Raw genomic sequence first — 207085 nt, forward strand, 5'->3', positions numbered from 1 at the left:
GAGACAGGGTCAGGACCGCCCCCGCGCCCGCTCACTGCCCGAACACCGGCATCGCCGCCACACGGCCTCCGCGTGCGATGAAGACGCGGTGGGCGGCGCTCGCCAGCTGGTAAGGGCCCTCGAGCTTCATCTTCGCCGTGAAGAGGACGTTGCGGGTCTTCTTGTGGACCACCCGGACGTCGGAGTCGTCGGGGGCCGGCAGCCAGACGGTCGCGCCCTCGACAGCCGGGGCGCTGGTGGCGCTGCCAAGGCCGTCCAGGACCTCGTACCAGTCGGATACGGGAAAGAGGACGCCCGGCATGGTGGTGTAGCGGTACGCGTGGATGCCGTCGGCGACGAAGACCAAGCCGTCCTTGGCGGTCGGAGTGCCCCAGCCGTCGCTGGTGGACGTGAGGCCGGTGCTCTTCGCGTCCTCGGTCCACTCGATTTCTCCGGTCCGCAGCTCGCGGGCGGTCAGTACGGGGCCCGGGAGGTACACGGTGCCGCCGTCGACGGCGGGGGCCGCCCCCGCCGTGCTGTAGCCACGGAACTTCCAGTCCGTCTCGCCCGTCTTGGTGTCGACAGAGATCGCCTGCCCGTCCCGGCCGAGTACGACAATCCGACCGACACCGACGGCAGCCGTAGCCGGGGCGCCGGAGGCGGGAGACTCCATCGGCCGGGACCAGGCGGTCTCGAGGGTCCAGGCGTTCAGGGCCCGGAGCTCGTTGTCCTTCGTCACCAGGTAGACATGGGTGGCGTCGGCGCACAGAAGGTAGTCGGCGGACGTGTCCGTCTGCCACACCGGCTTGCCCGTGGCCGCGACGAACGCATGGGCGACACCCTTGTCGTCGGCGCCGACCACGAGGCGGTCGGCGACGGAGACGAAGCCTGCATCGGCGCGTACCTCCGACGTACGCCACCGCTCGCGACCGTCCGTCACGGCGAGCGCGAGCAGTCCGCCCGCCTTCGCGTGGACGATCAGCACGTCACCCGCCGGCAGCGGCGGTCGCCCGTTCCGGGCGGCCACGTCGAGCGGTCCCCACAGCGGCTTCGGCGTCGTACCCGGCTTGGTGTCGATCACGGAGATGTACGGGGCCACCGGGGCCGTCGTCGCCGGCGGGACGTCGGCCGTGGGGTTCGTCTTCCCGTCCCGCGTCAGCAGCCAGACCCCGGCCCCGCCGCCCACCGCGAGGACGCCCGCCCCCGCTCCGGCGAGGGCGAGGAAGCGGCGGCGGGTCGGCGCGGCACCCTGCACCACGGTGTCGGGGGAGGGGCCGGCGGTCAGCTGCTTGACCCCCGTCTCGCGCCGGGCGATGTCCTCGGCGAGCGGGCCCTTGCGCCAGGCCCGGTCGGCCCCCTTCGGTGGTGCGAAGGCCGTGGTGATCTGCGTCGGTACGGGACGCAGAGCCGGGTCCTTCGCCAGGCAGGGGCCGATCAGTTGCTGGAGGGCGGGCGGGACCTGGCTCAGGTCCGGGGTGCCGTGGACGACCTCGTACTGCACCGCGGCCACATGCGTCGCGTCGAACGCGCGCCGGCCGCTCGCCGCGTAGGCGAGCAGGGCACCCAGTGAGAAGACGTCCGACGGCGGGCCGACGCGCTGACCGAGGACCTGCTCGGGTGCTCCGTACCCGGGGGTGACCGGGATCTGGCCCGTCGTCGTCAGGGTCAGGCCGTGCTCGGGGCGCGCGATGCCGAAGTCGATGACGCGCGGGCCCGAGGACGTCAGCACGATGTTCCCCGGCTTGAGGTCCCGGTGGACGAGACCCGCCGCGTGGATGTCATTGAGTGTGCGGGACAGGAAGTGGCCCAGGGCGCGGACGGTGGGTTCGTCCATCGGCCCGTACGTACGGACGGCCTCGTCCAGCGTCGGACCGGTGAGGAACTCGGCGGCGATCCACGGCCGGCCCCCCTCGGTCCGGGCGCCCAGGACCCGTGCCACACCCTTGCTCGTGACGGCCCGCGCCATCTCCGCCTCGCGGACGAAGCGTTGGGCGAGGTGCCGGTCATGGGCGAGTTCCGGGCGGAGCACCTTCACCGCGGCCGTACCGCCGCCGGAGTCCCGGCCGAGGTAGACCTTGCCCATACCGCCCTCACCCAGGACACCGAGGAGCCGGTACGGGCCGAGCCGGAGGGGGTCGCCGGTGCCGAGCGGGTTCACACTCACTTGTTCTGCTTCCTCACTGGTGCCTGATGCCGCGTCACTCGTACGGGAAGGCCACGGACGTGGCCTCTCCCGCGCCGACGATCCGGCTGAGCTTCCTGTCCACGACGTACCGGGTCGCGTCGGTGGGGAACACCCAGGCCGAGCGGCGGGTGGAGAGGTCGATGGCGTTCAGCCCGCCGACGACGGGAGCGTAGACGTATCGCTTCCCGACGAGGGGGACGGTGTCGAGCGTGGGCGTCAGGTCCCGGGCGGGCGGCTGCTCCTCCCACCGCACGGCACCCTTGTCGGCGCTCACGGCGACCAGACCGCGTTCGCCCTCGGTGGCGTAGACCACGCCTTCCGCCACGGCCGGCTTGCCGTAGGAATGCGTTCCCCTGCGGACCTCCCAGGCGATCTTCCCGTCGGTGACGCGCAGCGCCCGCAGCCGGTCACCGCCCAGGTAGATGTGCTGGGCGTCCAGCGCGAGTTCGCCGGGCCTGAGCCAGGCGTCGGTCTTGGACTGGGGGATGGAGCGCTGCCAGAGGGGGTTGCCCGTGCGGGCATCCCGGGCCTCCATGCGCAGGGACTCCATGTCGCCGCTGACCTTGCCGAGGATCAGTTTCCCGCCGACGACCTGCGTGACGTAGCGACGGTTGCCGTCCCAGGTGTACGGCCGTCGCCAGGCCTCCTTGCCCGTACGGAGGTTCACGGCGAGCAGGTGCCAGCCGGCCTCGTCGTCCTCCCCCCGCCGCGCCGAGGCGAAGAGCATTCCGCCGTCGGCGGTGAGCAGGTGGGTGCCCTGACCGTCGCCGACGAACCCCGGCACCTCGATGGGGGACCCGGACTCCGTCCCGGTGCGTGCGGAGATCCTGAGGATCTGCAGCCCCTTCCCCGTCGTGCTGTCACGCGACCGGAAGAAGTCCGTGCCGTCCGTGACGACCTGCTGGTAGTAGACCGACATCGATTTCCAGAGCTCGCTGCCCGTGGCGGGGCTCCGCGCGATGAACTGCCCGGACTCCGAGAAGCCGACCACGCCGTCGGCGAGGAGGGGAGTGACCTGCTCCTCGTGGTCGGTCGATTCGGCCTGCCAGAGGGACTTGGTGTCGCCGTTGGGGTCGTCGTCGTCGGTCGGGGCGGGGGAGGACGGCTCGGGACCGGCGCTCCCGCCGCCGGTCGAGGGCTCGTCCTCGGGGCCCAGCCAGGCCCACGCGCCCGCCCCCAGCCCGGCGAGCCCCAGCAGCGCACCGCCACCCGCCGCCAGCACACCGCGGCGGGAAGGGCGGCGGGGGCCGGACGCGGCGACCGTCTCCGCGTACGGGTCGTCCGCCGGGGGCGGGAGGCGGTGGGGGTGGTGGAGCCAGACCTGGGTGGCTCGGCGGGCGATGTCCGTGAGGAGGTGGGGTGGGAGGTGGTCCGCGAACTCACCCCGGCCGTCGTGGAGGTGGGCCGCCAGCGCGGTCGTCGTCGGGCGGGCCGCAGGGTCCTTGGCGAGGCAGGCCGTCAGGAGGGGGAGCAGGGGCTCCGGGACGCCCGTGAGGTCGGGGTCGGTGTAGCGGACGCGGTAGAGGAGGTCAGCGGGGGCGCCCGTGCCGAAGGGGCCGTGGCCCGTCGCCGCGAAGACCAGGACGCCCGCGAGGGCGAAGACGTCGCCGGCCGGGGTGTGTTCCTGGCCGCCCGCCTGTTCGGGGGACATGAACGCCGGGGTGCCCGCCGCCGCGCCCGTGCTCGTCAGGTGGTCGTCGCCGGCGGCGCGGGCAATGCCGAAGTCGATGATCTTCGGGCCGTAGGCGGTGACCAGGACGTTGGAGGGCTTGAGGTCGCGGTGGACGACGTCCGAGGAGTGCAGCTGCGCCAGGGCGCCGGCGAGGGCCGCGCCGAGCGCGCGGACGGAAGGTTCCGGGAGCGGGCCGCAGAGCGTCACCGCGTCGTCGAGCGGGGGGCCGAGGACGTACTCCGTTGCCAGCCATGGCGTTTCGGCCAGCGGGTCCGCGTCGACGACGGCGGCTCCGTGCCGGTCGCCGATGATCCGGGCCGCGTCCGTCTCCAGCCGGAAGCGGGTACGGAAGCCGGCCTCGGAGGCGAGCCGGGCGTGCATCGTCTTCAGGGCGACCGTACGGCCGCCGGGCGTACGGGCCAGATAGACCGTGCCCATGCCGCCTGAGCCCAGGCGGGCGAGCAGCCGGTACGTGGCGATGGCCGCCGGGTCGTCGTGGGTGAGCGGTGACAGCATCGTGTCAGCTCCAGGGCAGTTCGGCGGCGAGGATCTCGGACGACTGGCGGGCCAACGCCGCGACGACCCGGCCGGGCAGCCAGCCGGGGGTCAGCAGCGAACCCGCCGAGCTGAGGACGGTCTCGTGCGGGGTCGGCGGGGTGAGGGCGGTCAGGACCGCGGCCGCCGAGGGGCGGTGGGCGGGATCCCGGGTGAGACACGGGGAGATCGACGGGCACAGGGACGACGGGAGTTCGGAGCGTTCCGGGACGGTGTGGCCCGTCGCCGCGTACGCGAGGACCGACCCGAGCGCGTACACATCACCCGGTGGGCGGGGCAGCCCGCCCGACGCCTGCTCGGGCGCCAGCGCGCCCGGGTCCAGGTCCGAGAGCCGGCCCGCCGCCGCCCGTACCGCGCCGAAGCACGTCAGGCGCGGACCGTCGGCGGTGAGCAGGACCGCGGCGGGGGACACGCCCGCGTGCGTGACGCCCTGCGCGTGCGCGGCGGCCAGCGTCTCGGCGAGGGCGACGCCGATCACCCGTACCGTTTCCTCCGGCAACGGCCCGCCGTGCACGGCGAGGGCGACGGGGAGCGGGAGGGAGGGGACGTACGGCGTCGCGTGGAAGGGGGCGTCGGCGGCCGACACCTCCGTGATCGGGGCGATCCACGGGCCCAGGAGCCGCTGTCCCGCCTGTGCCTCCGTCAGGAAGCCCGCGGGGTCGGCGCCCCGCAGGGGCGCGGAGAGCAGCACCGTACGGTCGCCGTCCGCGCTGCGGGCGATGAAGCGACGGCAGGGCGCGAGATCGCGGGGCGGGTCCAGGCGGGCGATCAGCCGGTACGGGCCGATCCGGCGCGCGGACTCGTCGCTCGGGCGCGGCCGTTCCACGTGTGAACCCCCCTGTCGGACACCACCCCTGTTGCTCCAGCGGTTGCTGGAGCAACAGGAGCCTACTCAAGGGGGACGGAGCGAAGGGCGCGGGCCGTCGGTCCACCGCCGGACCACCGGCGGTCCACGGTCAGTCCGCGAGGGGATCCTCGGCCGGGCGCGACGCGCCGATCAGGGACAGCGCGAGGATCGAGGCGCGCGTGATGAGGCCGGCGAGCAGGATCGTGCCGAACCCCTCCACCCGCCACGGGCCGATCTCGCCGCCCAGCCAGGACAGCAGCCACCAGATCAGCGAGTCCTGGACGAACCCGGCGGCGGCGAAGGCCAGCAGGGGCAGGGGCGGGACCGGGGCGGAGGGTCCGATGTGGACGAGCTGCGTGAGGAGGGCGATCACGATGCCCGCGATCACGATGGAGAGGCCCACGTCCTCGGCTTCCGGGCCCAGCGTGACGCCCGGCAGCACGGCCCCGGAGATGCCGACTCCGACGAGGGCGCCCAACCTGCGTCTCGTGCCTGTATCAGTCATGGGCGGACTCTGACATGCACGGTGTGATCTTGTGAAGATCCCGTGGAGGCGGGATCCAGAGACCGTGATCGGAATCGAACCGACGTAACTCGCTTTGCAGGCGAGCCCCTCAACCACTCGGGCACACGGTCGTGTTGTGCACGAGTACGACCGTAGGCCCGGGTTCGGAGGGGGCTCAAGGGTTTCGGGCGCGGTGCAACACGACTGCCATGGTGCGTTCACGCAGGGGGCCTGCGGTCGTACGTCCAAGGGACCAGGCCGGACCCGACTCCGGACAGGGCCCATCTGGCCTTATGCCCCTTACGCTGGGGGTATGAGCGCCCTCGAACCCCGCGACGCCGTCGCGCCGCCCACCACCGCCGCCTCCCCGGGCGGCGGGTCCGTGCTCGACCGGGACCACCGGGCGCTCAGTATCGGCATCGTCTCCGTCGTCCTGCTCATCGCCTTCGAGGCGACCGCCGTCGGCACGGCCATGCCGGTCGCGGCGCGCGAGCTGGACGGGATCCCGCTGTACGCGTTCGCCTTCTCCGCGTACTTCACCACCAGCCTCTTCGCCATGGTCCTGTCCGGGCAGTGGTCCGACCGCAGCGGGCCCCTCGCCCCGCTCACCGTCGGCATCTCCTCCTTCGCCGCCGGCCTGCTGCTCTCCGGGACCGCCGGCACGATGTGGCTGTTCATCCTCGGCAGGGCCGTGCAGGGGCTGGGCGGCGGCTTGGTGATCGTGGCGCTGTACGTGGTGGTCAGCCGCGCGTACTCCGAGACGCTGCGGCCCGCGATCATGGCCGCCTTCGCGGCGAGTTGGGTCGTCCCGTCCGTCGTCGGGCCCCTCGCCTCCGGCACCGTCACCGAGCATCTGGGATGGCGTTGGGTCTTCGTGGGGATCCCTGTCCTCGTCGTTCTTCCGCTCGCCCTCGCCCTGCCGGCGATACGTCGTACGGCCTCCGGGCCCGCCGACCCGGCCGCGCCGCTCCCGCCGTACGACCGGCGGCGGATCCGGCTCGCGCTCGGCATCTCGGCCGGTGCGGGGCTGCTGCAGTTCGCCGGCCAGGAGCTGCGCTGGCTCTCGCTGCTGCCGGCGGTGGCGGGTGCGGCGCTGCTGGTCCCGGCCGCGCGCGGGCTGCTGCCGCGCGGGACGTACCGCGCGGCGCGCGGGTTGCCGTCGGTGGTGCTGCTTCGGGGGATCGCGGCGGGGTCGTTCATCGCCGCTGAATCGTTTGTTCCGCTGATGCTGGTCACCCAGCGGGGGTTGAGCCCCACGCTCGCGGGCCTGTCGCTCGCGGTCGGCGGTGCGACGTGGGCGCTCGGCTCCTGGATCCAGTCCCGGCCGCGGACGGAGCCGTACCGGGAGCGGCTCGTGGTGCTCGGCATGGTGCTGGTGGCGGCGGCGATCGCCGCGGCGCCGAGCGTCCTGATCGCGTCGGTTCCGGTGTGGGTGGTCGCGGTGGCGTGGGGGTTCGGGTGCCTCGGCATGGGCATGGTGATCGCCTCGACGAGCGTGCTGCTCCTGAAGCTCTCGGCGCCGGAGGAGGCGGGCGCGAACTCGGCGGCCCTGCAGATCTCGGACGGCCTCTCGAACGTGCTGCTGCTGGCGGCGGGGGGAGCGGCGTTCGCGGCGCTGGGGGGCGGGGCGGTGGGGCACGCGGCCGCGTCCGCGTCTGCCTCGGCGGCGCACCCCGCGGCCTTCGCGGCGGTGTTCCTACCGATGGCGGGGGTGGCGCTGGCGGGGGTGTGGGTGGCTACGCGGCTGCGTGTGCAGGAAGGCCGGTGACACCGAGTGGTACCACGCGGTACCGTGTGGTGCATGGCTGGTCTCAACGTCAGGTTCACCGAGGAAGAGCTGGACGCGCTGCGTGAGCGCGCCGAGGCGGAGGGGCGCAGCATGCAGTCCTTCGCGCACGACGCCGTGATCCGGGCGATAAACGAGCACTCCCGGCTCTTCAACGAGGCGGCCGAGCACGTCCTGAAGGTCAGCGGGGAGCTGAACCGGAGGCTTGCGTGACGTACTACCTCACGCTGCCGGAGCTGCTGAACCTCGCCGAGCGCCTGGGAGCGAACGAGGTGCGCGACTACGGCCTGCTCGACTCCGCCCTGGCGCGACCACAGTCGAGTGTGTTCGGCCAGGACGCCTACCCCGACGTCTGGCAGAAGGCCGCGGCCCTTATGGAGTCCCTGGCACGCAACTACGGCCTGGTGGACGGGAACAAGCGCATCGCTTGGTATGCCACCTGGGTGTTCCTGCACATCAACGGGCATCCGCTGGACCCTGACTTCGACGTCGACGAAGCCGAGACGTTCGTCCTGGACGTGTGTCAAGGGGCGCTGGATGTCCCCAAGATCGCCGCACAGCTGCCGACGTTCGCCCGCTGAGACGAGGCTGTGACGCTCGCCGCACCGGGCGAGGTCACGGCCTTGTCCAGCCCGTGCCGCGAGGGGCGCACCGGTAAGGTGGCCCGGTTGTCATACCTGGACGAGCGTCGAACCGGAGACCGTGACTACCACCGCCACCTCCTCCCATCACCTCTCTCCCGCCTTCCCCGGCCGGGCCCCGTGGGGTACCGCCAACAAGCTGCGAGCCTGGCAGCAGGGCGCCATGGAGAAGTACATCCAGGAGCAGCCCCGCGACTTCCTCGCGGTCGCGACGCCCGGCGCCGGAAAGACCACCTTCGCGCTGACGCTCGCGTCCTGGCTGCTGCACCACCACGTCGTGCAGCAGGTGACGGTCGTCGCGCCCACCGAGCATCTGAAGAAGCAGTGGGCGGCCGCCGCCGCGCGGATAGGGATCAAGCTCGATCCCGACTACAGCGCCGGGCCGCTCAGCAAGGAGTACCAGGGCGTCGCCATCACCTACGCCGGCGTCGGCGTGCGCCCCATGCTCCACCGCAACCGCTGCGAGCAGCGCAAGACCCTCGTCATCCTCGACGAGATCCACCACGCCGGTGACTCGAAGTCCTGGGGCGAGGCCTGCCTGGAGGCCTTCGACCCGGCGACCCGGCGGCTCGCCCTGACCGGTACGCCGTTCCGTTCCGATACGAATCCCATCCCCTTCGTCACGTACGAGGAAGGGAACGACGGGATCCGGCGGTCGTCGGCGGACTATACGTACGGGTACGGCAATGCTCTGGGCGACGGCGTCGTGCGGCCCGTCATCTTCCTCTCCTACAGCGGCAACATGCGCTGGCGCACCAAGGCCGGTGACGAGATCGCCGCCCGCCTCGGCGAGCCCATGACGAAGGACGCCATCTCGCAGGCCTGGCGTACGGCCCTCGACCCCCGCGGCGACTGGATGCCGAACGTCCTGCGCGCCGCCGACCAGCGTCTGACGGAGGTCAGGAAGGGCATCCCCGACGCCGGCGGGCTCGTCATCGCCTCCGACCAGGACTCCGCCCGCGCGTACGCCAAGCTGATCCGCGAGATCACCGGCACCAAGGCCACGGTCGTCCTCTCCGACGAGGCCGCCGCCTCCAAGCGGATCGACGAGTTCAGCGAGAACAACGACCGCTGGATGGTCGCCGTCCGCATGGTGTCCGAAGGCGTCGACGTCCCCCGCCTCGCCGTGGGTGTCTACGCGACCACGATTTCGACTCCTCTCTTCTTCGCCCAGGCCGTCGGACGTTTCGTACGTTCGCGCAGGCGCGGCGAGACCGCGTCCGTGTTCCTTCCCACCATCCCCAACCTCCTCGGCTTCGCCAACGAGATGGAGGTCGAGCGCGACCACGTGCTCGACAAGCCGAAGAAGGACGGCGAGGAGGACCCGTACGCCGAGTCCGAGAAGGAGCTGGCGGAGGCCGAGAAGCAGCAGGACGAGGACACCGGCGAGCAGGACATGCTGCCCTTCGAGGCGCTGGAGTCCGACGCCGTCTTCGACCGCGTGCTGTACGACGGCGCCGAGTTCGGCATGCAGGCCCACCCGGGCAGCGAGGAGGAGCAGGACTACCTCGGCATCCCCGGGCTCCTCGAACCCGACCAGGTGCAGCTCCTCCTCCAGAAGCGCCAGGCCCGGCAGATCGCGCACAGTCGCAAGAAGCCGGACACCGAGGCGGATCTGCTGGAGCTCCCGGCCGAGCGGCGCCCCGTCGTTTCGCACAAGGAGCTGCTCGAGCTGCGCAAGCAGCTCAACACCATGGTCGGCGCGTACGTCCACCAGAGCGGCAAGCCGCACGGCGTCATCCACACGGAGCTGCGGCGGGTGTGCGGCGGGCCGCCGAGCGCCGAGGCGACGGCCGGGCAGATCCGCGAGCGGATCAAGAAGGTGCAGGAGTGGGCCACGCGGATGCGGTGAGTCCGGATGCGGTGAGTCCGGGTCGGTGAGTCCGGAAGTCGTGCGTCGGGATGTCGTGCGTCCGGAAGTCGTGCGTCCGGATGTCGTGCGGTGCGCATGTCGTGCGGTTCGCATGTTGTGCGGTGCGTAAGGCGTGAGTCCGGACGCTTCGGGCCCGTACGCGAGGGTGCGTACGGGCCCCGCTCGTGTGCGGAGGCCGCACCAGGTCCGACATAGCCGATCTTGTCCGGCGAACTTCCCTGACCGGCCGACTTACGCCTCGAACCGACCGTATCCGGTCGCTCGCGCCCGGATTCTGGACGAGGTCTTCCGCTGAGCGGAGTGGCTCGCTACTGTCCCCCGCAATGCAAACGCCCCGTGGCAGCGCCGCCGCGGAGCGCAGCCGGTGCGCATGGCCTGCCGGCGGCCTCTGACGTGCGTCGCCGCGGGACCGGCGCCGCTGCTCTCGTTTGAAGGTCCGCCGTCACTCACTCCGAAGGAGAGGGCGTCGTGACCGCGGAAACCTCCCAGACGCTCGACCGGGGCCTCAGGGTCCTCAAGCTGCTCGCCGACACCGACCACGGCCTGACCGTCACCGAGTTGTCCAACAAACTCGGCGTCAACAGGACCGTCGTCTACCGTCTGCTCGCCACACTCGAACAGCACGCGCTCGTACGACGAGACCTGGGCGGTCGCGCCCGCGTCGGCCTCGGTGTGCTGCGGCTGGGCCGCCAGGTCCATCCGCTGGTCCGCGAGGCCGCGCTGCCCGCGCTGCGTTCGCTCGCCGAGGACATAGGGGCCACCGCCCATCTGACCCTCGTCGACGGAGCGGAGGCGCTGGCGGTCGCCGTCGTCGAACCGACCTGGACCGACTACCACGTGGCCTACCGGGCCGGTTTCCGGCACCCGCTGGACCGGGGCGCGGCGGGCCGCGCGATCCTCGCGGCCCGGCAGGGCAGCCTGATCGAGCCCGGCTTCACGCTCACCCACGGCGAGCTGGAGGCGGGCGCGAGCGGGGCGGCGGCGCCGCTGGTCGGGGTCACGGGCATCGAGGGCAGCGTGGGCGTTGTCATGCTCGCGGACGCGGTCCCGGAACGGGTGGGCCCGAGGGTCGTCGACGCGGCGCGAGAAGTGGCCGACGCGCTGCGCTAGAGCGCGCCCGTTGTGGGCATTCGTTCCGCTGGGGCTGGGGGTCCCCCCGGACGAAGTCTGGGGGAGGGTGGGCACAACGGACGGTGCCCTTGCGGGCGCCTCCGCCTCCTGTGCCCGTCCACCCCAAGGGCCCTGCACGCGCAACGGCCCCGGGGTGCGGGGGCCCATGAGCGGAACGCGCCCGCAAGGGCGCCGTCCCGTGTGCCCACCCGTCCCGCCCAGCGGGACGACTGCCCACACGGGGTGGGGGTGGGGCGGTGTTCTGCCTCAGCGGGTCGACTGCCCACACGGAGGTGGGGTGGGGAGGCGGGTCGACTGCCCGCGACGGGTCAGGCACCCGCGCCCATCAGCAGCGCCCCCAGCGCCGTCCGTCGGTGTTCCACCGCTCGGCCCGCTCGGGTCGTCGTGATCAGGCCCGCACCCCGTAGCGCCGTCGCGTGTGCCGACGCCGTCGCGTTGCTGATGCCCAGGCGGCGGGCCAGGGACGTCGTCGTGTGGGCGTCGGTGAGTGCGCGGAGGAGTTCGAGGCGGGTGCGGCCGAGGACCGTCGCCAGGGACTCGTCCGTGCCCGGCGTCACATCCGGTGTGAGCGGCAGGCCGGGCCCGGCCGCGTACGTCACGACCACCGGTCGGTCCGGCAGGTCCTGGACGAGGGGCCGGCCGGTCCAGTGGAAGGTCGGCAGCAGGACGAGCCCGCGCCCGCCGAGCCTGATCTCCCGCTCACGAGCGACACCCGGCGCCGCCCACTCCCAGACGCCGTCGCGCAGCCGGCTGCCCGGCACCAGAGCGGGCAGGGACGCGCCGACGCCGTGTTCGGCGACGGTCAGGGCGTGCCGGGTGAACTCCGCCCGGTGCAGGTCCTGCACCAGCGGCCACACCGGTGCCACGACCGTCTCGAACGCCGCCCGCTGGGCGCGGCGCAACACCCCCAGGGCGCCCCTCTCACCCGCGTGGAGCTCGCGGATCCACCGCGGTGACGGACGCCCCGCGTACACCCGCTCCAGCTCCGCGCGCACCAGAGCCGGAGGCGCCGCCCCCACCAGTTCGAGGCCCTCCGTCAGCGTCTCGCCGAGCACATCGAGGAACAGCGGGGGATCGCCCGCCGGGACGAGGTCCGCGAGCGGGACCACGGCGTCCGGCAGGGAGCGCAGCACCCGCCGTCGCCAGCGGCCGAAGAGCAGCTCGGCGCCGCCGCCGAGCATCATCATGAAGGCCGCGTTCAGCTCCGGCACCGGGGCCGGCCGGGCGGCGAACCGTACCCGGGCGAAGTCCTCCGCCGTGAAACGTATCCGGATCACCGCACCAGCCTTTCGATCACAGCCTCAACCTTCGTCCGAAGCCCCTGCCCGGCGCCAGTCTGTCGGCATGACATCCCCCAGCATGAGCCGACGGACCGTCACCAAGGCCGGCCTCCTCGCCGCCGCACTCGCCGCCCTCACCCCGGCCACCGCCCGCGCCACCGTCCCCGCCACTGTCGGCGCCACCGCCCCGGGCGACCTCGTCCTCCGGCTGCCCGCGCCCACCGGCCCGTACCGGATCGGCGCCACGACCCTGCACCTCGTCGACCCGTCCCGTAACGACCCCTGGGTGCCCGCGATCGGGGTACGGGAGGTCATGGTCACCGTCCTCCACCCGGCCGGGACCGTGCGCGGGTATCCGCGCGCCCCGCAGCTGACCCCGGGAGCCGCGGCGCTCTTCACCGGCCTCGCGCCCTGGACCCGCGGGCTGCCCGCGGCCGGTGTCGACTGGGCGGCCACTCGCACGCACTCCCACACCGGCGCCCCCGTCCTCCCCGGCCGATGGCCCGTGCTGCTCTACAGCCCCGGTGGCGGCGACGCCCGCACCATGGGCACCTCGCTCGCCGAGGAACTGGCGAGCCACGGATGGGCCGTCCTCACCGTCGACCACCCGGGGGACGCGAGCGAGGTGGACTTCCCCACCGAGCGCCCGGGCCGCGACAAGGTGCGCCAGACCGTCTTCTTCGGCCCACCCGACGCCGAGCAGTTCCGCGCCATGATCGACACCCGGCTCGCCGACATCCGTTTCGTCCTCGACCGGCTCGAAGCCCTGGAAGGGCCCCTCGGCCGCGCCCTCGATCTGGGGCGGGTCGGGATCTACGGGCACTCGGCCGGTGGCACCGTCGCCGCCCAGACGCTGTACGACGACCGGCGGATCGCCGCCGCCGTGAACCTGGAGGGCTATCTGGACCGGACGGACGGCGAGCTCTTCCCGGTCGCCCGGTACGGCGTCGACCGGCCGCTGCTCCTGCTCGGCACCGACGGCTTCCGTGACGAGCGGCTCGACCGCTCCTGGGCCACGATGCTCGCCCACCCCGAGGGCCGTACCCGCCGGCGGCAGCTCGACGACGCGGACCACTGGGTGTTCACCGACTACGCCGCTCTCGTGCCGCAGCTGCACGCCGCCGGTCTGATGACCGCCGCCGACCGCGTCCGGCTCGTCGGCGCGGGCGAACCGAGGAGGTCCGTGCCGGCGGTGCGCCGGCAGGTCCGCTCGTTCTTCGCCCGGAATGTCCCACCCGGCGGTCGGCCGGCGGCCGCCCAGTAGATTGGGGGCGTGCTCTCCAGTCTCACGCGCAACCGTGCCCTCGCGCTCTGCGCCCTGCCCGTCGCCGCGCTCTTCGCGGTCGTCGGGCTCGCGCCGCTGCCGTACGCCATCGCACAGCCCGGCACGACCGCCGATGTGCTCGGCAAGGACAAGGGGCGTGAGGTCATCACCATCAGTGGCGCCCCGGTCCGTCCCACGGAGGGCAAGCTGCTGATGACGACCATCTCGGCCACCGGACCGAGCGTGGACAACGACTTCGGCGACGTCGCCGACGCCTGGTTCCGTACCGACCGGGCCGTGCTGCCGCGCGACTCCGTCTACCCGCCGGGCAAATCGGACGCCGAGGTCGAGAAGCACAACCTCGGCGAGATGAAGGAGTCCCAGGACGCGGCCACGCTGGCCGCGCTCGGCTATCTGAAGCTCGACCCCAAGGACGTCGACGTCACGCTCCACCTCGCCGACATCGGCGGGCCGAGCGCCGGGTTCCTGTTCTCCCTCGGCATCGTCGACAAGCTCGACGGCGACGGCTCGGGCGGCGACCTCACCGGCGGCCGGACCGTCGCCGGTACGGGAACGATCGCGCCGGACGGCACGGTCGGCGCCGTCGGCGGGGTCTCGCTGAAGACCCAGGCCGCCGGGCGGGACGGGGCGAGCGTCTTCCTCGTGCCGAAGGCGGAGTGCTCCGACGCGCAGGCGGAGCTCCCGAAGGGGATGAGGCTGATCCCGGTCTCCACGCTCAGCGACGCGGTGTCGTCGCTCCGGGCGCTGGAGCAGGGCCAGGAAGCGAAGATTCCGAGCTGCTGACCGGCTCGGCCTTCGGCGGGGCCTCCATCGCGCGCCAGGACGGGAAGACCATCGGGGCGAGCGTGGCCAGGAAGTAGGCCCCGCCGAGCGCGAGCAGCGCCGTCACCAGACCGGTCCCCTCGACGAGCTGCCCGGCGGCGAGACCCCCGAGCGGGGTGGCGAGCAGCACCCCGGCCGTGGTCACCCCGGAGACCCGGCTGCGTAGCTCGTCGGGGACGCGTTCGTACGCCACGGTGGCCAGGATCGGGTTGAGGAGCCCGGCCCCGAAGCCACCCGCCGCCATGGTGACGAGCAGCGGCAGCGTGGTGTCGGTGAGCGCGGCGACCACGTAGGGCGGGGCACCGCACAGCACGAACCCGGCCGTGAAGACGGCCCGGCGCGGGAAACGGTGCCCGACCGCCGCGTACGACAGCGCTCCGAGCAGCGCGCAGCCGCCGAAGACGGAGACGAGCAGGCCGAGGGCGGCGGAGCCCCCGAGGTTCTCCCGGGCGTGGACGGGCAGCAGGACCGAACTCCAGCCCTGGTTGAGGCCGTTGGTGACCATCACCATCAGGACGATGCCGAGCATCAGCCGGGAGCGGAGCACGAAGGTGTACCCCTCGCGCAGATCGGCGCGGTAGGCGGTCAGCGAGAAGGGGGCCGGGTCCTGCTGGGGTGCGGCGGACGGTATGCCCCGGAGGCCGGTGAGCACCAGCAGGGCGGAGAGCCCGAAGGTGAGGGCGTCGAGAATCAGGACCGTGTCCGCGCCGAGGACGGCGATGAGGACGCCGGCGAGGGCGGCGCCGGTCATCCGGGCGCCTCGGGAGACCGCGTCGTAGAGGCTCGCGGCGCGGGGGAGCGGGGTTCCCGCGCGGCGGGCCAAGTCGGGGATGAGGACGGAGCGGGCGGTCTCGCCGGGCGCGTGGAAGAGGCCGGTCACGGCCATCAGCGCGCACAGTATCCAGAACTCCAGCACGCCCGCGCGGTGCAGGAGCGGGATGGCGGCCAGCGCGAGCGCGCAGACGAGGTCGGAGACGACGCTGATCCGGCGGCGCCCGATCCGGTCGATGAGCGGGCCGCCGACGATCGCGGAGACGACGACGGGAACGGCCGCGCAGAAGGCGACCAGGCCCGCCTTTCCGGGGCTGCCCGTGGTGTCGAGCGCGAACCACGGGACGCCGATGAGGGTGAGCGAATTGCCGGTGATGGAGATGGCGTTGGCGGCCAGGACGGTGGCCAGTGGAGCACGTCCCCCCGGCGTGCTCATGCGGCGAGCGTGACCGGCCGGGGGGTGGCGGGGACGGCGAGGCGGAGACCCAACGTGACCAGGGTCCAGCCGAGTTGGGTACGTATCGGGGTGCGGGGGAGCGCTTCGGACGCGGCTCGGTGGAGCTCGGCGGCCCGGAGATGGTGCAGCTGAAGATGGATGTCGGCGTGCATGGCGGTGTGACCCTTTCCGTCGATTCCGTCAGTGCTCGTGCTGCGGGAACGAGTGCAGGTGCATCCGTACGCGGGCGGCGCCGGGCGCGTCGCGGGCGGCGCTGTCCTTGTAGCTGTCGATCAGTTCGTGGATCTTCGCGTTGAGCTCGCGCAGCCGCTCGGGCGGGAGCGTCAGCGTGAAGTCGCTCATGTCGGTGGAGCCGGCCCAGACGTCGTCCCAGTCGTGGCGGGTGCCGAGCCAGGTGTTCAGCTCCTGGGTGTGGATGGTCGCTATCTCGTGCAGATAGACCTCCATCGCGCCCCGGACCTCGGGGTCCGCGTTCCGGTGCAGCGACTCGTCGACGGCCGTCCCCTGCTGGGCCGCCTTCCACCAGCGCTCCCGGCCCTTGCCCTGGGTCGGGTCGTCCTCGACGAAGCCGTGCGCGGCGAGCTGGCGCAGGTGGTAGCTGGTCGCGCCGCTGGACTCACCGAGCCGCTCGGCCAGTTGGGAGGCGGTGGCGGGCCCGTGATGACGCAGGGCGCGCAGCAGCTGGATCCGGAGCGGGTGGGCGAGCCCGCGCAGGGAGCGGGGGTCGAGTGTGCGGCTCAGGTGCTTCTCGGGCTCGGACATGAGGCAAGCCTAGAGTTGCAAAGAACTCATTGCAAGGGCTTTTTTGCAACTACTTCTTTGCAAGCGATCCTCTGCAAGCACTCCTCTGCAACTCAGTCGACGTCCGTGGCCGCCTGCTCCACCAGCGGGATGATCCGCAGCGGCACGGGGTTCTCCATCACGATCGCCGTGGAGGCCCGCACGATGCCCTCGAAGCGGACGACCCGGTCGATCACCCGCTGGAGGTCCGCGTTGGAGCGGGCCACCAGGCGGCAGAGCATGTCCCCGTGGCCGGTGGTCGTGTGCAGTTCGAGCACTTCGGGCACGGTCGCCAGATGGCCGCGGACGTCGGCGCCCTGGCCCTGCTTGATCTCCAGCGTCGCGAACGCGGTCACGGGATAGCCCAGCGCCGCCGGATCGACCTGCGGGCCGAACCCGCGGATCACCCCGTTGGCCTGGAGCCGGTCGAGCCGCGCCTGCACCGTCCCGCGCGCCACCCCGAGGCGGCGCGAGGCCTCCAGGACCCCGATCCGCGGCTCCTGCGCGAGCAGCACGATCAGCCGGCCGTCCAGATGATCGATCGCCACAGCGACCTCCTCATGGTCATCCTGTACAAGTACTCCGTCCATACTGGCTGGTCGCTGTGCACATTGCCCAGTCAGGAGGCGAACTATTGCGCAGCTTGCCGATCGGCGGGACTCTGCCGTCATGACTGAGACCATCGATCACACCCCTTCCACGGCGCGGCAGGCCGATCCCTTCCCCGTGAAGGGCATGGACGCGGTCGTCTTCGCCGTCGGCAACGCCAAGCAGGCCGCGCACTACTACTCCACGGCCTTCGGCATGAAGCTCGTCGCGTACTCCGGACCGGAGAACGGCAGCCGCGAGACCGCCAGTTACGTCCTGACGAACGGCGCCGCCCGCTTCGTGTTCACCTCCGTCATCAAGGTCGCCACCGACTGGGGCCGCTTCCTGGCCGAGCACGTCGCCGAGCACGGTGACGGCGTCGTCGACCTGGCGATCGAGGTGCCCGACGCGCGCGCCGCGTACGCCTACGCCGTCGAGCACGGCGCCACCGGCCTCACCGAGCCGTACGAGGTGAAGGACGAGAACGGCACCGTCGTCCTCGCCGCCATCGCCACCTACGGCAAGACCCGGCACACCCTCGTCGAGCGCTCCGGCTACGACGGCCCGTACCTGCCGGGTTACGTCGCCGCCAACCCGATCGTCGAGCCGCCGGCCAAGCGCACCTTCCAGGCCATCGACCACTGCGTCGGCAACGTCGAGCTCGGCAAGATGAACGAGTGGGTGGCCTTCTACAACAAGGTCATGGGCTTCACGAACATGAAGGAGTTCGTGGGCGACGACATCGCGACCGAGTACTCGGCGCTGATGTCGAAGGTCGTCGCCGACGGCACCCTGAAGGTGAAGTTCCCGATCAACGAGCCGGCGATCGCGAAGAAGAAGTCGCAGATCGACGAGTACCTGGAGTTCTACGGCGGCGCGGGCGTCCAGCACATCGCGCTGGCGACGAACGACATCGTGGCGACGGTGCGTTCGATGCGCGCCGCCGGTGTCCAGTTCCTCGACACTCCGGACTCGTACTACGACACCCTCGGCGAGTGGGCGGGCGAGACCCGGGTGCCCGTCGAGACGCTGCGGGAGCTGAAGATCCTCGTCGACCGCGACGAGGACGGCTACCTGCTGCAGATCTTCACCAAGCCGGTCCAGGACCGCCCGACCGTCTTCTTCGAGATGATCGAGCGCCACGGCTCGATGGGCTTCGGCAAGGGCAACTTCAAGGCCCTGTTCGAGGCGATCGAGCGCGAGCAGGAGAAGCGCGGCAACCTGTAGTCCGCAGCGGCCGACGGCCCGGGGCGACCGCCCCGGGCCCGTCGCCGCGAGCACCCGGGGCCGCCCGGGGCGCCTCCGTGCGCCGGCACGCTGCGGCGCCCGCGGGGGTGGCGCCGGAGCGTGCCGAGGCAGTTCCCGCCACCCCGCCCCCGTGTGGGCAACTGTCCCGCTGGGGCTGGGGTCCCCCCGGACGAAGTCTGGGGGAGGGTGGGCGCACGGGACGGCGCCCTTGCCGGGCCCAGGCCCCCGGTCCGTACGGTGCCCACGGGTACGGCGCCGTCGTCGGGTTGTGCCCACCCGTTCCGCCCTGCGGAACGCCTGCCCACAACCCCGGAGGGGTCAGGGCAGCTGTGCCTTGGGCTTTGTCGGCGGGTCTCGCCGCAGCTCCTTCGGGAGTTCCGACGGGGGGTCGCCGAGGGCTGTCGCGGACTGGCGGGCCCTCGGGGCCAGTAGGGGCGAGAAGTTCGGGTTGATCCGGAGCGCCTCCGCCAGGTGGCGGCGGGCCGGGCCGTACGCCTCCAGCGCCCGCTCGATCTCGCCCCGGTGGTACGTGAACAGCGCGCTCCGCAGCCCCTCGTCCGTCGCCCTCTTCGCGTACTCCAGCGCCTCCTTCGGCTCCCCCGCCCGGTACAGCGCCCACCCCAGCGCGTCCGCCACCTGCACCGACCGGTGACCGCGCGCCCACTCCGCCTTCAGTCGCCGGACCGCCGCGCCCGCCTCGCCGTGGTCCGCCTCGAACAGGCCCAGAACCGCCTCCGCGTTGACCCACGTCCGCGTCCGCAGCAGCTCGTACTGGCTCCGCGCGTCCTCGTCCAGGCCCAGCGACTCGTACAGCTCGCCCGCCTCCAGGACGTACTCCGGCAGCGGCAGCCGCGCCAGCGCCGCCCGGTAGTCGACGATCGCCTCGTCCGTACGGCCGAGCGCCACGAGCGCCCGCGCCCGCCCCGCCAACGACGGACCGTGGTCCTTGACGAGCCCCAGCGCCGAACCGTGCTGCGCGAGCGCCTCCTCCGGCTCGCCCCGCTCCCAGGCCAGATCGCCGAGCCGGGCCAGCGCCGCCGCCTTCTCCACCTCCGTCTCCGCCTGCGCCACCGCGTCGCTCGCCGCCGCCGTCGCGTCCTCCCGCCAGCCCCGGTCGCGGTACATCTGCACCGCCCGCGCGCGCACCGCCCCGCCCGTGTGCAGCTCCTCCAGCGTGGCGAGCGCCTTCTGGGCGGACTTGTACTCCCCGAGCCCGTTGTACGCGTCGATCAGCAGCGGGTACGCCGACCAGCGCTTCGGGTCCTCCTTGCGGACCGCCTCGCCCCAGGTCCGCGCCGTCCGCCAGTCGCCCCGCGCGTTCGCCAGGGCGCCGAGCCCCAGCTGCGCGTCGAGGTTCCCGCGCCCCGCCGGCCGTACCTCCAGCGAGCGCTTCAGCGCCCGCTCCGCACGTGGGTAGTACGAGGCGTCGCCGAGCCGTGCGCCGCGTTCCGTATAGGCCGCGCCCAGCACGGCCCATGACGCCTCGTCAGTCGGGTGCGCGGTCAGCCACTTCTCCCGGTCGCCGATGAGCGCGGCCAGATCGGGCAGCGAGGCCGGCGCTCCCGCGTTCGCCGCGATCGCCGCCCGCGCGGCGGCGCCGGGGGCGGGCGGTGTCCCGTCGTCGAACAGGCCGGGGGCGAGATCGGGGGCGTACAGCAGGGCCGTCGCCGCGAGCACCGCCCCCACCCCGGCGGCCAGGACCGACCTCGACACGTTCTCCGTCTTCATGCCGCTCACTGTGCGCCTGTACGAAGAGCACACGAAGCGCCCACTCCGGCGGGTTCACACCGATGGCCCCGGGTGCCACGCTGGACGCATGGACGATCTTCTGACGCGGCTCCACACGGACCTGCGCGCGGGCCTGCCCGCCGAGGCGCTGATCACCGACCCGGACGTCACCGCCTCCTACGCGAACGACATGGCGAGCTTCTGCACGGCCGGCACCCCCGCGGTCGTCGTGCTCCCGCGCACCGTCGAGCAGGTCCAGCACGTCATGCGCACCGCGACCGCGCTGCGCGTCCCCGTCGTCCCCCAGGGCGCGCGCACCGGCCTGTCCGGCGCCGCGAACGCCTCCGAGGGCTGCATCGTGCTGTCCCTGGTCAAGATGGACCGCATCCTGGAGATCAACCCGGTCGACCGGGTCGCCGTCGTCGAGCCGGGCGTCGTCAACGCGGTCCTGTCCCGGGCCGTCAACGAGCACGGCCTGTACTACCCGCCGGACCCCTCCAGCTGGGAGACGTGCACCATCGGCGGGAACATCGGCACCGCGTCGGGCGGCCTGTGCTGTGTGAAGTACGGGGTGACGGCGGAGTACGTCCTCGGTCTGGACGTCGTCCTCGCCGACGGGCGGCTGCTCTCCACCGGCCGGCGCACCGCCAAGGGCGTCGCCGGTTACGACCTGACCCGGCTCTTCGTCGGCTCGGAGGGCAGCCTCGGCATCGTCGTCGGCGCGACCCTCGCGCTCCGGCCGCAACCGCCCGTACAGCTCGCGCTCGCCGCCGAGTTCCCCTCTTCGGCGGCGGCCTGCGACGCCGTCTGCGCGATCATGGAGCGCGGCCATACGCCGTCTCTGCTCGAGCTGATGGACGGCACCACCATCCGCGCCGTCAACAAGCTGGCGAACATGGGGCTGCCGAACACCACGGAGGCGCTGCTCCTGTGCGCCTTCGACACCCCGGACCCGGCCGCCGATCTCGCGGCCGTCGGGGAGCTGTGCGCGGCGGCCGGGGCCACCGAGGTCGTCCCGGCCGAGGACGCCGCCGAGTCCGAACTCCTCCTCCAGGCGCGCCGGATGTCGCTGACCGCCCTGGAGACGATCAAGTCCGCGACGATGATCGACGACGTCTGCGTGCCGCGCACGAAGCTGGCCGCGATGCTCGAGGGCACCTCCGCCATCGCCGCGAAGTACGACCTGACGATCGGCGTCTGCGCGCACGCGGGCGACGGCAACACCCACCCCGTCGTCTGCTTCGACCACGCGGACGAGGACGAGTCGCGGCGGGCTCGGGAGTCCTTCGACGAGATCATGGCGCTCGGTCTGGAGCTGGGCGGCACGATCACCGGCGAGCACGGCGTGGGCGTGCTGAAGAAGGAGTGGCTGGCACGGGAGTTGGGGCCGGTGGGCGTGGAGCTGCAGCAGGGCATCAAGCGGACCTTCGACCCGCTGGGGATCCTCAACCCCGGAAAGCTGTTCTGAACGACCCCTCACAGCTCCCCCTCCTGGGACTCGTCCGACGGCCACGGGTCGCGCAGCCACAGCTCGTCGGCCGGCGCGGTGGTGGCCAGGAGCTCGGCCAGCCCGTCGTCGATGCCGAGCTGCTCGGACTCGGTGCCGGGCGGAACGGCGCGCAGGGTCCGCTCCAGCCATGCGGACACCTGCGCGGAGGGCGCCTCGAGCAGCGCGTCGCCGTCGGGGGAGGAGAGCGCCATCAGGACGACGTTGCGCCCGTCGACCTTCGTGGGCCAGATGCGGACGTCTCCGTGACCGCACGGCCGGAAGACGCCCTCGACGAGGAGCTCGCGGGCGAACGTCCAGTTGACGGGGTGGTCCGAGCCGATGTGGAAGGTGATGTGCACGGCGTACGGGTCGTCGGTGCGGTAGGCGAGCCGGGCGGGCACGGGGATGGAGCGCTCGGGGGAGAGCACCAGCTTCAGCTCCAGCTCGCGCTCGACGAGGGTGTTCTCGGTGTTCTGCATGGTGTCTCCGCCTCTCCGGTACGGGGCCCCGGGTGGGCCCGCACAGGAAGAGAGCGGGGTGGGCGCCGGCCATTACGCGACTTCGGAGAATTTTTTCGAGGAGTTTTTCGCGGCCCGATCCGGGGGGATCGTCGGCCTGAGCGTGACGGTGAGTGGCGGGTTCTGTGGGTATGTCGCTCGAAGGCGGGTTTCTGTCGGCCTCCTTGTTCCCGGGGCGGCGTTCTTCGTTACTGTCCTCCCTGAGACAAGCGTTGTGACGGAACGGAGTCGGGGCAGTGGCTACTCCTCCTGGAGGCGGCGGAGAGGTACCGCAGGCCGGGTACTACCCGGACCCGTCCATTCCCGGATATATCCGGTACTGGAACGGGGGCGCCTGGGTGCCCGGGACGAGCCGGCCCGCGCCCAAGGACGGCGAGGCGCCGCCGGCCGCCCCGGCCGGGGTGATGCCCGCCGGACCGGCGCTGGCCCCGAACCCCTCGCCCGCACCCGTGGTCCCCTCCACTCCGGTGCCCGCCGTGGAGGAGACCGGGCCCGTCTTCCTGGACGAGGAGCCGCTCACCGAGACACGACCCGAGCCCGAACCGGCCTCGGCCTGGCAGGCGGACGTCTCGCGCCAGACCGGCTTCGGCGGCGACCGTGACCAGCGGGTCTCCTGGGGCGCGCCGGACGCGGAGCCCGCGACCCGTACGGGAGCCCAGGGTTCCGGCGCCGGCGAGCGGCCGCAGGCCCAGGTGCCCGCGCAGGATCCGCGCGTGGCCGCCGGGCGGGGGACGAACCCCGCGCCCGCGCCCGGACCCGCCGCGCGCCCCGCGGCCACGTCCCCGGCCGCCCGGCTCGGCGGAATGCCGGTGACCCCGGCTGCGGCCGCCGACCCGACGGGCGGCGCGCTGCCCGGCGTACGGCAGGCGAAGCCGGAGGCGCAGGCCCAGGTGCCGGAAGGCACGATGACGATCCGCGCCCTCCCGCCGCAGGGCGCGGCGGGCGCGCAGGCTTCCCAGGCCGTACGGGCGCCGCAGGGCGGTCAGCTCGGTCAGGGCGCGGGCGGCGCGCAGGCCACGCCGGCCGCGCAGGGCCCGCAGGCCCTGACGGCCCCGCAGGGCGCGCCCGGATCGCCCGGCGCGCAGAGCCCGCACGGCACCCGGGAGGCGTCCGGTGCGCTCGGCCCGCAGGCGCGGCAGGGCAGCGCCCAGGCCCCGCACGTGCCCGGCCAGGCCGCAGCGGCCCCCGCCCCCGCCCCCGTGACCACCGGCCCCGGCGGCGGTGCCCCCTCCTGGCCCCAGCAGGTCCAGCAGCTCGCGCAGCCCGCCGCCGCTGCCGGCCCGCAGGCCGAAGCGGAGCCCGTCCTCCCGTGGAAGCCGCCCGTCGAGGACCCGTTCCTCCAGGCGGCCCGGGCCCAGGCCGCGGCCCGCCCCGCCGGTCTCGGCAAGCGCCTCGTCGCCCGGCTCGTCGACACCCTCGTCCTCGGCGCCCTCGTCGGAGGGGCGTCCTTCCCCTTCGTGGTCCAGGCGCTCGACCACATCGACGCCAAGATCGAGGCGGCCAAGCAGTCCGGGACCACGGTCCAGGTCTGGCTCCTGGACGGCACCACCTCCCTCAACTTCGGGATCGTGCTCGCCGCCCTCCTCGTCCTCGGCGTGCTGTACGAGGCGCTGCCCACCGCAAAGTGGGGCCGCACGCTCGGGAAGAAGCTCTGCGGTCTCCAGGTGCGGGACATCGAGGCGCACGAGCCGCCGACGTTCGGTGCGGCCCTGCGCCGCTGGCTCGTCTACAGCGTCCTGGGGCTCCTGGTCCTCGGTGTCCTCAACGTCCTGTGGTGCCTCTTCGACCGCCCCTGGCGGCAGTGCTGGCACGACAAGGCGGCGCACACCTTCGTGGCCGGTTAGCCGGAGGGCCGTCGGCACCGGCCCGTCGGCACCGGTCCCGTCGGCACCGGCCCGTCGGCACCGGTCCCGTCAACACCCGGCCCGTCAACGCGAGGCCCGTACGGCGGTCCCTCGAACGGGCGGCGATTCCTTGCGGGGCACTGCCCCGCGGGATGCACTGCCCCCATGAGCAACGACCAGCCGACGTCCGGCCAGCCGCCCGAGGACGACCCGTTCCTCAAGAAGCCGCAGGAGCCCACGCCGCCGTCGGCGGGCTCTCCGTACGGGAGCGAGCCGCCTCCCCCCGAAGGACCCCCGCCCGGAGGTCCGCCGCCCGGAGGCCCCTCGCCGGGGGGCCCGCCGCCCGGCTCCCCGTACGACAACGTTCCGCCGCCGCCCCCGCCGTACGGCTCCCAGCCCTACGGCGGCGGGGGCGGTTACGGCGGTACGGATCCGCTGGCCGGGATGCCGCCGCTCGCCGACTCCGGCAAGCGCATCCTCGCGCGGATCGTCGACTGGCTGATCGTCGCCATTCCGCTCGCCGTCATCGGCATCCCGTTCAACGTCTACGACCGGGCGACCGACAGCGACGACTTCGGCGACACCATCACCGCGACGAGCACGGGCACCGGTCTCGTCTTCCAGCTCATCACCATCGTCGCGTACGTCGGGTACGACACCCTGATGGTGGCGAAGAGCGGCCAGACCTTCGGCAAGAAGTGGATGAAGCTGCGGGTCGCGATGCTCAACGACGGCTCCACACCGCCGATGAACGCCTCGCTGATCCGCGCCGTCGTGCTCTGGCTGCCCGCGCTGATCTGCTGCGCCTGCCTGTGGCCGCTGCTCCTGCTCATCCTGATCCTGGTCGACAAGCCCTACAAGCAGGGCCTGCACGACAAGGCGGCCAAGACCGTGGTGGTGTCCGTGCCGCAGTAGGCAGCGCGCAGCGCTACGAGCTCGAACCGATCCGGGTATCGGCCCCCGCGCCCACGCGCGCGGCCGGTACCCGGATCTCGTCGTTCCGGGGGAGCGGCGGCACGGGTGCGGGCGCCTTGCGGTGCACCGGGATCGTCACCGCGACCAGCAGCCCGACAAGCAGCCCGGCGGCGCTGATCACGACGATCCCCAGCGCGGTCGTGGTGCGGGACAGCAGCAGCAGGGCGACGGTCGAGAAGACGACGGTGGCCGAACCATAGGCGAGCTGTGCGGCGTTCGGACGCGGCATGACGGGTACCGTCCCTCGATGCATCGGCTGGTCGCTCCCCTGGCTGGCGCCGGGTGGGCCCCACCCGAGCGACTCTACGTCGGTGAATGCCCGAGCGAAACGGGTAGTAAGCGTGACCTAACCCACGGTATGGATGCACAAGGGGCGCATGGAGTCATGGTCTGCGCCAACCACCCTTGCCGGTGCGCCTGGTGGACGTACGGTCGACGTCCGGATAGCGGAAATCGACTCCTGCATAGTGCAGTTGGTCTGTTCAAGTCAAGGTCTGTCTTTTCTCTCGTAACTCCGGTCGAATGTCGTCACTTGTGACGCGCGACCCCGCCCGCGGACGCCCCACCTTCGGTCCGCGCGGTCGCGGGCGCCGGGGAGGAACAGATCAAGTGACCAACAGACGACGGGCGATCAGAGCGTCCGCAGTCGTCGTGGCGCTCGCGGCCACCGCCGCCACCGCCTCGACTTTCGGCACCGCTTGGGCCGACGACAAGGGCCCGGGCGCGCCGGCCGGCATCGAGCGCCAGGACCCGTCTCAGGGTGCCGGCGTGGACAAGACCGCGGTCGACCACGACCTCGAGGGCCCGTACAGCAAGCAGCAGGAGCAGCAGCGCAAGGCCGCGCTCGAGCAGGTGCTGAGCGGTGAGACCAAGGTCGAGCGCCGCGGCGGCTCCCAGGTCGTCAAGCTCGACAGCAAGAAGTACGTCGAGCTGGGCCGGGAGAAGACCGACAAGATCTTCACGATCCTCGTCGAGTTCGGCGACCAGGTCGACAACACCACCCTGGTGGACCGCGCCGACGACGACACCACCGAGCCCAAGCCGAAGTTCGGCGGCACGCCCGGCCCGCTGCACAACCGGATAGCCGAGCCGGACCGTGCGAAGGACAACTCGACGGCCTGGCAGAAGGACTACAACCAGCAGCACTTCCAGGACCTGTACTTCGGCACCGGCAAGGACAAGGACGGCCGGCCGAAGCAGTCCCTGAAGACGTACTACGAGAAGACCTCCTCGGGCCGCTACTCGGTCGAGGGTGGCGTCTCGGACTGGGTCAAGGTCCAGTACAACGAGGCCCGTTACGGCTCGAACTACTGCGGCAACAGCAACTGCGCCAACGTCTGGGACGCCGTCCGTGACGGTGTCACGGCGTGGGTCGCCGACCAGAAGGCCAAGGGGCGCACCGACGCCCAGATCAAGGCCGACATGGCGCAGTACGACCAGTGGGACCGCTACGACTTCGACGCCGACGGCAACTTCAACGAGGCCGACGGCTACATCGACCACTTCCAGATCGTCCACGCCGGCGAGGACGAGTCGGCGGGCGGCGGCGACCAGGGCGGCGACGCCCTGTGGGCCCACCGCTGGTACGCGTACGGCACGGACGCGGGCAAGAGCGGCCCGGCGAACAACAAGTCCGGCGGCACGCAGATCGGCGACACCGGCATCTGGGTCGGCGACTACACGATGCAGCCCGAGAACGGCGGCCTCGGCGTCTTCGCCCACGAGTACGGCCACGACCTGGGTCTGCCCGACCTGTACGACACCTCGGGCAAGCCGGGCGCCGAGAACTCGACCGGTTTCTGGTCCCTGATGTCCTCCGGCTCCTGGCTCGGCCGGGGCAAGGAGTCCATCGGCGACCTGCCCGGCGACATGACCGCCTGGGACAAGCTCCAGCTCGGCTGGCTCAACTACACCAAGGTGAGCAACGAGCAGCGCGGTACGAAGTCCATCCACAAGCTGGGCGTGGCCGAGTACAACACCAAGAACCCGCAGGCGCTCGTCGTCGAGCTGCCGAAGAAGCAGGTCACCACCGAGGTCGTCGCGCCCGCCGAGGGTGCCACGCAGTGGTGGAGCGACATGGGTGACGACCTCAAGAACACCCTGACCCGCTCGGTCGACCTCACCGGCAAGTCCAAGGCCGCCCTGGAGCTCAAGGGCTGGTACGACATCGAGCTGGACTACGACTACCTCTACACCGAGGTGTCGACGGACGGCGGCGCCAACTGGACCGCCCTGGACGGCACGGTGGACGGCAAGCCGCTGCCGCGCGACGCGAGCGGCGCCCCGGCGCTGACCGACGTCTCCGGCGCGTACAAGTCGCTCGCCTTCCCGCTGGACGCCTACGCGGGCAAGAAGTTCGACCTCCGCTTCCGCTACCAGACGGACGGCGGCGCGGGCGGCAAGGGCTTCGCGGCCGACGCCATCACGCTGACCGCCGACGGCGCCACCGTCTTCTCGGACAACGCCGAGAACGGTGACAACGGCTGGACGGCGAAGGGCTTCTCGCGGATCGGCAAGAGCTTCACGAACGAGTACGAGCAGTACTACCTCGCGGAGAACCGCCAGTACGTCTCGTACGACGCGACCCTCAAGGTCGGCCCGTACAACTTCGGTTTCGCGGGTGACAAGGCGAGCTGGGTCGAGCACTACCCGTACCAGAACGGTCTGCTCGTCTGGCTGTGGGACACCTCGCAGAAGGACAACAACACGGCCGTCCACCCGGGCCAGGGCCTCGTCCTTCCGGTCGACGCGCACCCGACGCCGCTGAAGTGGACCGACGGCACGCTGATGCGCAACCGCATCCAGTCCCACGACGCGCCCTTCGGCACCTACCGCACCGACGCCTTCCAGCTCCACAAGGCGGACGTCCCGGCGTGGATCAAGCCGCAGGCCGGCAACCCGGTCTTCGACGACCGCAAGGGCACGTACTGGTTCCAGGAGACCGAGCGAGCGGGTGTCCGTGTAACTGACACCAACACCAAGATCACGGTCGTCAAGGAGCCGAAGAACGGCGAGACGATCACGGTCCAGGTGGGTCCGTCGACGAAGTAATCTGCATCGTCGCAGGTCAAGTCATGATCGGCCGTCGCCCTCTAGCGGGCGGCGGCCGATCGTGTTTAGGTGCGTCTGACGGATCTCTTATTGACAGCGAGCTCACGGGGGAGTGGTTTCGGCATGCCCGGTGGAGGGTTTTGCAAGTTGCCGGGAGGCAGCGTGGTCGTCGCCATCGGGCTGCCGAGCCCGGCCGGAGACGGGGCCACGGTCCGCTTCCTGGTGCACGCCGCGAACCGTGCCCGCGCCCTGACCAGGCTGCGGAACCTCGGGCTCCGCGCGGTGTACCTCCGCGGCAACACGGAACCCCCGACCCCGGACGAGATCACCGCGGTCCTCCACCACCCGGACGGCCTCCTGTGGCGCACGGCGCCCCACGAGCTCTGGCACTCGATACGCTCGCTGCCGAAGGAACCGGTCGTGGGCCTACACGCCGCCGGGGCGGCCTAGGGCCTGTCCGGCGGATCATGGCCGGGGCCCTAGACCACGGGCTTCCCGGTCAGCTCGACCCCCGCCGCCTTCAGCTCTTCGAGGGCCCGCTCCGTGGTCGGCTTCGCAACCCCGGCCGTCAGGTCGAGGAGCACCTGCGTCCGGAACCCCTCCCGCGCCGCGTCCAGCGCCGTCGCCCGTACGCAGTGGTCCGTCGCGATCCCCACGACGTCGACCTCGTCCACGTCGTGCGCCCGCAGCCACTCCGCGAGCGTGAGGCCGTTCTCGTCGCGCCCCTCGAAGCCGCTGTACGCCGCCTCGTACGCCCCCTTGTCGAAGACCGCGTCGATCGCCCCGGAGGCCACCGCGGGCGCGAAGTTCGGGTGGAAGCCCACGCCCTCGGTGCCGGCGACGCAGTGCACCGGCCAGGAGGTCACGTAGTCGGGCGCGTCCGAGAAGTGGTCGCCCGGGTCGACGTGGTGGTCACGGGTGGCCACCACGTGCTGGTACGCGGCGCCCGCCGCCTCCCCGACCAGGTCGGTGATGGCGGCGGCGACGTCCGCTCCCCCCGCCACCGCGAGGCTGCCGCCCTCGCAGAAGTCGTTCTGAACGTCCACGACGATCAATGCGCGGTGCATGGCGGGTGTCCTTAGCGGGTCGGAAGGGGGAATGGCTTCGAGCCTAGAGACTTCCCCCTCCCTTCGGGAGGGGGCCTCGCAGGGTGAAACACCTACTCCTTACACGTACTCCGTCGGCAGCACCGGCTCGCCCCGCGACAGCTGGATGGCCGACATCGGCAGCCCGGCCCGCGCCGCGATGTGCCGCGACCGCGCGGCCTCCAGCGGTTCGCGGGCCACCACGTCACCGCCCTTGACCAGCTCGACGAGGAGCTGCCGGTCGGCGAGTTCGGCCGGTACCGGGCCCGTGCCGACGACCTCCGTCTCCGCGACGCCTTCCGCGTCGGTCCGCCGCGCGGCCCACTTGCGGCCGCCGATCGAGGTCTTGCCGCCCAGCGACTTCTTGGCGACCGCGGTCAGCGGTGCCTTCGGGTCGGCCGACTGGGCCCGGGCGACCAGCTTGTAGACCATCGAGCAGGTCGGGTGCCCGCTGCCGGTGACCAGCTGCGTGCCCACTCCGTACGCGTCGACCGGAGCCGCCGCCAGCGAGGCGATGGCGTACTCGTCCAGGTCCGAGGTGCACACGATCTTGGTGTCCCTCGCGCCCAGCTCGTCGAGCTGGGCCCGCACCCGGTGCGCCACGAGCAGCAGGTCCCCGGAGTCGATCCGGACGGCTCCGAGCTCCGGTCCGGCCACCTCGACGGCGGTACGGACGGCCTCGGCGATGTCGTAGGTGTCGACGAGCAGTGTCGTACCGCGGCCCAGCGTGGCCACCTGGGCCTGGAAGGCGTCGCGCTCGCTGTCGTGCAGCAGGGTGAAGGCGTGCGCGGAGGTGCCGACGGTCGGGATGCCGTAGCGGAAGCCGGCCGCCAGGTCCGAGGTGGAGTCGAAGCCGCCGACGTAGGCCGCTCGCGCGGAGGCGACGGCGGCCAGCTCGTGGGTGCGCCGGGCGCCCATCTCGATCAGCCGCCGGCCGCCGGCAGCGGCCGACATCCGGGAGGCGGCCGCCGCGATGGCCGAGTCGTGGTTGAGGATCGAGAGGATGACGGTCTCCAGGAGCACGCACTCGGCGAAGGAGCCCTCGACCCGCAGGATCGGGGAGCCGGGGAAGTACACCTCGCCCTCGGGGTAGCCCCAGATGTCCCCGGAGAAGCGGTAGCCGGCCAGCCACTTCAGCGTCGGCTCGTCGACGATGCCCTGGTCGCGCAGGAAGCCGAGCACGCCCGCGTCGAAGCGGAAGTTCTCGACGGCGTCCAGGACCCGTCCGATCCCGGCCACCACGCCGTAGCGCCGCCCCTCGGGCAGGCGACGGGTGAAGACCTCGAAGACGGAGCGCCGGTCGGCGGTGCCGCCCCGGAGGGCCGCCTGCAGCATGGTCAGCTCGTACTGGTCGGTGAAGAGCGCGGTCGACGGCACGTCCACCGGGAGCCCAAGGTCCGCAGCGTTCATGTCAGCGATGCTACACGAGAAATCGTCAGAGTGACGATTTCTCGTGCAGCGGGGTGACCCGTTTGTGCGACGCCCCTTCCGAGGTGGCAGCATGGGGTAAGTGAGCGTCGCGCCTATTGAGATCGAACGTACGGAATCGGCCGAGGAGACCCACGCGGTCGTCGAGCCGGACGTGCCGTGGGTGACCCTCGTCCACAACGATCCGGTCAACCTGATGAGCTATGTGACCTACGTCTTCCAGGCGTACTTCGGTTACTCCAAGGACAAGGCGCACAAGCTGATGCTCGACGTGCACCACAAGGGCCGCGCGGTGGTCTCCAGCGGCACTCGCGAGGAGATGGAACGGGACGTGCAGGCGATGCACGGCTACGGACTGTGGGCGACCCTGACCCAGGACCGCGGCTGATGGCGGGCCATTTCGAGGCGCTGCCCGGCGGCGGCGCGGCCGTCGCGCTCGACGAGGTCGAGATCTCCATCCTGCGCTCCCTCGCCGTCCAGCTCCTGGAACTGATCGGGCCGGGCGACGAGCCGGTGGAGGGCGAGGACCCGCTGGCCGCGCTCTTCGCCGAAGGTCCGAGCGAGCCGCCGAGCGATCCCGCCCTCAAGCGGCTCTTCCCCGACGCGTACGGCGACGAGGACGAGGAGCTGCGGGCGGCCGCGGCCGACTTCCGCCGCTACACCGAGAACGACCTGCGGGCGCGCAAGCGCGAGGACGCCCTCGCGGTGATCCGCAGCCTGGACGCGCTCGTCTCGTCCGGTGAGGGCGGCGCGATCCTCAAGCTCACCGCCGACGAGTCCCGGGCCTGGCTCGGCGCGCTCAACGACCTCCGGCTCACCATCGGGACCCGTCTCGAGGTCACCGACGAGGACGAGAGCGGGGACCTCTACCGGCTGCCGGACTCCGATCCGCGCAAGCCGATGGTGATGGCGTATCTGTGGCTCGGCGCGCTCCAGGAGTCGCTCGTCGAGACCCTGATGCCCGGCGATTGAGCGCCGTTCGCTCAGCGGACACTCAAATCCGGATAACGAATACGTCACCAAAGTGTTCTTACTGGTCCTCTTGAGTGGCTTTTGCCCCCTTTTTCATGTGGCGTGCGCCACATAGACCCTCCTCGATCACTGTTTCCCCCGTGATAAATCTTCACGACCGCCCGGGGACGCCACCCCTGTTCCCGGGGGCGCTTTGACCGGCTGACCGCCGGTAGCACTCCATCCATATCCGGGGGGATCAGGACCTGATCCGCAGCCAGACGCAGTCGGCGCGGGTCAGCATGGAGAAAGGCGCACCACCATGACCTCAGTGCAGGTCGACAAGCAGCACGACGGCAGTGAGGCCGCGGACTCCGCCGACGGCGAGGGTTACCACCGGGCACTCGGCGCCCGCCAGATCCAGATGATCGCGATCGGCGGCGCCATCGGCACCGGCCTCTTCCTGGGCGCGGGCAAGGGCATCTCCAAGGCGGGACCCAGCCTGATCCTCGCGTACGCCATCGCGGGCCTCGTCATCTTCTTCATCATGCGGGCGCTCGGCGAGCTCCTCATGTACCGCCCCGTGTCCGGCTCCTTCTCGGAGTACGCACGCGAGTTCATCGGCCCCTTCGCGGGCTTCGTGACCGGCTGGACGTACTGGCTCTTCTGGGTCGTCACCGGCATCACCGAGGTGACCGCGGCGTCCGAGTACATGCAGTACTGGACCAAGAACGCGGACGGCATCCTCAATCAGCCGCAATGGGTCTTCGCCCTGATCTTCACGGTCGTCCTGTTCCTCGCGAACCTGATCTCCGTCAAGCTCTTCGGCGAGCTCGAGTTCTGGTTCTCGATGGTCAAGGTCACCGCGATCGTCGGCATGATCCTGATCTGCGCCGGCATCCTCACCATCGGCTTCTCCGACGCCGGTGACACCGCCTCGATGACCCTGCTGTGGTCCGAGGGCGGCTTCTTCCCCAAGGGCATCGGCTCCACCCTGATGACCCTGCAGATGGTCATGTTCGCCTTCCTCGCGGTCGAGCTGGTCGGTGTGACGGCGGGCGAGTCCAAGGACCCGAAGACCGTCCTGCCCAAGGCCATCAACACCGTTCCGTGGCGCATCGCCGTCTTCTACGTCGGCGCGCTGATCATGATCCTCTCGGTCGTCCCGTGGACCCACTTCCAGCCGGGCGTCTCCCCGTTCGTCGCGGCCTTCGAGAAGATGGGCCTCGGCGTCGGCGCCGCGATCGTGAACTTCGTCGTCCTGACCGCCGCGCTCTCCTCCTGCAACTCGGGCATGTACTCCACCGGCCGCATGCTGCGCGACCTCGCGCTCAACGGCCAGGGCCCCAAGTTCTTCACCAAGCTCACCAAGAACGGCCTGCCGCTGGTCGGCACCTCGTTCTCGGCCGGGCTGATGATGGTCGGCGTCTGGATCAACTACCAGTGGCCCGGCGACGCCTTCAACTACGTCGTCTCCTTCGCCACCATCTCCGGCATGTGGGCCTGGATCATGATCCTGGTCTGCCAGGTCCGCTTCCGCCTCAAGGCCGACCGCGGCGAGCTGCCCCAGTCGCCGTTCAAGGCGCCGGGCGGCATCTGGTTCAGCCTCTTCTCGCTCGCCTTCATCGGCATGGTCATCGTGATGATGGGCATCGACAAGGACGCGCGGATCTCGCTGTACTGCGCGCCGCTGTGGGCCCTGATCCTCGGTGTCGCGTACCTGGTCCTGAAGGCGCGCAACCCGGAGGGCGCGGCCTTCGCCAAGCGCTCCTGACTCGCTCGTCTCGGCATTCGGGCCGTCCCGTACCACTCCTCGGTACGGGACGGCCCCTTTGCTTATCCTGTCGGACATGCTGACCATCACCCGGGCCCTGTACGACCAGATCGTGGAACACTCCCGCGCGGACCACCCCGACGAGGCCTGCGGCGTGGTCGCGGGCCCGGCCGGCAGCGGCCGCCCCGAGCGGTTCATCCCGATGCTGAACGCCGCGCGCTCGCCCACGTTCTACGAGTTCGACTCCGCCGACCTTCTGAAGCTCTACCGCGAGATGGACGACCGGGACGAGGAACCCGTGATCATCTACCACTCGCACACCGCCACCGAGGCCTACCCGTCCCGCACCGACATCTCGTACGCCAACGAGCCCGGCGCCCACTACGTCCTGGTCTCCACCGCCGACACCGACGGCGCAGGCCCCTTCCAGTTCCGCTCCTACACGATCGTCGAAGGCGTCGTGACCGAGGAGGACGTGAAGGTCGTCGAGGCCTACGCGTAGCGGGTGGTCCTGAACCGGGCCAGGTACGCGGAGGGCGTGACCCCGAAATGCCGGGCGAACGCCCTCCGCCCCCGCCGTCGTGAACACCTCCAGCGGCGCGGAGACGTCGAGCAGCCGGACACCGTCGAAAGCGAGCACCACCACCGAGTGAGTCATGTGTCCGATTCTGTGGGACGACTGTCCCCAGGGACATGGCGGGCCCTGCCCCGCACCAGGAAGGCTCGACCCATGGACCCGATCACCTTGATTCCCGACAGAAGGCTCGCCACCGCCGCCACCGAACTCGTCCGCGACACCGCCGGCGAGCTGATCTACCACCACTCCCGCCGCGTCCACCTCTTCGGCGCCCTCCAGGGCCGCGCCCGCGGCCTCGACTTCGACCCCGAACTCCTCTACGTCGGCGCGATGTTCCACGACCTCGGCCTCGGCGAGGCCCACCACGGCAGCGGCCGCCGCTTCGAGGTCGACGGAGCCGAGGAGGCCGCACGCTTCCTGCGCGCGCACGGAGCCGGCGAAGACGCCGTGCGGCGCGTCTGGACCGCGATCGCGCTGCACACCACCCCCGGCGTCCCGGAGTTCATGGAGCCCGAGGTCGCGCTCGTGACGGCGGGCGTCGAGTACGACGTCCTCGGTATCGGATACGACGACCCGGCCGTCGTCGCCCCCGAGGACCGGGACGCGATCGTCGCCCTGCACCCGCGCCCCGACTTCAAGCGCCGCATCCTGCGGGCGTTCACCGACGGCATCGCACCCAAGCCGGACACCACCTTCGGCAATGTGAAGGCGGACGTCCTCCGCCACCACGTGCCCGGTTTCACCCCCGGCGACTTCGTGGAGACCATCCGGGGCTCCGCCTGGCCCGAATGAGACACTGACCGGACATCCGGGCGGCAGGACCCAGGAAGCCGGTGCGAATCCGGCACGGTCCCGCCACTGTGACCAGCGCCCTCGGGCGTCGGAAGCCAGGAACTGACCTGCCGCCTCTCACCACCGACTGGGGACGTGGAAATCCCCGGAGGAGGCTCGTCCGTCATGACCTGGCGCCGCCGTACCCTGCTGCCCGCCGCCGCCCTCGTCCCGCTCCTCGCCGCCTGCTCGGCCCCCTCGGACCGGGCCCCCGCGGCGAAAGCCGCGCCGGGATTCCCGTACACCGTCACCAACTGCGGTGTGAGGACGACCTACCAGGCCCCGCCCGAGCGGGCCGTCACCATGAACCAGCACGTCACCGAGGTCATGCTCGCCCTCGGCCTGGAGAAGTCCCTGGCCGGCACCGCCTACCTGGACGACCGGATCCTGCCCGCGTACAAGAAGGCGTACGACGCGGTGCCGGTCCTTGCGAAGGAGTACCCCTCCAAGGAGGCCCTGCTCGCCGCCGACCCCGACTTCGTCCACGGGGGCTACGCCAGCGCCTTCGACGCCAAGGCCGGGCGCAGCCGGGACGACTTGAAGGCGGCGGGCGTCAACAGCCGCCTGAGCATGGAGTACTGCCCCTCCGGCGCGTCCTCCCTCGCCGACCTCTACCGGGAGGTCGACGAGGTCGGCCGGACCTTCGGCGTCCCCGACCGCGGTGCGCGATGGACGGCCGAGGCGAAGAGGACCGTCGCGGCGACCGAGAAGAAGCTGGACGGGATCGCCCCGGTGTCGGTCTTCGTCTACGACAGCGGCGACAAGACGGCGTTCACCGCCGGAGGCAAGGGCATCGGCAACGAGCTGATCACCCGCGCCGGCGGGCGCAACGTCTTCGCCGACCTCGACAGGACCTTCGGCGACGCGACCTGGGAGCAGGTCGTCGCCCGCAAGCCGGACGTCGTCGTCATCTACGACTACGGCTCGACGACCGTCGAACAGAAGAAGCAGCGCCTCCTGGACGACCCGGCCCTCAAGGACGTCCCGGCGATCAAGAACCGGCGCTTTGCCGTCATGCCCCTGTCGGACGCGGTCCTCGGCGTACGCGTCCCGGCGGCGATCGAGAAGCTGGCCGCCCAGCTCCACCCGACGCGGTGACGGCCGCGACGCCACCTGCGGCGGCGCCGGACCCGGGCCCGGCGGGCACCGCGTCCGGCCCGGGCCCGGCGGGCACCGCGTCCGGCCCGGCGCCGACACTGCCTCCGGCCCGGCGCCGACCGGCACTGCCTCCGGCCCGGCGCCGACCGGCACTGCCTCCGGCCCGGCGCCGACCGGCACTGCCTCCGGCCCGGCGCCCGGAGGCCGCCGCTACGGACGGCTCGGCCCCGCGCGGCCCGGCCCCGGCCGGTACGCCCTGGTCCTCGGCGGGCTTCTCGTCGCCCTCGCGGTCGCCGTCGTCGCCGGGGTCGCCCTCGGGTCGGTACGGATACCCGTGGGCGACGTCGTCGAGATCCTCACCGGCCGCGCCGCGCCCTCCCCGTACCGCACGATCGTCCTCGACGTCCGGCTGCCCCGCGTCCTGCTCGGCGCGGTCGTCGGCGCCGGACTCGCCGTCGTCGGCGCCGTCCTCCAGGCCCTCGTCCGCAACCGCCTCGCCGACCCCTTCCTGCTCGGGATCTCCTCCGGCGCGTCGACGGGCGCCGTCCTCGTCCTGGTCCTCGGCATCGGCGGCGGCGTCACCTCCACCGTCGCCATGCCCGCCGGGGCCTTCGCCGGCGCCCTGCTCGCCCTGGTCCTCGTCTACGCCCTCGCCCGCAGCGGCTCCACGATGACCGGCGCCCGGCTCGTCCTCGCCGGCGTCGCCGTCTCGTACATCCTGTCCGCGCTGACCACCCTGTTCCTCGTCCTCTCCCGGCGCCCCGAGCACTTCCAGGAGGCGATGTTCTGGTCCCTCGGCGGCCTCGGCAGCGCCCGCTGGGACGCCCTCGCCCTGCCCACGGCCGCCGTCGCCCTCGGCACCGCGGTCCTGGTCACCCTCGCCCGCCCGCTCGACCTGCTCCTCGTCGGCGAGGAGGGCGCGACCGTCCTCGGCCTGGACACGGCCCGCTTCCGCGCCGCCGTCTTCGTCCTCGCGTCCCTGGTCACCGCCGTCATGGTCGCGGTCAGCGGAGCCGTCGGCTTCGTCGGCCTGATGGTCCCGCACGCCGCCCGCATGGCCGTCGGCGCCCCGCACCGCCGCCTGCTGCCGGTCGCCGCGCTCGGCGGGGCGCTCGCCCTGATCCTGGCCGACCTGGCCGCCCGCACCGTCGCCGCACCCCAGGACATCCCCGTCGGCGTCCTCACCGCCCTGACCGGCGGCCCGTTCTTCCTCTGGCTCATGCGCCGCCGCGCGGAAGGGAGCCCGGTATGACCGAGCTGCGCACCGAGGCACTCTCGTACGGGACGCGGCTGCGGGGCGTCGACATCACCGCACGCCGCGGCGAGACCGTCGGACTCGTCGGCCCCAACGGCAGCGGCAAGACCACCCTCCTGCGCTGTGTCTACGGCACCCTCACCCCCACCGCCGGCCGTGCCCTCCTCGACGGCGACGACCTGCGCACCCTCGGCCCCAAGGCGCGTGCCCGGCGGATCGCGACCGTCCCGCAGGACGGGACGACCGAGTTCGAGCTGACCGTCCGCGAACTGGTCGCCCTCGGCCGCTCCCCGCACAAGCGCTTCTGGGAGGGCGACACGGGCGACGACCGCCTGCGCGCCGAGGAGGCCCTCGCCCGCGTCGGCATCGCCGAGCTCGCCGACCGTCCGTACCCCACCCTCTCCGGCGGCGAGCGCCAGCGCGCCCTGGTCGCCCGAGCCCTCGTCCAGGACCCGGCCCTTCTCGTCCTGGACGAGCCCACCAACCACCTCGACATCCGCTACCAGCTGGAAGTCCTGCGCCTCGTCCGCGACTTGGGCACCACCAACCTCCTCGCCCTGCACGACCTCAACCTCGCCGCCCTCCACTGCGACCGGCTCTACGTCCTGACCGGCGGCCGGGTCGTCGCCGAGGGCCCTCCCGCCGACGTCCTCACCCCGGAGCTGCTCAGGGCCGTGTACGGGGTGGAAGCCGAGGTCGTCCCGCATCCGAGGACCGGTACCCCCACCGTCCTCTACCTGCCCGGTCCGCCTGTCGAGCGCGATCTGTCCGTCATGTGAGATCACATTCCGGAACCCGGACCGGGAATCGATACGATGACCGCATGGTTTCCCACGACGTGAGCGAAGTGACGCCGGGCAGCGTGCTGCTCGTGGCGCGGTTGCACGTCGACCTGTGCCGCCTCGCCAGCGCGATGTGAGCGGGGGCGCACCAGCGCACCCAGGAGCACGACCCCCCGCGCGGGGGCAATTCAGAGCCGCGCGCCTTTCACGCCACTTCCGACAGGAGCCCATGCCATGGCCATCGAGGTCCGCATCCCGACCATCCTCCGCACCTACACCGACGGCGCCAAGGCCGTCGAGGGCAGCGGTGCGACGCTCGCCGAGCTCTTCACCGACCTCGAGACCCGTCACGCGGGCATCCAGGCCCGGATCGTCGACGAGGCCAAGGGCGGCGAGCTGCGCCGCTTCGTCAACGTGTACCTGAACGACGAGGACGTCCGCTTCCTGGACGGCATCAACACCAAGCTGACCGACGGCGACAACGTCACGATCCTGCCGGCCGTGGCCGGCGGCATGGTCTGATCCACATGCGTTACGACTCCCCGCTGGCGGCGGTCGGCAACACGCCCCTCGTCCGGCTGCCCCGGCTCTCACCCTCGGACGACGTCCGTATCTGGGCCAAGCTGGAGGACCGCAACCCCACCGGCTCGGTCAAGGACCGCCCCGCGCTCCACATGATCGAGCAGGCCGAGAACGCCGGCCGGCTCACCCCCGGCTGCACCATCCTGGAGCCGACCAGCGGGAACACCGGCATCTCGCTCGCGATGGCGGCCAAGCTCAAGGGCTACCGCATCGTCTGCGTCATGCCGGAGAACACCAGCGAGGAGCGCCGCCAGCTGCTCGCCATGTGGGGGGCCGAGATCATCTCGTCCCCGGCGGCAGGCGGGTCGAACACGGCGGTACGGGTCGCCAAGGAGCTCAGCGCCGAGAACCCCTCGTGGGTGATGCTCTACCAGTACGGCAACCCGGACAACGCGGGCGCCCACTACGCCGGCACCGGCCCCGAGATCCTCGCCGACCTGCCCTCCATCACCCACTTCGTGGCGGGCCTCGGCACCACCGGCACGCTGATGGGCGTCGGCCGCTACCTGCGCGAGCACAAGCCGGACGTCAAGATCGTCGCCGCCGAACCCCGCTACGACGACCTCGTCTACGGCCTGCGGAACCTGGACGAGGGCTTCGTGCCCGAGCTGTACGACGCCTCCGTCCTCACCACCCGCTTCTCGGTCGGCTCGGCCGACGCGGTGACGCGTACCCGGGAACTCCTCCAGCAGGAGGGCATCTTCGCCGGCGTCTCGACGGGCGCGGCGCTGCACGCTGCGATCGGTGTCGGCAACAAGGCCGTGAAGGCGGGCGAGAGCGCGGACATCGCCTTCGTCGTCGCGGACGGCGGCTGGAAGTACCTGTCGACCGGCCTCTACACGGCGGCGACGACGGAAGAAGCGATCGCCACGGTCCAGGGCCAGCTCTGGGCGTAGGCACCCGTTGCGGGCAATCGTCCGCCACGGACGCGCTGCCCGCGCAAGGGCCCGCACACCGGCCCCGTACCCGCACCTGGGTCACGAAAGATGGCGGACCTGGTCCCACACGACCGGGTCCGCCGTCCCCACCCGGCGGCGGAACTCCCACACCGGAACCTCCCGCAGCTCGTCCGTCTCCAGGAAGCTGGGCCGCCCGTGCGCGTCCCCCACCGACCCCGGCGGCAGCGCGATCACACCCGGCCGCTCGTCGTGGTACTTGCTGGTGATCTTGGCGACGAGCGCGCAGTCCCCGCGGAGGGCGAGCACCAGACACGGACGGTCCTTGGAGCCGGGACCGTCCTCGTAGGGCACGTCCGCCCACCAGATCTCGCCCGCCCGGGGGAGCCGAGCGGGCGCCTTCCCCGGCGCGCGTGGCCGCACGGGAGGTCGCGCGGGCGGCCGCGTACGCCCCCCGGGCCGCCGGCCCGAGCGCTTCAAGCCGTCCGCCACCGCCACGACCAGCGCGATCACCACGACCGCGACGAGCGCCGGCCACCAGGACGTGTCCATACCCCAAGACGTTACCGGCGCCCACCACCCCGCGCTCTCCCGCCCCAGGTCCATCCGAACCGGTGACAGAGCCCGTGAGTTCGCCCACAACGGGACGCCGCGGAGGAGCGACGGGCCCTGCCGCGCCTTACGCTCGACGCATCGCAAGACCTCCCCCGCCGCTCTCCGCCCTCGGAGGTTCACGCTCCATGAAGCTCACCGTCGTCGGCTGCTCCGGGTCCTTCCCGTCCGCGGATTCGGCCTGCTCGAGCTACCTCGTAGAGGCCGACGGCTTCCGGCTGCTCCTCGACATGGGCAACGGCGCCCTCGGCGAGCTGCAGCGCCACATCGGTCTGTACGACCTCGACGCCATCTTCCTCAGCCACCTCCACGCCGACCACTGCATCGACATGTGCGGATACTTCGTCGCCCGGTACTACCGGCACGAGGGCGGCCGCTGCGACGCGATCCCGGTCTTCGCCCCGGAGGGCGCGGAACAGCGCCTGACCACGGCGTACGCGGACACCCCCTCGGACAAGTCGATGAGCGAGGTCTTCGACTTCCGGACCCTGAAGTCCGGCTCCTTCGAGATCGGCCCGTTCTCCGTGCGTACGGAGAAGGTGTGCCACCCGGTGGAGGCGTACGCCATCAGGATCGAGCACGGCGGCCGTTCGCTCACGTACTCGGGCGACACGGGCGCCTGCGAGGCGCTGCACGAACTCGCGGACGGCACGGATCTGTTCCTGTGCGAGGCGTCCTTCACGCACGGCAAGGAGGACATCCCGGCGCTCCACCTCAACGGCCGGGAGGCGGGTGCGGAGGCGGCCCGCTCGTCGGTGGGCCGGTTGGTGCTGACCCACATCCCGCCGTGGACGGACGGCGCCCAGAACCTGGCGGACGCGCGGGCGGTGTACGACGGGCCGTCGGAGCTGGCGTACGCGGGCGCGGTGTACGAGGTCTGAGGCATACGGGAAGGGCCCCGGAACCTTTCGGTTCCGGGGCCCTTCCGTGTACCGCGTACGGGCTCGGGGCTTACTTCGCCTCGGCCTTCTGCAGTTCGGCGAGCTCCTCGTCGGACTCGCGGCCCGGCGTCGGGAGGTTGAACTTGATGATCGCGAAGCGGAAGATCACGTAGTAGACCGCCGCGAAGCAGAGGCCGACCAGGGCCAGGCCCCACGGGTTGCTCGCGATACCGAGGTTCAGCAGGAAGTCGACCGCACCGGCGGAGAAGCCGAAGCCGTCCTTCATCCCGAGCGCCCAGGTCAGCGCCATCGAGACACCGGTCAGGACCGCGTGGATCGCGTACAGCACCGGCGCGATGAACATGAAGGTGAACTCGATCGGCTCGGTCACACCGGTGACGAAGGAGGTGAGCGCGAGGGAGAACATCATGCCGCCGACGACCTTGCGGCGCTCGGGGCGGGCGCAGTGGACGATCGCGAGGCAGGCCGCCGGGAGCGCGAACATCATGATCGGGAAGAAGCCGGTCATGAACTGTCCGGCGGACGGGTCGCCGGCGAGGAAGCGGGCGATGTCACCGTGCTTGCCCTCGAACTCACCGGCCTGGAACCAGGGGAAGGAGTTCAGCAGGTGGTGCATGCCGATCGGGATCAGCGCACGGTTGGCGACACCGAAGATGCCCGCGCCGACGGCACCGGAGCCGACGAGCCACTCACTGAGGTTGTGCAGACCCGTGCCCAGGACCGGCCAGATCACACCGAAGACGATGCCGACGACCAGGCCCGCGAAGGCGGAGAGGATCGGGACCAGGCGGCGACCACCGAAGAAGCCGGCCCAGTCGGGCAGCTTGGTCCGGTAGAACTTCTGGTACAGCAGGGCGACGACGATGCCCATCACGACACCGCCGAGGACGCCGGCGTTGACCGGGGCGTCGTTCATGACGATCTTGCCGTCGACGACGGAGGCGACCTGCGGCAGGTTCTTGTCCGTGAAGGTGGCGAGCACCTTCTGGAAGACCAGGTAGCCGGTCACCGCCGCGAGCGCGGTGGAGCCGTCCGACTTCTTCGCGAAGCCGATCGCGATACCCACGGCGAACAGCAGGGCCATGTTGTCGAGGATGGCCCCGCCACCGGCCGCCATGTAGCCGGCGAGCTTGTTGATGAAGTCCGGGAACGACTCCTTGCCGAGCATGTCGGGCTGGCCGAACCGCACCAGGAGCGCGGCGGCGGGCAGCACCGCGACCGGCAGCATGAGGCTGCGGCCGATGCGCTGCATGACAGCCATCGCGCCGGAGCCCTTCTTCTTGTCGGCCGCGGGGGCGGCACTGGCCGTAGACACAACTTCCTCCAGTGGGCAAGGCGCCGCCAGGGGACTGGTGTTACGGGGGGACGGCGGCGTCTCGTGGAACGCGGTGGTCTGGACCGCGTGGTCTACACCAATGAGTGGTGTAGACCTGTTTTAGCACGTGAGACTTAGATAAGGAACCTGCGAATTCTGTGTGGCCGCGCCATAGCGGGGAGTGAGCGACGAAAGGCCCCCGGACCATGAGGTCCGAGGGCCCTGAAAGGCTCCGTGCGCCGGGCCGAAAGGCCCCGGATCGGCTACGCCTTCGTGACGTCCCGCTCCATCTCCTCCGCCAGCTCCTCCGGCTCGCGCCCCGGCGTCGGCAGGTCGAACTTGGTGATCGCGAACCGGAAGATCACGTAATAGACGACGGCGAAGCACAGGCCGATCGGAATGATCAGCCACGGCTTCGTCGCGAGGTTCCAGTTGATGGCGTAGTCGATCAGACCCGCCGAGAAGCTGAAGCCGTCCTTCACCCCGAACGCCCAGGTCACGGCCATCGACACACCCGTGAGCACGGCGTGGATCGCGTAGAGCAGCGGGGCGATGAAGAGGAACGAGTACTCGATCGGCTCCGTGATGCCCGTGACGAAGGACGTCAGCGCGACCGACAGCATCATGCCGCCGACCTCCTTGCGCCGGTGCGGCTTCGCGCAGTGGGTGATCGCCAGGGCCGCCGCCGGGAGCGCGAACATCATGATCGGGAAGAAGCCCGTCAGGAACTGACCGGCGTCCGGGTCGCCCGCGAGGAACATGGGGATGTCGCCGTGGACCGTCGTACCGTCCGGCTTCTCGTACGTGCCGAACTGGAACCAGATCGGCACGTTCAGGAACTGGTGCAGGCCGATGACGAGCAGGGCGCGGTTCGCGACGCCGAAGATGCCCGAACCCCACGCGCCCAGGCCCACCAGCCAGTCGCTGAAGTTCTCGAGACCGTCGCCGATCGGCGGCCAGACCCACAGGCACAGGGACGCGAAGGCGATCGCGACGAAGGTCATGATGATCGGCACGAGCCGGCGGCCGTTGAAGAAGCCCAGCCAGTCCACGAGCCTCTTCCGGTGGTAGCGCTGCCAGAACCAGGCCGTGAGCAGGCCGATGATGATGCCGCCGAAGACACCCGGGTTCTGGTACGTGTACCCGCTGAACGCCTGCTCGGGCGCCAGGCAGCCGCCGTTGATGTCCGCCGTTCCGGGCGGGCAGCTCTCGGGGAACTGGCGCAGCACGTTGTAGTAGACGAGGAAGCCCACCGTGGCGGCCAGCGCCGTCGAACCGTCCGCCTTCTTCGCCATGCCGATCGCGACACCGATGCAGAACAGCAGGGGCAGGCCGAGGTTGCCGTCGAGCAGCGCGCCACCGGCGCCCGCCATCACCTTCGCGACGTTGTCCCAGCCGAGGCCTTCCTCACCGAAGACGTCCGGCTGTCCGAGACGGTTGATGATGCCGGCCGCCGGCAGTACGGCGATGGGCAGCTGGAGGCTGCGACCCATCTTCTGCAGCCCTTGGAAGAGGCCGCCCCACATCGATTTCTTCGGCGCGGCGGCCGCGCTGTCCGCACTCATCGGCGTCCTCCCTGACCCGGAACAAGCCGGGCCCGACTCGCGTTGCACACTGGTGTAGACCAGTTGCGATAGGCTCCCGGAGCCCGCTGCGGGCAGGCCGCCGGTGATCGTCATCATTCGGCAGAACGAGGGCAATCGCTCGCGAAGTTGGGCCAACCGTGGGTTACCGTGACAAAGCGGACCATCGGTGCGCCGAGACTCACGTTTCTTTGAACGGAACGGACAGGGAGAGACACATGGCCAGCAAGGCTGAGAAGATCGTCGCCGGGCTCGGCGGCATCGACAACATCGAAGAGGTCGAGGGCTGCATCACCCGCCTGCGCACCGAAGTCGTCGACCCCAGCAAGGTCGACGAGGCCGCCCTCAAGGCCGCCGGCGCCCACGGCGTCGTGAAGATGGGCACCGCGATCCAGGTCGTCATCGGCACCGACGCCGACCCCATCGCCGCCGACATCGAAGACATGATGTGAGCAGCTGACGCACGCTGCCACTCCCCGACGGGGGCCCGGTCCGACAGCGGACCGGGCCCCCGTCGCGTACGGCTACGCTCGTCCCATGTCTCGTATCGACGGCCGTACCCCCGAACAGCTCCGCCCCGTCACCATCGAACGCGGATGGAGCAAGCACGCCGAGGGCTCCGTCCTCATCTCCTTCGGCGACACCAAGGTCTTCTGCACCGCCTCCGTCACCGAAGGCGTCCCGCGCTGGCGCAAGGGCAGCGGCGAGGGCTGGGTCACCGGCGAGTACTCGATGCTCCCCCGCGCCACCAACACCCGCGGCGACCGCGAATCCGTCCGCGGCAAGATCGGCGGCCGTACCCACGAGATCTCCCGCCTCATCGGCCGCTCCCTGCGCGCCGTCATCGACTACAAGGCGCTCGGCGAGAACACCATCGTCCTCGACTGCGACGTCCTCCAGGCCGACGGCGGCACCCGCACCGCCGCCATCACCGGCGCGTACGTCGCCCTCGCCGACGCCGTCTCCTGGGCCCAGGGCAAGAAGCTCGTCAAGGCCGGCCGCAAGCCCCTCACCGGCACCGTCGCCGCCGTCTCCGTCGGCATCGTCGACGGCACCCCCCTCCTCGACCTCTGCTACGAGGAGGACGTCCGCGCCGAGACCGACATGAACGTCGTCTGCACCGGCGACGGCCGCTTCGTCGAGGTCCAGGGCACCGCCGAAGCCGAGCCCTTCGACCGCAAGGAGCTCAACGCCCTCCTCGACCTCGCCTCCGGCGGCTGCGCCGAACTCGCCGAGATCCAGCGCAAGGCGCTCGAAGGAACTCTGTAGCCCGCGCCAGCGTCTTCACGAACACGGGCGTACGGGATTCGAACCCGTACGCCCGTGCCACCACATCCCCTGGGGAGGACCAGTCTTGAAGCGCCGTCTCGCACTCGCCGTGGCCTCGGCAGCCGTACTCACCACCACCCTCGTCGGCTGCGGAGCCCTCGACAAGGCAATGGACTGTGTCGCGACCGCCGACGCGATAGCCACCAGCGTCGACAAGCTCCAGCAGGCGGTCTCCAACGCCTCCAACGACCCGACGCAGCTCAACGAGGCCCTGAACGACATCTCCACGGAGCTCGGCAAGCTCAAGGACACGACCGACAACGCGGACCTGTCCAAGGCCGTCGACGACCTCACCAAGGGCGTCGAAACCGTCAAGACCGCCGTCAACAACGGCGACACCACCCCGGACATCAAGCCGATCACCGACGCGGCCACCGAGATCGGCAAGGTCTGCACCCCGTGACCCCGTAGATACTGGGGACATGACCCGCCTGATCCTCGCCACCCGTAACGCCGGAAAGATCACCGAACTCCACGCGATCCTCGCCGACGCGGGCCTCACCCACGACCTCGTCGGCGCGGACGCGTACCCGGAAATCCCCGACGTCAAGGAAACCGGCGTCACCTTCGCCGAGAACGCCCTCCTCAAGGCCCACGCCCTGGCCCGCGCCACCGGCCTCCCCGCCGTCGCCGACGACTCCGGCCTCTGCGTCGACGTCCTGAACGGCGCCCCCGGCATCTTCTCGGCCCGCTGGTCCGGCACCCACGGCAACGACCGCGCCAACCTGGACCTGCTCCTGGCCCAACTCGCCGACATCGACGACGCACACCGGGGCGCCCACTTCGCCTGCGCGGCAGCCCTGGCCCTGCCGGACGGCACGGAGCGCGTGGTCGAGGGCCGCATGCGCGGCATCCTCCGCCACGCCCCGATCGGCACGAACGGCTTCGGCTACGACCCGATCCTCCAGCCGGAGGGCCACGAGGTGACGTGCGCGCAGCTGTCCCCGGAGGAGAAGAACGCGATCAGCCACCGGGGGAAGGCGTTCAGGGCGCTGGTGCCGGTGGTGCGGGAGTTGTTGGGCTGAGGGCAACACGAAGGGCGCGGCACCCTCTGGGTGACGCGCCCTTTCGGGTGGGCCCGGTGGGACTCGAACCCACGACGCACCGGATCTAAACCGGCGTCCTCTTGCCAGCTGGGATACGGGCCCGGCCTCATTACTTTACTGGCCCCTGGGACTGGTCCTGCGCTTGCCTCCCCTGCACCAGGTGTCAGTGATCGCATGGCAGTTGGGGCAGAGCAGCCGAAGGTTCTCGGCGCGGTCGTCGTTCCAGTCGCCGTTGATGTGGTCGACCTCCAGCGTCATCGGCCTGCCGAGCCACTCGGGCCCGACGCCGCAATCGGCACACTCCTCGGGTACGCCGACCTCTCGTAGCGCGCGGCGCAGCAGGTGGGTCCTCGTCCGACGTTGCCCGCTGTGCCGGATCAGGATCTCCTCGGAGCGCCGGGCGTTTCCAGGCTTCCCCCTTTGGTGAGCCTGGCCCAGGAAGTGGGAGGTGTCGAGACCGTCCTCCGCCACCCACCTTCGGAACAGTGCACGCATGTGACCGCTGGACGGCCTGCCCAGGGCGCGCAGCGCTCCCGCCACGGAGAGAGCCTGCTCGACCGCCTGCCGCAGCTCTCTTGCTGCTGGTCGAGGAGGCGATTGTCCGCGGCGTCGTTGTTGTGGGAAGTGCGAGATGTCGATGCCGTAGTGAGCGAAGCGCCTCATGAGGTGGCGACGAAGGTTGCCATACGGCCGCGTGCCGAGGAAGGCGATGACCTGGTCGACGTCCGAGCACTGCGCCGCCGCTTCGGCGAGGCGCTCGCGTGTGTACCTCGTGCCGATCGTCATCGGGCGCGCCCCTTCGCTCGCCCTCGGTAGCTGTCCGTCGTCGAGTGGCAGTTGGGGCAGAGGAACCGCAGGTTCTCGACCCGGTTGTTGCGCCAGTCGCCGTCGACGTGGTCGACCTCCAAAGGCAGCGGCCGACTGCGCCAGACTGCTTCCGTGCCGCAGAGCGCGCACCGATTCCGCACTCCGGACGCCGTCATGGCGCAGGCGAGCCGGTCGCTAGGGATACGCCGGGCTTGAGGTCCGGTCTGCTCGACGAGCAGAGCCTCAGGAGTTCGAGGGCGCCAGGCCTCGCCTCGCCGGGACGGCATGCGGAAGTGCGAGGTGTCGATGCCGTATGCCTTGATCCGGCGACTGATGTGCGTGTGCTGCCCACCCACAACCTCGACTCCGAGCCTGCGCAGCACGTCGCACATGTTCGTGGAGGCAGCCACCGCCTCCTCCAAGACCTCCCTGGTCCACCGCACCCCCTCCCGCTCGAAGTGCGACGTGTCCACGCTCAGCTTCCGCATCCTCCCCGCCACGTACCGCCGCGTCGAGCTCCTCGGCTCCACCCCCAGCCGCTCCAGCGCCTCAGTCAGTGTCCGAGCCCCTCGCGCCGCCGCTTCCAGCCGTTCCTTCGTGTACGCGCTTGTCCCCACCTGACCCCCTCCATCCCCGGCCACCTGTTCGTGGTCTCGTACGGAGTAACGAGCCGAATATCGGACGGTTACATCCGAAATATGGAACGACCCGCACCGCTTCTCCGGCGGTGCGGGTCGTTCACGGGGCCGAGGGTCAGATGCCCAGGTCCTTGATGATCTTGGCGACATGGCCCGTCGCCCGCACGTTGTACAGGGCGCGCTCGACCTTGCCCTCCTCGTCGACGATCACCGTCGAGCGGATCACGCCCGTCACCGTCTTGCCGTACAGCTTCTTCTCGCCGAACGCGCCGTACGCCTCCAGCGTCTCCTTCGACGGGTCGCCGACCAGCGTGACCTTCAGGTCTTCCTTCTCGCGGAACTTCGCCAGCTTCTCCGGCTTGTCCGGCGACACGCCGATGACGTCGTAGCCGGCGCCCGCCAGCAGCTCCAGGTTGTCCGTGAAGTCGCAGGCCTGCTTCGTGCAGCCCGGGGTCAGCGCCGCGGGGTAGAAGTAGACGATGACCTTGCGGCCCTTGTGGTCCGCGAGCGAGATCTCGTTGCCGTCCGCGTCGGGCAGGGTGAAGGCGGGGGCGGTGTCGCCGGGCTGAAGTCGCTCGCTCATGGCTCTCCTCGGGGTGTCTGCGCGTACAGGACCGAGCCTAATGGGGGCCTGAGACAGACCTCGGACGGAGAAACTGAGAGACTGTCCGTCAACGACCGATTACGACTACGGAGGCAGCGCGGTGTCGGACGCCAGGACCCCTGCGCAGATCGAGGCGGACATCGTCCGCCGGCGCGACCAGCTCGCCGTCACTCTCGACGAGATCGGCATTCGGGTGCACCCGAAGACCATCGTCGGCGACGCGAAGGCGAGGGTCGCCTCCACTGTCGACCACACCGCCGGCCGCGCGTTCGCCGCCGTCAACCGGACCGTGTCCGACGTGAAGGCCCGGCTCACCCACGACGACGGCGCGCCGCGCCTGGAGCGGGTGGTTCCGGTGGCGCTGGTCGCCGTGGCGCTCGTCGGGCTGCTCGCGGTCTCCACGCGCAAGCGCAAGGGATGACCCCTCCCGAGTACGTCCGACACGCCCGGGCAGGTAGGTTCGAGTCGTGAGCAACAACACCCACGACAAGCTGCCCATCCGGATGCTCCACGACCGTGTGCTGGTCCGGACCGACTCCCCCGAGGGGGAGCGGCGCTCGGGCGGCGGCATCCTGATCCCGGCCACCGCCGCCGTCGGCCGTCGGCTGGCCTGGGCCGAGGTCGTCGCGGTCGGCCAGAACGTCCGTACGGTCGAGACCGGCGACCGGGTTCTGTACGACCCCGAGGACCGCGCCGAGGTCGAGGTGCGGGGCGTCGCGTACGTCCTGATGCGGGAGCGCGATCTGCACGCGGTGGCCGCGGACCGCTTCGAGGGTTCGACGGACACGACCGGCCTGTATCTGTAGGGCGCAGGAAGGCGTAGGACTCCGTTCGGAGTGAAGACCTGGTGACCGGTGTCACCAGGTCTTTTGTATGGATTTTGCTATCCTGGGGCTACCCGACGAGACGCGCCGTACCGGGCCGCTGCACCGCAGTACGCAAAGACGACGCACCCCTGTTGTTCCGTCTCGCGGAGGTGTTCGTCGTCATGGCCTGGGTCCTTCTCATCGTCGCCGGTCTGCTCGAGGTCGGCTGGTCGATCGGCATGAAGTACACCGACGGGTTCACCCGCCTCTGGCCCAGTGTGTTCACGGGCGCCGGGATCGTCGCTTCCATGCTGCTGCTGTCGCATGCCGCCAAGACGCTGCCCATCGGTACGGCGTACGGCGTCTGGGTCGGCATCGGTGCGGCCGGTGCGGCGGTGCTCGGCATGGTGGTGCTGGGTGAGCCCGCGACCGCCGCGCGGATCTTCTTCGTCTGTCTGCTCCTGGTCGCCGTGGTGGGCCTGAAGGCGACCTCGGGGCATTAGCGCGGTCGCGCGGTCAGTGCGGTGATGCCTGCGGCGGGGGTGGCGGAGCGGATGCCGGAGTGGTGAGGGGAGGGGTGCTTCCTTCTCCCTCGCCGCCGCTGCTGTTGTCCGTCGGCCCCTGCGTCCCCGGGCGCTCGGGCTCGGGAACGTGCTCGGGCTCCGGGCGCTCCGGCAGCGGCGCGGGCCGATCCGGCCGCTGCGGACTCTGAGGCATCTGCGGCAGCTGAGGTGTCTGAGGCGCGTGCGGCATCTGCGGTGCCTGGGGTTCCTGAGGTCGCTCCTTCGTCCTCGGCGGCCCCTCCATCCCCTCTGTCTCCGCGTACTCTTCCTCCCCCGCGTCGGCCTCTCCTTCCAGCGGGTCCCACCACTCCTCCGCGCCCTCCTGGATCTGGAGCTCGAACTCCCGCGGGTCCGTCCCCGCCAGCGCCTCCCGCGTGAACTGGCCCCAGATCGCCGCGGGCATCCCGCCTCCGTTGATCCGGGGCTGCCCGAGCGCCCCGTACAGGGGCTTCTGTTCCCCCGTCTCCGGGTCCTGGCCCATCATCGTGACCACCGTCGCCAGATCCGGGGTGTACCCCGCGAACCAGGCGGCCTTGTCGTCCTCCGCCGTGCCCGTCTTGCCCGCCGCCGGCCGGCCCGCGGACAGCGCCGCCGTTCCCGTACCGGACTCCACCACGCTCCGCAGGACCGAGGTCGTCGTGTCGGCGGCCTCCCGGCTCACGGCCTGCCGGCTTTCGGCGGCCGGCAGTTCCAGGTCCTGGCCGTCCTTGGTGATCTTGTCGACGAGGGTGTAGGTGCCGTGCCGGCCGTGGTTGGCGAGGGTGGCGTACGCCTCCGTCATGTCGAGGACGCTCGCGGTGGCGGCGCCCAGCGCGATGGAGGGGGAGGCGTTGAGGTCGGGGGTGTTCTTGGGCAGGCCGAGGGAGACGGCGGTCTCCCTGACCTTCGCGGGACCGACGTCCACCGCCATCTGGGCGTACACCGCGTTGACCGAATTGTCGGTGGCGGTACGGACGGTGATGTCGCCGAACGACTCGTCGTCCTCGTTGCCGGGGGCGTAGTAGTCGCCGGTCCAGCCCTGCACGGGGCGCTTGTCGGTGCCGTCGTAGTACGTGTTGGGGGTGATCGGCTCACCCTCCTGGGTGAACGATCCGTGCTCGAGCGCCGCGGCGAGGACGAAGGGTTTGAAGGTGGAGCCGACCTGGTAGTCGCGGCGGGTGGCGTTGTTGACGTACTGCCTGGTGTAGTCGATGCCCCCATACAGGGCGAGGACGCGGCCGGTCGCCGGGTCGATCGCGGCGCCCCCGACCCGTACGAAGCGGTCGGTGGGGTTCTGCGTGGGGTCGAGCCTCGCCATCACCTGGTCCTCGACGGCGGTGACGAAGGCGTCCTGCTTCTGCCTCTCCAGGGTGGTGGTGATCCGGAAGCCGCCGCCGGCCAGGGTCTTCTCGTCGACGACGTCGTTGCCGGTCAGGTACTCCTCGACGGCCTGGACGAGGTAGCCGCGCTGTCCGGAGAGGCCGGTGGCGGGGCGGGCGGTCTGCGGGGTCGGGAAGGCGGCGGCGGTCCGGTCGGCGGGGGTGAGCCACTTCTCCTTGACCATGCCGTCCAGGACGTAGTTCCAGCGCGCGAGCGCCTTGGTCCTGTTCTCGGGGTGGGTGGCGACGTCGTAGGCGCTGGGGGCCTTGAGGAGGGAGGCGAGGTACGCGCCCTCGGCGGTGTCGAGTTGCCCGGCGTCCTTGCCGTAGTAGGCGCGGGCGGCGGCCTGGATGCCGTAGGCGTTGCGGCCGAAGTAGCTGGTGTTCAGATAGCCCTCGAAGATCTCGTCCTTGCTCTTCTCGCGGTTGAGCTTGATGGCGATGAAGAACTCCTTCACCTTGCGGGTGACGGTCTGTTCCTGTCCCAGGTAGTAGTTCTTGACGTACTGCTGGGTGATGGTGGAGCCGGACTGTCTGCCCTTGCCGGTGAGGGTGTTCCAGGCGGCGCGGACCATGGCCTTGGGGTCGACGACGGCCCGTTCGGAGTAGAAGTCGCGGTCCTCCGCGGCGAGTACGGCCTGCCGGACGGTGGTGGGGACCTGCGCGAGCCGTACGTTCTCGCGGTTGACCTCGCCGTCGCGGGCGATCTGGGTGCCGTCCTTGTAGAGAAACACGTTGGACTGGGCGATGGCGGCGGAGTTCGCGGGCGGGATGTCGACGAGCAGGTAGCCGGCGACGAGGCCGCCGGCGAGCAGCAGGGTGGCGAAGAGGAAGGTGAAGAGGAGCGCCCGCAGGATGCGTCGGGGGCGGGAGCGCCGTGGGCGCTTGGGGGGTGGGGTGGGGACGGTGGGGTCCCTGGGCGCCCAGCCGGGCCGGTGTGGCTGGTCGTCGCTCATGGTGGAGCTCCCGTACCGGATGAAGGGGATGGCTCCCCCATACTGCACGCACCGGGACAGAACCTGAGGAATGCGACTCGAAATCCACTCGCGGTGGCGGCGCGCGGGGCACTAGGGTCGTGCGCTTTGGTGCCGTCGGCTCCGGCTCAGTGCCGCCGGCATGGTGCCGCCACGCGGACAGGAAGGAACCGGGCATGCTGCGGCTGTACGCGACGGTGGCCGCGGGTGGGTTCCGGCGCCATGCCACGTACCGGATGGCCACGATGGCGGGGGTGTTCACCAACACCGTCTTCGGCTTCATCCTGGCGTACACCTATATGGCCCTGTGGGACGAGCGTCCGCAGCTCGGCGGATACGACATGGCGGACGCGCTCGCCTACGTGTGGATCGGCCAGGGGCTGATCACGGTGTGCGGGCTGATGGGCGGCGGTTTCGAGGACGAGCTGATCGAACGGATCCGGACGGGTGACATCGCCGTCGACCTCTACCGGCCCGCGGACCTCCAGGCCTGGTGGTTCTCGGCCAACGCGGGCCGGTGCGCGTATCAGTTGCTCGGCCGCGGCGTGGTCCCGATGGCGATCGGGGCGCTGGTCTTCGATTTCCGGCTGCCGTCGCGTCCGTCGACCTGGCTCGCGTTCCTGCTCGCGATCGCGCTCGGCGCGACGGTGAGCTTCGCGATCTGGTACCTGGTCGCGATGAGCGCGTTCTGGCTGATGGACGGTCAGGGGGTGGTGCAGGTGGCGTGGCTGGGCGGGCTGTTCTTCTCCGGGATGCTGCTGCCGCTGAACGTCTTCCCGGGCGCTCTGGGCGAGGTGGCGCGGGTGCTGCCGTGGGCGTCGATGCTGCAGATCCCGGCGGATGTGTACCTGGAGAAGTACGAGGGGTGGGGGCTGCTCGGCGCGTACGCGTTCCAGCTCTGCTGGGCGGCGGTGCTGCTGGTGGCGGGGCGGCTGGCGCAGTCGCTGGCGACGCGGAAGGTGGTGGTGCAGGGTGGGTGACTCGACTGCGTTCGGGGACTCCTGGCGTACGTACCGGATGGTCGCGGGGATGTGGATCCGCTCGACGATGACGTACCGCACGTCCTTCGCGCTGACCCTTCTGACGAGTCTCACCGTCACGTTCTTCGACTTCGTCGTGATCCTGCTGATGTTCGGTCAGGTGGAGGGGCTCGGCGGCTACGCGTTCGCCGAGGTCGCGTTCCTGTACGGGACGACGAGTACGTCCTTCGGTCTCGCGGACCTGACGATGGGCTCGCTCCAGCGGATGGGCAAGCGGGTGCGGGACGGCTCGCTCGACATGTTCCTGATGCGGCCGGCGCCGGTGCTCGCGCAGGTGGCGGCGGACAAGTTCGCGCTGCGGCGGCTCGGCCGGGTGGCGCAGGGGCTGTTCGTGCTGGTCTGGGCGCTGCTGATCCTGGACGTGGAGTGGACGGTACTGAAGGTGCTGCTCCTGCCGGTGATGGTGGTGAGCGGTGCGCTGATCTTCTCGGCGGTGATGGTGGTGGGCGCGTCGGCCCTGTTCTGGGCGCAGGACGCGGCGGAGGTGACCAACTCGTTCACGTACGGCGGGAACACGCTGCTCCAGTACCCGCCGTCGATCTTCGCGCAGGATCTGGTGCGGGGTGTCGTGTACGTCGTGCCGCTGGCGTTCGTGAACTGGCTGCCGGCGCTGTACGTCCTGGGGCGCGAGGCGCCGGCGGTGCCGGGCTGGACGGCGTTCGGGTCGCCGCTGGTGGCGCTGGTGTGCTGCGTCCTCGCCGGGTGGGCGTGGCGGGCGGGACTTCGTTCGTACCGGAGCACAGGGAGCTGAGGATCGTATGACGTTCATCGAGCTGGAGGACGTGGAGAAGGTCTTCTCGGTACGCCGGAGGACGGGGCTCGTGCGCCGGGAGAAGCGTGAGGTGCGGGCGGTCGACGGGATCAGCTTCGGGGTCGCGCGGGGCGAGATGGTCGGCTACATCGGCCCGAACGGCGCGGGCAAGTCGACGACGATCAAGATGCTGACCGGGATCCTGACGCCGAGCGGGGGCCGGCTGCGGGTCGCGGGCATCGACCCTTCCCCAAGCTCTCGGCTTCGCTCGAGCAGGGGAGGCCCCAATCGGGAGCGGACGCGGCTCGCGCAGCGGATCGGGGTGGTGTTCGGGCAGCGGACGACGCTGTGGTGGGACCTGCCGCTGAAGGACTCGTACCGGCTGATGCACCGGATGTACCGCATCCCGGACGAGCGCTTCGCCGCCAATCTCGCCCGCTGCGTGGAGCTGCTCGAGCTGGGCGACCTGCTGGACGTCCCGGTGCGGCAGCTGTCGCTGGGTCAGCGGATGCGCGGAGACATCGCGGCGGCGCTGCTGCACGATCCGGACGTGCTGTATCTGGACGAGCCGACGATCGGTCTCGATGTCGTGTCGAAGGCGCGGGTACGGGAGTTCCTGCGCGAGCTCAACGCCTCGCGGGGGACGACCGTCCTGCTGACCACCCACGACCTGACGGACATCGAGCAGCTGTGCAAGCGGGTGATGGTGATCGACCACGGCCGGCTGATGTACGACGGGGAGCTGGCGGGCCTGCACGAGGCGGGTTCGAGCGACCGTCTCCTGGTGGTGGACCTCGAACGGGAATTGCCGCCGATCGAACTGCCGGGGGCGCGCTTCGTACGGTCGGAGGGGCCGCGGCAGGTCCTGGCGTTCCCCGCGTCCGCTTCGGCGGCCCCCTTGGTGGCGGCGGTCGCGGAGGCGTATCCCCTGGTGGACCTGTCGGTGCGGGAACCGGACATCGAGGCCGTGATCGCGAAGATGTACGGGGAACGGGAACTTGAGGTGCGCCCGGGAAGTCCCTGATGTAGGGAGGTGGGGTGATGAGCGACACGAGGAGACCCCCGTTGGTGGCGTTCTCGTACACGGCGGCGGACGCGGAGCGGCACCGCGGGGTGCGCCGTATGAAGGCCCTCGCCACGGGGTTGCTGGTGGTCGTCGCTGTCATCTACGCGCTGGCGACGTGGGCGGAGAACGCGGGATGGGGCGCCTGGGCCGGCTATGTGGCGGCCGCGGCGGAGGCCGGCATGGTCGGTGCGCTGGCGGACTGGTTCGCGGTGACGGCGCTGTTCCGGCGCCCGCTGGGCCTGCCGATCCCGCACACGGCGATCATCCCGACGAAGAAGGACCAGCTGGGGGCGACGCTGGGCTCGTTCGTCGGCGAGAACTTCCTGTCGGCGGATGTCGTACGGGGAAGGCTGCACGCGCTGGGTATCGCGGGCCGGCTGGGAGCCTGGCTGGCGGACCCGGCGCACGCGGACCGGGTGACGGGGGAGCTTTCCACCGCGTTGCGGGGCGCCCTGACGGTCCTGCGGGACTCGGACGTCCAGGCGGTCGTCGGCGAGGCGATCACCCGGCGGGCGGAGGCGGCGGAGATCGCGCCGGGGATCGGCAAGACCCTGGAGAAGGTCGTCGCCGACGGGGCGCACCACCGGGCCGTGGACCTGGTGTGCGCCCGCGCGCACGACTGGCTGGTGTTCCACGCGGACTCGGTGATGGACGCGGTCCAGGGCGGCGCGCCGGGCTGGACCCCGCGCTTCGTGGACCGCAAGGTGGGCGAGCGCGTCTACAAGGAGCTGCTGCGTTTCGTCACGGAGATGCGGGACATGCCGGAGCATCCGGCGCGCGGCGCGATCGACCGCTTCCTGACGGACTTCGCGGCCGACCTGCAGGCGGACACGGACACCCGGGCGCGGGTGGAGCGCATGAAGGCGGACCTGCTGGCGCGCCCGGAGGTCCAGGACATCATCGCCTCGGCCTGGGCGTCGGTCCGCGGCGTGATCATCGCGGCGGCGGAGGACGACCGCAGCCAACTGCGCCTGCGGGCGCGGGCCTCCCTGATCTCCCTGGGCGGCCGGCTGGTGACGGACGGCCGCCTGCAGTCGAAGGTCGAGGGCTGGGTGGAGGACGCGGCGTCGTACGTGGTCACGACGTACCGGAACGAGATCACGTCCCTGATCAGCGACACGGTGGCGGGCTGGGACGCCGACCAGACCTCGAAGAAGATCGAGGCGAACATCGGCCGGGACCTCCAGTTCATCCGCATCAACGGCACGGTGGTGGGCGCCTTGGCGGGGCTGCTGATCTATACGGTGAGCCACGCGCTGGGCGGGTGACGCCGGGTGGGTGCGGTCCGTTGGACGGGGCGCGCTGGGCGGGTCAGGGGGTAGGGGGCCCACCCGCCCAGCGCTCATGGGGAGGGCGCTGTGTAGTACGTAGGGGAGGTGCGGGGCGTTCAGTGGGGAACGCGGCGCTTTGCCTCGGGGGTCAGCCCTTGTTCCGGGTAACGGCCCACGAGGCACCGGCCATGGCCCCGGCGACCGCGAACACGGCGGGCCAGGCGCCGACCTTCTTCGCGAGCGGGTGCGACCCGGCGAACGCGGCGACGTAGGCGGCGCCGAGCCCGGCGGCAGCCTTCCCGCCCGCCACCTGCTGCCACTCCCGCGCCGCGAGCGCCCCGGCTCCGGCGAGCACGACACCCCCGAGCGGCCGCTTCTTGGTCCACCGGGCAACGGCGTAACCACCGACGAGCCCGGCGGCGGCTATTGCGGGGGCGGGGATGCGGGGCATGGGAACACCTTCCGTGGTGAGTTCTGATGAGCAGAGGGCCACTAAGTGATCAAATTTTGGCCAGCGGTGGCTGATTGATCGGGTATGTGTCCGAAGAGGCTCGCTCCCTTGGCAATATATCCGCATGGTTGCGTATCGAGCTAACTTTGGGCACGTCAATGACGTCCTTCCGGGCACGCATTTTGGCTCGCGTAAGGAGGTGAAAGCTGCCGGCCTCCATAAGGAAGAGCAGGCAGGCATCTCCTGGGGGCGGGACGCGGAAGGCCAACGTGTCGCTGACGCCATCGTCTTGAACAACGGATACGAAGACGATCACGATGACTGGGGTGAGATCCTCTATACGGGGGCGGGTGGACGCAACCCCAACAGTGGCCGCCAGGAAGCGGATCAGACCTGGGAGAACCCGGGAAACGATGGCCTGCGGCGCAGCCGGATCATGGGCCATGCGGTCCGTGTCATCAGGGGATTTGAGGGGGAACGTGACTTCTCGCCGGCCTCTGGATACCGCTACGACGGACTGTACCGAGTGGTGGAGGAGAGGGAAGAGAGAGGTAACGCCGGCTTTCTGATTCTCAGGTTCAGGCTGACTCGGTTGGTTGATGAGGATCAGGAGCTGACTCCTCTTGAGCGGCAGGTTGAGGACATCATCCAGGGGGAAGTTCCTCGCAGAACCGCGACTGTCGAACGCATCATCCGAGATACAGCAGTCGCTCGTAGGGTCAAGCAGTGGTACGGATACCGCTGCCAGGTGTGTCGCGTGGCGTTGCGGGTGGGAGCCGATGGAAGGAGCTACGCCGAAGGCGCTCATATACAGGCGCTCGGAACGGATGGCGGCCCGGACGTGGAGAGCAACGTTCTCTGCCTCTGCCCTAATTGTCACGTCCGCCTCGATCGCGGTGCCATCTACCTGACCGACGAACTGGACGTAGTGGACAGATTCCCGGAGGAGGGACGCTCGTTGGTGAGCCCGCTCTGGATCGTTGAGGAGCACCGCATTAAAGCGCGATTCGCCCGCGCTCATCGTAGGTTCTGGAAGATCATGGATGCTCAGCCGTAGCTGGAGCCGCCCATGGAGTCCCCCTATCCGTTTGCGCCCCGTGGCACTCCCCGTACGTCCTCCCCGACCCGCACCAGCACGCCGCGCCCCGCGCCGGTGGCCACGCCGCGGCGCGGCCGCGGGCTGCCAGGGTGGTGGCGTATTGGGGGAGGAGGTCCGCGTTGGCAGGGGAAGAGGATTCCGAGGCGGCGAAGGCCTCGTAGGACGGGACCGTCGCCGGGACGATGCCGAGGTTGGGGGTGCCTGCTGCGGCGAGTTCGCGGAGGGAGGCTTCGATGTCGGTGAGGTGGGCGCGGTACGTGGGGTACTCGGATTCGAGTTCCGGGTACGAGGTCAGGAGCTCGTCGAGTTCCGCTTCCGGCCAGTGGAGGACCGCCACCGGGAAGGGGCGGGAGAGGGCCGTGCGGTAGGAGCCCAGTTCGCTGCGGAGGCGGGTGATCTCGGCCTGGAGTTCCGCCGGGTCCGAGGAGCCCAGGGCCCACAGGCGCTTCGGGTCGTGGAGTTCGTCCAGGGGGACCTCCGCCGTGTGGAGGGTGTCCGCCAGGGTGTCCCAGGTGTCGTGGGGGAGCGCCAGCATGCGGCGGATTCGGTGGCGGGTGACGAGGAGGGACTGGGTGGGGTGGGGGAGGTCCGTCGGGGATGCCTCCGGTGCCAGCAGGTGTGCCGCTTCCGTCGCCACCGTTTCCGACAGTTCCAGTTCGTCGTGGGATTCGAGTGTCTCCGCGATGATCTCCCACGGGGACGCTTCCGCCGGGCTTGCCGTACGGACGCCCTCGATGATCGCCCTCGCCTCCGCCTCGTGGCCGTACTCCCACAGGTTCGAGGCCTTCAGCGCCCTGATCAGGTGCACGTTCTCCGGAGACGACGAAAGCAGGGTGTCGTACAGCGCCGTCGCCGCCGCGCGGTCGCCCGCCAGTTCCAGATGGGCCGCTGCCTGCAGGAACAGGGGCTCCTGGTCCTCCGGGTACCGCTCGGCGGTGCGCAGCAGGCGCTCGGCTTCGGTGGCGTGGTCGGCAGGCGTGTCGGGGCGCATGTCGACACCGTACTGCTGTACGGCCCTGGAGAGTTGGCGCGTCAGCGCTTATCGTGCCCCGCGTGCGGGACAGGGTGCCGGTCGTCCACCAGACACGCGGGGTGCGGAGCACGCCCGCCCGCGTGCTGTGGGTCGGCGCCGAGGCCGTCGTCACCTGCGGGGTTGTCCTGCTCCTCCTCGTCGTGCACCAGCTCTGGTGGACCAACCAGCAGGCCCGCGCGCAGGCCACCCAGCAGGTCCGCGCCCTCGAGCGGGAGTGGGAGGGATCACCATCGGTGTCGGGCTCGGTGACGCCGTCGGTGTCGCCCACGGCCGGCGACGCACCGCCGGTCGGCGTGGAGCCCTCCGCCGCACCCGACGCCCCCGACCGGTCGACGCCCTCGTCCGGCGTCACCGACACGCCCCGCCTCTCCTCCGCCTACGCCATCATCCGCATCCCCCGCATCGGCCTCACCGCCCCCGTCGCCCGTGGGATCGGTAAGCGGTCCGTGCTCGACCGGGGGTACGTGGGGCAGTATCCGGGCACCGCCTCGCCGGGCCGGACCGGCAACTTCGCCCTCGCCGGGCACCGCAACACCCACGGCGAGCCCTTCCGGTACATCAACCGCCTTCGGAAGGGGGACCGGATCGAGATACAGACCCGCGAGCGCCGGTACACGTACGTCGTCGATCAAGTGCTGGCCCAGACCGCTCCCCGCGACACCGGCGTCATCCAGCCCGTACCCCGCTCCCTCGTCAAGCCCTCCTACGGGTACTCCGACCCCGGCTCCTACCTCACCCTGACGACGTGCACCCCCGAGTTCAGTTCCGCCTACCGGCTCGTCGTGTGGGCGAAACTGCTCCGGTGACCACCGCCCCCACCAGCCCAAGACCCGCCGACACGAGCAGCGCCGTGTCCGCGCCCGCCGTGGAGAGCGCGATCGTCAGCGCCACGCCCGCCGACGAACCGATGTAGCGGGCCGTGTTGTTCGCCCCCGAGCCCATCGCCGCGCGCTCAGGCGGTACGGAGTCGACGGCCAGGCGCGGCAGTGCGGCGTTCAGCAGCCCGCTGCCCATGCCCGAGACGAGCAGGCCCGGGAGGAGGCGGAGCCAGGTGCCACCGTCCAGGGAGCCCAGAAGGGCGAGCACGCCGGCCGTCGACAGCAGGAAGCCCAGCGCCAGTTGGCGCGGCGCGGACAGTCGCCCCGCCAGCCTGCGGGCCTGCAACGCCGCCACGAACGCCGTGCCCGCCCACAGCACGAACATCCACGCCGCCCCGAGCGGCGACATGCCGAGACCGAGCTGGAGCAGGGCCGGAAGGTAGCTGAACAGGCCGATCACCGCGAGGCCGGTGAACAGCGCCCCGGCCGTGGCCGCGAGGAACGCCGGCCGGCGGAAGAGGGCCAGGTCGATGAGTGGGGTACGGCTCCGGTGTTCGACGGCCGTGAACACCGCCGTGAGCGCTGTGGCCGCGAGCAGCAACAGCGCCACCGGTGCGCGCAGCCAGCCGTCCCGGCCCAGGGTGAGCGCCGTGAGCAGGGCCGCGAGGGCCAGGCCGAGGGCGAGCGCGCCGGCGATGTCGGGCCGGCCGCCGCGCGGCGCGCGGGACTCGGTGAGGGTACGGGTGCCGATGGCGGCGACCACGAGCGCGGCCACCGCGAGCACCTCGTACGCGAGGCGCCAGTCGATCAGGCTCAGTCCGCCCGCGAGCAGGGGGCCGAGCGCGATGCCGGCGGTCACGAACGCGCCCCACACCCCGGTCGCCCGCACCCGGTCCGTACCGGAAGGGAAGGCGTGCGCGAGCAGCCCCAGGCTGGCGGCGAGCACGGCCGCGCTCGCCGCGCCCTGGGCGACGCGGGCGAGGGTGAAGGTGAGCGTGGAGGTCGCGAACGCCCCGAGCCCGGTGGTGAGTCCGAGAGCGAGGGTGCCGAGCAGGAAGACCCGGCGCCGGCCGTGGTCGTCGGCGAGGCTGCCGGCGACCAGGAGAACGACGGCGAGGCCGAGCGGGGTGCCGTTGAGCAGCCACGCCTGCGCCGAGGCGGGGGTGGCGAAGGACGCGGCCATGTCCGGGAGGGTGAGCATCGGGGCCGTGTAGTTCATCAGCGCCACCGTGGTGGCGGCGCTGGTGACGGCCAGGGTCGCCCTCGGGCGTAAGCCCGAAGGGGCCGGAGCGGTGGTGGCGGACGCGAGCTGGGGCATGGCGGAACCTCTGCGAGTCGTCTCTCGGCGTGAGTCGGTTCAGTGATTGAATCCTGGGAGAGTAGGTTCGGTCAATGAACCCATCCGCTGTACGCTCGGCTCCATGGCCCTCGGAAAGGACTATGCGGCGCAGCGGTGCTCCATCGCCCGCGCCCTCGAAGTCGTCGGGGAACGCTGGACCCTGCTCCTCGTCCGCGACGCCTTCTACGGCGTCCGCCGCTACAGCGACTTCCTCGTCCATCTCGGCCTGCCCCGCGCGGTCCTCGCCGCCCGCCTCCAGGCCCTCGTCGACGCGGGCGTCCTCGACAGGCGCCGCTACCAGGAGGCGCCGCCGCGCGAGGAGTACGTCCTGACCGACCGGGGGCTCGCCCTCTGGCCCGTCCTGCACTCGCTCGGACTCTGGGGGCGCGAGGAGGAGCCCGGCGCCCCGGTCCTGCGCCACTTCCACCACGCCGCCTGCGGTACCGAACTCGGCCCGTACGGCGAATGTCCCGCCTGCCGCATCCCCGTACCGCCCGCCGAGGTCGAGATGCGGCCGGGCGCAGGGCTCGATCCGGACCCCGCGGATCGGGACGCCGACGATCCGGACCCCGCCGATCCGGCCGCCGACGATCCGGACCCCGCCGATTCGGCAGCCGACCATCCCGGCCCCGCCGATCCGGACGCCCTCGATCCGGTCAGTCGGGCCCTGCTCCGGCCCCGACGGCTCCTCGTCCCGCTCGAGCCAGAACGCGCAGCCGAACGCACAGTCGAACACGCAGCTGAACGCGCAGCTGAACGCGCCTCCGATCGTGTATAACGGCTGAGAGGTGCCGAAACGAGCGAACGGGGAGGGTGGCGACGTGATCAGGAATCTTCTCCTGCGCGTGCTCGCTCCCCTCTTCTTCCTGCTCGCCCTCGCCGATCTCCTCCTCTCCGACGGTTCGAGCCTCTCCGCCGCCGTCGCCCTCGCCGCGACCACCGTCGTCTGCGCCCTGCTCGGCGCCCCCGCGGCCCCGCCCGTGGCGCCCACCCGGGTACGCACCGCACTGCGCGACCGCGAGCGGCGCACCGCCTTCCTGCCGCAGCGCGATCCCGACGCCTCCGGTCGCCGCAGGCCCCGGGCACCCGGCCGTCCCCTCCCGACGGCCGCGTAGGACCCCAAGCAAGACCCTTCGCGGATCCGTCATGCCGAGACGTCCTTCTTCCGGCACGACGAGACCCTTCGGAGGGCTCCCATGTCCGTTTTCGCTTCCCTGGTCGAGCAGCTCGCCGACCTGCTCCGGCCGCTCTTCGCCACCACCGCGACCGCCGCCGCGATCGTCCTGTTCACGATGCTCGTCCGGCTCGCGATCCACCCCCTCTCGCGGGCCGCTGCCCGAGGGCAGAAGGCCCGTACCCGCATCGCCCCGCAGCTCGCCGAGCTGCGCGCCAAGCACGCCAAGGACCCCGAGCGGCTCAAGAAGGCGGTCATGGAGCTGCACGCGAAGGAGAAGGTCTCACCCTTCGCGGGCTGTCTGCCGAGCCTCCTCCAGGCCCCGGCGTTCCTCCTCATGTACCACCTGTTCTCCGGCGACCGCATGGCCGGGCACGCCCTTTTCGCCGCCCCGCTCGGCGACCACTGGGCCGATGCCCTCTCCCACGGCGGCACCTTCGGCCCGGCCGGCCAGGTCTACCTCGTGCTCTTCGCGATCGTCGCCGCCGTGGCGACGTTCAACTACCGCCGTACGAAGCGGCAGCTCGCCGCGCAGCCCCTGGACACCGGACTCCCGGCGACGCCGGGCGCCGAGACGATCAACAAGGTGATGCCGCTGCTCTCCTTCGCCACCTTGATCACCGTCGCCGTCGTCCCGCTCGCCGCCGCGCTCTACGTCGTCACCACCACCACGTGGACCGTCCTCGAGCGGGCCCTCCTCTTCCGGGAGCAGTCGCCGGCGGAGGCTCTTGCTACTGGGGCGTAAGGGTCCAGTCCGTGAACGGGGTCTTGCTGAGTGGTCGAAACTCTTGGAGGATCGACCAACCCTCCGATATCTCCGATGGCCGCACTCCATCGGCCGGGGCACAACTGGGCCCGCCCCCGGGGCCCACCTCGACCACAGGGAGAAGACCATGAAGCTGCTGCGAGTAGGTCCGGCGGGTGCCGAGCGTCCCGCCCTGCTCGACCAGGAAGGGACGCTGCGCGACCTGTCGGCCCTGGTCGACGACGTCGACGGCAGCCTGCTCGCCGACGCCTCCGCGCTCGACCGGATCCGTGCCGCCCTCGCGGCCGGCGTGCTGCCCGCGCTCGACGCGACCGGGATGCGGATCGGCCCGCCGGTCGGCCGGATCGGCAAGGTCGTGTGCATCGGGCTGAACTACCACGGGCACGCGGCCGAGACCGGCGCCGCGACCCCGGCCGAGCCGGTCGTCTTCCTCAAGTCCGCCGACACGGTCGTCGGCCCCGACGACACCGTGCTCGTACCGCGCCGCAGCACCAAGACGGACTGGGAGGTCGAGCTGGCGATCGTCATCGGCCGCACCGCCCGCTACCTGGAGACGGACGAGCAGGCCCTCGCCCACGTCGCCGGTTACGCGGTCGCCCACGACGTCTCGGAGCGCGAGTTCCAGATCGAGCGCGGCGGCACCTGGGACAAGGGCAAGAACTGCGAGACGTTCAACCCGCTCGGCCCGTGGCTGGTCACCGCCGACGAGGTGCCGGACCCGCAGGCCCTGTCGCTCAAGCTCTGGGTCAACGGCGAGCTGAAGCAGGACGGCCACACCTCGGACCAGATCTTCCCGGTCGCCGAGGTCGTGCGGTACGTCAGCCAGTTCATGACCCTGTACCCCGGCGACATCATCAACACGGGTACGCCCGCGGGCGTCGCGATGGGGCAGCCGGAGCCAAAGCCGTACCTGCGCGCCGGTGACGTGGTGGAGCTGGAGATCGACGGGCTCGGCCGCCAGCGCCAGGAGCTCAAGGACGCGTAGCGGCCGTACTCGGCGGGCGGGGTCTCAACCGCTGAAGTCCTCGAGCAGTCGGCCCAGCGCCTCGACCACCATCGCGTGGTCCTCGGCCTGCGGCAGCCCCGACACGGTGACCGAGCCGATCACCCCCGCGCCCTCGACCGCGACCGGGAACGAACCGCCATGGGCGGCGTACCGGTCGGGGTCGAGGCGCGAGGACTGCTCGAACGTCGTGCCCTTGGCCCGGAAGCGGGCGCCGACGAGGAACGAGCTCTCGCCGTACCGCTCGACGACCCGCCGCTTGCGGTCGATCCAGGCGTCGTTGTCCGCGCTTGACCCCGGCAGCGCGCAATGGAAGAGCTGCTGCGCGCCGCGCCGGATGTCGATCGCGACGGGCGCGCGGCGCTCGCGCGCCAGGCCGACGAGAAGCTGCCCGAGCGCCCAGGCGTCGTCGTACGTGAAGTGGGGGAGGACCAGGTTCCGCTCCTGGGCCTCCAGTTCGGGGATCTCCGGGGCGCTCACAGCGTCACCGTGATTCCCTCGCGGGCGGAACGCTTCGCCGCCTCCAGGACGTCCAGGGCGGCGGCGGCCTCGTGGGCGGTGACCGGGTTCTCGCCGGTTCCGCGCAGGGCGGCCGCGATGGCCGCGTAGTACGCCGGGTAGTCGCCCGGCAGCGTCTCGACCGGCGTGCCGCCGCCCGTCAGGGGGGACTCCCCGGCGCCGAGGGTTCCCCACAGCGACTCCGGCTCCACGCCCCACGGCGTTCCGGGCGTCGGGAGCAGGCCCTCGCGCAGGGCGGCCTCCTGGGGATCGAGGCCGTACTTCACGAAGCCGGCGCCCGAGCCCAGGACGCGGAAGCGCGGGCCGAGCTGGGCGGTCGTGGCGCTCACGTACAGGTGGGAGCGGACACCGTTCGCGTGCGTGATCGCGAAGAACGTGTCGTCGTCGGCCTCGGCGCCGGGGCGGCGGACGTCCGACTCCGCGTACACCCGCACGGCCGGCCCGAAGAGGACGAGGGCCTGGTCGACGACATGGCTGCCGAGGTCGAACAGCAGCCCGCCGATCTCCTCCGGCGCTCCGGACTCGCGCCAGCCGCCCTTGAGCTGCGGGCGCCAGCGCTCGAAGCGCGACTCGAAGCGCTGCACGTCACCGAGCGCGCCGTCCGCGAGGAGTGCGCGCAGGGTGAGGAAGTCGTTGTCCCAGCGGCGGTTCTGGAAGACCGAGAGCAGCAGACCCCGCTCCTCGGCGAGCGCGGCCAGGGCGCGCGCCTCGGCGGCGGTGCCGGCGACCGGCTTGTCCACGACGACCGGAAGCCCGGCCTCGAGCGCGGCGGTGGCGATCGGGACGTGCGTCTTGTTGGGCGAGGCGACCACGATCAGATCGAGCTCGTCCGCCCGGGCCCACAGCTCCTCGGGGGAGTCCGCGACCCGTACGCCGGGGTGCGCGGCGCGGGCCTGTGCCTGGCGCTCCGGGTTGCCGGTCGTGACCGTGTCGAGGACGAGTCCCTCGGTGGCCGCGATCAGCGGGGCGTGGAAGACGGAGCCCGCGAGGCCGTAGCCGACGAGTCCGACGCGGAGGGGGGCGGTGTCGGTGCCAGTCATGCCTCCCACTTAAGCAACGGTGTTGCCAAAGTGCAAGCGCGGGGGACAATGGCGTGGTGAACAGGAGTGTCAGGAGTGCGAGGAGCCTTACGGGCGTCAACCTGCCGGCGCTGCGCAGCCACAACGCCGCGTTGGTGCTCGATCTGCTGCGCACGGCGGGGGAGGTCGGGATCAGCCGCCTGGAGCTGGCGGAACGGACCGGACTCACCCCGCAGGCGGTCAGCAAGATCACGGCACGGCTGCGGGCGGAGGGCCTGGTACGGGAGGCGGGCCACCGCGCCTCGACCGGCGGCAAACCCCGTACCGTCCTGCGGCTGGTCTCCTCGGCGGCGTACGGAGTGGGCGTGCACCTGGACCGCGACGAGCTGACGGCCGTCCTGGTGGACCTCGCGGGGGTACGGGTGGCCCTGCGCCGCGCCCCGCTCGACCTGGGCGCGGGCGCGGACGCGGTGTTCGGGGTGGTGGAGCGGGAGGTGGGGGCGCTACGGAACGTCCCTGCGGTACGGGAGGTCCGGGCGGTACGGGAGGGCCGGACGCTCTTGGAGACCGGTGCCCCGGGGGCCAGTGAGGCAGGTGGGGCCGGTGAGGTCAGTGAGGCCGGTGGGTCCCACGCGGCCCGCGAGACGCCCGAGGCCCGCGGGGCGGGTGAGACCCTCGAAATCCCCGAGGCCCCCGCGCCCCCCGAACCCCCCGCCCCCGCCGTGCTCGGCGTCGGGGTCGCCATGCCCGGGCCGCTCGATCACCTCACCGGCACCCCCGGGCGGGTCACCGGGTACCCGGAGTGGGAAGGGGTCCCCCTGCGCGACCAGCTCGCGCGGCGGCTGGGGCTGCCGGTCGAGCTCGACAAGGACACCAACGCCGCCGCCCTCGGGCTCGCCCTCCGCGCCCCGGTCGCCGACTCGTTCGCGTACGTCCACCTCGGTACGGGGCTCGGCTCCGGTCTCGTCCTCGGCGGCGCCCTCCACCGCGGGGAGCGAACCGGGGCGGGGGAGTTCGGGCACCAGACCGTGCAGCTCGACGGGCCGCCGTGCGACTGCGGCGGGCGCGGCTGCCTGGAGGTCCTGTGCCTGGCGGCCGTGGCCCGCGGCGACCTCCCCGAGGCGGCCCGGATCCTCGGCACCGGTGCCGCGAACCTCGTACGGCTCCTGGACATCGACCGCGTCGTCCTCGGCGGCCGGGTCGTCACCGCGGCGCCCGAGGTCTTCGCGGACGGCGTCGGCGCGGTCCTCGCCGGGGCGGGTCTGGGCACCCCGGTCTCGGGCACCGCCACCCCGCACGCCGTCGCCGAGGGCGCGGCGCAGCTGATCCTCGCGCCGATCTTCGGAAAATAGGCTGATCGGGCGGAGCTCGCGGGCCGTCCGGGGGGCACGCGCCGCGTCGCTCCCCGGCCCCGCCGTGCGCGCGTGGCAGCGTCGCGGCCGTCCCGTACGCCCGCGAGCAGCAAAGGCCGCCCATGCGACTGCGCAACGCCCTCGCCCTCGGCGTGACCGCGGCGACGACCGGAGCCGCCGTCCTCGCGCTCGCCGTCGCCCCGTCCTCCGCGGACCCCGCCCCGAGCCCCGGATCCGCGGCCGGATCCGCGGCCGGATCCGGCGCCGACCCCGGTGCGGGGCCCCGGTCCGGAGCCGACCCCGGATCCGGGACCGACGCCGGAACCGAGCGTCTGGACAAACCCCCCACCTGCGGCAAGGCCACCGACCCCGACTTCCCCCTCGACACCCGGATCCACGGTGGCCCCGGCTCCTTCGTCCCCGGCAGCGGCTTCCAGGCCTTCAAGGTCGACCTCACCAACACCACCGCCGAGCCCTGCCACAGCATCCACCCGGTCCTGGCCCTCGCCGACCGGGACCGGGTCCTCCGGCCCGCCCAGATCCGGCTCGACTTCTACGACTCCGAGGCGCGCCTCTGGCGGCCGGTCCGGTTCGAGGAGACGGAGGAGGACGAGAACATCGGGGTGTTCACCGGGTTCCCCGGCTTCGCCGTCCCCGCGGGCCGCACGGTCACGGTCGGCGTCCGCCTCGCCTTCCGCGCGGACACCGCCCCCAACGAGGTCGTCGCCAACGCGGCGATCGTGCAGCGTCAGGGAGATGACGGCGACTGGGTCGGCGAGTCCGACGACTACCGCCTGACCATCGCGCCGGAGGGCGACGACGCCACGGACGGCGGTACGGACCCGGCCCCCGTCCCGTCGACGGGCGACAACGGCCTCCCGCCCGTGTCCGCCCGCCCCGAAATCGCCGATACGGGTGGGAAGTCGGTCGTCGCGCCGGCGGCGGTCACAGCCGGGCTGCTCCTCGCCGGGGCGGTGTTCGTGACGGCGACTCGCCGTACGCTGCGGCGCAAGTAGCACCGACCCTCGCGGCGTGCGCCCGTGTCCGGGCGGCGAGGAACGATCCCCCGCCCACCCCACCCCCCCTTCCCGAAACCCTGCCGGGGCCTTCGGGGGCGGGGGGGGCGAGCGCGACCCGCCCCCGCCTCACCCCATCCCCCGCCTCACCCCATCCCGCGCCCCCGCGTCCCGCGCCCCGCGGCCCCGCCGCGCAACGCTCCGTACACCCTCCCGTTCACTCCCATCTGCGAGCATCCACCAGTGGACTACCCGAACGACCAGGCACCTGGCGCACCCATCCGCTCCGGCATCCCCGAGCACGGCCGCATCCCCAAGTACTACGCGGTGAAGGCCAAAGTCGCCTCGCTGATAGACGAGTTGGGCGAAGGCGGGCTCCTGCCCACCGAGCGGGATCTCGCCCTCCGTTACGAGGTCTCCCGGGAGACCGTCCGACAGGCCCTGCGCGAGCTGTTGCTGGAGGGGCGGCTGCGCCGCCAGGGGCGAGGTACCGTCGTCGCCGGGCCGAAGCTGGAGCAGCCGCTCTCGCTCGCCAGCTACACCGAAGGCGTACGCCGACAGGGCCGCCGCCCCGGCCGTACGCTCATCTCCCTCGACCGCTTCCCCTGCCCCGAGGCCCTCGCGTCCGAGATCGGCGTCCAACGCGGCGAGCCCGTCTGGCACATGGAGCGTGTGCTGCTCGCCGACGACGAGCGGGTCGGCCTGGAGAGCACCTACGTCTCCGAGGCCCGTGCCCCGCGCCTCGACACCGACTTCGACCCCGACTCCTCCTTCTACGCCTACCTCCGGGAGAAGCTCGGCATCGCGTTCGGCGACGCCGACGAGCGCATCGAGACCGTCCTCGCCACCCCTCGCGAGGCCCTGCTCATCGGCACCCCGCCCGCGCTCCCGATGCTGCTGATCCACCGGATCTCCCGGGACACCGCCGGCCGGCCCCTAGAACGCGTCCGCACGCTCTACCGCGGCGACCGCTTCAGCTTCACCGCGCACCTGGGCCGCCAGGACTGACCGACCCCACGCCTGTCGTCGTCGACGGCGGCGATCGGCCGCCATTGATAACAGAAAGGTAACGGGTCTAGGCCAACCTTGTCGCCCCGTTCACCGTCCCGTTGCCATCCGGATCGTTCCGGGCCACCAACCCCCAGGACCGTGAACGGCATGAAGGTGATCGTCGTAGGAGCCGGCGTGGTGGGAACCATGCACGCCTGGCACGCAGTGGAACGCGGCCACGAGGTCGTACACATCGAGCGCGAGGCCGAGGCGCGCGGGGCCTCGCTCCGCAACTTCGGCCAGATATGGGTGAGCGGCCGCGCGGGCGGAGAGGAGCTGGACACCGCGCTGCGCGCCCGCGAACTCTGGGAGGGCGTCGGCGCCCGCGTCCCCGGACTCGGCTTCCGGGCGATCGGCTCGCTCACCCCGGTGCGCAACGACCTGGAGCTGGCCGTCGCCGAGGCCGCCCTCGCCCGGCCGGACGCCGCCGCCCGCGGTTACAAGCTGCTGACCGCCGGCGAGGCGCGCCAGATCAACCCCGCCCTGCGCGGTGAGTTCGAGGCCGCGCTGTTCTGTGAGCGGGACGCCGCGGTCGAGCCGCGTGTCGCCCAACTCGCCCTGCGCGAGGCCCTCCTGGCCACCGGGAAGTACACCTTCCTGCCGAACCGCGAGGTCCGCGACGTCTCCGGCGCCGAGGGGATGCGGAACGCCGCCGTGCGCGACGACCGCGGCGAGGTCCACACCGGCGACGCCGTCGTCCTGTGCACCGGCGCCGCGCTCAGCGGCCTCGTCCGCGAGATCGCCGGCGACATCCCGGTCCGCCGCGTCCGGCTGCAGATGATGCAGACCGACCCGCTCGGCGAGCCGCTCACCACCTCCGTCGCCGACGCCGACTCCTTCCGCTACTACCCGGCGTACAAGTCCGACGCCCTGGACGCCCTCAACGCGGCCCAGGCGCAGGACCCGACCGCCGCGGCGCACAAGATGCAGCTCCTGATGGTGCAGCGCCTCGACGGCGGACTGACCATCGGCGACACCCACGAGTACGAGCACCCCTTCGCCTTCGACACGCTCGAAGACCCCTATGAGCACCTCACCCGCGTCGTGGAGTCCTTCCTCGGCCGCCCGCTGCCGAAGATCCGGCGCCGCTGGGCGGGCGTGTACGCGCAGTGCACCGACACCAGCCGGGTCGTGCACCGCCAGAAGGTCCGCGAAGGCGTGTGGCTGGTGACCGGACCGGGTGGGCGCGGCATGACCTGCTCGCCCGCCATCGCCGAGACGACCGCGAACGAACTGGGCTGGTGATCCCGATGACCCCGATGAACCTCGTCGTACTGGACATGGCCGGCACCACCGTCGCCGACGGCGGCCTCGTCGAGCGGGCGTTCAGCGCCGCCGCCGAGCGCCTCGGCGAAGACCCGGCCACGATGATCGACTACGTCCGCGCCACCATGGGCGAGTCCAAGATCTCCGTCTTCCGCCACCTCTTCGGCGGCGACGAGACCCGCGCCCAGCAGGCCAACCTCGCGTTCGAGGAGGCGTACGGAGAGCTGGTCGCCGGCGGCCTGATCGCGCCGATCCCCGGCGCGGCCGAGGCGATCGCCGAACTGAAGGCCCGGGGCAGGACGGTCGTCCTGACCACCGGGTTCGCCCGGGTCACGCAGGACGCGATCCTCGACGCGCTCGGCTGGCGTGACCTGGTCGAGCTGACCCTCTGCCCGGCGGACGCCGGCGGCCGCGGGCGCCCGTACCCGGACATGGTCCTCGCGGCCTTCCTCCGTACCGGAGCCGTGGACGACGTGGCGCAGCTCGTGGTCGCGGGCGACACCTCGTACGACATGCTCAGCGGCGTCCGGTCCGGCGCCGGGATCGTCGCGGGCGTCCTGACGGGCGCGCACGACGAGGCGGCGCTCAAGGAGCACGGAGCCACGCACGTCCTCGCCTCGGTCGCGGAGCTGCCGGGGGCGATAGCGCGGGCGGAGGCGGACCGGTGACGGCGCCCGACGCGGCCGGCGCCCCGCGACGCAGCGGTATCCGCTTCGACGGCGTCACCGTCACGTACGGGAGCAACACCGTCCTCGACTCGCTCGACCTGACCGTCGAGCCCGGCGAGGTCATGGCCCTGCTCGGGCCCTCCGGCTCCGGCAAGACCACCGCCCTGCGCGCCGTCGCCGGGTTCGTGCAGCCGGCCTCCGGGCGGGTGTTCATCGGCGACCGCGACGTCACCGGCCTCCCGCCGTACCGGCGGGGGATCGGGATGGTCGTCCAGCAGTACGCCCTCTTCCCGCACATGCGGGTCGAGGACAACGTGGCCTTCGGTCTGAAGGCACAGAAGGTGCCGAAGGGCGAGATACCCGGGCGGGTCGCCGCGGCGCTGGAGATGACCGGGATGGCGGCGTACGCCAAGCGCTACCCGCGCGAGCTGTCCGGCGGACAGCAGCAGCGCGTAGCGATCGCGCGGGCGCTGGCCATCCGGCCGAACGTGCTGCTGCTCGACGAGCCGCTGTCCGCGCTCGACGCGCAGCTGCGCTCCGGAATGCTGGCCGAACTGGCGCGGCTGCACCGGGAGTTGCCGGACGTCTCGATCCTGTACGTCACCCACGACCAGGTCGAGGCGCTGACCCTCGCAGACCGGATCGCCGTCATGGACAAGGCCCGGCTCCAGGACTGCGGCACGCCGCAGGACCTGTACCGGCGTCCGCGTACGGAGTTCACGGCGTCGTTCGTCGGCAACGCGAACCTGCTGACGGTGACGGTGGGGGTGGACGGGGTTTCCTTCGGGGGCGTCGCGCTCAAGGTCCCGGTCGCCGACGCGGCCCCGGGCTCCTCCGCCACCCTGTGCGTGCGCCCGCACCTCGTGGGCCTGGGGGAGGGCCCGAACGCCCTGCGCGGTCGTATCGCGGAGGTGCAGTGGCGGGGGTCGACGCATCGGCTGTACGTCGATGTCGACGGGCACCGCGTGAAGGCGGACGTCCGCGAGCTGCGGGAGACGCCGGCTCTTGGTGACGAGGTGGTCCTGCACTTCGCCCCGGAGGACGGGGTGCTGCTGGGGGCCGGGGTGTCCGATGGGTGACCCCAAAGGGCCGGTCATGACAGCTGAACGGGGCCGTGGCGTTGTGCCCACCCTCCCCCAGACTTCGTCCGGGGGGACCCCCACCGCCCCTGCGGAACGTATGCCCACAACGGTCTTGTGGGCCCTGCCCCCCGTCGCCGTCCTGGCTCTCGTCTTTCTCTATCCCCTCGCCCTCGTCGTCCAGGAGTCCCTCGCCCCCGGTGCCTATGCCGACGTCTTCTCGTCCGAGGCGTTCCAGGAGGCGCTCGTCACCACCGTGTGGCTGGCCGTCGGGGCGACCGTCGGGTGTCTGGTGCTCGGGTTCGTGCTGGCGCTCGTCATCGCGTTCGTGCCGTTCCCCGGCGGGAAGGCGGTGTCGAAGTTCATCGACGTCTTCCTCTCCTTCCCGTCCTTCCTGATCACCCTCGCGCTGCTCTTCCTCTACGGCACGGTCGGTATCGGCAACGGCCTGTGGACGGACCTCACGGGTGCCGAAACAGGGCCCTTCCAGTTCCTGACCACCCCGTGGGGTGTCCTCCTCGCCGAGATCACGTACTTCACGCCGTTCGTGATGCGCCCCCTCCTCGCCGCGTTCTCGCAGATGGAGACCGCGCAGCTGGAGGTCGCCTCCTCCCTCGGCGCGAAGCCGCTGCGCATCATCCGGCAGGTGATCCTGCCCGAAGCGCTGCCCGCGCTCGCCGCCGGCGGAAGTCTCGTCCTGGTCATGTGCCTCAACGAGTTCGGGATCGTCCTCTTCACCGGCGCCAAGGGCGTCACGACCCTCCCGATGCTCGTCTACGGCAAGGCCATCCTCGAGTCCGACTACGCCGCCGCCTGTGTCGTCGCCGTCGTCAACGTCGTGATCTCCGTCGGCCTCTACGGCCTCTACCGGGTGGTGAGTCGTCGTGTTGGTGCATAGCCGTACGGGCAAGTGGACGGCCTGGACCCTCTTCGCGGTCCTCTTCGTGCCGCTCTTCGCCCTCCCCCTCCTGGTGATCCTCGCCGCCTCGTTCTCCACGAACTGGTCCGGGGCCTTCCCCTCCGGGCCGACCGCGGAGCACTACACGGCCGCCGTACGCGGTGAGTCCCTCCAGGCGCTGACCACCAGCCTGGTCACCGCGGTCACCGCGAGCCTGCTCGCGCTGACCATCGGCACGTGGGCGGCGCTCGTCGCCAACTCCCTGCGTGCGAAAGGCAGAAGGCTTCTCGACGCGCTGTTCATGCTGCCGGTCGCCGTGCCCTCGGTCGTCGTCGGCCTCGCCGTCCTGGTGGCCTTCTCGCAGCCGCCCGTGCTCCTGAACGGCACGCGCTGGATCGTGATCCTCGCGCACACCATTCTTGTCACGGCGTTTGCCCATCAGTCGGTTTCGGCGGCCATCCTCCGTCTCGACCCGATGTACGAGCAGGCGGCGGCCAGTCTCGGCGCCCGTCCCGCGTACGTCCTGCTCCGGGTGAAGCTGCCGCTCCTGCTGCCGTCGCTCAACGCGGCCGCCGGGCTCTGCTTCGCCCTGTCCATGGGCGAGCTGAGCGCCACGATGATGCTCTACCCGCCGGACTGGCTGCCGCTCCCGGTGCTGATCTTCACGGCCACCGACCGCGGCTCCCTCTTCACCGGCTCGGCGCTCGCCGTGGTCCTCATGGCCGCGACCCTGCTCGTCCTGCTCGCCGTCTCCCGTATCCGCACCAAAGCGTCCTACCGCTAAGTCCCCCAGGAGAGAACGACGTTATGCGTACCTCGTCCAAGCTCGTCAAGCCGATCGCCGCCGCTGTCGGCAGCCTCGCCCTCGCCGCCTCCCTCACCGCCTGCGGCGGTTCCTCCGCCGCCTCCGACGAGAAGGTCGTCACGGTCTACAGCGCCGACGGTCTCAAGGGGGAGAAGGGCGACGGCTGGTACGACAAGGTCTTCGCCGACTTCGAGAAGGAGACCGGCATCAAGGTCAAGTACGTCGAGGGCGGTTCCGGCGAGATGGTGCAGCGCGCCGTCCGCGAGAAGAACAACACGCAGGCCGATGTCATCGTGACCCTGCCGCCCTTCATCCAGCAGGCAGACTCCAAGGGTCTGCTCGAGGCGTACACCCCGAAGGGCGCCGAGCAGGTCGACGGCGCGAACAAGGCCGCGGACGGCAAGTGGACCTCCGTCGTCAACAACTACTTCGGCTTCATCTACAACAAGCAGCAGCTGAAGGAGGCCCCCACGACCTGGGAGGAGCTTCTCGACGCGAAGTACAAGAACAAGCTGCAGTACTCCACCCCCGGTGTCGCGGGTGACGGCACGGCCGTCGTCATCAAGGCGATGAACGACTTCGGCGGCCAGGAGCCGGCGATGGAGTACCTGAAGAAGCTCCAGGCCAACAACGTCGGCCCGTCCTCCTCCACCTCCAAGCTCGCGCCGAAGGTCGACAAGGGCGAGATCCTCGTCGCCAACGGCGACGTCCAGATGAACTTCGCCCAGTCCAAGTCCATGCCGAACCTCGGCATCTGGTTCCCGGCCAAGGACGGCGGCAAGCCGACCACCTTCGCCCTGCCGTACGCCGCCGGCCTGGTGAACAAGGCCCCGCACACCGAGAACGGCAAGAAGCTGCTCGACTTCATGCTCGGCGAGCAGGCCCAGCGCGAGGTCAGCGCGGTCGGCGGCGGCTTCCCGGCCCGCAAGGACGTCAAGGCGACCGACGCCAACGCGATCGAGCTCGCCCGGCTGATCGAGGGCGTCGAGATCTTCGAGCCCGACTGGGCCGACATCGACAAGAACCTGACCACGTACGTCGACGCGTGGAAGGCGGCCACCGGAAGCTGACACCGGAAGCCAACCACCGGCTGCCAAGAGTTCACCGTACGGCTCTGGTGTCCCTCCGCATGTAGCGGAAAGATAACGGGTACGGACCAACGCCCCCGAGGAATCGGGGGCGTTGGTGTGTCCTCACCCCCTTCTACGGAGGATCCGACATGCCGATCACCGGCATATCCACCGGCCCGTCCCGCCGCACCGTCCTCGCCGCCGCCGGCGCCACGGCCGCCCTCGCCGCCGCCGGTACGGTCGTCGCCACCGCGCCCGCCGCCCACGCCGCGTCCCCCACGCTCCCGAACGGCACCAGCAAGGACAAGGTGCTCGTCGTCGGCATGGACGGCCTGCGGTACGACAGGATCGACGCGGCCAAGGCCCCGACCCTCAAGTCCCTGATGGCGAACGGCACGTACGGCCTGTCGCTGCTCTACGCCAACCCGATGGCCGCCACGTCCTCCGGCCCCGGCTGGTCCACCATCTCCACCGGCGTCTGGCCCGACAAGCACGGTGTGAAGGACAACACCTTCGCCGGCAAGAACTACGCCCAGTACCCCGGATTCCTGGCCCGGTTGAACCAGATCCGCCCCGAGCTCTCGCTCTTCGCGGCCGTCGACTGGCCCGAGCTCGACACGCACGGCACGGTCACCCCCGGCGCCGACGCCAAGCTCGTCTACAACAACAACTACGTCGTCAACGACAAGGTGATCACCGACATCACCGAGGACATCCTCCGGAACCAGAACCCGGACGTCCTCTTCGTCTACTTCGGCGAGACCGACGAGATCGGCCACAACTACGGTGCCAGGAGCACCAAGTACCTCGACGCCATCGACGTCCAGGACGGCTACCTCGGCCGGCTCCTCGCCGCGATCAAGGCCCGCCCGTCGTACGCGACCGAGCGCTGGACGGTCGTCGTCACCACCGACCACGGCCATGTCGACACCGGCGGCCACGGCGGCTCCGCCATCGAGGAGCGCCGTACGTTCGTCCTCGCCCAGGGCCCCGGCATCGCCGCCGGCGCCCGCCCCATCGACACGCGCCTCGTCGACGTCGCCGCCACCGTCTTCCACCAGCTGGGCGTCGTCCCCGACCCCTCCTGGGGCCTGGACGGCAAGCCGATTCAGGAGCGCTCCACCGACCCCTTCGACGCGCTGCACTCCTCCCTCTCGGGCCGGGTCGACGAGACCGGCATCCCGGCAGGCGTCCTCGGCTTCACCCACACCGCGCCCAGCGGCTGGTCCGTCATCAACAACGCCATGGGCACCGGCGGCATGACCGAGTGGCGCGGCTGGGCGTTCGCCACCGACGAGTTCTGGTCCCGCACCCAGCGCGACCAGTCCCGCGAGCTCAACGTCCGCGCGCGCGGCGTCTTCGCCGTCGCCGACTCCGACGAGTGGGCCGACAAGACCTTCTCCGGTACGTACGACTCGACCCTGGTCACCCCCGCGTACAACGTCTCCGGCAAGACGAAGGCGACCCTGGACTTCACCACGTTCTACCGTCAGGAGGGCAGCCAGACCGCCCAGGTCCTGGCGTCCTTCAACGGCGGCACGCCGACCGTCGTCAAGAGCTACACCGCCGACGTGATCTCCCAGCCCCAGTCGCTCACCGTGAACGTCCCCTCCGGGGCGTCCAGCGTGAGCTTCCGTTTCCGCTACACCGGTTCCAACAACTGGTACTGGGTGATCGACGGGGTCAAGGTCACGACTTCCTGATTAGGCTGGGGGCGTCGCCACAGCGCTGTCGCGGCGCCCCCAGCACACCGCACGATTTCTGTACGGCAGGAGTCCCCGCACATGGCAGAGCGCAAGCCGATCGAATCCTGGCTCACCGACATGGACGGCGTCCTCATCCACGAGGGTGTCCCGATCCCCGGCGCCGACGCGTTCATCAAGAAGCTGCGGGAGACCGGGAAGCCCTTCCTGGTGCTCACGAACAACTCGATCTACACCGCCCGCGACCTGCACGCCCGTCTCGCCCGCATGGGCCTGGACGTGCCCGTGGAGAACATCTGGACCTCGGCGCTCGCCACCGCCCGGTTCCTCGACGACCAGCGCCCCGGCGGCACCGCCTACGTCATCGGCGAGGCCGGCCTGACCACCGCGCTGCACGACATCGGTTACGTCCTCACCGACCACGACCCGGACTACGTGGTCCTCGGCGAGACCCGGACGTACTCCTTCGAGGCCATGACCAAGGCGGTCCGGCTCATCAACGCCGGCGCCCGGTTCATCTGCACCAACCCCGACGAGACCGGCCCCTCCCTCGAAGGCCCACTGCCGGCCACCGGCTCCGTCGCCGCGCTGATCACCAAGGCCACCGGCAAGGACCCGTACTTCGCGGGCAAGCCCAACCCGCTGATGATGCGCACGGGCCTCAACGCGATCGGCGCCCACTCCGAGTCCAGCGCCATGATCGGCGACCGGATGGACACCGACATCCTGGCCGGTCTGGAGGCGGGCATGCAGACCTTCCTCGTGCTCACGGGACTGACGAGCAAGGCGGAGATCGACCGCTTCCCGTTCCGCCCCTCCAAGGTCGTCGACTCGATCGCCGACCTCGTGGACCGCGTGTAGCACCCCGGGTCGGCCCCCCCGGCCGGGCCCCTGCGGATGCGAAACGACCGGAACCGGGTGAACCTGCCACTACCAGGAGGTCACGATGCGTTCAGGTCCCATTGCTCTCCGTGCCGCAGGGGCGGCCGCCATCCTGGTACTGGCACCCACGGCCGGTACCGCCTTCGCCGGAGACGGCGTCAAGGTCACCGTCACCCCGTCCACCGCCAAGCCCGGCGCCGATGTCGACATCCGCGTCCAGGGCTGCAAGGGCACCACCGGCGCCGCCAAGTCCCGGGCGTTCGTCGCCGACGCCGAGCTCACCGGCCGTGACGGGGGCGACTACCCCCTCTTCGGCGACACCACGATCAAGTCGAGTCTCGAGCGCGGCACGTACAAGGTCAGCGTGACCTGCGACGGCCGCGAGCACCGTGACGTCGGTGTGGTCCACGTCGAGAAGGGGCACAAGCCCGAGCCGACCCACAAGCCCACGCACGAGCCGACCCACCACCAGCCGACCCACGAGCCCACACACCACCAGCCGACCCACCACTCGAGCCCGTACGCCCCGGTCCGGGCCGGTGGTGGCGGCGCGGCCCTGGCGGTTCCGGCGGCACCCGCCGCACCCGGTGTCGCGCAGACCACGACCGAGAGCGGCCTCGGTACCCCGTACACCCTGGTCGGCCTGGGCATGGCCGCGATCGCGGCGGTGGCCGTCGCCTTCCGCAGCTCGCGCCGCCGTCGTACGGGCACGGCGCCGGGCTCGGCGCCGGGCTCGGACTGACCGTGTCCGCCGCGAGCCGCCCGGCCGGCAGTGGGCGGATGCTGACCGGCGTGGCCTGGGCCGTCCTGCTCCTGGGGCTCTGGCTCTGGGGCCGCGAGATCACCGACGGGCCGGGCGGCAGCTCGGCGCCGACCACCGGCGACATAGCCGCGGTCGGCCGCCCGCTCGGCGTCCCGCTGCCCCCGGCGCACCGCCCGATGCACCCCGCCGAACCGCGCCGGGTGGAGATCCCCTCCCTCGGCATCGCGGCGCCCGTCGTCGGGCGCGGCCTGGACGCTACGGGCGCGGTGGACCCGCCGCCGTTCGAGATGCCGCACTCCGTCGGCTGGTTCCGCACCGGCACCCAGCCGGGCGCCGAGGGCGCGGCCCTGTTCGTCGGACATGTCGACACCGAGACGAAGCCCGCCGTCTTCTACGGGCTGAGTTCCGCGCGCCCCGGCGCCACGGTCGAGGTGACCCGGACGGACGGCTCGGTCGCCGAGTTCACCATCGACGACGTCCAGGTCGTCCCGCGGGAGCGGTTCGACGCCCGGAAGGTGTACGGGCAGCGCCAGGCCGACCGCGCCGAACTGCGCCTGATCACCTGCGGCGGCACCTTCGACCGCAAGGCCGGGGCGTACACGGCGAACGTGGTCGTCTCCGCGTATCTAACGGGGACGGGCAAGGCCTGACCACCGGGCCCGGCCGGCGGACCACGCCCCGCGCGCCCGCCGGCCGGGCCGGTCCTCGACCACGGGCGCGCGGGCTGCGGGAGAAGCCCGGCGCCGCCGCGGGAGGTTCGGGTGCCGCTCACTCTAGAACGCACGTCCACCCCCGGCCCAGACCTCCTTTGTGCCACGATTGTCCCGAACGGTTCCGTACACCCAAGGGGGAGTGGATGTACGTACGTCGCATCGCGCTGTTCGGGGTCGCCGCCCTGCTGCTCACCGGATGCACGTCGACCGGCGGCTCGGGGGACGGCGGGGACAAGAACACGGCGGCCACACCGCCCTCCGGTACGCAGCAGCCCAAGGAGACGGACCCCTTCTGGGTCAACCCGCAGGGCAAGGCGGCCCGGCAGCTGGCCGCGTACGTGAAGGCGGGGCGCGCCGCGGACGCCGAACTCGTCGAGAGGATCGCCTCGCAGCCCGCGGGGGAGTGGGTCGGCACGGAGCGGCCCGAGGACGAGACCAGAGCGTTGACGGAGGCCGCCCACAGGGCCGACCGGGAGGCTCTGCTCGTCCTCTACAACATCCCGCACCGTGACTGCGGCCAGCACTCCGCGGGCGGCGCGGCCGACGCCGGCGCCTACCGCGACTGGGTGGAGAAGGTCGCCCGGGGCATCGGGGAGCGGCGCGCCACCGTCGTCCTGGAGCCGGACGCGGTGATGCACATGGTCGACGGCTGCACCGAGCAGCAGTACCACGAGGAGCGGTACGAGCTCCTGAAGGCCGCCGTGCAGCGGCTGAAGCGCCAGCCGGCCGTCACCGTCTACCTGGACGCGGGGAACGCGGGCTGGGGCAAGCCCGAGGAGATCTTCCAGCCGCTGCGGCGCGCGGGCATCGCGGAGGCCGACGGCTTCGCGGTCAACGTCTCCAACTTCCAGACCACCGAGGCCAGTACGGCCTACGGCAAGCAGCTGTCGGCCCGGATCGGCGGCAAGCCCTTCGTCGTCGACACCAGCCGCAACGGCAACGGCCCCTACACCGAGGGCGATCCGCGGGAGAACTGGTGCAACCCGCCCGGCCGCGCGCTCGGCGAGCCGCCGACCGTCCGCACCGCCGACCCGCTGGTCAAGGCGTATCTGTGGATCAAGCGGCCCGGGGAGTCGGACGGCGACTGCAAGGGCGGTCCGAAGGCGGGGGAGTGGTTCGAGGGGTACGCGCTCGACCTGGCCCGCGGCGCCGAGTAGCGCCCCTCAGGGCACCTCCACCCAGCGCGCCTGGGAGGGGGTGCCCCCGGCGTCGGTCACGAACAGCATGTACCAGCCGGAGGGCACCAGGGCGCGGTTCTTGGGTACGCCCAGCTCGATCTTCCCCGCGGTCTTCTTGAGCGTCAGCGCGATCGTGCGCTGGTCGACGTCGGTGACATGGGTGACGGCGCTCGGCCGGATCAGCTTCGCCGAGGTGATCGCCGCGGCCTGCTCCGCACGGAACACCCCGGTGGTGCCGCGGGCGATCCTGCGCGGGCCCTCACCGAGTTCGGGCCGGTCGCCGCGCCCGTACAGATAGGGCGGGGAGTAGAGCTCGATGCGCTGCTCGAAGACGCCGGGCCGGGTGTTCGCCGGGTCGGAGAAGAGCGAGTCCGAGCCGAAGATCATGACCCGCCCGTCGGGGAGCAGCAGGGAGCCCGAGTGGTAGTTGCGGCCCACCCTCGGGTCGGCGACGCGCGTGAACGTGCCCGTCCTCGGGTCGTACGTCCGTGCCTGGAGGACGTCGGAGCCGCCGCGGCCCCGGTAGTCCTCCGAGCCGCCCGTGACGAACACGGTGTCGTCCGGGAGCAGCGAGGCGCTGGGATAGCGGGTGCCCTTCTCGAGGGCCGCGCCGTCACGGAAGCGCGGGGCCGCGGCCTTGAGGTCGACGAGCCGGGTCTTCGCGCTGGCCTTGTCGGACTCGCCGACCCCGCCGCCGCCGATCACCATGAACCGCTGGTCCTGGGCGGGCGGCAGCATCACCGTCGCGGAGGTCTCCATGCGATCGGGGTCACTCAGTCCGGGGACCTTGGTGAAGGTGTTCGTGCGCAGGTCCCAGATCCCGGGGTCGCGGCCGACGTCCGCGGGCCCGTAACCGGCGTTCGACCCCGAGTAGAAGAGCCTGCCGTCCGCCATCAGGAAGATCGCCGGATAGGTCGGGAAGCGCCGCTCGACCCCGGTGTACGTCCACTTCTTCGTCCTCGGATCGTAGATCTCGTCCTTGCCGGGGACGATCTGCCCGATCTCGTCGAGCCCGGAGAGGGCGAGGACCCGGCCGTCCTTCAGCGTGGTGAGCGTGGGGTACCAGCGGGCCTCGTTCATCGGGTCGACGGTCACGTACTTCTCGGCGACCGGATCGAACTCGTAGGCCTCCCTGATCCCCTGGAAGTCCTTCTTGTCCAGGGCGAGCTTCTGTGCGATGCCGTAGACGTTGCGGGCGTCGGAGCCCTTCATGCCGGCCACCCGGTAGTTGTCCTCGGTGCCGGTCTCGTACGCCTTCCCGGACCGTTCGGCCTCGACGTAGATCCGGCCGAGGCCGGGGGTGTTGTGGAGGAATCGCCCGGTGTTCCTGTCGAAGACCTTGGTGGCCCGCTCGACCAGGACGGGGTCCTTGGAGACGAAGGTCTTCCCGTTCGCCTTCCCGGTGAAGCGGGTGCCGGCGGGCAGGGTGATCGGCTTGTCGGGGTCCTCGTTGTGGACGATCATCAGGCCGCCGGCCTTGGTGACATCGCCCTCGAGCTTCTCGTACCGCTTCGTCCCGCCCGCCACCAGCAGCTTCCCGTCGGGGAGTTGGGTGTGTCCGGCGCAGAACATGTCCTTCGGGGTCGGGATCTTCTTGAAGTTCCCCGTCTTCGGATCCCACAGCACCGACTCGAACTTCTTCGCGTCGAAGTTCTTCTGGTTGTTCCCCGAGCCCGCGATCAGCAGCACCTTCCCGGTGTGCAGCAGGGCCGCGTGGATGGCGTTGACCCGGAAGTCGGCGGGCACGTCGAGAAACTCCCAGCGCCCGTTCCGTGCCTTGTACTCGGGTCGGTCGATCGCGTACTCGTGGTACCGCTCCGAGCCGAACCGCCACAGCGCCGGCCCGTTCATCCCGGCGACCGCGACGATCACCGCGGCTCCGATCGCCACCCGTCGGACGCGGTTGCGACGCGCGTTGGCGATCATTCCTTACGCCCTCCCAGCGCGCTCTCCATGGGCTTCCCGGCGGGCTCGGCCCACCGGGGCCGCTGCGCCGGTACGTGCACGGGCGCGGCCGGCGCCTCGGCCACCCGTCGCCGCTCCACGCGCATGCCGTACCGCCAGGCGACGATCGGCGCGGCCGTGATCAGCAGCGCCAGCGAGGCCCAGGTGATCATCGCGGGGTGGTCGTGCCCGAAGAAGAACGACGAGGCGAGCGAACCGCCGAAGACGACGATGAAGAAGAGGTGGATCCGGAAGGTGCCGAAGAGGGTGTCCGGGCTTGAGGAGTCGCCCTTGGGCGTCACCACGAACGAGCTCTTCCGCCGCAGCACCGCGTCCATCAGCGAGCGGGCGTAGATCGGTGCGGAGAGCGCGGACATCGCCATGCCGGCCAGACCGCCGGACCCCTCGGGCTCGTGCGGCGAGACGTTGTGGCGCCGGTTCCAGATGTAGAGCCCGATCTGGAGCGCGGAGGCGTTGCCGTACAGCATCGTCCACATCGCCGGGTCGATCTGGACGCCCGAGGCGCCCATGCCCAGGAAGAGGGCGCAGCTCAGCGCGGCCAGGATCCAGTTGAGGGCCGACATCGGATAGAAGATGATCATCATCGTGTAGTTGAAGAGCTTGCCGGGCGGCAGCGTCCCGAAGCCCTTCCAGTACTGCTTGAGGATCGTCTCGTACGTGCCCCGGGACCAGCGCAGCTGCTGGGTGAAGAAGTCGGTCCAGGCGGTGGGCCCCTCGCCGACGGCGAGCACGTCGGGCGTGTACACCGAGCGCCACTTCCGGCCCGTGGCGGGGTTGCGGTGCCGGTGCATCTCGAAGCCGGTCGCCATGTCCTCGGTGATCGAGTCGTACAGTCCGCCGATCTGCTTGAGCGCCCGGATCCGTACGGCGTTGGAGGTGCCGACGAACATCGGCGCGCCGTAGCGGTTGCCCGCGCGCTGGATCAGGGCGTGGAAGAGGAACTGCTGGGACTCGGCGGCCTTGGTGACGAAGGTGTCGTAGTTGCCGTAGACCTGCGGTCCGATGACGAAGCCGACGTCCGGGTCGCGGAACCAACCCAGCATCCGCTCCAGGTAGTTGGGGAGCGGGACGTGGTCGGTGTCGACGGAGGCGAAGAAGTCGTAGTCGTCGCCGTGCGCCTGGAGCCAGGCGTTGTAGTTGCCGTGCTTGGTCTTCGCGCGGTGCGGGCCCTTGGTCTGGTTCCAGGCGGGCACGCCCTTGCGGGAGAAGTGGCGCACCCCGAGCCGGGCGCAGACCGCCTTGACCTCGGGGTCGTCCCCCTCGTCGAGCAGCCACACGTGCATCGGTCCGCGGTGGCGGATCTTCACGGCCGCCTCGAGGGTCTTCGTCACCATCGCCAGGGGCTCCTTGCCCGGGACGAAGGAGGTGAGGAACGCGACCCGGGTGCCGGCCTCCGGGACCACCGGGACCGGATCGCGGGCGACCAGGGTCGCGTGCGCGTTCGACAGGACGTTCATGGTGCGGAAGAGCTCGATCAGACCGATCGACACCAGCATCACGATGTCGAGGGCGCGAAGCAGGTCGTCGTCGAGGTTCGGGTCCCGCTCGGTCCAGTGCTGAGGCTGCATCAGCCAGACGAACAGGCCCAGCGACACGAGCGGCGCGGCGCCCAGCAGGAGAGCGGCCCGGAGCCGGTGCGGCTCCTGGGAGAGCAGCGAGCGGTAGCGCACCCGGTAGGGCTTCGTCGGATCGGGCTCGGTCAGTGGCCCGGCGAGTCGGCTGTAGTGCTCGTAGTCGTAGCGTGGCAGTGCCGTCACGGAGCGGAGCCGAGTACCCCCGGCGGGCGTCCATGCAGACGTCATGAGTCCATTCCCCCCGTGCGCGATCGCGGGCGGGGCCCCCACCCCGCACTCGACGCGACCACGCGTCGCCCCCAACCCCCCAGGGACCAAGCCAGAGTCCACGACCCCGCTTCTTGATCGCAAGGGCGAAACAAGCTGTTTACCGCCCAAAGCCGGGCGCTCTGGTTCTGCTGTGACGAAAGGGATGCCACAGCCTCATGGGACGACCGAAGCCCCCTCACCGATGGTGAGGGGGCTTCGACTCTGCGTGCGCCGCCAGGGACTCGAACCCCGGACCCGCTGATTAAGAGTCAGCTGCTCTAACCAACTGAGCTAGCGGCGCCTGCTGACCTGCACAACTCTACCCGACGTCCGGGGGTGCTCCTGACCATTGCCGGCCCCTTCCGGCCTGTCGGATGGTCGTATCAGGCCTTCGATCCGTCAAAATGCGATTTGTCCAGACAGTTGAGACACTGGCGCCCGTGCACCAGCGCCAAAAGATCTTGACGAGTGTGGAGGGGAATCGCATGAGTGTGCCGGTCTTCGTGGAGTTCGAGCCCGCGGCCGACTGCGGCTGCGCGGGCTGCGCCCAGCAGCGGCGCGATCTTGCCCTTGGCCTGCCCGTACGGGCAGGCGGTCACCCGGCGGCGCACGGAGCGCGCCGCGCGCTGGTCCTGGTCACGGCGGCGGGCGTGGTCCTCGGCGGCGGGGGAGCGGGCGCGCTCGCCCTGCCCGCCGATCCGGCGGCGCCCGTCACCCCGGCGGACCTCACGACGGACCTCGCGGCGGGGGAGGCGGGGGCGGCGGGGGTGGCGGCCGGCCCGGGGCCCGACACCCCGCAGGGCGGCGCGGGCCCGCTGCACGGGGCGCCCGGCCCCGGCCCGCAGCCGGCACCCGGCGCCACCCCGACGAACAGTCAGGTCTCGGCCCAGTCCCTGCGGAAGGCCACCCGCGCCGAGATCATCAACCGCGCCAAGCGGTGGGTGGGCGCCCAGGTCCCGTACTCGATGGAGAAGTACTGGTCGGACGGGTACCGCCAGGACTGCTCGGGCTACATCTCGATGGCGTGGAACCTGCGCGGCAACGAGTGGACCGGCAGCCTGGACCGCTTCGGCGAGCGGATCGACCGTACGGAGCTCCAGCCCGGCGACATCCTCCTCTTCCACAACCCGGCCAATCCGACCAGGGGCTCGCACGTCACGATCTTCGGCGGCTGGACGGACTACACGCACACGTCGTACCTCGCGTACGAGCAGACCAAGCCGCGCACGCGCCGGCAGGCCACGCCGCTCGCGTACTGGAACAACGGGGACCGCTATGTGGCCTACCGCTACAAGGGCGTGGTCCGCGGTGGGAGTGGTGGCAGCGGTGTCAGCGGCGGAGGCGCGGGAGGCTCGTCCGCGACCGCGACCCCCTACCCGGGTACGGCGATGTTCGGCCCCGGCGCGAACAACGCGTACGTCACCCAGCTCGGGCGGCTGCTGGTCGAGCGCGGTGGCAAGAAGTACTACAGCCAGGGCCCCGGTCCGCGCTGGGGCGAGGCGGACCGGCGGGCGACCCAGGCGTTCCAGCGGGCGCAGGGCTGGAAGGGCCAGGAGGCGGACGGGATGCCCGGGCCGCAGACCTGGCGTCTCCTGGTGACCGGCCAGGGCAGGAGCATCGGCGGTTCGAGTGGTTCGGGCGCTCCGAGCGCGAATGTGCCGGGCTTCCCCGGGCGTGGCTACTTCCGTCCGGGCCAATCCAACGCATATGTGGAGAAGCTGGGCAAACAGCTGGTGAAGCGGGGCTTCGGCAAGCACTACCTGTCGGGTCCCGGTCCGCGCTGGAGCGAGGCGGACCGTCGCAATGTCGAGGCGTTCCAGCGGGCACAGGGATGGCGCGGCGGCGCGGCCGACGGCTACCCGGGCCCGGAGACCTGGCGGCGCTTGTTCCGATGACCCCGAGAACATGAGGTGGACCCCATGACCCGTTCGACCCCAACCCCCGACTCGGGCCCGGCGGCGAGCCGTGACGCGGCCAGATCGGCGATCCGCCTGACGGACGAGACCCGCGCCGCGTCGAGACCGAGGCCGTCGACCATGGAACCGCGCGACGCCACGGCGGCCGGGGGCGCGGCGGGTTCCGCTGCTGCGCCGTCACCGGCCTCGGCCGAGCGCGCTCCGGCTCCGCCGGAGGCGCCGGGCGAGCCGGCGGTCAGGGAGGGTCCGGTTGCTCCGACTGGGGTCGGCTCCGGGCCGGGCGAGCGGGGCGCCGCGTACGGGCCGGGCCCGAGTGGCGGCGGGTCGGGCTCGGGTACTCCGGGCGGCTCGGTGCCGGGTGGCGACGGGCCGGTTGCCGCGGCGCCGGCCGACTCGGTGCCGGGTGAGCGGGGGGCTGGGTACGGGCCGGGGTCGAGCTCGGGCGGGTCGGGTGCGGGTGCTCCGGCGTCGACGCCGGCCGGCTCCGTGTCGGGTGAGCGGGGGGCTGGGTACGGGCCCGGCGCGAGCAATGGCGGGCCGAGCTCGGTTGCCGCGGTGTCGACTCCCGCCGGCTCGGTGCCGGGTGAACAGGGCGCCGGGTGCGGGCCGGGCCTGAGCCCGGGTGGAGCGGCTCCCGTCGGCTCGGGGTCGGTGCCGTCGGGCGAGCGGGCCGCCGCGGCCGCGGACGTTCCGGAGGCCGGGGCGCCGGGAACGGACGCGCTCCGGGCGCGGTCCGCGCCGACACATGGCGTCGCCGGTGCCGGCGCGGCTGACGCGCGGCGCCCGCTCGCGGAGAGCGCCGCTTCCTCCTCGACAGCGGCGGGCCTGGCGGGTTCGGCGTCCGCGCCGACCTCGGGGGCGGTGGATGACGGCACGCACTCCACCGCGGCCCGCCCTTCCGGCGAAGCCGGTCCCGTGGGTGCGGGGCGGACGGAAGCCGCCACCCGTACGCAGCCCGCCGCGGGCGGTTCGGCATCCCGTCCCGGCAAGCCGACGGCATCGGCTGGTTCGGCGGCCCCGTCGGATACGGCGGCAACTCGGCCCGGCACGTCGGCGACCTCGTCGGGCCCGCCGACCGCTTCGGTTGGCTCGGCAACCCGGGCCGGCGCCCCGGCAGCCCCCGGGGGTGCGGCGGGCCGTGCCGATTCGACCAGCGCTTCGGGCGGTTCGGCGCCCTCGTCAGGCGCGACGGCCACATCGGGTGGCTCGGGTCCGGGGGCGGCCGGGTCGACGGCCTTCGCCGGTACGGCGTCGGCCTCGGCGGCTTCCGCTCAGGGGGCCTCGGACACCCGACCCGCGTCGACGCCCCCCGGCGGTCCCGACAACCGACCCTCCGGGTCCACCGCCCCCGCAGGTCCCACCAACCGACCCTCCGGGTCCCCCGCCCCCGACAGTCCGGCGACCCGTCCCGACGCCCTCGGGGCCACCGGGCGTCTGTCCGATCTGCGGAGGATCGTCGGGGCGCGGGTCGGGGTCATCGCCCTGCCCGTGGCCGCCGACGCGCCGGCCACGGCGCAGGCGCAGGCGGCCGCCCAGGCGCCGCGTGCCGCCGGGCGGCGGAGGACGGTGATCGGGGCCGAGACGACCGGGTCGATCCCCGTGCACCTGCTCTTCCGCGACGAGCCCGAGCCCGAGCCCGACCCGGACGACGACGGCGGGCCCGCGACGATCGCCATGGCACCCCCCGTCGTGGCCAAGGCCGTCATCCCCGCCCCCACCCGCCCCGAGCCCTCCCGCCCCGCGCCCACCGCCGACCCCAAGCTCGTCGAGCGCGACGGCGCCGTCCTCCCCGGGTGGATCGGAGTCGTCGGCGGCCTCCTCGCGCTCGCCGGATGCGCGGCCGTCGTGTGGTGGGCCGGGGCCGTGCCCGAGCAGCTCGCGCAGATGCTCCGGCTGCCCCCGCGTCCGTACGCCGGCATCCACCTCGGCCAGTGGGCCCTCCTCGCCCTCGGCGTGCTCGCCACCCTCTTCTTCTTCGGCGGCCTGGGCCGCGGCCGCGTCGGCTACGCCTGGGTCCTCACCCTCTTCGGCGACTACCGCGGCAGCGTCCGCCGCACCGGTCTCGTCTGGGTCAGCCCCCTCCTCCTGCGCCGCCGCGTCGACATCCGCCTCCGCCACTGGCGCAGCGAGCCGCTCTCTGCGGTGGACGCCAAGGGCACGGCCCTCAACGTCGTCGTCCTCGTCGTCTGGCGCATCCGGGACACCGTCCGCGCCGCCCTCGGCGTCGACGGCCACGAGGAGTACCTGCGCGAGCAGGTCGAGGCGGCGATGGCGCGGGTCCTGTCCCAGCTCCCGGCGGACGCCTTCCACGAGGACGCCCCGACCCTGCGCGACGCCGAGGCCGTCGGCGAGGCGCTGACCCGGATGCTCTCGGCGGAGTGCGCCCCGGTGGGGATCGACGTGTTCTCGGCGCAGCCGACCCGTATCGAGTACGCCCCCGAGATCGCGGCCGCGATGCAGCGTCGCCGGATCGCCGCGATCGACGCCAAGCACCGGGACAGCGTGCTGACCTCCGTCGTGGACGCGGTGGACGACGTGGTCCACCGGCTGACCACGCGTGGTCTGGTCGAGCTGGACGACTACGAGCGCAAGGCGCTGGTCAAGGACCTGACGGTGGCGTTCTACACCGGCCGCACCGGCCCCGTAGAAGGCGCGTGACTGGTATGGACATGTCCAACTTCCGTCAATACCTTGGTACTTGGTCTAGACCGGAATAAGCACTACCGCACGCGTGCAGCACAGCTCGGAACTCCCCCACGTTCACCAGGAGCGACAGCATGCGCAAAAAGATAGGCCTGGCGGCGGTGGCGCTCGGCGTCGCCGGCGCCTCCCTCTTCGCCACGAGCACCGCCAGCAGTCACGGCTACACCGACTCCCCGATCAGCCGCCAGAAGCTCTGCGCCAACGGCACCGTGACCAACTGCGGCTCCATCCAGTGGGAGCCGCAGTCCGTCGAGGGCCCCAAGGGCTTCCCGGCCGCCGGTCCCGCCGACGGGAAGATCTGTTCCGCCGGTCTCACGCAGTTCGCCCAGCTCGACGACCCGCGTGGTGGCGCCTGGCCCACCACGAGGCTCACCTCGGGCCAGAGCCACACCTTCCGCTGGCAGTTCACGGCCCGTCACAGCACCACCGACTTCAAGTACTACATCACCAAGAACGGCTGGAACGGCACCCAGAAGCTCACCCGGGCCGCCCTCGACCCGCAGCCGTTCCTCACCGTCCCCTACAACAACGCGCAGCCGCCGGCCACGCTCTCGCACTCCGGGACCATCCCGGCCGGCAAGACCGGCAGGCATCTGATCCTGGCGGTCTGGACGATCGCGGACACCGGGAACGCGTTCTACGCCTGCTCGGATGTTCAGTTCTGACGGATAGTCAGTTACCGTCCGGCGTATGACCGTGGCGGAGCTCGTGCAGCGTCAGTGGGGCGATCACAGGGTCGGTCTGAGGAGCCATGAGACGGTCCTCACCCACCACCAGGTCGCCGCCGGAGCCGCCGCGCGGGCCGCGCTGCTCGTCGATCTGCTGCCCCGGGGTGCCGAGCCGCACCTCGGGGTGCTCCTCGACAACACGCCGGAATTCCCGCTCTGGCTCAGCGCGGCGGCCCTCGCCGGGGCCGCCGTCGCCGGCATCAACCCCACGCGCCGGGGCGCCGAACTGGCCCGCGACATCGTCCACACCGACTGCCGTGTCCTGGTCACCCAGCGCGCGTACCTTCCCCTGCTCGACGGGCTCCCCCTGCCGGGCGTACGCGTCCTGGTGACCGACACCGACGCGTACCGGGCGCTCCTCACCCCCTTCGAGGGCGCGAAGCCCGGCGAGGCGGTGGCCCGCCCGGTGCGCCCCGACAGCCGCATGCTCCTCTACTTCACCTCCGGCTCGACCGGTGCGCCCAAGGCGGCGATCTGCAGCCAGGGCCGCCTCGCGGCCGCCGGCGCGTCGCTCGTCTCCCACTTCCGGATCCGGCCCGAGGACGTGCACTACATCTGCATGCCGATGTTCCACGGCAACGCGGTCATCGCGGACTGGGCCCCGGCGCTCGCCGCCGGCGCGGGCGTGGCGTTGCGCGCCCGGTTCTCGGCCTCCCGCTTCCTGCCGGACGTCCGGGAGTTCGGGGCGACCTACTTCACCTACGTGGGGCGGGCCGTGCAGTACCTGCTCGCCACACCGCCGCGCCCGGACGACCGCGACCACCGGCTGCGCCTCGGCTTCGGTACGGAGGCGGGGGCGGTGGACGCGGCCCGCTTCGAGGAGCGGTTCGGGGCCCGGCTCGTGGAGGGGTACGGCTCCTCCGAGGGCGGGGCGGCGATCCAGCGGACCCCGGACACCCCGACCGGGGCCATCGGCCGGGCGGCACCGGGCGACGACCTCGCGGTGGTGGACCCGGCGACCGGCGAGGAGTGCGCGCCCGCCGTCCTCGCACCCTCCGGCCGGCTCCTCAACGCCGCCGCGGCCATCGGCGAGCTGGTCAACCGCGGCCGGAACCCCTTCGAGGGCTACTGGCGCAACCCCGAGGCGGAGGCGGCCCGGCTGCGCGGAGGCTGGTACTGGACCGGCGACCTCTTCTACCGGGACGCCGACGGCTTCCTGTACTTCGCGGGGCGCGCCGACGACCGGCTCCGGGTCGACAGCGAGAACCTCGCCGCGGCCGTGATCGAGCAGATCCTGTCCCGCTGGGAGCGTGCGGCGGGCGTCGCCGTCTACGCGATACCCGACCCGGTCGCGGGGGACCAGGTGATGACGGCGATCGCCCTGCGCGAGGGTGCCGCCTTCGACCCGGCCGCCTTCCAGGAGTTCCTCGCCGCCCAGCCGGACCTGGGCACGAAGATGCCCCCACGTTTCGTACGCCTCGTCCCCACGCTGCCCCTGACGGCCACGAACAAGATCCACCGCGTGGCCCTGCGCCGAGAGTCCTTCCTCTGCGAGGACCCGGTCTGGTGGCGCCCGGAGCCGGGACGCCCGTACGAGCCCCTGACACCGGCGGCCGTCACCGCCCTCCACACCGCCTACGCCGCCCACGGCCGCACACCCCGAGGCCCCGGCGCCCCGGGGTAGGGCCAGGCATACCCCCGTACACCCACCAGACCGATGGCCCCGCCCCGCGACCGCCCCCTACCGTGGCCCCATGTCGCCCCGAACCCCCTGGCAGGCCCTCACCCGGCCCGGTTTCCCGCGCAGTGACTGGCCCTGGCGCTCGGCCGGCTATCTGGCCACCGGGGTGATCACCGGCGCGCCGGCTCTCCTCGTCCTGCTCCTCCTTGTCGTCTCCTCCTTCGTCCTCGTCGGGCTGCCGCTCCTCCTCCTCGCCGGGGTCGCCCTCGGCGGCATCGAGCGCCGCCGGCTCCGGCTCGTCGACCTCGACCCGGCCGCCGATCCGCACCGGGTCCCCGACGCCCCCGGCCTCGCCGCCTGGCTCCGCGTCCGCGTCCGGGAACAGGCCACCTGGCGGGAGCTCGCGTACGCCGTCCTGCACGCCACCGTCCTGTGGTGGCTCGACCTGATCGTGCTCGCCGTGGCCCTCGGGCTGCCCGCCGCGCTGATCAGCACGCCCCTCCAGCTCGCCGTCGACGGCCACGAGGCCAAGGTCGTCAAGGCGTACCTCGTCACCTCCTATCCGCAGGCGTTCGCCGCCGCCCTCCTCGGGGCGGTGCTCCTCGTCGCCCTCCTCTATCCACTCGCCGCTCTCGCCGGTGCCCGCGCCGCCCTGAGCCGCGCCCTGCTCGCGCCCCGCGAGGCCGAGCTGCGCGACCGGATCGGCGAGGTCACCGCGTCCCGGGCGCGGCTCGTCGACGCCTTCGAGGCCGAGCGGCGCCGGATCGAGCGCGATCTCCACGACGGCGCCCAGCAGCGCCTGGTCGCCCTCACCATGACGCTGGGGCTCGCCCGCCTCGACGCCCCGCCGGGACCGCTCGCCGACCAGCTCACCCAGGCCCACGCGGAGGCCGGGCGGGTCCTCACCGAGCTGCGCGAACTCATCCACGGCATCCATCCGCAGGTGCTCGCCGACTACGGCCTCGGCGCTGCCCTCACCGACGCCGCCGACCGCTCCGCCGTCCCCGTCGACTCGGACATCGACCTGCCCCGGCTGTCCACCGCCGTGGAGAGCGCCGGCTACTTCGCCGTCTGCGAGGCCCTCGCCAACATCGGCAAGCACAGCGGCGCCACCGAGGCCCGGATCACCGCCCGGCACGAAGGCTCCCTGACGATCACGGTCGAGGACAACGGCCGCGGGGGCGCGGACCCGCATCACGGGACCGGCCTCACCGGACTCGCCGACCGGCTCGCCGTCCTCGATGGCACACTGACGATCACCAGCCCGGCCGGCGGCCCGACCCTCCTGCGAGTGGAGATCCCTTGTCCCGCACTGCCCGATCGCTCCGCGTCGTCCTCGCCGAGGACAGCGTCCTCCTCCGCGAAGGGCTGATCGGTCTGCTCGCCCGCTTCGGCCACGAGGTCGTCGCCGCGGTCGGCGACGCCGACGGTCTGCACGCGGCCGTCACCGAGCACGAGCCGGACATCGTCGTCACCGACGTGCGGATGCCGCCCGGTTTCCAGGACGAGGGGCTGCGCGCCGCGGTCGCCCTGCGCGCCGACCGCCCCGGTCTGCCCGTCCTCGTCCTGAGCCAGTACGTGCAGCGGACCTACGCCGCCGACCTCCTGGACGCGGGCGACGGCACCGGCGTCGGCTACCTCCTCAAGGACCGGGTCGGCCAGGTCGAGGAGTTCCTGGACGCCCTCACCCGGGTCGCGGACGGCGGCACGGTCGTGGACCCCGAGGTCGTACGGCAGCTGCTGCGCCGCCATCGCGACCCGCTGGAGGCGCTGACCCCGCGCGAGCGCGAGGTCCTCGCGCTGGTCGCCGAGGGGCATTCGAACGGGGAGATCGCCCGCCGGCTCGTCGTCACCGAGGCGGCCGTCGGCAAGCACATCGGCAACATCCTGGGGAAGCTGGACCTGCCGCCCGCCGAGGACACCCACCGCCGGGTCCTCGCGGTCCTCACGTACCTGCGGGCGTAGGGAGCGTCCCCTACGAAAGCACGAAGAAGCCCCCCGCCTGCGCGAGGGGCTTCTTCCGTCTGTGCGCCGCCAGGGACTCGAACCCCGGACCCGCTGATTAAGAGTCAGCTGCTCTAACCAACTGAGCTAGCGGCGCCTGCTGACAGAGAAAATACTACCTGGTCCTCGGGGGTGGTTCCGACCACCACCTCCGAGGACTGGATCACATCTCTCCGATCGGCTCAGATCGCCAGCGAGAGCACCACCGGCGCGGCCCTGCGGTTGAGCGTGTCGGCCGCCGATCGCAGTCGGTGGGCGTGCTCGATCGGGAGGGAGAGCGCCAGGCATCCCACGGCCGCACCGGCCGTCAGCGGGACCGCCGCGCAGACCGTGCCCACGGCGTACTCCTGGAGATCGAGCACCGGGACCGTCGGCGGCTGGCTGTCCAGCTTGGAGAAGAGCACCTTCTCGTTGGTGATCGTCCGGGACGTCAGTCGGGCGATCTTGTGCCGCGAGAGGTGGTCCCGGCGGCCGTTCTGGTCCAGCTGGGTCAGCAGGCACTTGCCGACCGCGCTGGCGTGGGCGGCCGAGCGGAAGTCCACCCACTCGTTGACCTTGGGTGTGCGCGGGCCGTCGGCGAACTGGGTGATCTTCACCTCGCCGTCGATGTACCGGCTGATGTAGACCGCCGCGCCGACGGAGTCGCGCAGCTCGGTCAGCGTCTCCTGGAGTTTCTGCTCCAGGGCTTCGCGGCGCGTCAGCCCCGAGCCCAGGAGGACCAGGGAGTCGCCGATCACATAGGCGCCGTCGGCGACCTGCTCGACGTACCCCTCGCGACGGAGCATCAGCAGCAGGGAGGACAGATGGGCGACGGGCAGACCGGTCTCACGAGCGATCTGGACGTCCGTCACGCCGCCACCGTGCCGTGAGACCGTCTCAAGGACGCGCAGGGCGTATTGCACCGAGTGGAACGGCGCAGTGGGCTCGGGCTTCAGCGCCACGGTTTCCCCCTACCAGGTTGTGACCGCAAGCTTCCGTACCACGATAGCCGTCAAGCTCCCTTTTCGGGGCGGCTGTTGGCGAGATTGATGCGGCGCCCCAGCGTCATACGCTGGGGCGCACCACCCTGGCATATGCCATGGTCACAGCACCGCACGAGAGTCTGAGGTCAGAGCACCGCGCCCAAGAACTCGCGAGTACGCGGATGCTCGGGAGCCGAGAAGATTTTTTCTGGAGAACCGGACTCGATCACCCGTCCCTCGTCGAACATCAGGACCTCGTCCGAGATGTCACGGGCGAAATTCATCTCGTGCGTCACACAGATCATGGTGATGTCCGTCGTCTCCGCGATCTCCCGGAGAAGATCCAGAACACCGGCGACGAGTTCCGGGTCGAGCGCGGAGGTCACCTCGTCGAGCAGGAGCACCTTCGGTTCCATCGCGAGCGCCCGCGCGATGGCGACCCGCTGCTGCTGACCACCGGACAACTGCGCGGGCCTGGCCTCGCACTTGTCGCCGAGACCGACCATGTCGAGCAGCTCGCGCCCGCGCGCCTCGGCCTCCTCCCGGCTCTTCCCGAGCGTCCGGACGGGCGCCTCGGTGATGTTGCGCAGGACGGACATGTGGGGGAAGAGGTTGAAGTGCTGGAAGACCATCCCGATCTTCTTCCGCACCTCGCGCCGGTGCTTCTCGTCGGCCGGGTGCAGCTTCCCGCCGTTGACCCGGATGGTGCCCGCGTCGGGCTTCTCCAAGGTCATCAGGAGCCGCAGGATCGTCGTCTTTCCGGAACCGGAAGGTCCGATCAGCGTGACGTGCTTGCCGGGACGCACCGAGAAGTTGAGGTCGTCGAGGACCGTCTGGTCCCCGAAGCGCTTGGTGACGTTCTCGAATCGAATGAGGTCATGGGCGGATTCAGTGGCTTCGACGGCTTCAGTGGGCAAGGCGGCGCTCCAGAGTACGGACGAGCAGGGAAGCGGGATACGCGATCAGGACAAAGGCCACGCCGACCACCGTGAGCGGCTCGGTGTACTGGAAGGTGGCCGCCGACTCCAGCCGGGACTGCTGGAGGAGCTCCAGCACGCTGATTCCGGCCAGCAGCGGGGTGTCCTTCAGCATCGCGATGACGTAGTTGCCGAGCGCGGGCGCGATCCGGCGCAGGGCCTGCGGAAGGATCACCGTCAGCCAGGTCCGGTGGCGCGGCAGGCTGAGCGCCTTCGCCGCCTCCCACTGCCCGGCCGGTACGGCGTCGATGCCGGCCCGGTAGACCTGCGCGGTGTACGTCGAGTAGTGCAGCCCGATCGCGAGCGTGCCGGTCGTCAGGGCGGAGAACTGCACGCCCCACTCCGGCAGCACGAAGAAGAGGAAGAACAGCTGCACCAGCAGGGGAGTCGTGCGGACGAACTCGGTGACCGCGTGCACCGGCCAGCGCACGAGCCGGCTGCGGGCCCGGAAGCCCAGCGCCCACACCAGACCCAGCGTGAACGAGATCAGCGAGCCGAGCACCAGCACCTGAAGCGTGACGAGCAGGCCGTCCCAGAAACGCGGCATGAAGTCCGCCACCGCGGACCAGTCCCAGTTCACTTGGCCACCACCCCCAGGTTCGCCTTGCCGCGTCGCTCCAGCGCCTTCATCGAGCGGGTGATCGCCAGCGCGATCACGAAGTACACGACCAGCGTCACGGTGTAGATTCCGCCGCTCTCCTGGGTCGCGAGCCGCACCAGATACGCGGCGAAGGAGACGTCCCCGACACCGAGCAGCGAGACCAGAGCGGTGCCCTTGAGCAGCTCGACCAGCAGATTGCAGAAGGACGGGATCATCTCGGGCACGGCCTGCGGGAGCAGCACGAGCCGCAGCCGCTGCCAGGGCGTGAAGCTGAGCGCGACCCCCGCCTCGCGCTGCGCCTTCGGTACGGCGTTCAGGCCGCCGCGCACGATCTCGGCGCCGTACGCCCCGTAGGACAGGCCGAGCGCGAGGATCGCCGCCCACATCGGGACGAGCTGCCAGCCGACCAGCGGCGGCAGGACGAAGAAGAGCCAGAACATCAGGATCAGCGCGGAGGTGCCGCGGAAGACCTCGGTGTAGAACCCGGCCAGGAAACGGACGGCACGGGAGCGGTGGGTACGGGCGGTGCCGACGGTGAAGGCGACCAGCGCGGCGAGCGCGGCGGAGGCGATCAGGAGCTGGAGGGTGATCCAGATGCCGGGCAGGACCCAGTTCTGCCAGAGTCCTGCGGTCATCGGCACAGCTCCTCGGCGGTCAGCGTGGTCATCTCGGCCTCGGTGAAGCCGAAGCGCCGCAGGATCCGGAAGAGCTCGCCGCTCTTCTTCATCCGGTGCAGCTCGGCATTGAAGGCGTCCCGCAGACCGGCGTCCGTGGGACGGAAGGCGAAACCGCCGCCGTCGATCTTCCGCTCGCCGTCGACGACGGCGGCGAAGGGCTCGGTCGCCTCGGCCTTGGCGGACTTGCGGACGACCGAGCGTGCGGTCAGGGCGGTACCGGCGAAGACGTCGACGCGGCCGGACTCGACCGCGTTCAACCCGGCGACCTGGTCCTGAAGGATCACGATGTCCTTCTCCGGGTAGCCGGCGGCCACCGCGTAGGCGATCTCGGCGTATCCGCTGCCGGTCGCGAAGCGCGCCTTCGCGCGCACCACGTCCTCGTACGAGCGGAGCTTCTTCGGGTTGCCCTTGCGGACGATGAAGGAGTCGAGCATCTGGTACTCGGGGTCCGCGAACAGCACCTGGGCGCAGCGGTCCTTGTTGATGTACATCCCGGCGGAGACGACGTCGAACTGCTGGGAGTTGAGTCCGGGGATGAGCGAGGCGAAGTCGGTGGCCACGGGCTGGACGTCCGTGATCCCGAGCCGACCGAAGATCACCCGGGCGAGCTCGGGCGCCTCACCGGTGAAGGCGCCCTGCTCGTCGACGTAGCCGTACGGCACCTCGCCCGCGATGCCGAGGCGGACGGTGCCCTGGGATCTGAGCCGGCCGAGCGTGTCGCCGGAGGCGACGCGTGCGCAGCCCGCGGCCGCGGTCGTGGCGGCGGCCGCTGTCCCCCACAGCACCGTCCGCCGGCGTATCTGGTTCGTTGATCGAGGCATGGGCGCGCGGCTACCCGAAGCCGAACAGCTCATTCCTGCGGACCCGCGGAATAACCGGAGACCGCCTCCTGTTCTGCTTCCTCGTACGTACGTCTTTTGGGCAGAAGGGTCGGCACACGGTGAGCGACGCGATTCGGGGCACGGCACACGGGGACTCGCCCGTACCGCTGTCCGTACTGGACCTGGTGACCGTCGGCAGCGGCCGGACCGCGAGCCAGGCGCTGGCCACCAGCGTCGAGATCAGCAAGCTGGCCGAGCGACGCGGCTACCACCGCCACTGGGTCGCCGAGCACCACTCCATGCCCGGCGTCGCCTCCTCCTCGCCGGCCGTGATCCTGGCCCATCTCGCCGCCCACACCCGCCGCATCCGGCTCGGCTCGGGCGGCGTCATGCTCCCCAACCACGCCCCGCTGGTGATCGCCGAGCAGTTCGGCACGCTGGAGGCGTTCGCCCCGGGCCGCGTCGACCTCGGGCTCGGCCGCGCGCCCGGCACGGACGGCGCCACGGCGGCGGCCCTGCGCCGGACCCAGACGCTGAACGAGGGCGCGGACGACTTTCCGCAGCAGCTCGCCGAGTTGACCCGGTTCCTGGACGACGACTTCCCGGACGGCCATCCGTACGCCCGGATCCACGCCGTGCCCGGCCCGGTGCAGGGGCCTTCCGGGCGCCCGCCGATCTGGCTGCTCGGCTCCTCCGGCTTCAGCGCGCGCCTCGCCGGGATGCTCGGCCTGCCGTTCGCCTTCGCCCACCACTTCTCCGCGCAGAACACGATCCCCGCGCTCGACCTCTACCGGGACTCCTTCCGTCCCTCGGAGGTCCTCGACGCGCCCTACGCGCTCATCGGTGTCGCGGCACTCGCCCACGAGGACCCGAAGGAGGCCCGCCGCCAGGTCCTCACGGGAGCGCTGTCGATGCTGCGACTGCGCACGGGCCGGCCGGGCCTGATCCCGACGCCGGAGGAGGCGGAGGCGTACCCCTTCAGCCCGACGGAGCGGGAGTTCGTGGACAGCTGGCTGGCGAACATCGTCTTCGGCACGCCGGACGAGGTGCGGACGGGTCTGGACGATCTGCGCAAGCGGACCGGCGCCGACGAGCTGATGATCACGGCCAACGCGCACGGCGGCGATGTCCGGCTGCGCAGCTACGACTTGATCGCGGACGCGTACGGGATGCCGGACGCGGTCGGCCCGGCGGAGTAAAACCTGGGTTTCCGCGGCCGGTTGGTTCACTCCGGAACCACCGACTCCGCCATCCCTAAGTGAACCTTAAACCGCTCGTCACCGATGGTGGCGGGCGGTTCCGCTTTGTGCTGCACCGCTCTGACAAGGGCTTTCGCTCGTCAATTGGTCTAGTCCTCAATCTGGTTCAGACCATTGACGTGCTGTTCACGCGGCGGCTATCACTTCTCCAACTGCTGTACCGCGTACCCCTCGTATCCCCCTCGGAGGCCGCACGTGCACCCCCGTAAGCCATTGATCGCCGGGCTCCTCACCACGGCCCTCGCCGCAGGAGCGCTCGCCGCGACCGTCGGCCTCGGCTCCGCCCAGGCGGCCGGCGCCGCCACCACCGCCTCGACCGGCGGCGTGAAGATCGCGTACTACGACCAGTGGAGCGTGTACGGGAACGCCTTCTACCCCAAGCACCTCGACACGCGGGGCATCGCGGGCAAACTGGACGTCATCAACTACTCGTTCGGGAACATCCACCCGACCGAGCTCACCTGCTTCGAGGCCAACAAGGCGGCCGGCGACGACGCCAACCCGAACGCCGGTGACGGCGCGGGCGACTCGTACGCCGACTACCAGCGCTCCTTCGCGGCCGCGGACAGTGTCGACGGCGTCGCCGACAAGTGGGACCAGCCGATCGTGGGCGTCTTCAACCAGTTCAAGGAGCTGAAGGCGAAGTACCCCCACCTGAAGATCAACATCTCGCTCGGCGGCTGGACGTACTCCAAGTACTTCCACGACGCGGCCAAGACGGACGCGAGCCGCAAGAAGCTCGTGGCCTCCTGTATCAAGCAGTACATCCAGGGCGACCTGCCGGTCGAGGGCGGCTACGGCGGTCCCGGCACCGCCGCCGGCATCTTCGACGGCATCGACATCGACTGGGAGTACCCGGGCTCGCCCGACGGTCACCTCGGCAACCACTACGGCCCCGAGGACAAGCAGAACTTCACGCTGCTCCTCGCCGAGTTCCGCAAGCAGCTCGACGAGTACGGCGCGGCGAACGGCGGCAAGAAGTACCTGCTGACCGCGGCCCTCCCGGCCGGCCAGGACAAGATCAAGAACATCGAGACGGACAAGATCGGCGCGTACCTCGACTACGCGAACATCATGACGTACGACATGCACGGCGCCTGGGACGGCGACGGGCCGACGTACCACCAGTCCCCGCTCCACTCCGGCGCGAACGACCCGACCGACCCCATCGCTCCGGGCACCGAGAAGTACTCGATCGACAACGCGATCGACTCGTGGATCGACGGCAAGCCGGCCTACGGCATCGCGGGCGGCTTCCCGGCGAACAAGCTGACGCTGGGCTACGAGTTCTACTACCGCGGCTGGAAGGGCGTCCCGGCCGGGGCGGCCAACGGCCTCGCGCAGCCGGCCACCGGTGCCTCGGCGGCCCGCCCGGTCAGCCAGCAGGCGGGCATCGCGCACTACAAGGAGCTCGGCGGCATCGTAGACAACGCGGCGACGACCTTCTGGGACGACCAGGCGAAGTCGGCGTACTTCTACAAGGACGGCGAGTTCTTCACCGGCCTCGACCAGCGGACGATCCAGGCCCGCGCCGACTACGCCCACGAGCGCGGCCTGGCCGGCGCGATGATGTACTCGCTCCTCGGCCTGGACGCCAACACCACGCTCTTCAACCAGATCGTGACTGCGGTCGGCGGCTCCCCGACGACCCCGCCGACCACCACGCCGCCCACCACGACGCCTCCGACCACCACCCCGCCCACCACGCCTCCGCCGACCACTCAGCCCCCGACCGGCTGCGGCTCCGTCCCGGCGTACGTGGCCGGCACCGTCTACACCGGTGGCAGCGTGGTCTCCCACAACGGCCGCAAGTGGCTGGCCCAGTGGTGGACGCAGAACGAGACGCCGGGCACGACCGGCGAGTGGGGCGTCTGGAAGGACCAGGGCGCCTGCTAGCTCCGCGCTGAGCTCCACATGACCACTGCCCCCGCCCGGATGTCCCTCCGGCCGGGGGCAGTTCCATGCCCGCGCTCAGACGGGGAGCGCCGACGCTCCGATCAGCTCCGCGATACGGTCCGGGGCCACCGCGCGCGAGTAGAGCCAGCCCTGCCCCGTGTCGCAGCCGATGCGCCGCAGCCGGGTCGCCTGCCCCGAAGTCTCCACGCACTCGGCGGTGACCGTCAGGCCCAGCCGGTGGGCGAGCTGGACCAGGGCCTCCACGATCAGCTCGTCCGCCGGGTTGGCGTGCGCCTCGTCCTGGAAGCCGCGGACGAACGAGCCGTCCAGCTTGAGGACCGAGACGGGCAGCCGGCTCAGATACGCCAGGTTCGAGTAACCGGTGCCGAAGTCGTCGATCGCGATCCGCACCCCCATGTCGCTGAGCGCCTGGAGCGCCTGGAGCGGCCGGCCCGCCGAGCCCATCACCGCGGACTCGGTCAGCTCCAGCTGGAGCAGATGCGGGGCGAGCCCGGTCTCCGCGAGGATGCCCGCCACGTCCGCCACCAGGTCGGAGTCCCAGACCTGTCGTACGGCCACGTTGACGCTCACGAACAGCGGCCGCTCGCGCGGATGGTCCTTCTGCCACTGCCGGGCCTGCGTGCACGCCGTCCGCAGCACCCATCGCCCCAGCTCGACGATCGAGCCGTCCTCCTCGGCGATCCCGACGAACCGATTCGGCGGAAGCGTGCCGAACTGCGGATGGTTCCAGCGCACCAGCGCCTCCACCCCGTGCACCGCGCCGTCCGCCAACCCGACGAGCGGCTGGTACTCCAGCGCGAACTCCCCGCGCTCCACGGCCGGTCGGAGCGTGGAGGAGAGTGCCTGCCGCGTCATGCGGTGCGCGTTGCGCTCGGGATCGAAGAGGGTCCAGCGGGCCTTGCCGTCGGCCTTCGCCCAGTACAGCGTGGTGTCCGCGGCCTGCATGAGCCCCGTCGCGGTCGTCCCGCGGGCGCCCCGCTCCACCACCCCGATCGAGGCGGAGACCGAGAGCCGCTGTCCGGCCAGGTCGAAGGGCTGCTGGAGCGCGCAGAGGACGGACTGCGCCAGATCCGCGAGCTGTTCGGTCCCCGTGGAGTCCTCGACGAGGATCGCGAACTCGTCGCCGCCGAGCCGCGCCACGAGGTGGCCGCCGCTCCTGGTGTACCCGTCGCTGTCCGCGCACTCCGTCAGACGGGCGGCCACGGCGGACAGGAGCCGGTCCCCGATCCGGTGCCCCATGGTGTCGTTGACCGCCTTGAAGCCGTCCAGATCGAGGTAGCAGAGGCCGATCCGCCCTGTTCCGCCATGCCCGTACGACTCGTACGACGATCGGAAGTCCGGCGACTCCTCGTCCTGGGAGGCCGCCGCCTCCAGGGCCGCCGAGAGCCGCTCGAAGAACAGCGTGCGGTTCGGCAGCCGGGTCACCGGGTCGTGCATCTGGAGGTGGCGGAGCCGCGCCTGCAGTTCGCGCCGGTCGCTGATGTCCGCGATCGAGAGGAGCACGCGGCCGCCGTCGGGCACGGGGGAGCTGTCGGGCATGGGGGAGACGGTGACCTCGGCCCAGAGCGAGCGCCCGTCGGGGTGCTTGAGCCGGCGCGTGCAGCGGAAGCGGGAGCGGCGGCCGCGCAGCACCTCGCGGTACGCGTGCCAGGTGCGGCCGTCGGAGGCGAGGTCGACGAGGTCGGCTGCGGCCTGCTCGGTGAGCGCGTCGGTCTCGGTGCCGAAGAGGGTGCCGAGCGCGTCGTTGGCGGAGACGACGAGGCCGTTCCGGTCGACGACGGCCATGGCGAGCTGGGCTGCTCGGAAGGCGGCTCGGTAGTCGCGGAGTTCGGCGTCGACCGCGAGCTCGTGGTGACGCTCCGTGATCGGAGGCGCGGGCTCCCGTGCGGGCGAGAGCTGGGTGTGCACCGGTCCTTCGGGGGTTCCGCTCACCGCTCGCTCCCGTAGTGCAGTTGGTCGTACGGACGTGGTCGGGATGGGGGTCGGCCTGGAAAGTGTGCCGATCATAGGGGCAGCCGCGGGGGTCATTCCAGCTCCATGGACGCCCTCCCGCCCGACGGGGCCATGAGTCCGCCTGCCGCGGACCCCTGGCCGATCGTTTCTGCGCGGGTCTGACACGGGACTGCGGGGGCCTGACCGATTGTGACGTTCCGTGAGCCGTTGAGCGCGCGTGTCGCGTCGACCCCGTGTCGCGCCCTCACCCGACTGGGGCAGCGGAAAAGTGCGAAACGCCACAAACCGTCACAAGGTGGGTGGGGTGTCCCGCAATCCGGAGCCGGAGGTCTACGTGAGGGGTCAGCAGACACCCGGGGGAGTGGAACGACCGCGGCTGCGTGCCTCCGCGGCGGCCTTCACCTCCCTCGTGGCGCTCGCCGCGACCGGGCTCGTGGCGGGCCCCGCCGTGGGCGCGCCCACGGCCGGTCCCTGCGCCCTGCCGCGTACCGCCGCCCATCACTCCCTGGGTCTGGACACCTGGAACGGCTCCTACCCGAGGCCCGTCCAATCCCTGAACGCGGTCATGATCTTCCTGTCGTTCCCCGACTCCACCCCCCTGGCCAGCCCCGAGGAACTGGCCGCCGACCACTTCCCCAGCACGAGCGACTTCTTCCGGCGCGCCTCGTACGGCCGCTTCGCGCTGCGCCCGGACACGCAGCGGGAGTGGACCCGGATGCCGCGGACGTCCACCGCGTACGCCATACAGCGCGACTGGGACGCGGGGAAGCGCACGGCGTATCTGCGGGACGCGCTCGCGGCGGCGAACGACACGGTCGACTTCGCGCGATACGACATCGTCTACCTGGTCGCCGACCCGGACGCGCCGGGCGTGGACTCCGACGCCACGAAGGTCGTCAACCTGGAGCACCCGCTCACGGTGGACGGCACGGAGATCAAGCGGGTCGTCACCGTCTTCGAGCGCCACCCGCCGGACCGCAACGTGCTGGCCCACGAGACCGGGCACGTCTTCGACCTGCCCGACCTCTACCACCGCCCGACGGACGGCAAGGGCGACTGGGACACCCATGTGGGGGACTGGGACGTCATGGGCAGCCAGTTCGGCCTCGCCCCCGACCTCTTCGGCTGGCACAAGTGGAAGCTGGGCTGGCTTGACCGGAGTCAGGTGGCCTGTGTGCAGGAGCCGGGAACCCGGCTGCTCAGCCTGGAGCCGCTCGCGGCGGCGCCGCCGGCCGGCGGCACGGTGGGCAAACGGCTCGCGGTCGTACGGACCGGAGTGGGCAGCGTGCTCGCGATCGAGGCGCGCGGCGCGACCGGCAACGACCAGGACACGTGCACGGAGGGCGTGCTGATCTACCGCGTACGGAACGAGGCGGCGTCCGGGGACGGCCCGGTCGAGGTCGTGGACACCCATCCGCGGACCGAGGCCTGCTGGGACCGCTCGGTGTACCCGCCGCTGGCGGACGCGCCGCTGAGGGTCGGCGAGACGTTCACGGTGCCGGGGGACGGGACGCGGGTAGAGGCGGTGGACCGGTCGCGGGCGGGCGTGTGGACGGTGAAGGTGACGCTCCCGGAGAACCCCTGAGACGCGCGGTCGTGCGCAGGTACGTCGTGCGTGCACGAAGAAGCCCCCCGCTTGCGCGAGGGGCTTCTTCCGTCTGTGCGCCGCCAGGGACTCGAACCCCGGACCCGCTGATTAAGAGTCAGCTGCTCTAACCAACTGAGCTAGCGGCGCCTGCTGACGTCGTAGACCTTAGCATCCTGATCGGCGGGAGGAAAAATCGATATCCGCACGTCGGCGGCGGAGGCGGCGCGCACCGCCCGGACGCAGGCCCAGAGCATGACCTCGGGTCCCGGCAGCCAGGGATGGCGGGCGTCGGGAGCGACGACCCAGCGGGGGCCGGCGGGCTCGAGCGGGGTCAGCGGGGGGATGGTCACGGCGTCGCCGGTGCCGTGACAGAGCGGCGGCGGGACGGCGTCGCCCCACTCCTCCCAGTGGAGCAGGGACGGTAACCGCTGGGCGGTGCCGGGCGCGGCGAACAGCAGCATCCGGCCCCGGTGGACGGCCACCGGCCCGGTGCCCGGCCCCTCCGACCAGAGCCGGTCGAGCATCCGGCGCCCGAAGATCGCGTCCACGTTCACGACGTCGAAGACCGTGCCGCAGGGGAGTACGGCGGGGGCGGTGGGCCGGGCCTCCCAGAGCGCCAGCGTGGAGCGGGGGTACGTGGCGGCGGAGGCGAGCCAGTCGGCGCCGGCGGAGGTGACGTGCGCGGTGTGATGCCGGCCCTCGTCCCGGTCCCGCAGGAACCGGAAGATGTCGGACCGGTCGGTCCGGTGCTCGTCGATGTCGCTCTGGGCCGGGCTCGGGGGGGTCTCGTCTCGCAGCCATCCGCTCATGGAGCCAGATCTACCGGGAGTGACGGCTCCGTTTCCGAGGGTTGCCGGAAACCGGGACAGGACGGGTGCGCGGGGAGTATCTTTCGCCCCGGCATATGCCAGCGGGTGGTGGCTGGGGCGCGTTGCCGTGCGCAGGGGCGCGTTGCCCGGCGGGGGCGCGCTGCCGGACGGCGGCGCCTTGCCGGCCGGGCGCGGCGCCCGGCCGACCCGCTAGTCGTCCGTCGGGGTGGTGCCGCCTGTACGGATCAGATCCCGGCCGAAATCGATCATCCGGCGCGCGTAGTCCTCGGTCCACTCCGCCCGCTCACCGATGTCCGCAGCCGTCAGCCGGTCGAACCGTCGGGGGTCGGCGAGCTGCGCCGCCGCGATCGCCTGGAACTCGATCGCCCGGTCCGTCGCCGCCCGGAACGCGAGCGTCAGCTCGGTCGCGCGGGACAGCAGCTCACGCGGGTCCTCGATCGACTCCAGGTCGAAGAAGTGCTCCGGGTCGGCGGTCGCCTCGGCAGGCTCGAAGATCAGCGGTGCGGGCCGGAGTCGCCGCTGCTCGTTCCGCTCCGCGGATTCCGCCATCGTCCTTCTCCTCCTCGCACACACGCGGCCCGGACAACCCGGGCCTTCTTCCATTGTCCCGCCTCGCGCAAGGGGGCGGGGCGGCCTCAGTCGCCGAGACCGCGCAGATACACCGCGAGCCCGCCGAAGAACTCCCGTTCGGCGTCGATCGCGGGCGCGTGCCGGGCGGCGTCCGTCATGTACGGGAAGCGGTGCTCCGGCAGCTCCGCGATGGCGGTCGTCCCCGCGCCGGCGAGGGAGCCGAGGTGTTCGAGCTGGACGGCCCCGACGACGTAAGCGATCAGGCCGCGCAGGGCGACCACCCGCTCCTCGCCCTCGATGCCCGCCTCGGCGAGGAGCCCGAGCAGCGACTCCGACCAGCGCAGCAGTCCGGGCAGCCGGTGCCGGTGGGTGACGGTGAGCGGTACGGCGGCGGGATGCGCGCCCACGCTGTCGCGCAGCCGGCGGACCATGACCTCGATCCGCTCCCGCCAGGGCGTGTCGGCGGCGGGCGGGGTCGGGTCGACGGCGCTCAGGACGCGCTCGACGACGAGCCCTTCGAGTTCGTCGCGGTCGGCCACGTACCGGTAGAGCCCCATCGTGCTCATGCCGAGTTCCTTGGCGACGGTGCGCATCGACAGGCCGGTGAGTCCGTCCCGGTCGATGACGGCGAGGGCGGCGGCGGCCAGTTGGTCCTGGGTGAGGGAGCGGGGGCGCGGCATGGGTTGACAGCGTACGCCATACGCCTACGCTGATAGGAGTACACCGTACGCCTACGTGGAGGTGTTCCATGCTCATGCCCGGCGCGGCTGCTCCCGCCCGCACGCTCGACCCGGTCCTCGGCGCCCCGGTCGCCGTGCCGGACCCCGAACGCCTCGTCCATCTGCAGTTCCGCCGTTTCGCCGGCTGCCCGATCTGCCACCTCCACCTGCGGTCGGTCGTACGCAGGCACGCGGAGATCGAGGCCGCGGGCGTCCGCGAGGTCGTGGTCTTCCACTCACCACCGGAGGAGCTCCACCCGCACCTGGACGGCCTGCCGTTCCCGGTCGTCGCCGATCCCGACAAGCGGCTCTACACGGCGTTCGGCGTCGAGTCCTCGCGCCGGTCGCTGCTCTCCCCGCGCGCCTGGGGGCCCGTCGTCCGGGCCGTGCTCCTCGGCACCTGGGAGATGCTGCGCGGGCGGGAACGTCCGCCGGTGCGCAACCCGAGGGGCGGACGGCTCGGACTGCCCGCCGACTTCCTGATCGGCACCGACGGTCGCATCGCGGCCGTCAAGTACGGCGAACACGCCGACGACCAGTGGCCGGTCGACGAACTCCTCGCCCACGCGGCCACCGCCCGCCGCGCCCGCGCCGCGCGAGGCCAGGGCCTGTCCGGCGGATCGGGGTCGGACAGGCCCTAGGGCTGCCAGGCCACGCGGTGTTCCGCCAGGTGGGAGAGGACCGCGTGGTTCGCCTCCCACCCGTCGGGGAACTTGACCGTGACGCCGAGCTGGACCGGTTCCGTCGAGGGGTGGTCGTCCAGGAGGTCCGCCACGCCCGCGCGGCAGACCACGATGCAGGCGTGGCGGTGGCGGGAGGCCAGCACGCACAGGCGGCCCGTCTCCAGGTGGAAGGCCGTGGCGTCCGGGCGGCCCGAGAGCGGGTGGAGGACGACCGTCACGTCGTACTCCCGCCCCTGGAGGCGGTTCGCCGTGTCCACGGTCACGCCCGAGACGCCCAGCTCCGCGAGCGCCGCGCGGACCGCCGCCGCCTGGTCCCGGTGGGCCGTGCCCACCGCGATCCGGTCCGGGGTCAGCGGCACCGGCTCCGGCCCCCGCTCGCTGACCGCCGCGCCGCTCCGGTCCAGGAGACGGCGCACCACCAGCGCCACCGCGCCGACCGCCTCGGGGTCCGTGCGCGGGGTGTGCCGGGCCGGCAGTTCGAGCAGCCCCCACCCGGACTCGGCGGCCTCGTCCAGGACCCGGTCCGGGCCCGAGCCGTCCGACGCCACCCCGAAGGTCAGCCGCCGGTCACCGTGGTCCGTGCCGCTGCGGAAGCGGGTGTACGGATAGAACGCGTCGGACACCAGCGGCGCCGCCGAGGCCGGCAGCCGCCAGGACACCGGCAGCCGGTGCTGCGGCAGGTCCGGATTGTGGGCCAGGAGGGTGGACACCGCACTGGCCGACGGGTCGTACGAGAGCCCCGCCCACTGCTCGGCGCCGACCACCGAGAAGGGGTCCAACTGCCCCGGGTCGCCCACGAACAGCGCCCGCTCGAAGAGCCCCGCCACCGCGAGCAGCGCGTCCGAGCGCATCTGGTACGCCTCGTCCACGATCGCGTGCGCCCACGGATCGACGTTCTTCACATGCGCCCACTTCGCGGCCGTCGAGATGACCACGTCGAGGCCCGCCAGGTCCCCCGCCTTCGACGACTTCCGTACGTTCTCCAGCTCGTCGAGCGCCTTGTCGTACGGATCGCTGTCGTTGGAGTGCAGCCGGCCCATCGGAAGATCCGGCTCCTTCTCCGCGAGCCGCAGCACCAGGTCGTCCACCTGCGCGTTCGTCTGCGCGACGACCATCAACGGCCGCCCCGCCGACGCCAGTTCCAGCGCCGCGCGGACCACGAGCGTCGACTTGCCGGCCCCGGGCGGGGAGTCGACGACGACGCCCCGGGCGTCCCCGTGCAGCGTGTCGGCCAGGATGTCGGCCGTGGCCCGGGCGGCCGCCGCGGAGGGGTCGAAGACATCGGGGCTCACAGCAGGTCCTCCGGCGTGACGGCATCGGGCAGTTCGGCGACGTCGGACCGCGGCGGCCCGCCGTGCGTCCAGGGCGTCTCCTCCGGGTCCGGCAGCTTCGCGCCCACCCGCTGGTCGTGCTCGAACAGTGTCCAGGCGATCCGCTCGCCCTTCTCCGGCACCGAGCCCTCCGCGGGCTCCTTCGACCGGCCCATCCGGTCCGTGACCCGCAGCACGAGCGAGCCGTCCTCCTCGTACCGCACGAACTCCGCCGTCTGCGGCTTGCCTTCGAGCGAGCGGAACACCTTCACCCGGTCGCCCAGGTGCGGGCGGTCGTCCGTGCGGACCGTGAGCAGCGGGCGCGGCGAGGGCCGCTTCGACTCCGACCAGGCCATCGTCACCTCCGCCACCTCCGCGACGAACGCCTCGCCCGCGAGCCGCCGCCCCGCGAGCACCAGCGGATCGTCGAGGGCCTCCTGCGCGTCCAGCTGACCCTGCGCGGACTCCCGCGCCGCCAGCTTCTGGGCCGCCGCCACCGCGTCGTCACGGCGCGGCTGCGGCGGCTCGCCGGCCACGACGCGGTCGCGATGGCCGGTGAACGACCAGCGGTCGCGGGTCCAGCGGTCCGCCACCCGCGCGCCCTCCGGCAGCTCCCGCAGCAGGCCGAGGGAGCGCCAGACCGCGTCCCAGGTCGGCTGGAGCTGCGAGACGATCAGCCGGCGGATCTCCCGCTCCGCGCGGTGCAGTTCGCCGAGCCGCTCGTCCGCGCTCTCGCCGTCCTCGGCGGCGGCCAGCGCCTGCCGCGCCCGGTCGAAGCGCTCGATCGCGGGCGCGAGCAGCCGGTTGTCGAAGGCCGGGTCGGTCGCCGGACCGGCCGGCGGGCACAGCAGCTGCCCGTCGCGGTCCCGGCCGAGCTCGGCCCGCAGCGCCGCCTCGGCCCCCGACTGCCCGTCGTGAGGGTCGATCCAGGCGAGCAGGGCGCCGAGATGCTGGTCCTCCAGGGAGGACTGGCCCGTGGCCCAGTGGCGGTTCAGCAGATCGGTCGCCGAGAGCAGCAGCGAGGAGCCCGGCACCCGGGCCCGCTCCCCGAAGTGCGTCAGCCAGCGGCCGAGCAACGGCACCCGCGGCGGCGCCGGGAACGGCGTCTCCGGGTCCTGCTCCGCCGTCCGCCGGAACCGCATCGAGCGCCCGAGGAGCCGTACGTACTCGATACCCGCCCGGCTCGGCACGATCAACTGCGGGGCGTCCGCGCACAGTTCGACCTCGATCTTGACCTTCTTGCCGGTCTCCGGGTCGATCTCGTTCTTCTCCGCCGCCTCGACCACGTCCGTGAAGGAGTCGATGTACGGCAGGACCTCCTCGGCCAGGTCGGCCAGGAACGCGAACCGCAGATCCCGGTCGCGCGGCTGCGCGACGACCAGCAGCCGCGGCGCCTCGGGATCGGTCCCGACCAGCGCGCCGAGCGGCGCGCCCGCCTCGCCCGCCGTGGTCAGCGGCACGAGGACGAGGGGTCGTTCGGAGAGCCGCCGGTGCCGCACGGTGGCCAGCGGCTGGGCCCGCCCGGACTCGACGGCCTCCAGCCGGGCGAGGGTGGAGATCAGCGACATGCGAGGCCTCCGGTCCCGGCGGGCGCGTACGCCAGTGCCTCGTCGCGCAGCGCCTGCGCCCGGCGGAGCGCGTCGACCGTCGGGTCCTCCGCGTCGCCCTCCTCGCCACGCGCCGCCGCCAGGACCGCGCCGATCGTGGACAGTCCGCCGAGCTCACCCCGTACCGAGCGGCCCAGCGCCTCCACCGCCCCCGCGAGCCGTGCCCGCTCCCGGCAGTGGAAGGCCAGCTCGCAGGCGGACAGGCACTCCGGCGCGTACGCGTGCGGAACCGACTCCACCGCCGACGCCAGCTCCTCCGCGGAGCACGTCTCCACATCGAAGGTGACGCCCTCCGGCAGCGCGGCCGCGATGTCCTCGACACGGGTCAGCCTGGTCAGCTGCCGGCGCGTCACGGACAGCTGCTTGCGGACGTCGACGACCGAGGCCGTCGGCAGGTTGGAGAAGTCCTTCGGGCAGACGAGAAGCACCGAGTGAGCCACCTCCGCGCCCTCCGTCAGGGCCGCGACCCGCTCCAGGGCCAGCACGTACACCGCCGACTGGCGGGCCGCCGCGCCCACCTTGGAGGCGTCCGCCGAACCGTCGATCATCGGGAAGGACTTGATCTCCACGACCGTCCACCGGCCGTCGGGGTGGACCACCACCGCGTCGGGCTCCAGATAGGCGGGGGAGCCGGCCACCTCCAGGGCGAGCATCGGGTGGTCGAGCAGCGCCCACTCCCCGGCGGCGGTCGCCTCGCGCAGCGCGAGCGCCGTGCGTGCCGCCCGCCCCTCGGGCCCGGCCGCGGCCAGATCCGGGAGCCGTACCGTGCCGGGCTCCTCGATGCCGAGCAGCCGCAGCAGCTCACGCCCACTGTCCGCCTTGACCTTCGCCTCGAAGGCGTTGCCCCGCATGAACGCGAACTGGGACTGCCCGAACGCCGCCGGCGAGCCCAGCTTCGAGGCGAGCGCGGCCTTGTCCACCCCGGCGCCGTCGAGCAGCGCACGCCGCCGGCAGCCGGGGTTGGCGGCCAGCGCCGCCAGCGCCCGAGCGTCCAGCGGATGCGGCACCACGGCCGGTCCCCGCAGCTCAGCGAGCTGGAGCCGGAGTGTCGTCTGCGGAGGTCGAGGAGCTCCGCTGCCCAGGGATTCGCTCACCCGCGGAAGTCTCCCATCCGCCACTGACAACCGGGGGCTTCTCGCGTGTACGGACCCGGTCCGCGAGGCGCAGCGCCGGCGCGGTGAGCAGGAGTCCGAGCCCCATCACGGCCGCTCCCGCGACCGCGTCGAGGAAGTAGTGGTTCGCCGTGCCCATCACGATCAGCGCGGTGAGCAGGGGGTAGGCGACGCCGAGCGCCTTCAGCAGGGGGGTGCGCCCGTACCGCCACAACATCACCCCGCACCACAGCGCCCAGCCCACGTGCAGGCTCGGCATGGCCGCGTACTGGTTCGTCATCGCCCCCATCCCGCGCGGCGCGCTGGCCTCGGCGCCCCACCAGCCGTACGAGCTGAACTGCGCCATCGTGTCGACGAAGCCGTGACGGGCGTCGAGGAGCCGGGGCGGGCAGGTGGGCAGCAGGGTGAAGCCGATCAGGCCGAGGAGGGTGGAGACCATCAGCCAGGTGCGAGCCGCCCGGTAGCGGCCTGGGCGGCGGCGGAACAGCCAGATCAGGACGGCCGGCGTGACGACGTAGTGCAGGGAGGCGTACGCGAAGTCCGCGGGGATCCCCAGGGCGGGTGTCTCGGTGAAGAGCCGGTTGAGCGGGTGCTCGGCGTTCAGCCGGAGCGACTTCTCCAGGTCGAGGATGGCCAGGCCGTGATCGACGGCGCTCCGGACGTCACCGCGGGCGAGCAACCGGCCGCAGGAGTACGCGGCGTACACGACGCCGATGAGTATCAGTTCCGTCCACCAGCGTGGCCTGCCCATGCCTGGTCCCCCTCGTGTCGACCAGGGAGAGGGACGTCCGGATCAGGGTCGGGGTTGCCCGGGCGTTGCCGCGAATTCATGTGCGCGATGATGGAGGTGCACTGCGATCCACCGCCCCGTTGAAGAACCAGGGAGCCTTCATGGCACCGCGCATCCTGCTCGCCCGGCACGGCCAGACCGAATGGTCACTGCTCGGCCGCCACACCGGCAGGACGGACATCCCGCTGCTCGACGAGGGCCGCCGCGGCGCCAAGCTGCTCGGCGAGCGGCTGCACCGGGCGCCGTGGAACGGGCTGCCGGACCTGGAGATCCGCACCAGTCCCCTCGTACGCGCGCGTGAGACCTGTGACATCGCCGGCTTCGGCGAGCGGGCGCAGGAGTGGGACGCGCTGATGGAGTGGGACTACGGGGCGTACGAGGGGCTGACCCCGGCCCAGATCCAGGAGCTGCAGCCGGGCTGGCTGCTGTGGCGCGACGCCGTGCCGGAGGGGGAGACCCTGGAGCAGGTCGCGGCACGGGCGGACGAGGTCGTGGAGTGGGCGCGGTCGGCCGACCGGGACGTGCTGGTCTTCGCGCACGGGCACATCCTGCGCACGATCGCGGCGCGCTGGCTGGGCGAGGACGTCTCCTTCGGCGCCCGTATCCGCCTCGACCCGACGAGCCTCTCGGCCCTGGGCTGGGCGTACGGCGCGCCGGCGATCGAGCGCTGGAACGACACGGGGCACCTGGAGTAGACGACCCCGCTTCCGGCGCCCGCGCTATTCAGCGGGCTGCCGCGAGGACCCGGCCCGTGTCCGTCAGGATGCGGCGGATACGGGAGGACTGGACGTCGCCCAGCGAGTCCACCACCTTCCGGGCCTCCGCCGCCGCCTCGTCCGGGCGGCCCGCGTGGGCCAGGTCGCTCGCGAGGTGGGCGCGGTAGAGGGCGAGATTGCGGGCGAAGTGCGGGTTCTGGAGGACCGTCGCGCGGTGCGCGTGGCGGGCCGCGCGGCTCCAGTCGCCCAGCGCCGACCAGCACTGGGCCTCCAGGGCCTCCAGCTCCGGCTCCCCGAAGAAGGACATCCACTCCGGGTCCCCGTCGGCCGTGCCCTGGGCGAAGTGGGTGTGGGCGCGGCCGAGTGCCTGCTCGCAGGCGGCCCGGTCGCCGAGCCCGGCCCACGCCCCCGCCTCCCGAAGGGAGAGCAGGGAGAGCAGCCGGGCGGAGGAGAGCGGCTGCGCCGCCCGCAGGCCGGCCTGGGCCGCCCGGACCGCCTCCCGGTACCGTCCCGCGTCCCTGGCCAGGAACGACGTGTTGCAGAAGGCGTGCGCCTCCAGGGCCGGATCGCCCGCCACGCGCGCGGTGGCGAGGGCCTCCGCGTAGTGCGAGCGGGCGTCGTCGAAGCGGCCGGAGTCATGCGCCAGCCAGCCGACCGAGATCGCCAGCTCGCCGGCGCCCGCGTGCAGCCGGTCCTCGGTGGAGCGGCGGGCCGCGGTGCCCGCGTCGAGCAGGGCGTACGCCGCTCGCAGCGGCTGGGCGGCGGACTTGTACAGGCCGTCGGCGCCGTGCCGGTCGTCGAGCAGCCGGATCTGCCGTACGGCTTCCTCGACGGCCCGGACCTCGGCCTCGCCGATGCGGTGGGCTCCCCGAGGGGAGGGGATCGCTGCGGCGGTGCCGCCGAGTCCCAGCGAGGCGGCCGCCACGGTGGCGGTGCCGCTCGTCATGAATGCGCGACGCAGCACGTCGCTCTCCTCATCGTTCCGGGTCGTGACGGCGGGTGGGGGCGGTGCCCCGGTCGAGACGGCCGGCCGTCGGCCGCGCACCGCCTCCCGCGCCGAGAAGCCCAGGTCCGCCAGGCCGAGACCGGGGAACATGTGCAGGAACACCCGCTCGTACGCGTAGTTGGGACAGCGGATCTCGCCCGCCTCCACGCGTCCGATGTAGCGGGCGTCGCAGGCGACCTGCTCGCCGATCTCCCGCGCCGCCCGGCGGACCGCCGCGGCGAACTCCGCCGGCGAGTGCTGTCCGCGGAGCCGGCGGAAGGCGAGATTGGGAACTGCCCGTGACATCGCCATGGCCGAGCCCTCTCCTGGTGCTGCCGGTGTTCCGGCGGAGCAAGAACGTACCTGCTGTGATCGGTCGCGTACGCAGAGTTTGGCTACAAATCGGATATCTCGCGCGCGATCTGCCATGAACTGCCATCCTTTGCGGCGGCGTGCCGCCGTAGCCGTTGACGCGCACGGGCGTTGAACCATGCGGAGAGACGGAACGTGTCTTCTCAGGAGCGAGGAGGGTCCCTTGTTGGAGATCGGATCGCAGTCGACCGCACGCCACGTACCCACCCCGGACGCCAGCGCCCCGCACGACACCCCCTGCGACCTGGTGACCGTGCCGGTCCGGCAGGGCCTGGAGGCCGTCGACATCCTGCGCCGCGGCGGGGCTCCCGCGGTCGGCCCCGTGCTGCACGACGGGGCCTGCGACACCCTCGGCTTCCTGGTCCCGCCCGGCACGGCGGAGGCCTGGGACATGCCGGGCAGCGCCTGTACGCAGACCTCGGGGCGCGGCCTGCGCATCCCCGAACTGCCGGAGCTCCCCGAACCGGCCGGTGACGCGCCCCGCCCCGCCGGCTGGCTGCTGCCGCCCGGGGACACCGGCGAGGTCACCGACCCGGCGGTGCTCCGCGAGGCCCTCGGACAGGCGGCCCGGCTGATCGAGGCGGCCGACGGCTGCCGCTGAGCGGGCGGGGCACCGCCGCGAGCGCCGATAATGGGGCTCGTGGCCAGGAACAGAACGCGTGAGAGGGCGGCAGCAGCCGTCGCCGTCGTCGAGACCGTCGACGGCGGACTCGCGGAGCTCATACCCGACCGGGAGCGGCCCCGCGGCTGGACGCTGCTGATCGACGGCGCCCCGCAGTCGCACGTGGACCTCGACGACCCGGCCCATCTCTCCTTCGAGTACCAGCGGCGCCTCGGCCACATCGCCGACCTCGCCGCCCCGCCGAACTGGCCGCTGCAGGTCGTCCATCTCGGCGGCGGAGCCTTCACGCTCGCCCGCTACATCGCCGCCACTCGGCCCCGCTCCACCCAGCAGATCGTGGAACTCGACGGGTCACTGGTCCAGCTCGTCCGCCGCGAGCTGCCCCTCGACACGACAGCCCGGATCCGGGTCCGGTCCACCGACGCCCGCGCGGGGCTCTCCAAGGTCCAGGACGGCTGGGCGGACCTGATCATCGCCGACGTCTTCAGCGGCGCGCGTACGCCCGCCCATCTGACCAGCACGGAGTTCCTCACCGAGGTCCGCCGGGCGCTGAGGCCCGGCGGGTTCTACGCCGCCAACCTGGCCGACGGCCCGCCGTTGACCCATCTGCGCGGCCAGATCGCGACCGCCGCCACCGTCTTCCCCGAGCTGGCCCTGACGGCCGATCCGACCGTGCTGCGCGGCCGCCGCTTCGGCAACGCCGTGCTGCTCGCCTCCGACCGGGAACTGCCGGTCGCCGAGCTGACCCGCCGGGTGGCGACGGACCCGCACGCCGGCCGGGTGGAACACGGCCGGGCGCTCGCCGACTTCACCGGGGGAGCGGCGCCGGTCACCGACGCGAGCGCCAAGCCCTCTCCCGTACCGCCGGCGTCCGTGTTCAGATAGCGCGCTCCTCGATCTCCACCCGGGGCGCGGTGTCGTGCCAGACACAGAAGACCGACAGCTCGCGGCCGTCCTGGGTGAACGTGACCCGGATCCAGGTGGGTTGCTTCCAGACCTGCATCTGCCAGCCCGAGGACGGCGTCGCGGAGACCAGCTCGGCCGAGCTCTTGCCGAGGTCGAACACGACCCGGCCGCCGTCCACGGCGTAGCTCTTCACGCTGCCGGCGGCCGGAGCGACGGTCGAGGGGGAGCCGCTGGGCTTGCGCGAGGGGGTCGTGGACGGCGTGGGAGTGGCGCTCGCACTCGTACTCGGCGTGGCGGAAGGGCTCTGCGGCCGTGGGGTGGAGGAGGACATCGGGTCGCCGATCTCGCCGGCCGGTGTGTCGGTGGTCCCGGCCGGAATGGGCAGCGCGCGCGGCGGGTCGTAGACCGTACCGGCCAGTACCGTGTGCACACCCCACCACGACAGCGTGACCGCCGCGCCCGTGGCGAGCGACCACGCCATGGCGTGAACAAGTCCTCTACGCATCCGGGCCATACTGCACCACCGCCCGCGGAGACGTCCCCGAGGGTCCGCGTTCCCTCGTATGGCGTACGGTGCGGGCCATGGCAAGTGTGCTCGTGGTCGAGGACGACCAGTTCGTGCGCTCGGCCCTCATCCGGCATCTGACCGAGGCCTCCCACACCGTACGGAGCGTCGGCACGGCCCTGGAGGCGCTGCGCGAGGTCGCCCATTTCCGTTTCGACGTGGTCATCCTGGACCTCGGACTGCCCGATCTGGACGGGTCCGAGGCGCTGAAGATGCTGCGCGGCATCACCGACGTACCGGTGATCATCGCGACCGCGCGGGACGACGAGACGGAGATCGTCCGGCTCCTCAACGACGGCGCGGACGACTACCTCACCAAGCCCTTCTCCGTGGAGCACCTGTCGGCGCGGATGGCCGCCGTGCTGCGGCGCTCGCGCGCTGCGGCCGGGGAGGCGCCGCCGTCGCGGGTGACCCAGGTCGGCGGTCTCTCGATCGACCCCCTGCGGCGGCAGGCCGAGCTCGACGGGACCAGGCTCGACCTGACCCGCCGGGAGTTCGACCTGCTGGCCTTCCTCGCCGGGCGGCCGGGGGTGGTCGTGCCGCGCAAGGAACTGCTCGCCGAGGTGTGGCAGCAGTCCTACGGGGACGATCAGACCATCGACGTACATTTGTCGTGGCTTCGGCGGAAGTTGGGTGAAACGGCCGCCCGGCCCCGCTATCTGCACACGCTGCGTGGGGTGGGCGTGAAGCTGGAGCCGCCGCGGGAGCCGCAGCCGTGAGATGGGCCCTCGTCAAGGTGTCGCTGGCCGTCACCGCCATGGTCGTCGTCGCCTTCGCCGTACCGCTCGGGCTCGTCGTCAAGGAGATGGCGCGCGACCGGGCCTTCTCCAACGCCGAGCGGCGCGCCGCCGGGCTCGCGCCCGTGCTCGCGATCACCACCGACCGCGACGAACTCGACCGGGCGGTGGCCACCACCGAGGACGGGGCCGCCGGGCGGATGGCCGTCCATGTCCCGGCAGTCGACGAGCCGGGCGGGAAGGGCCTGGAGATCGGCACCCGCCGGGCGGACGAGAACGATCTGCGGACCACCCGGGAACTGGGGCGGGCCACCATCGCCGAGGTGGAGGGCGGCTCCGTGCTGCTCCAGCCGACGGCGCTCTCCTCCGGACAGGTCGCCGTCGTCGAGCTCTTCGTCCCCGAGGGCGAGGTCACCAACGGGGTCGCCACCGCCTGGCTGGTCCTCGCCGGCGTCGGCATCGCCCTGATCGTCGGCTCCGTCGCCGTCGCCGACCGGCTCGGCGTCCGCATGGTCCAGCCCGCCCAGCGGCTCGCGGGCGCGGCCCACGACCTGGGTGAGGGTCGGCTCGGCGCGCGCGTCCCCGAGGAGGGGCCGCCGGAGCTCAAGTCGGCTGCGATCGCCTTCAACTCGATGGCCGACCAGGTCGTCCAGCTCCTCGCCAACGAGCGCGAACTGGCCGCCGACCTCTCCCACCGGCTGCGCACCCCGCTGACCGTGCTCCGGCTCAACGCGGCTTCGCTCGGCTCAGGCCCCGCGGCCGAGCAGACCAGGGCCGCCGTCGAGCAGTTGGAGCGCGAGGTCGACACCATCATCCGCACGGCGCGGGAGGCCAAGCCGCAGACCCAGGCCACCGGCCCGGGCGCGGGCTGTGACGCCTCCGAGGTCGTACGGGAGCGGATGGACTTCTGGTCCGCGCTCGCCGAGGACGAGGGCCGCAAGGTACGGGTGGCGGGCATCGACCGCCCGGTACGGATCCCGGTCGCCCGGCCCGAACTCGTCGCCGCGCTCGACGCCTTGCTGGGCAACGTCTTCCGCCACACCCCCGAGGGGACGGCCTTCTCGGTCGACGTCCACAACGGTGACGACGCCGTCATCGTCCTGGTCTCCGACGCCGGTCCGGGTATCGCCGACCCGGCTGCCGCGCTGGCCCGCGGCAACAGCGGCCACCGCGACGGCTCCACGGGTCTCGGCCTGGACATCGTGCGGCAGATGGCCGAGGCGACGGGCGGCGACGTGCGGATCGGGCACTCGGTGCTCGGTGGCACGGAGGTCCGCATCTGGATCGGTCTGGACGGCCGCCGCTCCGGCGGCGGTTCGGGTGTCCGCCGGGGCCAGCGGGGGCGCCGGAAGAGGCCGTCCGCAGCGAGGGTCCGGTAGGTAGACCGCCCCGGGGTGCCGGCGCGAGGCCTTCCCCTGCGGAACAGATGCCCACAACCGGGGCGGGGCGCGGTCCCAACCTTTCCCCGTTCCGATGGCTTCCTTAAGCGGAGCCTAAGGATCCCCAACCGCGGCCCTCTCGTGGGCATTTGTCCGTTTGTCGGTCGCTAGCGTGCTGCCCGCACCCCACCCCCACCCCCGGCACACAGAGGCAGGCACGCGATGGGCACCAGTTCGCACCGGCGCAGGGCGAGCGGCAGGACCAAGGTCATCGGCGCGGTCGTCGCGGCGGCCGTGATCGGGGGCGCGGCGTTCGCGCTCACGGGCACCGCCCAGGCCGCGGCGGTCGGCGCCGCGTACACCAGGACCAGCTCCTGGAACGGCGGCTACACGGGCCAGTACGTCGTGACCAATGAGACCTCCAGCGTCCAGTCGGGGGGCTGGACGCTGGAGTTCGACCTGCCCGCCGGGACGACCATCGGCTCCCTGTGGAACGGCGAACACACCGTTTCGGGCCGGCACGTCACCGTGAAGCCCGCGAGCTGGAACAAGGAGCTCGCCCCCGGCCAGTCCGTCACCGTCGGCTTCGTGACCTCGGCGGCCGGGGAGGCGGGCGATCCCGCCAACTGCCTGATCAACAAGGCCACCTGCTCCGTCGGCGGCGCCACCCCGACGCCCAGCGGCCGGCCCACCGAGCAGCCCACCGCGACCGCGACGGCCACTCCGAGCCAGACCGCCACGACGGGCCCGACCACGGCCCCGACGACCTCGGCCCCGACCACCCCCACCCCGACGGCGACCGCCACCGGCACCCCGGGCGCCGTCGCGAAGTTCGCGCCCTACATCGACACCTCCCTCTACCCGTCGTACGACATGCTCGCGACCGCCGACGCCACCGGCGTGAAGGAGTTCAACCTCGCCTTCATCACCTCCGGCGGCTCCTGCGCCCCGCTCTGGGGCGGTGTCACCGACCTCGCCAGTGACAAGGTGGCCTCCCAGATCGGCGCCCTGCGGGCCAAGGGCGGCGACGTCCGGGTCTCCTTCGGCGGCGCCGCCGGCCACGAGCTGGCGCTCAACTGCTCGTCCGCCGCCGACCTCGCCGCCGCCTACGGCAAGGTCGTCGACCAGTACAAGCTCACCAAGGTCGACTTCGACATCGAGGGCGCGGCCCTGCCGGACACCGCCGCGAACACCCGCCGCTCGCAGGCCATCGCCCAGCTCCAGAAGTCCCACCCCGGCCTGAACGTCTCCTTCACCCTGCCGGTCATGCCGGAGGGCCTGACCCAGCCCGGCGTGGACCTCCTCGCCGACGCCAGGAAGAACGGTGTCCGCGTCGACGCCGTCAACATCATGGCGATGGACTACGGACCGGCCTACAGCGGCGACATGGGCCAGTACGCGATCCAGGCCGCGACCGCCACCCAGGCCCAGATCAAGGGTGTCCTCGGGCTGTCCGAAGCGGCCGCCTGGAAGGCCGTCGCGGTCACCCCGATGATCGGCGTCAACGACGTCACGACCGAGATCTTCAAGGTCGAGGACGCCGGCGAGCTGGTGGACTTCGCGAAGTCCAAGGGCATCGGCTGGCTGTCGATGTGGTCCTCCACCCGCGACAAGCAGTGCGCGGCCGGCGCGGTGAACCACGCGGACGCCACCTGCTCCTCGATCCTCCAGCAGCCGCTGGCCTTCACCAAGGCGTTCGCCGCCTACAAGTAGGCCACCCCTCCCCCCCACACGCGCGCTCCGGCCGGACCACCCCACCCCCGGCCGGAGCGCGCCCCTTTCCCACGATCGTCGTCTCCTGCGCTACGGCGTCGTGACGAGGGGGCGCGGCGCGGTCCCCATGCCGCTGCCCAGGTAGAAGCTCGGATGCGGGGGCTGGTTGTAGGCGGTGTTCTGCCAGGCCAGCCCCGTGCGGTACATGGTGTCGTGCAACAGCGTGGTGATCTTCGTGCTCGTCTCGTACGGCGTCGAGTGGATCCGCAGCGCGCGGTTGTCCGCCGTGCGCCACACCACCTCCTCGCGCCAGTCGCCGAGGATGTCCCCGGACAGCGCGGGCGTGGCCTTCGTGCCGTTGTTGGAGGCCACCGAGACGCCGGTGAGCAGCCGGGTCTCGCCCGCCGTCCCGTACTTGTCGATACGGGTGCCGTCCAGGAGCTCGCGGGTGGTGTCGCCGTCCCACCAGCTCAGGAAGTTCGCGGACGAGGGCTCACGGCCCTTGGCGGCCCCGCCCTCGTCCCGTATCGAGGTGTCCGACGCCGACCAGACCTCGGCGCCGTCGTTCCCGGCGTAGACGTCCCCGGCGACCCCGCGCCCGTTGTCGCAGCAGGCACCGAGCTGCCAGCGGACGGTGCCGTTCGCCGGGTCGACGTACAGCTCGGCGGGCTGGGAGGACGACTCCGAGACCTTGAAGTACTCCAGGCCCGCCGTTCCCGGGTCGAGGTCGCCGAGGTGCTGGGCGTCGCCGTGCCCGGTCCTGGTCGTCCAGAGGCCGTTGCCGTTGTCGTCGACGGCCATCGACCCGTACACGATCTCGTCCCTGCCGTCGCCGTCCACATCGCCGACGGACAGACTGTGCGAGCCCTGCCCGTCGTACCCCTTGCCGGTGTTGGTGGAGGAGCTGCTGTCGAAGGTCCAGCGTCGTGTGAACCGCCCGTCGCGCCAGTCCCACGCGGTGATCACGGACCGGGTGTAGTAGCCCCGCGCCATGACGAGCGAGGGCCGGGCTCCGTCCAGGTACGCGGTCCCGGCGAGGAACCGGTCCACCCGGTTGCCGTAGCCGTCGCCCCACGAGGAGACGGTGCCGCGAGCCGGCACGTAGTCGGTGGTGCCCAGCGCCGCGCCGGTGAGCCCGTCGAACATGGTCAGGTACTCGGGCCCGGCCAGGACGTACCCGCTGCTGTTGCGGTGGTCGGTGGAGGCGCTGCCGATGACCGTGCCGAGTCCGTCGACGGTCCCGTCGGCGGTCTTCATGGCGACCTCGGCCCGGCCGTCGCCGTCGTAGGTGCGAGGCGCTTGCGGGTACTGCACGAATCCTCCTGGGGAGAGAGCCGTTGCGTACCTCACAGTGGTCGCCGCGCCGGGATTGGTTGCCCGGAACGACCGAGGCCCCGGTTCGTGTGAACCGGGGCCTCGATCTTCAGGGTGAGTAACGGGACTCGAACCCGCGACATCCTGGACCACAACCAGGTGCTCTACCAGCTGAGCTATACCCACCACGACCGGCGGTTTTCCCGAAGGTTTCCCCGACCGGCCGAGAAGAAGTCTACAGGGTCCGAGCGGGTGCTCGCGCCCGCATTCGCCGCGGTGACGTCAGAGGGGCGTCAGGGGGCGTCAGGGGGCGCGAGCGGGGCGTGAGCCGCGCGCGAGTCGGCGTGGCCGCGCGGTGCCGCGGCTACTCGCCGGGCAGGACGTGGCGCGCGGCGATCTGCTTCGCCGTGTCCGAGTCCGGTCCGGGCTGCGGGACGAAGATCGCCTCGCGGTAGTAGCGCAGCTCGGCGATGGACTCGCGGATGTCGGCCAGGGCGCGGTGGTTGCCGCTCTTCTCCGGACTGTTGAAGTACGCCCTCGGGTACCAGCGGCGGGCCAGCTCCTTGACCGAGGAGACATCGACGATCCGGTAGTGCAGGTGGTTCTCCAGCGCCGGCATGTCCCGCGCGAGGAAGCCGCGGTCGGTGGAGACCGAGTTTCCGCACAGGGGCGCCTTGCCCGGCTCCTTGACGTGCTCGCGCACATAGGCGAGGACCTGCGCCTCGGCGTCGGCGAGGGTGGTTCCGCCGGGCAGGGCGTCGAGGAGGCCGGAGGACGTGTGCATCCGGCGCACGATCTCGGGCATGGTCTCCAGCGCCGCCTCCGGCGGGCGGATCACGATGTCCACCCCTTCGCCGAGCACGTTCAGTTCCGAGTCGGTGACCAGTGCGGCCACCTCGATGAGTGCGTCGTCCGTCAGCGAGAGCCCGGTCATCTCGCAGTCGATCCACACCATGCGATCGTTCATGCGTCCTACCTTAGGGGGTGGCCCGGTGATCGGGCCCTGCTTGCGGTGCGTACGCCGACGGGCGCCGCGGGGAGGTGTCCCCGGGGCGCCCGTCGGTTTCACGGTGCGCGGCTCGTGGCGCGCGGTCGGCCGGCCCCTAGGGGGCGCTGCGCTGGCCCGGCAGGGCCGGGCGGCCGGAGGCGTACACGTCGGACGGCGGCTTGCCCGGCTCCAGCGGTCCGCCGGGACGCCGGGCGACCGGCGAGACCTGCGAGGGCACCACCGGGTCGAGCACCGTCGTCGCCGTCTCGGCCTGCGGGCGCCGGGCCCGGTAGGCCGCCCGGTAGGCGGCCGGCGAGGAGCCGAGCTGGCGGCGGAAGTGGCCGCGCAGCGCCACCGGGGAGCGGAAGCCGCAGCGGCCCGCGACCTCGTCGACCGAGTAGTCGGAGGTCTCGAGCAGCCGCTGCGCCTGCAGCACCCGCTGGGTGATCAGCCACTGCAGGGGAGCGCTGCCGGTGAGCGAACGGAACCTTCGGTCGAAGGTCCGCCGTGACATGTACGCGCGGGCCGCGAGGGTCTCCACGTCGAACTGCTCGTGGAGGTGCTCCAGGGCCCAGGCGACGACCTCCGCGAGCGGGTCGGCGCCGATCTCCTCTGGTAAAGACCTGTCGAGGTAGCGCTCCTGGCCGCCGCTGCGCCGCGGCGGGACGACCAGGCGGCGCGCCAGGGCGCCCGCGGCCTCCGTGCCGTGGTCGGTCCGCACGATGTGCAGACACAGGTCGATTCCGGCCGCGGTGCCGGCCGATGTCAGTACGTCCCCGTCGTCGACGAAGAGCTCCCGCGGGTCCACATGGACCGACGGATAGCGCTTGGCGAGCGTCGGCGCGTACATCCAGTGTGTGGTCGCCGGTCGGCCGTCCAGGAGTCCGGCGGCGGCCAGGACGAACGCCCCGGTGCACAGCCCGACGATCCTGGCCCCTTCCTCGTGTGCCCGGCGCAGCGCGTCGAGCGCCTCCGGCGGCGGCGGCGAGGTGATCGACCGCCAGGCCGGTACGACGACGGTGCCGGCCCGGCTGATCGCGTCCAGGCCGTACGGCGCGGTGAGTTCGAGTCCCCCTGTGGTCCGCAGGGGGCCCTCCTCGCCGGCGCACACCAGCAGTCGGTAGCGCGGCACGCCGGCGTCCTGCCGGTCGATTCCGAACACGGAGAGCGGGATGGAGCTCTCGAAGATGGGGCCGCCGCTGAACAGCAGCACCGCGACGACTTCGCGACGGCGGCGTCCGGAAAGCTTCCGTGCCGCCTCCGGTGCGGCGGAGTCCTGGCTCATGACGCTAAGCCCCCCTCGGTGTTCGCGTCTCCCTGGTCCTGTCGCTCCTGCACGTTTCCCCTCGGTTTTGCACGAGACCCCAGTCTTCGATACTCATGATCGAATCTACTGTGTTCCGTGGCGCCGGCGTGACAAGTTCTCCATCCGGCACATTGTCGACAAGGCAACTTGGCGCGAAGCATTCGATCAGGAAGCGTTCCACTCGCGGGCCGCGCAGGGAAGTGCGCCGTGCGTGCATGGCCCGTCCCCGTAGGGTGTGAGCGCCCGCGGCGGGGCTTTCATCCCTGGTGACAACGGGGTTGAGGGGGCATTCCGCCAAGGACTCGCCGGTAAGTGGAAGTTGGCTGAAAACATACGGGTGTGGGTGTGCGAACCTGTCAGCTCTACGGGGGGTGCCTCAACTCCGGCGGGTGTTTCGACCGCCCTGGGAGCGGCGCGACCGGGGCCGCCCGGTCTCGGCGCGCAGACCGCGTTCCGCGCGGCGCAGCAGCACCCGGCACACCGCCGTCACCGCGGCGAGCCCGAGCGCCGTCCCGGCCGCCCCGCCCAGCGAGGTGCCGTAGACGACGAGGACGACCGGAACGAGGACGCAGCAGAAGACCGCCCAGCGGACGACGTCGCCCGCCGACTCCGCCGCCGCGCTCGCAGACGGCTCCGGGGACGGCGCGGACTGCCGGCGCGGGGGGCGGTGACCGCCGTGCGTCGGAGCGGGGGCGGACACGGGGGTGGCGGCGGCCGATGGTGCGGGCACGGGCGGGGCTCCCTGCGACGGTGACTGGACCTGTGGCAACGAGGAGCGGAACGTTCCGGTCACTGCGAGTGGCGTCCGTTCGGCCCCGTACGGACACCTGTAGGACACATCCGGCATTGCCATATCGGGACGGGCTCGTGCATGCTCCCTGGGACGCCGCGCGATCGCCTTGTGTGGCCACGACGGCTCTGGGCAGGAGAGGAGTGTCGCCGTACCCTTGGGGGTATGGGCTTGGGAAGATGATTCCCGGACACTGCTCCGCCGCCAACCGTTGTTCCGTACGACGTTCTCAATCGTTCCCTCTCCACCAGGATCTTCTTCGCCGAGACACCGATGGCCGGTCACGAATTCCCCGAACCCGCGGACCGCAAGCGCGTCGCCGACTCCACGGTCGACCCCCTCGCGGTGGAACAACCACGTCACTCCTGTGATCCCGCCTTCCGGCACGGAGTCGTCGTCGGCTTCGACGGCTCGACGTCCAGTGAGCGGGCGCTCGCGTACGCCATCGGCATGGCCCGCCGCTCCGGCTCCGGCCTGATCATCGTGCACGTCGCCAACCGGCTGCCCACGACCGTCTGGGCGGGCTGCGAGCCGCCGGTCTTCGTCGACGTGCCGGACCACCGCACCGAGGTGCTCGGCCTGGAGCTCGCCTGCGCCGACTACCTCGCCGAGGTCCCGTGGATCCTCGTCGAGCGCGGCGGGGACATCTGCCACGAACTGGAGGAGGTCGGCCGGGAGTACTCGGCCGACGCGATCGTGGTCGGCTCCACGCACGGCATCGTCGGCCGGATCTTCGGCTCGGTGGCCGGACGCCTCGCGAAGCGCGCACAGCGCCCCGTGATCGTCATCCCGTGATCGTCACTCCCTGAGCTCCATCTTCTCGACGCTTCGTCAACTCCCTTGGTACGGCGATAATTTTCGCCGTCGACAGGTGATTTGTGCGCTTGTGAAGGGTACTTAAAGGTCACCGGAACAAGCAGCTCACGCAGCACAACTGCCCACTTGAAGGGAGCCCGCCGTGGACAACGAAGTCGCCGCGGGAAACACCACCTCCACTCTCGGCCACCTCGCGCTCGGACTGACCCTGCTGGCCTTCGGCATCGGCAGCACCGGTGTGATCGACAACGTCGCGGCGTCCGATGCCGCAGCCCTCGCCACCTGGGTCGGCGGGGTGGCGCTCTTCCTCGTCGGTCTGCTCGCCCTGCGCGCCGGCAACGGCGGTTCGGGCACGGCCTATTCGGCGCTCGGCGCCTTCTGGTTCACCTGGGGGACCGGAGTGGGCGACGGCGGCTCGGCCGAGGCGACCGGTCTCTTCCTGCTGCTGTGGGCGCTGCTCGCGCTCACACTGACCATGGCGTCCGCGGGCAGCGGTCTGTTCGGACAGGGCGTGTACGGGCTGCTGTTCGTCGCGCTGCTGCTGCTCGGCATCGGTGCCCTCGCCGACAACGGCGGACTGGCCAAGGCGGGCGGCTGGGTCGCCGCGGTCGCCGGACTCGCGGCCTGGTACGGCGCGACGGCGGCGGTCGCCAACTGGCCGACCTCACTGAAGAGCGCCGCGGGCCGGGGTGTGACGGCCGCCGGCTGACGCGGGCCCGCGCGGGCCCCGGGGCGGGGCCGTGGGGCCCGCGCACGAAAGCGATCCCCTGTGCACAGGTGGCGTGCACAGGGGATCGCTGTGTGTCCGGCCGGGCGTCCGGCCCTCCGGGGACAGGTCCGGAAAGCGGGCGGACGGGCTTTCCCGGCCGTGGTCGAGAGCTCCGGGGTGACAGGCCCCGGGATTCCCCCAAGCTCTCGGCTTCGCTCGAGCTGGGGGACCCCCAGCTACTCGACCGTGACGGACTTGGCCAGGTTGCGCGGCTTGTCGATGTCGCGGCCCATGGCGAGCGCCGTGTGGTAGGCGAGGAGCTGGAGCGGGATGCCCATCAGGATCGGGTCCAGCTCGTCCTCGTTCTTCGGCACGACGATGGTGTGGTCGGCCTTCGCCTGCGGCTGGTGCGCGACCGCGAGGATGCGGCCGCTGCGGGCCTTGATCTCCTCCAGGGCGGCGCGGTTCTTCTCCAGCAGGTCGTCGTCGGGGACGATCGCGACCGTCGGCAGCGCCGGCTCGATCAGCGCGAGCGGGCCGTGCTTCAGCTCGGAGGCCGGGTACGCCTCGGCGTGGATGTAGGAGATCTCCTTGAGCTTCAGGGAGGCCTCCAGGGCGACGGGGTAGCCCCGCACGCGGCCGATGAACATCATCGACTGGGCGCCGGCGTACTCCGCGGCGATCTTCTTGATCTCGTCCTCGGTCTCGAGGATCTCGCTGATCTGCCCGGGCAGCTTGCGCAGGCCCTCGATGATCCGCTTGCCGTCGGTGACCGACAGGTCGCGGATGCGGCCGAGGTGCAGGGCGATCAGCGCGAAGGCGGTCACCGTGTTGGTGAAGCACTTGGTGGAGACGACGCAGACCTCGGGGCCGGCGTGCACGTACACGCCGCCGTCGGCCTCGCGGGCGATGGCGGAGCCGACCACGTTGACGACGCCGATGACGCGGGCGCCCTTGCGCTTGAGCTCCTGCACGGCGGCCAGCACGTCGTACGTCTCACCGGACTGGGAGACGGCGATGTAGAGGGTGTCGGGGTCCACGACCGGGTTGCGGTAGCGGAACTCCGAGGCCGGCTCGGCGTCGGCGGGGATGCGGGCCATGGACTCGATGAGCCCGGCGCCGATGAGGCCGGCGTGGTACGAGGTGCCGCAGCCGAGGATCTTGATCCGGCGGATGGTGCGGGCCTCGCGGGCGTCGAGGTTCAGGCCGCCCAGGTGGACGGTGGAGAAGCGGTCGTCGATCCGGCCGCGCAGCACGCGGTCGACCGCGTCGGGCTGCTCGGAGATCTCCTTGTGCATGTACGTGTCGTGACCGCCCATGTCGTAGGAGGCGGCCTCCCACTCCACGGTCTCCGGGGTGGCCGTCGTCGACGCGCCCGAGGTCGTGTACGTGCGGAAGTCGTCGGCCTTGAGGGTGGCCATCTCGCCGTCGTCGAGGGTGACGACCTGGCGGGTGTGGGCGATCAGGGCGGCGACGTCGGAGGCGACGAACATCTCCTTCTCGCCGATGCCGAGGACGACCGGGGAGCCATTGCGGGCCACCACGATGCGGTCGTTGAAGTCGGCGTGCATGACGGCGATGCCGTAGGTGCCCTCGATGACCTTGAGCGCCTCGCGGACCTTCTCCTCCAGGGTGGTGGCCTGGGAGCGGGCGATCAGGTGGGTGATGACCTCGGTGTCGGTCTCGGAGGCGAAGACGACGCCGTCCGCCTCGAGCTTGGCACGCAGCTCCTGGGCGTTGTCCACGATGCCGTTGTGGACGACCGCGACCTTGTTCTCGGGGTCCAGGTGCGGGTGCGAGTTGATGTCGCTCGGCGCGCCGTGGGTGGCCCAGCGGGTGTGGGCGATGCCGGTGGTGCCGGTGAAGCGCTTGGGGACACGGGCCTCCAGGTCACGGACCCGGCCCTTGGCCTTGACCATCTTCAGGCCGGCGGCCTTCGGGCTGGTGATGACGATGCCCGCGGAGTCGTAACCCCGGTACTCCAGCCGCTGCAGGCCTTCCAGCAGCAGCGGGGCGACGTCGCGCTTTCCGATGTAACCGACAATTCCGCACATAAAGGTGTAACCCCTCCAAGGTAGTGGGCGTGCTCAGCCGTAGACGATGCGGCGCAGCTGCCGGAGCGAGAGCTCCGGTGGCGCCACGGCGCGGTGCGGCAGCTCGGCCGCGATGCGTTCGAAGATCTCGGCGTTCACGGCGCCACCGGACTGCAGCTCGCGGTGGCGGCGGCGGACGAACGCCTCGGTCGACTCGTCGAAGTACGCCAGCACGTCGAGGATCACCCGGGCGGCCTCACCGCGCTGCAGCGCGGTGCTGCGCACCAGGTGGTCGATGAGGTCGTCATGTGACGGGCGGCGTTCGAGCACCCGTGAATACTGAGGGGTACCCGGGGGACTTCGCAAGAATCCTGCCCGAAATCGGGCAGACCCTTCCATGATCGCGGCATCCGAGGGTGAAATTGGTCTACACCTTGACCGCAGAAGTGGTCCACGGTACGCATGGTGACTGTTCGGATACGCATATCCACAGCCGCGAAGTCCATCGAAGGGGACCATGTCTGTGAGACAGCGCAGAACGCTTCCTCGTCTGCTCGGCGCCCTGCTGCTCCTTGCGGCGGCCGGCATCTCCTGTGTCGGAGCCGCCCCCACGGCCCACTCCGCCGCCGAACCCTCGCTCCGCCCGCTTGGCCAGATCGTTCCCGCCCCCGCCTCCGTGGCACCCGGTGGACAGCCGTACACGATCACCGCCGCCACGCGCATCCGGGTCGACGAGGACTCCCGCCAGTCCCGCGCCGTCGCCGACTACCTCGCCGGGCTCCTCCGCCCCTCGACCGGTCACCCCCTGCCCGTCGTCGACGAGTACGAGGCGGTCGGCGGCATCCGGCTCCGCCTCACCCGGGACGCCGCGCTCGGCGACGAGGGCTACCGGCTGCAGTCGGGCCGCAGCGGCATCACCCTCACCGCGCACCGCCCCACCGGGCTCTTCCGCGGCGTCCAGACCCTGCGCCAGCAGCTCCCTGCGGCCGTCGAGAAGAGGACCGTGCAGCCCGGGCCCTGGCAGATCGCGGGCGGCACGATCACCGACACCCCGCGCTACGCCTACCGCGGGGCGATGCTCGACGTCTCCCGCCACTTCCTCACCGTCGACCAGGTCAAGCGCTACATCGACCAGCTCGCGCTCTACAAGATCAACAAGCTGCACCTGCACCTCTCCGACGACCAGGGCTGGCGCATCGCGATCGACTCCTGGCCCCGGCTCGCCACCTACGGCGGCTCCACCCAGGTCGGCGGCGGACCCGGCGGGTACTACACCAAGGACGACTACAAGGAGATCGTGCGGTACGCGGCCTCCCGCCACCAGGAGGTCGTCCCCGAGATCGACCTGCCGGGCCACACCAACGCCGCCCTCGCCTCGTACGCCGAGCTGAACTGCGACGGCGTCGCCCCGCCGCTCTACACCGGCACCAACGTCGGCTTCAGCTCCCTGTGCGTGCCGAAGGAGGTCACGTACGACTTCGTGGACGACGTGATCCGCGAGCTCGCCGCGCTGACCCCGGGGAAGTACCTCCACATCGGCGGCGACGAGGCGCACTCCACGACCCACGTGGACTACGTCGCCTTCATGGACAGGGTCCAGCCGGTCGTCGCGAAGTACGGCAAGACCGTCATCGGCTGGCACCAGCTGACCGGCGCCGCGCCGGCCCAGGGCGCGCTCGCGCAGTACTGGGGACTCGACCGCACGAGCCCCGCGGAGAAGGAGCAGGTCGCCGCGGCCGCGCGGAACGGCACCGGACTGATCCTCTCGCCCGCCGACCGGGTCTACCTCGACATGAAGTACACCAAGGAGACCAAGCTGGGCCTGGCCTGGGCCGGCTACGTCGAGGTGCAGCGCTCCTACGACTGGAACCCGGCGGCCTACCTGCCGGGCGCGCCCGCGGAGGCGGTCAAGGGCGTCGAGGCGCCGCTGTGGACGGAGACCATCTCCACGGACGCCCACATCGACCAGATGGCCTTCCCGCGGCTGCCGGGCGTGGCGGAGCTCGGCTGGTCCCCGGCGGAGACGCACGACTGGGAGCGGTACAAGGTGCGGCTCGCGGCGCAGGGGCCGCGGCTGACGGCGCTCGGGATCGACTTCTACCGGTCACCGCAGGTCCCCTGGCCCACGGCAGAGTAGAACGGAGCGCGGGCCGGGCGGAGGACCGTATTCCGCCCGGCCCGCGCCGGTCTGTGGGACGAACTACCGCGCGAACCGCGCGATCGGATTCACCAGGTCGCCGACGAGCTGGAGCGCCGCCGACGGGTCCGCCAGGTCCACCATCTGCTTGTTGTTGCGCAGCTGGAGGCGGTTGAGGGCGGAGAGCGCGAAGGTCTCCGCGAACACGTCGTACTGCGCGAACTTCTCCGCCAGCTCCGGCTTCGACTCCTGGTAGCCGCGCACGCACTCCGCCACCGTCCGCCAGAAGTCGTCCTCGTCGAGCACGCCCTCCGCCGCCAGCGTCGCCGCGAGGAAGCGGAAGAAGCAGTCGAAGACGTCCGTGAAGATCGACAGCAGCTTCATGTCCTCGGGGACCTCGGCGCGGATCCGCTCCACCGCCGGCGGCAGGACCGCCGCCGGGTCCATCACGCAGATCTCCTCGGCGATGTCCTTGAAGATCGCCCGGGAGACCGCGCCGCGCTCGTCGAGGGCGAGGATCACGTTCTCGCCGTGCGGCATGTAGACCAGGTCGTACGCGTAGAAGCTGTGCAGCACCGGCAGCAGGTACGCGTCCAGATAGCCGCGCAGCCACTGCGTCGGAGCCAGGCCCGAGTCCTTGATCAGGGCGCCGGCGAACGACGCGCCCGCGTGGTCGACATGGAGCAGCGAGGCCATCGTCGCGAGCCGCTCGCCGGGCGCCAGGGAGGCCACCGGCGACTCGCGCCAGAGCGCGGCGAGCATCTTGCGGTAGGGGGAGTAGCGGTCGGTGGCCGCCTCGTACTCCAGGTGCCGGTAGCCGACCGCCGCCCGCTCGCGGATGATCGAGAAGCGCGCCGCGGCGAAGACGGAGTCGGCCTCGATCAGCCCGGCCAGCCAGTCGTTGATCGCCGGGGTCGCCTCCATGTACGCGGCCGAGAGCCCGCGCATGAAGCCCATGTTGATGACCGACAGCGCCGTCTTGACGTAGTGCTTGGCCGGATCCGCCGTGTTGAAGAACGTACGGATCGACTGCTGGGCCAGGTAGGCGTCGTCGCCCTCGCCCAGGTAGACCAGGCGCTCCTGGGCGACCTCGGCGGCGAAGGTCACCGACAGCTTGTTCCACCACTGCCAGGGGTGGGCCGGCATGAGCAGGTAGTCGGCGAGGTCGAGACCCCGCTCGGCGAGGATCGCGGCGAAGCCGTCGACCGCCGTGTCGCCCAGCTCGGCGCGGATGAACGCGTCGTACTCGATGTCCGCGCCGGCCGTGAAGGTGGTGCGGTCGCGGCGCGCCGCCAGCCAGATCAGGTGGATCGGCGCGGCGGCCTCGGGCGCGTAGGCGCGGAACTCGTCCACGCCGAAGCCGAGCCGGCCGTTGTTGGCGACGAAGCAGGGGTGGCCCTCGGTCATCCCGGTCTCGATCGCCTGGAAGTCCGCGCGCGCCAGCTCCGCGGCGGTGACCCGCGGCTTGGTCGACTTGAACGCCGTACCGGCCAGGGTGGAGGAGATCTCCTCCAGGTAGACCGGCAGGATCTCGTCGCTCAGGCCGAGCGAGCCGCGCAGCTCGGTGACGAACTGCAGGGCGTCCAGGGGGAGCTGCTCGTCCCCGCGGTGGCGGCTGATCGACTCGGGGTAGACCTGCCAGTGGTCGAGCGCGAAGCGGTCGGCGGTGAAGCGGTACTCGGTCGCGCCGTCATCGCTGAGGACCCGGTAGCGGCTCTCCCCGAGCTCCTGCGGGTTGAGCAGGCGCTCGTGGGCGAACTCGGCGAGGCCCTTGCGGATCAGCGCGCGGTTGGCGTCCGCCCAGCGGGCGGGGGTGAGGTGGGCTACGGGGTTCATATGCTCACTCCCACGGCGGCTTCGAACTGGGCGCGGGTGCAGAAGGACAGCAGCGCCTTCTTCTCCGGCTTCTGGATCTCGCGCTCGGGCACGAAGCCGACGGCCTCGTTGAGCGCGTGGACGGCCTTGTTGTCCACGTCCGGCTCGACGACGACGCGCTCGGTCGCCGGGTCGTCGAACAGTTCGCGCATCACGGCGGTGATCACGGCGCGGGTGAAACCGTGCACGGGGGTGTCGGTGGGCGCGACGAGGAAGTGCATGCCGACGTCGCCCGGCCGGGGGTCGTACAGGCCGACCAGCTCCAGCTGGGAGGGGTCGTACCGCTCCATGAGGATCGCGGGCACCTCGTCCACGAGGCCGATGAACGCCTGGTGGTGCGGGTTCGCGGCGAACGCCATGTACTCGCGCTCGACGTCCTCCAGTTTCGCGTCCTGCATCATCCAGAAGGCGGCCTTGGGGTGCGTGACCCAGGTGTGGATGAGCTCGGCGTCCGCGAGGGGATCGAGGGGGCGGAAGCGGATGGTCATACGGCGAACTCCTGGAACGCGATGGTCTTCTCGACGGGGTAGTAGTCGTAGCCCAGCATCGCTCCGATGATGTACGCGTTGCGGTACGCGCCCATGCCCAGGTCGGGCGAGGTGATGGAGTGCGTGTGCACGGCGGCGTTCTGCAGGAAGACGCCGCGGCCCGTCGTGTCGATCGAGTAGTTGCGGGCCACGTCGAAGCGGCCCTGCCCGTCCCACAGGAGACGGTCCTCGACCGGCTTCAGGAAGGCCGGGACGGCGTACTTGTAGCCGGTGGCGAGGATCAGACCCTCGGTCTCCACCGTGAAGTCCTTCTCCTGCTCCTCCTGGTGGAAGCCGAGGGTGTACGTGCCGCTGGTGTCGTCGTACGCGGCGGAGTGCAGGGCCGAGTTGGTGAGCAGCCGGGTGGGGACCGGGCCGGCCAGGTTCTTCTGGTAGAGCAGGTCGAAGATGGCGTCGATCAGCTCGCCGTCGATGCCCTTGAACAGGTTCTTCTGCTGGCTCTCCAGGCGGTAGCGGGTCTGCTCGGGCAGCGCGTGGAAGTAGTCCACGTACTCCGGCGAGGTCATCTCCAGCGTGAGCTTGGTGTACTCCAGTGGGAAGAAGCGCGGGGAGCGGGTCACCCAGTTGAGCCGGTAGCCGTGGACGTCGATCTCGGAGAGGAGGTCGTAGTAGATCTCCGCCGCGCTCTGGCCGCTGCCGACCAGGGTGATCGACCGCTTCTTCTGGAGCGCTTCCTTGTTCTGGAGGTAGCGCGAGTTGTGGATCAGGTCGCCGCCGAGGCCCTGGCAGGAGTCGGGGACGTACGGCGGGGTGCCCGTGCCGAGCACGATGCGGCGGGCGCGGAACGTCTCTCCGGCCTCGGTCGCCACCACGTACTCCTCGCCGGCCTCGTCGTACGAGACGGACGCGACGGTCGTGGAGAAGCGGATGCTGCTCAACTTGGCGGCGGCCCAGCGGCAGTAGTCGTTGTACTCCGTCCGCAGCGGGTAGAAGTTCTCGCGGATGTAGAAGGAGTAGAGCCGGCCCTTCTCCTTCAGATAGCTGAGGAAGGAGTACGGGGAGGTCGGGTCCGCGAGCGTCACCAGGTCCGACATGAACGGGGTCTGGAGGTGGGCGCCCTCGAGGAACATCCCCGAGTGCCACTCGAAGTCCGGCTTGGACTCCAGGAAGAGGCCGTTCAGCTCGTCGATGGGCTCGGTCAGACAGGCGAGGCCGAGGTTGAACGGACCGAGCCCGATGCCGATGAAGTCGTACGTGTCGGGGGTATCAGGCGTTGACAAGGGTCTCTCCAAGGTACTGCTCGGCGTGGCCGGCTATCAGATCGAGGACGGCGGCGATGTCGGCCAGGGTCGTCTCGGGGTTGAGCAGGGTGAACTTCAGGTACTGGCGGCCGTCGACCTTGGTCCCGGCGACGACGGCCTCGCCGGAGGCGAAGAGCGCCTTGCGGGCGTAGAGGTTGGCGCGGTCGATGTCCGCGGGCGAGGTGACGGCCTCGGGGATGTAGCGGTAGACGAGCGTGGACAGCTGCGGCTGGACGACCACGTCGTAGCGCGGGTCGGCGGCGAGCAGCTCGAAGCCGGCCGCGGCCAGGTCGCAGACCTCGTCGAAGAGCTCCCCGACGCCGTCGGCGCCCATCACGCGCAGCGTCATCCACAGCTTGAGCGCGTCGAAGCGGCGGGTCGTCTGCAGCGACTTGTCGACCTGGTTCGGGATCTGCAAGGCGACCGTGGGGGTCCCCCCTGCTCGAGCGGAGCCGAGAGCTTGGGGGAGCGGGTTGAGGTAGTCCGCGTGGTACGTCGCGTGGCGCAGCGTGGCCCCGTCCCGGACGAGGACGGCGGAGGAACTCACCGGCTGGAAGAAGGACTTGTGGTAGTCGACGGTGACCGAGTCGGCGCGCTCGATGCCCTCCAGGAGGTGGCGGCGGGTGAGCGAGGCGAGGAGTCCGCAGCCGTAGGCCGCGTCGACGTGCATCCAGGCGCCGTACTCGTCGGCCAGGGCAGCGATCTCGGGCAGCGGGTCGATCGAGCCGAAGTCCGTGGTGCCGGCGGTGGCGACGATCGCCATCGGGGTCAGGCCCTCGGCGCGGCAGGCCTCCAGCTCGGCGGCGAGGACGACGGACTGCATCCGCTTGGTGCGGTCGACCGGGATGGAGATGACGGCGTCGGCGCCGAGGCCGAGGAGGCCGGCGGACTTCTGGACGCTGAAGTGGCTGCAGTCGGAGGTGAAGATCCGCAGCTTGGACAGGTCCTTCGTCTTGGCCTCCTCGCGGGCGAGGAGCAGGGCCTGGAGGTTGGACTGCGAACCGCCGCTGGTGAACACGCCGTCGGCGCCCGGGCCGAAGCCGATGCGGCCGGTGGTCCAGTCGATGAGCTTGCGCTCGATGAGGGTGCCGCCCGCGCTCTGGTCCCAGGTGTCGAGCGAGGAGTTGACCGCCGAGAGGACGGCCTCGCCGAGGACGGCGGGGATCACGACCGGGCAGTTGAGGTGGCCCAGGTAGCGCGGGTGGTGGAAGTAGACGGCGTCGCGGAGGTAGACGCTCTCCAGCTCGTCGAGCGCGGCGGAGGAGTCGCCGAGCGGCTTGTCCAGGTCGACGGCGTCGATCGTGGGGGCCAGCTCGGCGGGCGTGACACCGGTGAACGGTCGTCGCGTCGTGGCGAGTTTGTTCGCCACCCGCTCGACTCCTTCGGTGACGGAGCGCCGGTAGCTCTCCGCCGTGGCGTCGTTGAGCAGGTGCGAGCGCATGAGGGGGGTCCTCCCGGGGACGGAGACTCGATCGGTTCGAAGTAAGGTTAGCCTAACCTAACTTTGAACGCGCAACGACCCCCCACCCGGGACGGGGTGAGGGGTCGTCGTGCGTGAGAGGCGTGCCGGTGGGGCGTTCGCGTGAGGCGTGCGGGTAAGGCGTTCGCGTGAGGCGTGCGTGACCGCTACGCGTCTTCCTGCGTCTCGTCCGGCACCTCGCGCAGGGCGTCCTCGGACAGTCCCTTGCGCCAGTAGCCGACGAACGTGACCCGGCGGCGTTCGAGTTCGCGCTCCCGCACGAAGTGGCGACGCAGCGCCTTCACCGCCCCGGACTCGCCCGCGATCCAGACGTACGGAGCCCGGCCCGGCAGCTCGGCGGCGCGCACCGCGTCCACGGCGGAGGGCGCCCCCTCCTCCCGTACCAGCCAGGTGATCGTGGCGTCGGCCTCGGTCGCGAGCTCCAGGCGGTCGCCTGAGAAGGGGACTTCGAGGTAGACGTGGGCCCGGGTCTCGGCCGGCAGCCACTCCAGGATCGCCGAGGCGGCCGGCAGGGCCGTCTCGTCCGCCCAGATGAGGACGGAGTCGGCGTCGGCGGGGAGCTGGAACCGCACGCCGGTGTTCTCGGCGATCGCCGGTCCGAGCACGACCACCCGGTCACCGGGCTTGGCGTGCTGCGCCCAGCGGCAGGCGGGGCCACCGTCCTCGTGCAGCGCGAAGTCGATGTCGACCTCGGCCGGTTCGGTCCGCTGCTCGCGGACGGTGTACGAGCGCATCACGGCCCGCTCGTCGTCCGGCATCGCGCGCCAGGCGCCCAGGATCGCGTACATGTCCGGGTTGTCCAGCGGCGGCAGGACGGGGGCCTCCTGACCGGGGTGCGGCAGGAAGAGTGAGAGCGACTGGTCGCGCCCGCCGGCGGCGAAGGACTTGAGGTCCTCGCCGGTGAAGGTGACCCGGACCAGGGACGGGCCGAGCCGCCTCGTCCGGTCGACCTGGAGCGAGAAGAACTGGAACGGGGCGGTCTCGGCGTTCGTCATGGGTCAGGACACCTTCTTCGCGTTCTCCAGGGCCTTCGCCAGGTCCTCCAGGAGCGGGGCGCACTTGGCGTAGGAGTAGATGGGCTCGGTCACGCGCGGGATGACCTGGCCGGCCTTGACGGCGGGCAGCGCGGCCCAGGTCGGCTTGGCCTTCAGGGCCTCGGGCTGCAGGGCCGAGGTCCGGTTGTCGAGCATGATGATGTCGGCCTGGTACTTGTCGACGTTCTCCCAGCTCAGGCCCTCGAACCAGCCGCCCTGGTCCAGCTTGGTGGGAACGACCAGGTTGACGCCCAGCTCCTTGAAGTAGAGCGTGTCCGTCGGCCGGACCGGGGTGGAGACGTAGAACAGGTCGGGGGAGCCGGAGCCGATCAGGACCTTGATGTCCTTCTTGCCCTTGGCGGCCTGGCGGACGCGCTCGGCGGCCGCCTCGAAGCGGGCCTTGTCGGCCAGGATCTGCTTGGTCTTGACGTCGGCGCCCAGCGAGGCGGCGAGGTCGGCGTGGCGCTGGAGCACGGCCGGCATCGACTTGTCGGAGGCCCACAGGGCGACGCTCGGGGCGACCTTGAGGATCTTGTCCTTCTGCTCGGCCGGGACGTACCAGAGGTCGTTCTTCTCCCACATGTCCGTGATGAGGAGCTCGGGGTTGAGCTTGAGGTACTCCTCGATCTTGAACTCGCCCCAGACGTTGCCGATGACCGTGACCTTGTTGATGTCGAGGTCGCCGGCCTGGACGTCCGGCTTCTTCTCCTTGGTCTTCGGGTCCTCGACGTACGTCGGACCGAAGACGCCCTTGACCTCGATGCCGAAGTCCTTGAGCGCGGCGGCCATTCCGGTGAAGGCGACGATGTTCTTCGGGGTGGACTTCGCCTCGACCGCCGTGCCGCGGTCGTCGGTGAACTTCCAGGGGCCGGCCTTCTCGGAGGCGCCGGAGGAGGCGCTGTCCTTGGTCTCGGTGCCGCAGGCGGCGAGCGCGGCGCCGAGCCCGAGGGCGCTGCCCGCGGCGAGCAGACCGCGACGGGTGAGATGGGTGGCTCGGGCGTTGCTGGGCATGGCGAAGTCGCTTTCGGTACGTGCCGGGGTCGGCCTGGGCAGGTTGAAGGTAGGTTAGCCTAACCTCATGTCGATCAGTAGGGGCGGGCCCTGGGCTGTACGTCACATGCCAGAGGCATGCGAAAGCCCGTCACCCCGGGCGGAGTGACGGGCTTTCGGGTGAACTGTCGTCCGGTCAGGCGGAGAGGCCCAACTCCCGGGCGATCAGCATCCGCTGGACCTCGCTCGTGCCCTCGCCGATCTCCAGGATCTTGGAGTCGCGCCACATCCGGGCCACCGGATACTCGTTCATGAAGCCGTAGCCGCCGTGGATCTGGGTGGCCTCACGGGCGTTGTCGACGGCCACGGTGGACGAGTACAGCTTCGCCAGGGCCGCCTCCTTCTTGAACGGCTCGCCGAGCACCAGGCGCGAGGCCGCGTCGCGCCACCCGATGCGGGCCATGTGCGCCCGCATCTCCATGTCCGCGATCTTGAACTGGATGGCCTGGTTGTCGCCGATCGGCCGGCCGAAGGCGTGACGTTCCTTCGCGTACTTCACCGACTCGTCGACACAGCCCTGCGCGAGCCCGGTCGCCAGCGCCGAGATCGCGATCCGGCCCTCGTCGAGGATCCGGAGGAACTGCGCGTAACCGCGGCCCTCTTCGCCGAGCAGGTTCGCGGCGGGCACGCGGACGTCGTCGAAGGACAGCTCGCGGGTGTCCGAGGCGTTCCAGCCGACCTTGGAGTAGGGGGCGGCGACCGTGAAGCCGGGGGTGCCGGAGGGGACGATGATCGAGGAGATCAGGGGGCGGCCGTCGGGCTTGCGGCCGGTGACGGCCGTGACGGTGACCAGACCCGTGATGTCCGTACCGGAGTTGGTGATGAAGCACTTCGAGCCGTTGATGACCCAGTCGTCGCCATCGCGTATGGCGGTGGTGCGGGTGCCGCCGGCGTCGCTGCCCGCGCCGGGCTCGGTCAGGCCGAAGGCGCCCAGGATCTCGCCGCTGCACATCCGCGGCAGCCACTCCTGCTTCTGCTCCTCGGTGCCGAAGCGGTAGACCGGCATCGCGCCGAGCGAGACGCCCGCCTCCAGCGTGATGGCGACCGAGGAGTCGACGCGGGCGAGCTCCTCCAGCGCGATGCCGAGGGCGAGGTAGTCGCCGCCCATCCCGCCGTACTCCTCCGGGAAGGGCAGGCCGAACAGGCCCATGCGGCCCATCTCGCGGACGATCTCGTACGGGAACTCGTGGCGCTCGTAGTAGTCGCCGATCTTCGGAGCGACGACGTCGTGCGCGAACTCCTCGACAGTGCGGCGGAGTTCCTCGTGCTCTTCGGAGAGCCGGTGGTCGAGGGACATGGGTTTCGTCACTCCTTGTGGGAGAGGGCGCGGACGGTACGGGACGGGCTCGGTCGGCCCAGTTGTTCGGCCATCCACACGCTGGTGGCGGTGAGGGCGGCCAGATCGACCCCGGTCTCGACACCGAGGCCGTCGAGCATCCAGACCAGGTCTTCGGTGGCGAGGTTGCCGGTGGCGCTCTTCGCGTACGGGCAGCCGCCGAGGCCGCCGGCGGAGGCGTCGACCGTGGTCACGCCGTGCTGGAGCGCGGCGAGGGTGTTGGAGAGGGCCTGGCCGTAGGTGTCGTGGAAGTGCACGGCGAGGCGGGAGGTGGGCACACCGGCCTCGTTGAGGCCCTGGAGCAGGGCCTGGACGTGGCCGGGGGTGGCGACCCCGATGGTGTCGCCGAGACTCAGCTCGTCGCAGCCCATCTCGGCGAGGGCCTTGGTGACGCGGACGACCTGCTCGACGGGGACGGCGCCCTCCCAGGGGTCGCCGAAGCACATCGACAGGTAGCCGCGGATGCGGAGGCCCTGCTCTATGGCGCGGGTGACGACGGGCTCGAACATGGCGAGGGCTTCGTCGACGGTGCGGTTGAGGTTGGCCTTGGCGAAGGACTCGGTGGCGGAGGCGAAGACGGCGATCTCGCGGGCGCCGAGTGCGAGGGCGCGGTCGAGGCCGCGCTCGTTGGGCACGAGAACGGGGAGCCGCGCGGGCACGCCGCTGAGGAGCGGGAAGAGGTCCTCGGCATCGGCGAGCTGGGGCACCCACTTGGGGTGCACGAAGCTGGTCGCCTCGACGGTGGAGAGCCCGGCGGCGGCGAGCCGCCGGACGAACTCGGCCTTCGTGGCGGTCGGCACGACGGTCTTCTCGTTCTGGAGCCCGTCGCGGGGCCCGACCTCGTGGATCCGGACGCGGGCGGGGAGCCCGGCGGCGGGCACGTGCATGGGCAGGCCCGTGGTCATGATTCCTCCCTGGGGGTCACCACGGCGAGGATCTGGTCCATGGCGACGGTGGAGCCGGGGGTGACGTCCAGCTCGGTGACGGTGCCGGCGTGCGGGGCGGAGATGACGTGCTCCATCTTCATGGCCTCGACGACGAGCAGACTCTGCCCGGCGACGACCTCGTCCCCGACGGCCACCTTCACGACGGTGACGGTCCCGGGCATGGGCGCGGCGAGCGTGTCGGCGCCACCGTGCCGTGCGCCGGTGAGCGCGGCGGCGACGGGGTCGTGATCCTGGAGATGCCAGGAATCGCCGTCGCGGCCCAACCAGTTGCCGCTGCGGTGGAAGTGGTGGGTGACTCCGTCCACCGAGACGGTGACCGACTCGTCCGTGACCCGCGCGCCGTCCGGCGCCTCGACCATGACGGGTTCGAGTCCCGTTACTCGCAGTGGGAAGGGCAGCGGGGCGGGCCGGCCGCCCAGGCGCCAGCCGCTCGGCACCGAGAACGGGTCCGTCCAGCCGTCCCGAGCCTCGGGAGCCAGTCCCGCGAGCCGAACCGCCGCCGCTGCCGCGTACACCTCGTCGGGCACGCCCTCCGGGACCAGGCTCTCCGCCTCGCGTTCCACCAAGCCCGTGTCCAGGTCGCCGGACACCACCGACTCGTGGGCCAGGAGCCGTCGCAGGAAGCCCGCGTTCGTCGGGACGCCCAGGGTGACCGTGTCCGCCAGGGCCGCGCGGAGGCGGCGCAGGGCCGTCGGGCGGTCCGGGGCGTGGACGATGACCTTCGAGAGCATCGGGTCGTACAGGCTGCCGACCTCCGTGCCCTCGCTCAGGCCCGAGTCCGTGCGGACCCCGTCACCCGCGGGCTCCCGCAGGGACAGGACCGTGCCGCCCGACGGGAGGAAGCCGCGCGACGGGTCCTCCGCGCAGATCCTCGCCTCGATCGCCCAGCCGTCGAGGCGGACGTCCTCCTGGGCGAAGCCCAGCTTCTCGCCCGCCGCCACCCGGAGCTGCCACTCCACCAGGTCGATCCCGGTGATCAGCTCCGTCACCGGGTGCTCCACCTGGAGACGGGTGTTCATCTCCATGAAGTAGTACGACGAGGGGTCCACGCCCGGCACGATGAACTCGACCGTTCCCGCGCCCACATAGCCGCAGGAGCGAGCCGCCTCGACCGCCGCCGCGCCCATCTGCTCCCGGATCTCGGGCGTCAGCAGGACGCTCGGCGCCTCCTCGATGATCTTCTGGTGACGCCGCTGCAGCGAGCACTCGCGCTCCCCGAGGTGCACGACGTTTCCGTGCCCGTCCGCGAGGACCTGGATCTCGATGTGCCGCGGGCGGTCGATCCACCGCTCCACGAGCAGCGTGTCGTCGCCGAAGGACGACCTCGCCTCCCGCCGCGCCGCCGCGATCTCGTCCGTCAGCGTCGACAGGTCGCGGACCAGCCGCATTCCCTTTCCGCCACCGCCCGCCGACGGCTTCAGCAGCACCGGCGCGCCCAGCTCCCGTGCGGCGGCCTCCAGTTCGGGATCGGCCGCGCCCGGCACCACCGGGACGCCCGCCGCCTTCACGGTCTCCTTCGCCCGGATCTTGTCGCCCATCAGGGCGATCGCGGAGGCCGGCGGGCCGATGAAGACCAGACCCGCCTCCGCGCACGCCCGCGCGAACCCCGCGTTCTCCGCGAGGAAGCCGTAGCCCGGGTGGACCGCCTGTGCGCCGGTGCGCCGCGCCGCGTCGAGGAGCGCGTCCACCGACAGGTACGACTCCGAGGCCGGCGGCGGACCGATCCGTACCGCCGTGTCCGCCTCCCGTACGTGCCGGGCCTCGGCGTCCGCGTCGCTGTACACCGCCACCGAGCGCACGCCGAGCGCGCGCAGGGTGCGGATGACCCGGACCGCGATCTCGCCCCGGTTGGCCACAAGGACTGTGTCGAACATCTTCTGAGGTCCCCTCACATCCGGAAGACGCCGAACTGGGGGTCACCCAGGGGCGCGTTGGCGCAGGCCGTCAGCGCGAGGCCCACCACCTGTCGGGTCTCCATCGGGTCGATGACCCCGTCGTCCCAGAGCCGGGCCGTCGCGTAGTAGGCGTTGCCCTGGGTCTCGTACTGCGCGCGGATCGGGGCCTTGAAGGCCTCCTCGTCCTCCGCGCTCCACTCGTCGCCGAGCTGGTCGCGCTTGACCGTCGCGAGGACGGACGCGGCCTGCTCGCCGCCCATCACCGAGATCTTGGCGTTGGGCCACATCCACAGGAAGCGCGGCGAGTACGCCCGGCCGCACATCGAGTAGTTGCCCGCGCCGTACGAGCCGCCGACGACCACGGTCAGCTTCGGCACGCGCGTGGTCGCCACCGCCGTCACCATCTTGGCGCCGTGCTTGGCGATGCCGCCCGCCTCGTAGTCCTTGCCGACCATGAAGCCCGAGATGTTCTGCAGGAACAGCAGCGGGATGCCGCGCTGGTCGCACAGCTCGATGAAGTGGGCGCCCTTCTGGGCGGACTCGGAGAACAGGATGCCGTTGTTGGCGACGATCCCGACCGGGTGCCCGTGGATCCGGGCGAAGCCGGTGACCAGCGTCTGCCCGTACTCGGCCTTGAACTCCTGGAAGCGGGAGGCGTCCACGATCCGCGCGATGACCTCCCGGACGTCGTACGGGGTACGGGAGTCCACCGGGACCGCGCCGTAGAGCCCCGCCGGGTCGACCTTCGGCTCTTCGACCGGCTCGACCGACCAGGGCAGCGCCCCCCGCGCGGGGAGCGTGGCGACGATGTTGCGGACGATGCGGAGCGCGTGGGCGTCGTCCTCGGCGAGGTGGTCGGTGACTCCGGACGTACGGGAGTGCACTTCGCCGCCGCCCAGCTCCTCCGCCGTGACGACCTCGCCGGTCGCGGCCTTCACCAGAGGCGGGCCGCCGAGGAAGATCGTGCCCTGGTTCCGCACGATCACGGCCTCGTCGCTCATCGCCGGGACGTATGCGCCACCGGCCGTGCAGGAGCCGAGGACCGCTGCGATCTGCGGGATGCCGGCGCCGGACATCCGGGCCTGGTTGTAGAAGATCCGGCCGAAGTGCTCGCGGTCCGGGAAGACCTCGTCCTGCATGGGCAGGAAGGCGCCGCCGGAGTCCACGAGGTACAGGCAGGGGAGACGATTCTCCAGCGCCACCTCCTGGGCCCGCAGGTGCTTCTTCACCGTCATCGGGTAGTACGTGCCGCCCTTGACGGTCGCGTCATTGGCGACGATCACGCACTCGCGGCCCGAGACCCGGCCGATGCCGGCGATCACTCCGGCGGCCGGTGCCTGGTCGCCGTACATGCCGTTCGCGGCCAGCGGGGCCAGCTCCAGGAAGGGCGAACCCGGGTCCAGAAGCGTGTCCACCCGGTCCCGCGGCAGCAGTTTGCCGCGCGCGGTGTGCCGGGCGCGGGACTTCTCGCCGCCGCCGAGCGCGGCCGCGGCGAGCTTGGCGCGCAGGGTGCCGACGAGCTCGTGGTGGGCCGCCTCGTTGGCCTGCCAGGCCGCCGACGCGGGGTCCTCCGCGCTCGTCAGCACAGGTGCCTGCTGCATCGACTGAGCTCCCTTGCTCGGTTAATGAGCGTTAACGTATGTCCTTCAGGTTAACGACCGCTAACCCCATTGTCTAGAATCGATTCCATGACCACCACCGCCAGGACCGACGCCCCCACGCGACGCGAGCAGATCCTCAAGGAGGCCGCTCGCCTCTTCGCCGAGCGCGGCTTCCACGGCGTGGGTGTCGACGAGATAGGAGCGGCCGTCGGCATCAGCGGCCCCGGCCTCTACCGGCACTTCGCGGGCAAGGACGCGATGCTGGCGGAGCTGCTCGTCGGCATCAGCGAGCGGCTCCTGGACGGCGGACGGCTGCGGGTGGGCGACGCGGCCGGGGACCCGCGGGCGCTGCTCGGCGCGCTCATCGACGGGCACATCGACTTCGCGCTCGACGACCGGCCGCTGATCACCCTGCACGACCGGGAGCTGGACCGGCTGAAGGACGAGGACCGCAAGCGGGTGCGGCAGCTGCAGCGGCAGTACGTGGAGCTGTGGGTGGCGGTGGTGCGGGAGCTGTACCCGGCGGCCGGTGAGTCGGAGGCGCGGGCCGCCGTGCACGCGGTGTTCGGGCTGCTGAACTCGACGCCGCACCTCGCGGCGCTGGGGCGCGGGGCCATGGAGGAGCTGCTCAGGCGGCTGGCGCACGGGGCGTTCGGCGCCCTGGCGGAGGCGTAGCCTCCGGTCCACGGGGCGGAATCGGGCGGCCGCCGACGCCACGGACCGGCAGAATGAGCACCATGCCGATACTCAGTCGCCCCGCCCTCGTCGAGCACCTTGTACGGACCCGGATCGCAGGTGACGTCGCCACCCCGCGCGACAACAACCTCTCCCACTACCGCAAGCTCGCCAACGGCGACCGGCATTACTGGCTCGGCCTCGAGCTCGGCGACCGGTGGACCGACGAGCAGGACGTGCTCGCCGTCATGGCCGAGCGGTGCGGGGTGAACGACGACCCCGCCCACCGCACCGGGCAGGACACCATCGACCCCGAGCTGACCGTCGACGCCCTCGACCGGACGGCCGCGCGGCTGCGCAAGGCCGCCGCGGGCAAGGAGCGGGTGCTGTTCGCGACCGGGCACCCCGGCGCGCTGATCGACGCCCACAGCCGGGTCGCCGCCGCCCTACGGGCCAAGGGCTGCGACATCGTACGGATCCCGGGCGGGCTCATCGCGGACGAGGGGTACGTCGTCCAGTTCGCCGACGTCGCCGTCTTCGAGCGGGGCGCCACCCTCTGGCACACCCACTCGCCGGAACCGATGAACGCGATCCTGGACGCCCTCGGCGAGGACGGCCGACCGGACCTCGTCGTCGCCGACCACGGCTGGGCGGGCCGCGCGGGCCAGCGGGGCATCGACTCCGTCGGCTACGCCGACTGCAACGACCCCGCCCTCTTCATCGGCGAGGCCGAGGGCACGATGCAGGTCACGATCCCCCTGGACGACCACGTCCTGGACCCCCGGTACTACGAGCCGCTCACCGACTACCTGCTCGACGCGGCCGGGCTGCTCTGATCGGTTCCTGCTCTACGCGTTCGAGGCATCCCTCGACGCGGCGGCCGAACTCGAGCTGGTCGGGGACACTTCACGCGTCGCCTTCACCGCGCACCACCGCCGCCTGATCCGTCTCGGTCTCAGCGCGGGACGCGGACCACGCCCTCCTGGATGACGGAGATCGCCAGCTGCCCGTCCTGCGTGTAGATCCGGGCCTGGCCGAGCCCTCGCCCGCCCGAGGCGGACGGCGACTCCTGGTCGTACAGCAGCCATTCGTCGGCCCGGAACGGCCGGTGGAACCACATCGCGTGGTCCAGCGACGCCCCGACGACGTCGCCGACCGCCCAGCCGCCCCGCCCGTGGGCGAGCAGCACCGAGTCGAGCAGCGTCATGTCGGACACGTACGTCGCCAGACAGACGTGGAGCAGCGGGTCGTCGGCCAGCTTGCCGTTCGTACGGAACCAGACCTGCGAGCGCGGCTCGCGCGGCTCACCGACGGAGCCCCAGGGCGGGGTGTCGACGTACCGCAGGTCCACCGCCGCACGCGCCTCGACCAGGCGCGCGGCCACGTCGGCCGGAAGGTGCCGGGGCAGCATCTCGGCCGCCGTCGGCAGGGACTCCGGGTCCGGCGCGGCCGGCATGTCGTACTGGTGCTCCAGGCCCTCCTCGTACGTCTGGAAGGACGCGGAGAGGTGGAAGATCGGCTGCCCGTGCTGGACGGCGACGACCCGCCGGGTGGTGAAGGAGCGGCCGTCCCGGATGCGGTCGACCGTGTACACGATCGGCGCGCCCGGGTCCCCGGCGCGCAGGAAGTACGCGTGCAGCGAGTGGGCGATCCGGTCGTTGGGGACGGTCCGCCCCGCCGCCACCAGCGCCTGCGCGGCCACCTGGCCGCCGAAGACGCGGGGGACGACGGCGGAGCGGGACTGTCCCCGGAAGATGTCCTGCTCGATCCGCTCCAGGTCGAGCAGATCGAGCAGGGCATCCAGAGCGTTGTGCGCCTCGGGCACTTACAGGCCCATCGACTTCGCGATGATCGACTTCATGATCTCGCTGGTGCCGCCGTAGATGCGGTTGACGCGGTTGTCGGCGTAGAGGCGCGCGATCGGGTACTCGTTCATGTAGCCGTAGCCACCGTGCAGCTGGAGGCAGCGGTCGATGACGCGGTGCGCGACCTCGGTGCAGAAGAGCTTGGCGCTCGCGGCCTCGGCCGGGGTCAGCTCGCCCGCGTCCAGGGCCTCCAGGGCGCGGTCGGCGACCGCCTCGGCGGCGTCCACCTCGGCCTGGCAGGCGGCCAGCTCGAACTTGGTGTTCTGGAAGTGCGCGACCGGCTTGCCGAAGACGGTGCGCTCCTGCACGTACTGCTGGGCGAAGCGGACGGCGGCCTTGGCCTGCGCGTAGGCGCCGAAGGCGATGCCCCAGCGCTCGGAGGCCAGGTTGTGGCCGAGGTAGTAGAAGCCCTTGCCCTCCTCGCCGAGGAGGTCCTCGACCGGCACCTTCACGTCGACGAACGCCAGCTCGGCGGTGTCGGAGGTGCGCAGGCCGAGCTTGTCGAGCTTCCGGCCGATGGAGTAGCCCTCGGACTTGGTGTCCACGGCGAAGAGGGAGATGCCGAAGCGGCGGTCCTCGGCCGTCGGGGCGGACGTACGGGCGCAGACGATCACGCGGTCGGCGTGGACGCCACCGGTGATGAAGGTCTTGGCGCCGTTGAGGACGTAGTGCGTGCCGTCCTCGGAGAGCTTGGCGGTGGTCTTCATGCCCGCGACGTCGGAGCCGGTGCCCGGCTCGGTCATCGCCAGCGCCCACATCTCGTCGCCGGAGACGAAGTTCGGGAGGTAACGCTTCTTCTGCTCGTCGGTGGCGAGCATCTTGATGTACGGCAGGGCGAGCAGCACGTGCACGCCGGAACCGCCGAACTGGACGCCCGCGCGCGAGGTCTCCTCGTAGAGGACGGCCTCGAACTTGTGGGTGTCCAGGCCCGCGCCGCCGAACTCCTCGGGGACGTTGATGCCGAAGATGCCCAGCTCGCCGAGCTTGCCGTAGAACTCGCGCGGCGCCTGGCCGGCGGCGAACCACTCGTCGTAGACGGGGACGACCTCGGCCTCGATGAAGGCGCGGATGGTCTCCCGGAACGCCTCGTGGTCCTCGTTGAATACGGTACGGCGCACGAGCCGCCTCCTCGGAGTCCTGGGCGCCTGGCCCACTATGCCTAAGCGCTTGCTCAGTCAAGTTACCCATCAGTTCACGCCGCTGTCCAGATCTGAGGGCCGCAGGGTTGCCCACATCACGTCCGCTCAGGCGCCAGGGGCCTGAGCGGTGATCCAGCGGTGGTTGAGGGTGTCGTACTCGAACACGGGGCTCCCCTCGATGCCGCTCGTACGGAACGGCCGGCCGTCGTCGGTGATCCGGACCGTGCCGGTCCGCCCCGCGCTGCTCCACTCCAGCTCCAGGTACCAACGGCAGTCGCAGCCGACCGTCCGGGCGGTCACCAGCAGTTCCTCGGGGGCCGAGGCCGTCACGGCGTACGGGAGGGAGACCGCGGGGATCGGCCGGCCGGTGTCGCCCGCGAGGGCGTCGAAGCCCGCGACGGAGCGTGCCACGGGACGGTGCGCGTCGAGGTTCACGTCGAAGAAGCGGGGGGTGACGGCGCCGCCGCAGCCGTTGTCCATCCGGTACGCGTTCCGGGCGAGGGGCTCCGCGCGGCCGGTGACCCGTACGTGCAGGGCTTCGATGAGCACCGCCGTGGTGGGAGACCTGCCCTGAAGGGAGAGGCGCACGAGGGTGTCCCCTCCGTGCACGGCGTCCTGGGCACGTGCCCACGGCGCGGCGTCCTGCGCCGCGGGAGGTGGGGGCACCTGCTCGGGTCCGCCGTCGACGAGGTAGGTGTGGCCGCAGCCCTGCTTCCAGACGTGCGATGCGACGGTCCAGGTGAAGGGCGGCGCGGGGGCTGGGGCAGGGGGACCGGGGGAGGTGCGTTCCGCGGTGGGGGCGGCCCGGCTCCCGGAGTCCGATCCGGAGCCCGAGCCGGAGGCGGTCGACGGGCCGAGAGCGAAGAGCGCGAGGGTCGTGGTGACCGCCGCGGCGGTCCCGGCGCGCAGCCGCGCGCGGCTCGGACGCGTCCCGTGCGACCCGGCGCGCGGGACGGGTGCCGGCGCCGGCACCCCCACCGGATCCGCCGCCGCCCTCCTCGGTCCCGGCCCCGGCTCCGGCGCGGGCGATGGCCTCCGGACCTGGTCGGCCCGGGTCCACAGCAGCTGGAGGCGGTGCCGCTCCTCCTCGGTCGCTCTGCAGAGCCCGGCCAGCCGGTCGATCACGGTGAACCGCTCCGGCACCGTCTCGCCGGAGCAGTACCGGAAGAGCGTGGACGTGCTCACGTTCAGCCGCCGCGCGAGGGAGCCGTAGCTGCGGCCGGAGCGTTCCTTGAGCGCGCGGACCTGCCGCGCGAACTCCTCGACCGCCGGGTCCTGCGTCCGTCCCATCCGCGTTCCACCCCCTTTACGTACTCCCACGTCAGCGGGGGTGGAACGGTTCCGGCACGGCGCGGGCACGCGCCGCCGTTGCGCCCGCCGTTCCTCCGCCCGGACGCTGGCGGAGTCTTCACGACCCGCAGCGATCAGGGGGATCCCGTCATGACCACGTTCCGCTCCGTCCTCGCCGTCTCCGGCGCCGCCCTCGGCCTCGTCGCCCTGGCCGCCGTTCCGTCCGCCACGGCCTCGGCGGCCCCGACCACCACCACGGCGCCGCGGCCGGCGTTCCTGTCCGCGGCGCAGATGCCGCCCTCCGCCACGCCGTGGACAGCCGATCCGGTCACCGCGGGGCTGCCGGAGACCGGCATGTTCTGCTCCCCGGGCGTGCTCCCGGTCGAGGGCACCAGCCACCGCACCTTCCGCACCGAACTGGACACCGGCGCTGTCCAGGTCACCACGGTCGCCGCGACCGAAGCCAAGGCCGCCGGGCTCGTCGACGCGCTGCGCAAGGCGTTGGCCGGCTGCGGGGAGCGCCTCGAGCGCGAGTACCCCGGCATCGACGCGAGCAGCCTGTACCAGGGCAGGCTCGCGGTGGAGGAGGGCGCGTACGTCTACAGCCTGGACACCGAGAACCGCGAGATCGGGACCACGGACATCCATCTCTTCTCGGTGGGCCGTGACGGACGGACCGTCACCTACGTCCAGTGGGGGCAGATGGGCGACCTCGAGGACGCCCCGGTGCAGGACTTCAAGGCGACCACGCGTACCGCGGTGAACAAGCTCTGGCCCTGACCCTGGCTGTCCAGGACGTCCCGATCGCGGTCGGTCACACCCTCCCGGTCACACCCTGGCGAGGGCGAACCACAGCTCCATCCGTACGTCCGCGTCGTCCAGGTCCATCTCCAGGAGCGTGGCGCAGCGGGCGATGCGCTGGCGGACGGTGTTGCGGTGGATGTCCAGGGCGACGGCCGTGCGGTCCCAGTTGCCGTGCAGGGACAGCCAGGTCCGCAGCGTCTCGATCAGCGGCTCGCCGATCGGCGCGAGCAGGGTCCGTGCGTACGCGGACGCCTCCTCCCGGTCCATCAGCCCGCCGAACCCGGCGGGCCGGTGGCGTACGAGCGCGGCGCGGGTCGCCTCGGCCCGCCGCAGCGCCCGCGCGGCCTGGGCGTCGCCGACGGCGAGGTCCCGGGCCTCGACCGGGGCGCCGGCCCCGAGGGTCCACCCGGGCTGGGCGGTGACGGGGGAGGAGGCCGGCAGCAGGAGCCGGACGGCGGCTCTGCCCTCGTGACCGGGCCGGGTGGGCTTCCCGGTCCGCCCGGACGGCTCGCCCGCGTGGCGGCCCGACTCCGTGGCCCCGGTGTCCTCCGGCTCGCCCGCGTCCACCAGAGGGGTGCCCAGGGCCGAGGCCAGCGTCGCCGCGGCGAGGGGGGTGCCGTCGCCGCCGCGGGCGTGGACCACGGTCCAGGGGCCCGGTCCCAGGGCGGGTGCGGCCTCCTCCGGTGGGGCGCCAAGGAGGAGGCGGACCAGGGCCGCGTCCCGGGCCGAGACGTCCGCGCCGCGGTGCGGGGCGGTCAGCAGGGAGAGCAGGACGACCGCCACCCCGGCGATCGTGTGGTCCGCGGCCTCCCGGCGCTCGGCGGCCACGCCCAGGGCGAGACCGCCGCCGCCCAGCGCGTACGCCGCGAGCCGCATCCCCCCGCCGTCCGCGCTCGCCGACGCCGGGCCGCCGGGGCGCGGGCCCACCACCCCCGCCAGGTCCCGCAGCGCGGCCTCCGCCTCCGCGCCGATCGCCCGGCCCGCCGCCGCGTACGCCGAGCCGTCCGCCGCGTAGAGCACCGCCCGCCCGCCGAGCCGGGACGCCAGCGCGCCGAGGACCGCCGGGACCGGAGCCGGCCGGGCGGCCGCCGTGGCCAGCGACTGCTGCGCCTCGGTCACCCGGCGCAGCTCGCGGTGGCGGGCCTCCGCCATCAGCCGCCACACCGCCCGGGCCACCGCCGTGAACGGCGTCTGCGGCGGCACTTCGAGCAGCGGGAGCCCGTGACGCTCGCACGCGGCGACGAGGGCCGCGGGCACCGTGTCGTACACCGGCGCGACGCCGAACCCGAGCGCCGCCGCGCCCGCCGCCACCACCCGCTCCACATAGTGCGCCGGGTCCGGGAGCTGCACGCCGGCCGTCATCAGCAGCTCGCCGCCGAGCAGATACGGGTACGGGTCGGCCATCTCGGAGGTGTGCACCCAGTGGATCGCCGCGTCCGGCGGCCCCGCGAGCAGCCGGAGCCCCAGGTCCTGGCGGCTGAGCAGAGCGGCCAGTGAGACGGGTGGAGCCGGTGGAGCCGGCGGGGCGGATGCGGGTTCCTGGGCGGTCATCGCTATGGACCTTTCGTACATTGCCCCCGATGAACAGTGGATGAAACTTACGCTTCAGGGGCCCTTTCCGGCCACCTAGTCTCGACCCATCCAGCGGCCGCGGGTACGGGCGGATGTCCCCGCGATCAGTCACTGGAGTCACTCCACCCGCACGACACGCCACCGAAGTGAACGAGGGAGGGCCCCATGGCCGTCGACTACACAGTGATCGTCCTGTACTTGGCCGGCATGCTCGCGATGGGCTGGTGGGGCATGCGCCGCGCCAAGTCCAAGAGCGAGTTCCTGGTGGCGGGTCGTCGGCTCGGCCCCTGGATGTACTCCGGGACCATGGCCGCCATCGTCCTCGGCGGCGCCTCGACCATCGGCGGCGTGGGCCTCGGCTACAAGTACGGCCTCTCCGGCGCCTGGATGGTCTTCACCATCGGCCTCGGCCTGCTGGCGCTGAGCGTCTTCTTCTCCGCCCGCATCGCCCGGCTGAAGGTCTACACCGTCTCCGACATGCTCGACCTGCGCTACGGCGGCAAGGCCGGTGTCATCTCGGGCGTGGTCATGTGGGCGTACACGCTGATGCTCGCGGTCACCTCGACCATCGCGTACGCCACGATCTTCGACGTCCTCTTCGACCTGCCCCGCACGTTCGCGATCGTCCTCGGCGGCGCCATCGTCGTCGCGTACTCGACGCTCGGCGGCATGTGGTCCATCACCCTCACCGACATGGTGCAGTTCGTGGTGAAGACCATCGGCGTGCTGATCCTGCTGCTGCCCATCGCCGTGATCAAGGCCGGCGGCTTCGCCGAGATGAAGGCCCAGCTGCCCACCGAGTACTTCGCGCCGCTCGGCATCGGCGGCGAGACGATCTTCACGTACGTGCTGATCTACACCTTCGGCATGCTCATCGGCCAGGACATCTGGCAGCGGGTCTTCACGGCCCGGACCGACAAGGTCGCCAAGTGGGGCGGCACCGTCGCCGGTACGTACTGTCTCGTGTACGCCCTGGCCGGCGCCGTCATCGGCACCGCGGCCAAGGTGCTCTACCCGAACCTGCCCAGCGCCGACGACGCCTTCGCGACCATCGTCAAGGACGAGCTGCCCATGGGTGTGCGGGGCCTGGTCCTCGCCGCCGCGCTGGCCGCCGTCATGTCGACCTCCTCCGGCGCGCTGATCGCCTGCGCCACCGTCGCCAACAACGACATCTGGTCGCGCCTGCGCGGTCTGGCCACCGGCAACGGCGACGACCACGACGAGGTGAAGGGCAACCGCCTCTTCATCCTGCTCATGGGCATCGCCACCATCGCCATCGCCATCGCCCTGAACGACGTCGTGCAGGCCCTCACCGTCGCCTACAACCTGCTGGTCGGCGGGCTGCTCGTGCCGATCCTCGGCGGCCTGCTGTGGCGCCGCGGCACCGTGCAGGGCGCCCTTGCCGCGGTCACCGTCGGCGGCCTGTCCGTCATTGGCTTGATGTGGACTTACGGAATCTTGGCAAATGAGCCTGTTTACTATGGTTTGTTGGCCTCGCTCGCCGCGTATGTGATCGTTTCCCTGGCGACCCGCCCGACGGACGCCGCCGTGCTCGCGAACTGGCGCGCCCGGCTGGCCGGCCAGGACCCCGAATCCGCCGAAGCCGACGAGACGCCGGAGACCGTTCCGGCCGCCTCGACCGGCTGACCGCACCGCAGACTCCCGGTCGGGGGCCCCGAGACCCGAGGCCCCCGACCGGACCCCACCGATACACCCAGGAGGACCCGACCATGAGCAGCAGCGACCAGAACGCCTTCCGCGGCCCGATCGACTCGTCCCGCATCCCGCGGTACGCCGGTCCCGCGACGTTCGCCCGGCTGCCGCGACTCGACGAGGTCGGCACCGCCGACGTCGCCGTGGTCGGCGTCCCCTTCGACAGCGGCGTCTCCTACCGCCCCGGCGCCCGCTTCGGCGGCAACGCGATCCGCGAGGCCTCCCGCCTCCTGCGCCCGTACAACCCGGCCCAGGACGCCTCGCCGTTCGCCCTGGCGCAGGTCGCCGACGCCGGTGACATCGCCGCCAACCCGTTCAACATCAACGAGGCCGTCGAGACGATCGAGGCCGCGGCCGACGACCTGCTCGGCACCGGCGCGCGCATGATGACCCTCGGTGGCGACCACACCATCGCGCTGCCGCTGCTGCGCTCCGTCGCCAAGAAGCACGGCCCGGTGGCCCTGCTCCACTTCGACGCGCACCTCGACACCTGGGACACCTACTTCGGCGCCGAGTACACCCACGGCACGCCGTTCCGCCGCGCCGTCGAGGAGGGCATCCTCGACACCGAGGCGCTGTCCCACGTCGGCACCCGCGGCCCGCTGTACGGCAAGCAGGACCTCACCGACGACGAGAAGATGGGCTTCGGCATCGTCACCTCGGCGGACATCTACCGCCGTGGCGCCGACGAGGTCGCCGACCAGCTGCGCCAGCGCATCGGCGACCGCCCGCTGTACATCTCCATCGACATCGACTGCCTCGACCCGGCGCACGCCCCCGGCACCGGCACCCCGGAGGCGGGCGGCATGACCTCCCGCGAGCTCCTGGAGATCCTGCGCGGCCTGTCCTCCTGCAACCTGGTCTCCGCCGACGTCGTCGAGGTCGCCCCGGCCTACGACCACGCCGAGATCACCGCCGTCGCCGCCTCGCACACGGCGTACGAGCTGACGACGATCATGTCCCGCCAGATCGCGGCGAGCCGCGCGAAGTAGCCCCCTGGTGGTTTGTGGGCATTCGTTCTGCAGGGGCGGAACGGGTGGGCACAAACCACCCACCGGGCCGCACCCGACCACCACGCCACGCCCAGAGGGACCGTCCATGACCCACGACCACGACCTGGTGCTCCGCCCCACGGAGGCCCAGACCGCCGCCGCGCTCAACCCGCCCGCAGGGCGCAACGGCGGCGACCTCGTCGTCGAGACCCTCTCCGGTCTCGGGGCGACCACCGTCTTCGGCCTGCCCGGCCAGCACGCCCTCGGCATGTTCGACGCGCTGCGCCGCTCCTCGCTCTCGTACGTCGGACTGCGCGTCGAGAACAACGCGGGCTTCGCGGCCGACGCGTACGGCCGGATGACCGGCGAGGCGGCCCCGCTGCTGCTCTCCACCGGCCCCGGCGCGCTGATGTCGCTCGCCGCGCTCCAGGAGGCGGCCGCCGCCTCCGCGCCCGTCCTCGCGATCGGCAGCCAGGTCCCGGTGGCCGGCCTCGGCGGCGGGCGGCACGGCTACCTCCACGAGCTGCGCGACCAGCAGGCGTCCTTCCGGGACATCGTGAAGTCCGTCCACACCGTCCGTACGCAGTCCCAGATCCCGTCCGCGATCGCGGCGGCCTGGGAGTCGGCGCTGACCGCCCCACACGGGCCGGTCTGGGTCGAGATCCCGCAGGACGTGCTGCTCGCCGAGACGTCGCTACCCGTCGTCACGGCGATGGACGCGACGCCCGAGGAGGTCGTCCCGCGCCCCGAGCTGACGGCGGTCGCGGCCCATCTCCTCGCGAACGCCGAGCGGCCCGCGATCATCGCGGGCGGCGGAGTCGTCCGCTCCGACGCCTCCGGCAAGCTGCGCGCGCTCGCCGAGCGGGTCAACGCGCCCGTGGTCACCACCTTCGGCGGCAAGGGCGCCTTCCCCTGGGAGCACCCGCTCTCGCTGCAGTCCTGGCTGGAGGACCGGCACACCACCGACTTCCTGGAGGACGCGGACGTCCTGCTGGTCGTCGGCTCCGGCCTCGGCGAGCTGTCCTCGAACTACCACACCTTCGCCCCGCGCGGCCGGGTGATCCAGATCGAGGCGGACGCGGGCAAGCTGGAGTCCAACCACCCGGCGCTCGGCATCCACGCGGACGCCCGCCTGGCGCTCTCGGCGCTCCTGGAGACCGTGCCGGAGCGCCCGGACGAGACCGCCCCCGCCCGGGTCGAGGCCGTCCTCACCAAGGTCCGGGACCGGATCGCGGCCCAGGACCTCGGCCTGGAGCAGCGGATCGTGGCCTCGGTCCGCGAGGCGCTGCCGGACGACTCGCCCAGCTTCTGGGACATGACGATCCTCGCCTACTGGGCGTGGTCGGCCTTCGACGCCCGCCACCCGAACACGATGCACTCGGCCCAGGGCGCCGGCGGCCTCGGCTACGGCTTCCCCGCGGCCCTCGGCGCGGCGGCGGCCGACCCGACCCGGCCGGTCCTCGCGGTCTCCGGCGACGGCGGTGCGATGTACTCGATCGCCGAGCTGGCGACGGCGAAGCAGTACGGCTCGAACGTCACCTGGCTGATCGTGGACGACGGCGGCTACGGGATCCTGCGCGAGTACATGACGGACGCCTTCGGCGAGGCCACGGCCACCGAACTCGCCCGCCCGGACTTCGTCGCCCTGGCGGAATCCTTCGGCGTCCCCGCGGCCCGCACGACCCCGGAATCCCTGACGGCCGACCTGTCGAAGGCCCTGGAGACCCCGGGCCCCTCGGTGGTGGTCCTCCCGGCTCTCCTGCGCATGTTCGAGCCGACGCACATCTGAACCGCGCGGTCCCTGGTCCTAGGACCAGGGACCGGACCTGTGCGCGAGTTTGTTGCGGCGGGATGAAATCCCACCTCACCCGTGTTGGTGCCTTCCGGTAGAGCAGGACGAACGGGAGGCACCACGTGGCCGCGGCGGGGCAAGAAGAACGGGGCTGGGCGCGCAGGCTGGCCGGGTACGCGTGGCGGTACCGGACCAATGTCGTGCTCGCGCTCGGGTCATCCCTGGCCGGCATGGCCGTCCTCGCCCTCGTGCCGCTGATCACCAAGGTGATCATCGACGACGTCATCGGGGCGAAGACCAGGTCTCTCGGCGTCTGGACGGGGCTCCTCATGGGCGCCGCCCTCGTCGTCTACGTCCTCACCTACATCCGCCGCTACTACGGCGGCCGGCTCGCCCTCGACGTCCAGCACGACCTCCGTACCGAGATGTACGGCACCATCACCCGGCTCGACGGCCGGCGGCAGGACGAGCTGTCCACCGGGCAGGTCGTCGGGCGGGCCACGAGCGACCTCCAGCTGATCCAGGGCCTGCTCTTCATGCTCCCGATGACGATCGGGAACATCCTGCTCTTCCTGATCTCCCTGGCCGTCATGGCCTGGCTCTCCCTCCCGCTCACCCTCGTCGCCCTCGCCGTCGCCCCCGCCCTCTGGTTCATCGCCAAGCGCAGCCGCGTCCGGCTCCACCCCGCCACCTGGTACGCCCAGGCGCAGGCGGCCGCTGTCGCCGGGGTCGTCGACGGCTCCGTGACCGGCGTCCGGGTCGTCAAGGGCTTCGGGCAGGAGGAGCAGGAGACCGGCAAGATCCGCGACGCCAGCCGCAAGCTCTTCGCCGGCCGGCTGCGCACGATCCGGCTCAACTCGAGGTACACCCCCGCCCTCCAGGCGGTCCCCGCCATCGGTCAGGTCGCCGTCCTCGCGCTCGGCGGCTGGCTCGCCACCCGCGGCCAGATCACGCTCGGCACCTTCGTGGCCTTCTCCTCCTACCTCGCCTCGCTCGTCGGCCCGGTCCGGATGCTCGCCATGGTCCTCACCGTCGGCCAGCAGGCCCGCGCGGGCGTCGACCGCGTCCTGGAGCTCATCGACACCCAGCCGGCGATCGAGGACGGTACGAAGGAGCTGCCGGCGGACGCCGAGGCCACCGTCGAGTTCGACGACGTGAGCTTCGCGTACGAGGGCGCCTCCGGCACATCACGTCCCGTCCTCGACGGCTTCTCCCTGGAGATCCGCTCCGGCGAGACCGTCGCCGTCGTCGGCGCCTCCGGCAGCGGCAAGTCCACCGTCTCGCTCCTGCTGCCGCGCTTCTACGACGTCACCCACGGGGCCGTCCTCGTCGGCGGCCACGACGTCCGCGAGCTCACCCTCGACTCCCTGCGCGCCGCCATCGGACTCGTCCCCGAGGACAGCTTCCTGTTCTCCGACACCGTCCGCGCCAACATCGCGTACGGCCACCCGGACGCCACCCAGGAGCAGATCGAGAACGCGGCGCGCGCCGCCCAGGCCGACCGTTTCATCGCCGAGCTGCCCGACGGCTACGACACCAAGGTCGGCGAGCACGGCCTCACCCTCTCCGGCGGCCAGCGCCAGCGGATCGCCCTCGCCCGCGCCATCCTCACCGACCCCCGGCTGCTCCTCCTCGACGACGCCACCTCCGCCGTCGACGCGCGCGTGGAGCACGAGATCCACGAGGCCCTCGCCTCCGTGATGGCCGGCCGCACGACCCTCCTCATCGCCCACCGCCGCTCCACCCTCGGCCTCGCCGACCGGATCGCCGTCCTCGACGACGGCCGGCTCTCCGACATCGGCACGCACGAGGAGCTGGAGGAGCGCTCCGCGCTCTACCGGCAGCTCCTCACCGACCCCGACGAGCTCGGCGGCGTCTCGCCCGGACACGCCGTGGCGGTGGAGGTCCCGGAGGACCGCACCCTGCGCGCGGAGCTGGACGCCGAGTTCGACGCCGAACGCGGCATCACGCCCACCCTCTGGGTACGCGAGGAGAACGCCGCCGCGGAGTCCTCGGCGCCCGGAGCCACCCCCGAACTGCTCGCCGCCGTCGAGGCGCTCCCGCCCGCCACCGACACCCCGGACGTCGACGAGGCGCGGGCCGTCACCCCCGAGGAGTCCTACGGGCTGCGCCGCCTGCTGCGCGGCTTCGGCCTCCCGCTGCTCATCAGCCTCGGCCTCGTCGCCGTCGACGCGGGCATGGCCCTGCTGCTGCCCGTACTGATCCGGCACGGCATCGACGACGGCGTCAACAAGCTCGCCATGGGCGCCGTCTGGGCCGCCTCCGTGCTCGCCCTGCTGACCGTCGTCGTGCAGTGGGCCGCGCAGACCGCCGAGATCAAGATGACCGGCCGCACCGGCGAGCGGGTCCTCTACGCCCTCCGGCTGAAGATCTTCGCCCAGCTCCAGCGGCTCGGCCTCGACTACTACGAGCGCGAGCTGAGCGGCCGGATCATGACCCGGATGACCACGGACGTGGACGCGCTGTCCACGTTCCTCCAGACCGGGCTCGTCACCGCATTCGTCTCCGTCACGACCTTCTTCGGGATCATGGGCGCGCTGCTCGTCCTCGACCTCCAGCTCGCCCTGGTCGTCTTCGCGACGCTGCCGGTCCTCGCCCTCGCCACGTTCTTCTTCCGCCGCTCCAGCGTGAAGGCGTACGAGCTGGCGCGGGACCGGATCAGCGTCGTCAACGCCGACCTCCAGGAGTCGGTCTCCGGCCTCCGGATCGTGCAGGCCTTCCGCCGCGAGCGCTCGGGCGCCGCCCGGTTCGCGGACCGCAGCGCCGACTACCGCGAGGCCCGCATCCGCGGGCAGTGGCTGATCTCGATCTACTTCCCCTTCGTCACGCTGCTGTCCTCCGTGGCCGCGGCGGCCGTGATGATCGTCGGTGCGAACCGGATCGAGGCCGGCACCCTGACGACGGGCGCCCTGGTCGCGTACCTGCTCTACATCGACCTCTTCTTCGCGCCCGTGCAGCAGCTCTCCCAGGTCTTCGACGGCTACCAGCAGGCCACCGTCTCCCTGAAGCGGATGCAGGAGCTGCTCCAGGAGCCGACGTCGACGGCCGCCGCCGACGCACCCCTGGACGTGCTGTCGCTGCGCGGCGAGGTCGCCTTCGAGGACGTGACGTTCGCGTACGGGTCCGCCGACGCGCCCGAGGAGGCCCTGACGGGGATCGACCTGCGCATCCCCGCCGGGCAGACCGTCGCCTTCGTCGGCGAGACCGGTGCCGGGAAGTCCACCCTGGTCAAGCTGGTCGCGCGGTTCTACGACCCGACCGCCGGCCGCGTCACGGCCGACGGCACCGACCTCAGGGACCTCGATCTCACCGCGTACCGCCACCGGCTCGGGGTCGTGCCCCAGGAGGCGTACCTCTTCGCCGGGACGATCCGTGACGCCATCGCGTACGGCCGCCCCGAGGCGACCGACGCGGAGGTCGAGGCGGCGGCCCGCGCGGTCGGCGCCCACGACATGATCGCGACCCTGGACGGCGGCTACCTCCACGAGGTCGCCGAGCGCGGCCGCAACCTGTCCGCCGGTCAGCGGCAGCTGATCGCGCTGGCCCGCGCCGAGCTCGTCGACCCGGACATCCTGCTCCTCGACGAGGCCACGGCCGCCCTCGACCTGGCCACCGAGGCCCAGGTCAACCAGGCCACCGACCGCCTGGCCGGCCGCCGTACGACGCTGGTCGTCGCCCACCGCCTCACCACCGCCGCCCGCGCGGACCGCGTGATCCTCATGGCGCACGGCCGCGTCGTGGAGGACGGCACCCACGACGAGCTGCTGGCACGGGACGGCGCGTACGCGGAGCTGTGGCGCACGTTCATCGGCGAGGCGGAGCCGGCCGCGGCCAAGGTGGTCTGAGCTCCGGTCGGTCCGGGAGCCGGCGGCGTACCGCCGGCGCCACCGCCACCGGCTTCTCGTGAAGGCAACCGCGCAGCGCTCCCCTGCGTCGTACGCATGTACGGCACAGAGTCGGGAGGGGATCCAGGTGTTCGGTGGGACCAGCGTGACGACACGCGGCACACGGCTGCTCGGGCATCTGCTGGCGGTGCTGCTCGCCGTCGGCGCCCTCACCCTCGCCGGACCCGGTACGGCGTCCGCCGACGCCGCCTCGCTCTGCAGCGGGCGCCCCACCAAGACGGTCGGCTTCGCCACCGGTGAGCTGCGCCTCTACCGCAGCCGCCAGTACGTCTGCGCCCTCGCCGTCGCCAAGGTGCCCGGCCCGCGCCGTGACATGTCCGTCTCCCTCCAGCCCCGGGGCGGGCTGCCCGTCGTCGACAGCGGCCGCTTCACCCGCCAGGCGGGCCCCGTCACCGTGCACGCCCTCAACCGCTGTGTCCGTGCCAGCGGTTCCATAGCCGGCCGGAGCGGGGCGACGGGCTGGGTCCTGTGCTGAAACCTGTGCCGGAGCAGAGGTAAGGGCCAACTGGGTCTGGCGGCACACACGTTGCCCCCGCTAGGTTCGCGACACCGTTGTGAATCAAGGGGAGGGTGAATGCGCAAGTCGCTGACATGGCTGGCGTCGCTCACGGTGCTCATAGGCACCGTCGGAGCGAGTGGCGCGGCTACCGCCGCGGAGCCGGCCACCGGCAGCACGACCGCCGTCGCGGACAGCGCCGTCGGTACGGACATCAAGGACCGCATCCTGGCGATCCCCGGGATGAGCCTCATCGAGGAGAAGCCGTACGCCGGCTACCGCTTCTTCGTCCTCGAGTACACCCAGCCGGTCGACCACCGCCGCCCGTGGAAGGGCACGTTCAAGCAGCGGCTCTCCGTCCTCCACAAGGACACCGACCGCCCGACCGTCTTCCACACCAGCGGCTACGGGCTGAGCACCAACCCCAGCCGCCGCGAGCCCACCCGGATCATCGACGGCAACCAGGTCTCGATGGAGTACCGGTACTTCACGCCGTCCCGTCCGCAGCCCGCCGACTGGTCCAAGCTGGACATCTGGCAGGCCGCGAGCGACCAGCACCGCATCTTCACCGCCCTGAAGAAGATCTACGGGCAGAAATGGCTCTCCACCGGCGCCTCCAAGGGCGGCATGACGGCCACGTACTACGAGCGCTTCTACCCGCGCGACATGGACGGCGTCGTCGCGTACGTCGCCCCCAACGACGTGGTCAACAAGGAGGACTCGGCCTACGACCGGTTCTTCGAGACCGTCGGCACCAAGGAGTGCCGCGACCGCCTCAACGCGATGCAGCGCGAGGCGCTGGTCCGCCGCGAGCCGCTCCAGAAGAAGTACAAGGAGTGGGCGGCCTCCGAGGGCGCCACCTTCAACACCGTCGGCTCCCTCGACAAGGCGTACGAGGCCGTCGTCCTCGACTTCGTCTGGGGCTTCTGGCAGTACTACGGCGAGGACGTCTGCGCCGACGTGCCGGACGCGGCCACCGCGAGCGACGACACCGTCTACGAGACGATCGACGCCTACTCCGGCTGGTCCTTCTACACCGACCAGGGCCTCGACCCGTACACGCCGTACTACTACCAGGCGGCGACCGAGCTCGGCTCGCCCAGCATCAAGCTGCCGCACCTGAACGGCCTGTCCCGGTACGGCTACCAGCCCGCCCGGAACTTCGTGCCGCGCGAGATCCCGATGAAGTTCGACCCGTCGGCCATGCGGGACGTCGACGACTGGGTCCGCAAGAACGCGAACCAGATGCTCTTCGTCTACGGCGGCAACGACCCGTGGGGAGCCGAGCCGTTCCGCCTCGGCAAGGGCGCCCGTGACAGCTATGTCTACACGGCCCCGGGCGCCAACCACGGCGCCCAGGTCGCCGGTCTCGTCGAGGACGAGCGGGCCAAGGCCACGGCGCGCATCCTCGCCTGGGCCGGAGTCGACGCCCCGACGGCCGCCGCCGCGCAGCCTCTGGCCCGCTTCGACGCCCGGCTCGACAAGCCGGCCGACGAGGAGCTGAGCCGGGAGCACGGCGTACGCCCGTAAGCACGCGGCGTACGTCCGGCGGGACGCGGAGTACGTCTAGAGGGATGCGGCGTACGTCCTGCACAGGGATGCGGCTACGTCCCTACGCGCCCGGCGGTGTCACAGCCGCCGGGCGCAGCCCACCGGGCTCTCCCCGCCCAGCGCCACGAACAGCGCCGTCGACGACGGGCAGTGTTCGCGGGCGGTGACCGCCGAGACGACCCGGTACACGGGCGGGCGCTCGCCGGAGCCGTCGCAGGCGGTCTCCTTCACCTGGCCCCCGCGTGAGGCGGAGAGGCAGTCCCCGACGACCGTGCGCGGTCCGCCGCCCCGGCCCGGGTCGCCCGGATGCGGCGGTTCCAGGTTCCGCATGCAGGCGTACCCCTGCGGCACCGCACCGTCGCCGTTCTCGTCCGCCGCCGAGAGGTTGTCCGAGACGTGCAGGACGAAATCCGTGGTGGCCGGGCACATCGGAGCGGCGGACGTCCCCGGGGGCTGCCCCTCGTACCGGGTCGTCACCCGCGCCGCCGCCTTCTCGCTGGTGCACGGCACCTCGCGGTACACCGCGCCGCGGGTGGAACAGTCCCCGGGCCCCAGGAACACCGCCCCGTGGTCGGCGGGCGAGGTCGTGTACGTGACGGGGCCCGGCGGCCTGGTGTCCGGCGCCCGCTGGCAGCCGGCGAGAGCGACCAGCAGCACCCCGAGCGGCAGCACCCCGAACAGCCCCACCCCGCTCCTGAGAGCGCGCATGAAAAGCCCCCCCGATCTCCGCGTCCAGCGTGGCCCGCCAGGGCGGGCGTTCGCCAGGGAGAACGGGGGGTCTGCGTCCTCAGTTACGTTTCGCGTAGGACAGGCCGTGGCCGACCGGGTACAGCACCTGCGCCGGATCGTCCGCCCGCTGGACGGGGACGGGCAGACGCCCCCGCGGCAGGGCGTGACCCGCGATCACCCGTACCGCGGCCCGCAGTTCGACATCGGTCCAGGAGTACGCGGCGACGGTCGCCCGCTGCCCGGTGAGCCTGGCGATGTCGTACGGGTTGCGGATCGCGACCGTCACGACCGGCACACCGGTGGCGACGAGCCGGGAGACCAGGGTGCGCTGCGGGCTGGTGTCCGAGACGTTGTACGTGCCCACGACCACGACGTCCTTGCCGGCCGCCGCGGCCACCGCCTCGTCGATCCTCGCCGCGGTCGGGGTGATCCCGGTGGACAACGCCGTGGCGGTGAAGCCTAGTTCGGTGAAGGTCGTGGCGAGGGTGGTGGTAGGGGGGCCGGTGGTGCCGGACGGCGAGGCCGGATCGGCGCCGACGACCAGCACCTTGCCGTGGCTGAGCCGGCTGATCGGCAGGAATCCGCCCTCGTTGAGGAGCAGGGTGGTGGTCTCCTCGGCGATCCGGTCGGCCTGGGCCAGGTGGTCGGCGGCGCCGACCGTACGGTCCACTCCGGCGGCGGTGACGAACGGCTTGCGGAACAGCCCCAGTTTCGCCTTGAGGCGCAGAATCCGCAGGATCGATTCGTCGAGCCGGGCCTCGGTCAGCTCGCCGTTCTTGACCGCCTGGAGGACCGCGTTCCAGGCGATGTCCAGCTTCGGCGGGTTGAGCAGCTGGTCGACGCCGGCCTTCAGCGCGAGCACCGGCACGCGCTCGTCGCCGTACTTCGTGCGGACGCCCTCCATGCCGAGCGAGTCCGTCACCACCACGCCGTCGTAGCCGAGTTGTTCGCGCAGGATGCCGGTCAGGATGGGCCGGGAGAGGGTCGCCGGGTCCTCGCTCGGGTCGAGCGCGGGGACGACGATGTGCGCGGTCATGATCGAGTCGATGCCCGCGGCGATCGCGGACCGGAACGGCGGGGCGTCCAGTTCGGCCCACTGCTCGCGGGTGTGGCTGATGGTCGGCAGACCGTAGTGGCTGTCGACGGCGGTGTCGCCGTGCCCGGGGAAGTGCTTGGAGGTGGCCGCGACGCCGGCCCGCTGGTAGCCCTTGACCTGGGCGGCGACCAGGTCGGCGACGGCCTGCGGGTCGGAGCCGAAGGAGCGGACGCCGATGACGGGGTTGGCGGGGTTGACGTTGACGTCCGCGACCGGCGCGTAGTTCTGCCGGATGCCGACGGCGGCCAGTTCGGCGCCCGCGATCTGCGCGGCCTTCCGGGCATCGGAGTGCGAGCCCCCGGCGCCGAGCGCCATGGCGCCGGGCACCAGGGTGGCCGGCTCGCCGACCCGGCAGACGATGCCGTGCTCCTGGTCCGTGGAGATGAGCGCGGGGACGGGCGTGGGCTGGGCGAGGGCGGCCCGCTGGATGCCGTTGGAGAGGGCGGCGATTTGGTGTGGGTCGCGGGTGTTGTGCGCCCAGGTGAAGTAGATGACGCCGCCGACGTGGTACTTCTCGACGAGTTCGGCGGCGGTGCGGACGCCGATCTCCTTGAGGTTCAGGTCGATGTCGGCCTGGTCGGGGGCGGTGGCGGAGTGGCCGTACACCCGCATGACGAAGAGCTGGCCGACCTTCTCTTCGAGGGACATCCGGGAGATGAGCTGCTCGAGGGTGCGGTCGCCTGTCGCGTGGGCGGGGGTGCTGACCCCGGTGACGGAGGCAGCGGCGGCTGCGGCGGTCACCGTGAGAAGGGTGCGTCTGGAGGGGGCGCGGTGGTGCACTGATGCTCCTTCCGGCCGTGCAGGGTGGGAGGAAGTGGGTGAAGGAAACTTCCAAGGAGCACGGATAGCCCGAAAGTAACTGCCAGGTCAAGGACCTGAGCAGGAATCGGTCGCGCGGGTCGGTCGGGTCGCTTGCGTCGCGCGGGTCGGTCGGGTCGGTCGGTCGCTCAGGTCGTCGACGACGCGACCTGGGGCCAGAGCTCCTGGAGCGTGCGGACCGTCTCCCTGATCGCGGGGCGGCGGGCGGCGCCCGTGCGCCACAGGGCGTGCAGCCGGCGCCTCGGCATCGGGTCCAGCCGGACCGGGGTCACCTCCGGCGGCAGTGTCCCGCGGCCGAGCCGGGGCACCATCGCGATGCCGAGCCCCGCCGCGACCAGGGCGACCTGGGTGTGGTTCTCCTCCGCCTGGTGGACGATGTGCGGTTCGTACCCGGTGGCCCGCAGCGTCTGGATCAGCCAGTCGTGGCACACCGTCCCCGGCGGCTGCGTGATCCACCGCTCGTTCGCCAGCTCCTCCCGCCGTACCGTCGCCCGCGCCGCCAGCGGATGCTCCCGCGGGACGAGGACGTCGCACAGGTCGTCGCCGATCACCGCCTGTTCCACGCCCGGCGGGGTCGGGAGTGGAGCGATGTCCCAGTCGTGGGCGACGGCGAGATCGATCACGCCCCGGGAGACGAGTTCGATCGAGATGTGGGGGTCCACCTCCGAGAGGCGGGCGTCGAGCGAGGGGTGACGGACTGCCAGCTCCGCGAGGGCCCGCGGCATCAGACCGCGCGCGGCGCTCGCGAAGCAGCCGATCGCCAGGCGTCCGGCGGGCAGCCCGCGCCGCTCCTCGAGCCGTACCTCCGCCTCCTCGACGATCGACAGCAACGTCTCGGCGGTCGCGGCGAGTTGGTGGGCCTCGTCGGTGAGCCGCACGCCGCGGCCCTGGCGTTCGAGCAGGGTGGTGCGGGTCTCCCGCTCCAGTTTCGCGATCTGCTGGGAGACGGCGGACGGGGTGTAGCCGAGGGCGGCGGCCGCGGCGCCCACCGTCCCGTGGACGGCGACGGCATGGAGGGCGCGCAGGCGTCCGAGATCCAGCACGGTCGTACCCCTTCCGGGCAGCTCGATGAAGCGTTGCTTCATCCAACCATGAAGGAGAATTCGCTGGTGCTACACGGTCGATGGCGGCGATGCTCGACGGCATGCGCCCCGCCCACATCGCCCTGGCCGCGCTCGTCGCCGCCGTCTGGGGAGTCAACTTCGTCGTCATCGAGATCGGCCTCGACCACTTCCCGCCGCTGCTCTTCTCCGCTCTGCGCTTCCTCGCCGCCGCCCTGCCCGCCGTCTTCCTCGTCGGCCGCCCCAAGGTCGCGTGGAAGTGGATCGTGGGGGTCGGGCTCGTCCTGGGGGTGGCGAAGTTCGGCCTGCTCTTCACGGGGATGGACCTGGGCGCCCCGGCCGGGCTCTCCTCGCTGATCCTTCAGGTCCAGGCGGTCTTCACGGCCCTGTTCGCCTTCCTCGCGCTGGGTGAACGGCCCGGGAAGATCACGATCGCGGGCATGGCGGTGGCACTCGCCGGCATCGGTGTCGCGGCGGTCGACGAGGGCGCCTCGGGGCCGCTCGCCGGCTTCGCGCTGTGCATCGCGGCGGCGGCCTGCTGGGGTGTCTCCAACGTCCTGACCCGCAAGGCGTCCCCGCCCGACGCCCTCAACTTCATGGTCTGGGTCAGCACCGTGCCCATCCTGCCGCTGCTCGCCCTCTCCCTCCTCCTGGAAGGGCCGGAACGCGACCTCGCAGCGCTGCGCGGCCTCGACTGGACCGGCGCGGGCGTCATCGTCTACGTCGCCTGGATCACCACGGTCTTCGGCTTCGGTGCCTGGGGCCGGCTCCTGCGCCGCTACCCGGCCTCCTCGGTGGCCCCGTTCTCCCTCCTGGTCCCGGTCTTCGGGATGTCCTCGGCGGCCCTCTTCCTCGGCGAGGGCATCACCGGCCTGCGCTGGTGCGCGGCGACCCTGCTGGTCGGGGGAGTGGCACTGACCTCCTTCGCGCCGAGGCGCCCGGCGGGTACGGAGGTTGTTGCCGAGGCAGGTACGAAGGCGGATACGGAGGCAGGTACGGAGGCGGTTGGGAGCCGCATACCCTCGCGTTAGGGCACCCGGCCCAGCCTCCCTCGGGCCCGCTCGCGCCCGTCAGTCCCGCGGGCGCGCCGTCGAGTCCCGTACCAGCAGCTCCGCCGGGATCGTCGCGAGGCCGCCCGGCGGGGCGTCCTCCGTGCCCATCGCGAGCCGGCCCGCCCGCGCGCCCGCCTCCTGGAGTGGCAGGCGTACGGTCGTCAGGGCCGGGACCGCGTCGACCGAGAACGGGAGGTCGTCGAAGCCCGCCACCGAGACGTCCTCCGGAATGCGCAGCCCCCGGTCCCGCAGCGCCGCGCACGCGCCCAGCGCGACCGTGTCGTTCGCCGCCACGACCGCCGTCAACGACGGCTCCTGACGCAGGAGTTCGAGCGTCGCGTCGTAGCCGGAGCCCCGGTCGTACGACCCGTGGACGACGGGCCCTTCGGGCAGCTCCGCCCCGGCCAGCGCCTCGCGGTGACCTTCGAGCCGGTGCCGGGTCGTCGTCCGGTCCGCCGGCCCCGCCACGTAACCGATCCGCCGGTGCCCGAGCGCCAGCAGGTGCTCGGTGAGCCGACGCGCCCCTGCCCGGTTGTCGAAGGTCAGCGCGGCCACGCTCGAGTCCCCCGGCACGGGCGGCCGGCCGCACAGCACGATCCGCGTTCCCGCGTCCGTGAGGCGTGCCAGCTTCGCCGCCACCGCCGTCATGTGCTCCGGGTCCTCCAGCGATCCGCCGGTGAGGATGACGGCGGCGGCGCGCTGGCGCTGGAGCAGCGTGAGGTAGGTGAGCTCGCGCTCGGGAGAGCCGCCGGTGTTGCAGACGACGGCCAGCTTCTCGCCGCCCGCCCGCCCGGACGCGCCTTCCCCGATGGCGCTCTGCGCCGCACCGGCCATGATCCCGAAGAAGGGGTCGGCGATGTCGTTGACGAGGATGCCGACGAGGTCGGACGTGGCGGCGGCGAGCGAGCTCGCGGGCCCGTTCAGTACGTAGTCCAGCTCGTCCACCGCCCGCAGCACCCGTTCCCGGGTCGACGCGGCGACGGGGTAGTTGCCGTTCAGGACGCGGGAGACGGTGGCGGGGGAGACCCGGGCACGCGCGGCCACATCCGCCAGCGTGACGGTCATCGCGTACCTCCGAGGGGGAGTCGGGGAGAGTCGGCCGGACCCCTTGTCCGGCGCGTTGTCGGCAGGCTAGCGTCTCCGGTTGTAGAAAGCGCTTTCTTTCTGCTTCTCGTGACCGTGGAGGGACCTTCGTGACACGCAGGACAGTCCGTATCGCCATGAACGGCGTCACCGGACGCATGGGCTACCGCCAGCACCTCGTCCGCTCGATCCTCGCCCTGCGCGAGCAGGGCGGCCTCGATCTCGGCAACGGCGAGACGCTCTGGCCCGAGCCCGTCCTCGTCGGCCGCCGCGAGCACGCCCTGCGCGCGCTCGCCGAGCGCCACGGACTCACCGAGTGGTCCACCGACCTCGACGCCGTCCTCGCCGACGAGTCGGTGGAGATCTACTTCGACGCCCAGGTCACCTCCGCCCGCGTCGAGGCGATCCGCAAGGCCGTCGCCGCCGGCAAGCACGTCTACACCGAGAAGCCGACGGCGGGAGACCTGGCGGGCGCCCTCGAGCTCGCCCGGCTCGCCACCGAGAAGGGCGTCAAGCACGGCGTCGTCCAGGACAAGATCTTCCTGCCGGGCCTGCTCAAGCTGAAGCGCCTCATCGACGGCGGCTTCTTCGGCCAGATCCTGTCCGTGCGCGGGGAGTTCGGCTACTGGGTCTTCGAGGGCGACTGGCAGGACGCCCAGCGCCCCAGCTGGAACTACCGCGCCGAGGACGGCGGCGGCATCGTCGTCGACATGTTCCCGCACTGGGAGTACGTGCTCCACGAGCTCTTCGGCCGGGTCACGAGCGTCACCGCACACGTCTCCACGCACATCCCGCAGCGCTGGGACGAGCAGGGCAAGCCGTACGCGGCGACCGCCGACGACGCCGCGTACGGCATCTTCCAGCTGGAGGGCGGGGCGGTCGCCCAGATCAACTCCTCCTGGGCGGTGCGCGTGAACCGCGACGAGCTGGTCGAATTCCAGGTCGACGGCACCCACGGCTCGGCCGTGGCCGGCCTCCGCAACTGCCGCGTCCAGCACCGCTCGGCCACCCCCAAGCCGGTCTGGAACCCGGACATCCCGGCGACCGAACCCTTCCGCGAGCAGTGGCAGGAGGTCCCGGACAACGCGGCGTTCGACAACGGCTTCAAGGCCCAGTGGGAGCTCTTCCTGAAACACGTGGTCCTCGACGAGCCGTACCAGTGGGACCTGCTCGCGGGCGCGCGCGGTGTGCAGCTCGCCGAGCTCGGCCTGAGGTCGTCGGCAGAGGGCCGGCGCCTGGAGGTCCCGGAGGTCTCCCTGTGATCCGCCTCCCCGACGGCTCCGGCGGTGTACGGGAGTACAGCCCGCGCCCGGCCCGGCCCCCGGCCTCCGAGGGCGGCGCCCTGACCTCCCGTACCGTCTTCTCCGCCGCCCACGTCGTCGCCGACCCGTACGCCGACACCACCCCCGACTCTCCGGCCGCCGTCGACTGGGACGCCACCCTCGCCTTCCGCCGCCACCTGTGGGCGCAGGGCCTCGGCGTGGCGGAGGCGATGGACACCGCGCAGCGCGGGATGGGCCTGGACTGGGCGGGCGCGGCCGAGCTGATCCGCCGCTCGGCGGCGGAGGCGAAGGCGGTGGGCGGCCGCATCGCGTGCGGGGCCGGAACGGACCAACTGTCGGGCCCCGCCGATCTCGTGACAGTCCGCAAGGCGTACGAGGAACAGCTCGCGCTCGTCGAGGAGACCGGCTCCCAGGCCATCCTCATGGCCTCGCGCGCCCTCGCCGCGGCCGCCGAGGGCCCGGACGACTACCTCGACACGTACGGCCATCTCCTCCGCCAGGCGAGCGAGCCGGTGATCCTGCACTGGCTGGGTCCGATGTTCGACCCGGCGCTCGACGGCTACTGGGGATCGGCCGACCTCGACACCGCGACCGACACCTTCCTGGAGGTCATCGCGGCGCACCCCGACAAGGTCGACGGCATCAAGGTCTCCCTCCTCGACGCCCGGCGCGAGATCGACCTGCGCCGCCGGCTGCCGGAGGGCGTCCGCTGCTACACGGGCGACGACTTCCACTACCCCGAGCTGATCGCGGGCGACGAGCAGGGCTTCAGCCACGCCCTGCTCGGCATCTTCGACCCGCTGGGCCCGCTGGCGGCGGAGGCGGTCCGGATCCTGGACACGGGCGACGTCAAGGGGTTCCGGGAGGTCCTGGACCCGACGGTGGACCTGTCGCGCCACCTCTTCCGGACCCCGACCCGCTTCTACAAGACGGGCGTCGTGTTCCTGGCCTGGCTCGCCGGCCACCAGGAGCACTTCACGATGGTCGGCGGCCTGCAGTCCGCGCGCTCGCTGCCGCACCTGGCACGGGCGTACGAACTGGCGGACGGGCTCGGCCTGTTCCCGGACCCGGAGCTGGCGGAGTCCCGGATGAAGTCCCTGCTGACGGTGTACGGAGTGAACCAGTGACCCTCGAAGCCCTCTCCCGCTTCAGCATCAACCAGATGACGGTGAAGCAGCTCTCGCTGCCGGAGCTGGTGGAGCAGTGCGTACGGCTCTCCGTCCCGGGCGTGGGTCTGTGGCGCGAACCGGTCGCGGAGTACGGGGTCGAGGCGGCGGCCAAGCTGGTCCGGGACGCGGGCCTGACGGTCACGTCGCTGTGCCGGGGCGGCTTCTTCACGACGGCGGAGTCCCTGGACGACAACCGCGCGGCGATCGACGAGGCGGCGACCCTCGGCACGGACACCCTGGTCCTGGTCTCGGGCGGCCTCGCCCCGGGCAGCCGCGACCTGACGGCGGCCCGCGCCCGGATCACCGACGCGATCGCCGAACTCGCCCCGTACGCGGGGGAGCGGGGCGTCCGCCTCGCGATCGAGCCGCTGCACCCGATGTACGCGGCGGACCGCTGCGCGGTCTCCACCCTGGACCAGGCCCTGGAGATCGCGGACCACTTCCCGTCCTCGCAGGTCGGCGTGGTCGTGGACACGTACCACATCTGGTGGGACGATCGCGCCCCTGCGGCGGTGGCCCGCGCGGGCGCGGCGGACCGCATCCACGCCTTCCAATTGGCCGACTGGACCACCCCACTACCGGCCGGAGTCCTCAACGGCCGGGGCCAGTTGGGCGACGGCGCGATCGACCTGCGGGCCTGGTGCGAGCTCCTGGAAGGGGCGGGGTACCGGGGCCCGATCGAGGTGGAGCTCTTCAACGACGGGCTGTGGGCGAGGGACGGCGTGGAGGTCCTGGAGGAGACGGTGCGGAGGTTCTCGGACCACGCCGGCCGGCTCGGCTGACCCCAGGGTCTTGGTGCCTCAGTCGAGCCAGTCCAGCGGGTCCTCCGAACCGGTGTTGCCTTCCAGGAGCGTCGTGAAGGAGACCGGCAGCCCGAGTGCGGCGAGCCGGTCGGCGGACTCGGCCGAGAGCGTCAGCTCCTCGTTCGCCTGCACCGTTCCCGCGACCGAGACCTGGGCGAAGCAGCCGACGGTGGTCAGCGCTTTGATCTCGTCGAGGAGTGGCCCGACCTGAGCGGTCAGCGCCGCGATCTGCTCGCCCAGGTCGTCCGAGAATTGCTCGTCGAGGGTGTATGCCCACCAGCCCGGCCCGTGGTGGACGGAGGCGCCGGTCTGCCGCTCCGCGAGCGGGGCGAGCCCGAGGGAGCGGTCGACGGCCGAGGGGTTCAGGCCGCTCCCGGTGAGGGCCAGGGAGGTGGTGATCGAGGTCCACACAGGGGTCACCGTTCGCTTGTGCTGGGGGCGAGGGCCAGGGGAACACCGAGGCGGGCTACTCGGCGCATCTGCTCGGGGGTGAGGGCGATCTGCGAGTCGTTGTCCACGTATCCCCTGATGGTGAGTGTCACGGCGACGTCGTTCGCCAGGAGTTCGCGCACATCATCGGCGTGCGGTTCGACTGCCGTCAGGATGGTGTCGAGCTGTTCCGGGAACACCCTTGTGGAGCGCTCGTCGCATTGGAGTCGCCATTCCCCGTCGACATCTCCTGGTGGTCCCCACCGGCTGGGGCCGGGTAGCCGGGTCCCCGTCGGTTGGATATTCAGCTTCTTGGTCACTTCGTCCGGGTCGAGATCGGGTCCCCTGACGACAAGAGACACATCGGTCAGCACCCAAGCCGCGCCTTGCTGATGATCCGCATTCACCGTTCGGTCCGTTCTGATTCAATCATCGGGGAGGCCGGAGAGGCAGGGGCGGCGTCGTCGCCCGGGCGCGCCCCACCTAGCGAGAGCGCCGGGCCACTCGGTTGAGGCGTCGGCGCCCGGCCCGGTCGGGGGTCATTGGCGGCTGACCGTACGGGTCACGCCCGCGGCGATCGTCGTCGCCAGGATCCAGCCGGTGATGATCAGGGCGTAGGACAGCCACTGATGCCAGCCATCGGGGGCGAACGCCGACTCCTGGCCGAAGTTGATGACCGGCAGGAGCAGGTCGAGGGTGTAGAAGACGGGGTTGAAGTCAGGGGCCTCGTCCGCCTTGACGGGACGTGGGTGCTCCAGGCCGTATGCGACGGAACCGACGGCCATGAGGGACAGCAGCCAGACGGCTGCTCGCAACGGGCGGAATCCGTAGCCGACAGTGGCGTCCTGGACGTACCCCCACAGCCGCCCGTACCAGGTGAGTGTGGCGCGTCGGCGGCGTTGCTTGGCAAGTTGGACGAGCCGGGCGGCGTCGTCGTCACCGACATGGCGGTAGGCCGCCATCAACTGCTCGTAGCCGTAAGGCTCGTACCGGTCGCCGTCCCGCTCCAGCATCGGAAGGCGGCGATCGGCCGGTTCGTGCGGGGTGAGCACGGTGTACGTGAGATTGCTGAGATGCACCTGATCCGGCAGCATCTCCGGTTCAAGGGTCAGAATCTCTATCTGAGAACGCCGCAGATTCAGGGCGCCCTCGATGCGATCGCCGCCGCGCAGCCAGAGTTCACCGATGACACAACTGCTCGCCCGTAACGCCGTGTCGCCCGGATGCGACAGGCGGGCGTGCAGCAGGTCGAGACGGCCCGAGATGCGCGAGCCTCGGAGCTCGATCCTGCCCTGCGCACGTACGCACCGCGCTCGTACATGAGCTCCCACGTTGAGGTTCTGGGCGTCCAGCGCGGTGCCATCGGGCTGGTTGAACTCGGCGTCCTGAATGTTGATCCGCCCGGCGACGGAGGCGCCGGTAAGCCGTACCTGTCCTTGTGCGCGTATCTCCGGCGCCCACAAGTCATCCCCGATCGCTGCTTGGTTGAGCTGGAGCACCGGCTCGGAGTCGTCCGGCGCGGTGAACTCCGCACGCTCCATGAACAGCGCCCCGGAGATCTGCGCTCCGCCGAGCCGCACCGGCCCCCGCATACGGCAGTCCGTCATCCGCAGGACCCCCTCGACCCGCAACGTGGCCGCGGCCATGCCCGGAAGAACGGACTTGCTCAGGTTGATCTGACGCAGCTGGGCACCGTACAGGTCGGGAACGTCGTCGAACTGGCAGTGGCTCAGCCGGATGGCGGCGTCGATCGTGGCGTACTTCAGGTCCAGTGCGCCGGTGATCCGCGCTCCCGTGATCTTCAGCGCGGCGATCTCCCCCTCCTCCTGCGGAGCCTTGAGCAGCAGCGCTCGCAGCACGCTCGCCCGTACTGTCCGCTCGGCGCCCCAGGTTTCGCCAGGCACCGGATCCTCGTTCTCGGAGGCACGGAAATCCACGGATTCGCCGCGCGGAAAGGCCCGCCACACACGCACCTCGGCCGGCGTCAGATCGTTGGTCTCGCTCACGCCGGGACTCTGACGTGCTGCGTTCGAGACGTCAACTGCACTACGGAGCACGACATGCTGTCCGACATCCTCGGTACCGCCCTGCCCGCCCCAGCGGCGGCCAATGGCAAGGCCGGTCACCGGACAACCTACGCTCGGAGTGAGGGCGGCCGGTGCCAGAAACACGCGAACCCTGTCAGCCGCGCGCTCCGCCGAAGGAACCGCGCTTGACCGCCGTAACGAACGAGGACCAGCGGTCCGCCGAGAAGATCAGCGCCGGGCCGGTGACGGCCTTGCTGTCGCGGACGGGCACACCGGCGTGGCCGCGGGCGACCTCAATGCATTCGCCCTGACCGCCGCCGCTGTAGCTGGACTTGTACCAACCTGTGAGGGCGGACGAGTCGGAGACGGTGTGCTCACTGCTGACCATGTGCGTGTTCCTCTGCTGCTGCCCTCACGAGGGCCAGTGACTCCGTTTGCGACAACGCGTCGCTCAGCGCAAGAGCGTAGGCCGTTTGACTGGCGCTCACCAGGGCCGGGTCATCCATCAGGTGGCCGGTGAGGAATCCTTCGACGTAGGCGACCGGGGCGGAGTCCTCGAAGCTCATGAGGGTGAGCAGGCTCTCCATGAGCGCATGCGCCCCGGCGCTGTTCGGCAGTACGTGCAGCCGGAGTCGGCCTGCCTCGGCCAAGTCGGCAAGCTTGTCCAGCTGTTCCGCCATGACCGGCCCGCCGCCCACCTTGCGTCGAAGCACGGCCTCGTCGAGCAGCGTCCAGACGGCGGGGTTCAGTGGTCCGTCGAGGATCCGGGAGCGCTGTGTTCGGATGACAACGGCCTCGTCAAGTTCCTCCGCCGTGTGGTTCGGCCGGTACGCGCGAAACAGGGCACGCGCGTAGTCAGGGGTCTGGAGCACACCGGGAACCAGCGAAAGCCCGAACTGCTGGATCGTCGTGGCCTGTTGCTCCAGCTCGGCGGCCGCCGCGAAGTGGTCGGCGTACTTCGACTCCAGGTCCTCCAGCCAGCGCAGGAAGAACCCGTCCGTACCCAGCGCCCGGTCGATCCGCCGCGCGTCGTCCGGCTTCGGGAGCCGTCTGCCCGCCTCGAAGTGGCTGATCAGGGTGGGCGAGCACACGACCTCGTCGCCCAGCGCCTCCTGGGTGAGCCCGGCCGCTATCCGCCGCAGCCTCAACTCCTCCCCGTACTTCTCACGTGGCGTACGTGGACGGTGCTTCTCCATGTGAACCAACTCCCCAACCTGACGAGTGCGCTGTCAAGCCTCTGGTACTGGAAGCGTAGCCACTGCCGACCCCACGCTGTGAGTGATGTGCCACGGAGCGCAATCGCCGTGGTTCGCCTCACACCTGGAGAAAGCAGGTTGACATGCCCGAACTCATCTCCCGGCTCAAGGAGCGTTTCCTGCGCCGCCGGACGCCGGCACCGAGCTCCCACCCCGCCACGGACCCGTACGCGTGCCCCTACGTCGGCGGCCCGACGGCCTTCCGCACGGGAGAGCGCCCGCTGCGAGGTGAGGACAGTCCGCTGGTGCGCCCGTACCTGCTGGCGCACGAGCGGCGGTCGGCGCCCCGACGCGCGCTGTGGATCGCCGCGTGAACGCCGGGCGCCTGCTGCCCTGGACGGGCCCCGAGGGCAAGCCCTGCTATGTCGTCGGTGACGGCACGGGTTACGTATCCCGTCTCGCCGACGAGATCGAGAGCGTCCAACTCGGCATGGCGGACGACCTCCTCGGCCACGCCTCCGACCTCCTCGCGGATCAGGGCGTGACCAGCGGAGAGCTTCGGTATCTCGCGTGTCGCCTCAGCGAGTCCCTGCGGGACGTCACGCGCGTCGCCGAAAGCAGGGGAGCGCGGCTCATGCAGGGGGATTCCGCCCCCGAGTCCTGAAGGCTGTCCACAGGCCCCGTCCCACTGTCCGACCCCTACGCTACGTTCGGTCAATGTCCAACCAGGGTCAGGCCGTGGTCGAAGGGGTGCTGGAGCGGATCACCTACGCCAACGAGGAGAGCGGGTACACGGTCGCCCGCGTCGACACCGGTCGCGGTGGCGGGGATCTCCTCACGGTCGTCGGGGCGCTGCTCGGGGCCCAGCCGGGTGAGTCGTTGCGGATGGAGGGGCGTTGGGGGTCCCATCCGCAGTACGGCAAGCAGTTCACGGTCGAGAACTACACGACCGTGCTGCCCGCCACCATCCAGGGCATACGCCGCTATCTCGGCTCGGGGCTCATCAAGGGCATCGGCCCCGTCTTCGCGGACCGCATCACGACGCACTTCGGCCTTGACACCCTGGACATCCTCGAAGGGGCCCCCGGGCGCCTGATCGAGGTGCCGGGCCTGGGTCCCAAGCGGACCAGGAACATCACGGCCGCCTGGGAGGAACAGAAGGCGATCAAGGAGGTGATGGTCTTCCTCCAGGGGGTCGGCGTCTCCACCTCCATCGCCGTGCGCATCTACAAGAAGTACGGGGACGCCTCGACCTCCGTCGTACGCAACCAGCCCTATCGGCTGGCCGCCGACGTCTGGGGCATCGGCTTCCTCACCGCCGACCGGATCGCGCAGGCCGTCGGCATCCCGCACGACAGCCCCGACCGGGTCAAGGCGGGGCTGCAGTACGCCCTTTCGCAGTCGACCGACCAGGGGCACTGCTTCCTGCCCGAGGAGCAGCTGATCGCCGACGCCGTCAAGCTGCTCCAGGTCGACACCGGCCTGGTCATCGAGTGTCTGGCCGAGCTGGCGCAGGACCCGGAGGGGGTCGTACGGGAGTCGGTGCCCGGGCCCGAGGGGCAGCCGGTCACGGCCGTGTACCTGGTGCCGTTCCACCGCGCCGAGCTCTCCCTCGCCGGGCAGGTCGGGCGGCTGCTCCGCACCCCCGAGGACCGGATGCCGGGCTTCCAGGACGTCGCCTGGGACAAGGCCCTGGCCTGGCTCGCCGACCGCACCGGGGCCTCGCTCGCGCCCGAGCAGGAGGAGGCCGTGCGGCTCGCCCTGACCCGCAAGGTCGCCGTCCTGACGGGCGGGCCGGGGTGCGGGAAGTCGTTCACGGTCCGCTCGATCGTGGAGCTGGCCCGTGCCAAGCGCGCCAAGGTCGTCCTGGCCGCGCCCACGGGCCGCGCCGCCAAGCGCCTCGCCGAGCTGACCGGCGCCGAGGCGTCGACCGTCCACCGGCTCCTGGAGCTCAAGCCGGGCGGCGACGCGGCCTTCGACCGGGACCGGCCGCTCGACGCCGACCTGGTCGTGGTGGACGAGGCGTCCATGCTCGATCTGCTGCTCGCCAACAAGCTCGTGAAGGCGGTGGCACCCGGTGCCCACCTCCTCCTCGTCGGGGACGTGGACCAGCTGCCCTCGGTCGGCGCGGGCCAGGTGCTCGGCGACCTGCTGGCCCCGGACAGCCCGGTTCCGGCCGTACGGCTGACCCGGATCTTCCGGCAGGCGCAGCAGTCGGGGGTGGTGACCAACGCCCACCGCATCAACGCGGGGCTCCCGCCCGTCACCAGCGGCCTGCCGGACTTCTTCCTCTTCGCGGAGGACGAGACCGAGGACGCCGCCCGGGTCGCCGTCGAGGTCGCCGCACGGCGGATTCCCGCCAAGTTCGGTCTCGATCCGCGCCGGGACGTGCAGGTTCTTGCGCCCATGCACCGGGGCCCCGCCGGCGCGGGCGCGCTCAACGGACTGCTCCAGCAGGCCGTCACCCCGGCCCGCCCAGACCTCCCCGAGAAGCGGTTCGGCGGCCGGGTCTTCCGCGTCGGAGACAAGGTCACCCAGATCCGCAACAACTACGAGAAGGGCGCCAACGGCGTCTTCAACGGCACGGTCGGCGTCGTGACCTCGCTCGACACGGTCGAGCAGCGGCTGACCGTACGGACCGACGAGGACGAGGAAGTGCCGTACGACTTCGACGAGCTGGACGAACTGGCTCATGCCTACGCCGTCACCATCCACCGCTCGCAGGGCAGCGAGTACCCGGCGGTCGTGATCCCCGTCACCACCAGCGCCTGGATGATGCTCCAGCGGAACCTGCTCTACACGGCCGTCACCCGCGCCCGGAAGCTCGTCGTCCTGGTCGGTTCCCGCAAGGCGATCGCCCAGGCCGTCCGTACGGTATCCGCAGGCAGACGCTTCACCGCCCTGGCCCACCGGCTCTCGGCAGTCGTGTGAAAGAGGACCCCGGACTTCCACAAGCGGGGCGAAGGGGGCAAGATGAGCAGGTTGGCGGCACTGAGTGCCGCCAAATGGCCCAATGGTCGACCCCGAGTGCACTCTCCTGAGCCAAATGGGGGATGGTAGAGACAGTCAGGGCACCTCGAAGAAGAGGCACTACGTCGGTGAGGGATGACGTGAGCGACAACTCTGTAGTACTGCGGTACGCGGACGGTGAATACACCTACCCGGTGGTCGAGAGCACCGTCGGCGACAAGGGCTTCGACATCGGGAAGCTCCGAGCCCAGACCGGTCTGGTCACCCTGGACAGCGGATACGGCAACACCGCCGCCTATAAATCCGCCATCACCTACCTCGACGGCGAGCAGGGCATTCTGCGGTACCGCGGCTACCCCATCGAGCAGCTGGCGGAGCACTCCACCTTCCTCGAGGTGGCGCACCTGCTGATCAACGGTGAGCTTCCGAAGGTCGACGAGCTGTCGACCTTCCAGAACGAGATCACCCAGCACACGCTGCTGCACGAGGACGTCAAGCGCTTCTTCGGCGGCTTCCCGCGCGACGCCCACCCGATGGCGATGCTGTCCTCGGTGGTCTCGGCGCTGTCCACGTTCTACCAGGACAGCCACAACCCGTTCGACGAGAAGCAGCGTCACCTCTCGACGATCCGGCTGCTCGCCAAGCTGCCGACGATCGCGGCGTACGCCTACAAGAAGTCGATCGGCCACCCCTTCGTCTACCCGCGCAACGACCTCGGGTACGTCGAGAACTTCCTGCGCATGACCTTCTCGGTCCCGGCCCAGGAGTACGAGCTGGACCCGGTCGTGGTCTCGGCGCTCGACAAGCTGCTGATCCTGCACGCGGACCACGAGCAGAACTGTTCGACGTCCACCGTCCGTCTGGTGGGTTCGAGCCAGGCGAACATGTTCGCGTCGATCTCCGCCGGCATCTCGGCCCTGTGGGGCCCGCTGCACGGTGGCGCCAACCAGTCGGTCCTCGAGATGCTCGAGGGTATCCAGGCCAACGGCGGCGACGTCGACTCCTTCATCAACAAGGTGAAGAACAAGGAGGACGGCGTCCGCCTGATGGGCTTCGGCCACCGGGTGTACAAGTCCTTCGACCCGCGCGCCAAGATCATCAAGGCCGCGGCGCACGACGTGCTCTCCGCGCTCGGCAAGTCCGACGAGCTGCTGGACATCGCGCTCAAGCTGGAGGAGCACGCGCTCTCCGACGACTACTTCGTCTCGCGCAACCTCTACCCGAACGTGGACTTCTACACGGGCCTCATCTACCGCGCGATGGGCTTCCCGACCGAGATGTTCACCGTGCTCTTCGCGCTCGGCCGCCTGCCGGGCTGGATCGCCCAGTGGCACGAGATGATCAAGGAGCCGGGCTCCCGCATCGGCCGCCCGCGCCAGATCTACACCGGAGAGGTCCTGCGCGACTTCGTCCCGGTCGAGGGCCGCTGAGCCTCGGGCCGCTGAAGCCCCTCCTCTTCACGAGGCGCTGAACGAAAAGCGCCCCGCTGTCGATCCCCCCACGGGTCGACGAGCGGGGCGCTTCCCATATCCCCGGTGCGGATTCCCCCCACGGGATCCGGGCCGGGCGTCTGCCGGGTTCGACAGAAGCTACGCGGGTCTGCGCGGTCTGCCGGGGTACGTACGTACGGGAGGGCCGCTCAAAGCTCCCCGGTGCACGTGCCCCGGCCAACGCTTGCCTGGGACGTCCCCCAAGACATCCCATGAACGTCCCCCAAGACGTTCTTGGCATCGCCCACTTAGACTCGCGAACGGCCCGAATGGTTACCCCTAAATATCTGTGATCTAGGTCTCTTTGTGAAGGTCCTGTGCGTCACGTGTAGGTGAATTCACGTGAACCTCCGAAGTCGCAGGCTGTTTGTCACGACAAAGACGGACGAAAAGGCCATGGCCAGGCCCGCGATCATCGGGTTGAGCAGGCCGAGCGCCGCCAGCGGCAGAGCCGCGCAGTTGTAGCCGAAGGCCCAGCCCAGGTTCCCCTTGATCGTCGCCAGGGTGCGGCGGGAGAGCCGGATCGCGTCCGCCGCCACCCGGAGGTCGCCGCGGACCAGTGTCAGGTCGCTCGCCTCGATGGCCGCGTCCGTGCCGGTGCCCATGGCCAGGCCCAGATCGGCGGTGGCGAGTGCCGCCGCGTCGTTCACGCCGTCGCCGACCATCGCGACCGTCCGGCCCTCCGCCTGGAGGCGCCGGACCACATCGACCTTCTCCTGCGGGAGCACTTCGGCGAAGACCCGGTCCGCGTCGATGCCCACCTCGGCCGCGACCGTCTCCGCGACGGCCCGCCCGTCGCCGGTCAGCAGGACCGGGGTCAGGCCGAGGGCGCGCAGCCGGACGACGGCCTCCGCGCTGGTCTCCTTGACCGCGTCGGCGACGGTGAAGGCACCGCGCGCCCGGCCGTCCCAGGCGACCAGGACCGCGCCGGGCTCCGGCACCCCGGGCACCTCCACGCCCTCGGCCCCGAGCAGCGCCGCGCGGCCGACCAGGACCCGGTGGCCGTCGACCGTGCCGCGCACACCGAGACCGGGCACGTTCTCGAAGGACGCCGGCACGGGGAGCTCGCCCACGGGCTGCCCGAGCCTCTCCGCGGCGCCCGCCGCGACCGCTCGGGCGACCGGGTGCTCGGAGGCGTGCTCCAGGGCGCCCGCGAGGCGCAGCAGCCGGGCCTCGTCCTCGCCCTCGTACGCGTACACCTTCTGGAGCCGCATCCGGCCGGTCGTGACGGTGCCGGTCTTGTCGAGGACCACCGTGTCGACGCGGCGGGTGGACTCCAGGACCTCCGGGCCCTTGATGAGGATGCCGAGCTGCGCGCCGCGGCCGGTGCCGACCATGAGCGCGGTCGGGGTCGCGAGGCCCAGGGCGCACGGGCAGGCGATGACGAGGACGGCCACGGCGGCGGTGAACGCGCCCGTGGTGTCCTCCAGCACGAACAGCCAGGTCAGCAGGGTGCCGAGGGCGATGTAGAAGACCACGGGTACGAAGACGGCGGAGATCCTGTCCGCCAGGCGCTGGGCCTCGGCCTTGCCGTTCTGCGCGTCCTCGACCAGCTTCGCCATCCGGGCCAGCTGGGTGTCCGCGCCGACCCGGGTTGCCTCGACGACGAGTCGGCCGGAGCTGTTGACGCAGCCGCCGGTGACCGGGTCGCCGACCGTGACGTCGACCGGGACGGACTCGCCGGTGAGCAGCGAGGCGTCGACGGCGGAGGCGCCCTCGGTCACGGTGCCGTCGGTGGCGATCTTCTCGCCGGGGCGTACGACGAACAGGTCGCCGGTCCTGAGGGCGGATACCGGGATCCGTACCTCCGTGCCTCCCCGCAGGACCGCCACGTCCTTGGCGCCCAGCTCCATCAGCGCGCGGAGCGCGGCGCCGGCCTTCCGCTTGGCCCGCGCCTCCAGAAAGCGGCCGAGCAGGATGAAGGTGACGACACCGGCCGCGACCTCCAGATAGATGCTGAAGGCGCCGTCGGTGCGGCCGACGGTCGGGTCGAAGCCGTGCCGCATCCCGGTCATGCCCGCGGTGCCGAAGAACAGCGCCCACAGCGACCAGCCGAAGGCGGCCAGCGTGCCGACCGAGACGAGGGTGTCCATCGTCGCGGCGCCGTGCCGCAGGTTGGTCCAGGCGGCGCGGTGGAACGGCAGTCCGCCCCAGACGGCGACCGGGGTGGCCAGGGTCAGGGAGAGCCACTGCCAGTTGTCGAACTGGAGGGCCGGGACCATGGCGAGCAGGACGACGGGTGCGGAGAGCAGGGCGGAGACGGTCAGCCGCTGACGGAGCGAGGCGAGTTCGGGGTCCGCGTCCCGCGTCGTTGCCGAAGACGGCACAGGCTCCGGATCCGGCGGCGGGGGTTCCTCGGCCGTGTACCCGGTCTTGACGACGGTCGCGATCAGATCGGCGACCTCGGTCCCCGGCGGGTGCTCGATCCGCGCCTTCTCCGTCGCATAGTTCACGGTCGCGGTGACACCGTCCATGCGGTTGAGCTTCTTCTCGACGCGGGCCGCGCAGGAGGCGCAGGTCATCCCGCCGATGACGAGCTCGGTCGTGAGGGTGGGCGCGGGGCTCGATGTCATGTGCGGTTCCAAAGGGGAGCAGGGCCGTACCGCGTAACGGTACGGCCCTGCGTATGTATGCCGGGAAGAGCCTTGGGGCCTGCCCTGCGGATCAGCCCCTAGGCCTGGCCGACGAGCTCGTAGCCGGCCTCGTCGACGGCGGCGCGGACGGCTTCCTCGTCGAGCGGGGCCTCGGAGACCACGGTGACCTGGCCGGTGGCGGCCACGGCCTTGACGGAGGAGACCCCGGCGATCTCGGAGATCTCACTGGTGACCGCGCCCTCACAGTGCCCGCAGGTCATTCCCTTGACCTGGTAGACGGTGGTGAGTTCGGTCTTCGTCTCGGCGGTCATGACGGTCTCCTCTTCGAGCGCGTGCTGGTTCAGGCTCGTACTGAAGCACACCCTATACCCCTAGGGGGTATGAATTCCACCCTCGTGGCGCCCCCGTCGTGCGAGCGCGCGCAGCCACGTGGGTTCGGGGAGGAAACCGCTGCCGGCGAGTCGGTCAGGGAGTCCTGGTGAGAGGCCCCTCGACGCTCGCCTCGCCGACCAGCGGGTCGAGGTAGCGGAAGAGGACCTTCTTCAGCTCGGCGGAGGTGGCGTCCCGCTCCGGCCCCTCGGGCGCGGCGAGGACCAGGGCGAGGCCGCCCTTGAAGACGGCGAAGGTCATGTCGGCGATGCGGGCGCGCTCCTCCTCCGGGAGGTCCGGGAGGTAGTGGCCGAGCAGGTCGCGCACGCGGGCCAGGAGCGAGGCGTGCAGCTCGTCGTGCTCCTCGGCGATCCGGCCGGGGATCTCGGAGCCGTGCATCAGCGCGAGGAAGACCGGGTTCTGGCAGTTGAACTCGATCAGTGGGTCGACGACCGCGTCGAGCAGCTCGGGCAGCGGCAGCGCGAGGTTCTCCGGCGTGAACGCCTGGCCGTGCGCCTCCCGCATCTCGTGCATGAGGCGGCCGCCGAGCTCGACGGCGATCGCCTCCTTGTTGGGGAAGTACTGGTAGAGCGTGCCGGGGGAGACGCCGGCGTCGCGGGCGATCGCGTTGGTGCTGGTCGCCGTGTACCCGTACGCGCAGAAGGTGTTCGCGGCCGCCTGGAGCAGCTGTGCGATGCGGCGCTCGCCGCGGGCCTGGCGGCGGCGCGGCTTCGGTTCTTCGGACATGGCTGTCCCCAGCTTCCTCAACACGTTTGACAAACGCGAGTGGTCGCTCGCATTCTTGGGAAACGCGAGTGATCGCTCGTGTTTGCCAGTCTATGGCAATGAGCGACCCATGCGGCCTGCCGGGAAGCGAGCGCATGGGTCACGGTGAAGGGGACACCGCGTCATGGCCGAAGTCAAGAATTCAGGGCCCGCCCGGGGCGGGGGGTGGACCCGGTTCGTGACGGCCAGGCCACGCCTGTCCTTGCTGGTCGCCCTCGTGATCACCGCGCTCGCCGTCCTCGCGGGCGGCGGGGTCGCCGACCGGATGGGCAGCGGCGGCTGGGAGGACCCCGACGGCGAATCCACGTACGCGACCCAGGTCCTGGAGCGGGAGTTCCCCGCCTCCCAGCCCAATCTGCTCCTCCTCGTCGACGCGGGGGCGGCCGGGGTCGACGACCGGGCCGTGGCGGCCGAGGCGCGGCGGCTGGCGGAGCGGCTCGACGCCGAGCCGGGGGTGAGCGGCGTCGGTTCGTACTGGGGGACCGGGTCCCCCGCCCTGCGCTCCGAGGACGGACGGCAGGCCGTGATAGCCGCCCGCATCGAGGGTGAGGAGAAGGCGGCGGGCGAGATCCTCCAGAAGATCGCCCCCGAGTACCGGGGCACGCACGGGCCGGTCGAGGTGTCCGTCGGTGGGCCGCTGGCCGTCATGCACGAGATGCAGACGGTCATTCAGGAGGACCTGCTGCGCGCCGAGCTGATCGCCCTGCCCGTGACGCTCGTCCTGCTCGTCATGGTCTTCGGCAGTGCGGTCGCCGCGCTCCTGCCGCTCGGCATCGGCATCGTGGCCATCCTCGGGACGAACGCGGTACTGCGCGGCATCACGGAGTTCACCGACGTCTCGGTCTTCGCCCAGAACCTGACCACCGCCCTCGGGCTCGGACTCGCCATCGACTACGCCCTGTTCGTGGTCCGCAGATTCCGCGAGGAGCTGGCCGCCGGCGCCGACGTCAGGACCGCCGTCGGCACCACCCTGCGCACGGCCGGGCGGACCGTGCTCTTCTCCGCCCTGACCGTGGCCGTCTCGCTCGCCGCGATGCTGGTCTTCCCGCAGTACTTCCTGCGCTCCTTCGCCTACGCGGGCATCGCCGTGGTGCTGCTCGCCGCGGCGGCCGCCCTGATCCTGCTGCCGGCCGCGCTCCTGCTGCTCGGGGAGCGGGTGAACGCGCTCGACCTGCGGCGTCTGTTCCGGCGCCGCCGGTCCTCCGAAGGCGCCGAGTCCGGGGCCGGTCCCCGTGCCGAGTCCGGGGCCGGCTGGGCGTGGACGGCGGCGCTGGTCATGCGCCGGGCCCCGGTCTTCGCCGTGGCCACGACCGCCGGTCTCGTCCTCCTCGGACTGCCCTTCCTGGACGTGAAGTTCGGCACCGCCGACGACCGGCAGCTGCCGGTCACCGCCGAGTCCCGGGTGGTCCAGGACCAGTTGCGGGACGGCTTCCCCGGCAGCCCGGGCGGCGGACTCACCGTGCTCGCCGAGGGCCCCGCGACCCCCGCCCAGTACGCCGCGTACCGCGAGCGGATCGAGGGCCTCGACGGGATCGAGCGGATCGACGGGCCGGTCACCTCGGGCGCCGGAGCGGACGCCCGCGCGTACTTCACCGTCGTGCCCGAGGGCGAGGCCGTCGGGGACACCGCCCAGAGCGCCGTGGGCGAACTGCGCGCGCAGGAAGCCCCGTTCGACACCTCGGTGACCGGGGCGGCCGCCGTCCTCGTCGACTCCAAGGACGCCATCGCCGACCGGCTGCCCTGGGCGGCGGCGATCATCGCCGTCGTCACCCTGCTCCTGGTCTTCCTGCTCACCGGCAGCGTGCTGATCCCTCTCCAGGCCGTCGTTCTCAACGCGCTCAGCCTCACCGCGATGTTCGGCGCGGTCGTCTGGGTCTTCCAGGAGGGTCATCTGTCCGGGTTGCTCGGCTTCACCTCGACCGGCGACATCGAGACGACCCTCCCGGTGCTGATGTTCTGCGTGGCCTTCGGGCTCTCCATGGACTACGGCGTCTTCCTGCTCTCCCGGATCAAGGAGGAGTACGACGCGACCGGCGACCACGACCACGCGGTCCGGTTCGGACTGCGCCACACGGGCGGGCTGATCACCGCCGCGGCCGTGATCCTCGCCGTCGTGATGGTGGCCATCGGCACCTCCCGGGTGACCAACACGAAGATGCTCGGCCTGGGCGTCGCGCTCGCCGTGCTGATGGACGCGATGGTGGTGCGCAGCCTGCTCGTCCCGGCCGTGATGAAACTGACCGGGCGGCTGACCTGGTGGGCACCCGGCCCGCTGCGGCGCTTCCACGACCGGTTCGGCATCAGCGAGGGCGGCGCCGCGCCGACGACCGTCACGGGGGCGGGTCCTGCGGAGCGGGCGAACGACACCGCCCGGGACAAGGAGCCCGTCGCGAGCTAGGTTCGAAGGCCGGATTCCGGTACGCGGTGAAGGGCGGGGCCCATGAAGGCAGTGGTGTTCGAGCAGTACGGACAGGACGCGGAGATCCGGGAGGTACCGGACCCCGCCCCCTCCGCCCACGGCGTGGTCGTCCGGGTCGAGGCGACCGGTCTGTGCCGCAGCGACTGGCACGGCTGGATGGGACACGACCCCGACATCGTCCTGCCGCACGTCCCCGGGCACGAACTCGCCGGCGTCGTGGAGGCGGTGGGCGCGGACGTGGCGCACTGGAAGCCCGGGGACCGGGTCACCGTGCCGTTCGTCTGCGCCTGCGGGAGCTGTCCGTCCTGCGCGGCCGGGGACCAGCAGGTCTGTGAGCGGCAGACGCAGCCCGGCTTCACCCACTGGGGCTCGTTCGCCGAGTACGTCGCCCTGGAGCACGCGGACGTGAACCTGGTGGCGGTGCCGGAGGAACTGTCCTTCGCGACGGCGGCCGGGCTCGGGTGCCGGTTCGCGACCGCGTTCCGGGCCGTGGTCGCCCAAGGGCGGCTCGCGGCGGGCGAGTTCGTCGCCGTCCATGGGTGCGGGGGCGTCGGGCTGTCGGCCGTGATGATCGCGGCGGCCTGCGGGGCGCGGGTGGTCGCCGTCGACGTGTCGCCGCCGGCGCTGGAACTGGCGCGGGCGTTCGGAGCGGCGGAGTGCGTCGACGCCTCCGCCCTGGCGGCGACGCCCGGGGGGACGGCGGCGGCGGTGCGGGAGCTGACCGGCGGCGGCGCCCACCTGTCGATCGACGCGCTCGGCTCCCCGGCCACCTGCGCCGCCTCGGTGGAGAGCCTGCGCCGCAGGGGCCGGCACGTGCAGGTCGGTCTGCTTCCCCCGGCTGCCGGGGACCCGGTCGTGCCGATGTCCCGGGTGATCGGTCTCGAACTGGAGATCCTCGGCAGCCACGGCATGGCCGCGCACACCTACGGTCCGATGATGGAGATGGTCCGCGCGGGCAGGCTGCTCCCCGACCGGCTCGTCACCGCCACGATTCCGCTCGCGGCGGCCCCTGCCGCGCTGGCGGCGATGGGCTCGGCGCCCGGATCGGGCGTGACGGTCGTCCGGCCCTGGTCCTGACGGCCCGAGGCCCCGGGTCGGGTGACGACGGGGGCCCTCGGGCGTGGCGGGAGGCGCGAGGTCAGTCGCGGCGGCTCCGGTTGCCCGGGCGGTTGGCCACCCAGCCGCGGATCGTGTCCGCGTACCAGTACGGCTTGCCCGACTCGACGTGATCGGGCGGCGGAAGGAGACCGTGCTTCCGGTAGGAACGGACGGTGTCCGGCTGCACCTTGATGTGCGCGGCAATGTCCTTGTACGACCAGAGCTTTCTTTCCGTCATGCGGGGCACCTCCCTGCGCGCCTCGCAGCGGCGGCGGGGGTGCCGTTCGGGGGAGCTGCGGGCCGGCGCTGGCGATCACTGAGCCTGTGCCCGATGCAACGACCCCTCCGAACGAGAAGAGAGCGGCTGTCGACCGGCTGTGACGGAAAGCCCGCGTAACGGAGACATGTGTGACGACAGGAGGACGGACGTGACGTAAGTGACGCACGATCAAATAGGTGCGGATCGGCGCGCCTCGGTGCCATCGGGCGCCGGAACCTATGCCCCGCAGGAGCGCAGGAGACGGCGCGTGCGGACCGCGATCGGATACGGCGTGTCGGGGTCGCACGGGTACATGTCCTGCTCGACGATGGCGAACAGTTCCACGTCCAGGGCCTGCGCCGCTGCCAGGACCGGTTCCAGGGCGGGGACACCGGACGGCGGCTCGCACATCACGCCCCGTGCCACGGCCGGACCGAAGGGCACCTCGTCCGCGACGACGCCGGCCAGGATCTCCGGATCGACCTGCTTGAGATGCAGATAGCCGATCCGCTCGCCGTAGGTCTCGATCAGCTTGACGCTGTCGCCGCCGCAGTACGCGTAGTGCCCGGTGTCCAGGCAGAGCGAGACCAGGTCGGGATCGGTGGCGTCCAGGAAGCGCGCCACGTTCTCCTCGCTGTCGACATGGGTGTCCGCGTGCGGATGGACGACGATCCGCAGGCCGTACCGTTCCCGGACCTCATGACCCAGACGCTCGGTCAGACCGGTCAGATCGCGCCACTGTGCGGGGGTGAGCGTGCGGTCCTCCAGGACCGCGCCGGTCTTGTCGTCCCGCCAGAAGGACGGGATGACGACCAGGTGCTCCGCACCCATCGCCTGGGCCAGGGCCGCGTTGTCGGCGACATGGGCCCAGGTCCGGTCCCAGACGGCGGGACCGTGGTGCAGCCCGGTGAACACCGTCCCGGCCGAGACGCGAAGCCCCCGGCGGCCCGTCTCCTCAGCCAGCACCGCGGGGTCGGTGGGCAGATAGCCGTACGGGCCGAGTTCGATCCACTCGTAACCGGCCCCGGCGACCTCGTCGAGGAAGCGCTGCCAGGGGACCTGCCGGGGATCGTCGGCGAACCAGACGCCCCAGGAGTCGGGGGCGGAGCCGATGCGGATACGGGACAGAGGCGACGGCTGCGTCATGACAGCCACCTTGACCGCGCCCGGAACGACGAGTCAAGACGCTCGTCCGAATGTAAGGACATAGCGTTGACAGTGTTCGGGGCGGAAGGCTAGACCTGGGTGCGGGGCCGAGGCGAGAGGTGGCGCGCGTGGATGCGGAGCCGTACGAGCTGATCACGATGGGGCGTCTCGGCGTGGACCTGTACCCCCTCCAGGTCGGCGTTCCGCTCGCCCGGGTGGAGACCTTCGGGAAGTTCCTGGGCGGCTCGCCCGCGAACGTGGCGGTGGCGGCGGCGCGGCTCGGCCGACGGACGGCGCTCGTGAGCCGGACCGGGGCGGATCCCTTCGGTACGTATCTGCACGAGGAGCTCCGCGGGTTCGGGGTCGACGACCGGTGGGTGACGGCGGTCGCGCAGTACCCGACACCGGTCACCTTCTGCGAGATCTTCCCTCCGGACGACTTCCCGATCCACTTCTACCGACAGCCCAAGGCCCCCGACCTGGAGATCCACCCAGCTGAGCTGGACCTCGCGGCGATCCGGGCGGCACGGGCGTTCTGGGTGACCGGGACGGGGCTGAGCGTCGAGCCCAGCCGGGCGTCGACGCTGGGCGCGTTGGGGGAGCGGGACGGCGCGGGACTCACCGTCCTCGACCTGGACTGGAGGCCCACGCTCTGGCCCGAACCCGACGAGGCCGGCCCGCTCTACCGGGAGGCCCTGGGCGCGGCCACGGTCGCCGTCGGCAACCTCGACGAGTGCGAGGTCGCGACCGGTGAACGCGAGCCGTACGCCGCCGCCCGCGCCCTGCTCGCCGCCGGTGTCCGGCTCGCGGTCGTCAAGCAGGGCCCCAAGGGCGTCCTCGCGATGACCGCCGACGGCGAGAGCGCGGAGGCGCCGCCCCTGCCGGTCGAGGTGGTCAACGGCCTCGGTGCGGGCGACGCGTTCGGCGGGGCGCTGTGCCACGGCTTGCTGGCCGGCTGGGACCTCGACCGTACGATCCGCTGGGCCAACGCGGCGGGCGCCATCGTCGCGGGGCGGCTCGCCTGCTCCCCGGCGATGCCGTACCCGGACGAGATCGAGCGGGCGCTCGCCACCGGCACCGGCTCGATCCCGGAGCGCACGCCATGACCGACGAGTTCGTCCCCGACCCGGACCTCGCGACCGGGGGAACCGCACCCCCGGACCTCCCCTCCGACCCGGACGCCGAGACGGACCCGTCGCACGCCGGCCCGTCCGGAGTCCCGGACACCACCGCCATCCCGTCGCACGCCGGTCCGCCCGGAGCCCCGGGCGCCGAGACCGGGCCGCCGCGAGACGCGCCGTCCGAAGCCCCGTACGCCGAAGCCCCGTACGCCGAAGCCGCGAGCCCGCACCCGCTCCTGGGGACGCATGGGCCGGCCGGCGGCGCGTACGGCCCGGCTGCCGGAGCGGCGGCCGTGGGCCGGCCGCACGACCGCCCAGCGGCGTCCCCGGGTGACAGTTCCTGGTACGAGGCGCCGCCCCGGATCCGTCGCACGGCGGCAGCTCGCCCCCGTCCCGCCCGCGGCGCGGAGCCCGTCGACGTCGAGCGGCTCGTCACGCTCCGGGCGCACCATCCCGAGGCCGTCGCCGAGGCCGCCGCGCGGCGGCGGACCCGGCCGCTGTTCGCGGGGCGCGACCGCCTGCTGATCGTCGCCGCCGACCATCCCGCCCGTGGGGCGCTGGCCGTCGGGGACCGGCCGTACGCGATGGCCGACCGCGCCGATCTGCTCGGCCGACTCCGTCTCGCGCTCTCGCGCCCCGGCGTCGACGGGGTCCTCGCCTCCGCCGACATCCTCGACGACCTGCTCCTCCTCGAGGCCCTGGACGACCGGCTCGCCGTCGGCTCCATGAACCGCGGCGGGCTCGCCGGCGCGGCGTTCGAGCTCGACGACCGGTTCACCGGCCACCGCCCCCAGGACCTCGCCCGGCTCGGCTTCGACGCCGGCAAGCTTCTCCTGCGGATCGACCCCGACGACCCCGGTTCCCTCTCCACCCTGCACTCCGCCGCCCGCGCCGTCGACGAGATGGCCGGCCTGCGGCTGCCCGTGTTCGTCGAACCCTTCCTCTGCCGGCGCGACCGCGCGGGGCGCCTGCACAACGACCTCTCCGCCGAGGCCGTCATCACCTCCCTCGCCGTCGCCTCCGGCCTCGGCGGCACCTCCGCCTACACCTGGCTGAAGGTCCCGGTCACCGAACACCCCGACGACATGGCCCGCGTCATGGAGACCACCACCCTCCCCGCCGTCCTGCTCGGCGGAGACCCGGGCCCGGGCCCGGACGCGCAGGAGCTCGCGTACGAGAAGTGGCGCGGCGCGCTGCGCCTGCCCACCGTCCGCGGGCTGGTCGTCGGGCGCTCGTTGCTCTATCCCCCGGACGGGGATGTGGCCGGAGCCGTCGATACCGCTGCGAGCCTGCTGCACGACGCGGTAGGAAGGGGTACGCACCTCACATGAGCTCTCTCCATCTGCCCGCCGGGACAGCCTCCCGCGGGCCGTACGCCCTCCACATCGACCCCGACCGGGCCGGCTGGGGGTACTCCGCACTGCGCGTCCTCGAACTCCGCCCGGGAGACACCCACCTCCTGGAGACCGGGGACAGCGAGTGGATCGTGCTTCCGCTCACCGGCGGCTGTACGGTGCACGTCGACGGCCTGAATCTCCAACTCCTGGGCCGCGAGAGCGTGTTCGGCGGAGTGTCCGACTTCGCGTACGTGCCCCGCGACGCCCGGGCCCAGATCGCCTCCGGTGCGGGAGGCCGCTTCGCTTTGGCAGGAGCGAAGTGCGAGCGACGACTCCCCGCTCGCTACGGCCCCGCGCCGGAGGTACCCGTCGAGGCCCGCGGCAGCGGCAACCAGGCCCGCCAGGTACGGAACTTCGCCGCGGCGGACGTCTTCGAGGCCGACCGGCTGATCGCCGTCGAGGTGATCACCCCCGGTGGGAACTGGTCCTCCTACCCGCCCCACAAGCACGACGAGCACCGCCCCGGCGCCGAGTCCGAGCTGGAGGAGATCTACTACTACGAGATCGCCGACGGCGGAGTCGGCTACCAGCGGATCTCCCCCTCCAGGCCCGGCGGCGCCGACCTCCTCGCCGAGGTCCGCAGCGGCGACGCCGTCCTCGTGCCCGACGGCTGGCACGGCCCGTCCATCGCCCAGCCGTCCCACGCCATGTACTACCTGAACGTGATGGCGGGACCGGGGCAGGAGAGGGAGTGGAAGATCTGCTTCCACCCCGACCACACGGAGGGATACCGATGACGAGCGGGACCCGGCTGACCGTCGCACAGGCGCTGGTGCGGTTCCTCGCCGCGCAGTACACCGAACGCGACGGCGTACGGCAGCGGCTGATCGCCGCGACCTGGGGCATCTTCGGCCACGGGAACGTCGCCGGGATCGGCCAGGCCCTCGTCGAGTACGCCGACGAGATGCCGTACCACCAGGGACGCAACGAACAGGCCATGGTGCACGCGGCCGTCGGCTACGCGCGCCAGTCGAACCGGCTCTCCGCGCACGCCGTCACCACCTCCATCGGCCCCGGCGCCACTAACCTCGTCACGGGCGCCGCGCTCGCCACGATCAACCGCCTGCCCGTCCTCCTCATGCCCGGCGACACCTTCGCGACCCGCCCCGCCGACCCGGTCCTCCAGCAGCTCGAAGTGCCGTACGCGGGCGAGGTGTCGGTCAACGACTGCCTGCGGCCCGTCTCGAGGTACTTCGACCGGATCACCCGCCCCGAGGCGCTGATCCCGGCCGCGCTCGCCGCCGCACGGGTCCTCGCCGACCCCGTCGAGACCGGCGCGGTCACGCTCGCGCTGCCCCAGGACGTACAGGCGGAGGCGTACGACTGGCCGGAGGAGTTCTTCGCCGAGCGGACATGGACGATCAGACGCCCCCGCCCCGACGCGGCCGAACTCGACGCGGCCGTACGGGCGGTCAGGTCCTCCGTACGCCCCCTGATCGTCGCCGGCGGCGGGGTGAAGTACAGCGGCGCCCAGGACGCGCTGCGGGAGTTCGCCGAACGCACCTGGATCCCCGTCGCCTCGACCCAGGCCGGCAAGGGCGTCCTGCCGTACGACCACGTCCGCGACGTCGGCGGCATCGGCCACACCGGCACCTCCACCGCGAACGCCCTCGCCAGGACCAGCGATCTCGTCATCGGCGTCGGCACCCGGTACACCGACTTCACCACCGCCTCCGCCACCCTCTTCCCCGAGGGCGTCCGCTTCCTGAACCTCAACATCGCGGCCTTCGACGCCCACAAGCAGGGCGCGCTGCCGCTCGTCGCCGACGCCCGCGAAGGGCTCACGGCCCTCGCCGAGGCGCTCGGCGACCACCGCCAGGACATGGTCCAGTGGCTCTTCGCCAAGCAGGACTGGCAGGAGCGGACCGATGCCGCCTATGCCGTGTCCGATGAAAGCGTCCGGCCCACCCAGACCCAGGTCCTCGGCGTACTCGACACTCTGGTCGACGACACCGACATCCTGATCAACGCGGCCGGCTCGCTCCCCGGCGATCTCCACAAGCTCTGGCGGGCCCGGTCCTCGGACCAGTACCACGTCGAATACGGGTACTCGTGCATGGGCTACGAGATCCCGGCGGCGATCGGCGTCGCGCTCGCCGCGCCCGGGCGGCCGGTCTGGGCGCTCGTCGGCGACGGTACGTATCTGATGAATCCCACCGAAATCGTCACGGCCGTCCAGGAGGGACTGCCCATCAAGGTGGTGATCCTGCAGAACCACGGGTATGCCTCCATCGGAGGTCTCTCGGAGTCCGTGGGCGGCGAGCGGTACGGCACGGCCTACCGCTTCAGGGACCCGGACGGAGGGTTCACCGGTGCGCCGCTCCCCGTCGACCTGGCCGCCAACGCGGCCTCCCTCGGCATGCGGGTGCTGACCGCCCGCACCGTACGTGACCTGCGAGAAGCCCTCGCCGACGCCCGGGTGTCGACCGTTCCCACATGTGTCTATGTCGAGACCGAAACGGCAGACACAGTGTCGGGCGCGCCCCCTGCCCAGGCGTGGTGGGATGTGCCTGTGGCCGAGACCTCGACCCGCGCGTCGGCGGTCAAGGCCCGGGAGGAGTACGACCGGCACGTCACCGCCCGACGCCGCCATCTCTGAAGGAGTATTTCGTCATGACGAACACCGTCAAGACTGTCAACCACTGGATCGGTGGCAAGACCGTCGAGGGCACGTCGGGCAACTGGGGCCCGGTCACCGACCCGGCCACCGGCGCCGTGACCACGCAGGTGGCCCTGGCCTCGGTCGAGGAGGTCGACGCGGCCGTCGCCGCCGCGAAGACGGCGTTCGAGACCTGGGGCACGGCGTCGCTGGCGCAGCGCACCACGATCCTGTTCAAGTTCCGCGCGCTGCTCGACGCCAACCGTGACGCGATCGCCGAGCTGATCACCGCCGAGCACGGCAAGGTCCACTCGGACGCGCTGGGCGAGGTCGCCCGCGGTCTGGAGATCGTCGACCTGGCCTGCGGGATCACCACCCAGCTCAAGGGCGAGCTGTCCACCCAGGTGTCGAACCGGGTGGACGTCGCCGCGATCCGCCAGCCGGTGGGTGTCGTGGCCGGCATCACGCCGTTCAACTTCCCGGCGATGGTGCCGATGTGGATGTTCCCGATCGCCATCGCGTGCGGCAACACCTTCATCCTCAAGCCGAGCGAGAAGGACCCGTCGGCCTCGCTGAAGATCGCGGAGCTGCTCGCCGAGGCGGGCCTGCCCGAGGGTGTCTTCAACGTCGTGCACGGCGACAAGGTGGCCGTGGACCGGCTCCTGGAGCACCCGGACGTCTCGGCGATCTCCTTCGTCGGCTCGACGCCGATCGCCCGCTACATCCACACCACCGCCTCCGCGAAGGGCAAGCGCGTCCAGGCGCTCGGCGGCGCCAAGAACCACATGCTGGTGCTGCCGGACGCGGACCTGGACGCCGCCGCCGACGCGGCGGTCTCGGCGGCCTACGGCTCGGCCGGCGAGCGCTGCATGGCGATCTCCGCGGTCGTCGCGGTCGGCGCGATCGGCGACGAGCTGGTGCAGAAGATCCGCGAGCGCGCCGAGAAGATCAAGATCGGCCCCGGCAACGACCCGACCTCCGAGATGGGCCCGCTCATCACGGCCGTCCACCGCGACAAGGTCGCCTCGTACGTGAAGGGCGCGGCCGACGAGGGCTGCGAGGTCGTCCTGGACGGCACCGGCTACACGGTGGACGGCTTCGAGGACGGCCACTGGATCGGCCTGTCGCTCCTGGACCACGTGCCGACCACCGCGAAGGCCTACCAGGACGAGATCTTCGGCCCGGTGCTGTGCGTGCTGCGCACGGAGACGTACGAGGAGGGCGTCGCCCTCATCAACGCCTCGCCGTTCGGCAACGGCACCGCGATCTTCACCCGTGACGGCGGCGCGGCCCGCCGCTTCCAGCTGGAGATCCAGGCGGGCATGGTCGGCGTGAACGTGCCGATCCCGGTGCCGGTGGGCTACCACTCCTTCGGTGGCTGGAAGGACTCGCTCTTCGGCGACCACCACGTCTACGGCAACGACGGCGTCCACTTCTACACCCGCGGCAAGGTCGTCACCACCCGCTGGCCGGACCCCTCCGAGGCCCCCGCCGGCGTGGACCTGGGCTTCCCGCGCAACCACTGACCCACCCGCGCGCTGTCGACCCCCGCCGGCTCTGCCGGCGGGGGGCAGCGCACCGAGGGATAGGCGTGCGTGGCCCAGTGTTCGGCGGCGGTCATGCCCAGCAGCACGACGTCGTGATGGCTGCCGGCGAAGAACTCGTGCTGCCGCAGTCGCCCTTCCTCCACGAAGCCCAGCTTGCGGTAGAGAGCGAGGGAAGCCTCGTTGAAGGCATAGACCTCGACCTCGCACTTGTTGTAGCGCTGTTCGGCGAACATGTAGGTGAGGACCAACTCGGTGGCTTCGGTCGCGTAACCGCGCCCCCGATGCTCGCGGGTGATCGCGATCCCGGTCTTGAACCGTCCGGCCCGTGGATCCGTTTCTCCGACCGTCACGGATCCCGCGAACGCACGCTCGGACGTCGTCTCGACGACGAGCCGGAACGCCCCCGTACCGGGCGCACGACCGGCACGCTCGTTGGTCCAGGACCGGAAACTCTCGTCCGAGCGCGGCGGCTCGACGAGGTCCGCGTTCCGGACGTCGACGGTGTGCGCGGCCAGTGCGCGGAAGTCCTGCCAGTCCTCCGGCTCGACACCCCGCAAGCGCACCTTGCCGCCCGTCCACATGTCGCTCATGACGCCCACCCAGCCTCGGTCGATTGCAGGCAGGGTAAAACGACTGGCCCCGAAGGTGCGCGTTCGCGCACCCTGGGGCCATGTCCGTTGATCCGCCCAAGTACCAGATCCGCGCCCTGCACACCGAGTCGACGGTGACCGTCTATCAGGCGTACGACCCGTCCATCGGCCTTCCGGCCGCCCGTGAGGGCCGCTTTCCGCCCGCCTGGAAGCGGGACCGGATGACGTGGATCAAGCCCTCGTTCCTGTGGATGATGTACCGCTGCGGCTGGGGCCTGAAGGAGGGGCAGCAGACCGTCCTCGCGGTCGAGATCACCCGCGAGGGGTTCGAGTGGGCGCTGCGCAACGCCTGCCTGTCGCACTACGTACGGGGTTTTCACGCCGATCAGGCCGCCTGGAAGCGGGAGTTGAGGCAGGCCCCGGCCCGGGTGCAGTGGGATCCCGAGCGGGATCTGCGACACGGGGCGCTGCCGTACCGGTCCCTGCAGCTCGGGCTCGCGGGCGAGGCGTCCAGGCGGTATGCGGACGAGTGGACCGTCTCCGTACGGGACGTCACGCCGCTCGCGCACGAGATCCACGCCCTCGTGCGCGAGGGGCGGTCGGACGAGGCGCGCACGCGGATGCCCGAGGAGCGGCCGTACCCTGCGGGTCCGGAGCTCCTCGGGCATCTGGTGGCCTAGAAGGCCCGGTCGCCTAGAAGATCGAGTGCAGCAGCTTGTTCGGGGAGCCCGTCCGCGGGTCCTGGACCTTGCCGCTGGTGGCGTTGTTCACCAGTGCGGTGCTCACCTGGGCCGGGGTCGCCGTCGGGTTCGCCGACAGGTAGAGGGCCGCCACGCCCGCGGTGTGCGGGGCCGCCATCGAGGTGCCCGAGATGGTGTTCGTCGCCGTGTCGTTGTCCTTCCACGCCGAGGTGATGGAGACACCCGGGGCGAAGAGGTCGACGCACGTGCCGTAGTTGGAGAACGACGCCCGCTTGTCGGCGGAGTCCGTCGCACCGACCGTGATCGCCTCGGGGACGCGGGCCGGGGAGTAGTTGCAGGCCCGGGCCGGCAGGCCGAGGAAGTTGCCGTTGCCGGCGGCGACCGCGTACGTGACGCCGGAGGCGATCGAGCGCTTCACCGCGTCGTCCAGCGAGGTGTTGGCCCCGCCGCCCAGGCTCATGTTGGCGACGGCCGGCTTGACGGCGTTGGCCGTCACCCAGTCGACACCGGCGATGACCCCGGCGGTCGTCCCGGACCCGTTGCAGTCCAGGACCCGGACGGCGACCAGCTTCGCGCCCTTGGCGACGCCGTACTTCGCGCCACCCACCGTGCCCGCGACGTGCGTGCCGTGGCCCTGGCAGTCCTGGCCGTTCTGGCCGCCGCCGACGGTGTCCGTGCCGACCGTCGCCCGGCCGCCGAACTCGCTGTGCGAGGTGCGGATTCCGGTGTCGATGATGTACGCGGTGACGTTCGACGCGGTCGTGTTGTACGTGTACGTCGTCGACAGCGGCAGATCCCGCTGGTCGACCCGGTCGAGGCCCCAGGTCGCGCCGGGCTGCGTCTCGGCCATCCGTACGGTCGCGTTCTGCTCGACGTAGGCCACCCGCGGATCGGAGGCCAGGGCCGCAGCCTTGGCCTGGGACATCGAGGCGGAGAAGCCCTTCAGGACCGAGCGGTACTGGTGCTTCGGGGTCACACCCAGATCGGCGGCGCGGGTCGAACCGTCCTTGAGGACGACGATCCAGCTGTTCTCGACGGCGAGGGAGGCCGGGGCGAGGCGGAGGTCCCCGACGGTGGCGCTCTGGGCCGCGGGGGAGGCCGCGAACTGCAGGCCGGCGGCGAGCGCGAGGACGGGGACGAGCGCTACGGCGCGGCGGGGTATTCGGGTCATGTGGTGGGGCACCTGAACCTTTCGTTGTCCGGGTTACCGGCAAGTACGGGCGTGCGTGGTGCGCCACAGAGTCTCCTGTTGACATGCGTCGTACAAGAGGGCGTCCGGTCCCCTCACCGGTCCTTCACGTCGAACTCCCACGTCAGCATGGTGAAACCACCGTCGTCCGTCGCTCCGGCCGACCGGTACGTCGCGAGCGCGGGCCCGTTGTCCGTGTCCACCCCGACCCACATGTCGTAACAGCCGCGCTCCCGCGCCTCCGCCGCCAGCGCCTCGGTCAGCGCGCGCCCGATGCCCCGCCGCCGGTACGCCTCGTCCACCGACAGCTCGTACAGACACAGCTCCACCCCCTTGTCCGGATGGAGCATCTCGATCCCGCTCACCAGTCCCGCCGGGAAGCCGTCCTCCGCGTACGCGATCAGCATCAGATGCCCCGGCGCGGCCAGGAACGCCTCCGCCCACGCCGCCCGCGGCGGGTTGTCGTAGAGGTGCGCAGCGGCCAGCAGCTCGCCCACCGTCGTCGCCCGCCGGATCTCCATCCCGGCCCCTTCCCCTTTTTTGGGGCTCGGTTCGCCTCCGGGCGCCTTCAGCGTGCGTCGACGGTCGATCGTGCTCGACGGCTCGTTCCTCGCCGCCTCCGCGCGTTCTCCCTTTCGACGCCCGCGGCGCCCTTCGGCTCACTCGCCCGGGGTCTCACGGCGCATACCGCGCCTGGTGTACGCCGACCGTAGTCCGTACGCCTCCAGGAGGCCCGCGATTTCCGCCCCGGGGCAGCCGTGCCTCACAGGACGCCCGCATAGGCTCGTCACCATGCCATTCCGACTTCCCCGGTGGGCCGCGGTCACCGCGGCCCTCGCCGTGCTCGCGGGCGCCGGCACCTGGACCGCCGTCGCCGCGGACGAACCACCGCCCGTGCACCGCGCGGACCACGTGCTGGACATGCCCGGGGCGCGGATCGACACCTCCTACTTCACCGCCGGCCCCGCCTCCGACCGCCGGCCGGCCGTCCTGCTCGGACACGGCTTCGGCGGCTCCAAGGACGACGTCCGTGCCCAGGCCGAGCAGCTCGCCCGCGACGGCTACGCGGTCCTGACCTGGTCGGCGCGTGGATTCGGCGCCTCCACCGGGCAGATCGGACTCAACGACCCCGACCACGAGGTCAAGGACGTCCAGCGGCTCCTCGACTGGCTCGCCCAGCGCCCCGAGGTCCTGCTCGACAAGGCCGGCGATCCGCGCGTCGGCGTCACCGGCGCCTCCTACGGCGGCGCCGTCTCGCTGCTCGCCGCCGGGTACGACACCAGGGTCGACGCGATCGCCCCGCAGATCACGTACTGGAACCTCGCCGACGCCCTCTTCCCGAACGGCGTCTTCAAGAAGCTCTGGGCCGGCATCTTCTTCTCCGCCGGCAACCAGCCGAGCGGCGGAAGCCGGCAGCCGGCCGGCGACCAGTCCGCCGCGACCGGCGCCTGCGGACGCTTCACGCCCGAACTCTGCGCCCTCTACCAGCGCGTCGCCGTCTCCGGGAAGCCCGACGCCGCCGCCCGTACGCTCCTCGAAGCCCGCAGCCCCTCCGCCGTAGGGGACAGGATCAAGGTCCCTGCCCTGATCGTCCAGGGGCAGACCGACTCCCTCTTCCCGCTCGGCCACGCCGACGCCATGGCGAAGGCGATCGCCGCCAACGGCGCGCCCGTCGCCGTCGACTGGATCGCGGGCGGCCACGACGGGGGCGACCGCGAGACCGAGCGGGTCGAGGCCCGGATCGGCGACTGGTTCGACCGTCACCTGAAGCAGGACAAGGGCGCCGACACCGGACCCGCGTTCCGCGTCAGCCGCACCGGGGGAGTCGACTCCTCCGACGGGGAGGCGCAGCTGCGCAGCGCGACCTCCGACCGCTATCCGGGGCTCACGGGCGAGGCAGGCGACACGCTGTCCGTCCCGCTCGACGCCGCCCCTCCGCAGTCCTTCGCCAACCCCGCCGGGGCCAACCCGCCCGCCATCTCCGCCGTCCCCGGTGTCGGCGGCGGACTCTCCCAGCTCTCCTCCCTCGGCGTCGGCCTCTCCCTCGACTTCCCCGGCCAGTACGCCCGCTTCGATGCGAAGCCGCAGGTCGAGTCGGTGCGGATCACCGGCTCGCCGACCGTCCGCGTCACGGTCACGTCCGACAGCCCGGACGGCTCGGCCGTCCTCTTCGCCAAGGTCTACGACGTCGGCCCCGACGGACGTCAGCAGGTGCTGCCCGCCCAACTGGTGGCCCCCGTCCGCGTCGAGGACGCCGGCAAGGGCAGGAGCGTCGAGCTGACGCTGCCCGCCATCGACCACGAGGTCGAGGCCGGCCACCGGCTGCGGCTCGTGCTCTCCGCCACCGACCTCGGCTACGCCTCCCCGGCCGCACCGGCCGGCTACACCGTCGCCGTGGAGAGCCCGCTCACGGTCCCCACCGCGCCCTCCGTGGACACCCAGGCGGCCGCGATGCCCTGGTGGGTGTGGGGCCTGCCGCTCGCCGGAGCGCTGATCGCCGCCGCGCTGCTCTTCACCTCCCCCACAGCCTTCGGCGTGGGAGGTGCCCCCACCGGGCGCTGGCGCGCCCGGCGCCGGACCGCGGCCCCCGCCCCGGACCCCGCGCTCGCCGCCGTACCGCTGCAGATCACCGGGCTGACGAAGAAGTACGCCAAGTCCTCGGAACGGTATGCCGTACGGGACCTCTCCTTCCGCGTCGAGCAGGGGCAGGTCCTCGGTCTGCTCGGGCCCAACGGCGCCGGAAAGACCACCACCCTGCGGATGCTCATGGGCCTGATCACCCCCGACGACGGGGAGATCCGGGTCTTCGGCCAGGCCGTCCGGCCGGGCGCCCCGGTCCTGTCCCGCGTCGGCGCGTTCGTCGAGGGCGCCGGCTTCCTGCCCCATCTGTCCGGACGGGACAACCTGGAGCTGTACTGGAAGGCCACCGGCCGCCCCGCCGAGGACGCGCACATCGAGGAGGCCCTGGAGATCGCCGGCCTCGGCGAGGCGCTCGCCCGCGCCGTACGGACGTACTCGCAGGGCATGCGGCAGCGGCTCGCCATCGCCCAGGCCATGCTCGGCCTGCCGGATCTGCTGATCCTCGACGAACCGACCAACGGACTCGACCCGCCACAGATCCGCGAGATGCGGGACGTGATGATCCGGTACGCCGCCGAGGGCCGGACCGTCATCGTCTCCAGCCACCTCCTCTCGGAGGTCGAGCAGTCCTGCACGCATCTCGTGGTCATGGACCGCGGGCAGCTCGTCCAGGCCGGTCCGGTCGGTGAGATCACCGGCGCGGGCGACACCCTGCTCGTGACGCTCGGCGACACCGTCCCCGACCCGCTCGTGGACAAGATCGGCGCGCTGGCGGGGATCGGTTCGGCGGTACGGACCGAGGGCGGGCTCCTCGTCCGCCTCGACGGGACCGACGCGACCGGTCTGATCGGCGAACTCGTCCGCCTGGACGTGCCCGTGACCGGTGTGGGACCGCACCGGCGCCTCGAGGACGCGTTCCTGACCCTGATCGGAGGAGGATCCGCATGAACACGACGACCGCTGAACCAGCGGAGCTCGTGGAGACCGCCCCCGGCTACCGGGCGGGGCACACCCTGCCGCTGCGCGTCGAGGCCGTACGGCAGCTGAAGCGGCGCCGCACCCTGGTCATGGGCGCGGTTCTCGCCGCCCTGCCGTTCATCCTGATCATCGCCTTCGCCATCGGCGGGGACCAGGACGGCGGAGGCAACGGCCGGATCACGCTGATGGACACGGCGACGGCATCGGCGGCGAACTTCGCCGCGACCTGTCTCTTCGTCTCGGCCGGCTTCCTCCTCGTGGTGGCGGTGGCCCTGTTCTGCGGGGACACCGTCGCCTCCGAGGCGAGCTGGTCCTCGCTGCGCTATCTGCTGGCCGCGCCCGTCCCCCGGGCCCGGCTGCTCTGGTCCAAGCTGGCCGTGGCCCTCGGCTTCAGCGCGGCGGCGATGGTGCTGCTGCCGCTGGTGGCGCTCGTCGCGGGCACGGTCGCCTACGGCTGGGGGCCGCTGAAGCTCCCCACCGGCGGCGCTCTGCCCGCCGCGGAGACGCTGCCCCGGCTCGCCCTGGCCGTCGCGTTCATCTTCGTCTCCCAACTGGTCACCGCCGCCCTCGCGTTCTGGCTCTCCACCCGGACCGACGCCCCGCTGGGCGCCGTCGGCGGCGCGGTCGGACTGACGATCATCGGCAACGTCCTGGACGCCGTCACGGCGCTCGGCTCCTGGCGTGACTTCGTGCCCGCCCACTGGCAGTACGCCTGGGTGGACGCGCTCCAGCCCCAGTTGGAGTGGGGCGGGATGGTGAAGGGCACGGCGATCTCCGTGACGTTCGCCGTGGTCCTCTTCGCGCTCGCCTTCCGGGGCTTCGCCCGCAAGGACATCGTGTCGTAGCACCTCGGGGAACCCTCACAGCCACCCCCTTCGAGCCGCTTCCGCGCCCGCGCGGACGCGGCTCGTCGTGCCCAGGGCGTGCATCAGCTCGCCGACCCGTCGGCTGTAGGTCCGGCCGGACATGCCGAGGCGGGCGGCGGCCGTCTCGTCCGTGAGGCCGGCGAGGAGCGCTTCGAGGACCGGGCGGAGCTGGGGAGGGAGCTCGCGCGGCGGGGCAGTGGCACCTGCCAGCTCCTCGCCCGCGTCCCAACTGGTGTGATGGGCGCGGGCCAGGGCCTCCACGACGACCGGGTCGCGGATCAGCAGCAGCCCGTTGTACATCAGCTCCAGATCGAGCGGGACCGCCGCCACCGTACGGTCGACGAGGATCATCTTGAAGGGGATCGAGTCCGTGAGACGGGCCCGCCCCGGCACCCGGACCGCGCCCACCACCTGGGCCAGGGCGTGACGCGGCACGATCCGTCTGACCTCCGGCGCCCGCTCCGCCGCGGCCCGCATGCACGCTCCTGCCAGCTCCAGGAACGGCTCGGGGATCGCACGGCCCGCGGAGGCGGCGGGATCGTCGAAGGTCAGCAACTCGTGCCGCGTCGAGGCGGCGAGCCCGGCCAGCGCCGCGCTGATCCGCCGCGCGCCACGGACGGGTCGGCCCGGAGGCCGCTGCGCCTCGATCACGGCCCGGTTCATCGCCGATCGCGCGAGCATCACGGAGCCCGCAGTCTCACCCACCGCTGACCACCCCCGCCCGATCGGTGTGCCACTCCATGTACGCATGTGACTGCACACGGTGACAACCCCTGTTGAGGAGGATGGCGAGTCCATGCCACGGGAGCCCGCCCCAGCCGCCGTTGCCGCATTGAGATCCATCCGCAACTCCTTCGTCTGCTCCTTCCGGCCTCCTCGGACGTCACATTCACAAGTGCCCGACTTATAGGGGGAGATGACATGAAGCGACGACACAGGGTGCGGCTCGCCGCCGGGATCCTTGCCGCCGGACTGGTCCTGACCGGGTGTGGGGGCGGCGCGAACACCGAACGGGCGACCGCGGACCGGAGCGGCGGAGGGAACCGTGCCCCGGACGCGCCCCGGCCGGACGCGGGCCGGGAGGAAGCGGGCCGGGAGGACGTCGCCGAAGGGGAGCAGCGGTCCCGCCCGCCCGCCGACTACCTCTCCACCTTCGCCCTGGACGTGGACACCGCCTCGTACGGCTACGCCCGCCGCACCCTCTCCGAGGGCCGGCTGCCCGACCCGACGTCCGTACGGCCGGAGGAGTTCGTCAACAGCTTCCGGCCGGACTACCCGCGGCCCGAGGGCGACGGCTTCAGCGTGACGATCGACGGGGCTCGGACCGGGGACAAGGACTGGTCGCTCGTCCGGGTCGGACTCGCCACCGCCGCGGCGGACCGGCAGGGCGAACGGCCGCCCGCCGCCCTCACCTTCGTCGTCGACATCTCCGGCTCGATGGCCGAGACCGGCCGCCTCGACCTGGTCAAGGAGTCCCTCGGCATCCTCACCGACGAGCTGCGCGACGACGACTCGGTGGCGCTCGTCACCTTCAGCGACGAGGCCGAGACCCGGCTCCCCATGACGAAGGTCAAGGGGCAGCGCGAACGGATCCACGGCATCGTCGACGAGTTGGCGACGACCTCCTCCACCAACGTGGAGGCCGGCGTGCGCACCGGCTACGACGTCGCCGTGGCAGGACACCGCAAGGGCGCCACCAACCGGGTCGTGCTGCTCTCCGACGCCCTCGCCAACACCGGCGACACCGAGGCGCAGTCGATCCTGAACCGGATCGAGGACGAGCGCCGGGAGTACGGCATCACCCTCTTCGGGGTCGGCGTCGGCAGCGACTACGGCGACGCGTTCATGGAACAGCTCGCCGACAAGGGCGACGGGCACACCACGTACGTCTCCACCACCGAGCAGGCCCGCAAGGTCTTCGTGGAGCAGCTGCCCACCCACATCGAGCTGCGCGCCCGCGACGCCAAGGCGCAGGTCGCCTTCGACCCGAAGACCGTCGAGCGGTTCCGGCTGATCGGCTACGAGAACCGGGAGGTCGCCGACGAGGACTTCCGCAACGACCGGGTCGACGGCGGCGAGGTCGGCGCAGGCCACACCGTCACCGCGCTGTACGCGGTGAAGACCCGGCCCGGCCGCACCGGGCAGCTGGCCACGGCCACGGTCCGCTGGCTGGACCCCAAGACCCGCGCCCCGCACGAGAACACCGGAAGCGTCGCCACGAACGCCCTCACCTCCCCGCTCTGGGGACCGGGCCACGACAGCCTGCAACTGACCGCCGTCACCGCCTACTTCGCCGACCGGCTGCGGGGCGGTGACCTGCCGGGCGCGCCGAGGCTCTCCGAGCTCGCGGAGCGCTCCGGGGCGATCGCGGAGCGGTCGGGTTCGAAGGTGGTCCGGGAGCTGACCGAGGCGATCCGGCAGGCGGACGAGCTGCTGCCGTCGGAAGGCAGCACGGAATCGGGTGATCCGTACAGCGGCTGATCCACAAGTGCCGCGAGGTGGACCCTATTTCCCCCGGGGGCGCGTCATGATGGGCCCATGGCCACTCTGCTGCTCGCCCTCGCCGTCGGTTCCACCGGCCTCTACGCCGGGTTCATGCTGATCTTCCTGACCGGGATCATGCCCGCCCTCGCCCGGCTCGGGGACACGGAGTTCGTCGACGCGATGCGGCGGATCAACGAGTACGTGCCCAAGGCGGTGTTCCTGATCGTGTTCCTGGGGGTCGTGGCCTTCCCGGTCGCCGCGTTCTTCGTGCCCGTCGACGGGCGCTCCGACACCCAGAAGTGGCTGGTCCTGGCCGGCCTCGTCTGCGCCGTGCTCAACCATCTGGTCACGGTCGGCGGCAACATCCCGCTGAACAACGCGCTGGCCGCCTCGGAGCGGACGGGGGAGGACCCGTCCGCCGTCCGGGCGGCCTTCGAGAAGCGCTGGAACGGCTTCCATGCCGTCCGTACGGTGCTGATCACCGCCGCGTTCGGGCTGCTGATCGCCGCGTCCCTGAACTGAGCAGGTCAGAAAGGCAGTTCCGCGACCGTGGTGATCGCGCTGAACAGGATCTCGTCGTCCTGCCGGCCGGTCACCCGGATGAGCCGTTCCGGGCTGCCCGGGTAGTCCACGGCCGGCTCGGTCTCGATCCAGCAGGGGCTGCCGAACTCGGCGTACCGGTGGAAGGTGGAGTCCATCGCGACCGGGAGCACCGGCCGGCCGCCGGGCGTGTGGGTGTGCACGGCCTGGCGGGCCGCCTCCAGGAGGACCATGCCGGGGATGTGGTCGCCGGGGTGGTCGAAGAGGACGGGGTGTCGGGTGTTCACCCGCAGCTGCCAGCGGTCGGCGCGCTCGGTCGGGGTGAGCACGACGTCGAACTCGCTGTGCCGGCCGACGGACCGCGGCTCCACGGCCGCGGTGGGCGGCTCCTGGGCGGTGGCGGCCTCGTCGAGGCGGTCGGCGCGCAGCCGGCGGTAGACCTCGGGGCTGGTGCAGGTGTAGCGGGCGTTGCCGGTGGCGAGCGTCCGGCCGTTCGCGCTGATCACGACCTCGTAGCTCAGTCCGGCCAGCCGGCCGGCGCGGCGGCGGATGTCGGTGCAGGTGACGTCGAGGCGCAGATCGGCGGGCGCGCCTCCGACGGGCAGGAGCGCGGGCGTCACCCGGTAGTTGAGCTCCCACATCAGGAACTGGTGGCCCAGCGGCACGTCGAAGCCCGCGTGGGCGAGCAGCGCGCCCACCTGGCGGATCGTTTCGGCGGCCAGCATCGGGTCGTAGTGCGAGCCGCCGACCGGACCGAAGAAGGAGTGTCCGCGCGGCCATTGGGCCCTGAGCGTGAAGTGGGCCTCGTCCGTACGGGACCAGTCGGCCGTCAGAAAGACCTCGGCGAGCGCGGCCCGGTGCACGTACTCACGGGGAGCCGTGGTCGTGAGCCCACGGAGGGCTTCGGTGTCCACGATGTCGGTCGGGGCGGACGTCTGCAGCATGAGATCCCTCTACTAGGGGCCTACTCAGGAGATTCGGGCATGAGCTCCGGCGGAAGTTACGAACTCCTCGGTCTGTTTCGCAAGGGCTCGGGTACGGTTCTGTCAGGTCGGTACGGGGAAGGGTGAACGCCTTCGAGTGTGCCCGCAGTCAACGACGCCTGTCAGAACGGCAGATGTCCGACTCATGAGACCCGAGGGTTCACGAGTGAGGTGGCTTCGGGTATCTTCCAGCTGCCGGAAATCTGTACCGCCAGGTTTGTTTCTCGGGTATCCGAGACGCCGGTTCGGGTGATCGCGGCACGATCTGTGCGATTCGCTCCGATATGCCCGGCTCGCCGATCGGCTGTCCCTTGGAGACTCCGTGGAACCCCTGCGTCAGATAACCGTCGCCGCCGTCAACATCGACGGCGTCCTGCTGAACGACACGTTCAGCCCGGTCATCCACCGGTTCATCACCGGCCGTGGCGGTCGTTACGACGCCGAGGTGGAGCGGGACATCTTCTCCCAGACGCAGCTCACCGCGGCCAAGGCCCTCGGTGCCGCCGCCGGACTCTCCTGGAGTCCCGAGGACGTGCTGGCGGCCTACTTCGAGGAGCGCGCCGCCCATCTGGCCGAGCATCCGCTGCGCGTGCTCGACGGCGCCACCGAGCTGCTGCTGCGGCTGCGGGAACTGGGGCTGCGGACGGTCTGCTACGGCGGCCTCGACGCCTCCCACTTCGACCTGCACCTGCGGGAACAGGCGCATCTCTTCGACGCCCCCGGCTATGTGTGCACCAACGACTTCCGCCCAGGGGTCCGCGAGGTGACGCTGGACCTCGGACTCCGCTTCGACCAGATCCTGTTCATCGACGACGTCGCCCGTGTCGGAGAGGCCGCCAGGGAGCTCGGTGTGCCCTTCATCGGTCACCCGAGCGACTTCGCGCACGGGTTCCAGGGCGAGTTGATGCGCCGGGCGGGCGTCCGGCACCTGGTGCGGTCGCTCGACGAGATCGACGAGTCCCTGCTCCGGACCCTCGACGCCGAGGCCGCCGCCGGTACGGTCTGGAACCGCTGAGTCCCCCGTGGCGTATCTACCCGAAGCCGCTGCCGCGGCCGGACCTGTGATCCCGTCGGGCCCGTCGTCGACGACGGGCCCGACGCCGCACCGCCAGGTGCCAACCATCCGACTGCCGAGGGAGACGACCGTTCCATGACTGCCGACCACCGCCTGCTGCCCGCCAAGGTCGCCCTGATCACCGGGGCGAGCAGTGGAATCGGAGCGGCCGCCGCCCGGGTCTTCGCCCGTGAGGGCGCCCGCGTGGTGCTCGCCGCCCGCCGCGAGGACCGGCTCAAGGCCCTGGTGGCCGAGCTGCGGGAGCAGGGCGCCGAGGCCGAGTACGTGGTGGCGGACATCACCCGCCGCGAGGACACCCGGGCCGCCGTGGCCCGCGCCGTGGACACGTACGGACGGCTCGACGTGGCCTTCAACAACGCCGGGTGGGGCGCCGGCCGCGAGCCCCTGCACGAGATGGACGACGAGCTCTACGACCGGATCCTGGACGTCAATCTGCGCGGCGTCTGGAACTGCCTGCGGGACGAGATCGCCGCCATGCTGACCACCGGCGGCGGCGCGATCGTCAACACCAGCAGCGTCGGCGGACTGCTCGCGACCCCGGTCGCCGCGCCCTACGTCGCCGCCAAGCACGCCGTGGTCGGGCTGACCAAGGCCGCCGCCGCCGAGTACGCGGCCCAGGGGATCCGGATCAACTCGGTGGCGCCGGGGACGACCCGTACCGAAGTGGTGACCGAATGGTTCGCCGCGGTGCCCGGGATGGAGGAGGCGCTGCACGCCGCCACCCCGCAGCCGCGGACGGCCGAACCGGAGGAGATCGCCGAGGCGGCGGCCTGGCTCTGCAGCGACCGATCGTCGTTCGTCACCGGTGCGATCATGCCGGTGGACGGCGGCTTCACGATGGTGTGAGCCGGGTGCCGCCCGGCCGGACGGCCTGCGTGCGATGTCTTGTGTCCTCTGCACGTATCCGTCCATACTTGCTGTTTTCGACCGTGAAGTGCGAGCAGGCACGGAGCGAGCGCGAGTGTCCCGTGGGGCATCGGGCGATGAGAGGGACGTGACCCCCAATGGCGAAGCAGGATCGCGCGATTCGGACGCGCCAGGCGATCTTGGAAGCGGCCGCCACCGTCTTCGACGAGCGTGGTTACGAGGCCGCGAAACTCACCGACATCCTCCAGCTGGCCCAGGTCACCAAGGGCGCGCTCTACTTCCACTTCGACTCCAAGGAAGACCTGGCGCACGCGGTGATCGACGCCCAGGTCCAGTCCGCGCCGATGCCGATGCCGCAGGTCTCCAAGCTGCAGGAGTTCGTCGACATCGGCATGGTCTTCGCGCACCGGCTGACCCATGACGGGCTGTTGCGCGGCAGCGTCCGGCTCACCCTCGACCAGGGCGGCCACGAGCTCAACCGCAGCGGCCCCTACCGGGAGTGGACCGATCTCAACCTGCGCGTGCTCGACGAGGCCAAGGAGCGCGGCGAACTGCTGCCGCACGCCGACCCGCAGGAGGTGGCGCCGCTCGTGGTGGGCTCCTACGCCGGCCTGAACCTGATGACCCAGGCGCTGGGCAGCAACCGGGCCGACATGGACCGTTGGGCCTCGGCGCTCTACCGCCATGTGCTGCCCAGCATCGCCGTGCCCGCCGTGCTCGCGATGCTCGACATGGAGCCTGGACGGGGTGCTCGCGCCCTGCGGGCCGCGGAGGCGGCCGCCGGCTAGTCCAGGCCCTTCCGGGTGCCTGGGCGGGCCATTCTGGGCCCAAAAACCATACCCGACTGCCGGTTTTTTGAGGATGACACGAAGGCGACATCTTCCTGTCGTCTGGAATAAGCAACAGAAAGCGTACCCCCGAGTCCAGATCTTGGACCCGGGGGTACGCTTCGTCGCGCTCCTGGCGGATTCTTGATGTCGGCAAAGCGGGATGAAAGAGACATAATTCTGCGTTCTCGCGTCCGGAGATTCCATACCCGGCGGTTTCTTATTGACATGCCTCCGGGTCTCTTTTCTAATCGTCCAGGGCCAAGCCGTTCACCGACACTGAGGGGGCAAAGTGGACGTCCGGATCCTGGGGGGACTGTCGGTACGCGAGAAGGGGGTGTCGATCACTCCGACCGCGGCCGCGCCGCGCCAGCTGCTGGCGCTGCTCGCGGCCAACGCGGACCAGGTCGTGCCCGTGACCGTACTCATGGAGGAACTGTGGCCGTCCGGGCCGCCACGCGGCGCCCGGGTCGAACTCCAGTCCCATATCGTCGATCTGCGGGCGCTGATCACCACGGCCCTGCGCGGGACCGTGCCCTCGGCACCCGGATCCACCTGGCTGGAGCGGCACACCGCCGAGGCCGTGCTCGTCTCGCTGCCCGGCGGCTACCGGCTCGACACCGGCGGCGGCTCCAACGACGCGTGGCAGTTCGAACGGGCCGCGGGCGCGGGCTACCGGGCCATGGAGGCGGGCGATCTGCAGCGCGCCGCGCGCCGGCTCTCCGACGCCCTCGCGCTGTGGCGCGGTGAACCGTACGCGGGGGTCGCGGCCGGCCCCCATCTGCGCATGGAGATCGAACGCCTGGAGACCTCCCGGCTGAGCGCACTCGACCAGTGGGTCGAGGCCCAGCTGCGGCTCGGCCGGCACTTCGAGATGATCTCCGACCTCGCCGAACTCGTCGCCCAGTACCGCACCAACGAGCCGCTGCACGGCCAGTTCATGGTCGCGCTGCTGCGCTGCGGACGGCAGGACGAGGCCCTGGAGGTCTACCAGCGGCTGCGCAACGGACTGAAGAAGGAGACGGGCATGGAGCCCTCCGCGCGGCTGCGCAGGCTCCAGCGCTCGATCCTGACCGTACGGGACGTGGCCCGGCCGGCGTTCGGCCGCCAGACGTCCACGCTGCCGCGCCTCGTCCCCGCCGGATCGCTCGGTTGAGGGGCCGCGCGGCGGCGCGCACCGGACACGGACGAGAGGAGGGGGGGGGGGCGGGGAGCGGGC

At 71.6% G+C, this 207085-nt stretch carries 189 protein-coding genes, 6 tRNA genes, 2 pseudogenes and 1 riboswitch; of the genes and pseudogenes, 108 read left to right on the plus strand and 89 right to left on the minus strand.

Annotated elements, in window-relative coordinates; translation table 11 throughout:
- Positions 1-31 precede the first annotated feature (31 nt).
- The 5 genes from ACFV9D_RS16635 to ACFV9D_RS16655 form a co-directional block, all read right to left on the minus strand.
- A complete protein-coding gene (locus tag ACFV9D_RS16635; protein WP_385146052.1) occupies positions 32-2143 on the minus strand; it encodes a PQQ-binding-like beta-propeller repeat protein in 2112 nt (703 codons plus the stop codon).
- A gap of 34 nt (positions 2144-2177) precedes the next feature.
- A complete protein-coding gene (locus tag ACFV9D_RS16640) occupies positions 2178-4352 on the minus strand; it encodes a PQQ-binding-like beta-propeller repeat protein (RefSeq protein ID WP_385146054.1) in 2175 nt (724 codons plus the stop codon).
- A 4-nt stretch (positions 4353-4356) separates the two neighbouring features.
- Positions 4357-5217 carry a serine/threonine protein kinase gene (locus ACFV9D_RS16645; protein ID WP_385146056.1) on the minus strand — a complete coding sequence of 287 codons (861 nt, stop codon included), beginning with the start codon at positions 5215-5217 and terminating at the stop codon, positions 4357-4359.
- Between the two features lie 130 nt (positions 5218-5347).
- The gene (locus ACFV9D_RS16650) at positions 5348-5743 is read right to left on the minus strand and encodes a hypothetical protein (protein ID WP_385146058.1); all 396 of its coding nucleotides are present in this window, start codon (positions 5741-5743) and stop codon (positions 5348-5350) included.
- Positions 5744-5802: 59 nt separating this feature from the next.
- A tRNA-Cys gene (locus ACFV9D_RS16655) sits at positions 5803-5874 on the minus strand.
- Positions 5875-6056: 182 nt separating this feature from the next.
- Here ACFV9D_RS16655 and ACFV9D_RS16660 point away from each other — a divergent pair.
- The 5 genes from ACFV9D_RS16660 to ACFV9D_RS16680 all read left to right on the plus strand — a co-directional run bounded on the left by ACFV9D_RS16660 (position 6057) and on the right by ACFV9D_RS16680 (position 11153).
- Positions 6057-7511 carry an MFS transporter gene (locus ACFV9D_RS16660; protein ID WP_385146060.1) on the plus strand — a complete coding sequence of 485 codons (1455 nt, stop codon included), beginning with the start codon at positions 6057-6059 and terminating at the stop codon, positions 7509-7511.
- Between the two features lie 33 nt (positions 7512-7544).
- The gene (locus tag ACFV9D_RS16665; protein WP_351810035.1) at positions 7545-7742 is read left to right on the plus strand and encodes an Arc family DNA-binding protein; all 198 of its coding nucleotides are present in this window, start codon (positions 7545-7547) and stop codon (positions 7740-7742) included.
- Positions 7739-8110, plus strand: coding sequence for a type II toxin-antitoxin system death-on-curing family toxin (locus ACFV9D_RS16670; RefSeq protein ID WP_385146062.1), 372 nt, complete (start codon positions 7739-7741; stop codon positions 8108-8110). The genes ACFV9D_RS16665 and ACFV9D_RS16670 overlap by 4 nt, the downstream gene beginning before the upstream one ends.
- A 121-nt stretch (positions 8111-8231) precedes the next feature.
- Entirely contained in the window at positions 8232-10022 is a 1791-nt protein-coding gene (locus tag ACFV9D_RS16675; protein ID WP_385146064.1) for a DEAD/DEAH box helicase, read from the plus strand.
- A gap of 489 nt (positions 10023-10511) precedes the next feature.
- A complete protein-coding gene (locus ACFV9D_RS16680) occupies positions 10512-11153 on the plus strand; it encodes a helix-turn-helix domain-containing protein (RefSeq protein WP_361862844.1) in 642 nt (213 codons plus the stop codon).
- Positions 11154-11482: 329 nt separating this feature from the next.
- Here ACFV9D_RS16680 and ACFV9D_RS16685 read toward each other — a convergent pair whose 3' ends face one another.
- Entirely contained in the window at positions 11483-12451 is a 969-nt protein-coding gene (locus tag ACFV9D_RS16685; protein WP_385146066.1) for an ArsR/SmtB family transcription factor, read from the minus strand.
- Positions 12452-12518: 67 nt separating this feature from the next.
- Between ACFV9D_RS16685 and ACFV9D_RS16690 the strand changes: the two genes are divergently transcribed.
- Positions 12519-13718 (plus strand): alpha/beta hydrolase family protein, encoded by a 1200-nt coding sequence (locus ACFV9D_RS16690; protein WP_385146068.1) that lies wholly within the window; start codon positions 12519-12521, stop codon positions 13716-13718.
- Positions 13719-13727: 9 nt separating this feature from the next.
- Positions 13728-14522, plus strand: a complete 795-nt coding sequence (locus tag ACFV9D_RS16695; RefSeq protein ID WP_385146070.1) for a S16 family serine protease — start codon at positions 13728-13730, stop codon at positions 14520-14522.
- Here the strand turns inward: ACFV9D_RS16695 and ACFV9D_RS16700 are convergent.
- The 4 genes from ACFV9D_RS16700 to ACFV9D_RS16715 form a co-directional block, all read right to left on the minus strand.
- Positions 14455-15768 carry an MFS transporter gene (locus ACFV9D_RS16700; protein WP_385146072.1) on the minus strand — a complete coding sequence of 438 codons (1314 nt, stop codon included), beginning with the start codon at positions 15766-15768 and terminating at the stop codon, positions 14455-14457. The two genes, ACFV9D_RS16695 and ACFV9D_RS16700, sit on opposite strands and share 68 nt — an antisense overlap.
- Positions 15765-15941: a hypothetical protein gene (locus tag ACFV9D_RS16705; protein ID WP_385146074.1), complete on the minus strand. Its 177-nt coding sequence runs from the start codon at positions 15939-15941 to the stop codon at positions 15765-15767. The genes ACFV9D_RS16700 and ACFV9D_RS16705 overlap by 4 nt, the downstream gene beginning before the upstream one ends.
- 28 nt (positions 15942-15969) lie before the next feature.
- Positions 15970-16551: an ArsR/SmtB family transcription factor gene (locus ACFV9D_RS16710; protein WP_385146075.1), complete on the minus strand. Its 582-nt coding sequence runs from the start codon at positions 16549-16551 to the stop codon at positions 15970-15972.
- A gap of 92 nt (positions 16552-16643) precedes the next feature.
- A complete protein-coding gene (locus ACFV9D_RS16715) occupies positions 16644-17117 on the minus strand; it encodes an Lrp/AsnC family transcriptional regulator (RefSeq protein ID WP_385146077.1) in 474 nt (157 codons plus the stop codon).
- A 121-nt stretch (positions 17118-17238) separates the two neighbouring features.
- Between ACFV9D_RS16715 and hppD the strand changes: the two genes are divergently transcribed.
- Positions 17239-18384 (plus strand): 4-hydroxyphenylpyruvate dioxygenase, encoded by a 1146-nt coding sequence (gene hppD, locus ACFV9D_RS16720; protein WP_385146079.1) that lies wholly within the window; start codon positions 17239-17241, stop codon positions 18382-18384.
- Positions 18385-18723: 339 nt separating this feature from the next.
- Here hppD and ACFV9D_RS16725 read toward each other — a convergent pair whose 3' ends face one another.
- Positions 18724-20133, minus strand: coding sequence for a tetratricopeptide repeat protein (locus tag ACFV9D_RS16725; RefSeq protein WP_385146081.1), 1410 nt, complete (start codon positions 20131-20133; stop codon positions 18724-18726).
- Between the two features lie 88 nt (positions 20134-20221).
- On the opposite strand from ACFV9D_RS16725, the gene ACFV9D_RS16730 reads away from it, so the two are divergent.
- A complete protein-coding gene (locus ACFV9D_RS16730; RefSeq protein WP_385146083.1) occupies positions 20222-21601 on the plus strand; it encodes an FAD-binding oxidoreductase in 1380 nt (459 codons plus the stop codon).
- An 8-nt stretch (positions 21602-21609) separates the two neighbouring features.
- Here ACFV9D_RS16730 and ACFV9D_RS16735 read toward each other — a convergent pair whose 3' ends face one another.
- Positions 21610-22101: an SsgA family sporulation/cell division regulator gene (locus tag ACFV9D_RS16735; protein WP_385146085.1), complete on the minus strand. Its 492-nt coding sequence runs from the start codon at positions 22099-22101 to the stop codon at positions 21610-21612.
- Between the two features lie 275 nt (positions 22102-22376).
- Here ACFV9D_RS16735 and ACFV9D_RS16740 point away from each other — a divergent pair, with 275 nt between their 5' ends.
- Complete coding sequence (locus ACFV9D_RS16740) at positions 22377-23984, plus strand: RDD family protein (RefSeq protein ID WP_385146087.1); 1608 nt, start codon at positions 22377-22379, stop codon at positions 23982-23984.
- 165 nt (positions 23985-24149) lie between these two features.
- Positions 24150-24899 carry an RDD family protein gene (locus tag ACFV9D_RS16745; protein WP_385146089.1) on the plus strand — a complete coding sequence of 250 codons (750 nt, stop codon included), beginning with the start codon at positions 24150-24152 and terminating at the stop codon, positions 24897-24899.
- 13 nt (positions 24900-24912) lie between these two features.
- On the opposite strand, the gene ACFV9D_RS16750 is transcribed toward ACFV9D_RS16745, so the two are convergent.
- A complete protein-coding gene (locus ACFV9D_RS16750) occupies positions 24913-25188 on the minus strand; it encodes a hypothetical protein (RefSeq protein WP_385146091.1) in 276 nt (91 codons plus the stop codon).
- Between the two features lie 380 nt (positions 25189-25568).
- Here ACFV9D_RS16750 and ACFV9D_RS16755 point away from each other — a divergent pair, with 380 nt between their 5' ends.
- Both ACFV9D_RS16755 and ACFV9D_RS16760 read left to right on the plus strand, forming a co-directional pair.
- Positions 25569-28010, plus strand: coding sequence for an immune inhibitor A domain-containing protein (locus ACFV9D_RS16755; RefSeq protein ID WP_385146093.1), 2442 nt, complete (start codon positions 25569-25571; stop codon positions 28008-28010).
- A 123-nt stretch (positions 28011-28133) separates the two neighbouring features.
- The gene (locus ACFV9D_RS16760) at positions 28134-28460 is read left to right on the plus strand and encodes a hypothetical protein (RefSeq protein WP_385146095.1); all 327 of its coding nucleotides are present in this window, start codon (positions 28134-28136) and stop codon (positions 28458-28460) included.
- 29 nt (positions 28461-28489) lie between these two features.
- On the opposite strand, the gene ACFV9D_RS16765 is transcribed toward ACFV9D_RS16760, so the two are convergent.
- On the minus strand, positions 28490-29077 hold the full coding sequence (locus ACFV9D_RS16765; RefSeq protein WP_385146097.1) for an isochorismatase family protein: 588 nt from the start codon (positions 29075-29077) through the stop codon (positions 28490-28492).
- 99 nt (positions 29078-29176) lie between these two features.
- Positions 29177-30505 (minus strand): nicotinate phosphoribosyltransferase, encoded by a 1329-nt coding sequence (locus tag ACFV9D_RS16770; protein WP_385146099.1) that lies wholly within the window; start codon positions 30503-30505, stop codon positions 29177-29179.
- A gap of 100 nt (positions 30506-30605) precedes the next feature.
- On the opposite strand from ACFV9D_RS16770, the gene clpS reads away from it, so the two are divergent.
- From clpS to ACFV9D_RS16825, 11 genes are all read left to right on the plus strand, one after another.
- On the plus strand, positions 30606-30911 hold the full coding sequence (gene clpS / locus ACFV9D_RS16775) for an ATP-dependent Clp protease adapter ClpS (protein WP_329120087.1): 306 nt from the start codon (positions 30606-30608) through the stop codon (positions 30909-30911).
- The gene (locus ACFV9D_RS16780; RefSeq protein ID WP_385146101.1) at positions 30911-31495 is read left to right on the plus strand and encodes a DUF2017 domain-containing protein; all 585 of its coding nucleotides are present in this window, start codon (positions 30911-30913) and stop codon (positions 31493-31495) included. The genes clpS and ACFV9D_RS16780 overlap by 1 nt, the downstream gene beginning before the upstream one ends.
- A gap of 301 nt (positions 31496-31796) precedes the next feature.
- The gene (locus ACFV9D_RS16785) at positions 31797-33248 is read left to right on the plus strand and encodes an amino acid permease (protein ID WP_385146103.1); all 1452 of its coding nucleotides are present in this window, start codon (positions 31797-31799) and stop codon (positions 33246-33248) included.
- A 76-nt stretch (positions 33249-33324) separates the two neighbouring features.
- Positions 33325-33750, plus strand: coding sequence for a Mov34/MPN/PAD-1 family protein (locus tag ACFV9D_RS16790; protein WP_385146105.1), 426 nt, complete (start codon positions 33325-33327; stop codon positions 33748-33750).
- 228 nt (positions 33751-33978) lie between these two features.
- Positions 33979-34617: an HD domain-containing protein gene (locus tag ACFV9D_RS16795; protein WP_385146107.1), complete on the plus strand. Its 639-nt coding sequence runs from the start codon at positions 33979-33981 to the stop codon at positions 34615-34617.
- A 6-nt stretch (positions 34618-34623) separates the two neighbouring features.
- A riboswitch (adenosylcobalamin (AdoCbl) riboswitch) is annotated at positions 34624-34774 on the plus strand.
- Between the two features lie 8 nt (positions 34775-34782).
- Positions 34783-35754 carry an ABC transporter substrate-binding protein gene (locus ACFV9D_RS16800; protein ID WP_385146109.1) on the plus strand — a complete coding sequence of 324 codons (972 nt, stop codon included), beginning with the start codon at positions 34783-34785 and terminating at the stop codon, positions 35752-35754.
- A gap of 256 nt (positions 35755-36010) precedes the next feature.
- Complete coding sequence (locus ACFV9D_RS16805) at positions 36011-37006, plus strand: FecCD family ABC transporter permease (protein ID WP_385146392.1); 996 nt, start codon at positions 36011-36013, stop codon at positions 37004-37006.
- Positions 37003-37788 (plus strand): ABC transporter ATP-binding protein, encoded by a 786-nt coding sequence (locus tag ACFV9D_RS16810; RefSeq protein WP_385146111.1) that lies wholly within the window; start codon positions 37003-37005, stop codon positions 37786-37788. The genes ACFV9D_RS16805 and ACFV9D_RS16810 overlap by 4 nt, the downstream gene beginning before the upstream one ends.
- 44 nt (positions 37789-37832) lie before the next feature.
- On the plus strand, positions 37833-37928 hold the full coding sequence (locus ACFV9D_RS16815; RefSeq protein ID WP_329120100.1) for a putative leader peptide: 96 nt from the start codon (positions 37833-37835) through the stop codon (positions 37926-37928).
- A gap of 97 nt (positions 37929-38025) precedes the next feature.
- Positions 38026-38313 (plus strand): MoaD/ThiS family protein, encoded by a 288-nt coding sequence (locus tag ACFV9D_RS16820; RefSeq protein ID WP_329120102.1) that lies wholly within the window; start codon positions 38026-38028, stop codon positions 38311-38313.
- Positions 38314-38318: 5 nt separating this feature from the next.
- Entirely contained in the window at positions 38319-39269 is a 951-nt protein-coding gene (locus ACFV9D_RS16825; protein ID WP_385146113.1) for a PLP-dependent cysteine synthase family protein, read from the plus strand.
- Positions 39270-39350: 81 nt separating this feature from the next.
- Here ACFV9D_RS16825 and ACFV9D_RS16830 read toward each other — a convergent pair whose 3' ends face one another.
- Positions 39351-39821, minus strand: coding sequence for a type II toxin-antitoxin system PemK/MazF family toxin (locus ACFV9D_RS16830; protein WP_385146115.1), 471 nt, complete (start codon positions 39819-39821; stop codon positions 39351-39353).
- 188 nt (positions 39822-40009) lie between these two features.
- Between ACFV9D_RS16830 and ACFV9D_RS16835 the strand changes: the two genes are divergently transcribed.
- Positions 40010-40762 carry an MBL fold metallo-hydrolase gene (locus ACFV9D_RS16835; RefSeq protein ID WP_385146117.1) on the plus strand — a complete coding sequence of 251 codons (753 nt, stop codon included), beginning with the start codon at positions 40010-40012 and terminating at the stop codon, positions 40760-40762.
- Positions 40763-40832: 70 nt separating this feature from the next.
- On the opposite strand, the gene ACFV9D_RS16840 is transcribed toward ACFV9D_RS16835, so the two are convergent.
- Both ACFV9D_RS16840 and ACFV9D_RS16845 read right to left on the minus strand, forming a co-directional pair.
- Complete coding sequence (locus ACFV9D_RS16840) at positions 40833-42098, minus strand: PTS transporter subunit EIIC (RefSeq protein ID WP_385146119.1); 1266 nt, start codon at positions 42096-42098, stop codon at positions 40833-40835.
- A 263-nt stretch (positions 42099-42361) separates the two neighbouring features.
- Positions 42362-43663 carry a PTS transporter subunit EIIC gene (locus ACFV9D_RS16845; protein ID WP_385146121.1) on the minus strand — a complete coding sequence of 434 codons (1302 nt, stop codon included), beginning with the start codon at positions 43661-43663 and terminating at the stop codon, positions 42362-42364.
- 236 nt (positions 43664-43899) lie between these two features.
- Here ACFV9D_RS16845 and ACFV9D_RS16850 point away from each other — a divergent pair, with 236 nt between their 5' ends.
- The 4 genes from ACFV9D_RS16850 (at position 43900) to rdgB (ending at position 46035) form a co-directional block, all read left to right on the plus strand.
- The gene (locus ACFV9D_RS16850; RefSeq protein WP_093660495.1) at positions 43900-44133 is read left to right on the plus strand and encodes a glucose PTS transporter subunit EIIB; all 234 of its coding nucleotides are present in this window, start codon (positions 43900-43902) and stop codon (positions 44131-44133) included.
- An 85-nt stretch (positions 44134-44218) separates the two neighbouring features.
- Positions 44219-44950 carry a ribonuclease PH gene (gene rph / locus ACFV9D_RS16855; RefSeq protein WP_137989107.1) on the plus strand — a complete coding sequence of 244 codons (732 nt, stop codon included), beginning with the start codon at positions 44219-44221 and terminating at the stop codon, positions 44948-44950.
- A gap of 85 nt (positions 44951-45035) precedes the next feature.
- Complete coding sequence (locus ACFV9D_RS16860; RefSeq protein WP_385146124.1) at positions 45036-45413, plus strand: hypothetical protein; 378 nt, start codon at positions 45036-45038, stop codon at positions 45411-45413.
- Positions 45414-45432: 19 nt separating this feature from the next.
- Complete coding sequence (gene rdgB, locus ACFV9D_RS16865) at positions 45433-46035, plus strand: RdgB/HAM1 family non-canonical purine NTP pyrophosphatase (protein WP_385146126.1); 603 nt, start codon at positions 45433-45435, stop codon at positions 46033-46035.
- A gap of 48 nt (positions 46036-46083) precedes the next feature.
- Here the strand turns inward: rdgB and ACFV9D_RS16870 are convergent.
- The 4 genes from ACFV9D_RS16870 to bcp all read right to left on the minus strand — a co-directional run bounded on the left by ACFV9D_RS16870 (position 46084) and on the right by bcp (position 48084).
- Positions 46084-46158, minus strand: a tRNA-Leu gene (locus tag ACFV9D_RS16870).
- Between the two features lie 12 nt (positions 46159-46170).
- Entirely contained in the window at positions 46171-46842 is a 672-nt protein-coding gene (locus ACFV9D_RS16875) for an HNH endonuclease (protein WP_385146128.1), read from the minus strand.
- Positions 46839-47480: an HNH endonuclease signature motif containing protein gene (locus ACFV9D_RS16880; RefSeq protein WP_385146130.1), complete on the minus strand. Its 642-nt coding sequence runs from the start codon at positions 47478-47480 to the stop codon at positions 46839-46841. Before ACFV9D_RS16880 ends, ACFV9D_RS16875 begins: the two co-directional genes overlap by 4 nt.
- Positions 47481-47616: 136 nt before the next feature.
- On the minus strand, positions 47617-48084 hold the full coding sequence (gene bcp, locus ACFV9D_RS16885) for a thioredoxin-dependent thiol peroxidase (protein ID WP_385146132.1): 468 nt from the start codon (positions 48082-48084) through the stop codon (positions 47617-47619).
- 121 nt (positions 48085-48205) lie between these two features.
- Here bcp and ACFV9D_RS16890 point away from each other — a divergent pair, with 121 nt between their 5' ends.
- The 3 genes from ACFV9D_RS16890 to ACFV9D_RS16900 all read left to right on the plus strand — a co-directional run bounded on the left by ACFV9D_RS16890 (position 48206) and on the right by ACFV9D_RS16900 (position 49414).
- Positions 48206-48526, plus strand: coding sequence for a DUF3618 domain-containing protein (locus ACFV9D_RS16890; protein WP_385146134.1), 321 nt, complete (start codon positions 48206-48208; stop codon positions 48524-48526).
- Positions 48527-48572: 46 nt separating this feature from the next.
- Entirely contained in the window at positions 48573-48911 is a 339-nt protein-coding gene (locus tag ACFV9D_RS16895) for a GroES family chaperonin (RefSeq protein WP_385146136.1), read from the plus strand.
- Between the two features lie 182 nt (positions 48912-49093).
- Positions 49094-49414 (plus strand): multidrug efflux SMR transporter, encoded by a 321-nt coding sequence (locus ACFV9D_RS16900; protein ID WP_260229655.1) that lies wholly within the window; start codon positions 49094-49096, stop codon positions 49412-49414.
- 13 nt (positions 49415-49427) lie between these two features.
- Here the strand turns inward: ACFV9D_RS16900 and ACFV9D_RS16905 are convergent, their stop codons facing one another.
- Positions 49428-51788 (minus strand): transglycosylase domain-containing protein, encoded by a 2361-nt coding sequence (locus tag ACFV9D_RS16905; RefSeq protein WP_385146138.1) that lies wholly within the window; start codon positions 51786-51788, stop codon positions 49428-49430.
- A gap of 197 nt (positions 51789-51985) precedes the next feature.
- Between ACFV9D_RS16905 and ACFV9D_RS16910 the strand changes: the two genes are divergently transcribed.
- The 4 genes from ACFV9D_RS16910 to ACFV9D_RS16925 are packed head-to-tail and all read left to right on the plus strand — an operon-like array spanning position 51986 to position 55931.
- A complete protein-coding gene (locus ACFV9D_RS16910; RefSeq protein WP_385146394.1) occupies positions 51986-52786 on the plus strand; it encodes an ABC transporter permease in 801 nt (266 codons plus the stop codon).
- 37 nt (positions 52787-52823) lie between these two features.
- Positions 52824-53597, plus strand: a complete 774-nt coding sequence (locus ACFV9D_RS16915; RefSeq protein WP_385146396.1) for an ABC transporter permease — start codon at positions 52824-52826, stop codon at positions 53595-53597.
- Positions 53598-53604: 7 nt separating this feature from the next.
- Positions 53605-54621: an ATP-binding cassette domain-containing protein gene (locus ACFV9D_RS16920; RefSeq protein WP_385146140.1), complete on the plus strand. Its 1017-nt coding sequence runs from the start codon at positions 53605-53607 to the stop codon at positions 54619-54621.
- A 17-nt stretch (positions 54622-54638) separates the two neighbouring features.
- Positions 54639-55931, plus strand: coding sequence for a DUF445 domain-containing protein (locus ACFV9D_RS16925; protein WP_385146142.1), 1293 nt, complete (start codon positions 54639-54641; stop codon positions 55929-55931).
- A 151-nt stretch (positions 55932-56082) separates the two neighbouring features.
- Here the strand turns inward: ACFV9D_RS16925 and ACFV9D_RS16930 are convergent, their stop codons facing one another.
- Positions 56083-56385, minus strand: coding sequence for a hypothetical protein (locus ACFV9D_RS16930; protein WP_385146144.1), 303 nt, complete (start codon positions 56383-56385; stop codon positions 56083-56085).
- A 124-nt stretch (positions 56386-56509) separates the two neighbouring features.
- Between ACFV9D_RS16930 and ACFV9D_RS16935 the strand changes: the two genes are divergently transcribed.
- A complete protein-coding gene (locus ACFV9D_RS16935) occupies positions 56510-57442 on the plus strand; it encodes a YDG/SRA domain-containing protein (protein WP_385146146.1) in 933 nt (310 codons plus the stop codon).
- On the opposite strand, the gene ACFV9D_RS16940 is transcribed toward ACFV9D_RS16935, so the two are convergent.
- Positions 57423-58475 (minus strand): SEC-C metal-binding domain-containing protein, encoded by a 1053-nt coding sequence (locus tag ACFV9D_RS16940; protein WP_385146148.1) that lies wholly within the window; start codon positions 58473-58475, stop codon positions 57423-57425. The two genes, ACFV9D_RS16935 and ACFV9D_RS16940, sit on opposite strands and share 20 nt — an antisense overlap.
- A 62-nt stretch (positions 58476-58537) precedes the next feature.
- On the opposite strand from ACFV9D_RS16940, the gene ACFV9D_RS16945 reads away from it, so the two are divergent.
- Positions 58538-59323 carry a class E sortase gene (locus tag ACFV9D_RS16945; protein WP_385146150.1) on the plus strand — a complete coding sequence of 262 codons (786 nt, stop codon included), beginning with the start codon at positions 58538-58540 and terminating at the stop codon, positions 59321-59323.
- On the opposite strand, the gene ACFV9D_RS16950 is transcribed toward ACFV9D_RS16945, so the two are convergent.
- Positions 59277-60653, minus strand: a complete 1377-nt coding sequence (locus ACFV9D_RS16950) for an MFS transporter (RefSeq protein WP_385146152.1) — start codon at positions 60651-60653, stop codon at positions 59277-59279. The genes ACFV9D_RS16945 and ACFV9D_RS16950 overlap by 47 nt on opposite strands.
- Before the next feature lie 103 nt (positions 60654-60756).
- Here ACFV9D_RS16950 and ACFV9D_RS16955 point away from each other — a divergent pair.
- The 4 genes and pseudogenes from ACFV9D_RS16955 to ACFV9D_RS16970 form a co-directional block, all read left to right on the plus strand.
- Positions 60757-61218, plus strand: a pseudogene (locus tag ACFV9D_RS16955) (winged helix-turn-helix transcriptional regulator); the annotation flags it as partial.
- Positions 61219-61495: 277 nt separating this feature from the next.
- Complete coding sequence (locus ACFV9D_RS16960; RefSeq protein WP_385146154.1) at positions 61496-61789, plus strand: DUF6412 domain-containing protein; 294 nt, start codon at positions 61496-61498, stop codon at positions 61787-61789.
- 81 nt (positions 61790-61870) lie between these two features.
- On the plus strand, positions 61871-62593 hold the full coding sequence (locus ACFV9D_RS16965; RefSeq protein ID WP_385146156.1) for a YidC/Oxa1 family membrane protein insertase: 723 nt from the start codon (positions 61871-61873) through the stop codon (positions 62591-62593).
- Between the two features lie 148 nt (positions 62594-62741).
- Positions 62742-63599 carry a fumarylacetoacetate hydrolase family protein gene (locus ACFV9D_RS16970; RefSeq protein ID WP_385146158.1) on the plus strand — a complete coding sequence of 286 codons (858 nt, stop codon included), beginning with the start codon at positions 62742-62744 and terminating at the stop codon, positions 63597-63599.
- A gap of 24 nt (positions 63600-63623) precedes the next feature.
- Here ACFV9D_RS16970 and ACFV9D_RS16975 read toward each other — a convergent pair whose 3' ends face one another.
- Both ACFV9D_RS16975 and ACFV9D_RS16980 read right to left on the minus strand, forming a co-directional pair.
- Positions 63624-64097 (minus strand): heme-degrading domain-containing protein, encoded by a 474-nt coding sequence (locus ACFV9D_RS16975; RefSeq protein ID WP_385146160.1) that lies wholly within the window; start codon positions 64095-64097, stop codon positions 63624-63626.
- Positions 64094-65176 (minus strand): Gfo/Idh/MocA family oxidoreductase, encoded by a 1083-nt coding sequence (locus ACFV9D_RS16980; protein WP_385146162.1) that lies wholly within the window; start codon positions 65174-65176, stop codon positions 64094-64096. Before ACFV9D_RS16980 ends, ACFV9D_RS16975 begins: the two co-directional genes overlap by 4 nt.
- A 53-nt stretch (positions 65177-65229) precedes the next feature.
- On the opposite strand from ACFV9D_RS16980, the gene ACFV9D_RS16985 reads away from it, so the two are divergent.
- The 14 genes from ACFV9D_RS16985 (at position 65230) to ACFV9D_RS17050 (ending at position 79577) form a co-directional block, all read left to right on the plus strand.
- On the plus strand, positions 65230-66507 hold the full coding sequence (locus ACFV9D_RS16985; protein ID WP_385146164.1) for an ROK family protein: 1278 nt from the start codon (positions 65230-65232) through the stop codon (positions 66505-66507).
- Between the two features lie 122 nt (positions 66508-66629).
- Positions 66630-67523 (plus strand): hypothetical protein, encoded by an 894-nt coding sequence (locus tag ACFV9D_RS16990; RefSeq protein WP_385146166.1) that lies wholly within the window; start codon positions 66630-66632, stop codon positions 67521-67523.
- A gap of 243 nt (positions 67524-67766) precedes the next feature.
- On the plus strand, positions 67767-68531 hold the full coding sequence (locus ACFV9D_RS16995) for a GntR family transcriptional regulator (protein ID WP_385146168.1): 765 nt from the start codon (positions 67767-67769) through the stop codon (positions 68529-68531).
- A gap of 150 nt (positions 68532-68681) precedes the next feature.
- Positions 68682-69818, plus strand: coding sequence for a TIGR03364 family FAD-dependent oxidoreductase (locus tag ACFV9D_RS17000; RefSeq protein ID WP_385146170.1), 1137 nt, complete (start codon positions 68682-68684; stop codon positions 69816-69818).
- 5 nt (positions 69819-69823) lie between these two features.
- The gene (locus tag ACFV9D_RS17005; RefSeq protein WP_385146172.1) at positions 69824-70507 is read left to right on the plus strand and encodes a phosphonatase-like hydrolase; all 684 of its coding nucleotides are present in this window, start codon (positions 69824-69826) and stop codon (positions 70505-70507) included.
- The gene (locus ACFV9D_RS17010) at positions 70504-71586 is read left to right on the plus strand and encodes an ABC transporter ATP-binding protein (RefSeq protein ID WP_385146174.1); all 1083 of its coding nucleotides are present in this window, start codon (positions 70504-70506) and stop codon (positions 71584-71586) included. The genes ACFV9D_RS17005 and ACFV9D_RS17010 overlap by 4 nt, the downstream gene beginning before the upstream one ends.
- Before the next feature lie 16 nt (positions 71587-71602).
- On the plus strand, positions 71603-72484 hold the full coding sequence (locus tag ACFV9D_RS17015; protein ID WP_385146175.1) for a 2-aminoethylphosphonate ABC transporter permease subunit: 882 nt from the start codon (positions 71603-71605) through the stop codon (positions 72482-72484).
- Positions 72471-73268 carry an ABC transporter permease gene (locus ACFV9D_RS17020; RefSeq protein WP_385146177.1) on the plus strand — a complete coding sequence of 266 codons (798 nt, stop codon included), beginning with the start codon at positions 72471-72473 and terminating at the stop codon, positions 73266-73268. Before ACFV9D_RS17015 ends, ACFV9D_RS17020 begins: the two co-directional genes overlap by 14 nt.
- Positions 73269-73291: 23 nt before the next feature.
- Entirely contained in the window at positions 73292-74359 is a 1068-nt protein-coding gene (locus ACFV9D_RS17025; RefSeq protein WP_385146179.1) for a 2-aminoethylphosphonate ABC transporter substrate-binding protein, read from the plus strand.
- A 149-nt stretch (positions 74360-74508) separates the two neighbouring features.
- Positions 74509-76062 carry an alkaline phosphatase family protein gene (locus tag ACFV9D_RS17030; RefSeq protein ID WP_385146181.1) on the plus strand — a complete coding sequence of 518 codons (1554 nt, stop codon included), beginning with the start codon at positions 74509-74511 and terminating at the stop codon, positions 76060-76062.
- A gap of 81 nt (positions 76063-76143) precedes the next feature.
- Complete coding sequence (locus ACFV9D_RS17035; protein WP_385146183.1) at positions 76144-76923, plus strand: HAD-IIA family hydrolase; 780 nt, start codon at positions 76144-76146, stop codon at positions 76921-76923.
- Positions 76924-77008: 85 nt separating this feature from the next.
- Positions 77009-77686: a hypothetical protein gene (locus tag ACFV9D_RS17040; protein WP_385146185.1), complete on the plus strand. Its 678-nt coding sequence runs from the start codon at positions 77009-77011 to the stop codon at positions 77684-77686.
- 38 nt (positions 77687-77724) lie between these two features.
- The gene (locus tag ACFV9D_RS17045) at positions 77725-78357 is read left to right on the plus strand and encodes a class F sortase (protein WP_385146398.1); all 633 of its coding nucleotides are present in this window, start codon (positions 77725-77727) and stop codon (positions 78355-78357) included.
- A gap of 206 nt (positions 78358-78563) precedes the next feature.
- Entirely contained in the window at positions 78564-79577 is a 1014-nt protein-coding gene (locus tag ACFV9D_RS17050) for a glycoside hydrolase family 6 protein (protein WP_385146187.1), read from the plus strand.
- Between the two features lie 6 nt (positions 79578-79583).
- Here the strand turns inward: ACFV9D_RS17050 and ACFV9D_RS17055 are convergent, their stop codons facing one another.
- The 3 genes from ACFV9D_RS17055 to ACFV9D_RS17065 form a co-directional block, all read right to left on the minus strand.
- Positions 79584-81524: a galactose oxidase-like domain-containing protein gene (locus ACFV9D_RS17055; RefSeq protein WP_385146189.1), complete on the minus strand. Its 1941-nt coding sequence runs from the start codon at positions 81522-81524 to the stop codon at positions 79584-79586.
- The gene (locus tag ACFV9D_RS17060) at positions 81521-83365 is read right to left on the minus strand and encodes a glycosyltransferase family 2 protein (protein ID WP_385146191.1); all 1845 of its coding nucleotides are present in this window, start codon (positions 83363-83365) and stop codon (positions 81521-81523) included. Before ACFV9D_RS17060 ends, ACFV9D_RS17055 begins: the two co-directional genes overlap by 4 nt.
- Positions 83366-83613: 248 nt before the next feature.
- A tRNA-Lys gene (locus ACFV9D_RS17065) sits at positions 83614-83687 on the minus strand.
- Positions 83688-83871: 184 nt separating this feature from the next.
- Between ACFV9D_RS17065 and ACFV9D_RS17070 the strand changes: the two genes are divergently transcribed.
- Positions 83872-85281, plus strand: a complete 1410-nt coding sequence (locus ACFV9D_RS17070) for a peptidoglycan-binding protein (RefSeq protein ID WP_385146193.1) — start codon at positions 83872-83874, stop codon at positions 85279-85281.
- Here the strand turns inward: ACFV9D_RS17070 and ACFV9D_RS17075 are convergent.
- Positions 85242-86177: a hypothetical protein gene (locus ACFV9D_RS17075; protein WP_385146195.1), complete on the minus strand. Its 936-nt coding sequence runs from the start codon at positions 86175-86177 to the stop codon at positions 85242-85244. The genes ACFV9D_RS17070 and ACFV9D_RS17075 overlap by 40 nt on opposite strands.
- A gap of 613 nt (positions 86178-86790) precedes the next feature.
- On the opposite strand from ACFV9D_RS17075, the gene ACFV9D_RS17080 reads away from it, so the two are divergent.
- The 5 genes from ACFV9D_RS17080 (at position 86791) to ACFV9D_RS17100 (ending at position 92319) form a co-directional block, all read left to right on the plus strand.
- Positions 86791-87960, plus strand: coding sequence for an SPFH domain-containing protein (locus tag ACFV9D_RS17080; RefSeq protein ID WP_385146197.1), 1170 nt, complete (start codon positions 86791-86793; stop codon positions 87958-87960).
- A gap of 119 nt (positions 87961-88079) precedes the next feature.
- Positions 88080-88670, plus strand: a complete 591-nt coding sequence (locus ACFV9D_RS17085) for a lytic polysaccharide monooxygenase (RefSeq protein ID WP_385146199.1) — start codon at positions 88080-88082, stop codon at positions 88668-88670.
- A gap of 25 nt (positions 88671-88695) precedes the next feature.
- A complete protein-coding gene (locus tag ACFV9D_RS17090) occupies positions 88696-90357 on the plus strand; it encodes an AMP-binding protein (RefSeq protein WP_385146201.1) in 1662 nt (553 codons plus the stop codon).
- A gap of 70 nt (positions 90358-90427) precedes the next feature.
- Entirely contained in the window at positions 90428-91726 is a 1299-nt protein-coding gene (locus ACFV9D_RS17095; protein WP_385146203.1) for a sensor histidine kinase, read from the plus strand.
- A complete protein-coding gene (locus ACFV9D_RS17100) occupies positions 91657-92319 on the plus strand; it encodes a response regulator (protein ID WP_385146205.1) in 663 nt (220 codons plus the stop codon). The genes ACFV9D_RS17095 and ACFV9D_RS17100 overlap by 70 nt, the downstream gene beginning before the upstream one ends.
- A 62-nt stretch (positions 92320-92381) precedes the next feature.
- On the opposite strand, the gene ACFV9D_RS17105 is transcribed toward ACFV9D_RS17100, so the two are convergent.
- The 6 genes from ACFV9D_RS17105 to ehuB form a co-directional block, all read right to left on the minus strand.
- Positions 92382-92455, minus strand: a tRNA-Lys gene (locus ACFV9D_RS17105).
- A gap of 85 nt (positions 92456-92540) precedes the next feature.
- Positions 92541-93299, minus strand: a complete 759-nt coding sequence (locus ACFV9D_RS17110; protein WP_385146207.1) for an IclR family transcriptional regulator — start codon at positions 93297-93299, stop codon at positions 92541-92543.
- Positions 93300-93466: 167 nt separating this feature from the next.
- Positions 93467-94237, minus strand: coding sequence for an ectoine/hydroxyectoine ABC transporter ATP-binding protein EhuA (ehuA, locus tag ACFV9D_RS17115; RefSeq protein ID WP_385146209.1), 771 nt, complete (start codon positions 94235-94237; stop codon positions 93467-93469).
- On the minus strand, positions 94227-94877 hold the full coding sequence (ehuD, locus tag ACFV9D_RS17120) for an ectoine/hydroxyectoine ABC transporter permease subunit EhuD (protein ID WP_385146211.1): 651 nt from the start codon (positions 94875-94877) through the stop codon (positions 94227-94229). Before ehuD ends, ehuA begins: the two co-directional genes overlap by 11 nt.
- Entirely contained in the window at positions 94874-95533 is a 660-nt protein-coding gene (gene ehuC / locus ACFV9D_RS17125; RefSeq protein ID WP_385146213.1) for an ectoine/hydroxyectoine ABC transporter permease subunit EhuC, read from the minus strand. The genes ehuD and ehuC overlap by 4 nt, the downstream gene beginning before the upstream one ends.
- A complete protein-coding gene (ehuB, locus tag ACFV9D_RS17130; protein WP_385146215.1) occupies positions 95530-96396 on the minus strand; it encodes an ectoine/hydroxyectoine ABC transporter substrate-binding protein EhuB in 867 nt (288 codons plus the stop codon). The genes ehuC and ehuB overlap by 4 nt, the downstream gene beginning before the upstream one ends.
- Positions 96397-96515: 119 nt before the next feature.
- Here ehuB and ACFV9D_RS17135 point away from each other — a divergent pair, with 119 nt between their 5' ends.
- Both ACFV9D_RS17135 and ACFV9D_RS17140 read left to right on the plus strand, forming a co-directional pair.
- Positions 96516-97595, plus strand: a complete 1080-nt coding sequence (locus ACFV9D_RS17135; RefSeq protein ID WP_385146217.1) for an LLM class flavin-dependent oxidoreductase — start codon at positions 96516-96518, stop codon at positions 97593-97595.
- 255 nt (positions 97596-97850) lie between these two features.
- The gene (locus tag ACFV9D_RS17140; protein WP_385146219.1) at positions 97851-99551 is read left to right on the plus strand and encodes a glycosyl hydrolase family 18 protein; all 1701 of its coding nucleotides are present in this window, start codon (positions 97851-97853) and stop codon (positions 99549-99551) included.
- A 75-nt stretch (positions 99552-99626) separates the two neighbouring features.
- Here the strand turns inward: ACFV9D_RS17140 and ACFV9D_RS17145 are convergent, their stop codons facing one another.
- Complete coding sequence (locus ACFV9D_RS17145; RefSeq protein ID WP_385146221.1) at positions 99627-101504, minus strand: putative bifunctional diguanylate cyclase/phosphodiesterase; 1878 nt, start codon at positions 101502-101504, stop codon at positions 99627-99629.
- Between the two features lie 325 nt (positions 101505-101829).
- Between ACFV9D_RS17145 and ACFV9D_RS17150 the strand changes: the two genes are divergently transcribed.
- Entirely contained in the window at positions 101830-103110 is a 1281-nt protein-coding gene (locus tag ACFV9D_RS17150; protein ID WP_385146223.1) for a M6 family metalloprotease domain-containing protein, read from the plus strand.
- A 76-nt stretch (positions 103111-103186) separates the two neighbouring features.
- Here the strand turns inward: ACFV9D_RS17150 and ACFV9D_RS17155 are convergent.
- From ACFV9D_RS17155 to ACFV9D_RS17170, 4 genes are all read right to left on the minus strand, one after another.
- Positions 103187-103260, minus strand: a tRNA-Lys gene (locus ACFV9D_RS17155).
- Entirely contained in the window at positions 103251-103922 is a 672-nt protein-coding gene (locus ACFV9D_RS17160; RefSeq protein ID WP_385146225.1) for a bifunctional DNA primase/polymerase, read from the minus strand. The genes ACFV9D_RS17155 and ACFV9D_RS17160 overlap by 10 nt, the downstream gene beginning before the upstream one ends.
- Before the next feature lie 210 nt (positions 103923-104132).
- Complete coding sequence (locus ACFV9D_RS17165) at positions 104133-104492, minus strand: hypothetical protein (protein ID WP_385146227.1); 360 nt, start codon at positions 104490-104492, stop codon at positions 104133-104135.
- An 86-nt stretch (positions 104493-104578) separates the two neighbouring features.
- Positions 104579-105193 (minus strand): TetR/AcrR family transcriptional regulator, encoded by a 615-nt coding sequence (locus ACFV9D_RS17170; protein WP_385146229.1) that lies wholly within the window; start codon positions 105191-105193, stop codon positions 104579-104581.
- Between the two features lie 68 nt (positions 105194-105261).
- On the opposite strand from ACFV9D_RS17170, the gene ACFV9D_RS17175 reads away from it, so the two are divergent.
- Positions 105262-105873, plus strand: a complete 612-nt coding sequence (locus tag ACFV9D_RS17175; RefSeq protein WP_385146231.1) for a peroxiredoxin-like family protein — start codon at positions 105262-105264, stop codon at positions 105871-105873.
- Here ACFV9D_RS17175 and ACFV9D_RS17180 read toward each other — a convergent pair.
- Genes ACFV9D_RS17180 through ACFV9D_RS17195 form a run of 4 tightly spaced genes read right to left on the minus strand, consistent with a single transcriptional unit; the run spans position 105870 to position 110695 of the window.
- Positions 105870-107207 carry an AAA family ATPase gene (locus tag ACFV9D_RS17180; protein WP_385146233.1) on the minus strand — a complete coding sequence of 446 codons (1338 nt, stop codon included), beginning with the start codon at positions 107205-107207 and terminating at the stop codon, positions 105870-105872. The two genes, ACFV9D_RS17175 and ACFV9D_RS17180, sit on opposite strands and share 4 nt — an antisense overlap.
- Positions 107204-108793 carry a hypothetical protein gene (locus tag ACFV9D_RS17185; RefSeq protein ID WP_385146235.1) on the minus strand — a complete coding sequence of 530 codons (1590 nt, stop codon included), beginning with the start codon at positions 108791-108793 and terminating at the stop codon, positions 107204-107206. Before ACFV9D_RS17185 ends, ACFV9D_RS17180 begins: the two co-directional genes overlap by 4 nt.
- Positions 108784-109926, minus strand: coding sequence for a hypothetical protein (locus tag ACFV9D_RS17190; RefSeq protein ID WP_385146237.1), 1143 nt, complete (start codon positions 109924-109926; stop codon positions 108784-108786). Before ACFV9D_RS17190 ends, ACFV9D_RS17185 begins: the two co-directional genes overlap by 10 nt.
- Positions 109859-110695, minus strand: coding sequence for a phosphatase PAP2 family protein (locus ACFV9D_RS17195; RefSeq protein WP_385146239.1), 837 nt, complete (start codon positions 110693-110695; stop codon positions 109859-109861). The genes ACFV9D_RS17190 and ACFV9D_RS17195 overlap by 68 nt, the downstream gene beginning before the upstream one ends.
- A 140-nt stretch (positions 110696-110835) precedes the next feature.
- Here ACFV9D_RS17195 and ACFV9D_RS17200 point away from each other — a divergent pair, with 140 nt between their 5' ends.
- Positions 110836-111429: a histidine phosphatase family protein gene (locus ACFV9D_RS17200; protein ID WP_385146241.1), complete on the plus strand. Its 594-nt coding sequence runs from the start codon at positions 110836-110838 to the stop codon at positions 111427-111429.
- Between the two features lie 28 nt (positions 111430-111457).
- On the opposite strand, the gene ACFV9D_RS17205 is transcribed toward ACFV9D_RS17200, so the two are convergent.
- Positions 111458-112747 (minus strand): tetratricopeptide repeat protein, encoded by a 1290-nt coding sequence (locus tag ACFV9D_RS17205; RefSeq protein WP_385146243.1) that lies wholly within the window; start codon positions 112745-112747, stop codon positions 111458-111460.
- A gap of 178 nt (positions 112748-112925) precedes the next feature.
- Between ACFV9D_RS17205 and ACFV9D_RS17210 the strand changes: the two genes are divergently transcribed.
- Positions 112926-113408 (plus strand): hypothetical protein, encoded by a 483-nt coding sequence (locus ACFV9D_RS17210; RefSeq protein WP_385146245.1) that lies wholly within the window; start codon positions 112926-112928, stop codon positions 113406-113408.
- A 30-nt stretch (positions 113409-113438) separates the two neighbouring features.
- On the plus strand, positions 113439-114314 hold the full coding sequence (locus ACFV9D_RS17215; protein ID WP_385146247.1) for a spermidine synthase: 876 nt from the start codon (positions 113439-113441) through the stop codon (positions 114312-114314).
- Here ACFV9D_RS17215 and ACFV9D_RS17220 read toward each other — a convergent pair.
- A complete protein-coding gene (locus ACFV9D_RS17220) occupies positions 114307-114849 on the minus strand; it encodes a hypothetical protein (RefSeq protein ID WP_385146249.1) in 543 nt (180 codons plus the stop codon). The two genes, ACFV9D_RS17215 and ACFV9D_RS17220, sit on opposite strands and share 8 nt — an antisense overlap.
- Before the next feature lie 68 nt (positions 114850-114917).
- Here ACFV9D_RS17220 and ACFV9D_RS17225 point away from each other — a divergent pair, with 68 nt between their 5' ends.
- From ACFV9D_RS17225 to ACFV9D_RS17235, 3 genes are all read left to right on the plus strand, one after another.
- Positions 114918-115619, plus strand: a complete 702-nt coding sequence (locus ACFV9D_RS17225; RefSeq protein WP_385146251.1) for a response regulator transcription factor — start codon at positions 114918-114920, stop codon at positions 115617-115619.
- Positions 115616-117016 (plus strand): sensor histidine kinase, encoded by a 1401-nt coding sequence (locus ACFV9D_RS17230; protein WP_385146253.1) that lies wholly within the window; start codon positions 115616-115618, stop codon positions 117014-117016. The genes ACFV9D_RS17225 and ACFV9D_RS17230 overlap by 4 nt, the downstream gene beginning before the upstream one ends.
- Positions 117017-117238: 222 nt before the next feature.
- Positions 117239-118729 (plus strand): cellulose binding domain-containing protein, encoded by a 1491-nt coding sequence (locus tag ACFV9D_RS17235; RefSeq protein ID WP_385146255.1) that lies wholly within the window; start codon positions 117239-117241, stop codon positions 118727-118729.
- A gap of 90 nt (positions 118730-118819) precedes the next feature.
- Here the strand turns inward: ACFV9D_RS17235 and ACFV9D_RS17240 are convergent, their stop codons facing one another.
- From ACFV9D_RS17240 to ACFV9D_RS17260, 5 genes are all read right to left on the minus strand, one after another.
- A complete protein-coding gene (locus tag ACFV9D_RS17240) occupies positions 118820-120043 on the minus strand; it encodes a hypothetical protein (RefSeq protein WP_385146257.1) in 1224 nt (407 codons plus the stop codon).
- Positions 120044-120156: 113 nt separating this feature from the next.
- Positions 120157-120229: transfer RNA gene (locus tag ACFV9D_RS17245), tRNA-His, on the minus strand.
- A 178-nt stretch (positions 120230-120407) separates the two neighbouring features.
- Entirely contained in the window at positions 120408-121010 is a 603-nt protein-coding gene (gene orn / locus ACFV9D_RS17250) for an oligoribonuclease (RefSeq protein ID WP_385146259.1), read from the minus strand.
- A 136-nt stretch (positions 121011-121146) separates the two neighbouring features.
- Positions 121147-122316: a helix-turn-helix domain-containing protein gene (locus tag ACFV9D_RS17255; protein WP_385146261.1), complete on the minus strand. Its 1170-nt coding sequence runs from the start codon at positions 122314-122316 to the stop codon at positions 121147-121149.
- A 397-nt stretch (positions 122317-122713) separates the two neighbouring features.
- The gene (locus ACFV9D_RS17260) at positions 122714-123067 is read right to left on the minus strand and encodes a hypothetical protein (protein WP_385146263.1); all 354 of its coding nucleotides are present in this window, start codon (positions 123065-123067) and stop codon (positions 122714-122716) included.
- A 333-nt stretch (positions 123068-123400) separates the two neighbouring features.
- On the opposite strand from ACFV9D_RS17260, the gene ACFV9D_RS17265 reads away from it, so the two are divergent.
- Entirely contained in the window at positions 123401-123922 is a 522-nt protein-coding gene (locus ACFV9D_RS17265) for a universal stress protein (protein ID WP_137989180.1), read from the plus strand.
- 163 nt (positions 123923-124085) lie between these two features.
- On the plus strand, positions 124086-124652 hold the full coding sequence (locus ACFV9D_RS17270; protein WP_385146265.1) for a GPR1/FUN34/YaaH family transporter: 567 nt from the start codon (positions 124086-124088) through the stop codon (positions 124650-124652).
- A gap of 236 nt (positions 124653-124888) precedes the next feature.
- Here the strand turns inward: ACFV9D_RS17270 and glmS are convergent, their stop codons facing one another.
- Together glmS and ACFV9D_RS17280 are read right to left on the minus strand one after the other, a co-directional pair.
- A complete protein-coding gene (glmS, locus tag ACFV9D_RS17275) occupies positions 124889-126706 on the minus strand; it encodes a glutamine--fructose-6-phosphate transaminase (isomerizing) (RefSeq protein ID WP_385146267.1) in 1818 nt (605 codons plus the stop codon).
- A 33-nt stretch (positions 126707-126739) separates the two neighbouring features.
- Positions 126740-127015, minus strand: coding sequence for a hypothetical protein (locus ACFV9D_RS17280; RefSeq protein WP_385146269.1), 276 nt, complete (start codon positions 127013-127015; stop codon positions 126740-126742).
- 187 nt (positions 127016-127202) lie between these two features.
- On the opposite strand from ACFV9D_RS17280, the gene ACFV9D_RS17285 reads away from it, so the two are divergent.
- A complete protein-coding gene (locus ACFV9D_RS17285) occupies positions 127203-128822 on the plus strand; it encodes a beta-N-acetylhexosaminidase (protein ID WP_385146271.1) in 1620 nt (539 codons plus the stop codon).
- Between the two features lie 63 nt (positions 128823-128885).
- Here the strand turns inward: ACFV9D_RS17285 and ACFV9D_RS17290 are convergent, their stop codons facing one another.
- The 10 genes from ACFV9D_RS17290 to ACFV9D_RS17335 form a co-directional block, all read right to left on the minus strand.
- Positions 128886-130658, minus strand: coding sequence for an IucA/IucC family protein (locus ACFV9D_RS17290; protein ID WP_385146273.1), 1773 nt, complete (start codon positions 130656-130658; stop codon positions 128886-128888).
- Entirely contained in the window at positions 130655-131185 is a 531-nt protein-coding gene (locus tag ACFV9D_RS17295) for a GNAT family N-acetyltransferase (protein WP_385146275.1), read from the minus strand. The genes ACFV9D_RS17290 and ACFV9D_RS17295 overlap by 4 nt, the downstream gene beginning before the upstream one ends.
- Positions 131182-132465 carry a lysine N(6)-hydroxylase/L-ornithine N(5)-oxygenase family protein gene (locus tag ACFV9D_RS17300; RefSeq protein ID WP_385146277.1) on the minus strand — a complete coding sequence of 428 codons (1284 nt, stop codon included), beginning with the start codon at positions 132463-132465 and terminating at the stop codon, positions 131182-131184. Before ACFV9D_RS17300 ends, ACFV9D_RS17295 begins: the two co-directional genes overlap by 4 nt.
- The gene (locus ACFV9D_RS17305) at positions 132452-133927 is read right to left on the minus strand and encodes a pyridoxal phosphate-dependent decarboxylase family protein (RefSeq protein WP_385146279.1); all 1476 of its coding nucleotides are present in this window, start codon (positions 133925-133927) and stop codon (positions 132452-132454) included. Before ACFV9D_RS17305 ends, ACFV9D_RS17300 begins: the two co-directional genes overlap by 14 nt.
- 185 nt (positions 133928-134112) lie before the next feature.
- Positions 134113-134961 carry a siderophore-interacting protein gene (locus ACFV9D_RS17310; RefSeq protein ID WP_385146281.1) on the minus strand — a complete coding sequence of 283 codons (849 nt, stop codon included), beginning with the start codon at positions 134959-134961 and terminating at the stop codon, positions 134113-134115.
- A gap of 3 nt (positions 134962-134964) precedes the next feature.
- The gene (locus ACFV9D_RS17315; protein ID WP_385146283.1) at positions 134965-136011 is read right to left on the minus strand and encodes an ABC transporter substrate-binding protein; all 1047 of its coding nucleotides are present in this window, start codon (positions 136009-136011) and stop codon (positions 134965-134967) included.
- A 175-nt stretch (positions 136012-136186) separates the two neighbouring features.
- A complete protein-coding gene (locus ACFV9D_RS17320; protein ID WP_385146285.1) occupies positions 136187-137347 on the minus strand; it encodes an acyl-CoA dehydrogenase family protein in 1161 nt (386 codons plus the stop codon).
- A gap of 8 nt (positions 137348-137355) precedes the next feature.
- Positions 137356-138291 carry a hydroxymethylglutaryl-CoA lyase gene (locus ACFV9D_RS17325; RefSeq protein ID WP_385146287.1) on the minus strand — a complete coding sequence of 312 codons (936 nt, stop codon included), beginning with the start codon at positions 138289-138291 and terminating at the stop codon, positions 137356-137358.
- On the minus strand, positions 138288-140207 hold the full coding sequence (locus ACFV9D_RS17330) for a biotin carboxylase N-terminal domain-containing protein (protein ID WP_385146289.1): 1920 nt from the start codon (positions 140205-140207) through the stop codon (positions 138288-138290). Before ACFV9D_RS17330 ends, ACFV9D_RS17325 begins: the two co-directional genes overlap by 4 nt.
- Before the next feature lie 14 nt (positions 140208-140221).
- On the minus strand, positions 140222-141829 hold the full coding sequence (locus ACFV9D_RS17335; protein ID WP_385146291.1) for a carboxyl transferase domain-containing protein: 1608 nt from the start codon (positions 141827-141829) through the stop codon (positions 140222-140224).
- A gap of 87 nt (positions 141830-141916) precedes the next feature.
- Here ACFV9D_RS17335 and ACFV9D_RS17340 point away from each other — a divergent pair, with 87 nt between their 5' ends.
- A complete protein-coding gene (locus ACFV9D_RS17340; RefSeq protein WP_385146293.1) occupies positions 141917-142504 on the plus strand; it encodes a TetR/AcrR family transcriptional regulator in 588 nt (195 codons plus the stop codon).
- A gap of 62 nt (positions 142505-142566) precedes the next feature.
- Positions 142567-143340 carry a phosphatase gene (locus ACFV9D_RS17345; RefSeq protein ID WP_385146297.1) on the plus strand — a complete coding sequence of 258 codons (774 nt, stop codon included), beginning with the start codon at positions 142567-142569 and terminating at the stop codon, positions 143338-143340.
- 119 nt (positions 143341-143459) lie between these two features.
- Here ACFV9D_RS17345 and tesB read toward each other — a convergent pair whose 3' ends face one another.
- From tesB to ACFV9D_RS17360, 3 genes are all read right to left on the minus strand, one after another.
- Positions 143460-144329, minus strand: a complete 870-nt coding sequence (gene tesB, locus ACFV9D_RS17350) for an acyl-CoA thioesterase II (RefSeq protein ID WP_385146299.1) — start codon at positions 144327-144329, stop codon at positions 143460-143462.
- Positions 144330-145487, minus strand: coding sequence for an acyl-CoA dehydrogenase family protein (locus ACFV9D_RS17355; RefSeq protein WP_361851611.1), 1158 nt, complete (start codon positions 145485-145487; stop codon positions 144330-144332).
- A gap of 126 nt (positions 145488-145613) precedes the next feature.
- The gene (locus ACFV9D_RS17360; RefSeq protein WP_385146301.1) at positions 145614-146798 is read right to left on the minus strand and encodes a helix-turn-helix domain-containing protein; all 1185 of its coding nucleotides are present in this window, start codon (positions 146796-146798) and stop codon (positions 145614-145616) included.
- A 150-nt stretch (positions 146799-146948) separates the two neighbouring features.
- On the opposite strand from ACFV9D_RS17360, the gene ACFV9D_RS17365 reads away from it, so the two are divergent.
- Positions 146949-147578: a hypothetical protein gene (locus ACFV9D_RS17365; protein ID WP_385146303.1), complete on the plus strand. Its 630-nt coding sequence runs from the start codon at positions 146949-146951 to the stop codon at positions 147576-147578.
- 48 nt (positions 147579-147626) lie between these two features.
- Here the strand turns inward: ACFV9D_RS17365 and ACFV9D_RS17370 are convergent, their stop codons facing one another.
- The gene (locus tag ACFV9D_RS17370; RefSeq protein ID WP_385146305.1) at positions 147627-149153 is read right to left on the minus strand and encodes a PucR family transcriptional regulator ligand-binding domain-containing protein; all 1527 of its coding nucleotides are present in this window, start codon (positions 149151-149153) and stop codon (positions 147627-147629) included.
- Positions 149154-149339: 186 nt separating this feature from the next.
- Here ACFV9D_RS17370 and ACFV9D_RS17375 point away from each other — a divergent pair, with 186 nt between their 5' ends.
- The 6 genes from ACFV9D_RS17375 (at position 149340) to ACFV9D_RS17400 (ending at position 159623) form a co-directional block, all read left to right on the plus strand.
- On the plus strand, positions 149340-150821 hold the full coding sequence (locus ACFV9D_RS17375) for a sodium:solute symporter (RefSeq protein ID WP_385146307.1): 1482 nt from the start codon (positions 149340-149342) through the stop codon (positions 150819-150821).
- 83 nt (positions 150822-150904) lie between these two features.
- Positions 150905-151879 carry an agmatinase gene (gene speB, locus ACFV9D_RS17380; RefSeq protein ID WP_385146309.1) on the plus strand — a complete coding sequence of 325 codons (975 nt, stop codon included), beginning with the start codon at positions 150905-150907 and terminating at the stop codon, positions 151877-151879.
- Positions 151880-151985: 106 nt separating this feature from the next.
- On the plus strand, positions 151986-153668 hold the full coding sequence (locus tag ACFV9D_RS17385) for a thiamine pyrophosphate-binding protein (protein WP_385146311.1): 1683 nt from the start codon (positions 151986-151988) through the stop codon (positions 153666-153668).
- A gap of 125 nt (positions 153669-153793) precedes the next feature.
- The gene (locus tag ACFV9D_RS17390) at positions 153794-157537 is read left to right on the plus strand and encodes an ABC transporter ATP-binding protein (RefSeq protein ID WP_385146313.1); all 3744 of its coding nucleotides are present in this window, start codon (positions 153794-153796) and stop codon (positions 157535-157537) included.
- A 145-nt stretch (positions 157538-157682) separates the two neighbouring features.
- Complete coding sequence (locus ACFV9D_RS17395) at positions 157683-158072, plus strand: hypothetical protein (protein WP_385146315.1); 390 nt, start codon at positions 157683-157685, stop codon at positions 158070-158072.
- A 99-nt stretch (positions 158073-158171) separates the two neighbouring features.
- Positions 158172-159623: an aminopeptidase gene (locus ACFV9D_RS17400; protein ID WP_385146317.1), complete on the plus strand. Its 1452-nt coding sequence runs from the start codon at positions 158172-158174 to the stop codon at positions 159621-159623.
- Between the two features lie 99 nt (positions 159624-159722).
- Here ACFV9D_RS17400 and ACFV9D_RS17405 read toward each other — a convergent pair whose 3' ends face one another.
- The 3 genes from ACFV9D_RS17405 to ACFV9D_RS17415 all read right to left on the minus strand — a co-directional run bounded on the left by ACFV9D_RS17405 (position 159723) and on the right by ACFV9D_RS17415 (position 163331).
- Positions 159723-160352 carry a hypothetical protein gene (locus ACFV9D_RS17405; RefSeq protein ID WP_385146319.1) on the minus strand — a complete coding sequence of 210 codons (630 nt, stop codon included), beginning with the start codon at positions 160350-160352 and terminating at the stop codon, positions 159723-159725.
- A 79-nt stretch (positions 160353-160431) separates the two neighbouring features.
- Positions 160432-162249, minus strand: a complete 1818-nt coding sequence (locus ACFV9D_RS17410; RefSeq protein WP_385146321.1) for a glycoside hydrolase family 3 protein — start codon at positions 162247-162249, stop codon at positions 160432-160434.
- A 167-nt stretch (positions 162250-162416) separates the two neighbouring features.
- On the minus strand, positions 162417-163331 hold the full coding sequence (locus ACFV9D_RS17415; RefSeq protein ID WP_385146400.1) for a LysR family transcriptional regulator: 915 nt from the start codon (positions 163329-163331) through the stop codon (positions 162417-162419).
- Between the two features lie 101 nt (positions 163332-163432).
- Here ACFV9D_RS17415 and ACFV9D_RS17420 point away from each other — a divergent pair, with 101 nt between their 5' ends.
- A complete protein-coding gene (locus ACFV9D_RS17420; RefSeq protein ID WP_385146402.1) occupies positions 163433-164380 on the plus strand; it encodes an EamA family transporter in 948 nt (315 codons plus the stop codon).
- 39 nt (positions 164381-164419) lie between these two features.
- On the opposite strand, the gene ACFV9D_RS17425 is transcribed toward ACFV9D_RS17420, so the two are convergent.
- Positions 164420-165466, minus strand: coding sequence for a LacI family DNA-binding transcriptional regulator (locus ACFV9D_RS17425; protein WP_385146323.1), 1047 nt, complete (start codon positions 165464-165466; stop codon positions 164420-164422).
- Between the two features lie 128 nt (positions 165467-165594).
- Here ACFV9D_RS17425 and ACFV9D_RS17430 point away from each other — a divergent pair, with 128 nt between their 5' ends.
- Genes ACFV9D_RS17430 through ACFV9D_RS17440 form a run of 3 tightly spaced genes read left to right on the plus strand, consistent with a single transcriptional unit; the run spans position 165595 to position 168718 of the window.
- A complete protein-coding gene (locus ACFV9D_RS17430) occupies positions 165595-166746 on the plus strand; it encodes a Gfo/Idh/MocA family protein (RefSeq protein WP_385146325.1) in 1152 nt (383 codons plus the stop codon).
- Positions 166743-167894, plus strand: a complete 1152-nt coding sequence (locus tag ACFV9D_RS17435) for a dihydrodipicolinate synthase family protein (RefSeq protein ID WP_385146327.1) — start codon at positions 166743-166745, stop codon at positions 167892-167894. Before ACFV9D_RS17430 ends, ACFV9D_RS17435 begins: the two co-directional genes overlap by 4 nt.
- Positions 167895-167929: 35 nt before the next feature.
- A complete protein-coding gene (locus tag ACFV9D_RS17440) occupies positions 167930-168718 on the plus strand; it encodes a sugar phosphate isomerase/epimerase family protein (RefSeq protein ID WP_385146404.1) in 789 nt (262 codons plus the stop codon).
- 18 nt (positions 168719-168736) lie between these two features.
- On the opposite strand, the gene ACFV9D_RS17445 is transcribed toward ACFV9D_RS17440, so the two are convergent.
- The 5 genes from ACFV9D_RS17445 to ACFV9D_RS17465 form a co-directional block, all read right to left on the minus strand.
- Positions 168737-169159: a DUF4279 domain-containing protein gene (locus tag ACFV9D_RS17445; RefSeq protein WP_385146329.1), complete on the minus strand. Its 423-nt coding sequence runs from the start codon at positions 169157-169159 to the stop codon at positions 168737-168739.
- Positions 169156-169575, minus strand: a complete 420-nt coding sequence (locus ACFV9D_RS17450; protein WP_385146331.1) for a DUF4279 domain-containing protein — start codon at positions 169573-169575, stop codon at positions 169156-169158. The genes ACFV9D_RS17445 and ACFV9D_RS17450 overlap by 4 nt, the downstream gene beginning before the upstream one ends.
- A 132-nt stretch (positions 169576-169707) precedes the next feature.
- Positions 169708-171174, minus strand: coding sequence for a membrane-associated oxidoreductase (locus tag ACFV9D_RS17455; RefSeq protein WP_385146333.1), 1467 nt, complete (start codon positions 171172-171174; stop codon positions 169708-169710).
- Between the two features lie 175 nt (positions 171175-171349).
- Positions 171350-171583: a DUF397 domain-containing protein gene (locus ACFV9D_RS17460; protein WP_385146335.1), complete on the minus strand. Its 234-nt coding sequence runs from the start codon at positions 171581-171583 to the stop codon at positions 171350-171352.
- Positions 171570-172391: a Scr1 family TA system antitoxin-like transcriptional regulator gene (locus tag ACFV9D_RS17465; protein WP_385146337.1), complete on the minus strand. Its 822-nt coding sequence runs from the start codon at positions 172389-172391 to the stop codon at positions 171570-171572. Before ACFV9D_RS17465 ends, ACFV9D_RS17460 begins: the two co-directional genes overlap by 14 nt.
- Positions 172392-172534: 143 nt before the next feature.
- On the opposite strand from ACFV9D_RS17465, the gene ACFV9D_RS17470 reads away from it, so the two are divergent.
- The 4 genes from ACFV9D_RS17470 to ACFV9D_RS17485 all read left to right on the plus strand — a co-directional run bounded on the left by ACFV9D_RS17470 (position 172535) and on the right by ACFV9D_RS17485 (position 176791).
- Positions 172535-172765: a hypothetical protein gene (locus ACFV9D_RS17470; RefSeq protein WP_385146339.1), complete on the plus strand. Its 231-nt coding sequence runs from the start codon at positions 172535-172537 to the stop codon at positions 172763-172765.
- A complete protein-coding gene (locus tag ACFV9D_RS17475; RefSeq protein ID WP_385146341.1) occupies positions 172762-173055 on the plus strand; it encodes a hypothetical protein in 294 nt (97 codons plus the stop codon). Before ACFV9D_RS17470 ends, ACFV9D_RS17475 begins: the two co-directional genes overlap by 4 nt.
- A gap of 53 nt (positions 173056-173108) precedes the next feature.
- Complete coding sequence (locus ACFV9D_RS17480) at positions 173109-175322, plus strand: ATP-dependent RecD-like DNA helicase (protein ID WP_385146343.1); 2214 nt, start codon at positions 173109-173111, stop codon at positions 175320-175322.
- A 179-nt stretch (positions 175323-175501) separates the two neighbouring features.
- On the plus strand, positions 175502-176791 hold the full coding sequence (locus tag ACFV9D_RS17485) for a citrate synthase (protein WP_329120354.1): 1290 nt from the start codon (positions 175502-175504) through the stop codon (positions 176789-176791).
- A gap of 398 nt (positions 176792-177189) precedes the next feature.
- On the opposite strand, the gene ACFV9D_RS17490 is transcribed toward ACFV9D_RS17485, so the two are convergent.
- The 3 genes from ACFV9D_RS17490 to ACFV9D_RS17500 all read right to left on the minus strand — a co-directional run bounded on the left by ACFV9D_RS17490 (position 177190) and on the right by ACFV9D_RS17500 (position 180561).
- A complete protein-coding gene (locus tag ACFV9D_RS17490) occupies positions 177190-179424 on the minus strand; it encodes a heavy metal translocating P-type ATPase (protein WP_385146346.1) in 2235 nt (744 codons plus the stop codon).
- A 98-nt stretch (positions 179425-179522) separates the two neighbouring features.
- The gene (locus ACFV9D_RS17495; protein ID WP_385146348.1) at positions 179523-179756 is read right to left on the minus strand and encodes a heavy-metal-associated domain-containing protein; all 234 of its coding nucleotides are present in this window, start codon (positions 179754-179756) and stop codon (positions 179523-179525) included.
- A 154-nt stretch (positions 179757-179910) separates the two neighbouring features.
- Positions 179911-180561 carry a TetR/AcrR family transcriptional regulator gene (locus tag ACFV9D_RS17500; protein WP_385146350.1) on the minus strand — a complete coding sequence of 217 codons (651 nt, stop codon included), beginning with the start codon at positions 180559-180561 and terminating at the stop codon, positions 179911-179913.
- Positions 180562-180724: 163 nt separating this feature from the next.
- Here ACFV9D_RS17500 and ACFV9D_RS17505 point away from each other — a divergent pair, with 163 nt between their 5' ends.
- Both ACFV9D_RS17505 and ACFV9D_RS17510 read left to right on the plus strand, forming a co-directional pair.
- The gene (locus tag ACFV9D_RS17505) at positions 180725-182998 is read left to right on the plus strand and encodes an MMPL family transporter (RefSeq protein ID WP_385146352.1); all 2274 of its coding nucleotides are present in this window, start codon (positions 180725-180727) and stop codon (positions 182996-182998) included.
- Between the two features lie 42 nt (positions 182999-183040).
- Positions 183041-184096 carry a zinc-dependent alcohol dehydrogenase family protein gene (locus ACFV9D_RS17510; protein ID WP_385146354.1) on the plus strand — a complete coding sequence of 352 codons (1056 nt, stop codon included), beginning with the start codon at positions 183041-183043 and terminating at the stop codon, positions 184094-184096.
- Positions 184097-184157: 61 nt separating this feature from the next.
- Here ACFV9D_RS17510 and ACFV9D_RS17515 read toward each other — a convergent pair whose 3' ends face one another.
- Both ACFV9D_RS17515 and ACFV9D_RS17520 read right to left on the minus strand, forming a co-directional pair.
- A complete protein-coding gene (locus ACFV9D_RS17515; protein ID WP_385146356.1) occupies positions 184158-184355 on the minus strand; it encodes a helix-turn-helix transcriptional regulator in 198 nt (65 codons plus the stop codon).
- A 258-nt stretch (positions 184356-184613) separates the two neighbouring features.
- The gene (locus tag ACFV9D_RS17520) at positions 184614-185522 is read right to left on the minus strand and encodes a sugar phosphate isomerase/epimerase family protein (protein WP_385146358.1); all 909 of its coding nucleotides are present in this window, start codon (positions 185520-185522) and stop codon (positions 184614-184616) included.
- Positions 185523-185680: 158 nt separating this feature from the next.
- Between ACFV9D_RS17520 and iolC the strand changes: the two genes are divergently transcribed.
- The 5 genes from iolC to mmsA all read left to right on the plus strand — a co-directional run bounded on the left by iolC (position 185681) and on the right by mmsA (position 192165).
- Complete coding sequence (iolC, locus tag ACFV9D_RS17525; RefSeq protein WP_385146406.1) at positions 185681-186628, plus strand: 5-dehydro-2-deoxygluconokinase; 948 nt, start codon at positions 185681-185683, stop codon at positions 186626-186628.
- Positions 186629-187005: 377 nt separating this feature from the next.
- The gene (locus ACFV9D_RS17530) at positions 187006-187974 is read left to right on the plus strand and encodes a deoxyribose-phosphate aldolase (RefSeq protein WP_385146408.1); all 969 of its coding nucleotides are present in this window, start codon (positions 187006-187008) and stop codon (positions 187972-187974) included.
- Positions 187971-188777 (plus strand): 5-deoxy-glucuronate isomerase, encoded by an 807-nt coding sequence (gene iolB / locus ACFV9D_RS17535; protein ID WP_385146360.1) that lies wholly within the window; start codon positions 187971-187973, stop codon positions 188775-188777. The genes ACFV9D_RS17530 and iolB overlap by 4 nt, the downstream gene beginning before the upstream one ends.
- Positions 188774-190639, plus strand: coding sequence for a 3D-(3,5/4)-trihydroxycyclohexane-1,2-dione acylhydrolase (decyclizing) (gene iolD / locus ACFV9D_RS17540; RefSeq protein WP_385146362.1), 1866 nt, complete (start codon positions 188774-188776; stop codon positions 190637-190639). Before iolB ends, iolD begins: the two co-directional genes overlap by 4 nt.
- Positions 190640-190653: 14 nt before the next feature.
- A complete protein-coding gene (mmsA, locus tag ACFV9D_RS17545) occupies positions 190654-192165 on the plus strand; it encodes a CoA-acylating methylmalonate-semialdehyde dehydrogenase (RefSeq protein WP_385146364.1) in 1512 nt (503 codons plus the stop codon).
- Between the two features lie 47 nt (positions 192166-192212).
- Here the strand turns inward: mmsA and ACFV9D_RS17550 are convergent.
- Positions 192213-192776 (minus strand): annotated as a pseudogene (locus tag ACFV9D_RS17550) (GNAT family N-acetyltransferase); the annotation flags it as partial.
- 80 nt (positions 192777-192856) lie between these two features.
- On the opposite strand from ACFV9D_RS17550, the gene ACFV9D_RS17555 reads away from it, so the two are divergent.
- A complete protein-coding gene (locus ACFV9D_RS17555) occupies positions 192857-193456 on the plus strand; it encodes a DUF4291 domain-containing protein (protein ID WP_385146366.1) in 600 nt (199 codons plus the stop codon).
- A gap of 13 nt (positions 193457-193469) precedes the next feature.
- Here the strand turns inward: ACFV9D_RS17555 and ACFV9D_RS17560 are convergent, their stop codons facing one another.
- Together ACFV9D_RS17560 and ACFV9D_RS17565 are read right to left on the minus strand one after the other, a co-directional pair.
- Positions 193470-194648 carry a S8 family peptidase gene (locus ACFV9D_RS17560; protein WP_385146368.1) on the minus strand — a complete coding sequence of 393 codons (1179 nt, stop codon included), beginning with the start codon at positions 194646-194648 and terminating at the stop codon, positions 193470-193472.
- Between the two features lie 113 nt (positions 194649-194761).
- A complete protein-coding gene (locus tag ACFV9D_RS17565) occupies positions 194762-195187 on the minus strand; it encodes a GNAT family N-acetyltransferase (RefSeq protein ID WP_385146370.1) in 426 nt (141 codons plus the stop codon).
- A 271-nt stretch (positions 195188-195458) separates the two neighbouring features.
- On the opposite strand from ACFV9D_RS17565, the gene ACFV9D_RS17570 reads away from it, so the two are divergent.
- Together ACFV9D_RS17570 and ACFV9D_RS17575 are read left to right on the plus strand one after the other, a co-directional pair.
- Positions 195459-198194: an alpha/beta fold hydrolase gene (locus ACFV9D_RS17570; RefSeq protein WP_385146372.1), complete on the plus strand. Its 2736-nt coding sequence runs from the start codon at positions 195459-195461 to the stop codon at positions 198192-198194.
- On the plus strand, positions 198191-199069 hold the full coding sequence (locus ACFV9D_RS17575; RefSeq protein ID WP_385146374.1) for an ABC transporter permease: 879 nt from the start codon (positions 198191-198193) through the stop codon (positions 199067-199069). The genes ACFV9D_RS17570 and ACFV9D_RS17575 overlap by 4 nt, the downstream gene beginning before the upstream one ends.
- Before the next feature lie 15 nt (positions 199070-199084).
- Here the strand turns inward: ACFV9D_RS17575 and ACFV9D_RS17580 are convergent, their stop codons facing one another.
- Entirely contained in the window at positions 199085-199795 is a 711-nt protein-coding gene (locus tag ACFV9D_RS17580; protein ID WP_385146376.1) for a DNA-binding response regulator, read from the minus strand.
- Positions 199796-200011: 216 nt separating this feature from the next.
- On the opposite strand from ACFV9D_RS17580, the gene ACFV9D_RS17585 reads away from it, so the two are divergent.
- Positions 200012-201571, plus strand: a complete 1560-nt coding sequence (locus ACFV9D_RS17585) for a von Willebrand factor type A domain-containing protein (protein WP_385146378.1) — start codon at positions 200012-200014, stop codon at positions 201569-201571.
- A gap of 57 nt (positions 201572-201628) precedes the next feature.
- Entirely contained in the window at positions 201629-202096 is a 468-nt protein-coding gene (locus tag ACFV9D_RS17590; RefSeq protein ID WP_385146380.1) for a DUF1772 domain-containing protein, read from the plus strand.
- Positions 202097-202101: 5 nt separating this feature from the next.
- On the opposite strand, the gene ACFV9D_RS17595 is transcribed toward ACFV9D_RS17590, so the two are convergent.
- Entirely contained in the window at positions 202102-203058 is a 957-nt protein-coding gene (locus ACFV9D_RS17595) for a ScbA/BarX family gamma-butyrolactone biosynthesis protein (RefSeq protein WP_385146382.1), read from the minus strand.
- Between the two features lie 361 nt (positions 203059-203419).
- Here ACFV9D_RS17595 and ACFV9D_RS17600 point away from each other — a divergent pair, with 361 nt between their 5' ends.
- The 4 genes from ACFV9D_RS17600 (at position 203420) to ACFV9D_RS17615 (ending at position 207022) form a co-directional block, all read left to right on the plus strand.
- Positions 203420-204112 carry an HAD family phosphatase gene (locus ACFV9D_RS17600; protein WP_385146384.1) on the plus strand — a complete coding sequence of 231 codons (693 nt, stop codon included), beginning with the start codon at positions 203420-203422 and terminating at the stop codon, positions 204110-204112.
- A gap of 135 nt (positions 204113-204247) precedes the next feature.
- Positions 204248-205018, plus strand: a complete 771-nt coding sequence (locus tag ACFV9D_RS17605; protein WP_385146386.1) for a glucose 1-dehydrogenase — start codon at positions 204248-204250, stop codon at positions 205016-205018.
- A gap of 158 nt (positions 205019-205176) precedes the next feature.
- Positions 205177-205827 carry a ScbR family autoregulator-binding transcription factor gene (locus ACFV9D_RS17610; protein ID WP_385146388.1) on the plus strand — a complete coding sequence of 217 codons (651 nt, stop codon included), beginning with the start codon at positions 205177-205179 and terminating at the stop codon, positions 205825-205827.
- Between the two features lie 331 nt (positions 205828-206158).
- Positions 206159-207022 carry a BTAD domain-containing putative transcriptional regulator gene (locus ACFV9D_RS17615; protein WP_385146390.1) on the plus strand — a complete coding sequence of 288 codons (864 nt, stop codon included), beginning with the start codon at positions 206159-206161 and terminating at the stop codon, positions 207020-207022.
- Positions 207023-207085: the final 63 nt, after the last annotated feature.

The organism is Streptomyces sp. NPDC059875, assembly GCF_042731085.1.
Lineage (GTDB): Bacteria > Actinomycetota > Actinomycetes > Streptomycetales > Streptomycetaceae > Streptomyces.

What these genes read in the sequence shown, in the direction of transcription:
- ACFV9D_RS17575 (WP_385146374.1), top strand. Translation starts at nt 198,191, where the DNA reads ATGAACACGACGACCGCTGAACCAGCGGAGCTCGTGGAGACCGCCCCC.
- ACFV9D_RS17265 (WP_137989180.1), top strand. Translation starts at nt 123,401, where the DNA reads ATGGCCGGTCACGAATTCCCCGAACCCGCGGACCGCAAGCGCGTCGCC.
- ACFV9D_RS16700 (WP_385146072.1), bottom strand. Translation starts at nt 15,768, where the DNA reads ATGAGCACGCCGGGGGGACGTGCTCCACTGGCCACCGTCCTGGCCGCC.
- ACFV9D_RS16825 (WP_385146113.1), top strand. Translation starts at nt 38,319, where the DNA reads ATGCGTTACGACTCCCCGCTGGCGGCGGTCGGCAACACGCCCCTCGTC.
- ACFV9D_RS16660 (WP_385146060.1), top strand. Translation starts at nt 6,057, where the DNA reads ATGAGCGCCCTCGAACCCCGCGACGCCGTCGCGCCGCCCACCACCGCC.
- ACFV9D_RS17055 (WP_385146189.1), bottom strand. Translation starts at nt 81,524, where the DNA reads ATGATCGCCAACGCGCGTCGCAACCGCGTCCGACGGGTGGCGATCGGA.
- ehuB (WP_385146215.1), bottom strand. Translation starts at nt 96,396, where the DNA reads ATGCCTCGATCAACGAACCAGATACGCCGGCGGACGGTGCTGTGGGGG.
- ACFV9D_RS17340 (WP_385146293.1), top strand. Translation starts at nt 141,917, where the DNA reads ATGACCACCACCGCCAGGACCGACGCCCCCACGCGACGCGAGCAGATC.
- ACFV9D_RS17045 (WP_385146398.1), top strand. Translation starts at nt 77,725, where the DNA reads ATGCTGACCGGCGTGGCCTGGGCCGTCCTGCTCCTGGGGCTCTGGCTC.
- ACFV9D_RS17385 (WP_385146311.1), top strand. Translation starts at nt 151,986, where the DNA reads ATGACCCACGACCACGACCTGGTGCTCCGCCCCACGGAGGCCCAGACC.
- ACFV9D_RS16760 (WP_385146095.1), top strand. Translation starts at nt 28,134, where the DNA reads ATGCCCGGTGGAGGGTTTTGCAAGTTGCCGGGAGGCAGCGTGGTCGTC.
- ACFV9D_RS17440 (WP_385146404.1), top strand. Translation starts at nt 167,930, where the DNA reads ATGACGGTGAAGCAGCTCTCGCTGCCGGAGCTGGTGGAGCAGTGCGTA.
- ACFV9D_RS17185 (WP_385146235.1), bottom strand. Translation starts at nt 108,793, where the DNA reads ATGTCGCTGATCTCCACCCTCGCCCGGCTGGAGGCCGTCGAGTCCGGG.
- mmsA (WP_385146364.1), top strand. Translation starts at nt 190,654, where the DNA reads ATGACGAACACCGTCAAGACTGTCAACCACTGGATCGGTGGCAAGACC.
- ACFV9D_RS17000 (WP_385146170.1), top strand. Translation starts at nt 68,682, where the DNA reads ATGAAGGTGATCGTCGTAGGAGCCGGCGTGGTGGGAACCATGCACGCC.
- ACFV9D_RS16705 (WP_385146074.1), bottom strand. Translation starts at nt 15,941, where the DNA reads ATGCACGCCGACATCCATCTTCAGCTGCACCATCTCCGGGCCGCCGAG.
- ACFV9D_RS17205 (WP_385146243.1), bottom strand. Translation starts at nt 112,747, where the DNA reads ATGGCGATGTCACGGGCAGTTCCCAATCTCGCCTTCCGCCGGCTCCGC.
- ACFV9D_RS16965 (WP_385146156.1), top strand. Translation starts at nt 61,871, where the DNA reads ATGTCCGTTTTCGCTTCCCTGGTCGAGCAGCTCGCCGACCTGCTCCGG.
- ACFV9D_RS17505 (WP_385146352.1), top strand. Translation starts at nt 180,725, where the DNA reads ATGGCCGAAGTCAAGAATTCAGGGCCCGCCCGGGGCGGGGGGTGGACC.
- ACFV9D_RS16970 (WP_385146158.1), top strand. Translation starts at nt 62,742, where the DNA reads ATGAAGCTGCTGCGAGTAGGTCCGGCGGGTGCCGAGCGTCCCGCCCTG.
- ACFV9D_RS16710 (WP_385146075.1), bottom strand. Translation starts at nt 16,551, where the DNA reads ATGTCCGAGCCCGAGAAGCACCTGAGCCGCACACTCGACCCCCGCTCC.
- ACFV9D_RS17405 (WP_385146319.1), bottom strand. Translation starts at nt 160,352, where the DNA reads ATGCGCGCTCTCAGGAGCGGGGTGGGGCTGTTCGGGGTGCTGCCGCTC.
- ACFV9D_RS17070 (WP_385146193.1), top strand. Translation starts at nt 83,872, where the DNA reads ATGAGTGTGCCGGTCTTCGTGGAGTTCGAGCCCGCGGCCGACTGCGGC.
- ACFV9D_RS17165 (WP_385146227.1), bottom strand. Translation starts at nt 104,492, where the DNA reads ATGGCGGAATCCGCGGAGCGGAACGAGCAGCGGCGACTCCGGCCCGCA.
- ACFV9D_RS17095 (WP_385146203.1), top strand. Translation starts at nt 90,428, where the DNA reads ATGTCGCCCCGAACCCCCTGGCAGGCCCTCACCCGGCCCGGTTTCCCG.
- ACFV9D_RS17330 (WP_385146289.1), bottom strand. Translation starts at nt 140,207, where the DNA reads ATGTTCGACACAGTCCTTGTGGCCAACCGGGGCGAGATCGCGGTCCGG.
- speB (WP_385146309.1), top strand. Translation starts at nt 150,905, where the DNA reads ATGAGCAGCAGCGACCAGAACGCCTTCCGCGGCCCGATCGACTCGTCC.
- ACFV9D_RS17370 (WP_385146305.1), bottom strand. Translation starts at nt 149,153, where the DNA reads ATGACCGCCCAGGAACCCGCATCCGCCCCGCCGGCTCCACCGGCTCCA.
- ACFV9D_RS17175 (WP_385146231.1), top strand. Translation starts at nt 105,262, where the DNA reads ATGCTCATGCCCGGCGCGGCTGCTCCCGCCCGCACGCTCGACCCGGTC.
- ACFV9D_RS17585 (WP_385146378.1), top strand. Translation starts at nt 200,012, where the DNA reads ATGAAGCGACGACACAGGGTGCGGCTCGCCGCCGGGATCCTTGCCGCC.
- ACFV9D_RS16835 (WP_385146117.1), top strand. Translation starts at nt 40,010, where the DNA reads ATGAAGCTCACCGTCGTCGGCTGCTCCGGGTCCTTCCCGTCCGCGGAT.
- ACFV9D_RS17090 (WP_385146201.1), top strand. Translation starts at nt 88,696, where the DNA reads ATGACCGTGGCGGAGCTCGTGCAGCGTCAGTGGGGCGATCACAGGGTC.
- ACFV9D_RS16640 (WP_385146054.1), bottom strand. Translation starts at nt 4,352, where the DNA reads ATGCTGTCACCGCTCACCCACGACGACCCGGCGGCCATCGCCACGTAC.
- ACFV9D_RS17215 (WP_385146247.1), top strand. Translation starts at nt 113,439, where the DNA reads ATGGGGCTCGTGGCCAGGAACAGAACGCGTGAGAGGGCGGCAGCAGCC.
- orn (WP_385146259.1), bottom strand. Translation starts at nt 121,010, where the DNA reads ATGAACGATCGCATGGTGTGGATCGACTGCGAGATGACCGGGCTCTCG.
- ACFV9D_RS17595 (WP_385146382.1), bottom strand. Translation starts at nt 203,058, where the DNA reads ATGCTGCAGACGTCCGCCCCGACCGACATCGTGGACACCGAAGCCCTC.
- ACFV9D_RS17025 (WP_385146179.1), top strand. Translation starts at nt 73,292, where the DNA reads ATGCGTACCTCGTCCAAGCTCGTCAAGCCGATCGCCGCCGCTGTCGGC.
- ACFV9D_RS17325 (WP_385146287.1), bottom strand. Translation starts at nt 138,291, where the DNA reads ATGACCACGGGCCTGCCCATGCACGTGCCCGCCGCCGGGCTCCCCGCC.
- ACFV9D_RS17015 (WP_385146175.1), top strand. Translation starts at nt 71,603, where the DNA reads ATGACAGCTGAACGGGGCCGTGGCGTTGTGCCCACCCTCCCCCAGACT.
- ACFV9D_RS16820 (WP_329120102.1), top strand. Translation starts at nt 38,026, where the DNA reads ATGGCCATCGAGGTCCGCATCCCGACCATCCTCCGCACCTACACCGAC.
- ACFV9D_RS16765 (WP_385146097.1), bottom strand. Translation starts at nt 29,077, where the DNA reads ATGCACCGCGCATTGATCGTCGTGGACGTTCAGAACGACTTCTGCGAG.
- iolB (WP_385146360.1), top strand. Translation starts at nt 187,971, where the DNA reads ATGAGCTCTCTCCATCTGCCCGCCGGGACAGCCTCCCGCGGGCCGTAC.
- ACFV9D_RS17420 (WP_385146402.1), top strand. Translation starts at nt 163,433, where the DNA reads ATGCGCCCCGCCCACATCGCCCTGGCCGCGCTCGTCGCCGCCGTCTGG.
- ACFV9D_RS17210 (WP_385146245.1), top strand. Translation starts at nt 112,926, where the DNA reads ATGCGGAGAGACGGAACGTGTCTTCTCAGGAGCGAGGAGGGTCCCTTG.
- ACFV9D_RS16665 (WP_351810035.1), top strand. Translation starts at nt 7,545, where the DNA reads ATGGCTGGTCTCAACGTCAGGTTCACCGAGGAAGAGCTGGACGCGCTG.
- ACFV9D_RS17510 (WP_385146354.1), top strand. Translation starts at nt 183,041, where the DNA reads ATGAAGGCAGTGGTGTTCGAGCAGTACGGACAGGACGCGGAGATCCGG.
- ACFV9D_RS17500 (WP_385146350.1), bottom strand. Translation starts at nt 180,561, where the DNA reads ATGTCCGAAGAACCGAAGCCGCGCCGCCGCCAGGCCCGCGGCGAGCGC.
- ACFV9D_RS16980 (WP_385146162.1), bottom strand. Translation starts at nt 65,176, where the DNA reads ATGACTGGCACCGACACCGCCCCCCTCCGCGTCGGACTCGTCGGCTAC.
- ACFV9D_RS16690 (WP_385146068.1), top strand. Translation starts at nt 12,519, where the DNA reads ATGACATCCCCCAGCATGAGCCGACGGACCGTCACCAAGGCCGGCCTC.
- ACFV9D_RS17490 (WP_385146346.1), bottom strand. Translation starts at nt 179,424, where the DNA reads ATGACATCGAGCCCCGCGCCCACCCTCACGACCGAGCTCGTCATCGGC.
- ACFV9D_RS17255 (WP_385146261.1), bottom strand. Translation starts at nt 122,316, where the DNA reads ATGAGCCAGGACTCCGCCGCACCGGAGGCGGCACGGAAGCTTTCCGGA.
- ACFV9D_RS17465 (WP_385146337.1), bottom strand. Translation starts at nt 172,391, where the DNA reads ATGGAGAAGCACCGTCCACGTACGCCACGTGAGAAGTACGGGGAGGAG.
- ACFV9D_RS17030 (WP_385146181.1), top strand. Translation starts at nt 74,509, where the DNA reads ATGCCGATCACCGGCATATCCACCGGCCCGTCCCGCCGCACCGTCCTC.
- ACFV9D_RS17345 (WP_385146297.1), top strand. Translation starts at nt 142,567, where the DNA reads ATGCCGATACTCAGTCGCCCCGCCCTCGTCGAGCACCTTGTACGGACC.
- glmS (WP_385146267.1), bottom strand. Translation starts at nt 126,706, where the DNA reads ATGTGCGGAATTGTCGGTTACATCGGAAAGCGCGACGTCGCCCCGCTG.
- ACFV9D_RS16875 (WP_385146128.1), bottom strand. Translation starts at nt 46,842, where the DNA reads ATGACGATCGGCACGAGGTACACACGCGAGCGCCTCGCCGAAGCGGCG.
- ACFV9D_RS17520 (WP_385146358.1), bottom strand. Translation starts at nt 185,522, where the DNA reads ATGACGCAGCCGTCGCCTCTGTCCCGTATCCGCATCGGCTCCGCCCCC.
- ehuC (WP_385146213.1), bottom strand. Translation starts at nt 95,533, where the DNA reads ATGACCGCAGGACTCTGGCAGAACTGGGTCCTGCCCGGCATCTGGATC.
- iolC (WP_385146406.1), top strand. Translation starts at nt 185,681, where the DNA reads ATGGGGCGTCTCGGCGTGGACCTGTACCCCCTCCAGGTCGGCGTTCCG.
- ACFV9D_RS17605 (WP_385146386.1), top strand. Translation starts at nt 204,248, where the DNA reads ATGACTGCCGACCACCGCCTGCTGCCCGCCAAGGTCGCCCTGATCACC.
- ACFV9D_RS17470 (WP_385146339.1), top strand. Translation starts at nt 172,535, where the DNA reads ATGCCCGAACTCATCTCCCGGCTCAAGGAGCGTTTCCTGCGCCGCCGG.
- ACFV9D_RS16815 (WP_329120100.1), top strand. Translation starts at nt 37,833, where the DNA reads ATGGTTTCCCACGACGTGAGCGAAGTGACGCCGGGCAGCGTGCTGCTC.
- ACFV9D_RS16830 (WP_385146115.1), bottom strand. Translation starts at nt 39,821, where the DNA reads ATGGACACGTCCTGGTGGCCGGCGCTCGTCGCGGTCGTGGTGATCGCG.
- ACFV9D_RS16730 (WP_385146083.1), top strand. Translation starts at nt 20,222, where the DNA reads ATGGACGATCTTCTGACGCGGCTCCACACGGACCTGCGCGCGGGCCTG.
- ACFV9D_RS16770 (WP_385146099.1), bottom strand. Translation starts at nt 30,505, where the DNA reads ATGAACGCTGCGGACCTTGGGCTCCCGGTGGACGTGCCGTCGACCGCG.
- ACFV9D_RS17170 (WP_385146229.1), bottom strand. Translation starts at nt 105,193, where the DNA reads ATGCCGCGCCCCCGCTCCCTCACCCAGGACCAACTGGCCGCCGCCGCC.
- ACFV9D_RS17040 (WP_385146185.1), top strand. Translation starts at nt 77,009, where the DNA reads ATGCGTTCAGGTCCCATTGCTCTCCGTGCCGCAGGGGCGGCCGCCATC.
- ACFV9D_RS16905 (WP_385146138.1), bottom strand. Translation starts at nt 51,788, where the DNA reads ATGAGCGACGACCAGCCACACCGGCCCGGCTGGGCGCCCAGGGACCCC.
- ACFV9D_RS16745 (WP_385146089.1), top strand. Translation starts at nt 24,150, where the DNA reads ATGAGCAACGACCAGCCGACGTCCGGCCAGCCGCCCGAGGACGACCCG.
- ACFV9D_RS17335 (WP_385146291.1), bottom strand. Translation starts at nt 141,829, where the DNA reads ATGCAGCAGGCACCTGTGCTGACGAGCGCGGAGGACCCCGCGTCGGCG.
- ACFV9D_RS16920 (WP_385146140.1), top strand. Translation starts at nt 53,605, where the DNA reads ATGACGTTCATCGAGCTGGAGGACGTGGAGAAGGTCTTCTCGGTACGC.
- ACFV9D_RS16725 (WP_385146081.1), bottom strand. Translation starts at nt 20,133, where the DNA reads ATGAAGACGGAGAACGTGTCGAGGTCGGTCCTGGCCGCCGGGGTGGGG.
- ACFV9D_RS17060 (WP_385146191.1), bottom strand. Translation starts at nt 83,365, where the DNA reads ATGACGTCTGCATGGACGCCCGCCGGGGGTACTCGGCTCCGCTCCGTG.
- ACFV9D_RS16930 (WP_385146144.1), bottom strand. Translation starts at nt 56,385, where the DNA reads ATGCCCCGCATCCCCGCCCCCGCAATAGCCGCCGCCGGGCTCGTCGGT.
- ACFV9D_RS17565 (WP_385146370.1), bottom strand. Translation starts at nt 195,187, where the DNA reads ATGGAGATCCGGCGGGCGACGACGGTGGGCGAGCTGCTGGCCGCTGCG.
- ACFV9D_RS17005 (WP_385146172.1), top strand. Translation starts at nt 69,824, where the DNA reads ATGACCCCGATGAACCTCGTCGTACTGGACATGGCCGGCACCACCGTC.
- ACFV9D_RS17480 (WP_385146343.1), top strand. Translation starts at nt 173,109, where the DNA reads ATGTCCAACCAGGGTCAGGCCGTGGTCGAAGGGGTGCTGGAGCGGATC.
- ACFV9D_RS17375 (WP_385146307.1), top strand. Translation starts at nt 149,340, where the DNA reads ATGGCCGTCGACTACACAGTGATCGTCCTGTACTTGGCCGGCATGCTC.
- ACFV9D_RS17290 (WP_385146273.1), bottom strand. Translation starts at nt 130,658, where the DNA reads ATGAACCCCGTAGCCCACCTCACCCCCGCCCGCTGGGCGGACGCCAAC.
- ACFV9D_RS17225 (WP_385146251.1), top strand. Translation starts at nt 114,918, where the DNA reads ATGGCAAGTGTGCTCGTGGTCGAGGACGACCAGTTCGTGCGCTCGGCC.
- ACFV9D_RS16940 (WP_385146148.1), bottom strand. Translation starts at nt 58,475, where the DNA reads ATGCGCCCCGACACGCCTGCCGACCACGCCACCGAAGCCGAGCGCCTG.
- ACFV9D_RS17570 (WP_385146372.1), top strand. Translation starts at nt 195,459, where the DNA reads ATGCCATTCCGACTTCCCCGGTGGGCCGCGGTCACCGCGGCCCTCGCC.
- ACFV9D_RS16915 (WP_385146396.1), top strand. Translation starts at nt 52,824, where the DNA reads ATGGTCGCGGGGATGTGGATCCGCTCGACGATGACGTACCGCACGTCC.
- ACFV9D_RS17360 (WP_385146301.1), bottom strand. Translation starts at nt 146,798, where the DNA reads ATGGGACGGACGCAGGACCCGGCGGTCGAGGAGTTCGCGCGGCAGGTC.
- ACFV9D_RS17590 (WP_385146380.1), top strand. Translation starts at nt 201,629, where the DNA reads ATGGCCACTCTGCTGCTCGCCCTCGCCGTCGGTTCCACCGGCCTCTAC.
- ACFV9D_RS16790 (WP_385146105.1), top strand. Translation starts at nt 33,325, where the DNA reads ATGCTGACCATCACCCGGGCCCTGTACGACCAGATCGTGGAACACTCC.
- ACFV9D_RS16735 (WP_385146085.1), bottom strand. Translation starts at nt 22,101, where the DNA reads ATGCAGAACACCGAGAACACCCTCGTCGAGCGCGAGCTGGAGCTGAAG.
- ACFV9D_RS16810 (WP_385146111.1), top strand. Translation starts at nt 37,003, where the DNA reads ATGACCGAGCTGCGCACCGAGGCACTCTCGTACGGGACGCGGCTGCGG.
- ACFV9D_RS17460 (WP_385146335.1), bottom strand. Translation starts at nt 171,583, where the DNA reads ATGGTCAGCAGTGAGCACACCGTCTCCGACTCGTCCGCCCTCACAGGT.
- ACFV9D_RS17305 (WP_385146279.1), bottom strand. Translation starts at nt 133,927, where the DNA reads ATGCGCTCGCACCTGCTCAACGACGCCACGGCGGAGAGCTACCGGCGC.
- ACFV9D_RS16800 (WP_385146109.1), top strand. Translation starts at nt 34,783, where the DNA reads ATGACCTGGCGCCGCCGTACCCTGCTGCCCGCCGCCGCCCTCGTCCCG.
- ACFV9D_RS17035 (WP_385146183.1), top strand. Translation starts at nt 76,144, where the DNA reads ATGGCAGAGCGCAAGCCGATCGAATCCTGGCTCACCGACATGGACGGC.
- ACFV9D_RS16850 (WP_093660495.1), top strand. Translation starts at nt 43,900, where the DNA reads ATGGCCAGCAAGGCTGAGAAGATCGTCGCCGGGCTCGGCGGCATCGAC.
- rph (WP_137989107.1), top strand. Translation starts at nt 44,219, where the DNA reads ATGTCTCGTATCGACGGCCGTACCCCCGAACAGCTCCGCCCCGTCACC.
- ACFV9D_RS17200 (WP_385146241.1), top strand. Translation starts at nt 110,836, where the DNA reads ATGGCACCGCGCATCCTGCTCGCCCGGCACGGCCAGACCGAATGGTCA.
- ACFV9D_RS17310 (WP_385146281.1), bottom strand. Translation starts at nt 134,961, where the DNA reads ATGACGAACGCCGAGACCGCCCCGTTCCAGTTCTTCTCGCTCCAGGTC.
- ACFV9D_RS16845 (WP_385146121.1), bottom strand. Translation starts at nt 43,663, where the DNA reads ATGAGTGCGGACAGCGCGGCCGCCGCGCCGAAGAAATCGATGTGGGGC.
- ACFV9D_RS16780 (WP_385146101.1), top strand. Translation starts at nt 30,911, where the DNA reads ATGGCGGGCCATTTCGAGGCGCTGCCCGGCGGCGGCGCGGCCGTCGCG.
- ACFV9D_RS16990 (WP_385146166.1), top strand. Translation starts at nt 66,630, where the DNA reads ATGCGACTGCGCAACGCCCTCGCCCTCGGCGTGACCGCGGCGACGACC.
- rdgB (WP_385146126.1), top strand. Translation starts at nt 45,433, where the DNA reads ATGACCCGCCTGATCCTCGCCACCCGTAACGCCGGAAAGATCACCGAA.
- ACFV9D_RS17425 (WP_385146323.1), bottom strand. Translation starts at nt 165,466, where the DNA reads ATGACCGTCACGCTGGCGGATGTGGCCGCGCGTGCCCGGGTCTCCCCC.
- ACFV9D_RS16785 (WP_385146103.1), top strand. Translation starts at nt 31,797, where the DNA reads ATGACCTCAGTGCAGGTCGACAAGCAGCACGACGGCAGTGAGGCCGCG.
- ACFV9D_RS16935 (WP_385146146.1), top strand. Translation starts at nt 56,510, where the DNA reads ATGGTTGCGTATCGAGCTAACTTTGGGCACGTCAATGACGTCCTTCCG.
- ACFV9D_RS16795 (WP_385146107.1), top strand. Translation starts at nt 33,979, where the DNA reads ATGGACCCGATCACCTTGATTCCCGACAGAAGGCTCGCCACCGCCGCC.
- ACFV9D_RS17400 (WP_385146317.1), top strand. Translation starts at nt 158,172, where the DNA reads ATGCGCAAGTCGCTGACATGGCTGGCGTCGCTCACGGTGCTCATAGGC.
- ACFV9D_RS16650 (WP_385146058.1), bottom strand. Translation starts at nt 5,743, where the DNA reads ATGACTGATACAGGCACGAGACGCAGGTTGGGCGCCCTCGTCGGAGTC.
- ACFV9D_RS16900 (WP_260229655.1), top strand. Translation starts at nt 49,094, where the DNA reads ATGGCCTGGGTCCTTCTCATCGTCGCCGGTCTGCTCGAGGTCGGCTGG.
- ACFV9D_RS17050 (WP_385146187.1), top strand. Translation starts at nt 78,564, where the DNA reads ATGTACGTACGTCGCATCGCGCTGTTCGGGGTCGCCGCCCTGCTGCTC.
- ACFV9D_RS17495 (WP_385146348.1), bottom strand. Translation starts at nt 179,756, where the DNA reads ATGACCGCCGAGACGAAGACCGAACTCACCACCGTCTACCAGGTCAAG.
- bcp (WP_385146132.1), bottom strand. Translation starts at nt 48,084, where the DNA reads ATGAGCGAGCGACTTCAGCCCGGCGACACCGCCCCCGCCTTCACCCTG.
- ACFV9D_RS17235 (WP_385146255.1), top strand. Translation starts at nt 117,239, where the DNA reads ATGGGCACCAGTTCGCACCGGCGCAGGGCGAGCGGCAGGACCAAGGTC.
- hppD (WP_385146079.1), top strand. Translation starts at nt 17,239, where the DNA reads ATGACTGAGACCATCGATCACACCCCTTCCACGGCGCGGCAGGCCGAT.
- ACFV9D_RS17560 (WP_385146368.1), bottom strand. Translation starts at nt 194,648, where the DNA reads ATGACCCGAATACCCCGCCGCGCCGTAGCGCTCGTCCCCGTCCTCGCG.
- iolD (WP_385146362.1), top strand. Translation starts at nt 188,774, where the DNA reads ATGACGAGCGGGACCCGGCTGACCGTCGCACAGGCGCTGGTGCGGTTC.
- ACFV9D_RS17515 (WP_385146356.1), bottom strand. Translation starts at nt 184,355, where the DNA reads ATGACGGAAAGAAAGCTCTGGTCGTACAAGGACATTGCCGCGCACATC.
- ACFV9D_RS16950 (WP_385146152.1), bottom strand. Translation starts at nt 60,653, where the DNA reads ATGCCCCAGCTCGCGTCCGCCACCACCGCTCCGGCCCCTTCGGGCTTA.
- ACFV9D_RS16925 (WP_385146142.1), top strand. Translation starts at nt 54,639, where the DNA reads ATGAGCGACACGAGGAGACCCCCGTTGGTGGCGTTCTCGTACACGGCG.
- ACFV9D_RS17195 (WP_385146239.1), bottom strand. Translation starts at nt 110,695, where the DNA reads ATGGGCAGGCCACGCTGGTGGACGGAACTGATACTCATCGGCGTCGTG.
- ACFV9D_RS16750 (WP_385146091.1), bottom strand. Translation starts at nt 25,188, where the DNA reads ATGCCGCGTCCGAACGCCGCACAGCTCGCCTATGGTTCGGCCACCGTC.
- ACFV9D_RS17365 (WP_385146303.1), top strand. Translation starts at nt 146,949, where the DNA reads ATGACCACGTTCCGCTCCGTCCTCGCCGTCTCCGGCGCCGCCCTCGGC.
- ACFV9D_RS17285 (WP_385146271.1), top strand. Translation starts at nt 127,203, where the DNA reads ATGTCTGTGAGACAGCGCAGAACGCTTCCTCGTCTGCTCGGCGCCCTG.
- ACFV9D_RS17315 (WP_385146283.1), bottom strand. Translation starts at nt 136,011, where the DNA reads ATGCCCAGCAACGCCCGAGCCACCCATCTCACCCGTCGCGGTCTGCTC.
- ACFV9D_RS17160 (WP_385146225.1), bottom strand. Translation starts at nt 103,922, where the DNA reads ATGAGCGGATGGCTGCGAGACGAGACCCCCCCGAGCCCGGCCCAGAGC.
- ACFV9D_RS17320 (WP_385146285.1), bottom strand. Translation starts at nt 137,347, where the DNA reads ATGTCCCTCGACCACCGGCTCTCCGAAGAGCACGAGGAACTCCGCCGC.
- ACFV9D_RS17220 (WP_385146249.1), bottom strand. Translation starts at nt 114,849, where the DNA reads ATGGCCCGGATGCGTAGAGGACTTGTTCACGCCATGGCGTGGTCGCTC.
- ACFV9D_RS17555 (WP_385146366.1), top strand. Translation starts at nt 192,857, where the DNA reads ATGTCCGTTGATCCGCCCAAGTACCAGATCCGCGCCCTGCACACCGAG.
- ACFV9D_RS17085 (WP_385146199.1), top strand. Translation starts at nt 88,080, where the DNA reads ATGCGCAAAAAGATAGGCCTGGCGGCGGTGGCGCTCGGCGTCGCCGGC.
- ACFV9D_RS17610 (WP_385146388.1), top strand. Translation starts at nt 205,177, where the DNA reads ATGGCGAAGCAGGATCGCGCGATTCGGACGCGCCAGGCGATCTTGGAA.
- ACFV9D_RS17295 (WP_385146275.1), bottom strand. Translation starts at nt 131,185, where the DNA reads ATGACCATCCGCTTCCGCCCCCTCGATCCCCTCGCGGACGCCGAGCTC.